This is a genomic window from Leuconostoc fallax, from assembly GCF_004354645.1.
In the GTDB taxonomy this organism is placed as follows: Bacteria; Bacillota; Bacilli; order Lactobacillales; family Lactobacillaceae; genus Leuconostoc_B; species Leuconostoc_B fallax.
This window is the reverse complement of sequence record NZ_PUFI01000014.1, coordinates 235,685-466,370: the sequence shown is the minus strand read 5'-3', so window position 1 is coordinate 466,370 and position 230,686 is coordinate 235,685. Positions and strand designations below refer to the sequence as shown.

Below are 230,686 nucleotides of genomic sequence, written 5' to 3'. Positions count from 1 at the left end.
ATTGAATCCAGTGCCACTTATGATGAAAGCAAAGCCATGAATCAAAGTTTAAGTGGTTACGCTTTTGGTCTCAATCAATGGGATAGTGCGAGGCGGGTTGCTTTATTAACTTATGCCAAAAGCCAAAATAAGCAGTGGTCAGATCCTAGTTTACAATTAGATTTTGCTTTAAATCATGACGGTACTAATTCTGATTTGTTAAAACAAGGGTTGAAAATGACTGATGTCAATCAAGCCACTGAATTTTTAAGAGCCAAATGGGAACGCGGGGGTCAAGGCACAACCACTAAACGGCAAGCTTTTGCCTGTAATTGGTATGCGGAATTTTCAAATGGCACCTCAAATACAGCCATTGATACCGCAACTGATGGTACCGAAACGACACAAAATACGGATAACACAACCAATAATTCTAGTGGTTGTGCAACCAATATTACACAGGGTATGGGCACGAGTGGGGCACCGGTAAAAGAAATACCTAGTGCTTATAAAAATAAAATCAAGGATACGAACTTTACCACTACATCGTCCACGAACACCTATACTTTTGGCCAATGTACTTGGTATGTCTATAACCGTATGCAAGAGTTAGGAACACCAGTTGAGAATGGTTTAGGAAATGGCGCTGATTGGGGCAAAAATGCCAAAGCAAAAGGGTACAAAACAGATAGTCAGCCACATGTGGGTTGGGCGGTTAGTTTCTCACAAGGTGCAGACGGAGCAGATGCCACTTATGGTCACGTAGCCGTTGTTGAAGCAATCAGTGATGATAAAAAACATTTCTTAGTCAGTGAGTGCAATGTCGTTAGTAGTGGGTCTGGTACAGTGAGTTTTCGTGAGTTAACGGCTGGAACAGGAGTCACTTTTATTCAAGGTAAATAAGAGAAAGGGGTAAGCATGAAAAATAGTCGTTTAATCATTTTTGCTAGTCTAGTGCTAGTTGGTATTTTAATCACGCAGTTGAATCAAATACCGAATCTGAATAAACAATTACTGCAAGCTAAAGCAACTTTAAAACAAGTAAAAACTAATCAAAAGCAATCGAAAACCATTATCTCTAGCCCACAAGCACAACAAGACAATGTATCCGGCAGTACAAAAAAAGTTACTTCGTTTGTAAAAACCTTTAGCAATCAACCGACTTCAAGTTATTCCGATACTTTGAAAGGCATGGCATCACAAAAAGTAATTAATGAACTAACCCAGACCTTTGCGCCTAGTGTGAATTTTAGTGATAAGGCACATTATGAAGTGCCAGTAATCGCTATTAAAAATGCTTGGGGGTCTGATTTAGAATATTTAGTTATTGCTAAGAGTGATGCACAAAATGTGGCATACACAATCACTTATAATACTGATGATAAATTAGTCACTGATATGTCACGACTAAACTTGAAAGGGGCATTCGATAATGAAAAATAAAGTTCTGTTTAGCGTTATGGGTTTGCTTTTGGTTGGTCTTGGTATCATGATGTCAATTACAAATGGCAAAAGAGCAGAAATACAGCAAATTAGAAAGGAAGTGTCGCAAGTGAATAAACAACAAAAACAGGTCACGACACAAATTAAATGTTTACAGACCACTTATAATGGCAACGATGAGCAAGCGAAAAATGCCTTACTAGTCTTTGCAAAAACCTATTATACTTTTAGTAATCAATCAGATTATGACAAACGTTTTAGTAAAGTGTCCAGCATTTTAGCACTATCTAAAGACCAGCAAAACAACTTATTTGATAGCGGACTAGATGCCACTGGTGGCTCACGTATTGATAATTTGGGTCTAACTAGTCAATATCAAACAGCGACTAGTTATACTAGTGATTTAGATAATCAAACAATTGAAGCCCTAGCAACCGTTGTTGTCAAAACGAGTGGTACTGGTCAGAAAGCAATTAACCAAACAATTCTATTACATGGCTGGTTTGATACTCAAACACAGAAACTAACGTCCATTAAAATTAATCAGATTCAGTAAATGATTTTCGAACAGATAGTGGTAGTTTATTGAAAACTAGTTGATAAGAATTTTCAATCATTTTATCAATTTCCTGATCAGAAATTTCAGAAGTTATGAGTTTAATTGAATTCCAATGACGTTTATTCACATGGTAGCCAAACGTTACATCAGAGTACATTTCACGTAATGAAATATTTGATTCTGGTTCACCTTTTAAGGTAATAATTGAATTTTCCGAAATAGTTGATGACATAAGCCCAAACATTTTACCTTGTAAGTCAAAATAGTACACATCCCAATCGTTTCTATAATATACTTTCGCATGCGGTAAACTGTTTCCAAACTGCTGAAAGTGTTTTATTCTGGCTTTAATTTGTGGCTCAAACATAGTTCATCATCTTTCTAAACAAATATAGTTACTTGTATTATATCAATCAAACAAAGTAAAGGAGAAAATCTATGAAAAAGCGTCTTAGAGATCTTGATAAAAATAAACCATCAAGATCGCTGACAAAAATAGTCATCATCAAAGTATTACCAGTCATTGCATTTCTAGTGGCTGGTTTTTTGTTGGTTCCGTATGGGTCGATGTATTTTCAAAACAATAAAGTGGCTAATGTTAACACAAAAGCAGAAGCAATACTTTTCTACAATGCCAATTGTCCACATTGTCAAAAGGTCTATCCTAAAATATTTTGGCATAATGTTTTGAACTTTAACAATGAATCGAAGCAGATCCAAACGATTAATGTACAAAATACCAATAACAAGCATTATCTTGCTGACTTTGCTATTCAAGCCACACCAACTTTTATGAAGACAACCAATATCAATCAACGGTTAGTTTCTACTAACAGCCAACAAATTAAACAATTCATTCAAACGAGAGGTCATTAATTTATGGGTAAAAAAGTAAACATCAAATATGAAAATCCAGTTGTGCAGTATCAAGATAACTTGCTATTAACTACGGTCGGTGATGTGTGGGCTTATTATCAATTGAAGCCATTTCAAATCAATGTTGCCAACGCCCAAGACAAACAAAGCTTTAAGGAGAGTTTTATAGATGTCTTTGAACGCTTGCAAAAATATGATGATGTTGATTTAAAACTCATTCCCGCTGACATGGATTTAGCCGGACGTATTCAAGGCACTAGTCCTGATTGGGCTAAAGATATTGCCGAAGTTGCGCAATATTACATGGGACAAGAAGAAGTCAATATTTTAGAAAGTGAGTTTCAACCAGCTATTCGTGATGAATTTTATATTGGCGTGAAACTCAAAAATACTAATGTGGGAGATGATTTAAAAGATAAGTTTCAATTTGCCACGGATCTTATTTTAAGACGACTAGCTGAAACCATGCGCTACCAAGTAAAGTTTGATACGCAATTCTTTGAACGATTTACGACCATGAATGATGATGTACTCGGTATTTTAAGACCATTAGATGCCACTAAAATGAATGAAACCAAACTAATCAATTTACTAGGCACAAGTTACCATCATCAAAACACAAAAGACTTTGCCAACATGTGGGACACGACTTTTGATTTAGCCAAAATGGGCATTATAAAACGAGAAACCAAAGAAACAACCGATTATATGAGTCATTTGGTACTCAATTTACCAGACCGTTTGGATAATCTAGCTCTGATTCCGGAAATACAATCCTTTAAGTTTCCTGTTGAAGTTCATATCAAAGTCAACTTCCCCCAACGTGATGGCTTTAAAGGTATGAAACAAGAAACTAGGAGTTCAAAAGGAAAGTACAAAGATGAACTGCGTGATGCCTTAATTAGTGATGATGACAGTTCGCAACGGTCTAAAACTAATTATGCTTTGGCACAAGAATTAGCTGATGTAATGGATCGTAAAGATGCCTTTATGCAGTGGTTATTAGTATTAGTCATTCGTGATGATGATTTAAAACAATTAAAGCAAAAAATTCGTATGGTCAAAACGAGACTTTCGACTTTTAATCGTGCTATTGAGGTGTTTCAACCAAGTTTTAATCAAGAAATGTTGTTATATCAAAATCTACCCGCAACGAATTTAGGCGTGTTTAAACGTTGGCGACAATTCACGACTGCGCCTGCTTTAGCACAACTCATGTTTGGCACCAGTCATGAATTAGGTTCAAGGACTGGTTTTTATATTGGCCGAGTATTAGACACTAACCGTTATTTTAGTATTGATAGTGCAGTTGCCTCTTCAAGAACGCTACTGCTAATCAACCCAGTGATTGCTAATAAAGGAATTATTGGAGCTAAAACCGATAGTCCTCACATTGCCATTACTGGTGATACGGGACAAGGAAAATCGTTCTTGGTTAAAATTTTGTTGCTTTACTTAGCCATGTTTGATGTAAAGTTACTTTACGTGGATCCAAAACAAGAAGTTAGGCGTTGGTTTAAGGCATCACTTGAAAATAACGATAATCCGTTCTTTACCGAGCTGATGAATGCTTTTCATTATGTAACACTCAATGCTAATGATAACTCAAACGTGGGCGTGTTAGATCCGATGTTAACACTCAATAGTCAAAGTACGATTGATGAAATTCCGAGTGTCTTGACTTTGGTTAAAGAGATGTTAGTCCAGGTACGTGCTATCTCACAAGATATGGAGTTAGATACAGCGCTAACTAATGCCATTAAGCAAGTTTGTAATCAACGGTTGGCAGGTGAACAAGTCGGCACCATGGCGATTATTGATATTTTGAAACACGGTTCTGAAAAATCTAAACAATTGGCCAATTACTATGAGAGTGTCATTCCCGACAGTATGTTAAAACTAGCCTTTAGTGATGGTCATACCGATAGCATTGAGTTCAATAAGCAACGGACAATTTTAGAAGTTACTGGTTTAGATTTACCACATGCCGACCAGAAGTCAAGCAGTTATACGGAAACACAAAAATATTCGGTCTCGATTATGTTGGCGTTAGGTAAGTATTTGGAAAAATTTGGCCGGGAAGATACAACGCATTTTAGTGCCGAAATTATTGATGAAGCGTGGATATTTAATGCTTCACCAGCCGGACGGAAAGTGCTAGATGGCATTAAACGATTGGGGCGTTCGGAAAATAATATGTTGATTTATTCCACGCAAAGAGTTGGTGATGTCAATGATGAAAAGAGTAATGGGCAGTATGGCCAGATATTTGCCTTTGATAGTGCCGATGAAAGAGAGCGAGAAAACATTCTCAATCATTTTGGTTTACCAGTTACCAAAGCCAATCTAGAAATGCTCAAAGATTTGAAAAAGGGGCAATGCCTGTTTCGTGATATTTATGGACGTGTGGGTAAGGTGGTGATTCATTCGTTATTTGAAGAATGGACTAAAGCCTTTAAGACCGTTGATAAAAATGCTGGTGCGGAATTAGAAGCCAAGTATGGCTCGTAATCTTTCATCAATGACCTCTATGTTTTTCTGATTTCTTTTTTTGCGATAGTAAGTAACGTTGCTCTTTTATCTCTTGATTTCTTAATGATTTATGTTTCCTTTTTTCAAGTTTTTTGGCAGTTTGTGCTAGTTTAACAGCTTCTTGTGCTTTAGTACTAAGACCTGATTTCAAAGCCTTTTTGGCTAGGCGTTGCATTCTTTTCGGGTTGACCTTTTTTTGAATTTGCTCATTATTCGCTATATTCACTGTGTTGAAGCGAACATGATGCCAGTTTTCAATTAATAGTTCATAAATCAAACTGTCACGAGGTTCTGAAGTACCCAAATTTATTTTTGAAACCTCATAAACATCACCAGTTTTGCGTTCAAAAATTCCAACATAAAAAGGTTGATCAAAAATAATGGTCAACGACAAAGAGTTATTATTTTGGTGCATATCTTTTCTCCTTAAATTACCGATAGAAAGATGGACAACCAAGGAGGAGGTTTACTGAAAACTATTACATTTATGTCCGGACTACCAACCGCACAGTGTTTTTACTTTCTGGTTGTTATTATAACACCAAGGATAGTTCCGTTTTATGTTCTTATTAAAAAAAAAAAACTATTGTTCAACAGACAAGGAGATTAATAATGACACAAAAATTTACAATACAAAACTTATTACAGTATTACCCAAAATATGAGGAGGGCATGGATTTAAACAAAGATATTGTGCGAAATATCCAAAAATGCTCTGATGACTTTCATGCTTTGCTGATGGAAAATAAAACGTTACATCAAATGACGTGTTTACGTGACTTAGATATTAGCTTACAGTGTTTTTATGAAAATGCTCAGGGATTACTGCAAGAAGGACGAACTGATAGTTTAGATATCTTTGGTTGGTATTTGACTATCAATGATGACTTTCGTTATGCCAAGGACAAATTACGAGGCAAAACAATTTATGTTTAGAAAAATTAAATATAGTGATCAATATCTAGCAAAGACTTTGTTTAAAAGGTTTTTGCTTTTTGTTTTTTTGTTAGTATCGGTTTGTTTTGGATTTTGGTACTGGAATATTTTTCAAGCAATGATGCATGGGCAATTTAATTGGTGGGATATGTTACCAATTGGATTAAGTATTCTTGTGACCGTAGTTTTCGGTTGGAGTTTATATTGGTTTTATAAACATTATGCACCAAAACATACTGATATTTTTTCTCGCTACTTAAAGCGGATTGAACTTCGGCAGATGATTAGTCTACTAGTTGTTTCTAAAGGATTTTTTGATATAGAAACGACTGACAATAATACTTATTTAACCTACTATCCAAAACTAAAAATTAAAGTAAAGCATACCACTGGTCAACTATTGATTGAAGAGCCGATTGATGGTGAAAAGTATATGGCTCAATTTGCAGGTGGAGACTTTGATCAAAGTGTTGAAACAGCTTTATTAGCTGACCGACAAACAACTGAATTTATGAAAAATAAAATGATTAGTACATTTGCGTTTGAACCGATTAAGTTTAGACGGCAGTTATTGGCATTACAGCCACAAAAAGGTCGCTTACAACTTGCTAAAGGGATTGATTGGAAATATGACACATTTTACAATGCGTTGATTTCTGGAAATGTGGGTACTGGTAAATCATATACAATTTTTGCTATCTTAGGGCAATTACTGCAATTAACAAAGTACGTTGATATTATTGACCCCAAGCGTTCTGACCTAGCTAGCTTGAAATATATTGATGCCTTAAAAAGCAGAGTACACAGTACACCAACTGAAATCAATCAAGCGGTGATTAAGTATTATCAAAATATGATGGCACGTGCAGAAAAGATGGAAAAGATTAAAGCGACCGGAAAAATTGGGACTTATAAGGACTATCATTTTGAGCCATGCTTTTTAGTGTTTGACGAATTTGGTGCTTATCGAGAAATGAATGACCGGCTAACATTTAGTGATCCCGCCTATGAAGCCTATCAAATAGCTATGTCTAATCTCAATGAAATTGCTATGCTCGGTCGTGAATTGGGATTTTATCTTATTATTGGCATGCAACGACCTAGTGCCGATAGTCTACCAATGGCCATTCGTGGACAATTAAATTTACGAATTAACATGGGCGTACCAACACCAGAAATTGAAAAAATGGTCTTTCCAGACAATGACAAACAACTTCGCCCATTATCTTCACAACTAAAGGGGTGGGGCTTTATCAAAGTAGGTGATAGTCAAGTACGTGCTTTCTTTGCGCCAGAAGTGCCCAAAGAATTTAACTTGCATCAATGGTTAAGTGAGCAGATTAGAAAACGAGGACAGGTATGAACTCACAAGAAAAAAAGTAACGCAAAAGTTAATTGAAATCGTGAGCTAATAAAATTGGTCTAAAAAGTAGTAGTTTGTGAAAATTACTACTTTAACGACTTTGTGAAACTAAAAGATAACGTTTTGAGTGGCTTGTGAATTTTGCTATTTCACAAACAAAAAACAGGCTCTTGAAAGCCTGTCTCTACGTTACTTTGTATAGCAATGGTTATGTAAACTTATATTGGTCTAGTTAGGATTACCAGTAATTGCAAGCAAGACAAGTAAAATGATGACCACAGTAATTAAAATAATCGTACTCTTGACACTAATAAATGCAAAACGTTGTTCTGGGTGAAGTGTTGATTCAACTGGATTATTATCTTTGTTGGTCTGTTTTTTAGTCATTAATAATACCTCATAAGTTTATTTTATTACACCATATTTGATTTGATATAGCAATTAAGTACGGAAAAGGAAGACATTATTCATGAAATATTTAGCACGTAGTCCAACATAATTTTAAGTTCAATTTTATATGTTGCAAATCTTCAAAAAAGAAAAGAGGAAATTATGGCTTTTGACGTTAAAAAAGTACAATCACTATCAGAACAATCGATTGCTGATTTAAAAACAATTGAGAAATTAGGAGATTTGGAACATCTCTCACAGCTTAGTGATGAATTGAAAAAAATACTTGCTGATGGTAATTTGGAAGAAATTAGTCCGATGTTGCCACCATATATTACGGAAATTCGGAAAAACATTGGGTTCTTATTGGGTAACTATAAGTCAATTCGGACGCATGCGATCAATCGTGATAAAGAGTTGAATTCATTGTTGGATCAACTCTCACGAATCAAGTAAATAGGTAACGTAAACAAGTTGATGGTCTAATTCCTAGATAGTCAACTTGTTTTTTGTACATAGTGCTTGCTGGAGTAGAGTGGTTCGACCGACCGGGAGAGCCAGTGCCACGCCCTGCCCTTAGCGGAGCGTAAGAGGGCAGGGTGCGTGGTCGTGGTTAAACACGAATGACCATGAGTGTCAGCGACTGGCACGCACTCTGCTCAAGCAACCACAAAAAAAACTTTAACCCCCAGTTACTAACAGGGGGGTTAAACCGGTAAAAACGCTGAAAGCGTCAACCCAATATGGGGAACAAATGCCGGTGTGAGGCGATTTAAATTGAAAAGCAAAAATGTTACATCAAAACCCCGAAATGTAACATTTTAAGAAAGGAAAGCCGACATGATCACGATTAACCACGAGCCAAAAGCTTACACACCTATTTTTCTAGGAACAACCCAACATGGCATACGGTTATCGTTGGAAATACTTATCATGGTCGGTATGGAATTAAACGATGAAATTATTGAGACTTATAACGTGACCGTCTCGGCTATTGTGTTAAGACAATTACCTCATATCGGTAGCGAAATTGCCATTAGGGAAATAACCGGTAATGAGTTAACAGGCTTTAAAGCAAAAATACGTAAGTCTGATAAACAACTAACAAATACTACATTAACCGAATTAGAAAAATTAGTTGATATTAAAAATGTTGGTCTGTACCAACTACTGAAAGGACAAAGTAATATGGCACAAGAAATTAATATCCCAAAATTTGATGCAAATAATTTAAAATACATCCGTCAAATATTGAATGAAAGTCAGGAGAGTTTAGCACAAAAATTAAAAATAACACGTCAAACTGTTAACCGTTTTGAAACTGGTGAACATAAAATATCCGATAGGTTTATTAATCGACTGTTAGCAGTTTATAAAGATTTAGCTGAAAGCATTGAAGTGCAATTTGATTGGATTTCTTTGACATTCCCGGATCTAACTTCAAAGCAAGTGATTAGAGATGTCCTCAATGTTCAACCTGATTTATTTTTGGAACGTCCAACATCACAAAATTTCTATACCCGTGAAATGGCCTTTGCTGGTGAAAAGAACATTTATATACAAGACTTTGCACCGATTAAAAACCCTGAAACACAGGCCATTGAACAAAAGTATGGGACGACGTTGTATTTAACTGGTAAAGGCACACGGTTATTTGAAAAAGCTTTGCTAGAACAAAATATCACTTGGCATGATTTTTTTCAAAAAGCGAGACAGTATCGAGGACATTTAACTCGGTTAGATATTGCCATTAACGATAAATGGGGACTTCTAGATATGAATGACCTTGTAAAAGCCGTGCAAGAAAAACGTTTTTGGAGTAAATCAAAATCCTACGCAGTTCATGGCAACGTTGATGATGGTTGGACAGTAAACTTCGGGAAATCACCGTTTGTTATTCGTGCTTACGATAAGCGCAAAGAACAAGCCAGCAAAGGCTTTGACACAGACGTACAAAACCGTGTGGAATTAGAATTACATCAAGATAAAGCAGAATATGTCATTGATGAGTGGTTTGATCAACATAACAATAAAACATTAACCGAAATTACCTTTGATATTTTGTATACGTATCTTTGGTTTACTGATAAACCAATTGAGGAAAAGTTACTAAAAGCTGATAAAGTGCGTGATACGATTGAATCTTCCGTTGAACCAATGCCAGCTTGGTCATTACTAACCGCTTTAGGTCATAAAATGAAATTTGTTCGTCAACCCAAAGAACAGAGCATTGAACGGATTGAGAAGTGGGTTCTAGAGTCAGTGGTGCCTAGTTTAGCAGTCTTAAAGAAAACTGGTCATTGGGCAGAAGTGATTGAAGCTATGAATAGTGCTGAATTATCCTCTGAACAACAAAAATTGGTCAAAGCCACGATGATTAATGCAATTACACAAGCTAATCAAAAATTAACTATTAATTTTGAAAAACCCAAAAAGCGTTATCAAGAAATTTAAAAAGGAGAAAATAATGTCACAAAAAATATGGTTACAACCAGACCAACTAGAAAACTACGTTGATCAACTTCAAGGATTCAGAAACACGTATCAATCATTATTGACCGTTTTAGCATCTGATCGCCAGAATTTTGAGTTTAAACCTGGGGCACCAAACTTCCAAAACACACTTCAGATGTCAATGAAGTTACATCGTTACATTCAATCAGTGCAGTCACAAACCTTTGGTGATGTCCTGCTTTTCGGTAAAGAACTGGATAAGCAAGTACAAACTTTAGTTGAAACCAGTATTGCTTTAACCTTTGAATACCGTGACTTAACGAACTTATTAAATGGTCACGATGTTAATAGTGAAAATGGTATAAATCTGATTGAAGCCAAGTTAAAACAAGCGAAAAAACAGCTTTATGAAGCCTCACGCTAGGTAATATTAGGCTATTAATTTTTAAAACGTTTATCATCTTGATGTTATATATGTTTGTTAGTCTGAAATTGTACATTATTGAGCAAAGGAGAATGAAAAATTAAATGACAGCAGAACAATCAAAGAAAAGGAAACGACAACCACGATTGAATGAGAATCAGCGGTACCTAATCGAACATTTGTGGAATAATGAACAACTCTCACAAACTGATATTGGTCGTCAATTAGGTTATGATCCATCAGTGATTAGTCGTGAATTAGAGCGTGGCAATGTACTGGATTTTTCAAATTTAGATCGTCACACCTTATTAAGAATGAACATTCATGCGCGAATCAAGTATTCGGCGCAACGTGGTCAATATATCGCTACTAAAAAACGCTTTCGTATGGGACAAGGACTTTTACTAACACCAGAACTAAAAGAACTCATTGAACACTGGATTAATGTGGAACATTGGACGCCCGAACAGATTGCTGGCAACGTGCAAGATGTGGAAGTATCATCTTCAACCATTAGAGATTGGTCAAAAAGAGGTCTAATTAATATTCGTACCCACAAATATCATCGTCAAGATGGCTCACCTAAACAACGTGAGTTAGCCAAAAACCAAAGGGCAAGACAGCGAGAGATTGCACGGCTACGAGAAAACTTGCAAAAGAGTGGTGAGTTAGTTCGCCATTCCATCTATGATCGTTCACCGGTGGTGGCTAAGCGTAAACAATTTGGTCATTGGGAAATTGATTTAGTGTTACCAATGAAACAAAACAACGGTCAATATCAAGACCACTCCGCTATTATGACGGTCGTTGAACGAAAGACAAGATTTTACGCCTTGATCAAAGTCAAAAGTAAACAATCGAAAGACATGATTGAAGCGTTTAAACTGTTTTATGAACGTTATGGTAAAGCAGTAAGAACGATTACCGCTGATAACGGCTCTGAATTTATCTCTTGGGATTTCTTAGAATTTGTTCAAAAAGAACTTAAAATAAAACTCTACTACTGCACACCATCATCACCACATCAACGTGGATCAAATGAAAACCGTAACGGTAAACTACGTGATTGGTTCCCTAAAGGCACAAGTTTTAAGCCAGTGAAGCAACGACAACTAGATGAAGTCGCAGATAAGATGAACACCATGCCCATGCGAATAGCATTACAAGGTAAGAGTCCCATTGAGTTGTTTGATAAAGAATATAAAACGATGCAAAGATATCGCCGTGCTTATGAAAAACGGAAAATGAATAAGAAATAATTTATGTTTATTTTTTACAAAACTCATACATCATAAATAATCTTTTTACTGTAATGTATCTAAAAAACCAGGTAAAAACTGATTAAACATTTTACTGTTTAATTTCACATATTTATTTTTACCAGTCTTGGTCATTATTGTTAAACCAACGTCTCTTAAGTTTTTAAAATGATAAGAAGCAGTGGAATTACTGATATCTAATGTTTTCGCCAATTTCACCACAACTCATTTCACGATTTGCATCGTATAACATTTTTATAATAGTCAGCCTAATTGGATCGGAGAGTGCTTTAAATATTTGTACAAGTATTTCTTTTTGGGCTGACGTTATCAAGAGTCGGAACAGCAATGATTGCGATTGGTGCTGGTAATTTAATTGGTTCATTATTTGTCATCGTATCGTTACTCGGATAGGACTTTCAAAAGCATTTTTTTAGAATTAATAATTTTGATTATATTATATCTTCTCATGTAAAAAATTTAAACAAAACAACGCACAGAAAAATGGCTTGTGCGTTGTTTTGTTTTATAAAGTTACAAACAATTATCAATCTACCTAACACAAAGATTTATAACTGCATGTTGGTTTTAGTTTTCTTACTAAAACAATTTTCACTTAATAACATTTTTTTAAGAACCGTTTTGTTGTATGATAAGAATATGCTTCAGCAAATACTATGTACAAATTATCACGCAACACATTTGTTGATAATTTCATAGAAATATAAGGTGAAACAAATTTAATAAGTATTGAGTGGATAATCATAAAATGACACTTGTATTAAAGTTTAGTGAACAAAAGTATGTAGATGAGATTATAAAAGAAAAACCCAATATCATAACAGCTTATAATGTAGCTAATCATAAAGATAAAATAAAAATTGGTACTCCCTTTATTATTTTAACAGGTGGTGATGAACGATATTGGTCATCTGGTACTAGACGACCAACCCCAGGAATCGTTGGTTTCGGAAAAGTGAGTACCGAACTATATGACGTTGATAAAAAAGGATCAAAAATTAAGTCTTTCAAATTTGATATTGATATGAATCAAGGGATTTGGCTTGAATCAGCAGTAGATGCAAATTTTTTTATCACTTATCCCCAGACATACAATGCATACAGTATTGGTCCAACAACTAAAAATCCGCCTAATCAAGCTTTAGTTGAAATTGATAATTCAAAAGCTTATGCTATTTTGCGCGCTCTTTTAGATAACCAGATTATGACTGAGAATGACATTTTAAAATGTTTCGGTAAAGAGTTTCAACAGTCTGTGCTTAATTTTAATATTGAACATTTGGTTCCAGAAAATATTCAGAAAATTGTTGAAAATGCTTTAGCGCAAGAATATCTTGATTATATGATGGTTAAGAGTAAAATGACTAAAAGTTCTGCTAAAACCTATGTAAGTATGATTGCTATGATTCCAAAAAGAATGGAATCATCAACCCACGAAATAGTGGATTCACCGTTTGATTCACCAGAACTAGTAACTGATGGTCAATCAATGACCCACATTTCTAGTGTGTTAAGTAATTACTATGCTGATTTAAAACAAAATCACTCAAAATTATTTGATTTAAACAAAACCATTTCTTCAATGAAAAAATTCACCGAATTTATGAACTGGAAAGATAATAAAGAAAGTTTAGAAGAAGACTTCGTACCTAGTTTTGATACTAGACTATCTTTGAAAGATAGACAAATTATTTACTTTGGTGCACCGGGAACTGGGAAAAGTTATTTTTTAAACAAAGAAAAAGAGGAGTTATTCGCTAAAGAAAATATTGAGCGTGTTACTTTTCATCCAAACATGACCTATGGACAATTTGTAGGTGTATTTAAACCATTTCCTGATGGTAATAATATTACTTACAGATATACACCCGGTCCATTGACACAACAGTTAGTAAAAGCATTACTGCATCCAGATTCTGCTTATTTACTAATAATAGAAGAATTAAATCGGGCAAATGTAGCATTTGTATTTGGAGAAATATTTCAGCTTTTGGATAGAGACATTAATTTTGAAAGTGAATATCCTATTCATATAGGGCAAGATATTCAATATTATTTTGATAACTACGTATATAATCAGCCTCAACTACAAAGCTATGTTAGCAATATGAAAGAAAAAATTAGTGAAAAAAGTGGTTTAGTTTTACCAGCTAATTTATTTATTTGGGCCACAATGAATAGTTCCGATCAAGGAATTACTCCTATGGATACAGCTTTTAAACGCAGATGGAATCAGCAATATTTTGGAGTAGACCAATCGTATAATCGAAATGATTTTGATAAATATTCTAAAATTAAAGTATCAAAGTCTAGTATTGACGGGCATGATGGTTTGATATCTTGGAATGATCTACGTCAATTTATTAACTCACAGCTAACTCTGCTTAATGTTCCTGAAGATAAGCTTTTAGGACCGTATTTTTTGTCAAAAAATGTACTTTCGTCAAATGAAAATATTCTTACTAAGGCTTTCATGAATAAAGTATTAATGTATCTCTTTGATGATGCCGCTAGACAACATCGTAGTAAATTATTTGAGCTGAAACAAATGCGCTTTTCTGAATTATTAGACTCTTTCGAGGCAAAAGGAATTAAAGTGTTTAAAAATTTTGATAGCAATGATTCTGAATTAACAACGCTGGTTCAACCAATTTAGGGAGTAGTCAAAATGCGCATTTTGAGATTTCAAGAATTAAAACATATTTCCTATGACGATCTAAAGTATGCATTTAAGTATTCAAATATTGAAAATTTTGATGAAATTATCAATAAACTGCAAATAGCCAATGTTCTGAAGCATATTTTCCCAAAACCAAGACTAGATGACCTAAATGTAGCTGAAAATATTACTATTAATTTAAGACAAGATGGCTATTTTACTTTTAAGTTTGTTGGTTTAATAACTATTGGAAACTATTGCTTAATAGTATACCCAAAATATATTAAGAATATAGATAATGATTTCCTGAATGAAAAGAAAAAAATCAAACAAATTATTCAAGTGATTGACAAATATCAGTCTATAAACAGCATATATTTAGATTCAAATAATCAAGCCTATAGTAGTATGTTGCCGTTAATGATTAAAATTTTGTCCAGTTACTTTCATTATGGTCTGTATTGGACAAATCAGTCCATTATAGAAGAAAATGGTGAAGGGAATATTCTTTGGGAACAAACGATTAATCAATCAACAGCTTACATAATAAAAAATAGACCATATTATTTAAACTTATATACAAATAACCAGAAGATTAACGAAATGGATATTATAAGACGTATTCACGCGGTTGTTATAACTGATATTTGTAGCAAGTTACATGATGTACTAAATATTTTTGATTTAAGTGAATCAATTTTAACAACTGAAGTAATATCTGATTTTGGTGATGAAGATTACATTGAATACTTGTTGAATAAAGAGCTTAATAATCAGTTTATTACATATAAAAAATCTGTCCTTAATGATATTTTGCAGTACATAAAATATTTACAGAAAATGAATAGTGACATTCAACCTTTATTTTATGGTACTACTTCTTTCAATTTAGTATGGGAAAAAGTTTGTCAAACATTATATCACGACGATTTGTCGAGGAACATCAATGAATTGCATTTGAAATTAAGAGATGACGACGAAAAAATTAATTATGAGGGTGCGCGCACTTTGAAAGATATTGTAGAAAAGCCTATTTGGTCACAAGAGGACCTAGAGGTTTATGCAACTAAAACTCTCGAATTAGATGCACTAAGAGTTAATCACTCAGAAAAATGCTTCGAAATATATGATGGCAAATATTACCAAATTGAAATTAATGATAACAAGGTGAGTGGACAACCTGGAATTGAAGATATTACCAAACAGTACCTTTATCAACTAGCATTTTCAAAACTAGCAAAAATAAATAACTTTGTTTTTTCAAATTCTTTTGTTATCCCAGTAGATGAGTTGCTGGAAGATAGCGGATTGGGTGTTCCATACGCTATGGCTAGTTTAGATATGTTAAATGAATTGAAGCTAAATAAAATTAAAGTGATTGCTAGAGACGCACAAAAATCATTTGCTGACTACCTACAAAGTATAAACTGAAAGGCTAATTGAACCAAAATTTTGGCTATAGTAGAAATTTTTATGCACTAGACTAAAAATAGCTTCAAAAGCATGTTGCATGTTAAATTGACTTTCTAGCAGGTAAAAAACAATTAGTATCATTTTAGGTCAGCTATTTTGCTAAATATTTCTATGCTTTTGATTAATTAAAGTCTCTGCAGCTTTTTTATGCAAGGTGTTCGGTTTAATTTTACAATCTGCCAAGGTAGATTGCAAGAATTAACCGAACACTGCAAACTGCTGAAAAACCTTTCGTGGTGATTGCCAATTGAGTGTTTTCATTGGTCTTGCATTAATCCAATGATTAATTTGATCTAATTCTTTGGCGCTAACCGTCTCAATTTTTCGCTCCTTTGGTATGAATCGCCGAACGTATCGGTTTAATATCTCATTACTCCCACGTTCTTCTGGTGAGTATGGGTGTGCAAAGTAAACTGGAATGCCTAGTTTTTGCTCGATTTCATCATATTTTGCAAACTCTCGTCCTCGATCAACAGTGATTGACTTAGCATTCTCGATCCCTTGAAAAAAATGAATTAATACTGGTGTCACTGCCTGACTATTGCGACCACTAACTTGCCTCACAATATGTTGCCGGCTTAATCTTTCTGTGATTGTGACAAGCACTTCACCACGTTTCTTACCCGATTGCATCGTATCAACTTCAAAGTGACCAAAATCCTGCCGTGCTTGAACACTTTTGGGTCTTGATTCAATTGAACGGCCGTGAACAAATACTTGACGTCTGCCATCAGACTGACGTTTTTGACGAATACCTTTGTCAGGTAAATCAGCTAATGACAGTTTGAGTCGGCCAGCATTGAGCCAATTATAAATCGTTTTGAAAGGTAACCCTAAAACATGAGCAGCAGTTTCTGGTGACCACTTTAAAATGCCAATGTGCTCATTCAAAAAGACAGCGATAGCTGGTGTTAGTGTGTGATGACGGCCACGTAGATGACGTTTTTTCAATGCCAACGCATGAGCAATCTCAGCTTTATAGGGTGTAACTTGATGAATTTCAATCGAAACGGTTGAAGGAGAGCGTTTAATAAAGCGGGCAATGGCACGAACAGAATAATTCAATTCGAGTAAAGTTTGAATGACAGTACGTTCTTGAGATGATAAACTAGTCATGAGTCGCAGTTCCTTTATGGTTGTTTTGGACAATTACCATTAAAGGCGCTGCGGCTTTTTTATTCAAGTGTTCGGTTTAATTTTACAATCTACCAAACGTAAAAGTTTGAAGTATCTGTATTTTTTGGCAATTTAGTTGTGGAATCAAGATGTTAAACAGCCTTAAAATAATGATTAGAAATCGTGGACAGTGATTTAACATTAATGTATGACATTGGTACAATAGAATAAGGAGTGTCTTACAAATCAAAAATCAATTAGTGAAATTACAAAAACATTTCCGTAATTTTACCAATTGATTAAACATCTGGTAAATGACTTGCAATCCGCCACATATATTTTAGTTAACATAATATATATTATCGAAAGCTATGTTAACTAAATCTCTTTAAATACATACACTAACAGCCTATACATGGCTTATAAATTATTACTATTTCTATGTATTCTTCATATGTTTTAATCATTCGTATTCTAAAACTCGCTAAAACGCCTGTAAACGTTGATTTACAGGCGTTCCTTATTAAATGCTTCTTAAGCTATCCAAGATATAATCGCTTATAGTAACAATTAGCACCAACTTTTAACTAATAAATAAATTATTTTTGCAATAACTACAGTTATTTAACTTAACAATGATTCATAAATACGAATAAATTGGTATTATTAACTAATTTTTCATAATTCCACGGATAATAAGTATATACTCTAGGAATTCTTGATTATCGCAAATTAGCAAGCCAATATTCCATTTATACGCTTCAAAAGTATTAAAATCATCATATTTATTCTCTAACTTTAATTAAGTACTGATAATAATTCGTTCAACCATATGCAAATAAAATAAAACAACAACGATATATTTTTACTTTGGATTCAATTTAAAACCATAAAACGCATGACCTTTAAACGTTTGTTTAGCCATTTTACCAGTTGCTGTATACTGTTTGCCACGTTTTGATTTTGCTTCAAAGCTAATGATTTGACCCTGTAATAGCTTTATAATTTCGTCCTCTGTAAAAACATGACCGCTCCATTCTTTAGCAAAAGAAATCATTTCGCCATTAAATTGACCAGTTATTTTTTCAGAAACTTTTCTTTTGGGTGTGGCTTTTGGTTTGCCCAAAAGAGATTCTAATGACTCAGCATTTTCTAACATAATTGGCATATCATGTATCACAACCTGGGTTACCGATTCGAGCAACTTAGACATTGTCATATCAAAGCGACCAACTTGATCCATCATTTCAAATAAACGTTTGGTGATTTTTGGCGAGGCAATCCATGTTCCTTTAACCATAACGGCTGAAACTTGACCCGTTTCAGTTAAAGTTAATTTACCACGCAATTCTTTTATCATCGCCTTTGTACCACGGCTCATATCAGCTAATGTTGATACTCGAGTCGCACCAGTGCCAACATTATGCTTTTCCAAAAATGCCATAATCCACTTTGTTGTCGGTGCTTGTGGTTTTTTATTCGCCCCTTCATACAGATATGGACCAGCCATCGGTCCCAACTGTTTCCCCTGCGCTTGATCATCATCATGTTCATCGTCTACTTTTACAGCACGTTGTGAATCATATACTGCCTTAAAGTTCAATTCAATTGGTACATTAAAAGCAGTTTTAAAAGTTGGATAATCTTTTAAATCAGCCGTTACATGATCATATACATAATCTTCAGCAAGCATTGCAAGGTAGTTTTTTGCTACAATTTCGTAAATAGCTTGTGCACTAGTACCAAATTTGGACAAATCGGTTAAACTTGTTGGTACGGATTCCCCTGGCCTATTAGCGCCGTGAGCCCCTTTTGCTTTAACATGCGTTGATCGTGGCTGACGATGCGTTAGTAGCTGCGGATCCACATTTACAACTTTCGCAATCTGATCAATCTTAGGTAATAGTTCGTTAAATTGTTCTGGTGTTACGGTTTTATCTTCCGTACGTGGATATGACACAATCTGCGCTTCATACATTTTTTGATAAGTACTGAGAACTTCTTTGGAAGAAAAACCACGTGGTGCCAAAATGGCTGCTAAACCAGCTAAATCAAGTAATTTCCCAGGTATTTGTTGACGAGTTTGATGTTTCTCGTTATTAATTGCACTGTCATGATACTGCATCATATCGTTTTGTGCTTGTGCTTGTGCTTGTGCTTTGGTTGCAAAACGCCAAGGTATATTCTCGTCATTTGAAACGGCGCGACTAAAAACATGTCCAGCAGGATCTTTGAATTTCACTTCAAAGTAAGGCTTCTTAATGTATTGTTTAATTGCTTCAAGTTGCGCATAAATTTGCCAAATAATAACAGACTTTAACCGACCTTCACGGGCAACGACCTTATAACCTTGCTTTTTTGCCGCTGTGGTCGCAATGCGTGTGAGCTGCATTGAAGCAAAGTCCCATCGATTACGACTTTCACCTTTGATATAATCCCCATCTTGATGTTTATCGGAGACATCACGTAAATTTTTCATGGCTGTTTGAATACCGTGCGATGATTCGTCCATAAAATTAGCACGCAATACTACTCCGTGCCACTTAATATCTTCTAATGCTTCCCAAGCTAATAATTCTCCTTCACCAGAGGGATCTGTATCGGTTGCAATCACAATCGCATCGTAATCAGTCTGCGATTCTTTCTTTAACTCATCGACTAATTTTTTTGTGGATTCTATCTTTCCTGTGCGCATATTACGCTGACGAATATACGTTCGTGCCCAAGAGAAATCGGATAACTGCCAGGGTAAATGTTTAATCTGCCAGGATTTATACTGCTTTTTTAAGTCCTCAGAAACCATTGCTTCCGGATCTTTTAGCGTCATCACATGGCCACGTAAATGTGTAATTTTATAGGTAAATGTGCCAAACGTACCAGTTTGACCACCTAATGCTTTGACAAAGTTTGCGGCAGCAGACGGTTTTTCAGTTAGAATAAGATATTTTGGCATAAATAGATGACATGACTTTCTAAATTTATCTTCTTCTATTCTAACAGATTATGATTGTGACTTCTTTTTCTTAAGCTGTTCATTAATTCGACGAGCGTTGGCACGTGCTTGCTGCCGAATATAAATGAAAATAATGATATAAATTATGATGAATGTGGGAACATTACTGAGCACAATTTTCAAATCACCAAATGTTAACCAAATAAAGAAACCGTAGGTAAGCATTTCCAATATAAAATGGCTGATAAACTGTGTTAAAAACGTGATTTGATCATATCTGAACACGATAGATAGTAACCCCATTATTGCACTCATTGTCATTAACAAGCCAAATTGCGGTATAGATAATGTGGTATGATTTAACGTTACAGATAATAGTGATAGGAATGATCCAATGCCAACACCGATTAATATATCTTTAAACTGTTTCATTGTCTGCCCTCCCCTCTAAGCGATTCAAGATATTTTTAATAAATCTTCGTGATACGGTAACTCGGGTTCCGTCTGTTAAAAAGGCATAATAATTACCAGAAAATGCGGATTCCATGCGTACTAGTGCGTTTAAATTAATAGCCATTGACCTTGAGATTTGTACGAATAAATGTGAAGTATTAGAAGATAAAAATTGCTTCAATGTTTTGCGAGTGGTTAGCTGTTGTTGTTGTTTTAATGTTACAGATAAATCATTGCCAAAACTTTCCACAATTAAAATATCTGATTGCGCCACAACGTGAATGTCATCGGCTGTTTTGATTACCAATTTATGTGTTTCAACTGTTTTTGTTTGTAGCTGTTTTGCAATAGCTGTCATTTTTGTTAAATCGTTTCCTGAAATGACAACCTCTATATCATTTAACGATTCATTCACATTGATTTTAATTTCCATATATATCCCCATGTCGCAACATACTTACTAACTTAAAACTATTTTATCAAAATACGTAGTGATGACATATGCCTTTTAGCATAACGATAATATTGCGCCAGACAAAATAAGACAACTGTTATGAATAAAAACACAATCATTTTAAACCATTGCGACTGCATGTCTGATAAAAATCCTGTTGCCCAGTGTGCTTTAAGCGTTTCCCGAAAAATTGAAAATGGTATCCATTGCATCACGCTTTCTATTGTACTAGGTAGTTGAAACGTCCCCATGCTTCCAGTTAAAAATGCGATACCAAAATAAAATACCATTGCTACACCTTGTATCAAATGAAATCCTTGGAATACTTGTGCAATCGTAAATGCTAGTAAATACAATGATAATGATAAAATGCTGATACTTGTAAAGATATTGATCATACTTAAAATAGACAAATTTGGTAATGGTAAAATGTGCAGCAATGTTAAACAGTAAATAACAGTAATGATATTTACCAAAATGAACACTGAGACAAACTTTGCGATGAGCTGTTTTGCCAAACTATAACCAAATAAAACAAGTCGATCGGTTACACCATCTGTCGTATCCCGTCCAAAAGCAATAGTAAAAGGTAATATTACCAGTCCCAATGGAATCATCGGCAATAGTGTGGCAAATAGCCCTTTGGCCAATGCTTGGTTAGCTATAGGATCAGGCGTTGCATGATAGTTACCGATGGCTAACATAAGTGGCAATAATCCACCGACAATCATGGCAAGGCTATAACCGACCGTATTTTTTAACTCGAATTTGATATAATGCCACATGATTATTGTCCCGATCTTTCTTTTGTAATACCTGATAAAGCATTTAAATAAATCAAATTAATACTATTTTGTGTTACGGAACAGAGATATCCCTGTTGGTTTAAATGGTTAACAATTTGTTGCTGATGACTTTTGTTTTTGCATGCAATGACAGTTTGTCCCTGTTCACCACGAACTATTTGATAGTCATTTAGCACAGTAACACCTTCTGGACAATCAACAATAATAGCTGAATAACCTATATATTTTTCAAATAAGGTGGTGATACGCCCATAATCAATAACACGCCCATGATCGATAATCAGAAGTTTATTGGCTAATTTTTCGATTTCATCGAAATAATGTGTAATGAGTAAAATCATGGCGGGCTTATTAGCATACCAACTTTTAATTTTATTCATTAAGTTACAGCGCGTTTCAAAATCTAAACCCGTACTCAACTCATCAAAACAAGTTAACGGTGCATCTTGATAAAGTACCATGATGATAGTTAAGCGTTGCTTTTGGCCACCAGATAACTGTGAGAATTTCTGATTTAAATTCTTTTCAAAATCAAAAAACTTAACTAGTTCAATCAATCGTTGATTTTTTCGGTAGCTTGTCTGCAGTAGCCCTTCCAAAATGGTGCGACAATTCACAGTCGTCGGATAATTATTTTCTTGTAAATGCACTGCAATGTGGTTAGGTTTATTAATTTCACCACTATAAGCCACCTGATTCGTCAGTGCTTTAATAAGTGTTGATTTTCCAGCACCATTACTGCCGATAATCCCAACAATATCATGTTCTAATATCGTAATATCACAGCCCATGTCCAATGCGACAAAATTACCGTAGTTCACTTTAATATGTTTCATTTCTAGCATATGGTTGCTCCTTATTAATATTCTATGGTGCCAGCATAACAGCGTTAATCAGCAAAAAACCGCTTTCTGTGATAAGCGGTTTAAATATGTAGATATGTTGCATTTTGTATGACCTAAAATATGGACAATCTTGAAGTAAATTAATATAAAAAATGCTGACAAACAGCAAAAATATATTGACGAATCTGTATATTCTTGGTATTCTAATATAGTTGTTTATTACGAACAACGTAATTGACCATGGCTCGTTGGTCAAGTGGCTAAGACGCTGCCCTTTCACGGCGGAATCGAGAGTTCGATTCTCTCACGAGCTACTAAAAAAGCTGGAACTTCGGTTCCGGCTTTTTTGTTTTATGCATTAATTATTTTGAGCGTCTAATAGTGCTTTTTGTAACTCCGAATCAACAGCATATAAAAATAATCCATGAACACCGCGTTTAATAAGGACGTTTAATTCATTTTTTAAATGTTCTACTGCATGGTCTTTCCCGTTACGTTTTTTAATGGCATTTTTATTGGCTGAGGCAGATGAATCAAATGACACTTTACCATCACGATATATTACTGAGGGACCAAGAATTAACCCAGCATAATTTAAATCAAATCCTTGAATAGTAAATGTTGAACCAATCTCATTAATAGAATAATCAGATTCAGCCCATGATAATCCACGATTACGTTGCTTATCTTTTGAAGTTCTTGTTTCTAGATTCCAGGGTAATTCCAAATTATCAGCTATAACAGTCCACTTATCATTCTTTCCGTATCCACTTTTACCTTGTTTATATTCCCAATCAAAAGTAGCTAACATCCTAGATAATCCATTCTGTTGATCTTTAGATTTATGAATAATTTCGTGATACATCTTTAGAGGATCTTCAAAAATTTTAAGATCATATTTATTATCATACGGAATTGCATCAATACTGCCTTCAACAAAATTTTCAATCCATTTAATTGTTTCGTCAGATGCATCAATTCTAAATTGATCTTCTAGTTTAACCACACAATTTGCAGATAAGAACATGGTTGCAATATGCTCTGAATCGATATGTTGTTCAGAGCGTAAGATTTGTTTTTGATCAAAAACAATTACGGTTACTTTTGCACGCTTACGAATTTCATCCAATTGCCATCCTGATTTCCAAGATTGTTTTCCCTGCGTCCATAATAAATGTGCCTCATCAACTAATACCACATCAGCCTTACTGTTAACGGGCCGATGATTAATCCATGTGGTTGGTTTTTTAACTATATCGTGGTTTTTAGTAGAGAGTCCTAATTTTTTATCGTGGTTTTTAGTAGAGAGTCCTAATTTTTTAGCAATTTGATCATAAACTGTTAATTGTTCGTCATGGTTAACAAGTAAATAAGAATCTAAATTATTAATGATTGGATTTGCGAATTCTCCTTGACCATGTGAAGATAGTTCAAAAAATAATGAACTCAATAATACTGTTTTCCCCGTTCCTGCTGCACCATCAATAATAATTAATTGGCCATCATCTTCAGTAGATAATGCCGACTCTATTCTCGAAATAATTTCATTTTTAGCCTTACGTTGTTTTTCAGATAATTTATGAAATGGACTGGCTTTAAAAAGTGCAGAATCTCTGACGACGTTTAGTGGTGGTATCAACTCTTTATTTTCGTGATGAAGTTTATTCCAAATTTTATGAAATATTTCATCAGTCATATTAGACGTATAGTATTGACCTTGTTGGTTACCACGACCATTTAACGATTTTACTCTATCAATCCCCATCATATTATTAATTAAACGATTCTCTATATCTAGTGTCATAGATTTAGTGAACATATCATGCCCAATTGCATATACATGAGGATTGTGTGTTAACTTCTGTAATTTATCATTTTTATCGTTAAGATGTTGACGTGTTCGCTGTTCTAACCGATTTGCCTCTCCTACATATACATCGAACGTACTTTTTTGGTACTTACTGCTAGTTTTGTTTTCGTCTTCTACAATGTATACAATAGGATAATCAAAAAACAATTTCTCATCCTGAGTTAATGAAAGAGTATGCTTCAAATAATCTAACCCATTTTGTGAATATTCAAACTGTCTAATTTTCGGTGTGTTTACTGTCATACTATTGCTATCCCATATTTATTTAATCATAGCGTCATTGATACTCTCAAACTTCGCCTTCATTGTTGGATTACCTCTCGTCAGCTTTTTAACACTAACATCATCTAGCTTATTATTCGCTAACCTTAATTGATTTTCAGATGTGGTTAAAGCTTTCTTAACGCTTTCCATACGGGCAATCGACTTATCAATCTCTTCAATCGCTTTTTTAAAGTTATTTGCAGCGCTTTGATAATTTTTACCGAATGCATTTTTAAAGCTAGATAAATCACTCTCAAAATGTGTGATATCAATATTTTGCTCGCGGACTTGCTCAAGTTCTTGCTTGTAGGCAACACTATTTAACGCAGCATTACGTAGCACACCAATAAACTGAATAAAGAATTGTGGTCGAACGACATACATTTTTTCGTAGTCTGTTACTTGGACAATACCCGTGTTGTAATAATCATTATCTGCTTCAAGTAATGAAACCAACACCGCATATTCAGTCTGCTTCTCACGACGGTCCTTATCTAATTCTTTAAAGAAATCAGCGTTCTTATGCTTCGTTGCAGTAGTATCTGCTTCATTTTTCATATCGAACATAATACTAATAAATTCAGTACCATCTTGATAATCTCTAAAAATAAAGTCACCTTTAGAATTCGTTTCGGATAATTGATTATCCTTTTCGAAATATGCATTAGGAAAAGCATACGGTCGAATTTTATTAAACTCATTAAGTGAATATTGTTCTAAGCTTTCACCAATTTCTTTTGTTGATTGACGTGCTTTAAAATCTTTATAAAATTCGACTTGATCAGTTGCCGCTTTAAGTTGGGCTTCATATTGACCTTGAACCGTGGCTAACTGTAATTGTTTTTCTTGATCTTTTAATTTTAGCTGTGTTGTTAATTCAGCAACTTTTTGATCACGTTGTGCGAGTTCATTTTGAACGGCAGCCTCTTTTTTAATCAAGGCATTTTCTAATTCAGATTGACTTTGTTGTCTGACAGCTTCAACTTTTGATGTCAACGATGTAATTTCCACTTGTTTTTGAGCTAATGTGTCCTGTAGGTCCAAATCTTTTTTCATGAGTTGTGCTTGTAGTTCAACAGCATTTTGCTGTGAAATACCTTTTAGCTGCGTTTCTAGTGCAACAATTTTATTTTCTTTATCGGTGATAGATGTCTGCAATGTTTCTTTTTGATGCTGCAGTTGCGCCGTTAATTCGGCTTTTGCTTGCTGACGTTGCTGTACGAGCCACTCTGCCTTAGCTTGTGCTAACTTATCATCCAGTATTTCAGCTATTTTGCCATTGATAATTGATGTGTCAATGTTTTGCTCATCCGTTAAATCAATACTATCTCCTACTTGGGCAGCCTCATCTAACACTAATTCTGTCTGTGATGCGATATGAAATTTAATTTTTGCCATGTCTGGACATCCTTTAAAACATGCTTTACCAAAGTTGGTCGTAATGCTTTTATTATAGCAAAAATACATTTATGAATGATATTTCTTCCCATAATATTGTGCTTTGAGCAGTAAACATACCTTACTTCTCTATCGTGAGTATAATGAAAATAGAATAATGTATTTTGTATGATTGTTAAAAATGAGGAGGTCATTTATGGCAAAAGTAGCTGTTCTAGTCACAAATTTATTTGAAGATATTGAACTCACTGACCCGGTTGGCGCCCTAAAGGACGCCGGTCATACCGTAACATTTATTGAAAAAGACGCTGATAATATTGTTTCTGGTAAGCATGGTACAGAAGTCACTATTGACGCTGGCATTCACCATGTTTCACCAAAGGATTTTGATGCGTTATTATTACCTGGTGGTTTTTCACCTGACCAATTACGAGCAGATGAGCGTTTCGTTGACTTTGTCCGCTACTTCTTATTAGCAGACAAACCAGTATTTGCGATTTGCCACGGACCGCAACTCTTTATTCAAACAGGATTAGCTAAAGGTCGAAAAATGACGGCTTATAAGAGTGTACAACCAGATTTGTACTATGCTGGGGCAATCGTTAAAGATGCATCTGCGGTAGTCGATCGTCAACTGGTGACAAGTCGTAATCCAAACGATATTCCTGATTTTAATGTCGCTATGTTAAAGGTATTAAGTTAATACCACATAAAAAAGCAGTTGTTGTGACTAACCACAATAGCTGCTTTTTATATATGTTGTTATTGATAAAATAGACCACTTAAGACAGCAACCAAAGCCAAAAATATAATACACAATAATAACGTTATACTGGTTAATTTTATCTTCCTTTTCGTACGCGATAAATCAACCTGTTTCACTTTTTTATACCACAATTCAATGAAAGTGGTGATAAGAAATAGTGCAACAACCAAAACAAGCATGATGGCTACTGGTATCAAGCGGCCTAAGAATCCTACTGTCATAACTACAGACACCTCCTTCTGCCATTAAAACCATCATAACGCCGAATCGTTGTTTTTGTACACTGAAGTGCTCGCTTTTAATTGACTAAACGTTGAATGTATTGCGCAGCTTGGCGACCAGCTTGTTGTCCAAAAACAATCGTTTCAGCAATTGAATTTCCCCCAACACGGTTATCACCGTGTAAACCACTGGTCACTTCTCCAGCCGCAAAGAGACCATGAATAACTTCTTGCTGTGCATTCATCACTTCTGTTTTAGTATTAATTCGAACACCACCCATAGTGTAATGGACAGCTGGTTGGATCCGTATGGCGTAGAATGGTGATTTAAACGGTAGTTGTTGCGACAGTATTGGTCGCTTAAAATCTGGATCGTTGTGTGCTCTGACGCTCTTCTCCCAATTTTCTAGGGTGTCTCGTAGTCTCTTGGTATCCAAATGTGTCCGGGTTGCTAGTTCTGAAATTGTCTCTCCCTGCTGAACAAAGCCCATTTTGTCATAAAAATCGACAGCCTGACTACGTTCACGAATACGTTGATCAAAAATCAAAAAACTATCGTGTTCAATGGTTGCAGAAACAATCTGTCGATCCGCTAGTTCATTTACAAAGCGCTCTCCTTGATGGTTAACAAGAATCGCCCCTTCACCACGCAAAGCTTCACCGATTAAATAAGTGCGTCCGGTGACCTGATTAACGTGTGCAGTTGGATGAATTTGAATATTTTCTAAATTGCATAATTGCGCCCCAACATTTTCTGCTAAAAATAGACCGTCACCAGTAGCGCCTACTTGATTAGTAGTTGGGTAACCAATTAGCTGTGAGTATTGCTGAATGAGTTTCTGATTCGCAGCAAATCCACCTGTTGCTAGTATAACTGCTCGGCCGTCTAATACTGTTTCTTTTGATAACTCTTTTGTTGAAATGGCTACACCATTAATCCAACCTTGACTATTTTGCTTTAAAGCGGTGACTTTTGTAGATAATAAAATCGGTATGTGATACGTTTTTATCTGTGACAATAAACCATTAATGAGATATTGGCCGATTGGTGCTGTAGATGCTGGTCGGTGCGTTCGTTTCTTTGTCATACCTGCAGTGAGTGTAAGATCTTCAAGCAAAATATAATGTTGCGCTAACCATTCGATTGCTTGATTGCTATGCGCAACAAAATACTTTAATATAGCAGGATCATTCTTTTGGTGACCAATACGATACGTGTCATCATAAAACGACGTTGTTGTATCCTGAATACCTTTTTTCTGTTGTACAGTCGTTTCGGCAGCATTCATACCTGATGAAGCTCGTTTTGTATTACCACCAATACTTGGCATTTTTTCAATGATGATGGGCTTTAAGCCAAGCTCATAGGCTTGAATTGCACTGACTAGGCCCGCACTACCTGAACCAATAATAATAACGTCATAATTTTCATTCATATATCCCTTATCCACCACTATTAGCCCCCCTTGACAGATGTCATATACTTATCATAGCGAATATTACGGCTAAAAAGAAGATGCTATAATGGATTTAAATAACTAAGGAGTATGATATGAGAATCCGACCTTTAGAACGAAAAGATCTCCCATATGTTTATAATCAAGAGAATGCACGTGGTGTCATGGCACTATGGTTTGAAGAAGCTTATACATCATTTGATGAACTAGAACTATTATACGAAAAGCATGTTTTAGATCAAACTGAACGTCGCTTTGTTATCGATGTCGACGGACAATTTGCCGGTGTTGTTGAATTAATGTATATCGATGACTTACACCGTAATACTGAAATTCAAATCATCGTTGACAAGGATTTCCAAGGTCAAGGCCTAGCCCAAGAAGCAATGCAAAAAGGTATTGAATACGCTTTTAATGTTTTAAATATGTATAAAGTTTACCTGTATGTTGACGTTGATAATCAAGCTGCTGTTCATATTTATGAGAAAATTGGTTTCCAAAATGAAGGCCGTCTACGACAACATTTCTTCGCTGAAGGTCAATATCATGACAGTTTTGTTATGGGCATCCTAAGATCAGAATTTTAAAATTAAGCGCACAAAAAAAGAACGTCTGCTTTAAAGCTGTACGTTCTTTTTTGATGATTACTTATTCAAACCATCATGAATATGATCTAAGTTCCACTTCATCATACCGTAGTAAGTGTCACCATCAGTTCCCTCTTTAGCTAGAGAATCTGTATAGACCTTAGAATAGATTGGTAATCCTGTTTCCTTAGATACCTTTTCCATTGACTTTGGTGAAACTGAACTTTCAACAAACAATGATTGTACCTTTGTAGCACGAATCTTAGCCAACACTTGCTTCATTTGTTCAGGTGTTCCTTGAGATTCTGTGTTAATTTCCCAGATGTATGCTGGTGTTAAGCCGTAAGCTTTTGAGAAATACTTGAAGGCACCTTCTGAGGTTACCAACAACTTCTTGTTTTCAGGAATATCTGCAAACTTTTCTTTAGCTTGTGTGTCTAACTTTTGTAGCTTCTTAACATAAGCATCTGTACGCTTTTGGTAATCATCAGCGTTTTTTGGATCCTTCTTCTTCAATACATCGTTGATGACTTTAACGTATGAAATACCATTTTGTAAGTCTAACCAAGCATGAGGATCAAGTTCATTTGTTTGACCTTTACTTGTCAACTTCATTGGTGTCACATTTTTTGAAACTGCGAATACTTCTTTGTCATCCTTTTTGTTAGCATTCTTTGTTAATTCAGAGAACCAACCATTACCACCAGTTTCAAGGTTCAAACCATTGTGGAAAATAACATCCGCTTCAGTTGTCTTTGAAATATCTGTTGGACGTGGGTCGTATTCGTGCGGATCTGTACCACGCTTAACAATTGAGTATACTGAAACATCATCGCCACCAACATTTTTGACCATATCTTCTAAAATTGAATTAGTCGTTACAACACGCAACTTGTCATGCGCCGTTGATTTTTTACTACTTTCATGGTTAACAAACCATAAAACACCGCCAATAACAACAAACAAACCAATCAGTGTGATTGCAACTTTTTTAAACATTGGGTTCTCCCTTTTTTGCAATTCTTGATGTCAAGAAGCCTTGTTTTGGTGAAATAATAAATGAAATGATAAAGAATATTGAAGCTGTTAAGACGATTGATGGTCCAGATGCCCAGTTAAATGTATAGCTCAAGTACAAGCCAACAACTGAGGCAATAACACTTAAGATAGCCGACAAGACTAACATAAACTTCAATTTATTTGTCCATAGGAATGCAGTCGCTGCTGGTGTGATCAACATTGCTACAATCAAAATAATACCAACAGTTTGTAATGCAGACACTGTGACCAATGTCAACACAATCATCAAACCATAATGTAACCATTGTGTCTTTAATCCATATGATCGTGCAAATGTTTCATCAAATGATGAGATTAACAGTTCTTTGAAGAAAACTACGACGAACAAGACAACCAATGCGCCAACAATAACGGTTGTGATTAAATCAGAATCACTAACAGCCAAAACATTTCCAAACAAAATGTGATGCAAATTAGTGGTACTCTCTGCCATAGAAATCAAAATGAAACCAAGGGCAAAGAAAGAACTGAACACAATACCAATTGCCGTATCATTTTTTAACTTACTGTGTGTTGAAACAAAACCAATTAACAAAGCTGCTACGATACCGAACACAGACGCACCGATAAGCAAATTAACGCCAAGCATATACGCAACGGCCACACCTGGTAAAACAGCGTGGGAAATGGCATCGCCCATTAATGACATACCACGCAAAATGATGAAGCTACCAACCAAACCTGACATAATACCCACTAGGATTGATGTAATCAAGGCTGTTTGTAGAAAATTATATTGACCTAATGCGTCAATAAAGTTTACAATACTATTCATGGGAAACCCCCTCTTGTTTAGAATCATTATCATCTGTAAACAAGACATTACCGAGGTCTGCACTGAATGCCTTAGAGACATTATCTTTGGTATACACTTCTGCGACAGGACCAGCGGCCACAATACCACGGTTCAAAATAATCAAGTGATCAAAATAATCTGTTACCTTATTCAAATCATGATGAACCACAATAATTGTTTTGCCTTCTGCTCGCCATGTTTTAAGGATTGACATAATTTCGCTTTCACTCTTCATATCAATACCAGCAAACGGCTCGTCCAATATGACAATTGGCGCTGCTTGAACAATCGCACGTGCTACAAAGACACGTTGTAATTGTCCGCCTGACAAATCACCAATTTGACGCTCTTTAAAATTAAGCATGTTAACTTGCTCTAAAGCAGATAACGCATTTTGCTTGTCTTGCTTACTTGGCTCCTTAAAAAGCCCTAGACGGCCATATGAACCGCTCAAAACAACATCAAACACATTGATTGGGAATGTTAAATCTAAATTAGCTCTTTGCTCAACATAGGCTACTTGTTCACGATGAGACTCAATAGGCCTTTGATCAACACGAGCTACACCATTTTGGCGTTTAATTAAACCTAACGCCCCTTTAATCATGGTTGATTTTCCCGCTCCATTGGGACCGATAATACCAGTTATTGCGCCACTGGGGAACTCTACGGATAGATTATCTAATATCTGAGTATTTTGATAACCCACCGAGAGATTTTCAATTTTAAACATACACTTCCACTTCTCCTTACTTTTATTCTGTATTTAGGCGCACTTAAATTTTACTATATATTAAACTTAAATTAAAGTATAATTTTACCTGAAAGGACAATAATATGTCAGTATCTATGTCTAAGAAGCAATATCTTCAAACAATTTTCGAATTAAGTGGTCCAAAACAAGACCTCGTTGCCAATAAATCGGTTGCAGAACATTTACATTTAACACCGGCATCAATTTCGGAAATGGCAACACACCTACGTCAACACGGTGATATTGAAGTTGTACCATATCACGGCATGAAATTAACCGATCAGGGCTATGAGACGGCGATGAAATTAATTCGTGCACATCGAATCTTAGAAACATTTTTTGTTATCCACCTCAAAATGAGTTTAGCTGAAGCACATAAAAGTGCTGATGCCTTTGATCATGATTCTTCATTTGACATTACGAACCGCTTAGACGCCTTTCTCAATTTCCCTTCAACCAACCCAAGCGGACTACCTATTCCTAATCAAGATTATCAATTACCCCCGCATCAGTTTGATGCGTTAAGCTCTGTTCACGAGGACGACAAGTTCGTGATTACAGCATTAGCTGACGATTATGAATTATTACGTTTCTCCGAGACACTTCACATTACGATTAATTCCAAATGGCGATTATCGGGGCATCTCAGCGTTGATGACGGCTTTTATATCCAATCTCTAGATAATGACCAACAACAAATTGGTGTAACTGCTAAAATTGCCGCATTGATATTTGTCAAAACACTACCTGCTATTGAACAGTAAAAAAGCATTATTCTCCTAATTAGAATAATGCTTTTTTATTGCGCTTTAAACGCCAATATTTATCAGCTTCAGCAACAATTAATACAATAAACCCAGTAGCAATAATCAACAGCCAATGATTGAATTGTAAGGCTTGCGTTGAAAAGACTGTTTGCATAAATGGTACATAGGTTAAAATGAGCTGTAATACAATCATTATTCCAATTGCAATGAAGGCCATTGGATTACCCCATAAAGCAGAACTAAACGCTGGTGCAGATGTTCGAATATTAAATAAATAGAATATTTTACCAAAAATAATAATATTCACGGCAACAGTGCTGGCCACTTCAAAGGCAGTTCCAGACGCATTCAATGTTTCAAACGTAACTAAAGCAACCGCTGCTATAATGACACTAACATAAGTCATCTGTATCACATCATGGCGACTCATTAACTTATTGGTTGTTTTACGTGGTAGACGTTTCATAATGCCCGGTTCAGCTGGTTCGAATATAAAGGCTAACTGAATAGTGATTGCTGAAACCATATTAATCCAAAGTAATTGTGTTGGAGTTAAAGGCATCGGTTGTCGTAGTAAAATGCTCATGACAACAATCAGTCCTTCAGCAAAACTTGTCGGTAGCAAAAATAAAATAGTTTTACGTATATTATCGTAAAGTCGTCGCCCTTGCCTAATTGCAACTTTAATTGTTGAGAAATCATCATTAGCTAGTATCATGTCTGCAGAATCTTTCGCAACATCAGTACCTTTAATACCCATCGCCACACCAATATCAGCTTGTTTCAAAGCTGGTGCATCATTCACACCATCCCCAGTCATCGCCGTGACCAAACCATTGGCCTGATAAGCCTTGATGATACGTAATTTATCATATGGTGTTGTACGTGCAAATATATCACGTTGCGGTACAACATCTCTCAACTCATCATCCGATAAGCGTTCAACCTCTGAACCCGTCATTGTCTGAATGTCATCTGATAATCCCAACTGTTGCCCAATAGCTTTCGCAGTAGATGGACTATCACCGGTAATCATTTTGACACGAATGCCTGCTTGACGCATATCCGCAATTGACTGAATCACTTCAGGACGCGGTGGATCAATAATGGCAGCTAAACCAAGTAACTGAATCCCTTGTTCCGCCAGAAGTTCATGTGTAACTTCTTGTGTATTATCTGGCACATCAAGATAACCAACCGCAATAACACGCTTACCCGTTTGTGCGAAATTTTCAGAAGCATCATCCCAATACTGTCGCTTAAAGTCTTGTTGTTGTTCAGATAGCTTAAATAGCACATCTGGCGCACCCTTAATCGCAATGAAACGTTTACCCTTTTGATTTTCTACAAGACGTGCAATATAACGATAATCCGAATCAAATGGGATACGATCAATCTCTTTTAACTTTGGTTCTTTAACACCAAAGGCTTTATAATAAGCTGACAAAAATGACGCATCAGTCGGCTCACCGTTCACCACCCATTGGCCTTTATCTTCGGTTAAGAAGGTGTCATTGGCTTGTTGCCCCATCGTTAGGAACATCTCTAATTTTTCATCAGTTGTTGGATCAATGATTTGGTCCTGCCATAAAATATCGCCATTGGGCTGGTAACCGGTTCCGGTCAATTGATAATGGCGTTCATCAATCAATATATCTTGGAGCGTCATTTCATTTTTAGTTAACGTCCCAGTTTTATCAGATGCAATGATATCAACAGCACCCAGTGTCTCTGCAGCTGGTAGTGTTTTAACAATCGCTTGTTGCTTCGTCAGTTTTTGAACACCTGTGGCTAAGATAACCGACGTTGCAGCGGGCAACCCTTCAGGAATGGACCCAACAATCATCGTAATAATAGCCATAGCCAGTACTGGTAACGTATAGATATTCATAAACCAGCCTAAAGCAAACATCGCAACTGCCACAAAGATAATAAACCAAGAAATGCCCTTACCTAAATTATCTAATTCTTTTGTTAGGGGTGATTTATTCTGCGTTGCATCAGACACATTTTTAGAAATTTGGCCAATCTCGGTATGAATACCAGTCGCGACAACAATTCCAGTAGCACTACCGTTACTAACAGCCGTTGAAGCATATGCCATATTGTTTCGTTCAGCTAGTGGTGTGTCTTTTGGTAAAACCAGACTATCCTTCAAAACAGAATCGGCCTCACCAGTTAGTGTGGCTTCTTGAATTCTTAAATTATCAGTATCTAGTAATCGTAGATCTGCTGGGACGTTATCACCAGCTTCTAAATAAACTAGATCACCTGGTACCAATTCACGTGCAGGAATATAAACCCGCATGTTGTCTCGAATAACAGTAGCGTTAACAGATAGCATTTGCTTAATATTTTCAAGTGCATTAGATGCGTTCACCTCTTGAAAATATCCGATAAAGGCATTAATCACAACAACCAAACCAATAACAATCGCATCAGAATAGTGTCGCATTAACAATGTTAGCAATGCAGCAACAATCAGAATATATACAATAACGTTGTTAAATTGTCGCAAAAAAATTAACCACTTTGGTGTTGGTTTACTTGTTACCTCATTGAAGCCAAATTGCTCAATACGTTTTTGAGTTTCAGATTCCGTCAGTCCTTGCGGATAATGACCTGCTAAATCTTCTGTCACTACTTGCCATTCTTCGTTATAAAATAACGATCCAGGTTCTTCTTTATCATGATTATTTGGTGTTTGCATATATCTTTTAGACTCCTAATTATGCCCATTTTTATACCACATCAATATATGTTAATGGTAACATCAGTACTTTTTAAGTGTCAAAGAAACTGCTTTCATGCTAACTTGTAAAAACTTGTGGTGTGGCAGTGAGGTGTTGCTTTATTATCGCTTCATCAATGGTTACGCCAATACCATATTCTGTTGGCACCTTAATGTGCCCGTGGTGAATGGTCAAACGCTGATGAATAATATCTTGCTCAAAATACCGTTGGCTATCTGATATATCACCAGGAAATGCAATACCCGGTAAACTAGCTAATGCCAAATCCACTGCTCGACCCAATCCGCTACTTAACATGCCGCCAATCCAAGGCAAAACATGGTGCTGTTGGGCAAGTCTAATCGCTTCAATGGCTGTTTGGATCCCTCCTATTTTCCCTTGCTTAATCGTTAGTACATGATTAGCCGACAAAGCAATTGATGTATGAATATCATCAAGGGCGTTAATACTCTCATCCAAACTTAATTTGATATTAGACATTCTCTGAAATGTTGCATGCTGAACAAAATCATGAACACCAAAAGGTTGTTCTATAAAGTCAAGATTTGGTGCGTCTAATGGTGATAAAGATTGCGCTGATGTTAACGTGAAACTACTATTAGCATCTAAAGAAAAATGTTGCGTTTTAAATCGTGCTAAGAGCCACTTAATTTGATCAAAATCTGTTGCCTTAGCATCTACCTTGAGCTTAATACGCTCATAACCCATAGCATGTGCTTGCTTAATTTGCGTTAGTAATTGTGACGGTTCCGATAATAAGGAAATCGCAATACCAACAGGTACTCGCTGGTGTATACCGCCAATCATCTGTGCCAGTGATTTGTGCTGTAGCTTACCCAATGCATCCCACAATGCCATTTCGATACCTGCGCGTGCAAACGATCCAAATGGTGTGATTTGTTGCAAATAGCTTGTGACCGCTTTAATATCTGAAAATTGGTAAGCTTTTAATGCGGGGATGAAGTGATGAGCAAGTAAATGACGACTTAACTGTTGATTTTCAGGGGCATAGGCACAATCAGCAAAGGACTGTACTTCGCCATACCCAGTCACTGTGATCCTTGAGCTCATATCTTGAACATCAATGGCAATAATCGTTAAAGGTCGTTCCTGCGTTGTATTATGCGCTGTACGAAATGGTGCCTTTAGCATCAATGCAATCGGCCATAATGTTATTTTTGAAATTTTATAAGTCATTTAATACGCTTTCAAGAAACTGTTGTGGTCGCTCAAGATGGCAATTATGGCCAGCCTGCGCCAAACAGTATAATCGTGCATTTGGTAACAGTGCTAGCATATCAGAACCAATCTGTCGGAATTTCTGGTCTAATTCGCCAACAATAACCGTAGTAGCTACATCTAAATGAGCTAGTGACGGCCAATAATTGGCTTGTTGTCCGGTTCCCATTTGAATTAATGAAGTTGCCATATTATTTGGATTTTGGTTTAAGCGTTGTTGCCGAATCTTAACTTTCAATTGGCTGGGTAAACGCGATTGACTTGCAAATAATGGCAATTGTTCCCACTTAGAAATAAATGAAGGAAAGTCATCTAAGAGCGCGGCAGCTCGTTGTTGATCTAATTGTCGCCGTTGCTTTTGCGTTGCTATCGCTGTCAAACCTGGGGAAGCACTTTCTAATATTAATTGCCGAAGCATTTCCGGGTGCTGTAAAGCAAATCCCAAGGCTAAACGACCACCCATTGAATAGCCTAGCAAATGGACATCATCCCAACCATACCATTTCAGAATAGCTGCTATGTCTATGATTTGTTGTGACATTGTAAATCGCCTAGTATCAGTTACCGTATCTGTTGTATTAAAGCCTAAGAGATTTAACGCGATAATTTCGCCAGGCAAATCAGCTATTATCGTATCGAAATCATGATAACTTCCCATAAAGCCATGTAGTAACAACCACTGGTAATTTGTATCATCATTTTTTTGATGCCATAGGCTGTATGTATAATGATTGATTGTTAATGTCTGTTCATTCATTGAAATGTTCTCTTAGCATTTGAGTAAAGTCTTGGTGTTGTTCATAATTATCTTGTCTATTACTACTATATTCAATAATACGGGTACCAACAACCGACTGCCGTAGAATATCGCCTAGTCCTTGTGTTGTACTTATTTTTTCATACGTCAAATCATACAGCATTGCAATACGAGATAAATCTAACCCTAACGGTGTTCCAAATAACGTGTCAAAATATTCTTGTTGTTGTGCTTGTGGTAAAAATGAAAAAATACTGCCACCATTATTATTTGTCACAATAATATCTAATGGTAACTGATATTGTTTCCCCATCATTAAGCCATTCATATCATGAAAGAGCGCAATATCACCAATTAATAGTAAGCTTCTTTGTTCTTGACTAGTCGCTGCCATTCCCATTGCACTCGACACAACACCATCAATGCCATTAGCACCACGATTAGCATAAATATTATGTGTATGGCGACCAAGAAAGAAATTATCCATATCTCTAATTGGCATGCTATTAGAGACAAATATTGGTTGAGCATCATGGGTAAAGTGATCAATAGCATCAATTAAAGATAATTCACCAACATTGTGCATCAATTGATTTTGATATTTTTGATTCATTGTTTGCCATACTGTATAAAATTCTGACTGTACCGTGCTATTATTTTGAATTTGGGTCAACTGTTCCAAAAAGTTAGCCACTGCTATGGGCACAATATGTGAAGCGTGGCGTGAATGGTCATTACCAGCGTCTTCACCGACATACCAAGTGGTAACCTCATGCTTTTTCAACCATCCTAATAGTTGGCCAGCAATCGGCGTTGCACCAAAGCGAATAACAATATCTGGTAAAGCGTCATCATTTAAGATATCTGCTTTAATGAATTGATCAATTCCAGTAATAGTATGCGTATAACGCACCCGGCTTAACACATCTGCTATAACAGGAATATGATATTTTTCAGAAAAACTACGCAGTAATTCACTATAATCCTCGGACTCATTGGGTCCGCAAAGCAACAAAATCTTTTTATTCTGTAACGCTTCCAGAGTATTTTGTGGCACAATATTGGGCGCCATCGTCCACGTTAGCTGTTTAACGCGAAGCGGCGTGTCATCATTCATATCCGGCATCAAAGGTTTTCTCAATGGTAAATTAATATGAATGGGTCCTCTAGGTGCTATTTGAGCTTGATATATCAACTTCTGTACTTCGTATGCAATATATTCTGGCACATCCGGATGATTATCTTGCAGCGTGAGTTCTAAATCTTGTTTAACAAAATGGCTGAAGAGATGTGTTTGGGAGATCGTTTGTGGCGCCCCATTGTTTTGTAATTCTTGCGGTCTATCAGCGGATAACACAATTAATGGTATATGTGATACAGATGCTTCAGCAACGGCTGAAGTAAATTCAGTAATCGCTGTTCCTGAAGTGCCTAACACAACCACTGGTTTTAACGTGACTTTAGCAATACCTAAAGCAAAAAAAGCTGCTGAGCGCTCATCAACATCTACAAAAAGCGCTATTTTTTCTGATTCAGCTAATTGAGCTAACAGCAAAGCAATTGGTGTATTGCGGGAACCGGGTGACACGACGAAATGTCGAACGCCACTATGCATTAGTGCCGTAAGCAAATATTTTGTATTGATCGTTAGTGCATCAGTCATTCAACATATCCTCGATTAATTGTTGCATCGGTAAAAATTTTAAATCTGTCTCACGCCATTCCTCTTCGGCAGACGAATCTTGAAGAATCCCTGCCCCAGCAAATAATTTAGCCTGTTTTGTCTGACTATCAAAATGCATTGCGCGGATACCAACCACTAGCTCACCATCTCCTTGCAGATTAGCAATGCCCACAGGTGCTGCAAAAATCCCTCTTGGATATTTTTCATGCTGTTCAATGTATGCCAATGCTGTTGTCGTGGGCATACCACCTAAAGCGGGCGTGGGATGTAACTTGTCTACAAAATCAAAAATGGTCACTTTGGGTCGTTTAATGCCGCTAATTGGTGTATAAAGATGTTGAACTTGTTGATTTTGTAAAATAACAGGCTTATCCGGTACATTTAATGTCAAAGTTAAGTCCTTTAGCTGTTGATTAATTTGTTGGACCACGAATTGATGTTCAGCACGATTCTTAGTATCCTGCATGAGGTGCTGTGCTAATTCTTCGTCCCGATTATACTGTTGATTACGTTGGATTGTACCAGCCACTGCAGCGGTATAGATATGATGATTCACCAGTTTAACTAGCCGCTCAGGTGTTGCTGATACAAACCATTCATGATCTGATTTTAACAAAACATGATAAGTATTCGCTTGCTGCTGTTTTAACCGACTAATAATACGTGGAATGGATAAATTGCTTGCTAACTGAAGATGACGTTGACGTGCAAAAACGACTTTCTTTAACGTTGGCGTTTGTTTCAAAGTATCAATTAATTGGGTAGTCCTTTGGCGCCAATCTTGTTCATCTTGTTGTGTGAGAATACTATTTTTAATCTTTACAGATGCTGTCATTGTTCTAAATGGTGCTAACCACTGCTCATAATCAAATGTCTGACGCGTTCGACTATACTGATACCAATGCAATGACTGATTACTATCTATGTGTACCACGAGTTTTGGTAGAAACCATCGTCCCTGCATTAGACCATGAGATGGTTTTTGATCCGAAAATTGTTGCGCACCAAAAATCCAAGTGTGTGCAACATCTAATGATGACAATGCTTGATACCATTGCTTAAAATTCTTCTGGCCTGTTCCTTTTATCCATGTATCTAATTCACCATATGCTAACCACATATGACCATCTTGTGTAGATTCAAAATAAGCACCAACATCATAAGCTGCCAAAGCCTGAAGCAACCATTGTAATTCATCATCTTTTATTTTCTTACAGCCACTATTAACTGTGATCATTATTTTATTACTCCATTGCTACACATCAATATGAATAAAAAACAGTAGCTATACGGCCCACTGTTTTCCAACTACTCGTCTATACGAGTAGATTATAATTAATGATATTCAACGATTCGTCCTACTATCATGGCAATACCGATTAGCGCCGGGCCAAACTGTCCCCACTGGTAATGTTTGGTTAAGTGTTATCCCTTGCTTAATGGCATGATAGACAAATTCTTTAGCATTAGTTATTGCTTCTTGTGCATTGGCCCCAATGGCATAATTTGCTGTAATACTAGCAGCAAATGTACAACCCGCACCATTATTACAAAGCAGTGATTGTTTAATTTTGTCTTGACTCAAAATGAAGTACCGATTATCTTCATCAAGTACCACATCAACAGCATCATGCCCAGCTAAGCGGTTACCACCTTTAATCACTATTGTTTGCCCAGCAACACTTTTAATCTGTTGGGCTGCATGTTTCATGTCGTCCAGCGTTTCGATGCTCTGATCTGCCAAAAGTTCTGCTTCAATTAAGTTAGGCGTAACGACTGTTGCTAACGGTACTAATTGTTCTCGAATAGCGCGCAATAAGCCCTGCATCTCAGTCCGATTTGTTTCTTTAAAAACCATGACTGGATCTAAAATAATCGGTATTGTCACATGTTTTAGTCGTTGCGCTATTAATTCAATCGCTTCAATATTAGGTACAAAGCCAATTTTGATAGCCGCAATGTCCGATAAGACCAATACTGAAGATAGTTGTTGTGATAATACATTTAGTGGTACAACATGAATATCAACAGCATCATCAATCACCGTCACAATGCTAGTAATAATACTCAATCCAAACAACCCATATTCGTTAAATGTCGCCAAATCGGCTTGTAAGCCACCACCAGATAAAGAATCAGAACCAGCTATTGTGAGTACTTTTTTAGGCAAAATAAAAACCTCCTGGTTTATTTTGCAACAAAACTAATGCTACTGCCATTATCATTAACTGACACAACTTTAGCATTACTGTCATTGGATTCAATGCGCCAAGAGTAATAACGACCATTAGCTTTAGCCCATTCAATCGCTTCTGAAATAGACTTTCCCACTAGGGCTTGTGAATCACCCGTTGTTTTAGAAGAGCTTGAACTACTTTGGCTAGAGGAAGAACTACTGCTACTTTGAGAAGACTCAGAACTGCTACTTGATGACTCTGTATCCTGATCAGAAGTAGATCCGTTACCAGATGAATCGATTGTTTCATTTATAACTTTTGAATTTGAATTTTTTGCAGCAATCGGCGTTGACGGACTCGAAGAATGGGTAAACATATAATAAGAGAACCCAGCAAGCCCAATAATTAGCATGGCAACGAGTGCAAAGAACGTATTGCGTACGGGGTGAGACTTTTTTCGTCTACGAGAACGTTGTAATTGGTTATCTTTTGTCATAATACCATCCTTTATCACTATATTATACCAAAATACAAAAAGCAAAAACGACTCTAATAAAACGTACGAGTATTACAATTAATTTGGTACAATATGACTATTATTTTTGAGGTGAAAATATGAAAGCAAAACAAGATATAGAAGATTTACGTGTTATTGATTTTATTATGATTATTGTCGGAACAGCACTATATGCTTGGGGTCTAGTTAATATTAATATTCCAAATCAACTTGCCGAAGGTGGCATATCTGGTGTCACTTTAATATTATATGCACTTTTTAAGTTTAACCCTGCTTACACGACAATTATTCTCAATATTCCAATTTTATTACTGGGCTTTAAATTACTTGGCAAACGCTCCCTCATCTATACATTGTTAGGTATTTTATCTCTGTCGAGCTGGCTTTGGTTTTGGCAAAAAGTACCAATGCCACCTATGCTCAATAACGATATGCTAATTGCCGGATTGCTTGCAGGTATTGCAGCGGGTGTTGGCTTAGGTATTGTTTTTCGTTTTGGTGGTACATCTGGTGGTACCGATGTGATTGCGCGTATTGTAGAACAACGATTGGGTATTCCAATTGGTAAAACAATGTTCTTTTTGGATGCCATCGTTTTAATTGCTTCACTCATTTATATTGATATCTTACATATGATGTATACGCTGATTGCCTCATTTGTCTTTGCACAATTTCTTAATATTATGGAACAAGGTGCTTATCCTGCACGAACGTGTATTATTTTCACAAATTATCCAGAAGAAATCGCGCACGCAATTATGGAACAATTAGAACGTGGTACAAGTCTATTAAAGTCCGAAGGCGGTTACACGCATCGTGAGCAACGTGTTGTCTACGCTGTTATTGCACCATCAGAGGTCCAAACCATGCGACGTATCATTGAAGAAGTTGATCCAAAAGCATTTGTTTCTATTATTAATACACAAGAGCAACATGGTGAAGGCTTTAGTTATCTTCGACCTCGAAAGAAATACTTTTCTTTTTCAAAATAATATTGTAGTTATTAAAAAGTTTCCTGTCCTCATACATATGAACAGGAAACTTTTTATTTACTTTTCTTGTGTATCAGATGTATCAGCTGGCGTTTCATCTTTAGGTGTTGTGCCATCTGGTAAAGTTTTTTCTGTTGGCTTATCCCAAGTCACAAAATCGCAATCTGGATATCGGGAACAACCGTAAAATGTTCGGCCACGCTTTGTTTTACGCTGGATAATTTGTCCCTTATGACATTTAGGACATACCAGCCCGATTTCTTGAACAATCGCTTTAGTATTACGGCAATCTGGAAAACGGGAACAGGCATGGAACTTGCCATAACGTCCCATTTTAACAACCATTGGCGCACCACAAATTTCACAATCCATACCCGCCAATTCATCATGCATAATAATTTTTTCAAGAGATGATTCAGCCTTTTTGACTTCCTTATCAAACGGTTGAAAGAATGAATCAATCACGGGCACCCATTGTTTTCGTCCCTCTTCTACTTCGTCCAACTCATGTTCAACATCAGCAGTAAACTTCATATTCGTTACATCAGGGAAATTATCTTCAACAATGGTTTGAACAATTTCACCTAGTTCAGTTGGTACAAATTTACGGGCATCAATACGTACATAATTACGACGCTGTATCGTGTCTAAAGTTGGCGCATAGGTTGATGGACGACCAACGCCATTTTCTTCTAGTGCTTTAATTAAAGTCGCTTCAGAATAACGAGCAGGTGGCTGCGTGAAGTGTTGCTCCGGATTAATATTAGCCAGATTGGTTTTATCACCAACTGCTAGTTCTGGTAATTGGTTGTGCTTTTCTTTAGCCGCTGGGTAAGCTTTAGTAAATCCAGCAAACTTTGTCTTTGAACCATTGGCACGGAAAATAATGCCATTTTGCTCAATTGTGACAGCCATTGTATCCAAGACTTCAGGCGTCATTTGACTCGCTACAAATCGTGACCATATCAAAGAATAGAGTTTGAACTGATCTGGCGTTAGTTTATCTTTAATCGATTGTGGTGTATGCGCAACACTAGTAGGACGAATGGCTTCATGAGCATCTTGTGCGCCTTCTTGCAATTTACCCTGTACCGGTTTTGTTGCAGCGTATTCTGCGCCCCATTCTTCATGAATATAATGTGCTGCTTCATTCTTAGCAATACTTGAAATTCGTGTCGAATCGGTACGCATATAAGTAATTAGCCCAACTTGGCCAATGCCTTTACCTAAGTTAATGCCCTCATACAACTGCTGTGCTGCCATCATCGTTTTACGCGTTTTAAAGTTTAACTGCGTATTAGCCGTTTGTTGCATTGTAGATGTGGTAAATGGTGGTTGTGGCTTTCGACGACGTTCCTTGGCAACGACATTCGTCACATCAAAATCAGCATTTCGGTCTAACTTTTGCAGTACCTGTTGCACGGCTTCATTATCAGGAAGGGGTTGCTTTTTATCATCAAATCCATAAAAACTAGCTTTAAACTTACTACGCTGTTTTTTAAATTCAGAATCTAACGTCCAATACTCTTCCGGTTGGAAAGCTTGAATTTCGCGTTCACGTGCAATGATTAACCCTAGTGCAACAGACTGTACACGTCCTGCAGACAATCCACGCTTAACCGTCTTCCATAGGATAGGTGATATTGAATAACCCACTAGCCGATCCAAAATGCGTCGCGCTTGTTGCGCATCCACTAGATTTTGATTGATATTTCGTGGTGTTTTAAAGGCGTTTTTGACCGTATCTTTAGTAATTTCATTAAATACAACACGATTGGACTGTTCTGGATCTAAGCCTAGAATATGTTGTAAATGCCAAGCAATGGCTTCACCCTCACGATCCGGATCGGAAGCTAAATATACTGACTTAGCAGCTTTAGCTTCCTTACGCAATCCCTTAATCACCTCTCCTTTACCACGAATATTAATATATTTTGGTTCGTAGTCATTTTCCACATCAACACCTAATGTTGACTTTGGTAAATCTCTTACGTGACCTAGACTTGCAATAACTTTATAATTTCGCCCCAAATATTTTTCAATTGTCTTGGCCTTTGACGGGCTTTCAACAATAACAAGATTTTTTTTAACTTTACTCGTTTTTCTTTTTTTAGTAGCTTTCTTTTTAGTTTCTACCAATTCAGTATGCCTCAAATTTTATTTCTACATTTTTAATATAGATTACAAGATATCATATATAGCATATCAAATGCTATCAAAAATTTGTATACTTTCTAAGATATCCTTTGATTTTACCACTGGCTTAGCACCTAAAGCTAATAATTCATTCGTTCCTTGACTGTTTTCCGCAAAAATTGGGCCCGGAATAGTCAATACTTCGCGGTTGTTTTGCAATGCACTGTTAGCTGTAATTAGGCTGCCAGATTTTATTTTGGCTTCCACAACCAATGTCACACTAGAAAGTCCAGCAATAATACGATTCCGTGCAGGAAAATGGCTACGATACGGGCCACATCCTGGTGCATATTCACTAAGTACCAAGCCACTGCGCGCAATTTGCGACTGTAATTGTCGATTACTTGCAGGATAGAATTGATCAATTCCTGTGCCAATCACAGCAATCGGCACACCACCGCGACGTAAAGTAATTTGATGTGCCATGGTATCAATGCCCTTGGCTAAGCCAGATATTACAGCAGTTCCTGAATGTACAACATCTGGTAATAAATGCTGCAATGCCTGATAGCCATAGTTAGTAGCCGTTCGCGTTCCTACAATCGCTAAATTCGGTAATTTAAGCGCTGCCAAGTGTCCTTGATAGAAAAGAATTAGGGGTGGCTCAAAAATTTCGCGTAATTGTATAGGATAGGCTTCATCAAAATAAGTGATGTAATCAACATCTATGGGGAATATATTTTGGTTTAACTGCTGTTGATAGGCGTAGGTTATATTTTGTGCCTGTTTACTATTAGGATTGATTTGTAAAATCTGACATAATGCATACACGGACCAAGGATAACGTTTAGGTGCTTGGTCATGAGTTATTGCAGCAATAATTTTTGCTTCCGCTGCTGAACCGATCCCTTTTGTTAAATGGAGCATTAATAAAAAATGATTGCGTTGCATGATTTTCCCTCTCAGATATCATACGAACCACAATCACAAAACTATATCATATTCTTAATTGGCGCAAATGTCTTACGATGAAGCGGTGTAATACCGTATTCTTCAATTGCTACTAGGTGTTCTTTAGTGCCGTACCCTGCATTGTGTTGAAAGCCGTAAGCAGGATACCTTTTACCATATTCTGCCATGAGACGATCACGCGTTACCTTGGCAATAATACTTGCTGCCCCAATCGAATTACTACGCGCATCACCTTTAATCAAAGATTCTTGGGGTAAATCAAGGTCAAGTTGCATCGCATCAATGAGCAGACCATCAACCGGAATACTTAACTGTTGAACAGCTTGAGTCATTGCCAGCCGAGCAGCCTGATAAATATTAATAGCATCAATTGTCTCAGCATCAACTTGCCCAATACCAATCGCCAATGCCTCAGCCATAATCACATCATATAAACGATCACGTTTGTCCGCGCTTAACTGTTTCGAATCAATCACGTCAACTTGGTTAAAATCATGTGGTAGAATAACTGCCGCACTAACGACTGGACCGGCTAATGGGCCACGACCCACTTCATCAATCCCAGCGACATTCACGAGTCCTTTAGCCCAATACTGTTTCTCAATATCAAAACGCTTTTGAAATGCCACTTGCTTCAGTGCATATTGTTTTTGGCGTTTATGCCAGCTTGAAACAGCTGTTTGCACACCTTTTCTTGTATCCTGCGACCACTCTGCTAAACGTTGATCTGTTGGATCATTGATGAATTTAAGCTGTTGTTTAATTTCACTAATTGATTCGCTCATGACTGCGCCTCAATTAAATCTAAAGTAAAAGTACCCAGCTTACCCTTTCTTAAGTCATTTAGAATACGTTCACTCGCTCTATCGTAATCATCTTTAAATCCAAGCTTTTGTGTAATCAGCAGTAATACATCAACATCGCTCTGGTCAAAAGCATTATCTGGCAAATGATATCGTGCAATAATGCGTTCAGGATAGTAATCCCGATAAAATTTAAGCAGAAACAATGCCGCATCATCTTTAGCAAAAATAGTACTTTTGACAGCACCTGTTAATGATAATCTTAAGCCAATAGCTTGATCTTCAAATTTTGGCCACAAAACGCCAGGCGAATCCAATAATTCAAGCTTGGTTGAGGTTTTTAGCCAAGCTATCTTTTTTGTAACACCCGGTCGATCAGCAGTTGGTGCCACATTCTTTTTAATGAGATGATTAAGTAACGTCGACTTACCAACGTTAGGGATACCAGCAATGAGTGCTCGAATAGGCTGATCAACGATGCCTTTTTCTAGCTGTGCTGTTTTCTTAGCTTTTAACGCCTCTCTTGCAGCTTTCGTGACAAGTTGAGGTGTTTTAGGGTCACGCGTATCCAACACCAGTACTGTGTAGCCTTGCATCTCAAAATGTTTTTTCCAAAGTCGTGTCTGTTCAGGATCAGCTAAATCTGCCTTGGTCATGATTAATAATCTTGGCTTTTTACCAATTAACTTATCCACTTCAGGATTACGTGAACTTTCTGGAATACGCGCATCTACTAACTCAAAAACAATATCAACTAATTTTAGATTTTCTCGCATTAAGCGAAAGGCTTTGGCCATATGTCCAGGGAACCATTGTATTATTTGTGCCATAAAGATCTCCTTATTACCTTAACGCCAATGTGTTTATCGATTCGCCTGGAATTCTTGCCACGCTTCATCGAATATTGTCATACTAACTAAGTATGTTGCAGTTTCTTCTAAATACTTTGATAATTCATCAAAGTCGGTACTCTGCTTTGGAAAATCACTATCTAAAAATGCATGATTTGCAAATTCTTGAATTTCATTGGCTGACACAACATTTCTTTGTGTCATCAACCACTGATAGAATGAACGTTGATGATTCATTTAGCTACCCCTCCCTCAAATACAAATTGATCATGTTGAATATCAATGACTTTCGCTCTAAATGCCATATCTTGGACAACGGGTAATTTTGACATATTGATAAAAATTTGCTGCTTGTTTGGTTGAATTGTCACGTATTTCGGCGCATCATAACTTGCTTTAACATAACTCAAAACCGTTTTAGTGGGTAGTGGCAAGCGACCGATGGCTAATTTCTTAGTTTTCAAAATAATATTTCCGTTTTTGGTGACTTCAGGATCAAAGGTCATCCCCATATCTAATTTTTGCCCGAGCATATTTAGTGAACCATAAAGCATAATATGGTCATCGATACGAAAATGATACCCTTCCGGTGCTGATTCATTGAGATAGTGCGCAGCTAAAGCATTAATTTGTTGTTTGTTTAAGGTAACATCAAAAGTTGCCTGACTGCTCTGTAATTTAGAAGCAGTATCGGTAAGCTTGGTAGGTTTATTAGCCATAATCATAGCAAAACTAAAACTGACTACAAGCACTACAACCAATGCCCAAAAAGCCCAAAACCATTTAGATTTTTGCTTTTGAGTTATTGCGGTTCGCTTTAACGCTGATTGATCCATACTATTTCCTTTTGTTTTATTCTTTGCAACAATTGACGCGTCATATAATCATATCCACGACTATTAGGATGATAATGATCATCATCACTAATATAATCATTATGTACATCAGAGTGTGTATCACTTAATAATGTTTGCATGGAAATTGCTGATGTATTGGTCAATTCTTTTCGCAATTTTGATGTTGTATATTGTCCATATGTTAAATCAAAGATATCAACATAATATGCTTTTTTAACTTGTCGCGTGGATTGCTGATTAATATTATTATACAACTTAACATCTTGATTTAAATCTGCCCGATTCGCAAAATAAACATAAACTGGATTATAATTACCAAAAATAAAGATTGGTGCATCGGCATTAAATGATCGCACAGTAGTGAACAATTGTTGAAGATGGCGAGTATATGTTTTTGTCGATGAATTTACCGAAGCAGTTAATGCTTGTGGCGTCTTGACGGTTGCATTTTTCAATAATACTTGTTGTAAATCGTTACCACCGACAGTCAACACAATTATATTTGACTGACTAATTTTACGTTGAATATTCTTTTGTGCTAGCACTCGTGATCTAATTTGATCTGAACGATCTCCTGCTTTACCAAAATTAGTTGTCTTAACCGGTAAATGGTAATGAGATTTCAACTCCCTGGTAATTCTACCAGAATAACCTTGCTCATGTTGTTGATCACCGACACCTTCAGTCAGTGAATCACCAATTGTAAGCAAGTTTATTTTTGTTATTTTATGTGGTGGTTCAGCTGGCTTAACATACTGCCATAAATAAAAGGTTCCAGTACCTACAATGCTAATCGCAATGAGGCTATAAATAATATACTTTAGATAATGTTTTAAACGCATCCTATACTTACGCTCCTGTTACTATAGTCAGCAAAGCATTATTATACAATAAAAAACGACCAGAGGTGGTCGTTTTAAGATAACTGAATTCAACGTGCACGATAAATAATGGCTAACGCACCAGCACCTGTATGTGTTGAAACAATAGGCGTTGTTACTTGCGTTACAATCGGTGTCTCAGGAAAAAGTGTTTGCAAGCGTGCCGCCATCTTTTCAGCTACTTCTGGTATGCCGGCATGAGAGATACCAATACTCATAACTTCTGAATATGCTTTCATACCATCAATAACGCTGTCATGAAACTTGGCAATGGCTTTCATCCCTCTACCCTTTGCCAGTACTTCGACTGCACCTTCTTTGTCAACACCAGCGCCAACCTTAATATTCAGTAAATTACCAATCATACCTTGTGTTTTACTCAGGCGACCACCGGCTACCATATTATTCAATGACGTAAAGCTCAAGAAAATATGTGTTTGATTCCTGACTTCCAGTAACTTATCCAAAATTTCAGTCATGGTTGCACCTTTTGCTACCATTTTAGCAGCTTCGATGACCATAAAAGCCTGTCCGCGGTCTGTTGATAATGTATCAAAGGTAGTAACTTTAGCGTTAGTCAGAGCGGCAGCTTGTTCGGCAGCATGAATGGTACCCGATAGACGTGATGATAAATGTAAACTCAAAATTTCATCATCCGGATACTGCTGTGCTATCTCATCATACACCGCCGTGAACTTACCAATTGCTGGTTGGGATGTTTGCGGCAAGCTTTGGCTAGTTGCCATTTTTTCCAAAAACTCGTTGGGTTGAATTGTTATACCATCTTCATAAACAGTACCATCTATTTGAACTGACAAAGGTACAATATAAATACCATATGTTTTTACTTCTTCCGCCGTTAACGCCACAGAAGAATCAGTCACAATTTTAATGTTTGACATAGATACCCTCTAATTTCACTTCTTTAAATAATGTTCTACAATAAATGCATAATCATTATTGTCATTTTTTTCATAATTTTTTTGAGATTGTAGCGTGAAGTCATCACGATTAATATCATCGACAAACGTATCACCGTTAATCGTTGCCTGAACACGCGTGATGACTAATTCATCAGCAAAAGGCATAAATAGCTTAAAGATTTCAGCGCCACCAATAATGGCCATATCTTGATCACATTGTTTAAACAATTGAATGACCTCATCAACACTATGTACCACCTTAACCGATTCATGTCCTGATTGCCATGTTTCCTGACGTGTCAAAACAACATTCGTGCGTTTAGGTAGTGGTCTGCCAATACTGTCCCATGTTGCACGTCCCATAACAGTCAGTGTATTAAGTGTTTCTGCTTTAAACAATTTAAGATCATCAGCTATATGCCAAGGAATTGTGCCATCTTTACCAATAGCATGTTGTTGATCTTCAGCCCAAACCATTTTAATTTTGTTCATCACGCCATCTCCTTGCATAGTTCATTAATACTTGTCGATCATTGATTAGTTCACCAGTCACAACTTGTTCTGTTATTCTTCTTAACATTTGACCTAATTGTGGACCAGCCGGCACAATGTGATGTGCCATTAAGTCCTGACCATTAATCGTTAATTCATTGGCATGCTTAATAGGTAAATCGGATAATATTTTTTTAACCTCGCCTATTACAGCAGAACGAATCGGTAGCAAGGCTAAGACCTCTAACAATGTGTCTTGATAGTCAGCAACCTGGAATAGATCCCACGCCTTAATTATACCCGCTTGAATATGATATACAACAGGGACAATAGCTGTGGTTGTACGCATAATTGTACGGCTCAACTTCCATTCACGTAATAACGTGTTAACCTCATGACTATTCTCACCAGATTTCACTGCCAAATAGCTCCATATGCCCGCTATTGTGACAGGTTGGTTTTCAAGTAAATCATGACGTATATCCTGCCATATTGACAAGCGCCAATGGCGCATATTGCTAGGTAGATAGTTGAATAACTGATGCGTTATCCCAAGCTCTATAGCATGTGCTGCGTTTTTTCCCATCATGAGTTTTTCAAACTCAACCTGAATGCGTTCGACAGCAATCTTTTCCAAATTAGGCACCAACGTTGCCAAGGCATGACACGTTTGTTCTTCGATGGTAAAACCTAATTGTGCACTGAAACGTAATGCACGCATCATACGCAAGGCATCTTCACCAAAACGTTCTGTAGGATCACCAACTGCACGAATAATTCCGGCGTTAAGGTCATTTAGCCCATCAAAAAGATCAATCACTTCACCTTCTCTAGTCATTGCAAGCGCATTAATCGTAAAATCCCGGCGCTTTAAATCCTCTGATAAGCTTCTAACAAAGCGTACATGATCAGGTCGCCTAAAATCGGTATACCCTGATTCTGTTCTAAAAGTGGTGATTTCATAACCCTCACCATGATCTAATATCATGACTGTGCCATGCTGAATACCTGTATCTACGGTATGCGTAAAAATACGTTTTACTTCTTCTGGAAAGGCACTTGTTGCGATATCAACATCATGAATCGGCTGTCCTAACAACGTATCTCGAACAGATCCACCAACAAAATAAGCTTCAAAGTGCGCCTCATTCAGCTTTTTTAAAATCGGACTTGCAATCAAAAATTCCGATGGTATTTTTTTAATTTTCATAGATTTAGTCGAGTACATTTTCTAAGCCAACCATTAACCCGTTTAATCGATCACGGTGGCGTATTGCTACAGCAACACCTGTCATAAATGATGAACGATCAAATGAATCTTGACGAATAGTCAGCGCTTCTCCCTTTCCACCGAACAAAACTTGTTCATGGGCAACATAGCCCGGTAGTCGCACAGAGTGAACATGAATGTCTTCAACTTTACCACCTCTAGCACCTTCAATACTTTCAGTGGCATTTGTGTTTATTGTGGGTAATGATTGTCGTGCTTCTGCTATTAACTTGGCAGTATTAATTGCGGTACCAGATGGTGCATCTAATTTACCTGGATGATGCATCTCAATCACTTCGACGTCTGGAAAATACTTTGCTGCTTGTTTCGCAAACTGCATTAGCAATACAGCAGATAGACCAAAGTTTGGTGCAATGAGACCGGCCATATGGTTTTGCTGTGCCACATGTTGTAGTGACTCTAACTGCGCATCATCTAATCCCGTAGTACCGACAATGGGGATGATATTTTGAGATAATGCGTAATGGACGTTATCAAATACCGCACTTGGCACACTAAAATCCAGCCATACATCACTCGTGACATCTATTGATGATAAAGAATGATAGATGGGCACATCTAGGTTATCTGTATAATCCAATGCTCCAGTTCGATCGAATGTTGTATGTGGATCATAAACACCAATCAAGTCAAAATCATCGTTATCTGCTATAAGGCGCATCACATTTGTGCCCATATTACCTCTGAAACCAGCTAGTATTATCGTTGCCATCTTACATCAATACCTCAATTCATTATCGTTAATTCTATTCTACCAAAAACTTATTCGTTCAAGGCAAATATACTCATCTTACATACTATCATTTTCATAATCAGCCAAACGCAACTGCATCTCGATATCATCTGGTACAAGTTTTAAGTACTGCTGTAATGATTGAATTTCAATATCGCGTTGGCCATTCTCTCGATACCATGCCATAGCATCCAATAAAAAGTCAGTATTATTTTGCAAAAGTGGCCATGCTAAATCATAATTTTCACTTGCTTTTTCATATTCATCTGTCATTTCGTATGCTTTAGCGAGCACCCAATAAAAACTATTATCAATCACATCATTTTCTTGCTGATCTAAAATAAGTGTGATGACTTCAGCTGCACGGTCTTGAAGCAAAAGTACCTGTGCTAATGATGTGATGGCCATTGTATCCGCTTCATCTAGTGCAATAGCTTTGACAAGATAGGTTTCAGCAGATTCTAACTCATTTAACTTCTGCGCTGTTATACCAGCTAAACGATAAAGCTGTGAATTGGTTTCATCTTGAGAAAGGCCTTCTTGATAGATTCGATAAGCTTCATCGATTTTATTTAGTTTTTCATAAGCTTTTCCAAGTAACGGATACACAGATGTATATTTGGGATCTACGTCAATAATGTCATTAAATAAATCAATTGCATCTTGCCATTGCGTATTTTGATAATAAACAACCGCTAATTGAAACTGTGTTGTCAGTGTAATATTTTCAGGTTTAATTTGTTCCAGGTATCCAATGGCATTATCATAATTACCGATTTGTGCGTACGCGACACCGAGTCTTGCTACAATATCAATCTTGCTAACTTCTAATGTCCCTTGCATAATCAAACGACGATAAATAGGAATGGCTTGATGATAACTCTGAATATCAAAATAGAATTCCGCTAATGCTAACTGAATAATATCGTGATCCGGCATTAACTGCTGTGCTCGACGTAGACTACTTTCAGCAGCTTCATTTAGGCCCTCTGATTGGTACAAATCAGCTTTAACCAATAGGGATGACACATAGGCGTCAGATTCAGGATTAACTTGTGATAGTAACTCTAAAGCATGATCAATTTCTCCGTCATCAATTGCAATATCAGCTAACGCTGTACGGATACTATCTTCTTGTGGATATCGCGTTAACAAAAGCTCGTAGGCTTCTTTAGCGTAATGTGTAAATCCCATGCCATATAATTCTTCAGCTAAATTATAGATGAGTTCGTCACTATCATTCTGCAATGATTTTTTAAAATAGTTCTGAGCGCTAACTAAATCACCGCTTTCAATTGCATTTAACATACTATTCGCATCATTGATTGCTGTCATATATTCCTCCAGATATCTATTTTCCAAATAAAAAGAACCAGAAATATTCTGGCCCCTTTATTTAGAAAAACATCTCATAATAGCGTATTCACTACTATTTTTAACGAGATTCTTTATTTAACGGCATATTCTTGAAGCCATCAAAACATTTCTATACAAGCGTTTTTGATGATTAAAGCATCTATAAAATCTTATAATTATTAATGCTTTTTTCAAAAAATTCTCCGGTATTCCTGTTGAGATTACTTAGATATTAATGCTGTTTTTAGACCTTTACCAGTTTCCCAAATTATGCTATGAAATGCAAATAAATTATGAAAATTAAAATGACTGAATTTTGGACAATGCCATATCTCTCAAAGGTGCATGTAGTTATTTGAATTGTGTCACTCTGATAGCAGTCATGATATATAATTCATAATCTAGCTTTCAATTCCACACTATTATAGAATGAAGGCACCAGTTGATTGAATTGTTCAAATACCTTTTGAATTAATATATGGAGGATGTTACATGATGGAAGACAATATTACTAATTATACTTTTGATGACAGCCTTGAAATTCAAGGACTTTTTGGAAACACTCCCAACATTCAGCAACTAGATGATGATAAAATATCTGGCACACTATTAATTAAAAATGGCGTCGGAGAATTAAATATTTTAGGTAAAATTGAAAAAGTGGATTATACTCTTCCTACTTCAGGAGTGATTATAAATAACGAAAATCTTTTAAGATACTCAAACGAAGGATATATATATGGTTTTCTAGAAAATGGTAATATTATTCGTTTAGATAAATTTTATATGAAAGACTATAAAACTTCGTTTCCTGGATTAGAGAGAGCCTCCTATGATGTTGAAAAAATAAGATCGATAATTGGAAAAACTGATAACTTTGATTTCCCATCTAACTATGCCTATATATCAATAAATTCTCTGGTCTATTGGGGGTTTACTAATCAATTTTTCCCACCCCACAACCTAAGTACAGTTGGCCCGAATGTCCCAGTAGGAAGCTTTGATTACAAAAATTTATATTTTTCACTGGAAATATGCCCTAGTCGATTTCATAAAACAAATGCTCGTAATCAAAATGTTATTACAACATACAATAGTTTAACTTTCAAAATAATTTTTCCTACAACCTGTTCTGATGAGCAATTAGAAGCAATAAGTGAGGAGATAAACAAATTCATTATTATCTTAACTCACCATGCCTCTTACATTTCCAAAATACAAAAAGATTTAAAATCTGAAAAACTTAACATAAGCTCATCGGTAATCAGTCATCATGGAGATAAATCTGACATAGCGGATTACTCTTCCATTCGAGAGCCATTATCTTACCAGAATATTCAAAGCGGTTTTGACTTTCAAAAGTATTTAACTAATTATTTATCAAAGTCGTTTGAACTCAACGTTATGATTAATAGTTTCCTCATGAATATTAATGGAAATCTAGTTGTGGAAAATTCTCTTCTATCTTATAGTAACGCTATAGATATATATTATAGAAATGCTACATATACTACCAATAATAAACTAATAAAAAATTTCAAAGATAAACTTTCTCGTTTTATAGATGAGATACCTCCAAAAATTCGATCTCTATTTTTTTCATCCACCGATAAAAAAGATTTTTTCGTAAAGGCCACTAAGACAACCCGAGATTTTTTGGTGCATGGCATACACTCAGAATCTAACTTTGTTTTAAATGATGTACGCTTAACTCTATTAGTAATTAATTTAGATTGGCTAGTTTATATAACTATACTAACTAAACTTGGTATAGATGAAGCTACTATTTTGAATGTATTGAAGAACTATCACATACCCGTTTCCGAAAATGATATTCTCTCTTAAAAAATAGAAACTAAAAGCACCCCGCAATTAAGCGAGGCGTTTTTAGTTTCTATTTAACTTCTTTTAATCCTGCAACTTGATAGGCTTTAGTCGCATTCCCAAGTTTCACGTACTCTTCACAAAAGCGTTTCTGTTTTGTTGTTAATTTGTCCAATCTGATCTTCTCTCTACATTTTTTTGATAGTAGATGTTTATTTTTGTCACAAAATAAAAAACGTTTATCCAAAATAATTTATGATAAACGCTTATTCTCTCGTGATTTATACCAAATGAAATATTTTTCCAACCTCTTAATGGTATGCAAAATAAAACGTGTTCACGCTTTTATAGCAATGATGATACCTTTAACGACAAGCACACATAGCACAGCTAAAGCCAAAAACACAACTAATCCAGACATAAATATCACACCACTCCAAATTGCATTAATCATTTTACTTACTTCTCACTTCCTTATTTCTGTGCAAAATAAAAAGCGCTTATGCGCTAATCTTTAAACACTTTATAATAAATTATTTATGAATATCACATCACTAAGTACAATCATTTAATTTAATATATTCGATTTACTACCTTCTTAAAGTTTATTCTTTATATTCATAACCAATTTGATAATATTTTCTGAAGTATTTTCAACTTCTTCATAAGCTTCATGATAGTTATCATAAAGCTTTTGTTCGGATGAAGATAAATATGCACGTTCGACATTCTTTTCATGACGCTCATAGTTAAGATCTTCCAATATTTTTTGATTTATAAATCTTTGTTGTTGGGAATAATAATATACTAGATGATTTTTTAATTTCTCTGTTTCCTCTTTAAGATTATCAATGTATCTGTCTAAATTAGAATCTCTATTTTCCAATTCCATGTAACGAATCTCTTTAAGCATTAAATCAGCATAAAACCAATTATTCATTTTAGCTATTTGTTGGTCGAACCCACTATAAATATCTGCATAATAATCATCTTGATCCAACTGATCAGGTAAATTTGTTTTAACAAATAATCCATTATCGTTGTTTATATTAAGCTCAATGTTATAAAGTGGTTCGATAAAATCTTTTAAATACTGAGACCAACTTTCCAAACGTTTTTCTTTCTTAAAACTACTGTCAGCTTGCCAAAGAGCTATCATAGTAGCACCTATCACACCAATAATACTACCACTTATATTAGACCAAAATCCCAACCAGTCTCCACCATAATTTGATGTTGGAAACCAGTTATAATATTGCTCTGTAATCAATATAACCATCACAATAAGCACAACTATAGTTACCAATAAATATTTTAAAAAATTTCTCTGCATTTTCTCATCTCCAATAGCATGAAGTCTACTACTGGGAAACGTTAAACAACAAAATTATTATGCCAAATTAAGAAACTAACCGTGCAAACAATCCAATAAAAACCACAATAATATAGGAGCCCTCTCATTTATTTAGTTATATAGTTTCCATATTCATCACTCATAATCAGTTATCCTCTGAATAATGATACGCAAATAAAAAGAGCCACACATATTTTTGTATGACTCTTTTCGATATTACAATATTACCACCATTCTTTAGGTAAAAAGTACCAAAATAGTACCACCATATTGAGGGGTCGAGTTATCCACAAATAAGAAAAATATTCTACATTCTTAATTGCATTAGCTTAATTGCAACTTGTGCTTGATGCTATCAGATAATACTTGTGAAAAATTCAAACCAGCCTCTCGACCAGCTCTATCAACATATGCCGGAACTGTTAGGGTCTTCTTGACTAATTTATTATCTTCTTTTTCGCGCACAATAGACGTATTTACTTGGACGGCTAACAACGCTTCTCCTTTGTTAACTTGTATATCCAAGGCATCTGTTGCCTTTGGTAATTTTATATTTTCGTCTTCAGCAACCAACAAGTAACCTTCTAAAGCATCCTTCGCCATATCTGAAGCTTCAACAACATCCGCTCCAAATGTATTGACACTTGGTAGATCATGAAATTTAACACCGATAGCATCGTCGTCGTGATACAAAGTAGCATAATAAACGTATTTCATATTTATCACCCTTCAATCTTGAGTACAACAAAACCAGGCTATTTATAGCCTAAAGCTTTGATTATTTTCTGTGCCGTCCCTTTGGCTATAGGATTGTTACCATGATTTGGAATAGTTACCAACTCACGCGTTGTCTTATTAAGAAACTGATGATGACTGCCCTTAATTCGAACAACTTCAAATCCTTTAGTTTTAGCCATTTTGGATAGCTTTTTGAAATTGTACTCAACCATGATTGCTCCTTTCAATACAATAATTATAACACGTGTATTTATACGTGTCAAAGAAGCAATAGGATCCTTTTGCAAAAAACATTCGTTAGGTTGCAACTATCAGTTAACTGTTCAATGTCTAGGAATTTCCAGAACATGTTTGAGTAATTAACCCCAGTAATCGTCCAAGAACGTGTTTCTTTGTTTAGGAACACACTCATCCCTAGATACTACTAAAAACATCACTATGACGATTAAAAGCGCTTTAAAAGACGCATACATTGATGGATACATTGATCGTGATATATTTGGTAGAGTTAAAGCTGTTAGTGCTAAACGAGAAATACATATTCAAAACTATTTGAATGCGACTGATTTCGAGAAGTTACAAAATTATCTTTACTCCGAAATAAATAAATTTGATAAATTTCATCTATTAATTTTATTAGCAATTGAAACTGGAGCACGATTAGGAGAATTACTAGCATTAAATCCGTCTGATTTTGACTTAAGAGCTGGTGGATGAGTATATTAAAATCATAACTAAAGTACATAGCATTTACAGTCATATGCTCAAAGAAAAAGAGCAAACTCAACGTGAGCTTGCTCTTAGTGTATTGGACAATATCAAGGAATAGATTACTCATTTCCCCAAAGTTCCCCAAAAACCTTATGAAACCTTGTTGTATAAGGCTATTGATTATTTAACAGCATCTTTCAATGCTTTACCTGGCTTAAATGCAGGAATCTTTGATGCAGGAATATCAATTTCTTCACCAGTTTGAGGGTTACGGCCCTTACGAGCAGCACGTGAACGAACTTCAAAGTTACCAAATCCAATTAATTGAACTTTGTCACCCTTCTTTAATGAAGCTTCGATTGATGAAAATACTGCGTCAACTGCTGCAGTAGCATCCTTTTTTGTTAAACCAGTTGCTTGCGCTACTGAATCTACTAATTCTTGTTTATTAGCCATGTCTTTCTCCTTAGGAGTTTATTTATCGCCACGCGATGATGAAATGCGTCGAAACGTTATTTCATGTAATTAGATTATCACAAGAACAGCCAAATGTGTAGTAATTACAAGGGTTTTAGCGTTTTCGTAATATTTGTGTCATCTTAAAGTTAACTATTTGTAAAGTTTATGTTCGCGCTCTGATAATTAATTTAATAGGTGTTCCACTGAAATCGAAACTATCACGAATTTGATTTTCTAAGAAACGTTCATATGAAAAATGCATTAATTCAACATCATTGACAAAAATAACAAATGTTGGTGGCTGAATCGCAACTTGCGTTGCATAATATACCCTTAATCGGCGACCATTATCACTAGGCGTTGGGTTAACGGCAATTGCATCCATAATCACATCATTCAGTGTAGATGACGAGATACGCTTACGGTGGTTAGCATCAACGTCTTTAATCAGTTGTGGTAAACGGTCTAACCGTTGTCCTGTTTTGGCTGAAACAAACACAATTGGTGCATAATCCAAAAACTTAAATTCAGTACGAATGGTCTCTTCGAATTCTTGCATAGTTTTTGTATTTTTATCAATGGCATCCCACTTATTAACAACAATAATCATACTACGACCCGCTTCATGAGCGAAACCAGCCACGTGCTTATCTTGTTCTCTAATGCCAGCTTCGGCATCGATTACCATCAAAATAACATTACTTTCGTCTACTGCTTTCAAAGCACGTAATACTGAATATTTTTCAGTGTTTTCATAGACTTTACCACGCTTACGCATACCAGCCGTATCAACCATGACGAATTCATCACCATCAGCTGTCATAAATCGTGAATCAATGGCATCACGTGTTGTACCTTCAATGTCAGAAACAATAACACGTTCTTCACCTAAAATCGCATTAACGATAGAAGATTTACCAACATTTGGACGCCCGATAATGCTAAAACGAATCGCATCATCTTCTTGTTCGGCAGCTTCGTCGGGGAAATGCTTAACAATTTCATCTAGTAAATCACCCAATCCTAGACCGTGCGAACCTGAAATAGGGAAAGGATCACCCAGACCTAACGCGTAGAATTCATAAATATCAGCGCGCATTTCTGGATTATCAACTTTATTGATTGCCAAAACAACAGGTTTGTCTGTTTTATAAAGCAACTTAGCGACAACTTCATCGGCTTCTGTTAATCCTTCACGACCAGATGCTACCATTACGATGACATCAGCTTCTTCTAAGGCAATTTCAACTTGTCCACGAATTTCTGACAAAAATGGTTCATTACCAATTTCTATACCACCGGTATCAATAATTTTAAAATCATAGTTTAACCAGTCCGCGCTTGCATACAAGCGATCACGCGTTACACCAGGTAAATCTTCCACAATGGCGATACGTTCACCGGCCATACGATTAAAAATAGTTGATTTACCAACATTCGGGCGACCTACAATTGCAACAATGGGTGCTGCCATAGAGACACCTCCTTATATATTTAACTTAGTATTTACAATAAAAAAAAGCTGGCAAGCCAGCTTTTTAATTTTACAATTTATCACCAAAGATGTCACCAAGTGTTGCACCTGATTCATCATCTTGTTGATTATATGCTGCGATATCCGCACGTGATGCACGTCCATCGTTGTCTTCTTCTTCGTGAGCTGGCTTCTCTTCCAATGCCTTCATTGAAAGTGAGATACGTTCTTCGGCTGGCTTAACATCCAAAACTTGTACCTTAACCTTATCACCTGACTTCAAAACATCAGCTGGATTTTCAACACGCTTGTGTGAGATTTGTGATACGTGGATAAGACCTTCAATACCTGGGAAAATTTCAACGAATGCGCCGAAATCCTTAACACGCTTTACAGTACCTTCAAGTACAGTACCAGCAGGTGCTTCTTCAGCAACTTTATCCCAAGGTCCAGGTTGAGTAGCCTTGATTGATAGAGAAATACGACCCTTCTCTTCATCCAATGCCAAAATCTTAACATTGACCTTTTCACCACGTGATAATACATCAGCTGGGTTCTTGACACGATCATATGAAATTTCAGAAACGTGAACCAAACCGTCTACACCACCAAGGTCAATAAATGCACCGAAGTCAGCCAAACGTGCTACTGTTCCTTCAACAACTTCACCTACTGAAAGCTTACCAAATACTTCAGCAATCTTTTCAGCATGTTCTTGTGCAATAACGGCCTTACGTGAAAGAATCAAACGACTCTTGGCTGGATCAATTTCAATAACCTGTGCCTTGATGTCTTTATTCTTGAATTGGTTCAAATCTGAAACAAAACGTTCTGCAACCATTGATGCTGGTACGAATCCACGCACACCTTCAACCGTGACAACTAAACCACCACGAACAGCATTAACAACCTTTGCATCCACTGTATCACCTTCGGCAAAGTTTAAGTTCTCCCATGCCTTACGTGCATCCAAGCGCTTCTTTGAAAGAAGGTATGCAACGCCTTCTTTATCGCTTGTTACGTTGTTAATAACAACAGCTTCAACTGTGTCACCAACTTTTAATTCGTCGGCCAGATTGATGTTACGATCGTCAGAGTACTCACGTGCTGGCACAACTCCTTCTTCACCGGTATGCAAACCAATAACAGCTTGGTTGTCATTATCAATGGCAACAACTTCGCCTGTAACAACATCTCCTACCTTTATTTGATCTGCACTTTCAAGAGCTGCTAATAGCTCGTTGTTTGTTTCACTCATGACGTCAATCGTCCTCCTGCAATTTACACTTATAGGTATACTATAACAAATTAAACTCTATTTGCATAGTAAAAAAGCCGCTTGCGCGACGATAATACTTTATTTCTTTTGTCTATCGTTAATTATAGCCGTAATCTCTGTCACGACTTCTTCAATGCTGTGTCCTGTTGTGTCTACTAATATTGCATCATCAGCTTGAATTAGAGGACTGATTGCACGGTGCGAGTCTTTATAGTCACGTAATGCAATGTCTGCTTTTAACGTTTCCAAATTGGCTGTCATTCCTTTAGCCATATTTTCTTTATAGCGGCGCTGCGCCCGTTCATCGACACTAGCAACTAAAAATATCTTGACTTGAGCAAGTGGTAAAACCGTCGTCCCAATATCACGGCCGTCCATAATAATATTAGCTTCCTGCGCTAATTGGCGTTGCCTTTCCACCAAATCAGTACGAACATCAGCATAAGCTGCAACCTGTGACACGTTGTTCGTAATTTCATTGGAGCGAATCTCTTCTGTCACATCATCATGATTTAAGAAAACGCGCTGTCCAGATACATCAGGTTCAAAATCAATATTAATTTTATCAAGTAATTCAATAACTTTTGATTCATCATTATAATCAATATGTGCACGTTTAACAGCCAATGTTACCGTCCGATACATAGCACCAGTATCTACATAGATATAACCTAAATTAGATGCCAAAATTTTTGCAATCGTTGATTTTCCAGCTGAAGCTGGCCCATCAATAGCAATTTGCCAATTCATAATAATATGGGTCTCCTCTTATTTAACGCGTAATGATTGCCCTGGAGCTAAATTAGTCACATCAACTCCGGGATTAAGACGTTGTAATTCAGAAACCGAAATACCTGCATTTGTGGCAACACGATATGCGCCCTGCCCCGATCCTACCGTTGCTGTTGATTGACTTGCTTCGCTACTAGTTGCTGAACTACTTGTCTGAGCCGTTGTGTCGCTTTGCGCACTAGATTCTGACTCTACAGTGGATGACGAAGTAGTGGTATCAGTGCTTTCTGACACGGTTGAAGATGAAGCCATAGTATCATCGCTTTGCGCACTTGATGTACTCGTCTCTTCACTAGTACTCTTTGATATGTCTGCTTTGCTACTGGTTGAAGATGAAGCCTTACTTGATGAGCTTGACGACTTAACACTGGCTGGCGTTGCATCTGATCTATGATTGTTCTTTATCATACCGTAAACGGGCACAAACGAAATTACCACTAAAAATAGTGCAACCAATAGGACATATATTTTTTTATTATTCTGATCTGACCCTTGATCTTTTTTTCTTGAAAAATGAGGTTCAACTTTTTGATGTTGACGCCGAGATGTTCGACTCAAGTCGTTAGGGTTATAATCGTTCATTTGAAACGACCTCCACATAAAATTACTTCACATAAAAGTTTACCATAAGGCGAACGATTAGTGTGTTAAAGTCTTGGTCATCTATTAATTATATGCTTAACTTTCATAGTACTCGATAAAATCGTCATCGAAACAATACCCCATATAATACCTTGTATCAGATTAAATGGCATAACAATGGCAATCAAATAGTGTCCCACACCAAATATCTGTTGAATATCAAAATGAGCAAACTGTGCATATAGCGGAATGACCACAAACCAATTAACAATAATCATACTTATCGCCAAACCACCTGTTGCAACCAAGACGCCAAGTATAGCACGAATATAATTTAACTTGACTGTTACCCGTGGCAAAATAAGATATAAAAGTGTGATAAATGTCAAAACACCTAACACATTAACAGGCAGTCCCAAATATGTATTGACGCCTTCGTTATTTAATAATAATTTTAAAATTGTTCGTAATAAAATAACCAATAATCCTGCTGAAAAATCAAACCAATATACAGCTAACAGAACAGGTATAATTGAAAAATCTAACTTCAAAAAATCTGCGCCTGGAATTAATGGAATTTGCGGAAATATCATAAGCAAAAAAGATATGGTACTCATGATGGCGATAAACGTAATCCGCTGTGTCCGTGTGCGTGAAATTGACATATTTTTATCCTCAAAAAACTGCCTATTTATCAGGGCACAACAAATAAGCAGTTACTTTCATTTTTAACTTCTTTATACCAGACTTTAACTGTCGGCCTTGGAATCTCACCAAATCGGTCACATCACTGTGAGTCGCGGAGCTTGTCATATTGGAAAACATGCATTACCGCCGGTTGGGAATCACACCCGACCCTGAAGTAAATATTCAATTTAATATGATACTACCACATGAACAGAACAAAAACAACGGTTAGTGCTTACGACGATAGTTTTTATAATCCTTTGCCTTTAGACGACTCACCTCAGCATTTGTTAACTTACGATATTCTCCCGGCTGTAATCCAACCAAATCTAAAAAGGCATATTGTTCTCTTTTCAGTTTTTCAACTGGGAAGCCGACCTTAGCTAACATATTCTTAACTTGATGATTTTTACCTTCGTGGATAATGAGCTTCACCATGCTAGTTTTCTTAGTTTTATCAACACTTTCGACACTAACACGTGCTGGTTGCGTCTTATGCCCCTCAATCATCACACCTTTTTTCAAAGGTAATAAATCATTCTCAGTCGCCATCCCCTTAACTTTAGCAATATAAACCTTGTCAACCTTTGATTTTGGGTGCATCAGTTCATTAGCTATCGTGCCGTCATTGGTCAATAGCAAAGCACCCGTTGTGTCATAGTCTAGACGCCCTACTGGATAAACACGTTGGCTAACATCATCTAAAATATCTAAAACAGTGGCTCTACCTTTTTCATCTTGCGTCGTCGTCACAACACCACGTGGCTTATTTAATAAATAATAAACGAGTCGTTCACGCCCCTCGATGGGCACACCGTCAACGGCAACCGTATCACTACGACGTACTTTTGTTCCTAGTTCTTTAACCTGTTGGCCATTAACACTCACACGGCCCTCAACGATTAAAGCTTCCGCCCCGCGTCGTGAAGCAAGACCTGCTTGCGCAATAACCTTTTGCAAGCGTTCTTCATTTTGTATTTCAGACATGATTAAGTTCCTCATTTTTTGGTTTGGTAAATGTACTTTCTTGATCAAAAAGCATTTGTTGTGGGGCATCCCCTGATTCCACCTCAATCGCATCAAAATCTACTAAAGGTGGTAATTCATCCAAAGATTTCAAGCCAAAATAATCAAGAAATCCAGATGTTGTCCCATACATAATCGGTCGACCAATTTCATCCTTGCGGCCAACCACCTGAATCATTTCTTTAGTCAAAAGCTTTTGTAAAATATTTGTCGATTTAACACCGCGTATATTTTCAATTTCAATTCGAGTGATTGGCTGTTTATAGGCAATAATAACTAAAACCTCTAAAGAAGATTTGGATAATTTATTATTAGCGGGTAATTCGAAATATTTTTTTAAAATCCCCCCTAATTCGGGCTTCGTTACCAGATAAAGCCTATCCTCATCTTGATGTAATTCAAGTGCACAATTATTATCTTGACTATACTTGGCATTTAAATGATCAATAATGCCTTGAATCGCTGGATGTGTAAAGCCTGTAATATTACTAATTGCACTAAAACTGATGCCCTCATCTCCTGCAACAAATAGCAAGGCTTCGATTTGGCTTTGGTTACTCATCGTTAAAACTTCCAATTTCTATAAAAATTTCTGCTGTAGGCATTTCTTGGTGCAGTATTAAGCGTGATTCTTTGACTAATTCTAGCAACGCAAAAAAATTCATCACCAAAATCTCACGATCACTCAAATCAACAAAAAAAGATTTAAATGATAGCCGCTCTCCAGAACTTAATTGACTCATCTTTGTTGTCACCGAAGTCATTGCATCATTAAGTGAGTAACGTTCACGCACAATACTACGACTAATAGGATCTTCTCGTTGTTTACGCAATAAAATTTGTGAAAAAGCAAGCTGCAAGTCAACCAGTGTTAATCCTGGAGATAATGCTGTATTGGGTGATAGATCACTAGGCACTAATGCTGGCTCACGAGTGAAGGATTGCTTCTCTGCATGTTCGCGATATTCTAGCGTTTTTGCAGCAATTTGAAACTGTTGGTAAGTCAATAATTGCAACATTAATGCTTCTTTTGTGTCTATTGATTCTTCATCGATGATATCTACGGTGGTATCTTCAATTTCTGGTGGTAACAAATCTGCTGATTTAATGCGAAGTAATGTTGCCGCCATGACCAAATACTCACTTGCCACGTCTAATGCCATTGCTTCTTGTTGCTTAATAAATGCAAGATATTGGGTGGTAATTTCTGCAATAGGTAGATCTAAAATATCCATTTCTGACTTTTGAATTAGGTGCAATAATAAATCTAAAGGGCCTTCAAATTCAGAAATTTTAATTGTGAGATTGTTGTTCTTGATAATTTTTTCTCCACTTATTAATGAGTTTTTGATTATCTAGTGTCCCCATCAAATAAGCATCACGATATTGTACTTGATAATCTGTTAGAATCGCAAAATAATTAGCCGCTTTTCGTGAATCTGGTGTTAAAGAAATGTGGCGCACCAATGTAATTTTGTGATTAATCACTTCCACGCCCAATACGCCTTGAACTTGATTATGATCATCATCACGCCATGTCCATAGTTGACGATTATCATCTCTGTAATACCAAGCAATTTCAGCATTAAGATGATCGATTTCTCTTAAACCAGGTAATAATGCCAACAGGCCCATTACTGTTTTTTCACTATCTTTTCGAGCTCTTACTAACATAATGTCGTCTTTCCTAAAATTCTATTAAGCACGTGGATGCGTTTGGTCATACACTTCACTTAATCTCTTCTTCGAAATATGCGTATAAATCTGAGTCGTTGAAATATCGGCATGCCCTAATAATTCTTGAACAATCCGTAAATCAGCACCATTTTCTAAAATGTGCGTTGCAAATGAATGACGTAATGTATGGGGTGATACATCTTTTGTAATACCAGCTGCAGTCACCATTTTTTTAATAATTTTCCAAATACCTTGCCGGCTAATTTTCTGACCACGGTCGTTTAAAAAAACATAGTCAGATTCTTGGCCTTTAAGCAGTACATCTCGACTAGTCTCAAAATAACGTTGTAACCAAGTTGTTGCAACCTCACCAATTGGAATAATCCGCTCTTTGTCCCCTTTACCAATGGTTTGAATCAAACCTAGAGTCAAATGTAAATCTTTCATTCTTAAATTAACCAGTTCACTGACTCGAAGACCTGTTGCATACATAACTTCTAACAAAGTACGATTACGTATGCCTAAAGGGTTTACTGGTGTTGGTACTTGCAATAAACGGTCGATTTCTTCGACACTTAAAACAGCAGGTAAGTGACTGGACTTCTTTGGTGGTTGAATATGGATCATTGGATTATGTGCTAATAATTTTTCTTGCGCCAAATAGCCAAAAAATTTACGTAATGAAGTTACCATACGAATAACTGAATTGTTTGACTTATGCGACTGCTTTAAAACGTTCAACCAGGATAAGATGGTAACATGATCCACATTTTCAAGTTGAATTGACTGATGCGCTAGATACGTCACAAACTGTTTTAAATCTTGCCGATAGCTTGTAATGGTATTTTCAGACAAGCCACGTTCAATCCTTATAAAATGCAAATAATCATTCACATAATTCTCTGAATTATTGTTCGTCATTTTTTAATTTAATGCCACCTTCGATTTGTTCAACTACTCTTAACTTAAGCAGTCTACCCAAAGCACGTTTAAATTGGCCCTTACTAAAGCCAAGCTGACGTTTAATCAAAACTGGATCACTCTTATCATTAAATGGCAATGAATGATTACTGCGTCTTTGTAGTTGCAACAACAAAAACTTGGCATCTTCATCCATTGTTTCATGCGCTAATGGCTTCAGTGATAAATTCAATGACCCATCATCACGTACAGCAATGACACGTGCGTTCACCACTTCACCAAGTCTTGGTTCATCATCACGTTGTGAGGGATGAATAAAGCCTAGATAATAGTCTTCAGTGACAACTAACGTCCCTGCTATTTTATTACGATACACAGTTGCTTTAACTGATTTATGATTCAAACCTTCTGGTGCGCGTCGAGAAACGGCGGCAATAATGTCTTGCTGTGCCAATTCACCCCAAAGGCGCCCCTTGCTGTCCTCTTTCAACGCCAATAGTAAGCGATCACCTTTTTGTGGCCATAAATTAGTCATTGTAGGTAAATCATCCATTGATATCACAATGTCCTTATTGGGGATCCCGACATCAACAAATATACCCAAATCATGGCGACCAGCAACAACACTACCCCAGCCGTAAACGTCTTTTTGAGCGCGTGGCATATTTTTAGTAATTTGTAATTTATGTTGGTTATTTTCATACGCAAATCCAGTGACAAAACCGCCCATTTTGAGCGGCTTCACTAATTCTGCTTTGTCAATTTCATAGACGAATCCATCTAATTGTGCAAAGAAGAAATTATCATTCTCATCTGTAACATTTGCTTTAATAATAGTACCTAATTGTGGTTGTGTCATACGATTTCCTTTTTGTATTCTGATACTATTCTATCATGTTAAAAGTTAACATAAACTATATTAATAAAAAAAACAGCCAAATGCTGTTCTTTTATTGCAAAATATCGTGCAACAAGATATCGTATCCCTTTTCTTCTTCCTCAGGCGTAAGGCGTAGAGGCGCTGCAATCATTTCCGTGATTTTAGCCAAAATAAAAGTACCAAGTGCCGCAAGTACCACAGTAAATAGTACCGCAATAATTTGTTTACCAAGCAATGCGATATTCCCGTTTAACAATCCTGCAACGCCGCCGATGCGTTGATCAGCGAATACACCAGTTAATAGCGCCCCAACAGTACCGCCAATACCATGAATACCAAAAGCATCCAATGTATCGTCATAGCCGAAACGATTTTTGACAAATGTAATACCAGCAAAACCAACAACACCACCGATTAACCCCATTACCACAGCTGCCCACGGTGAAACGAACCCAGCAGCGGGGGTGATAACCACTAATCCAGCAATACCACCACTTGTAATGCCCGCTAAAGTGATACGCTTACGCATTAAGTACTCAACCATTCCCCACATGAGCAACGCAGCTGCAGAAGCCAGCCATGTATTCACTAACGCTAATACTGCAATGCCATTAGCTGCCAATGCTGAACCGGCATTAAAACCAAACCAACCAATCCATAACAAAGCGCCACCAATCAAAACGTAACTCGGTCGTACTGGTAAATGTTTATCTTGATGACGATGTCCAATCATCAAAGCAAGCACCAAACCAGTCACACCACTTGAAATGTGAACTACTGTACCACCAGCAAAGTCAATCGCGCCAAGTTGTGCTAGCAAACCATTTCCCCATACCATATGTGCCAATGGTGCATAGATTACAATCAGCCATAACGTAATAAATACAATTAGCGCTTTAATACGTACACGACCAACAACTGAGCCAGTAATAATAGCGGCAGTAATTATTGGAAACATGCCTTGAAACAATGCAAATGCACCGTCCGGAATGGTTAAATCTTTTGTTGATTTAGAGAAAGACACATTATTAAAAAATAAATGGTCGAAGTTTCCCATGATATTTCCCTTACCACCAAAGGCAATTGAATAACCGACTAAAAACCAAACAACTGTTGCAATACCAATGATGAGAACTGGTACGAACATTGTGTGGAATAAATTACGTTTTTCGCCTAAGCCACCGTAAAACAAAGCTAATCCTGGCGTCATAATCCATACCAATGCAGCAGAAATCAAAACCCATGCCAAATCACCACTGTTCATACTATATCTCCTCTTAATTCATTCTATAAACAGTAGTTTACCATCTATACCAGTTGATGGAATATAAAGTGATAGCTTTTCTAACATTATCATTTTATCGCTATGATTGTTTTGGTATCAATGCTATATTATTAATTTATTTAATTAAGTACTCTTATGAATGATATATACAAATAAAAAATAACGCCTAAGCGTTATTTTCTTTAGTTATCACATATTGTACAAATTGGTCATGCGATTCGGTTGGCACATGATCTACAAAAAGTTCAGATGTCGCAATGGCGATCGTATGCCCCGTATATTGTGACAAGAAACGATCATAGTATCCAGCCCCCTGACCCAAACGTGCACCACGTTGATCAAAGGCCAGGCCTGGTACAATAACGAGATCAATCGTATTAATTGCTACAGCATCGGCTTGTTCTGGCTCTGAAATAGCTAACTGGCCTTTTTTCAGCTTAGTATCCATTGTTAACGGTACAAAATGCATATTGTGATTCAAAATTTTGGGAACCACAACGCTTTTATTGTCATACCAAGCCCGTGTAATAATGGCTTGTGTATTGACTTCCCAAGGTAAACTCAAGGTAACGGCAACTGTCTTTGCATTTTGCCAATAGTCGCTATGAAATAACTTTTCCTGCAACAAAGCTTCCTCTTGATGATGCTGTTGATGACCTACAACCGCTTTCATCTTTTGCTTTTGTATATCACGTAATTGCGATTTATCCATTTTTTCTGACATAATCACTTGCGTCGCAGATTAATTAAATAAATGTGCCATTGCCAACTTTTCAGCTGACTTTTTAACCTGAGCAAGTACCGTAGCATCATCTGCATGGTGAATCGCTTCAGCAATCAAGCGCGCAACTTCACGTGCATCTTCTTCATTAAACCCACGCGTTGTAATAGCTGGTGTTCCAATACGAATACCTGAAGTAACAAATGGGCTAAGCTTTTCATTTGGCAAAGCTTCTTTGTTGGTCGTAATCGACACTGAATCAAGCAATTCTTGTGTCTGCTTACCGTTCAAACCTGTTTGTGTTAAGTCGAGATTGAACAAATGATTATCTGTACCACCAGTTACAACACGGATATCATCTGTCTTGTTAAATTCATCAGCCATTGCTTGAGCATTACGAATCACTTGAGCAGCGTAATCCTTAAATGATGGCTGCAATGCTTCACCAAATGCAATAGCCTTTGCAGCAATAACGTGTTCTAATGGACCACCTTGAGATCCAGGGAAAATCGCTGAATTAATTTTTTTAGCATATTTTTCTTGCGATAAAATAATACCACCACGTGGGCCACGTAATGTCTTATGCGTTGTAGATGTCACAACATCAGCAATGCCAACAGGATTTGGATGTAATCCTGCAGTAACCAATCCTGCGATATGTGCCATATCAACCATCAGATAAGCGCCCACTTCATCAGCAATTTCACGGAACTTATTGAAATCAATAATACGTGAATAAGCAGATGCACCCGCCACAATCATCTTAGGTTGTACTTCTTTTGCTTGTTGTAAAATGGCATCATAGTCCAATAATTCGGTTTCAGGATCTAATCCATATGAAAATGATTCATACATTTTACCAGAAAAACTTACTTTAGCACCGTGGGTTAAATGACCACCGGCATCCAACCCCATGCCCAAAATTTTGTCACCAGGCTCTAGGAAAGCCATATAAACAGCAGCATTAGCTTGAGAACCAGAATGTGGTTGAACATTGACATACTCTGCACCGAATAACTCCTGCAAACGCTCCATAGCAGTCTGTTCAATGACATCGACATACTCAGTTCCACCATAATAACGCTTATAGGGATAACCCTCAGCGTATTTATTAGTAAGTCTAGATCCTTGCGCTGCTCGCACAGCCTGAGATGCGAAATTCTCTGAAGCAATAAGTTCAATTGTTCGATTTTGACGTGCTGACTCTTGTTGAATAGCACTCCAAACAATAGCATCTTGTTCCTGATATGACATGTAGCTTTCTCCTTATATTACCAAAATAGGTTATGTTAATATTTTACCCTATTTTAGCTTTAAAGTTACACCTAATGTTTGTAAAATTTCCGAAGAATCAATAATTTTATCGTGTAATATTGGTTTTTTGAATAAATCACGGACTTGGTTCGGTATTTTCGTATGTGTTATCGTGGATAATTGGGTTAATCCTGCCTCTCCTAGAGCCACTTCCTCACCTAATGCCTGCATCACTGTTTGAGGGAACTTATAGGGGCTAGCCGTCGCTGCCAATAAGGTTGGCATTTGACCATCAAGCTGTTCAAATGCATGGTAGCCAACTGCCGTATGTGGGTCTAGCAAATAACGAGATGCCTTGAAAACTTGGCTGATTGTTTTATCAACTTCTGTATCCGTTGCATCATAAGCTAAGAACTGACTAAGCTGTTCACGCGTTGTTGCTGTTAGCTCATAGTAGCCTTTTTGTGTTAGATCACTCATATAATTTTGAATTTCTTGCGCATTACGACCGCTCGCAAAGTATAGCAAACGCTCTAAATTACTTGAAACCAAAATATCCATTGCTGGTGAGTGTGTGACTTTAAATTGGCGATTTTTATTGTAAACACCAGTATTGAAAAAATCAGTCAAAACATTATTCTCATTAGATGCAACGACAAACTGGGCAACTGGTAAACCAATTTGTTGCGCATAAAATGCAGCCAGCACATTACCAAAGTTACCGGTTGGCACAACAATTTTTATCTCATCACCGGCATGAAGTTGTTGTTGTTTAACAAGTTGCGCATAAGCGTAAATATAATAGACAATTTGCGGGATTAATCGACCAATATTGATTGAATTAGCTGAAGAAAACTGCAATTGATTACCTGATAACAGGGTCATTAATTCTTGATTACCCAGTGCGGCCTTTACTGCTTGTTGCGCATCATCGAAGTTACCCGTAATGGCAATAACATGCGCATTTTTTGCCTGTTCACTGACCATTTGTTGCCGCTGTATATCACTAACACCAACCTTTGGATAAAAGACAATGATTTCAGTTTGATCCACATCCCCAAAACCGCTCATTGCTGCTGTACCAGTATCTCCTGATGTAGCTGCCAGAATCACGAGTTTATTTTTTAATTGTTGTTTTTTAGCTGCCATTGTTAATAAATGTGGCAACGCTTGTAAGGCAATATCCTTGAACGCTAATGTTGGCCCATGAAACAATTCTAAATAATGCAAATGCTTTTCGCTATGGATAGGCACAATGTCTTGATTATCCCATTGCTGGCCATAGGCTGCCTGAACGACTTCTTGGATTTCTTGATTCGAAAAATCATCAAAAAAAGCACCAAAAATGCGTGTCGCAATTTGTTGATAGGATTGCTGAGCTAATATCTGCCAATCTAGATCAACATTGGGCCATTTCTCAGGAACATATAATCCGCCATCTGGTGCCATTCCATTGATTATAGCTTGACTGGCACTGACAGATGGACTTTTACCACGTGTCGAAATATAATTCATTATTAGAATTCCTTTTAATTTTATTATAATTTAAGTATACATGATTTCATTTTTTTAGACAAAAATGATAAAATTAATAGATAAATCAAAGTAAGACAAGGAGAGTAGTTGTTCTATATCAATTAGAGCATTACGTAAATATATATGTCAGAAATCGGAATTGGTCTTTTCGGCCTTGGAACTGTAGGCACAGGTGTTGTCAAAATATTGCAAGAAAATGCAGAACAAATTGCTAAACGTACCGGAACGAAAATGGTTGTGAAGCATGCTGTCGTTCATAATGTGAATAAAACAAGATCTGGTATTATCAACACCTTCCCAATTACCGATAATCCAAAAGATATATTAGAAAATGATAGCATCGAAATTGTCGTTGAAGTTATGGGTTCCATAGATGCAGCGCGCGACATTATTAAACGCGCGTTAAATGCTAAAAAACATGTTGTAACGGCTAATAAAGATTTAATTGCCATTCATGGTCAAGAATTAGTCCGTATTGCGCATGATAACGGTGTTGACCTATATTATGAAGCAGCTGTTGCTGGTGGTATTCCTATCTTACGCACGCTAACAAGTAGCTTTACCGCTGACGAAATATCTCGTGTTGCTGGTATTATTAACGGTACAAGTAACTTTATTTTAACGCAAATGGCTGTCAACCACCTTTCATATGCACAAGCATTACAACTTGCCCAAGATAAAGGATTTGCTGAAGCAGATCCAACTAATGATGTTGAGGGCTTTGATGCGGCGTATAAACTGATTATTCTATCTAACTTCGCGTTCGGTGTACAACCCGTTCTAGGAGATGTCAATATCAAAGGTATTAGTGATTTAACGGACACCGATATTCAAGATGCACACCAATTAGGCTTTGCTATTAAATTATTAGGTGTTGCTGAACGCGTTGATAACGCCATCAGCATTGAAGTCGCACCACATTTGGTACCGCTAGATCATCCTTTAGCTACTGTACACAATGAAAATAACGCCGTTTTGGTAAATGGTGAATCTGTTGGTGAAATCATCTTATATGGACCTGGTGCCGGCGAACTACCAACAGCTAATTCCGTTTTGAGTGATTTAACTAACGTCGCAACCGATTTAGCCCTCAATACTTCCGGACGCCCATTTAATTCATTTAATCAAGATTTACCTTTAGCCAAACCATCTCAAAGAAAAGCACGCCGTTTTATTGTCATTGAAGTAAAGGATACACCAGGGGCTATGTACTCAGTGACCGGTATATTTGCCAGTGCACAGATTAGTTTTACAGATTTGAAACAATCCCCAGCTGTGAATGGTATTGCACGTCTTATTGCCATTACCCATCCTGCGAGTGATGCACAACTCAATGTCATCAAAACAACGCTTAAAAATGCTGACGGGATTAATCTGCGTTCGGAGTACAAAATATTCTCATGACTATACGTATTAAAGTTCCAGCAACAACGGCCAATATCGGCCCGGGTTTTGATTCATTAGGTGTCGCTGTTAATCTATATCTCACATTAGATATTATAAAGCCAGCAAATACATGGTACGTTCACCATGATTATGGTGATACTATCCCCCACAATGAGCAAAACTTCATTGTCAAAACTGCGTTAAAAATATGCGCATCACTACCCCCACATGAAATTAAAGTAACCTCTGATATTCCATTGGCTCGTGGTCTTGGTTCTTCTTCATCAGCACTGTTAGCTGGTATTGCTCTAGCCAACGTTTTAGGACAATTAAATCTAACATCCCAGCATATATTAGAAAAAGCAACACAATTAGAGGGTCATCCTGATAATGTTGCCCCTGCTTTATTAGGTGGTGCAGTTGCAGCTTATTATGATAACAGTACCGTGTATCATGCCTCATTTGATATTGATCACAGCTTACGATTCGTTACTTTTATACCACACTATGAAATGTTAACCGAAACAGCTAGAGCCGCTTTACCTGCGTCACTCTCATTTCAAAATAGTGTGCAAGCTAGTGCAATCGCCAACACTTTAGTTGCAGCATTAACTCATCATGATTTAAATACTGCCGGTCGGCTTATGGAGCTAGATCAATTCCATGAAGTATATCGACAGTCCATGGTGCCACATCTTCAGGAAATCCGACAAGTAGCGCACCAATTAGCGATTCATGGTACGTTCTTGTCTGGTGCAGGGCCAACTACTATTACTGTGACCACAGCAGACAAAGTGGCACCCTTAATCCAAGCTATCAATCAATTAAATTTATCAGGTGACATCCACGTCTTACAAATCGATCCGTTAGGATTACAAATTACTGGAGAATAATAAAAATGAAAGTTGTTAAATTTGGCGGTACCTCTCTTGCTGATGGTACCCAATTAAAGCGTGTTTTTGATATTATCAACTCAGATGTTGATCGAAAAGTTGTTGTTGTATCAGCGCCTGGGAAGCGATTTCAAGATGATATTAAAGTCACTGACTTATTATTACAGTATGCGCAAGCCACAATTGATGATACTGATACAAAGGAAATCATTCAAGAAATTAAACAGCGCTATCATGCTATCGCAGATTATTTTCAAATGCCACATGAGCATCTAACCCAAATAGATGCTCAAATTGATCATTTGTCTCAAAAGCACTATCGCTCATTTGATTACCTTAAAGCAGCATTTGCAGCCCACGGTGAATATTTAAACGCTCAATTAATCGCCAAAGTGTTCACACATTTGGGGATGCCGGCTAAATTTATTGATCCTAAGGACGCTGGTTTACTTGTTAATGATCGACCTTTGTCCGCAAGCCTAGAATCAAGCAGTTATCAAAAAATTGCACAATTGGATTTAAGCACTAGTGAACGATTGATTATCCCGGGTTTCTTTGGGTATACTGCTCGTGGCGATATTGCAACATTTTCTCGTGGCGGATCAGATATTACAGGTGCCATTATGGCACGTGGCTTAAATGCAGATTTGTATGAAAACTTCACAGATGTTAGTGCTATTTACGCTGTTAATCCTAACATCATTTCCAATCCTCTACCGATTCATCATATGTCGTATGATGAAATGCGAGAATTATCTTATGCTGGATTTGCAGTATTCCATGACGAAGCTATTATTCCAGCCATTCAGGGTGGAATTCACATCAATATTAAAAATACCAATGCGCCTGACGAACCTGGTACTTTCATCGTGCCACCGACTGAAGTACGTCATACCAAAGCCGTAACCGGGATTGCAAGTTCTAACAGGTTTGCAGCATTATACTTACATCGTTACCTCTTGAACCGAGAAGTCGGCTTCACACTTAAAATATTAGAAATTCTAAAGCGTCATAACGTATCTTATGAACATATGCCATCAGGTATTGATGATTTAACCATTATTTTTGATAAATCGCTATTAGTTCAAGAACAAATTGATGGTATGATTGCTGATATTACTGAAGAAATCAAACCAGATACATTGAAATGGCTGCCCAATTACAGCATCATTATGATTGTTGGCGAAGGTATGCGTAATCGTGTTGGTGCCCTAACTGAAATTGTATCCCCACTAAGTAAACAAGGCATTAGTTTACAGATGGTTAACCAAGGTGCTAGTGAAATTTCAATTATGCTAGGTATTCAACCTGATTTGTCAGATAAAGCTGTTTCGGCAATATATAATCAAGTATTTACTGATTAAACAATTTATCAAAAAAGTACGCACAGTAAGTGGCGTACTTTTTTATTTCTCGATTTTAATGATAAAAAAACGCCACTCTCTAAAGAGTGGCGGGTAGGTAGATAGATACTACCCAGTTGGTCAATAATAGTTTAACATATTATTTTAAAATAAGCTATATCTAAATTACCATTGCGCTAATAAATCAGTAATTATTAGCTGTCCTGGTGCACTCCCTGTCGTCTGAGACGTCGTCGCAAAAGTTAATTCAGAACCGTATTGGTAACCAATAATCCGTGATTTTTTGCCTAAATCACCCATGCTCATGGTAATTAATGGTTGCGTCAGTACTTTATGACATTTCGCAGTCACGTTCAATAACCTTTCGACATCTGCTAATTGCTTAGGCATCATTGCGACTTTGACAACATCGGGATGATAGTCACTCATATTTTTGATTAGAGACACCAATTCGTTTTCATCTGGCGTTTGCGTAAAGTTATGGAGTGATAAAATAGACATCACCCTTCGGTCACGTGCTAACGCTAGCAACTGATGGACAACCTCTGCACCTTGATTAACTTCAATATCAATTAAATCAGGTAAGACGTCACAAGCTAAGATATCATGTACTACTTGCTCATAAATTTGTTGTCCCTCACCACCTTCTTGTTTGGAACGATAAGTTAGCAATACCTTTTTATGTGATTTTAATTGCTTTAACACATCACGATATTGGATTTTATCTGGCAAGGTCATTTCTAAATCCAAACGCCATTCAACAATATCAGCTGCTGAGCTTAAAATTTCTGTCAAAGCCATTTGCGTTGTGAACGGCACCGCAATAAGCGCCGGATGCGTTAAATTTAACTTTAATTGGTCTTTAAGCAACTTGGTACACCACCCATACCATTTTAGGCTGTAATTCTTGTCGGATAACATATTCTGCCTTAGGCAATTGTTCCGGTTTAGATATCAAGGCAAAACGTTCACCATGCTTTTGAAATTCACCATAAACTTTAGGCTTACTAGATGAGAAGGTAATGGAAGGTCCCCAAGCATCATCTAAATGTTCGTCTTGTAAAAATTGCTTAAGCAATCCTTCCGTGGCTGCATGTGTTCGTGCAATATTTAAATTATACTTCGTATTTTCTAAAATAATTAACGGTAGTAATGGCAAATCAAAAACATCAATCATTTGTAATTGCTGCCATTTTAAATAATTAATATCTGCCCAATTTAAGTGATCATATTTTTTACTTTTAAAGGCAACTGGCATTAATATTTGTTCACCAGAATATTCATCCAATTGTAATAAAATTTCTTCAAAACTATCATGCAGAATAATTTCAACATCATGATCATTTTGATAAATTCTTGCAGCACGAGCTGAGTCTGTACTATCAGGTCCGAGTGTATGTAATTTCATTATTCTAATTGCTCTCGCTCTCTTTCAATTGACATTTTTAATAGCAAATTTAAGAGTTCATCAATCATCTGCTCCTCAACATGCGAGTGAGCAGAAAATTCATTTTTCAAAGCCGCGCGCATTTGATTCATTCTATCTTTTTGAACGACTGGCATATGGTAGCTTTTTTTATAATCTGCTACTTCATCAACCAATTGCATTCGTTTAGCGATGAGATTAATCAGTTTACGATCTACCGTATCAATTTGAGATCGCAAATATAGTAAATCCTTTGTTGCAACATCAGCATCAATCGTATTGATAATTTCATTGACGATTGTTGCTGCTGGTTTATCAACAATTTCAACGACATAATCAGCTACTGAACGGTATAGCGGGTCGCGCTTTTGCCATAATTCAAAAAAAGCAAGTGTTGATTTTTGGTTCAAAAGCGGTCGTTGCTTTTCAGGTAGCAAGCGCTTGATTGTATCCTCTAATGGCCCATATAAATAAATAATAGTTGCGCCACTTTGCTTCAAAATGGCAACATTTTCAGGCCGATCAACACTACCGCCTCCTGTTGCAACAATACCCGGAAAACGAACTGCTTGCTGCAATACTTGTGTCTCAATATCGCGGAATGCAGCCTCACCATCTTCTGAAAAAATATTTGGAATAGTCTTATTCGCTGCTTTTTCTATTTCGTGGTCAACATCAAAAAAACCAACGTCACGTTTTTGTGCCAATGTTTGTCCAACTAACGTTTTACCAGCACCCATAAATCCAATTAATATAATTGTTGGTGTCGTCATGCCTTTTCTCCTAAATGTTGTCGCGAATCTTGTGCACGTGATAGCAGTGCTTCTAATTCTAGTCGATTACCGTTTGTTAAAGCAATTTCAATTTCTTTTAAGGCTTCTGTATAAACGTGCAAACTATCAACGATACTATCTTGATTAGATAATAAGATATCGGTCCATACTTTAGCATTACTGCCTGCTATTCGCGTTGTATCTTTAAACCCACCCGCAACATATTGACCAAAGACTTGCGCATCGCCAAGTTGTTTTACCGCTGCGTTAACTAACGCAAAAGCTGCGATATGTGGGACATCGCTAATCATTGCCATCAAATCATCATGTTGCTGTGTATCTATTTCAGTGAAATTAGCCCCAATTGATTGTAAAATTTGCTTTAATTCTGGAACGTTTTGTTTAGATTGTTTATCAATAGGTATCAAAAAATAGGGCACCCCTTGATATAAAGTTGGATTCACAGCATCAAGGCCACTATTTTGCGTTCCAGCCATTGCGTGGCCACCAATAAATGTAATATACTGTTGATCAAAAGTAATCTTAGCTTGTTCAAAAATTGATTGTTTAGTAGAACCAGCATCAGTAATGATGACATCATCCTTTAACACCAGTTGACCTAATGTTTTAATGGTACTAAGAATAACAGAAACTGGCGTTGCTAAAATAATAACATCAGCCTTTCCAGCGACTGCACTCAAATTCGTCGTGCCCTCATGAATGATTTGCTTTGCGCACGCTTCATTAATAATATCTGTATTTTGATCAACGCCAATAATATGATGCTGATGATATAAAGCCGCAGCTAATGAACCACCCATCTCACCTAATCCTTGGATTACTATTGTCTTCATGAGATTACCTGCTTAAGATCCGATAGAAATTCAGGATACGATACTGCCATTGCTAGTTCATCTTGCAATGTAACATCTCCAGCTGTAATTAATCCTGCTACTGCTAACATCATCCCAATACGATGATCACCATGACTATTAACCGTTGCTGATACTTTCGTTTGCAATGGTGTGCCACCATGAATAATCATGCCATCAGATGTTTCTTCGATATTGGCACCTAATTTTTTTAGTTCCGTAACAACTGTTGCAATACGATCTGTTTCTTTTACACGTAGCTCTTCGGCTCCGCTAATCACGGTATCCCCTGATGCTTGAGTCGCGGCTAATGCCAAAATGGGCAACTCATCAACTGCACTTGGAATATCAGCAGCAGTAATATTAATACCCTGCAAGTCTTGTGATCGAACAGTTATGTCAGCAATTGGTTCACCTATCGTATCATGCTGATGTATCTCAATTATTGCACCCATACGTTCCAGCAATGTTAACACGCCAATTCTAGTTGGATTAACACCAACATTTTTTAAAGTAATTTCTGAATGTGGTGTGATAAGCGCAGCAACAATAAAAAATGCAGCACTAGAAATATCACTTGGCACCAAAACTTGCTGTCCTAACAACCGTTCTTGCTGAGTCACCGTAATCTGATTGCCATCAATTTGAATATGTCCACCAAATTGTTGCAACATCCGCTCAGTATGATCGCGGCTCTTAATTGTTTCAATAACTGTGGTTTCACCTTCGGCTTGCATACCAGCTAATAATATCGCACTTTTAACTTGAGCAGAGGCCACTGGCATTTGATATGTGATGCCATGCAACGTGTTATTCGCTTGAATAACACCCGGTAAATAGTTGTCTTGCGACAATTCAAATTTAGCGCCCATTTGTTTTAATGGTTCACTTACACGATTTAATGGTCGCTTTGATAACGATGCATCTCCAAATATAGCTAAATCAAATGGCTGACGACTTAGCAAGCCCATTAATAGTCGTGTAGAAGTGCCTGAGTTCCCCATATCAAGTGCCTGATTGGGTTGATTAAAATGACCTAAGCCCCGCCCATTAACCAAGACACGTTCATCATTATAATCAATATCGACACCCAAACTTTTAAACACACCCATTGTATGTAATACATCTGCAGAGGTGAGAAAGTTCTTAATTTCTGTTTTGCCCTCAGCAATAGCGCCAAACATCAGTGCTCTGTGAGAAATACTTTTATCACCAGGTACGAGTAGTTCGCCGTGTAACCCTTTTTGTGTTGCTTTTTGTAATTTAATCATAGTTGTTAATCCTTATGTACGAGGTAAATCCTTACCCCACCTTTACGTCGCATTTTAAAATTGTTGTGTCTCTTGACGATACACTGCGACTTGTTCTTTCATACGCTCGATATTGTCAGCGTCAAACTTATCAAGTACTGCTTTAGCAAGTTCAATCGCTACCATTGCTTCAGCAATCACAGCTGCTGCTGTAACAGCAGTCGTATCAGAACGTTCAATACTTGCCTTGTGATCTTGATGTGTATCAATATCAACACTTTGCATTGGTCGATACAAAGTTGGAATTGGCTTAACAACACCACGTACAATGATGGCACCACCAGTGGTCATACCACCTTCAAAACCACCTAAATTATCGCTACCACGGTAGAATCCTTTTTCTTCCGACCAGAAAATTTCATCCATGACTTGATCACCGTATTTTTCAGCATTACCAAATCCGCCACCAAATTCAACACCTTTAAAGGCATTAATACCCACAATGGCGCTGGCTATTTTCGCATCTAATTTTGTATCAGCTGAAACATAAGAACCAAGGCCAACTGGCATTCCCGTAGCCATTACTTGAACAGTACCACCAACGGTGTTGGCATTTTTTTTAGTTTGGTCAATAACGGTCTTAATTTCATCATCCGTTGCTTGGTCTAAAGTGCGCGTATCAAAACTTTCTGTTACCTCACGTAATTTCGCTAAAGTTTTATACTGTTCCAATTGCGCTAAGTCGGTCTTGGCTGGGCCAACATTAACCACAAATCCATGCACATCAACACCAATTTCACTCAGTAATTTTTTAGCAACAGCACCCACAGCAACCCGCATTGTCGTTTCACGTGCTGAAGAACGCTCCAACACATTACGCAAATCATGGTGTCGATACTTAATACCACCAACTAAATCCGCATGCCCCGGGCGTGGCCGTAATACTTTACGCAATGTATTTTCATCATTAGCAGGCGTATTCGGTGCCATAATTTTTGACCAATTATTGTGATCATCGTTGTGTACATTAAGCGTGATGGGTGATCCCAAAGTGACTTGATGACGCACACCAGTTAAGAATGTCACCTGATCTGTTTCAATTTTTTGACGATCTCCACGACCATACCCTTTTTGACGACGGGCTAACTGTTGATTAACATCTTCTTGTGTTATATGTAATCCCGCTGGGATACCTTCAATAACAGCAATCTCTTCAGGACCGTGACTTTCACCTGCAGTAACGTAACGCATAAATAATCCTCTTTTCAATTTAGATAAAATCCGGCATTTCGGATAATGATTTTTTAATAATTTTAGGTTGACCGATGCTTGTCAAACCAACCAAATTGAGCATACCATTGTGATTCTTTTTATCGTGTTTCAGTTGATCAAAAAATGCTGATGTTCCAATAATTTCAGACGAGGTTGGCAAGCCAACGGCATCTAGTCGTTGCTTTATTTGATCTGTCATCCCCTTTGGAGAAACACCATCTCTTTCAAAGCGTGATGTGATAGCAATCATGCCAATCGCAACAGCTTCTCCATGACGTAATTGACCGTGAGCTAATAGTTCAATCGCATGGCCTAATGTATGACCAAAGTTCAAAAATTGACGTTGCCCACTCTCTTTTTCGTCAGCCATCACCACTTTAGCTTTATAAGCGATGGCTTTTTCAGATAATTCCGGAGCATGTTGGCGTAAATCTTCAATTGATGTAATACTGCCAGTTAATTGGAAGAATGCTTCAGAATCAAGGGCTGATGTTTTCACAACTTCGCCATAACCTTCCACAAGATCACGATCAGTTAATGTCTTTAAATAGGTACTATCTACTAACACCAAGTCAGGTTGGTAGAAAGTGCCAATGATGTTTTTAGTCATTTCTAGATTAACCGCTGTTTTACCACCAACTGAAGAATCGACTTGTGCTGTTAAAGATGTAGCAATTTGAATAAATGCAATGCCTCGCATATAGGTGGAGGCAATAAATCCACCCAAATCACCAATGACACCACCACCTAGTGCAACTAACCCATCTCCTCGTGTAAACCCATACATCGCTAACTGTGATACAACATCACCAACTGTTGCTAAAGATTTTGACCCTTCGCCTGCGGGAACTTGTACAGGTAGCACATCAAATCCAGCAGCAGATAATTGTTTGACGACATCTGCAAGATATAGTGGTCCAACATTTTCATCTGTCAGAACTGCCACTTTTCTGGATGTCCATACTTCTTGAATCATCTCACCAATCTTAAGATGTAATGTATTATCTATTTTTACGTCATACTGCTTTGTCGCTAAATCAACATGTACTACTGTCATCATTAATCCCTTTCCATCCGTCAAAATCCATACGATAATATTTCAGTTCAAATTATTGAATTGCCGTTCTTACACGACGGACTTTATCTGCTAATTGCTTGAATTGCTCAGGTGTCAAAGCTTGAGCACCATCAACAAATGCTTCCTTAGGATGATCATGAATTTCGGTCATCAAACCTTGGGCGCCAGCAGCAACAGCAGCTAGTCCAATTGGCTCAACAAACTTAGAAACACCAGCAGCATGTGATGAATCAGCAATAACTGGGTAATGTGTTAAGCTCTTCAACACTGGTATTGCACTAACATCCATTGTATTACGCGTGTACTTGTTATCAAAAGTACGAATACCACGTTCCATTAAAATGATTTGATCATTACCACCAGCAGCGATATATTCAGCAGCATTCAATAAATCATCAATTGTGGCTGACATACCACGTTTCAAAACAACTGGCTTATTTTTCTGACCCAATGCTTTCAATAAAGCAAAGTTTTGCATGTTTCGTGTACCCACTTGGAAAATATCTGTGTACTGATCAACTAAATCAACATCGCGTGTATCCAAGATTTCAGTGACCATATCCATTTGCAATGTATCAGCTGCTTGACGATGGGCTTTCAAACCATCTTCACCATTACCTTGGAACGAATATGGCGATGTTCTGGGTTTAAAGGCACCGCCACGTAGAATTGTTGCACCAGCGAGTTGAACATCTTTTCCCATTTCCAACACATGTTCAGCACTTTCAATAGAATCCGGACCTGCCATAAAGACAAAATGATCACCGCCGATTATTGAATGCTTAGTCTTAATAATCGTGTCTTCAGGGTGGAAATCACGTGATGACTTAATCGCACCATGATGATTTGTGATAACTTCTACAACATCATCTTTAAAATCTGCTAATTGGGCATCATCAATTTGCTTGACACCAGCCAAGCCAATACGATTTTGATGGACAAACACCGGCTTAATCGGATTATGTGTATCCAAAGCCTTAGCCAAATTCTGCGCTGCATTCTCATTTTTCATTACAATAATCATTTTTTATTCTCCTCTATAACTGCTGTCATCATATCAATATTAGCTTGTTTGTCAAACCAATATTCAAAGCTTAGGGCACCCTGTTGCACTAACATGGGCAAGCCATTTTGGATATTCAACCCACGCTGATTGGCATCCTTCAATAATGTTGTGTAGTGATTACGATAAATCATATCAATCACCATACAATGTTGTGGTAATTGTTGAACTTGCTGTTTACTGAGCAAGGATTGATCATCATCCATTCCTACTGTTGTCGCATTAATTAAAATATCTGCTTGCTTAAGCTTCTGGTTCAATTGTTCAATATTGTCCAGATTTTCTAATGAAGCAATACCATCACTCAATGTTTCAATGGCATCTTGACGTTTCACCCAATCATTGTGATAACGATTAAAAACCATCAAATGTTGAACACCATAAGTTTTAGCCTGTGCGATCACTGCTCGCGCAGCGCCACCTGTCCCTAATATTATCACATTCTGTTTACGTTGATGCTCCGAAATACTCTTCCAAAAGCCATCACCATCTGTATTAATACCAATCCAACGATTGCCAACTTGTTTCACAGTATTCACTGCCTGCAACCGTTGTGCTAAAGGTGAAATTTCATCTAATTGTGTGATAATTTTTTGCTTATAGGGTGTTGAAACATTAAAACCACCAACATTCAGTACTCGTAAACCAGCGATGGCTGTTTCAAAATCTGATTCTGCGATATCAAACGCGTGATAATGCGCATCTATCTGATATTGTTTCATCATCGCGTTTTGCATTTTTGGTGACAGTGAGTGCCCCGCTGGGTGGGCAATCAAGCCATAAACTGTTGGTGTCATTGTAACGACTCCATAATTCTTTGTGAAATATGTGTTGCGGTCAGTCCAAAGTCGACCATCATCGCATTCGGCTGTGCGCTAGCACCGAATTGATCAATACCAAATATCAAGCCATCTTTTCCTACAACTGATTGCCATCCCAATGTATTACCTGCCTCGATGACTACATCTTTTTTCGCTTGTTCATCAATGATCGCAGCTTGATCTTTTTCATCGAGTTCCAGATAACGATTCAAATTGGGCATTGAAACCACTCGACTTGCAATATGATGATCAGCTAATTGTTGTTTAACCTGCATCGCCAGCTGAACTTCCGTTCCGGTTGCAATCAAGTTAACAACGGGCTGATCATCAGTTTCAACAATACCTGCACCATGCTGTATAATATTTTCCGCTTGTTCTGCAGTCGTCTCATTGCCAATTGTGCCACGGCTCAATATTAAAATCGTTGGTCGCTGTGTTGAGCGGAGGGCTTGACGCCAAGCCGCCGCAATCTCTTGTGCACTACCTGGCCGTAAGACATCAACACCAGGTATCATTCTTAGTCCCATTAATTGTTCAATTGGCTGATGAGTAGGACCATCTTCGCCAACGGTAATACTATCATGTGTAAAGATATAAATAACAGGTTGCTTTTGTAGTGCACTTAAACGAATACCAGCTTTCATATAATCTGAGAAAGCCAAGAATGTTGCACCAAATACTTTAGTTCCACCATGCAATGCAATACCATTCATAACAGTAGACATCGCAAATTCTCTCACACCAAACGCAATATTACGCCCAGCTAAATCATCTGAAGAAAAGACACCACTTTCTTCAATATTTGCGTTAGTCGATGCTATCAAGTCAGCCGAGCCGCCCCAAATATTTGGCACAGCTTGACTCATCTTTTGCAAAACAGCGTGTCCAATTTTACGCCCAGCTTGTAATGTCTGTAGCGCATCTAGATGAACATCCGAAATATCATGATGCTGTACAAATGCTTGGTAAGCCAATTTTTCGTCTTTAGTTGGCTGCTTTTGTAACGCTAAGCGTTGTGCAATTCGTTCTTGAATATTTTGCCGTAAATCTGTATCAATCTCAAACCCTGATAATGTTACATCAAGATTATCTGCTAATGTGTTAAGTTGCTTTTCCGTTAACGGCGTGCCATGCGCTTTACTTGTTCCAGCAAAAGGACCAGATTCACCAATAATCGTTTTAATTGAAATGAATGATGGTTCGGGTGACAATTTAGCATTTTCAATCGCATCATGAATGGCAATCAAATCATTACCATCTGCTACTTTTCTAACGTCCCAGCCATAGCTTTCAAATCTCTTCGGCATATCCGTAATATCACTGCGCGATTTCTCACCATCTAAAGTAATATCATTATCATCATGCAGCACAATTAATTTTTTGAGTTGCTGTTGACCAGCTAAGCTAGCTACTTCATGACTAATGCCTTCCATGAGGTCACCATCACCAACCAAAACATATGTGTAATGATCAATCACATTAGGAAATTGATGATGTAACTTTGCTTCAGCCATTGCCATACCAACGGCCATACCCAATCCCTGTCCTAAAGGACCTGTTGTCGCTTCAATGCCAGGTGTAACGTTAACTTCAGGGTGACCCGGTGTTATGCTACCGAACTGTCTAAAAGCAGCCAGATCCTCTCCAGTAATCGCAAACCCTGCCGTATGTAACATACTGTACAGTAAGGCAGAGCCATGACCAGCAGATAATACAAACCGATCACGATTTTCAAAATTAGGATTCTTGGGGTCGAGCATCATCTGATTCGCATATAACTCAAACAATGCAGGTGCAGCGCCGAGCGCGATACCAGGATGTCCAGAACCTGCCTTGGTAATCATCTTATTGGCAAGCAGCCGAACACTATTAATGATTTTTTCATCCAATTTTGTTACATTAATCTTATTTTCCATATTAATCCTCTCATTTTAAATTAAGAATATAAAAACCACATACAGTGTTAGCACAACACTATATGTGGTCTTATAGAAAGGATCCTCTTTCAATAAAAAACACTAAGTGTTGTTACACTTAGTGCTTGAAATCTTGAAAAAACTTCAGGTCACCAAGTGCGTCGGTAGCCGACGCACTTGATGCGACGGCCTAGGTAAACCAGAAGTAATAATAGCTATTTAATTTCAAGGATTTCTTATTCATGTCGTTCTCACTTTTAATTTATACTATAATCCTAACAGAACAAATTATTTTGTCAACTAAATTATTAAATATTTTTAAGAATGTGTTATAAAATTAGAAAAATGACAGACTATACGTGCCATTAAAAGTATCGCCTGCTGCAAGTACATTAATACCATACTTTTCTTTGAAGTTACCGGTAGCATCAACTGTATCTGCTAAGCCCCACCATGGCTCAATCGCAATAAATGGCGCTTCTTTACCTGCTGGTGTCCATATACCGACATACTGCGCATTGTCTAATGTCATACGCATACCGTGCTGATTGGCCAAGCGTGCCAATAATAACGATGTTTTTTGACGTTCTAATCGCAAAATAATCGCATCATCATGATAGTCTTCTTGTCGTAATCGTAATGGAATCTTGGCATCAAATGGTGTTGGCTGTGATGGATTAGAATAAGGACCAACTAAGCGAATGCGATCGTAAATTTTTTCCGGTTCAACAGAAACATAGTAGTCTGAGAACTTACCGCCATCTAATGGTAAGTTAAAGGCAGGATGTCCGCCAACACTAAAGAACAAAGATTCTGCCGTATCCGTATTATGCACAATATACGCAATATGCAAAACATTGTCATCAGTGAGCTCATAACTAATATCAAATTGAAATTTAAAAGGATAGACACGATGTGTTTCTGGTGTATCTCCTAAACGAAAGATAACCTTGGTCGCACTACTTTCCACCACCGTAAACGTAGAATTACGGGCAAAACCATGCTGGTTCATGTAATAAGTTTCACCAGCAACTTGGAATTGATCGCCACGTAATCGTCCAACAATTGGAAATAGATTTGAGGCATGTCTTCCCCAATATTTTGGATCAGCAGTCCATATGTACTCTAATTTTGCTTGCTTATGCCATACACTAGATAGCTCAGCACCTAACTCATTAATCTCTACTTTAATCTCTTCATTTTCAAGTTTTATCATAATATTTATATTCTACCAATTTTTAGGATGATTGTGTATCGTTTAACTTAGCTCTTGGAAAGAAATTTTGATAATTTTTCTGCAGGCTCTCACGTGTAACATGCGTATAAACTTGCGTCGTGGATAAATTAACATGCCCTAACAATTCTTGAACAGTTCTCATATCAGCGCCATGATTTAACAAGTGTGTAGCAAACGTATGACGCAACATATGCGGATGTATTTTACCATTTAATGAGGACTGTTTCATTAATTGTGACAAAATATACGACACGCCTGCAGTCGTTAATGGTGCACCACGATTATTAACAAAAACGAAATCATGATCTTGCTGATACTGTGTTAGTAATTCTTGTCTCAACTCCTGCGTGTAACGTTGTAGTATATGATCTGCAAACTTACCAAATGGAACATACCGTTCTTTATCACCTTTTCCGCGAAGTAAAACTAACTTCTTTGAAAAATCAAGTTGTGGTAATCGTAAATTAACAATTTCAGCGACTCTTGCTCCTGTTGCGTACAATAATTCCAATAACGCGGCATTTCTCTGCCACAATTTTGTATGTTGATTATAGGCAGTATCAAAAAGTACCTTCATTTCTTCTTCATAAAAAAATTCTGGTAAATGATTTTGATGTTTACGTAGCGCAACATTTTCGAAAGGATTATCTTCTAGAACGTGGTTTGCCACTAAAAACTGATAAAACATACGTAGGCTACTAATTTTTCTAGCGATTGTTGTTCTAGCTAATGAGCGCTCATACAAATCATTAAGATACACACGAATATCCAATGTTTGCACTTTCGCATAAGATGTAAAACCACCATTTTGCTTCAAAAAATCTACAAATTCATGAATGTCAATCATATAAGCCTTAATTGTTTGCGCAGAATATAGCCGTTCAAATTCAAGATAATCTCGATATAATTGTAATTCACTTTTGTCCATGATTTCATTATAAAACAATCACAACAACAAAAGATTAAGAAGCGCTAAATTTGTTTATAAAATAATTGCAATCCTTAAATACCATATAAAAAAAGATTTAAATTTCTTATAATTAAGAGAGTTACGGAGGAAATTATATGAAAATACCAATATCAACATCTTATAGGCAATTAAAAAGTATAACCGCATCCTTATCAAGTCGATTATTAATTGCTATTGATGGTTTTCGTTCTAACATTCTCAACAATCGCGATGCCCATAAGGTTCATCAACCGACTATTCGTTCCATTACAGTTGTTCCCTACGAATCATCAGCTAAAGCCGTGGATACTGATAGTTTTGCCTACGCAGCTAATGCTTCCATTGTTGAAGGTAAATTCGATCCTGATGAACATCATCACCACACCTCAAATTCAAATAAAATCAAACATTTTATCTTTCATCCCTTGCGTGCCTTCATACTTACTGTGATTCTAGTATTAGTCATCTATGTTGTTATTACTGCAGCACAAGCATTTGCTGATAATAAAACCCCTATCACAAATCAAAATACGCAAACAAAAAAAGCGGTTAAATAACCGCTTTTTTATTTGTCATTAAACTGTTTGTACTGAAAGCATGTTAGTTGTACCAGATTGTGACATTGGTACACCAGCAGCGATAACAATTGTATCACCATCAGTAGCAAGTCCTTGTTCCTTGACTGCCTTCTTAGCCAATTCAACCATTTCATCAACAGTTTGTGGGGCTTCATATACAACAGGAGCAACACCGTAGTTCAATGTCAAACCACGTTGTACACGTTCTGAATATGTGATAGCTAAGATATCAACATCTGGGCGATGCTTTGAAATCATGCGGGCTGTGTAGCCTGAGTTTGTTGACACAACAACTGCCTTAGCATTAATGTTGCGTGCAATTTCAGCTACTGAGTTAGCAACTGCTTCAGTTGTATCTGTTTCATCAAAGAAAGTTGTTTCATGGCGACCGTATTGCTTCAATACAGTTTCAGCCTTTTCATTGATAGCTGCCATTGTTGCAACTGCTTCGACTGGATATTCACCGTTAGCTGATTCTCCAGAAAGCATTGTTGCATCTGTACCATCGAATACAGCATTGGCAACGTCAGAAGCTTCGGCACGTGTTGGACGTGGGTTTTCTTCCATTGAATCCAACATTTGAGTAGCCGTGATAACTGGCAAACCTGACTTGTTCATCTTACGAATCATTTCCTTTTGAACCAAAGGAACGTTTTCGGCTGGAATTTCAACACCCATGTCACCACGTGGTACCATCAAAGCGTCTGAAACTTCCAAGATAGCATCAAGGTTATCAATACCTTCTTGAGATTCAATCTTAGGAATGATTTGAACATGTTCCATGTTCTTTTCTTTCAATAATGAACGAATTTCAAGAACGTCTTCTGGCTTACGAACGAATGATGCAGCGATGTAGTTGATTTCGTGATCCAATCCGAAGCGAATATCATCAGCATCTTTCTCAGTAATACCTGGTAAGTTAATTGAAACACCAGGCGCATTAACACCCTTACGTGAACCCAAGATACCATCGTTCTCAACACGAACAACTAATTCACGATTAGCGCTGTCCTTTTCAATAACAGTTGTACCTAACAAACCATCATCAAACAATACTTGTCCGCCTTCTTTGACATCGTCAAACAAGCCAGCATAAGTTACGGCAATCTTTTCCTTAGTTCCTTCAAGATTCTCGTCCATAGCAATACGAACAACATCACCAGTATGGAACTCAATCTTACCGTCAGCTTGCTTTGTTGTACGGATTTCAGCACCCTTTGTATCCAACAAGATACCAACAATCTTACCAGTTATCTTTTCAGCTTCATGAACGGCACTCATACGCGCCAAATGCTCTTCATGGTCTCCGTGTGAAAAGTTAAAGCGGAATACGTTTGCACCAGCTTCAATTAACTTTACGATAGTTTCGACATCTGATGACGCCGGTCCAAGTGTTGAGACAATTTTCGTCTTCTTCATGGTTAGATAAACTCCTTATAATCTTTATAGTTGCTTGTGCAACATTAACCAAAGTCTATTTTATACATTGTTTCGTAAATGTACAAGATGAAAACAATGAAAAAATTTTTCTATCGTCTGAAAATAATATTATCTGCGCCCAACAAAGGCGCTAAATCACGGATGATACCGGTTTCATCACTCAACCAATATTTTTGTTCTAATTGTGAACTTTTTCCAGTATTTTGCCAATGCACAACGACGGGTATCGGCCCGTGATGCTTTTTTAGTACATCACTCACGCGCCTTTTATTGTCATCATTATCGTGTTGCGCATCAAACTGCAAAAACCAAGTGCGTGAAGACGTTTTTGATACAGTTGGCTTCGGTGCCAAATTTAACTGTTGCGCAATCAAGCTAACTTGTCGTGTTGTCTCGGTTTTACCAGATATTAAAATAATTTGGCCAACTTTTAAGATATCTTGTACCTTTTGATAGAGATTAGGAAAAACCGTTACACTCAAACTACCGCTTGTATCGGATATGTTAACAAAAGCCATTAAATCGCCTTTTTTAGTCCGAATCGTACGCACACCATCGATTAAGCCCAAAACACCAATTTTCTGGTCGGCTTCTTTAATATCAGCAATTTGTGTCAGTTGATGTTCTGAAATAAAAGTGCCATAGTCATCCAGCGGATGCCCTGATAAGTTGACACCAATGACTTCTTTTTCTTTATTTAATCGCTCTGTTAATGCCAATTCCTCAACCTGAGCTATTTTCGTTTCGTTTAGAATCAAATCGCCAAAATTCGCTGCATCAATTAGGTCTGGCAAAGCACGCAATATCTCAGCGCGGTTATACCCAAAATGATCTAAAGCACCAGCATAAGCGAGTTGCTCTAGCACCTCTTGCTTACGTAATTTTTCGGGTATGCGACGAATAAAACTCTGTATCGAATGAAAGGCGCCATTTTCCTGTCGTTCAGCTAGTACAGCTGTTACAAAATCAGTGCGCACACCACGAATATTATTCAATCCCATTTGTAACGATTCTTGGTTAATCGTCCAAAAACGTTCAGATTGATTAACATCTGGGGCCTTCACTTCAATGTGCCGTAATTTGGCTGCTGTAACATATAAGCGCACTTTATCTTGATTACCAAGATTAGCATTTAACAAGGCCACAAAGAAGGCAATTGGATAGTTAACTTTTAAATAAGCGAGCTGATAAGCCATTTTACTATAAGCCACCGCATGCGAACGATTAAAGCCATAATTAGCAAATTCATCGATATAGTTAAAAATCTTGTCAGCTTGCTGATGTTCGTGACCCTTTGCAATGGCGCCCTGAATGAATTTATCATGCATTTCAGACATTTTTTGAACATTTTTCTTAGACATGGCACTACGTAAAATATCAGCTTCACCCAATGTGAAACCAGCATAAGTTTCTGCCACACGCATGACCTGTTCTTGATACACAATAATACCAAATGTTGGAGCTAAAATTGTTTTCAAACTAGCATCCGGTAAGGACGCTGGTTCTTTACCATGCCGTCTGGCAACAAAATGATTAATATTTTGCATTGGGCCTGGTCGATACAATGCATTAACAGCTGCGACCAATTCAAATGTTGTTGGCTGTAGACGTCTCAAAACGTTTTTAATTCCTGCTGATTCAAACTGGAAAACACCATCTGTATCTCCCTTAGCAAATAATGCTAAGGTCTGAGGGTCATCTAATGGAATTGTACTAATATCAAAATGATCTGGTAAATAAGGTTTGGCATAATAAAGCGCTTGACTGAGCAATGTTAAATTACGTAACCCTAACAAGTCAATTTTCAATAATCCTAGATTTTCAACCGTATCCTTCTCAAACTGTGTTAATAATTTATCTTCACTGCCCTTTTGAACAGGCAGTGTCTGAATTAAAGGAGATTCGCTTAACACAATACCAGCAGCGTGCGTTGATACATTACGCGGCAAACCTTCAATTTTTTGAGCCGTATCAAAGATTAACTGGCCATGCGGTAATTCACCCAGTAACTTTGATAATTGTGGTGTTTCATTGATTGCTTCTTGCAGTGTAAAATGTAATTTTTTTGGCAAAGTGTGACTCAAACGACTAATATCTCGTTGCGACAAATCAAAGACACGTGCAGTATCCCTTAAAGCCTGTCGAGCAGCTAAAGTACCAAATGTGATAATTTGTGCAAAATTACGATGACCATATTTTTGATGGAGATAATCGAGCACTTGTTCACGCTTGTTATCTGGTAGATCAATATCAATATCTGGCATTTGAACACGGTCAGCATTCAAGAAACGCTCAAATAGTAAACCAAATTGAATTGGATCAACATCAGTTATATGTAGAGCATACGCTACCAAAGAACCTGCTGCCGAGCCACGACCAGGTCCCGTTTGGATATGATGTGTGTGTGCAAAATTAAGAATATCCCATACAATTAAGAAATAATCACTAAAACCTAATGCATTAATCACTGCTAACTCATGATTTAATCGCTCAACATAAGTATCATGAGATGATTTATTTTTAATTAAGCGTTGCTTAAGCCCTTCAGTTGCTAATTGCTCAAGATATTGCATACTCGTTTGTTCATGAGGGGTGACGAATTGTGGTAAGTTAACTTGCTTAAATGCGATACTAACATTTATTTTATCCACTAATTGCTCATTATTTTCAAACGCACGCCGTAATGTCGATGTTGCCTGATAGGCCTGGTCGATATCGTGAAACGGCCTCAGTACATGCGCCCCTTCTTGTTGTCGCAATAGCTCGATTCCTTCTAACTTAGTATTCGTATCAATTGCGCGTAACACTTGTGTGGTAAAGGCATCTGTCGGGTCTAAATAATCAACGTCGTCCAAAGCAATCAGTTGTGCTTGATTATTTTGTGCAAAATCAGTTAAATTTTGAAGAATCTGAGGTGCCAAAAAAGGATGAATGCCAACATATAAATCATCATGATTCAGCAAAGTAGTTAATTGCTGCCATGTCTCATTTAAAACCGATGTTTGAGTGCCAATGAGCTGTCCGATTTCACTATCATGTGGCAAGATAATAGCAATACCTGCTAAATCGTGTTTAAATTGATTAAATGACAATAGTTGCTGATCATCTTGTGTCATTTTCATAGAGGATATTCGCATTAAATTACGATAGCCAATGTCATTAGTAGCAATACAAATAACAGGAAATGCAGTTGCAGTGTTAACGAGACCCGCAACATGTAATGTGACGCCCAAAATCGGCTTAATATGATGTTGCTGTGCTGCATGATAAAATTCAACTGCGCCATAAAGATTGTTAACGTCAGTTAAGGCTAATGCCTGGTATCCTCTATCTTTAGCTTTACTTATAATTTCATTCACTGTATTGGGATTTTTTAATAGGCTATAACTACTAAAAATCTGTAATGGTGCATACATCATTGGCCTCCTAACACGTCTTAAACCTTCATAAGTATTATTATACTGAATTTATGGTCTTAGACTTGCTAAATTTTGTGAAAAGCGTATTATACTAATTGTTAATGAGGTGAAGATATGAAATATTTAACAGTGGCCTTCTGGTCTGCAGTTTTTGGTGAAATTCTTGGCTATATCGTTTCTCAATTAACTGGTGCTAGCTACTCATTTGTTTGGGTTGCTATCATTGCCATTATTGTTGGCGAAGTTGCACTGATTGCAATTCCAGCTATTTCTGGTCGTGCAATACCACAGAATAAAACCGAAAATTAATAAAAACTCGAATGTTGACACATTACCGTCAATGTTCGAGTTTTTATTTATCCTGTTAATCACTGCTGGGATAGTGCAATAATCTTTAAAATCGTATCCGTTGCTTGAGTCATCACTTGTGCTGAAACGTATTCAAAACGGCCATGCATGTTCTCTCCACCAGCAAATAAGTTAGGTGTTGGTAATCCTAAGAACGTTATTTTAGACCCATCTGTACCACCTCTTACGGGTTCGATAATTGGTTTAATATCTAGTGACCGCATCGCTGCTTCAGCTAGATTCACAGAACGCATATCGTCTTTCAAAATTTCACCCATGTTGTAGTATTGATCATTGATTGTCACAGTAATGCGTTGCTCATGCGCAAATCTTTGATTAAATTGTTCGGCAATATCAACTAATTTTTGTTTGCGATTTTCAAATTGCTTACGATTGTGATCACGCACAATGTAGCGCATCGTAGCACTTTCAGGTGTTCCTTCAATCATCATCAAATGCCAAAAGCCTTCAATTCCCTCAGTGTTTTCTGGCCGATCATGATCAGGTAACTGTGAATGAAAGTCCATGGCCACTTGAATCGCATTAATCATGCTATTCTTAGCCGTCCCAGGGTGAACATTACGACCAGCAATTGTTACTCGGGCATCCGCTGCGTTGAATGTTTCCCACTCTAACTCACCCAATGGCCCACCATCAACTGTATATGCAAAATCCGCACCAAAAGCATCAGTATCAAAATGATCAGCACCAATACCAATTTCTTCATCCGGCCCAAATGCAAAACGTAATGCACCATGTTTAACATCTGGATGTGTGACTAAATATTGAATAGCAGATACAATTTCAGCAACCCCTGCCTTATCATCCGCACCAAGCAATGTCGTACCATCCGTTGTGATTAAAGTATGCCCCATATACTTTTTTAAGCTTGGAAATTCCGACACAGTTAACTTATAGCCACTATCGCCTAATACAATCTCCGAATGGCCATCATAATTGGGGATAATTTGAGGGTTAACCTGTTTAGCGTTAAAATCAGCGGTGTCAACGTGCGCAATGAACCCAATTGTTGGGACGTTATCGTCATCAATATTCGCTGATAATTCAGCAAAGACATAGCCATCAGGCATCGTCCGGACATTTTCCAATCCAAGCGTTTCCAATTCCATAGACAAATCTCTTAAGAAGGCCACCTCTTTTGGCGAAGAAGGAATCGTCTTTGAATCTTCATCTGATTGTGTATCTATTTTTACGTAACGCAAAAAGCGATTCATTAATTCTGGATATTTTTCGTTTATCATTATTTCGTATTCGCAATCACGCTAATCAGCTTGATTACATCCCTTTCACTAGCATTAGATATATTGGTAAGGATCCGTATTCTCATGTGTTACATTAATATATTCCAAATCCCATTTATGTTCAATTTGCCACTGCCAGACCAATTCTGCCATTTTCTGATTCGCAATGGCCTCCATATGATGATCAGGATCAATGACAATAAAATCATTAGCTAAAATAGCGTGCCCAACATGGTAATACACATCTGCTGTTATGTAGGCATCAGCCCCTTTAGCTTGAGCAACGTCCCAGTAGCGACCGCCATCGCCACCCAAGACCGCAATCTTTTGGATAGCTTGATTTAAATTTCGCGCAATAACACGTACAGCTTTTACATTAAAAGTATGTTTTAACTTTTCTGCATACTCAGCGACTGTTATGGGTTCTGCCAGTTCACCTATTCGTCCAAGACCGGTTTCACCATCATCATTAGGGATTAATGGTTGTACATGTGTTAAACCCAGCTTCCCTGCTAACCAGTCATTCATACCACCCTTTGTCGCATCCAAATTCGTGTGAGAAGCGTAAACCACAATATTGTGTTTGATAAGTAGCGCATACATTTTATTTTGTGGCACAGATAAATCAAGATTTTTGGCAGGGTGAAACATAGCTTCATGATGTGCCCATATAAAATCAACATTCATTTCAATTGCTTCTTGAACAACTTCTGGTCGTACGTCCAGCGTTGTCATAACTTTATGAATTTCTTGTGTTGGGTCCCCAATTTGCAAACCAATTGGATCGCCTTTTTCAGCTAAATTTTTAGGTGCAAATTTTTCAATTTCATTGATTAATTCTTGTGCAATCATCTATTTAATACCTCTTGAATTTCCTGATAACGTTGAGACCATTCATCGTAAGCTTGTGTATTCATTTTATTTGCTTGTCGTAATTTCAACAAAATAATATGAATACGCTCCAATTCTTTTTCCCATCTCGCTTTAAAGGTAGGTGATTTTTGTTTACTTAGCACCGGTCCAAAATAAATATCTTGTCGGGATAATGTTTGTTTACCCTGCTCAATCATCATTACTTCGTAAAAATGCTTTCCCTCTTGCACGATACTTTCTGAATGAATCGTATAATCATGCTTCATTAACCATTCACGCACAATAAACTCATCGGTATTGGGTTGCAAAATGAGATTGGGAAAACGCTGATGTTGGGTTAACCCAGCAGATAATATTTCGGTAATTAAAATACCACCCATACCGGCAATAATCACAGTGTCGATTTTATCGTCCGGCGTTATAGCTTTCAAGCCGTTCGCTAAGCGTGGATGGACTATGTCTGCCAAACCCTGACTCTGTATTTCATGCTTTGCATTATCAAACGGTCCACGTGCCACCTCACCAGCAATAGCATAATCAATTTGTTGATGACGTGCTAAATAGGCTGGTAAATAAGCATGATCCGAACCAATATCAGCTATCCTTGCGCCCTTTTTTACATAGTTTGCTACGGCTTGTAAACGTAGCGAAAGATGTGTACTATCCATACTTACTGTTTTTCCTTTAATAACTTTATACTCACTCAGTATAGCAAAAAAAGCGGTTACCCACCGCTTTTATCAACGCTACTCATGTTACTCGTCCATGAAATCTTTCAATTGCTTTGAACGACTTGGATGTCTTAACTTACGTAGTGCTTTGGCTTCAATTTGTCGGATACGTTCGCGGGTTACACCAAATACACGACCTACTTCTTCCAAAGTACGGGTACGCCCATCTTCAAGACCAAAACGCAAACGCAATACATTTTCTTCACGATCAGTCAGCGTATCCAATACTGATTCAAGCTGCTCTCTTAACATTTCATATGCCGCAGAATCAGCTGGCGAAACAGCTTCATTATCTTCAATGAAATCGCCAAGATGTGAATCATCCTCTTCACCGATTGGTGTTTCTAATGAAACAGGTTCTTGTGCGATTTTAAGAATTTCTCTGACCTTATCTGGTACTAGGTCCATTTCAGCCCCAATTTCTTCAGGCAATGGTTCACGACCCAAATCTTGAAGCAATTGTCGTTGAATACGAATTAATTTATTAATCGTTTCAACCATGTGCACTGGAATACGGATTGTACGCGCTTGATCGGCAATAGCACGTGTAATGGCCTGACGAATCCACCATGTTGCATACGTTGAAAACTTGAATCCCTTTTGATAGTCAAATTTCTCAACGGCCTTCATCAACCCCATGTTACCTTCTTGAATCAAGTCCAAGAATTGCATACCACGGCCAACATAACGCTTAGCAATCGATACCACTAATCGTAAGTTAGCTTCCGCCAACTCTTGTTTAGCGATTTCAGCATCAGCATCACCAGCCTCAATACGCTTGGCGATTTCGATTTCTTCATCACCCTTCAGCAATGACACACGACCAATTTCCTTTAAGTACATACGTACCGGGTCGTTAATTTTAATGCCAGCCGGTGTATCCTCAGCCGCAGCTAATTCTTCCTTACTAGGCTTATTTTGCTTAGCACGCAATACTTCCGGTGCTGGATCGCCCTTTTCATCAACAATGGCAATACCAGCATCTTCAACTTTTTCCATCATGCGTTCAATATTCTCTTCATCTAGAGAGAAAGGTTGCGCCAAACGCGTTGCTAAATCATCGTACTTAACCTGCTTCAAAGGTTTAAATTCAGCAATCAAAGCCTTCAATGCTTTGTCATATTCTGGATTTTTAATAGGACCAGATTTAGTACTTCTTTTATGTGTTGATGCTTTACCTGCAGCCGCTGCTTCTTCTGGTGTTTTACCTTGAGCTAAGGCCAACAACTCAGCTTTTTTGGCGCGGCTATTGTAGGAAACATGATGTTGATCTAAATATGCTTTAATATCTGAGATTTTACTTGATGCTGTAATAGTAGCCATATATTCTCCTGTAATGCAATGCTCATATAACTCAATTATAAACTATATTGTTGCTTTTGACGTTTAAGCTGTATCAGTTCTGTCATTAATGTAATCATTTGTGTCTGATCATGCTGCGCTTTAGCAATATTCAGCTTTTCTTGAATACGATTAATTTTTTCATCTAATGGTGCTTCTTCGACAATAATGTGTAAATAATCATGAATCGCTTCATCATTAATGGTAAGATCTCCGAATACACGTTCCATAGCCATTAATTTTTGATTCAACTCTGGTTTTTGAATAAAATCCATAAATTGCGCTAAATCAAATTGTGCTGGATGCTGGTTATGATAAATGTCAACCAGCATCATTAATAACTGATAATCGGAATGAATGAAAGCGAAACCCTCTGTCTGTTTAACATAAGCTAATACTGATGGTGACTTGATCATGGCCATGATCAATGCCCGTTCAGCCTGCTCAACTCTTGTAATACTGTGATTAACATCAACCGTTTCAAAAGAACTTTTGGCCTGTTCAACATCATTTTGTGTGCCATTAGAACGTTTGGGATGTGTTACTGATGTCTGCGTTACAATTTGTGCTAATTGCGCTTGTAATGCACTTTGAGACGTATTAAATTCATTAGCTAATCGTTTAATTTGAATATCTTGTTCGACGGGTGTTGCTTCTGCGATAATCGTCAATGCGTCGTTGATAAAACTCAGATATTGCGATTGATTACTCAAATTTTTTCCGAAACGCGCATTCTCGATTAGAAATTCTACTGGTGTTTGAACACTCTGTTGCAACGCCCGTTTTAAGTTATCAACACCACGTTGAGTTCTCATTTCATCCGGGTCCAAATTATCAGGTAACAGGACAATGCCCATTTTGATTTTTGGTGCATATTGACGAATTAAATGAATACTACGCTTGGCTGCGCGTTGCCCCGGTTCATCACCATCATAGACGAGCATGACTTGTTTTGCATACCGACTAACCAGTTGAATATGTTCTTTGGTCAATGCTGTACCCATTGTTGCCACACCAGACAATGTATCTGCCATATGCGCTGCAATGACATCCATAAAACCTTCGAATATGAATACCGTACTCGTCTGTCTAATGGTTGCTTTTGCTAAATCAAAATTATAGAGCAGTTTTGATTTATTAAAAAATGGGCTTTCAGGGCTGTTCATATACTTGATCTGATCATCAGGTCTAAGAGAACGACCAGAAAAGCCAACAACCTGTCCACGATCGTTTTTGATGGGCCATACAATTCTACCCGAAAAACGGTCTCGCAACTTACCATCAGAATTATTTTCAATAAAAAGCTCTGACTGACTTAACACATTGCTTGATATACCCTTATCTTGAGCATATTGCAATAAAACATTGTCTTCCGGTACAAAGCCAATACCAAAAGTCTGAATAATATCATCAGATAATTGACGCTTATTATGAAGATAAGCCAGTGCCTTTTCACCAGATGTTGTATTTAACAAGATATGTTGGTACATTTTTTGCGCATCAACATATAACTGATAAATTTGCTGCGTCGTGCCGTCTGTTTGATGGGTTACATTAGAGGCCATTTGTTGGCTGACAGTCATACCAACAGACTCAGCCAACGACAATACAGTTTCAGGAAAGCTCAACCCCTCTTTTTCCATAACAAATGAAAAAACCGAACCCGAACGACCACACGAAAAACAATTATATACTTGCTTCGTTTCATCGACAAAAAGTGATGGATGATGATCATCATGAAATGGACAAGAACCATTATACTGCTTGCCACGTTTAACTAATTCAGTATATTGACCAATAACATCTATAATATTAACTTTTTGGCGAACTTCGTCAACAAAAGATTGCGGAATTTTACCTGCCACAAAGACCACCTTTCAATAACAAAAGTCGCAAACGAGCAGTCTGCGACTAAATACTAACAAATATAATTTTAGCTGTTTAACCGCTTTTTGTCAAGTCTCGGTTAACGCTATAAATGTTATGATATCAAGCTTTTACATCGTTTATAATACTCAAGTACCGATATTATGTTAACTAAACAATCGCTTTTTCCATCATTAATAATTGCCGTTTAAGATCTTTTCCTGCTCTATATTGTCCAATATCCCCATTTTGACGAATAATGCGATGGCACGGCACAACGAATAATACTGGATTTTTTGCAACAGCTGTTGCCACTGCTCGGACAGCGCTGGGATAGCCGACTTTTTGAGCCAATTGGCTGTAGCTCCATGTTTGTCCCCGCTTAATTGTTAATAGCGTTTGCCAAACTGCTCTTTGTAGGTCAGTACCACTATGAAAAGTAATGTGTTGACTAATTGGTGATTCTTCACCATTAAAGTATGCTTGTAAATATTGTGCAGCACCCACCGTCCGCATGTTATCTTCTATTAAATGTGCATCAGGAATATACTGATGTATTTCTGACAGGCCATGATTTGGAGAACCCACAAAGCTCAAACTCAACTGACCATCGACGGCCAAGTAATAAGTCATATCATTGATAGTATATTGATCATAATAAAGTATTACCATATTCTCACCTCGGTTTTTCCAACTAATATAGATAAAATTAAGATAAAATTGTATTTTCTTCTATTATATAATCAATCAATCTACTAATTATATGTTAGTAGTATGTATAATATTACAAATTGTCATCTCACTGACTTAAAAATAGTAATCAATTTAAGAATATATCACGCGCTTAACATTAATCCATTTTTGTCCTTGTTTAAAAAAAGTGAAGTAATATCACTGTAATCGCTAAGGTTCAGAATAGTATTCGTAACATTGTTATTGATATACACAAACGGAGGAAACAAATTGACTACTATCGCTACTAACTTTACTAAAGCTATTCTAGGAACAGCCGCAGCTGCAGGATTACTTATTGCAGGCGGTAGCGCAGCATCTGCTGACTCAAACTATACAATTAAATCTGGCGACACATTAAACAAGATTGCCGTCGCAACTTACGGTGATGCACAAGCTTCAGCTGGTGTATCTGCTATCGCTAAGGCAAATAACATTACCAATGTCAACTCAATCTTTGTTGGTAAAACATTGGTAATCCCTAGCCTTTCAGGTAATACAACGACAACACAAACACAAGCACCTGCTGTTAAGCAAGCTGCTTCAACTCAACAAGCTGCTTCAACTCAACAAGCTGCTTCAACTCAACAAACTGCACCAACTCAACAAACTGCTTCAACTCAACAAACTGCTTCAACTCAACAAGCCGCATCAACTCAACAAACTGCTTCAACTCAACAAGCCGCATCAACTCAACAAACTGCTTCAACCAAACAAGCTACGTCTACAGAAGAAACAGCATCAAGCTCAAGTTCTGTTTCAGGTAGCGATGCTTCAGCCAAAGCGTGGATTGCTAATAAGGAATCAACAAATTCTTATAGCGCCCGTAATGGCCAATATATTGGTAAATACCAATTGAGTTCATCATACTTAAATGGTGATTATTCTGCAGCCAACCAAGAAAAGGTTGCGGACAGCTACGTTAGTGATCGTTATGGTTCATGGTCAAATGCCAAGAGCTTCTGGTTAGCTAATGGTTGGTATTAATATTATATAATCCAAGTATAAAAAGGTCGGACTTAATGTCCGACCTTTTTTAATTGAGTATAGCAGTACCAATCGTCAAGTACGTTGCAAATAGCAACCATAACATATATGGCACTAGTAAGTATCCAGCGTAGCGGTGAATACGATAGGCATATTTCAGAGTGAACATAACCAGCACATCTAAACCTATAATTACCAGTAGTCCCCACCAAAAAGCATTTCCGCCAAAGAAAATAATACTCCAAATAAAATTAACAGCTAATTGAACAACAAACAAGCCAATAAAGCGATTTTGATAACGCTTATTTTTTTGTCGCAATGCAATAAAGAAAGCTGTAGCCATCATAAAGTAAAGTAATGGCCAAACAATACCAAAAACATATGAAGGTGGTGATAACACCGGTTGGGTTAAATGATTATACTTAGTTGCAATGTCACCTGCTAACAATCCAGATAACCAACCAATACCTTCTACAACTAATACAATAATAATAAACTGTACAGTTGCAAGTACCTTGTTATTTTTCATAATGACTGTCTACTTTCTCAATGAACCAATGACAATCTCACAGATTAGCCAATACAGCGATAAAATCATCAATTGTTTTTTGCCATGTGATACGTTGCAAATAGTTTCTAGCATCCTGTGTCATTTTTTGCAAACGACGACTTGGTGACGCTATAGCCTTTTCGATAGCTACAGAAAGTTGATATTCATCCAAGTGCGTTGATATATAAGTGTCTTTAGACATAAACCATGGTCCGGAACCTTCAGCAAAGTCAATAACAGGCAATCCAGCACTCATCATCTCAAATGTTACTAATGAGAAGTTTGTCATAGATGGTGCAATACCAAAATCGTTGTCTCGGTAAAGTTGCAATAACTGTGAATGATTCAACTTCCCTAAATTACGACCATTAATGAATTGGTATTGACTGTCTGACCCAAAATAAGAAATTTCTAATTCAATTCCTTTCTTTTTTAGCAGTCGTTGGCTATTATTCAATACCATTTGAATGTAAATGGGCGCTCGTCTTGGGCTCACCCACTTTGTGTAAACTGCCAACTTAATTTTTTTCTTATCTAAATATTGACTAAAATCGCGTTCTTGGAAAGGATATGTTGAGCTATCAACAGGGAAATTAATGCTTTCAAGTGGACTATTAACCACACAATTTTTTTCGATCAAATCAGCACACCATGGACCTAAACTCACCATATGTAAGCCAAGTTCATACGTTTTTTTGGCTAATTGATAACGATCACCATAGGCATAAAAGTAAGGTTCATAATCTTGAACAAAATACATTTTATACCCTTTGAAATTTTTAATCACATAAGCGGATTCCCATAATGTTGCAATCCAAATATCAGATTGATGTCGTTCTAAATCATTAATACCTAAACAAGTCCCTTGATATCCAGGGCAATTAAACGCTGCGTTCTCTTCCATTTCTTCAACAGGCTGTTCAACATAACTTAAATAATAGACTTGGTAACCTTGCTTACTCAACGCTGTTCCAAGATGCAACATCGTTGTCTGTCCACCGTCAAAAGCAATAATACCCGTCGTGACAAACGTCACCGATTGATACTGCTTTTTTGTATTTTGAATCACTGGATCTGAATTAAAATAAGGCATAATATCATCATAAACATGAATATCACCTTGCGGCACATCGACTACCTTTTTTTTATCAGACATTTGTTCTCCCTTCACTACAATCATCCTATATCATTTATAAGTTTCCTTGTTTTTATCTTAACTCTATTTAAGTCAAATAACAAAAGAGACGATTTCAGCCACTTAAACCATATAAAAAAGACTAATAAATCCTAATTATTCAAGGATATTCATTAGTCTTTTTATGAGTATTATCATATTTTAATCTCATTTAAAGAGACTTAATTACCACAACTTAATCACAAACAGACAAATTTGTAGCGCTATCATAATAAATAAAATAATTAGCCAGCCCGCTATTTTTGTCGGTAATAATTGATAATAGCTCCTTGATTCTCCTTCTTCAAAACCATGTGATGTCATAGCCATAGCTAGATTATTAGACCATACTAAAGCTTGGCTAATCGCCTTAAAGTACAAAATTGGTGACCAAAAACTGAGCACTTGTCCTCGCATTAATGCTACTGCTCGCGTTGTTTTAACAGCCGTAATAACTTTAGGAATGAAATTAAAAGCTCCAAGAATACCATAAACAAAGGTAGCTGACATTTTAGCATTTTGTTCCAACGCTCTCAATAGTTTATATAGCACCATCGTTTCCATAAAGGCTGCACCCATAAAAATATAAGCCCACACACGCGTTGTCATGACTAAAGCAAAATGTAAACGATCAGCGCTATCACCTCTACCGAAAAAATAGAAAGATGTAAATGATCCCAAGGCTGGTAAAATCGACATCATGGTCAAACGAACTAATGTCTTAATTGGACATTTTACCAGAATCAAAATCATAATACTGATCACAATTAGCGCCATATTCACGACGACGGAATGTGTAAAAGCAATTTCAACGGAGATGAGCAGAACTAATAACAACTTCTGTGATTCATTCATGAGGCTACCTGCTGACAATAGTGCAAACCATTTTTATCAAAATGCACGTGATAATCAATATAAGGTAACAGATTATGCGTTTGATGTGAAATCATGATAATGCTCTGATGTAATAATGCAGTTGTGTATTGTAATAATGACATTAATACATGAATAGAATGCTCATCTAGACCTGCTAATGGCTCATCCATTAATAAAGTTTCTGGTGCAATAATCATCATAATTAAGATTTGTAATTTTTTTTGCTGACCACCTGATAACTCATAGACTGAATGATGAGATAATCCAATTAAATTTAATTTTTCGACTGCATCGGCTATCACTTCAGCTGTCCAGTAATCACTACGATGGCTATGTTGTTGTGCTTGTTCGATTTCCTCGGCAACAGTAATATTTAGAAACTGTTGGCTCGCATTTTGAAACACCATTCCAACTCGTCTTGCATGATGTTTTAATTTGATACGATGCAGTGGAACGTCTTGATAGGTTAAATCACCAGAATATGCCTGTAATTTAGCCATTGCCCGTAATAAACTTGATTTACCAATACCATTTGGTCCAGTAATCAATGTTATTTTACCCTTTGGCCATACTAAATCCGTATTTTCGAGTATCCTTTGATTGCCATTACTTAAACCCATATGTTGCATTTGAAAAATATTTTGATTAAATGGTGCATTATCTACACGATTCTGTTGCTGCGTTGACTTAAAAAAATCACCCCATGCAGCATCAGCAACTCGTTCTAGTTGCTGATTTTCCATATGATATAAATGCGTGATGAGCGTATCATAATTACTTTTATCATGATCGGATACTAAAATGCCGTGTCCTTCGTCGACTAATTTTTTGAGTACCAACTGTAATTCTCGACGATGTATCGGGTCAACTGCCGCAAATGGTTCATCTAATAAAATTATTTCAGCACCTAATGCTAATGTTTCAGCAAGTGCAACTTTTTGTAATTCACCACCCGATAACTGTGACAACTGGCGGTGCTGCAATGACGCTATACCAACCGATTGAAGCGCTTGATCAATTCGTTTATCTATTTCTTCTGCAGCTAACGACAAATTTTCGAGTGCAAAAATCATTTCATCTCTAACATTGTCCATCGCAAACTGCTGTTCAGGATGTTGAAATAATATAGCGATTTGTGGCGCGCGTTGATTCGCTTTTATCGAGTGAACAGCAAGACCATCTAATGTCACTGCACTACTTAACACCCCGCCGTATTTTGGATACAGACCGGCAAGTGCCATCATTAAAGTCGATTTCCCACATCCCGAAGGGCCAACTAACAAAGCAAATTGCTTACTCTCCAGCTCAAAATCAACGTCCTTCAAAATAATTTGATTGTCATATTGAATACTTAGCTGATGTGTTTCTAATTTCATACCTACAGTCAACTTTCTTTAATCACATTCAATACCAACGTTCACTTCAACAATTTTGACTTTTCTAATAAGCGAACAATCCAGTAAACTAATACGCCTGCAAAAAAGCCAACTGAAATCCAACGCACAATAAACAAACCAATTAACATACCTATATTCAATTGTAGGTAGCCATCATGAAACAATGACCAAAAAAAGGTTACGGCAGTTCCCGTTAATGTTGATAAAATCAATCCTAATTTCCAACTTTTATAACCCGTTAATGTAAAACCAAGTTCCGAACCAATCCCTTGAATAAATCCTGAAATAATTGTCGCAACACCCCAATAGCCACCCAATAAAGCTTCACCAGTGGCTGCTAATATTTCACCAATCAAGCCAGCACCTACTCTTTTAAGTAAGTAACTCGCTAATGGCGCAGCCATCATCCATGGCCCGATTGTAATAGCAATTGCATAGGGATGTAGTCCCATTGGGACTAACACCGCATCTAGCGCTGCATAAATCGGATCCATAATAAAATAAATGACACCGAATCCAATCCCGATTAAAGCCATCAAAATGACTTCTCTAAGTGACCATTTGTACGCCCTTGATGTTTGTACTGCTTCTGAATTTTCCATAATCTCCTACTCCTCCTAGAGAAAGAGGTCCTTATGTATCAATAAATTGCCCGATGACTAAATCAACGTAAAAAGCCATCTATTGCAAAAGAAAAATGCAACAGACGGCACTAAAAACCAATCTAGCTTATCTTCCTTCGCAGGTATTAACCTACAGGTTCAATGGGTATTATCTCAACCTTACGGTACCCCAGATAAATAATTTAACTACGACGTTAGTATAAGTTATCCTTTTTCCTAAATCAAGAACTTTTTTATCCTTCCATTCAAAATCGTTCAGAAAAGTATTTGCAATAAATGATGAAGTTATGCTATGCTAACGTCATTAAAAATAATAATATGCTGTCCACTAGGGGTGCCATTTTGGCTGAGATGATGTAAAGTCAATCCCTTTGAACCTGATCTAGTCAATACTAGCGTAGGAAAGTGGTATTCTGATAAAAGATACCTTTTTTTACTTAGATTTCACCTAGGTAAAGAAGGTTTTTTATTTGTATTCTACTAGTGGCAGCTAGGAGGATTTATGTTTTCAGATGAACTAAAACTAGCAGCAGCGCCTATTATGGCGGAAATTCACAAACATCCATTTGTACAAGGTATTACAAATGGGCACGTCGACAAAGCGGCACTTATTTTTTATGTACAGCAAGATTATCAGTACTTAAGTGAATTCATTAAAATTTATGCTAATGCTATTACAAAACTAACCGATCGTAATGAAATGACCTTTTTTGCCAATTCAATTGATTTTATTTTGAATAGTGAAATACATCCCCATCATGTCTTTTGCGATGTGGCAGGTGTTCAGTACGAAGATTTACAACACGCTACCCCAGCACCCAAAGCCTATTTATATGAATCACATATGTATCGAGCAGCTGACACGGGTTCTCTCATGAATATTCTGGCTGCCTTTCTGCCTTGCCCTTGGACTTACGGTGAAATCGCCCGTCAACAAGTTGCTCAAAACGCTAACACTGATGATAATCCATTTAAAAGTTGGATTGATTTTTATGCCGGTACGGAAAATGACGCTGATGAATCCTTATCAAAACGGGTCTTTAGCTGGATCGACCGCCTCGCTTCAGAAGCAACATCTGAGCAAAGAACTCAGGCAAAACAATTTTTCCTAAAGAGTTGTGAACTAGAGTGGCAATTCTGGGAACAGGCTTTCTATCAACAAGATTGGCATTTTAAATCAATCATTAGTCAACCCGAGGCACAACAATCATGAAACAATATCCTCAAGCGCTAACGATTGCCGGCACCGATTCGGGTGGTGGTGCTGGTATTCAAGCTGATATTAAAACAATGCAAGCTTGCCATGTATTTAGTACTAATGTGGTTGTTGCGGTTACCGCTCAAAACACGCTGGACGTGCAAAAAGCCTTTGCACTCCCCACCGATATGGTGGATGCGCAGTTCGCCTCTATCTATGAGGATTTTGATATTAAAGCGGCCAAAACCGGTATGCTAGCTGATGCTGAACACGTTGCCTGTGTTGTGCAAAATATTAAAAAATATCATATACAACCACTAATTGTTGATCCTGTCATGGTTGCCAAGGGCGGTACACGTTTATTATCTAAAGATGCTATAGATTCTGTCATTCATGATCTCATTCCCTTAGCGACTATTGTGACACCTAATCTTCCTGAAGCAGAAGCCATTACTAATATGACAATCAAAAATCATGAAGATACACGTACTGCAGCTAAAAAAATTGCTAGTATGGGGGCTAAAAACGTCATCATCAAAGGTGGCCATCAAGACAGTGATATTATTTCTGACTATGTACTACTATCAGACGGGACTGACTTTTGGATGGCAAGTCCAAAGGTTGACACAATTCGAACACATGGTACAGGCGACACTTTATCTTCAGCCATTGCTAGCGCGCTGGCTAAAGGCGATACCATCCCATCAGCAATTCGTTTTGGGAAGTCTTTTATCGAAACAATCATTCAACAAGATATTATTGTTGGCCATGGACACGGACCATTAAATCATTGGAAAATGGCAGGTACCCCAAATGAAATTTAATAAGGCTATTTTAGATATGTATTTAGTTGCTGGAACACAAAACGTTCATGGTAATATTGATTCTTTTTTATCCCAATTAGAAGCAGCTTGCCGTCACGGCATTACAGCATTTCAGTACCGTGAAAAAGGTCCTAGCGCTTTATCTGGTACAAGAAAACTTGAAATCGGACGCTTAGCACATGATATCACTCAGAAATACCATGTTCCTTTTATTGTTGATGACGATATTGAACTCGCCAATCAATTAAACGCAGATGGTCTTCATGTCGGGCAAAACGATACTGATATTTCACAAGTTTTGCAAGATGCGCATAACATGTTTGTTGGTTTATCCATCAACACAAAAGATGAATTACATGATGCTCAAAAGGTGTCTGGTATTGCCTACCTAGGTATCGGTCCTATTTTTTCCACCCAAAGTAAACGCGATGCAGCACCAGCAATCGGAACACAAAATCTCCACCAACTATCCCAAGCAACAGATTTACCAACGGTAGCAATTGGCGGTATTAATGAACATAATGTTCAATCAGTAAGACAGGCACCAGTTGATGGCGTTGCAGTCATTTCAGCAATCATGAATAGTAGCAATGTTGCAGCAACCATATATCAGTTAAAAGGAAAATCATTATTATGACACTGACCATCGAAAAAATCAGAACCACTAATCCTATCATCCTTAATGTTGCTAATATGGTAACACCTCAACACGTTGCTGATGCCATTAATTTTATTGGGGGTTCGCCCATCATGTTCACAGATCCTCGTGAAGCTGGCGATCTTACCGGTATTTCTAACGCTTTAGTTCTTAATCTAGGTTCCACAAATCCTGAAGCATTCAAGAGTGTCATCAGCAGTGGCCGGGAAGCAAATAAAAAGGACATCCCAGTGGTTGTCGATCCTGTTGCTATTGGTGCTTCCAAAATAAGAGATACTAATTTTAAATTACTGAGCGAAAGCGTAAAAATCGCTGCCATTCGAGGAAATATCAGTGAAATTGCACATATCGCTGATGTTGCTTGGGCTAGCAAAGGCATTGATGCTGGGCAAGATTCTGGTGATAAAATAGCTATTGCCAAAACTGCAGCTATTAAGACCGGCGCCTTTATTATCATATCCGGTGAACAAGATATTGTAACCGACGGGCATAGCGTTTTTATCATTCAAAATGGTAATCCACAATTTGCAACCAATGTCGGTGCTGGTGATATGCTAGACGGTATTATCGGCGTTGCATTGGCAACAGAGTTCAACTTAGAGTCCTGCGCTTTCGGTACTGCTCTGCTATCAGTTGCCGGTGAAATCGCTGCTCAAGAGTATCCTAATCAACCTTATTCTTTCTTTAATGCAGTCTTTGATACCCTAGCACAACTCGATGATACAACATTTCAAAAGTACGCAAAAATTATACAAGAATAAATAAAAAAGCAATGATGAACCATTATAATTCATTATCGCTTTTTTATTTTACGGTCCAGCCACCATCAATCGGTACTACTGAACCATTAATATAATCTGCTTGAGGACTAGTTAAAAAGAGTGTTAAATGCGCAACTTCTTCGGGTTTCGCCCATCGCCCAGCTGGCGTTTCATCAGCAACTTGTTTTGCCATTTCACCGCCATTTTCAAAATCTTTATGATTCATGGGTGTTTGAATCGCACCAGGTGCAATTGCATTAGCATGAATCCCCTTATGAGCATAATCATATGTTAATTGTTTTGTATATCCTGCAATCGCATGTTTGGTCATTGTGTAACCTGCCCCACCGCCACCAGCAACCAGTCCTGCAATGGAGGACATATTAATAATATGACCATAGCCATTAGCTAACATGCCAGGTAGCACACTGTTAGATAAGATAAACATCGGCGTTAAATTAGTTGCAATCATATCTTGCCAAGATGCATAACTTGTTTCTAATGAAGGCGTATAATCATCTAGCTTACCAGCAGTATTCAACAAAATATCAATATGAGATACTTGCTGTACAATAGCTGCTGCTATTTCAGATAATTTCTGATGATCTGTTATATCTAACTTGTAGCTGGTTAATTGTGCATGTTCTATCGGAATATTTTGACGGTCTATTGCAAAAACATTTGCGCCCGCTTCTAAATATAATTTTAGTTGTTCTAATCCAATACCTGACGCTGCACCGGTTATCAGAACATTTTGATTTGAATAATTTTGATCTATCATCTTATTTCGCTAAATCAACAATCTTACTTAAAGCAAAAATCACAACAGCACCAACAATCAAAGATGCCAATTCTCCAGGTACAACAGTCACATAATATGCCCACCATTGCGCCACTAAACCACCATTGCTACCTGAAGGAAAAGCATTGTGAACGCTCAAATTAAAGGCTAAAACAAATTCAGCCGCTAATATTGCCATTCCTAACGTTGATACCACAATTGTCGAAATTAATATCTTAATTATCGTATTTGTCACACGCCGTGTTAACCAGTAAGTAACAGCAGTCATAATGACCGTTCCTAGCGTACCAAATACCCAGTCGACCCATCCAAGTGATGTGGGTGATAGGAAATTAGCAATAAAGACGCCTAGTCCCAAAGCTAATATATAGCGTTTATTAAAAGCTGATAAATGATTCAAACCTTCTGATAAACGTAATTGGACTGGTCCAAAAGCAATCGGCATCATACTTAATGTAATTGCTGCATAGATAGCTGCAACAATTGCTGTTAATGTGATTTCACGTGCTCTATTTTGTTTCATTTTCAATTCTCCTAGTTTTTTTAAGTGGGATGGTTACGAACCACTATTGTCTACTCTAACATATTTATGATGAGCCCAAAATAAAAACGCCATTCGGCGTTTTTACCACTTCATCAATTGTAAAAAATGAATTTTACCAAGAAGCCTTCTTCACACCAGGAATTTGACCCTTGTGTGCCAATTGGCGGAAGTTCAAACGTGACATCTTGAATTCACGCATATAAGCATGAGGGCGACCATCAATTTGGTCACGGTTATGTGCACGTACAGGTGATGAGTTCTTTGGCAATGCTGCCAAAGCGATGTAATCACCCTTGGCCTTCAACTCAGCACGCTTGTCAGCATACTTAGCAACCATTGCTTCAATCTTTTTTGCCTTTGCAATCTTTGACTTCTTTGCCATAAATTACTTAATCTCCTTAAATGTCACTACTTTGCGAAGTTTTGGTGAGTACTTCTTTAACTCCAGGCGGTCAGGCGTATTACGACGATTTTTTGACGTCAAGTAAATACGCTCACCAGTTTCATCATTGCCTAAAACGACGTGGATACGCATAATCCTTGCTCCTTAGTGTGGTTTATTAAAAATTAATTTGCTTGTCAATACAGATATTTATTATACATAACAAATGTACGGGTGTAAAGGGCTTTTACCATATTTGATTATGTTTTCTTTTTTAACGATGTATCATCATTCTTTTCTTCATAATGATATAAATTACAGCAACAATATAGATACCAATAAGACGGTCAATATAATCCGTGCCAACTTGTACCAAAAAGACAGCTAACGCCTGATTCATACCAAGACCCGACATAATTTGAACTAATGAACTGGATCCAGATGACGTAATCCCATGAAATAAGATAACCGTAATTACAGTACTAACAATCGTCGCTGGTAAAGATATGATGAACGCCAGCCACCATAAACTTTTTTTGTTTTGAATGCCTATTCGTCTAAACATTACGCCAGCTACTAGTGCAACAATCAATTGTGATGGCATGTAATAGATTGAAAATAAATCACCAGTTAAACCATTGATTAGTGCCGTTAAAAATCCAACAATTAACGCTGCAACCGGCCCTAATAATGCCGCTGATAAAATCGTACCAATGGTATCCAAATAAATCACAAGATGCAGATATAATGCTAAATGACCACCAACAATATTAAGGACAATACATAGTGCCATCAAGGTTAAAATTTGCGTTGAAATCTTCTTACCCATGTGTATTAGTCTCCACCATAATCTGTGTGATTGTTTTAGCTAATATTTCTTCGGGTAAATGTGTAATTCTAGACAAAAAGAATACCATAAAATTTGAGGCATCAACATCTGTTAGTACGTAGCTATTAGGCGTTTTGCGCCAAAAATCGCCGACATCAACAATAGATTGCCCAATCGCTACACCATCTGTGCATACTGTCGTGTAAGCGTCAAACCCTCGAGCAAATCTGTCAGGATTAATTGCATAAGCAATAGCTAACGGATCATTAATTACCGCACCAATCACTTGCTCTTGTTCCCAATGAAAGTCAAAATAGAAAGGTAAAATTTTACCTAGTAACTCGCCCACTTCTGAATGACATTGTTTCACAAAATATAATAAATTCGGTGTGAACACAATAGGTCGCGTGACATCTAAATTAACCATCTCTACCTTAACCGGCATATGATCAAAGACATATTGTGCGGCATCAGGATCTACCCAAAAATTGTACTCAGCAACGGGCGATGTATTACCATGGCTTTTAAATGTACCGCCCATCACAATAAACCGTTGAATATTTTGCCAAGCTTTTGGATTGTTTTTTAAAGTTAAAGCAATATTGGTTAGTGGTGCCAAAGCAATAATCGTCATATCGCGGTGCGTCATCAGCATCTCATTGATAAATTGCTGTGCATCGCTGTGAGGCTGTGCATCCGTAACAGGCGGTATGTCAGCATTGCCTAAGCCATTATCACCATGTGTGTCTTGAGCGCTAACATAGGCCTTTTTAAGCGGGGATTTAGCACCACTATACACCGGAATATCCAAGCGTTGTGCCCAATTCAAAATTTTAAGAGCATTTGTTGTACCTAAATCAGTGGGGACATTCCCCTCAGCTATTGTAATGCCGAGAATGTCTAGCTCTGGTGAATTAACAGCCAGTAAAAGTGCCATCGCATCATCAATGCCCGGATCAGCATCAATAATTACTTTTTGTTTCTGCATCTAAATTTCCTACCTCTCATTAATGATTGAAGATTCTTGGTTTTTTATTACTGGGAAGTTTTCGAACCAGTCCAAAGCATCATCGCTTTGATTTTTTTAAATGCATCTTTGAGTATACGTCGTTTGAAGGGCGATGTCCACGCTACTCACCAACTCGTATTAATTTTGGACAAAATAAAAGATGCTGCGCACACGGCACAACATCTTTGAATATTCTAGTTAAAATAATGGGTTTAGAATTGCTTTTCTAATGGTGGTACAACTTGTTTCTTACGTGAAACGACACCTGGTAAATCGATAACATTCGTTACCAGATCGCCAGCGAATGCTGCCTTAACTTCTGCGTTAGCATCACCCAAAAAGATCGCCTTTGAATTAGAATTCAAAATGTCCGTAATAACAAATAAGAAGTTGTCATATCCCTCTGCCTGACGTTCAGCTTGCATCTCTGATTCAATACCTGCTTGACGTGCCAAAACATCATCAATGTCAACAGTGTTAACTTGTCCAATACGGAATGACTTACCGCCCATCTCAAATGACTTAGCATCCCCATCAATCAATTCCTTATCAGAACGTGATGATAGATCAGTACCAGCCTTCAAGAGGCCAAGGCCATAGGCATTGACATCCTCTACCTGAGCCATTTTAGCCAATTCTGGCAATGCTTGACGATCAAAGTCAGTCGTTGTTGGGCTCTTTAACAGCAAAGTATCTGAAATCAAACCAGAGAGTAAGAGTCCGGCAATTTCCCGTGGTAATTCAAGGTTATTTTGCTTATATTCATAAAAAAGAATAGTAGAAACTGAGCCCCATGGCTTAGCTGTAATATAAAGTGGTGTGGATGTGCTAAAGGCAAATTTATGGTGATCATAAATACCAGCGACATGAACGTCAGCTAGGTTATCAATGGATTGTGCTGCTTCATTATGATCAACTAACACAACATTTTCAGTATCTGCTGATGTAATAATACGTAAAGGTGATACACCAAAGTAATCCAACGCAAATTGTGTTTCCGCGTTTGGCTTACCCTGTGCAACGGCTTCTGTATCTTCACCATAAGCATGGTTCAATAAATAGCTAGCACCAATAGCTGATGCAATTGTATCCGTATCAGGATTTTTGTGTCCAAAAACAAGTGTGTTTACCATAATCATTTAATCGTGTGCTATGCCACAATTCATATACTTATTGGGCACACAAACTGTGGACGCGCACCTTTCTCCTCTAAATTTATAGTTCCATTCTACCAAATAATTAAGCATTTGTCGTTGTTAAGGTTAACGGCTTAATCATCCAAGGTGTGCCATTCTTCTCAATGTCAACGACGTATTGACCATTGCCAACACGTTGAGAACCATGATAATCACTCAACTGCAACTCTTGCAACTGATAACGATTCGTTAGTATGGACAAGGCTTTTACTTGATCGTCAAATAAAGTCGCTGTTGCAACATGATAAGCAACCGTCTTCTTTTGAGTAAAAATAGCAACACCCTTACGCGCTCTGGAAGATGGTGTGATTTCTTTTACTGGCATGTACTTAAATGCACCATTCATGGCAGTAATCGCGACCTGCTGTTTTTTATCGCGAATCAGCAATGCTCTAACGACTTCATCTTCTCCCTTGAGATCCATTGAACGGACTCCAGAAGTTCGTGCACCAACTACAGGTACCTCATCAAGACTATAACGCAAAGCAAAGCTATCATGTGATAGTAACAAGACATCAACATCTATCGATGTTGTCACATAATCGATATCTACAATATAGCTAGCTGCTGTTTTCAACTTCATCGCCACAATTGTCTTTTTCTTATAAGTACGACTTGGTTGTAAATCAGATAGTGCTGTTTGTTTAATATAGCCATCGTTGGTTGCCAAGACAAATGTCCCTTGACCAGCTAAATCATCTACAACAATGACTTTCAGAATCACTTCATCACTCGACCAGTTACTTAGTTGTTGAGAAAAATGTTCACCAGAATCTTTCCAACGCATTTCTGGCAATTCATGCACTGCGCGATAGATGACATTGCCTTTATTAGTAAACATATATAAATGTTGCGTTGTATTAAGTGTTGACTCCAACACAACCACATCATCTTCAGCTAAACCGTTTTCGTTGCCTGAAGCCTGATGAGAACGCAATGAAGACCGTTTAAAGTACCCATTACGTGAAATCAATACAGCGACATTCTCTTCACTAATCATGACACTGTTATCAATAACTAAGTTCTCCACTTCCGCCTCGATTACGGATAAGCGTGGCGTGGCATAATCTTTCACGATCGCTTTAATTTCATCACTAATCACAGCATTTAATGTCGCTTCGTCATCCAAAATCAATTGCAAACGATCAATTTTAGCTTTCAAATCAGCAAACTCTTGTTCCAACTGAGTCACATCTGTATTGGTTAAACGATAGAGTTGTAACGTGACGATTGCTTCAGCTTGTTGCTGTGTAAACGCAAAAGCTGTGATCAAATTTTGAGTCGCATCTTTGCGATTCTTTGATGCTCTAATCGTTGCAACGACTTCATCCAAAATCGATAACATGCGAATCAAGCCTTCAACAATATGTTGTCGTGCTTGGGCTTTAGCCAATTCGTAAGCTGAACGCTTCAAAACAACTTCTTTTCTAAAGTCCAGGAATGCTTCTAATCCATCACGTAAACTAACATGAACTGGTCGTTGGTTATGGATAGCCACCATATTGAAGTTATATGATATTTGTAAATCAGTTTTCTTAAATAGGTAAGTTAAAATTCCTGTCGCATTGGCATCTTTATTAAGTTCAATAACGACCGATAGCCCTTCACGATCTGACTCGTCGCGCACTTCTGTAATACCGGCAACTTCTTTATTCAGACGAATATCATCAATCTTCTTAACTAAATTAGCCTTAATTACTTCGTATGGCAATTCAGTAATCTCAATTTTTTTCTTACCACCTTTAAGATCACTAATGATTGTCTTAGCGCGAACGATAATTTTACCGCGTCCTGTTTCATAAGCTTTTTGAATACCATCTAAACCTTGAATAATACCACCTGTTGGGAAATCAGGCCCCTTCACGTAGCGCATTAACTGTTTAATCGTTGCATTAGGATGACTTAAGAGATAAATCAGAGCTTGGCTAATTTCTTTTAAATTATGTGGTGGTATCTCAGTTGCGTATCCCGCAGAAATACCCGTTGCGCCATTAATCAATAAATTAGGAATACGTGAAGGCAGAACAGTTGGTTCATAGGTTGTATCATCAAAGTTCAAAACCATATCAACTGTCTCTTTATCTAAGTCTGTTAGTATTTCACCAGAAATTTTTGATAACCGCGCTTCAGTATAACGCATAGCTGCAGGTGGATCAGCATCAATAGAACCGTTATTACCATTCATATCAATTAATGGTTCACGTACTTTCCAATTTTGTGATAAACGGACCATTGCTTCATAAATCGATGAATCGCCATGGGGATGAAAATTACCCATAACATTTCCCACAGATTTTGCCGACTTACGATACGGATGATCATACGTGTTGCCATCCTGATTCATTGCAAACAAAATACGCCGCTGAACCGGCTTTAATCCATCACGGATATCCGGCAAAGCACGTTCTTGAATAATATATTTTGAATAACGTCCGAACCGCTCTCCCATAACAGCTTCTAACGATAATTCGGTTATACGATCTGCCATATAGTTACTGTGTATTTTGAATAATACACTTTTTCCTCTCTATATCATCATGTTTCTAAAATAAATTTAAGTTGGTCGATTCATTTGTATCCGATGATGTCGCATCGTTTTGCCATGTCGTAATCTTAGGCTGAGTATCAGATTGCTTTGGGATTGCCTTTGTCGCTGTTGTCTTAGACTGCATGTTCTTTTGCTTTTGACGTGTCTTTTCAAATACAGCACTACTATTACTGTCGCCATCGACGGTATCCAATATCGATCCCGCTTCATCTAAAGTAAACGATACATTAGCTTCAATCCAATTACGGCGTGGTTCAACTTTATCACCCATTAAGGTTGTGACTCTTTTTTCAGCCAAAACACCGTCATCAATTTTCACACGAATCAGTGTCCGTGACTCTGGATCCATTGTTGTTTCCCAAAGCAATGAAGCGTTCATCTCACCCAGACCTTTAAAGCGTGTTAGCTCATAACGACCAGTTGTCTGGCTTGTAATCGTTTCAAGCTCATCATTTGTCCAAGCAAACTGATCATCATGCTTTTTAGAACCAAACTTCACACGATACAATGGTGGCAAAGCAATATAAATTTTGCCTTCTTCTATTAGTGGTCGCATATATTTATAAAAGAACGTTAGCAACAACGTTTGAATATGGGCACCATCATCATCAGCATCAGTCATAATAATAATTTTGTCAAAAGCTGCATCTGCAACCTTAAAGTCAGCGCCAACACCACCACCAATAGCATAAATCAATGTCGAAATTTCTTCATTTTTTAAGATGTCTGCTAATTTTGCCTTTTCCGTATTCAAAACTTTTCCACGTAACGGTAAAATAGCTTGAAATTTTCTATCTCGACCTTGCTTGGCAGAACCACCGGCTGAATCTCCCTCAACTAAGAAGAGTTCATTTTTAGCCGCATTCTTAGATTGTGCCGGCGATAGTTTACCGGACAATAATCGTTCTTTGGCGTTTTTAGAACGGCCAGTGCGACTTTCATCACGTGCTTTACGTGCTGCTTCACGTGCTTCACGCGCGCGTAATGCTTTACGGATAAGATTTTGTCCAAAATCACCGTTTTCCATTAAGAAACGACTTAGCGTTTCATTCACAATGGCGTCAACGATACCGCGTGCTTCAGGTGTGCCCAACTTATCTTTCGTTTGGCCTTCGAACTGCAAATATTGTTCTGGCACCCGCAAAGAAATGACGGCAGATAGACCTTCACGCACATCTGAACCTTCAAGATTTTTGTCCTTATCTTTTAATAAGTTAGTTCTACGTGCATACTCATTAAAAGCTTTCGTCCATGCCGAACGGAACCCAGCTTCATGAGTACCACCATCTTGTGTTCGAACATTATTCACAAACGATAATAACGTCTCAGAATACCCATCGTTGTATTGTGCGGCAACGTCAACAATAATCCCTTCTTGCTGACCTTCAAAAGTCATAATCGACCCAATGGTGCCCTTATCTTCATTTAAAAAGCCAACAAAAGCCTCTAACCCTTTATCATAGTGATAGGCCTCATGCCGAATTGGATCGACGCGTTCGTCAGTTAAAGTGAACTTAACGCCGCTCATTAAAAAGGCCGATTCACGTAATCGTTCAGCCAATGTTTCATATTTATAAACAGTTGTCGAAAAAATATTGGCATCCGGTTTAAACGTCAATATAGTCCCAGTATGTTCTTTGGTTTTACCTAAATCACGCAGGGTTCCTACAGGTTTACCACCGTCTACAAAGTCCTCTTCCCACTTATGTCCTTCACGAACAATTGTCACTTGCAAACTTTCAGATAAAGCATTAACCACTGATGAACCAACACCATGTAACCCACCTGATGTCGCATAACCGCCTTGTCCAAATTTACCACCCGCATGTAGCACTGTTAGGATAACTTCAGGTGTTGGTTTGCCGCTTTCGTGCATACCAACTGGCATTCCACGGCCAAAATCTTGAACTGTAATGGCATTATTTTCGTGAATCGTTACATTGATTTCATCGCCAAAACCGCCCAACGCTTCATCAACCGCATTATCCACTATTTCATATACTAAATGATGCAGGCCACGGCCATCTGTAGAACCAATATACATTCCTGGTCGTTTACGAACCGCCTCTAAGCCTTCTAAAATTTTAATTGAATCTGAATTATATTCGTTATTTTTTACCATATATCTTAAGCGTACCCAATAATCATTAAATTAAAATATGATGACGTACATTTTACTTTCACTTTAATAGCATGTGTGCTTGACTGCCTATAAACACAATCTACTTTATATTAATTGAAAAAGCAAACCCTGACAAGCATAATTATTGTGAAATACTTAAATGTTGTTTATGTCATCTACTAATGTGGTAAAATTGAATTTGCATTATTTGAGGAGCAAAATAAAAAATGATTATCACAATATTAATATTTATACTCGCCTATTTACTAGGATCATTAGTTCCTGGCGTGTGGATTGGTCAACTATTTTATCATGTTGATATCCGAAAAGTCGGTTCAGGTAATATTGGTACGACAAACTCTTTTCGTGTTTTAGGTCCAAAAGCTGGAACATTAGTCTTACTACTTGATTTGCTAAAAGGAACTCTTGCTGGTATGTTGCCGATGATATTCGACAGTCATATTAACGCAATGTTAGTTGGACTCGCAGCTATTATTGGTCACACCTACCCCATTTGGCTCAAATTTAAAGGCGGTAAGGCTGTTGCAACAAGTGCTGGTGTGTTATTAGCTTATAATCCAAGTTTCTTCTTACTTATTGTGTTGGTATTTGTGTTGACACTACTTATCAGTTCAATGGTATCCATGAGCGCTATGGTAACTTTTACTTTTGCAACCCTTAGCTCTTTATATTATCATGATTGGATTTTAACAATTGTCGCTGTCAGCTTAACCATCTTCGTCTTTTATCGCCATCGCACAAACATTGTGCGTATTAAAAACGGTACTGAAAGCACCGTCCCGTTTGGTTGGTACTATCAAAAGAAAAAAAGCACTCATTAAGAGTGCTTTTTATGATTCAACAATTTCACTGAGATATTCCCAGCGGCCCATCTTTTCATCAAGTTGTTGTTCTAATAATTCTTTTTGCTTTTGAAGTTCACCTAATTTAACATAATCGGTACCATTATGTGTCATGTCATCGCTTACTTGACTCATTTGTGATTCTAACTGTTCAATATCATCTTCAATCGTTGCCCATTCCTTCTTTTCGTTGTAAGTGAGCTTTTTTTTCACTGGTGTTGTCGGCGTCTCATGATTGATCTTCTTAGGTATTTTCACCGATGGTTCGGACTGTGTTTCTGTTGTTAAATATTGACTAAATAAACCATCAAATCGTTCAATTTTTCCAGCACCCTTAAAGATAAACAGTTTATCAGCAACCTTGTCTAAGAAATAGCGATCATGGCTGACAGTAATGACAGCACCTGCAAAATGAGACAAGAAATCTTCTAGTACGGTTAAAGTACCAATATCTAAGTCATTCGTTGGCTCATCTAACAACAGAACATTAGGCTGTTGTAATAATAATTTAAGTAAATATAGTCGGCGTTTTTCGCCACCAGATAATTTACGAATCAGTGTCCCATGCATAAAGCTCGGGAACAAAAATTGTTCTAATAATTCTGAAACACTGACCCGATTACCTTCTTTATCAATGACTGATTCTGCCACATCACTCAAATAAGCAATAACGCGCTTATCATCAGGAATAGCTTCGGTCATTTGTGTATAATAAGCCATTTTGACCGTTTCACCAAGTTGAATTAACCCACTGGTCAAAGGTTGTTTACCTGCAATGGCATTTAAAAATGTTGATTTTCCTGCTCCGTTGGCACCGGTGATACCAATACGATCTCCAGCAGATACACGTAAGTCAAAACCATCCAAAATGATTTTATCATTAAATTGGAGTTTGGCATCCTCGATGACCACAACCTTTTTGCCCAATCTTTGCTGGCCAAGATTAACCTGGACATCTTCGTCGACAGCAACAGGGCCCATTTCATTTTCTAGCTGTGCAAACGCATTTTCACGTCCCTTTTGTTTCGTCGTTCGTGCCCGTGCAGATTTACGCATCCATTGCAATTCTTTTTTATACAATTGCTGTTTCTTATGATCGGCCACCTTTTCTTGTTCGACACGTTCTGCCTTACCGACAACATAATCTTGGTAGTTCCCTTTATACACGTATAATTTGCCAAAAGACAATTCAAAAATACGTGTTGTCACCGCATCTAAGAAATAACGATCATGAGTGACGGTTAATACCGCGCCTTTATAGTTAGCTAAGTACTTTTCCAGCCACGCAATAGAATCAAAATCAAGATGATTCGTTGGCTCATCTAAAATCAACAAATCAGGTTCTTGAATCAAAATTTGAGCTAAGCCAACACGCTTTTTTTGGCCACCAGACAACTCACTAATACGATGCTGTAAGTCCGGCATATGTAGTTGCGTTAAAATCGTTTTTATTTTAGCTTCAGTCGTCCATGCATCCTCTTGCTCCATTGCAGCTTGTGCTTTTTCAAACTGATTCGCAATACTATCATCGTTGGGTTGCTCGCTAAACCGTTGTAAGGCAAAAGTATAATCTCGAATCACTTTAAAGACTGGCTGGTCGCCTGAAAGAATGGCATCCATAACTACTGCATCTGGATCTAAATCAGGCAACTGCTTCAGATAGCCAATCCGATAGTCATTTTGTGTGAGAATATCTCCGGAATCGGCCTTAGTAACACCCGCAATTGCATTAAGTAGCGATGTTTTACCACTACCATTAACACCAATCAGTCCAATATGATCACCCTCAGTGATCAAGAAAGAAATATGGTCAAAAAGGACTTTCTCGCCATATGTACTTGTTAAATTATCTACTCTAAATTGTTTCATAATAGTATTATACCCACATCTTATCTTTTTAGATTGGCAATTTTGTGTTATATTAATTTAAATACTTTTGTGTAGGAGAACACCATGACACTATCTGCCCAAATCCGCGATCACCACTTTGATCACATCCTTTTAAATGCTGCTGGCGTTATGTGCCAAACAACTGAAGAGTTGGACCAAATTATAGAGACTAGCAACACTGGCGCTGTTGTCACAAAATCTGCGACAACAGCTCCTCGTCCAGGTAACCCTAAACCACGTTACCATGAAATGCAAGACAATCTTGGTACGATTAATTCAATGGGATTACCCAATGAAGGCTTTGATTACTATCTAGACTATGTTCTAGACAAACAAAACACAACATCAAAATCTATTTTCTTCTCAATCGCTGGACTCACTAAACAAGAAAACATTGATATGTTGCATCGTTTACAAGATAGCAACTTCAATGGCCTTGTTGAATTGAACTTATCTTGCCCAAATGTTCCCGGTAAGCCACAGACAGCCTATGACTTTGAAGCAACACAAGCTATTCTTGAAGAAGCATTCGCATTCTTTACAGGCGATCTTGGTGTGAAGTTACCACCTTACTTTGATATTGTTCACTTTAACCAAATTGCGGAAGTTCTTAATCAGTTCCCACTAGCATTTGTTAACACCATCAATTCAATTGGTAATGGCCTAGTCATTGATCCAGAAACTGATACTGTTGTTATCAAACCTAAAGGCGGCTTTGGCGGGTTAGGTGGCACAATTGTTAAAGCAACTGCGCTGGCTAACGTTCGTGCTCTCCGTCAACGTCTTAACAGTTCAATCAAAGTTATTGGTACTGGTGGTGTCACGAGTGGTCGCGATGTTTATGATCTCATCTTATGTGGTGCTGATCTCATCGAGATTGGTTCACAGTTAGCAATTGAAGGTACCCCTGTATTTGACAGAGTGACTGATGAATTGACTGCTATTTTAAAAGCTAAAGGTTATGATAACCTCAACCAAGTACGCGGACAACTGCAAATCATAGAATAAAAAACGTGCAAATAATATTTGCACGTTTTTTATTCACTCAAAGAGTTAATACCAATCATGCTTAAGCCGATGCGATGACGCTTTTCATCAACACTTTCAATCCAAACATCCACAATATCACCAACGGCAACAACTTCCGAAGGATGCGTTACACGTTTTTGTGCTAACTTTGAAATGTGTACCAAGCCATCTTGCTTAACCCCCAAATCAACAAAGGCGCCAAAGTCGACAACATTCCGTACTGTTCCCTGCATTTTCATGCCAACTTTTAAATCTTCAATACGCAATACATCGGCGCGTAATAGCGCCCCTGTCATTTCCGAACGACCATCACGACCAGGACGGCGCAAAGAAGTAATAATATCTCGTAACGTTTCACGGCCCACATTAAGCGTTTTAGCCATCATTTCGTTGTCTAAAGCCGTTAATGCACTATCTGTTGCATGTCCCTTTACTCTTTCTAATAATTGTTGCGCAATATGATAGCTTTCAGGATGAATATCAGTATTATCTAATTGATTTTTACCATCCACAATTCTCAAGAATCCAGCAGACTGCTCATAAGACTTTGCACCTAATCTTGGCACTAATTTAAGCTGTGCTCGCGAATCAAATGTCCCCTGTGTATTACGATAATTAACAATATTTTGTGCAAGCGTCTTATTAAGTCCTGCAATGTGTGTCAGTAATTGGGGACTAGCAGTATTAAGATTAACACCAATTTGGTTAACAGCAGTTTCAATAACAACATCAACTTGTTCATCTAAAGCTTTAACGTTCAAATCATGTTGGTATTGTCCCACGCCAACAGATTTAGAATCAATTTTGATTAATTCCGCAAGTGGATCTTGAATACGCCGACCAATTGATATAGCACTCCGTTCTTCTACGTGCAAATTAGGAAATTCTTCCCTCGCCTCTTTCGAAGCAGAATAAACGGAAGCACCTGCTTCATTAACAATAGCATATTGCACATGGTCGGGCTTATGCATTGCCACAAATTCCTCTGATTCGCGTGACGCAGTCCCATTACCAATCGCAACTAATTGGACACCATACTGTGTAATCAATTGTTGAAATAATGTCACAGCTTCTTGACGCTGTTGCTTGTTAGCAGGCTTATGCGGATAAATCACCTGACTACATAAAAATTTACCGTTTTCATCAATAATCGCTAACTTTGACCCCGTTCGATACCCTGGATCAAATCCCATCACGATTTTATTTTTCAGCGGTCGTTGCATCAGTAAATGATATAAATTGTCACCAAATACTTTAATCGCCTCTTCTTGTGCTAGTTGTGTCAGTTCTTGACGTATTTCTCTTGTTACAGCGGGTAAAATAAAACGTTTATACGCATCCTCAATAGCCGCTATTACCAAATCAGCAGCATATCCAGTTACTGATTTGATCAGTTGCGTTTTCATAAAGAAAAATGCGCGTTCGTCGGAAAACGTGACTTTAACAGATAAAATACCAGTCTTTTCGCCACGATCGATGGCTAAGATACGGTAACCATTTTGTTTCAAATGTGGTACCGTTTCCGAAAAATCATAATATTGTTGATAAATTTGTTGTTCATCTTTTTCTGCTGCACCGCGTTTTAATGTTGTTGAAACAACACCATCACGTACCAAACGTGCTCTCAACCATTGTCGGAATAATGCTTGTTGCCCAATCTGCTCTGATAATATTTCATGAACACCGTCATAGATAGATTCTGATGTTGGTAGTGCTTCACTGATATAATCATTCACTTGTGCATTAATCTGACTTCGTGTAGCTGATAAATGTGTTAAAAGCCAATCTACAAGTGGTTGTAAGCCATTTTCCCTAGCAATCATCGCCTTGGTACGTCGTTTTTGCTTATAAGGTAAATAAATGTCTTCAATATCTTGAAGACTAGTTGCGTTCAATATCGCACTGTTCAGCTGCTTAGTTAATTGACCTTGATCGGCAATTAACTTCAACACAGCATTTTGACGTTGCGATAATTCACTCACCTTTTTAGCTACTTGTTGTATATCACGAATCTGGACTTCATCTAGATTACCTGTCATTTCTTTACGATATCTAGCAATAAAAGGTACAGTGCTACCTTCCTCTAATAATGTCAGAGTACTAGCAATTTGTTTTTTGGCAAGCGATGTCATATGCTGACTGACGACTTCAACAATTTTATCCTGTGTTGTTTCAACTAAATGCGGTGTCATATTCAGTGGTCACTCTACTTTCTATTTGTCATTCATCCTAAAATGTTTGTAAATATTTTCTAAGACGTTCATCAATTAAATGATTATCTAGACCAATTAATAGCTTAAGTCGTGCTTTTTGTCCATTGATGCTTGTCGCAAATATAGCACCTGCACGTTCCAGCTGCACGCCACCACCCAAATAATCATACACAGGTTCTGCCACACCATTGAAACTTCTAGATACAATCACAACCGGAATATGGCGCGATAAAAGATAACTCACACCTGTAGCAGCTTCACGTGATAAATTACCCGCACCCAACGCTTCAATAATAATACCGTCAATGTTCGTCGCAGCCAATAACTCCAATAATTGTCCATCCATCCCGGCATAGGCTTTTAGCACCGGAATATTACGATTCACATTATGAATAGGCAAGACATGTCGTTTAGGTAAATTATATAGGTAGATAATTTGACGTTTTGTCAAAATCCCCATCACACCACTAATTGGTGACCCAAATGTTGCAATATTTGTTGTATGTGTTTTAGTCACAAAACGTGCTGCATGAATCTCGTCATTTAGTACAACTAATACACCACGTCCACTTGATTGTTCATCCGAAGCAACACGGATTGCCGATTCATAATTATAAAGACCATCTGATCCTAACTCATTAGCTGAACGCATGGCACCTGTTAGAACAATTGGTAATTCAATATCCAACGTACTATCTAAGAAAAAAGCTGTTTCTTCTAAAGTATCCGTTCCATGGGTCACAACAATTCCCGCAAAGCCTTCACTGTTAGCTTTCAACAGACGCTGATATAATACCAACATATGCTTAGGACCAATATGCTCACTTGGTAAATTAAAAATATTTTCCACTTGTAATGTGACATTTTGCGGTATTTTAATGATGGCTTGAATGAGTGGATTTTCTTCACTTGTTTCAACATCCCCATCGCCATCTTGATGCATCGCAATCGTACCACCCGTATGTAAAACCAAAATTTTCTTATTAGCCATAATTAATTATCCGTTCTTCGAAGTTTTTTTAATTGATTTGTCCAAGAATGCATTTGCTCAATGAATCTTTTTGCACGTGGTTTGAAGCCAACTTGTCGATCATATATATAATCAATCACTTGTTGTAAGCCACGTTTGGTAATGTTGGACACTTTAATATGTCCAACTTGTGCTAAATTAATCGTGCTAAATTGACGCAAATAAAAAATGGTTTTGGCATCAACGTGCAACCGATGTTCGTCTAAGCCAAAATGATTTTCACTGATAATACCATTATACTTTTCTGAGTAGTCAAAAATACCAACTTGATTACCATCAATTGGATCTGCACGCCAGTTAGGTGCTACACCTAGTGGCACTAATAACTGTACTTCAAATATATTCGTGATAATTTGTGGATCAGCACCGTTATTGATTTTATCCAATGCGATGACGAATTGTTGATACCAATGTGTTATCGGCTCTCCATCCTCAAAAGCCGCATCCAACAAACTAGCGATTACAGCGACATAGGCATTAGCCTCAATATCTTTTATCAATCGCGTATATTGCTTGGTATCTTGCACATCATTAATATAACCTAAAGACCCATTTTGCTTAGGTAGTGCACCTTCAAATAATGATAATGTATATGTTTGTACACCAGCAGATAATTTTGATTTTTGTTTTTTAGCACCACGAGCCAAAAAAGTTCGCAAGCCTTCCGTTTCCGTTAGCACACGAACTAATAAATCATTATCTTTATATTGCCTTGTATAAAGCACAATGCCATGAAATGATGTCATCTTCAACTACACACTCTTCTAGGATTTATCCACCATATCTAAGCACCAAACCAGTTTAATAATCTTGTTCCTTATAACCCAGTGTTTGTAGTGCTTGTGGACGATCACGCCAACGCGGTTCAACTTTAACCCATGTTTCCAAGAATACCTTATCACCCAAAAGGCGTTCGATATCTTGACGTGCACGTGTTCCAATCTGCTTAATCATCTTACCTTGCTTACCAATGATGATATTTTTTTGTGTTGGTCGTTCTACAATGATAGATGCTTGCACATGAATCTTTTCTTCATTTTCACGTGCAATTTTGTCAATGACCACCGCAACTGAATGTGGTACTTCTTGACGTGTTAACTGTAGCACTTTTTCTCTAATCAATTCGCCAATAACAAAACGTTCCGGATGATCTGTCAATTGATCAGCATCAAAATACTGTGGCCCCTCATCCAATATGCTAATAATATTTTCTAATAATTGGGGTACATTATCACCTTCAGTAGCAGAAATTGGATAAACTTCTTGCCATTCAGGCGCTTCGACTTGATAGCTTGCAATAATGTCTAGTAAGGTTTGTGGATCAACCAAGTCAACTTTATTAATAAGCAAATAAATTGGTGTTGCTTTAATTTCTTTAAGTCGTTCAATAATAAAATCGTCACCACGACCTCTTGGCATACTAGCATCCACTACAAACCAAATGGCATCTGCTTCATGCAATGAAGAAAAGGCAGACTTAACCATAAAATCACCTAATGAATTTTGAGGCTTGTGGACACCTGGTGTATCAATAAAAACGACCTGTGCGTCATCTGTTGTATAAATACCTTGGATTTTATTACGCGTTGTTTGTGCCTTATCAGACATAATTGCAATTTTTTCACCAACAATTCGATTTAAAAGTGTTGATTTACCAACGTTAGGTCGTCCAATAATGGCTACGAAACCTGATTTAAAAACTTTTTCTGTCATATTTTAAGTGCAACACTTTGTTGCATTTCCTTTCAATTGCTCACAACGTCTATTAATGATGGAAGAAATTGGTAACAATACCGAATTGTCGCCATATATAGGGTTGAAAGATAATAGCTAAAATAATAAATTCAAAAATAGCTGCGACTAATACACCACCGGATGCCACATCCTTCGCAAGACCTGCAAGTGGATGATAAGTTTTGTTAACAACCAAATCTACGAGTGCTTCAATAATTGTATTTAAAAATTCACTGGAAATAACAGTAAATACAGCAACAGCTACCCACAACCAGTCAGAACGTGCCAAATCATAATATAAACCTGCTAATAGAATACAAAATCCTAGCACAATATGGATACGCATATTACGCTCGCGAACCAATATCATCCATATTCCACGTAATGAATTTTTCAAAGCACGGAAAAAATTGCTATTACGTTCTATTTTCTTATTATAGTCTTTCGGCGCATTTTCTAATTTGTATTTATCTTTCGAGGCCATAATCATCTAAAATCTTTCGCTGTAATTCAAACATTTCTTTTTCCTGTGGGCCTTCATCCATATGGTCATAACCATTTAAATGTAAGAAACCATGGACCACTAGAAAACCGAGTTCTCTTTCAAAACTATGGCCTAGATAGTCAGCTTGAGTATCAACAATATCAATCGATACTAGTATGTCCCCAATATTTTTAGCTAATGTTTCTGCCATTTCTTCATCAGGTAACACTGGTAAGTCATCGCCATCTTCCTCAATAGCAAAACTAATGACATCTGTTGGCTTGTCAACACCACGATATTGTTTATTATATTCATGAATTGCATCATTATTCATGAATGTTACTGACATTTCTGTGTCTTCCGGCAACTTCAGATAATGTCCTGCGTAGTTTAAAACCGAACGGACTAAATCTTGATGATATGGACTAACACCATCTTTAGTTTGATCAATAATTGCGAGATCCATTATCAGTTTGCTCCTTTTTCAAATCTTTAATACGTTGATCAGCTGCTTCATAAGCATTCACAATCAAACCAACAACAGGATGACGCACAACGTCTGCACTTGTGAAATTAATAAATGAAATACGATTAATATCTTTTAATATGCGTTGCGCACTAATGAGACCAGATTTTGCGCCTTTTGGTAAGTCAATTTGTGAAATATCTCCATTAACCACCATCTTTGAACTAAAACCTAATCGTGTTAAGAACATCTTCATCTGCTGATTCGTTGTATTCTGCGCTTCATCCAAAATGATAAATGCATCGTCCAATGTACGGCCACGCATATAAGCCAACGGCGCGATTTCAATCACTTCGCGATCCATTAATCGCTGCGTTTGCTCAGCACCAATTAAGGTGTTCATAGCATCGTAAATAGGACGTAAGTATGGATCTACCTTCTCTTTTAAATCACCAGGTAAGAATCCTAATGATTCTCCCGCCTCAACAGCTGGACGTGTAATAATAATTCGCTCTACTTCACCACGTTTAAGTGCGGAAATAGCCATTGCAACTGCCAGGAAAGTTTTTCCGGTCCCAGCAGGTCCAATACCAAAAGTCACATCACTTTTACGAATGGATTGGACATACTGCCGTTGTCCAAAATTCTTCACACGTACCGCTCGGCCTTTGTTATCACGAATCAATGTTTCTGAATATAAATCACCGAAATACTCTAGTGTACCACGCTTTCCCATGGTAATAGCACTCACAACATCTGTAGCTGAAAGTGTAATTTGATGTTGAATAAGGCTCGCTAACGCTTCGATAATTTGTAAAGTTAATTGTGCCGCATCTTCATCACCAGATATTGTTAATTGATCACCACGTGCATGAAGGCGTACATCTAACCCTTCTTCAAGAAGACGAAGGAAGCTATCGTTAGCACCCGCTAGCCCACTTTGCTGTTCACTATTCTTGAAATGATAAGTCACTTGAATTTGTGCAGTCAAAAAGTTCAAACCTCTTTTGCATTTGTTTTTCCTTTTAATTTTAGCACAGTAAACTGCTTAAGACTAGCATTCTAACGCGATTACAAGATATGCACAAGACAATTATAAAGACGCCCTTGATATACAATTGCCAACAGCAAAATTTAGGCAAAAATAAAAAACCAGAATAGCTTTTGTCATTCTCGCTTTTTATTTTATTCTAAATTCAACGTCAGTACGTCAATTTAAAATGAAGCTTCTTGTCTAAAAGCATGCCAACATGTACCTAAAGAAATCGTCAGACCGATAGCACTCATCAAGGTGAGATATGTGCTACTGACCTCGTGGAATGATGACACACCGACATAAAATCCGACAAAGAATACAATAGTAATAAAACATAATTGTATCAACCATAACTGCCGATATGATTTGAACAACAAAACCAACAATATCCCTACTACGCTAATACCTGTCATAATCAGATAAATTGTCATCGGTTCATGCCAACTCACAAAATCCATTATCATTTTACGTCTAGTAATGAATGCCGTTAAAAAGTTCATCATCACCAAACAGATAATGTGCCATTTCGAAATAATTGTTTTGTGCATTTGTACCTCCCGTCCTTTGCACCACATGTATTTTATCACGAAGTTTAGATACGCTTAAAAAACATTTTAGATTTTTTTGGAAAATAAACTTATTTTATATAAAACAAGCAAAAAAGCCTCTGCTACTAAACAGAGACTTTATATTACTTAACATATATGACTTACATTGCCATCCAGACTGCTGACAAAACATTGCCATCCGGATCCTTCACATCTAATTCGTACATTTGATCTTCTGGCATACCAATATCTATATGATAAGATTCACCACCATTTGCTTCAGCAGTTTGCGCAAATTTTTTAACATCCTCAACACTTGGCAAGCTAAATGCTGTCATTGAACCGCTTGTTTCATGCGTATCTGCTGTTGTCTGATCTTTCAAAAACTTCTGATAAAAATCACGGGTCAATAACATGACCCAAATATTTTCATCCCAAACCATACCTGCGCCACTATCATCAGAAAATTCTTTATTTTGTTTAAAACCTAGCGCTTCATAAAATTGAATCGATCGCTTTAAATCTGTAACAGGCAAGTTCACAAATATCATTTTTGTCATGTCTATATACCTCCATGTTAATCAATGCTTTTGCTTGTTTCGTTTCACTAAGGCTATTATCTCATGATTGATGAACGAATATAAAAAATATGATTATACAATGCGATATAGATACAATTGAAAAATCCAGCTCTACTTGAACTGGATTTTTATAGGTTTTAGAATGATCTGTTATTCCCATTCCACTGTCGCAGGCGGCTTAGCGGTAATGTCATAGACAACGCGATTAATATGACCCACTTCATTGACGATACGTGCAGAAATCTTCTGCAAAAGCTCCCATGGTAAGCGAGCAAAGTCAGCTGTCATACCATCAACTGATGTAATAGCACGAATTGCAATGGTGTAATCATACGTACGGTAATCACCCATAACACCAACAGAACGAACGCCTGTCAAAACTGTAAAGTATTGCCAAACATCCCCTTCTAGACCAGCATTCGCAATTTCTTCACGTAAAATAGCATCTGATTCGCGGACAATTTCTAACTTGTCTTCTGTAATATCACCAAGAATACGAATACCCAATCCGGGTCCAGGGAACGGTTGACGCCATACTAATTCATGTGGCATACCCAACGCTTCGCCCAATTCACGCACTTCATCTTTGAATAACTTATTCAATGGTTCAATTAGCTTGAAATGCATATCTTCAGGCAAACCACCAACATTATGATGTGACTTAATTGTCTGTGCTGTGTCCGTACCTGATTCAATCACATCAGTATACAGCGTTCCTTGCGCAAGATAATCAATGCCATCAAGCTTTTGCGCTTCATCATTGAAAACTTGAATAAATTCATTACCAATAATTTTGCGCTTTTTCTCTGGATCAGTAACACCTGATAGTTTTGTTAAGAAACGTTCTTGTGCATCAACTTTAATAATGTTTAGGCCAAACTTTCCACCCAAACTTTCCATCACAGCATCAGCTTCATTTTTACGAAGCAAACCATGGTCGACAAATATAGAAGTCAATTGATCACCAATCGCACGTTGTAACAAGACACCGACAACGGAAGAATCAACACCGCCAGATAAGCCAAGCAATACTTTCTTATCGCCAACTTCTTCACGAATGATTTGGATTTGTTCCTCAATGAAACTTTCCATCTTCCAGTTGGCCTGTGCGCCAGCAATATTGAAAACAAAGTTACGAAGGATATCTTTACCATGTTTACTTAATGTTGTCTCAGCATGGAACTGAACACCATATAACTTCTTATCATCGTTAGCGATTGAAGCAATTGGTGTTGTCTTTGACCCAGCAGCAACAACGAAGCCTTCTGGAACTTGAGTGACTGAATCACCATGGCTCATAAGTACTGTTTGCTCAGCTGGTGTATCAGCAAATAGCTGACCAGCATCTTTTGATAATACAAGTGTCGTTTGACCAAATTCACCCTGGCCATCAACAGATTTTACTTCACCACCTGGTAATGTATTGGCCATAAGTTGCATACCATAACAAACACCAAGTACGGGAATACCCAAATTAACTACTTCAGGGTCGATACCAAAAGCGCCTTCTTCATAAACTGATTTAGGACCACCAGATAAAATAATAGCCTTAGGTTGATAAGCTTTAATTTCATCAATTGTCATGTTCCGGCTTTTTAATTCTGAAAAGACACCAAATTCACGAATACGACGTGTGATGAGTTGATTATATTGTGAACCATAGTCCAAAACAAGGACTTTATCATGCGCTTGTTCGCTCATGTAATTCTCACTTTCATGTGTATGATATTAATAAGTTAGTGCTCGAAAATTAATGATTATAGTTCGGTGCAGCTTTGATATTTTGTACATCATGAGGATGACTTTCAAGTAATCCAGCACCCGTAATTTGAACAAATTGTCCATTATCAATTAATTCTTGAATATTAGCAGCGCCAGTATAACCCATACCAGCTCGAATACCACCAAGAATTTGCAACAATACATCGTCTAATTGACCTTTGTAAGTTGTTCGTGCTTCGATACCTTCAGGAACCATCTTGTTAGCTTCATTAACTTCGCCTTGGAAATAACGATCTTTTGAACCATTTTCCATAGCAGCGATAGAACCCATGCCACGATATTCTTTATATTGTGCACCAGTCACTTCATCAGTTAATAATTCACCTGGTGTTTCAAGTGTTCCAGCTAGCATTGACCCAAGCATAACGGCATTACCACCGGCAGCAAGTGCTTTAACAAGGTCACCCGAATACTTCATACCACCATCGGCAATAATCTTCTTATTATTTTTAGCGGCTGCAACAGCAGCATCTACAATTGCGGTTACTTGTGGGACACCTACACCTGCAACAACACGTGTTGTACAAATAGAACCAGGTCCAATACCCACTTTAACAACATCTGCACCAGCATCATACAATGCCTGTGCACCAGAAGTTGTTGCAATGTTACCAGCAATAATATTCAATGTTGGGAACGCTTCACGAACTTCAGATACCTTACGCAATACACCTTCTGAATGACCGTGCGCTGAATCCAAAACAATTGCATTTGCGCCAGCTTCAGCAAGTGCTTTAACACGATCCAAAGTGTCGGATGTTACACCAACGGCTCCAGCAACAATTAACTTACCATCAGCATCAGTTGCCGCAAGCGGAAATTTAGAACTGTCAAATGTTTCTGCTTTTACCTTAGCTACTTCTTCTGCTTGTTGGGCAATAAGTAGATTCTTGTGGATGACACCCATGCCACCATTTAATGCTAATCTTGTTGCCAAACGAGATTCTGTAACAGTATCCATTGCAGCTGATAGAACTGGAATATTCAAATGAAGTGTTGGGGTTAAGTCAACTGATAAATCAACATTGTTAGGTAGTACGTGTGATGCTGCTGGTTGCAACAAAACATCATCAAATGTTAAACCCAATTGTGTGAACTTACCGTTAGGTGAAAAAGTATTTGAAGCCATTGTGATCATTTCCTCCGGAATAGTTGATATATATGAAACTCAGCCTTTTAGTTAGCAATTAACTGATCCGCCAGTTTTATGACAACAAAAAAGCATTTGGGATGCACAGATCCACAAATGCAAATTAAAAAATTGGCACTTGCGGATAGTCACGACATAGGTGTGCGGTAGAGACTGCTGGCCATTATCCAGCGATATATCTGCAAATCATTTTTAGTTGTTGACAATACTTTACACGGTTTTATTAGAAAAATCAACCATTAAAATAGCTCATATACATTAGAAATTATCTCATAAAATTAGAGTATATTTTTAAACATAATGTCGGTCTAAGTGCACTAAATCATCATAACTTTCACGCGCAATAACCAACTTCGCCTGACCATCTTCAACAAACACTACAGCGGGCTTTGGATTACGGTTGTAATTAGAAGCCATCGCATAACCATAAGCACCTGTAGCTAGAATAGCTATAACATCTCCTGGTTTTGTTTGAGGTAATGCTTGTTGCCAAACTAGGATATCACCTGATTCGCAATATTTTCCAGCAATACGCACAACTTCCTCACTCTTAGCATTAACATTTGAAGCTAAAAGCGCTTCATATTCAGCTTGATACAAAGCTGGGCGAATATTATCTCCCATGCCACCATCTACAGCTAAGTAAGCGTTAATGCCAGGAATGTCTTTACGAGAACCAATTGTATATAATGAATAACCTGCCGGCCCAACAACAGAGCGACCTGGTTCAATCCATATTTCTGGCATCTTCATATTTAATGCTTCTGTTTTAGCCTTAACCGCATCAATGATTGCCGCTACAAATGACTCTGCTGGAATTGGCGTATCATCCTTAGTATAGCGAATACCAAAACCACCACCAACGTTAATCACTTCAACTTCATAGCCAAAAGATTCACGCCAGTCTGCAACAATATCCACTAATTTTTCAGCAGCAGCCACAAAACCATGGACATCAAAAATTTGTGAACCAATATGTGCATGAACCCCACGCATATTAATTTTAGAATTTTTCATCACACGTTCAAACGCTACACGTGCTTGACCAGATTTTAAATCAAAACCAAATTTAGAATCTTCTTGCCCCGTTGAAATAAATTCATGTGTATGTGCTGAAATGCCAGGTGTGATACGTAGCAAAACATTAACGCTTGTTGACCTCGTGCTCAAGATCTGTTCAATGAGATCAATTTCGTGAAAATTGTCCACAATAATCGCACCAATACCAGCATCAATCGCCATGACTAGCTCATCATAAGACTTATTATTACCGTTAAAACTAATATCTTCTACTGGAAAATTTGCCTGTAAAGCTGTATATAGTTCACCACCAGAAACAACATCAGTATGGCCACCTTCTTGGGCAACAACTTCGTACATACCAATAGCCGAAAATGCTTTGGAGGCATAACTCACCGCATATGGTACCTGTTTTTCCTCAAAAACACGTTTAAAAGCTTTAATTTGGGAGCGGATTTTAGAGACATCATACGCCACCAATGGTGTACCAAATTGCTGAGCTAATTGTGTGGCATCAGCGCCACCAATCAACAAATGGTTCTCTTGATTTATATCTTGTTCTGTAATTTGTTCTGACATCTGCTAATCTCCTTTAACAAAAAACTGGAAATGATTTTCCAGTTTTGTTTTATCGCTTACTTCATTATTTCTGATCGCTTTTTAATACACCACCAACAGCATAATGATCTTTAGGCATCTCTCGCAAGATAACATGGACGGCCTCGCGGCTAGCACCAGCATCCGCAACAATGACATCTGTGATATCTTTAACCATTTTAGCAAGCTGTTCGTGTGTGCGACCTTCTAGTAATTCGACTTGTACAATTGGCATATTCGTGTCCTCTTTTTTATATTATTATACCGACTAATGTTGCTGTTTATCAACTTCTTCAAGTTGTGATTTTAGCTGTTCTTCTGCTTCAATCTGAGTCTCAACCGTATCTACTTTTGGTACTGCAGCAGCCCGTTTCATTTGTAGCTGACGATCCGCATCTAAGAATTCACCCGAAACATTCACAGTATTGACCAAATTAACAAAAGCTTTAGGATCTGTTTGATGCACAATTTCTTGCATTTCAAATAGCTCATAACGTGATATTACCATCATCAAAGTTTCTGATTCGCGTTTGGTATATGCACCTTTAGACGGTAAAATCGTAATCCCGCGAATCAAGTCCTTATGCAACGCTTCAGCGACAGCTTCGCCTTTGGTTGTAACAATCAAAGCAGTAAGCTTCTGGTAACCAGTGTACAATGCATCAATCGCCCGACCAGTTGCATAAATACCAATTAAAGTAAAAAGCGCATTTTGCCAACCAATAAACGACCCGGCAATCAAAACAATGGCAAAGTTAATGACATTCATTAATGCACCGATTGATTTACCAGTACGCTTCTGTACTACCATTGCTACAATGTCCATACCGCCAGTTGAAAATCCATAGCGCATTGCTAAACCAATCGAAACACCAATCAGTAAATCACCAAACAGGGCTGATAATAAAGGGTCAGTTGTTAAGGGATCAATCGGCACAAAAATCAATAACAAGGAAACAAAGATAGCATTGGCAAAACTTAAGGCAGTAAATTTACCACCAATAAGTTTCCACCCAATAATACCTACTGGGATATTGAAAAGTAAAATAAAAATACCTGTCGGCAGGCTCACATGAAAAGCTTGTTGACCAAATAACGATAGCAATTGTGCAACACCATTAAAACCACCAGAAAATACATTATTCGGTACTAAGAAGGCATTCATGGCTAATACCTGTATCAGCGAACTACCTAAGAAGACCAATGCTGTCAGCAATAATTTACGATTCTTTAGCATACTGTTTCTCTCTTAACTAACATTCCTTATGACTTATATGATAACAAATTGTGCTTCATTTGTATTGTATTAAAATTATATTAATGATTTTAATTTAGAATGATCAAATATTGAAACAAAAAAGACAATTCAGTTTTTTGAATTGTCTTTTTATTTTTTCGCTTTGAAGAAATTAGGAACGTAGCGCATCTTACTGCCTAATACCTCATCTCCAAGTCCTTGCTTGAAGTAGAAGAATAAGAGCACGACACCACCTAGTGCTGCACTGATTAAGGCATTTAGTGTATTAAATAACCGCGTATTGCTTAGTAGTAAATGGCCTAATATGAATGCTGACCCACCTGCTACGATCATCATGACGATATTTGCAAGGAACATATACCATATATCTTGGCTAATACTATATAATGACACGCCATAAGCACGCTTTAGAAAATCTAACATATATAGTATCGCAATAACCATACCAACCACACTTGCCATTAGTGCGCCCATTCCTTCAAAATAACGAACCAAAGGAATCTGCAACATTATTTTGACAACAAGACCAACGGCAAATGATTTAATGACAATATTAACTTCTGACAAGGCTTGTAGAACAAACGACAAAAGCATAAACAAACTAAAGGCAATCGCCATAATGCTAGAGTACTGTAATAAATAAATACCTTCTTGATTAGTACTATCAATCGGATAAAACATTTTGTATAGTGGTGCAGCAATTGCAAACATCCCTAAAGCACTGGGCAACATAACTAAAACAAATAGCTTAAGCACCTGTTTTAATTGACCTTGGATATCATTTAAAGACAATACTGCACGATTACCGGATAACATAGGTAACGCTGTTGAGGCGATACTTGTTGCAAACGGGACAATAATCATAATGATTTTATTAGGATTAGCACTAAATAAAGCAAATTTTGTTGATAATTCAGCTTGTGAATCGGTAAAGAAATGACTCATAATACGAACATAACTAAATTGATCAACTAATTGAAATAATGTGATTGCAGAACCAATAATAATAAACGGCCATGATTCAGCTAATATATTAAAAATAATTTGGCGCGTTGATTCTGTTTCAATAACAGCATCATCATTTTGAGGCGTTGGTAACATCACATGGCGATATTTTAACCATCCCCAAGCAAAAACAGTAAAGCTAAATACTGCACCAATAAACGCAGCAAATGTAGATTGTACAACAACACCACGCCAATTTTGTGGATCTATGTTCAATATGATGACTGCCATTGCAATCATATAGATAACACGTGCAATTTGTTCAATCACCTGTGATAATGCTGAAACGTGCATGAGTTGGTAGCCTTGGAACATGCCACGAATCATTGACATTACCGGGAATAAGGCTACTGTTGGTGCCAATGAATGTAATACAGGAACTAAACTATCATTTTTAATGGACCACTGCGACAATTGTGGTGCTGCAACATAAATGATACTGCCAAATACCAATCCCAATACAATGCCCAAGAGAATGGATTGCCTCATTAACTGACGTGACTGGTACACTGCCTGACGCGCATTATACTCAGCAACTAACTTAGATATTGCTGCTGGAATACCCATAGTCGCAATTGCTAAGAAAATAGCATAGATATTATATCCTTGTGAAAATAAAGCATTAGCTTGATTGGCATAGACACCTAGAAGAGCCATCCATGGCACGATATAAACTGCGCCTAACACCCGAGAAAGGATATTTCCTAATGATAACCACGCAGAACCTTTAACCAACGTTGCTTGGCTTGTTTCGGTTGTTGATGGTTCAATTGGCGCTTCAATCATCCGCTGTTGCGTTGTATGAGTAGTGGCTCGTTCATCATCTTGATGATTATCATCTGAAGATGACTGGTGCTTTGTTTCTATACTTCTTTCGGGTAATAAACGACGCTTTGTACGTCGTGAACGATTCGCATTTTTACGCATACGCGATGGCTCTTGATGTTGATCATCTTGCCGCTTTTGAAGCTGAATCTTTGCTCGCGCCAGTATTTCTTCTGCTGTGAGCGATTGTCCATTAATCTCAGTCTCATCAACACGGCCGCCATTGTGTGAACGTTTATGTTGATCATCAAGCTGATCTTGCTTCGTCATCTTAATACTCCTCTGTACCTCAATATGTACCCACCAAATGAATACTTGGTGGTTGGCTGTTCATTAGTTCGCCACAATATTAACTATTTTACCAGGAATAGCAATAATTTTTCGAACCGATAAACCTTCAATACTTTTTTGAACATTTTCGTCTGCTTCTGCTAACGCAATGAGTTGTTCACGATCAGCATCTAGTGGCACAGTCATTCGACCTCTTACCTTACCATTCACTTGGAAAACAATTTCGGCAGTATCTTCCACTAATTGTGATGCATCGTACTTTGGCCATGCAGCATAACTCAAATCATCAGAATTATCCAATTTAGACCACAACTCTTGCGCAATGTGTGGTGCAATTGGTGCTAATAATTGGATAAAGCCGTTCATATATTGAACAGGCAACGCCTCGGCTTTATAGGCTTCATTAACAAACACCATTAGCTGGCTAATCGCTGTGTTGAAGCGCATGTTCTCCAAATCATCGGTTACTTTCTTAACAGTTTGATGGTAGATTTTATCCAACTCACCGGTATTCACTGTTGTCACATGATCTCGCAAACGATCTTCATCATCAATAAGTAAACGCCAAACACGATCTAACCAACGGCGTGAGCCACTAATACCTTCCTCAGACCACGGCTTACTCTGCGTCAATGGTCCCATGAACATTTCATACACGCGCAATGTATCGGCACCATAAGTCGACACGATGTCGTCAGGATTTACCACATTGCCCTTAGATTTAGACATTTTTTCATGGTTTTCACCCAAAATCATGCCTTGGTTCACCAACTTTTGGAATGGTTCCTTAGTTGGTACCACACCCAAATCATATAAGAATTTATGCCAGAATCGCGCATAAAGCAAGTGCAAAACGGCATGCTCCGCACCACCTACGTACAAGTCAACATTCATCCAATAATCTAGTTTATCTTTAGAAGCCAATGCTTCATTGTTATGCGGATCAACATAACGCAAGAAATACCAAGAAGATCCTGCCCATTGTGGCATAGTATTCGTTTCACGACGACCTTTCATACCATCTTCACGAGTCACTTTTAACCATTCTGTGGCATTAGCTAATGGTGATTCACCGTTACCAGTTGGCTTCAATTGATCTTGGGTCAAATGTGGCAAGCGCAATGGTAGCTCATTTTCAGGAACAAGTGATTTCGTACCATCTTCCCAATGAATCACAGGAATCGGCTCACCCCAATAACGTTGGCGTGAGAAAATCCAATCACGAAGACGATAGTTAACTTGTTCATGTCCCTTTTCATGTTCTTCTAACCAAGTGATGGTTTCAGCAATGGCATCTGCTTTATTTTTACCATTCAAGAAATCAGAATTAATGTGTAGTCCATCCCCTGTATAAGCAGCTTGTGTGACATCGCCACCTTCAATAACTGGGCGAATCGGCAAATCAAACTTCTTAGCAAAATCATAATCACGTTCATCATGTGCAGGAACAGCCATAATTGCACCTGTCCCATAACTCGACAAAACATAATCCGCAATCCAAATTGGCAATTGTTCACCATTAATCGGATTAACACCATATGCACCTGTGAATGCACCTGTTTTATCCTTATTTAAATCTGTTCGTTCTAAATCAGACTTGGTTGCAATTTGCTCTTTATAAGCCTTAACCGCTGCTTGTTGTTCAGGTGTTGTAATTTGATCAACAAGATCATGTTCTGGTGCTAATACCATATAAGCTGCGCCAAACAATGTATCTGGACGTGTTGTATAGACTTCAACTTGCTTATCTTTAGATCCAGCAACATCAAAAAATACCGACGCTCCTGTTGACTTTCCAATCCAATTGCGTTGTTGTTCTTTGATTGCTTCTGGCCAATCTAAATCGTCTAAATCAGATAACAAACGCTCGGCATAGGCTGTAATTTTAAGTACCCACTGTTTCATTGGTACCCGATAAACATCATACCCGCCACGTTCAGTCTTACCATTAATAACTTCTTCATTGGCAACGACGATACCGCCACCCGGGAAATCCGGCGCCCAATTGACCATCATTTCATCTTCGTAAGCTAATCCCTTTTCGTATAGCTTCTCAAATATCCATTGTGACCATTTATAAAATTCTGGATCAGTGGTATTAATTTCGCGTGACCAATCAATAGAAAATCCTAGAGATTTCACTTGTTTTTTGAATACTTCAATATTTTGATTCGTGAATTCGGCTGGATTATTTCCTGTTTTAATCGCATATTGTTCAGCCGGCAAGCCAAAAGCATCCCATCCCATTGGATGCAACACATTAAAACCTTGTGCTCGCTTATAACGGCTCATAATATCAGTCGCTGTATATCCTTCAGGATGTCCAACGTGTAATCCCTGTCCTGATGGATAAGGAAACATATCCATTGCATAATATTTAGGTTTATTTGTATCTTCAGTTACTTCAAAAGTATGATTGTCGTCCCAAAATTTTTGCCATTTGGTTTCGACTTCTTGGTGATTATAGGCCATAATTATTCCCCTTAAAAATTTTAAAATATTAAAAAACGCCCTATAGCATACTAAAAAAGTATACCATAGGACGATTAAAATCGTGGTACCACCTACGTTTACGTTCTAGATGTAACAATACATCTAACGCCTTATCTTAATCTTAACGCGATTGCACGTGATAACTACTGAGTCGTTCACTATCAGATTGACTAACCGAGTTCACTACTTTGCTTGATGAGCTTTCAGCACCGCCCATTCTCTGATGGCCACAGTATAGTTAATAGTGTTAGTTTATATGCATTTAATTGTAGCACATGCTTTATTGAAATTCAGATAAAAAATGCATTAAATACTTTTCAGCAACAACTTCATGAGTCCAACGTTGTAATGGTACAAAATCGTGACGCTGATTAAACGGTAAATCAGCAGTGTGCAACACAGCTACAAAACGATTATTTTCGGTGAGAAAGACCTGACCAATTTTGGAAAAAGTACCTTTCGTATGTTTACCAGTACGCCATACATTAACTTTGGCATTAGCATCTGGTAAATATTGTCCAGATGCATCCTGTTTGACAACAATACCAAAAAACTTTTGTGTGTCATATTTTGACTTACTCATCAGTAATACTTACTCCCATCTCAAAGCGTGTACTATCAATATCATTTTGCGACTGCAAGTGTAAGCTATAGTCAACATGCGCATCAATCATCTTAATTTGCGTTTGCGTTTGACATTTTGTATTTAACTCGGATAACAATTGATAATCTTCTTCTGTCAAACGATTTAACATTGCCCGAACTGTTAGACGAATCCATTGCACTTGCATGGCCTTATTCAAAAAAGCAACTTGGCCAAATGGCATTGGTCGTAACCATGTGTCATGGTCAATGGGTTGCGTGTTGACAGACACCATTGGTTTAGTATCGTTGATATACCATATAATTTGATAGACTCCTGGTGACGGACATTGTTCAGGATCAATACCAATTGGTGCTGTAATTTTTTGCTTTAAAATACGCAACTTACCCACTGTATGTTGTGTGATATTAAGCGGATAAATATCATGACCATCAAAGAAGAAATTCAAAGCAAACTCAGACTGTTCTGTTGTAGGACCACTAGGCACGTGCTTTTGTTTGGGCATAATTAACACGTTTTGTTCCAAATCACGTAATGCTTGAATTAATTTTCGGCGATTACCAGACACAATAATGGCTTTTGGTTGTTCAACTTCTACGACTTTCATAATGTCTGAAATTTCTAGCGGTTCTAAGTATTGCTTATCCGCCAAATGTGGCATCAATGTCGCATCATGCGGATTATTATTCATAATAACCGTATGATATTGCAATCTTCTCAATTCTGATAGCACCGTAGTCATGAGATAGCCACTCGCAGCAGAATCTCCCATTCTAAAAGCACCATTACCAATAACTAGAATGGAATCTGTCGCAACTTGGGTAGATTCGTTTTCTTCTTCGTAAGTCGCATAATACTGATGTGCATGTTCAGGAAATTCTCCAGCAGATGGCTCAACAGCTTTATAAGTCACATCAATTTGATTTTCTTGTGCTAAGGTACGAATGATTTCAAAACTCGTATGCCAGAATCGCGCAATAAGGCCATCAGATAAGCCGTGTTCTTTAGCGTTTTTGAGTGCACCAATATTATCAACAGCAGCCTCAACGCTTTCTTCTAAACGTAATAAGCGCTGTAACTGATAAAAATAAAATTCATCAATATGCGTTAATTCGGCTAATTCATCAACCTCGTAGCCCCGCTTAATGGCCTCAATTAGCAATAAGACGCGATTATCTTGTGGATGAATTAATTGCTGAATTAATTCATCATCACTAATCCCCTGCATAAAAGTGGGTGAGAAACTCGCGTTATTGAAATGTGCTGAACGGATTGCTTTTTCTAACGCTTCAATAAAGGTACGACCAAAACCTAATACTGTACCAACAGATTTTTGAATACTACTTAACTGACGGTTAACCTGAACACCTGATTCTGCCAGTTCACCAAAAGGAAAAACTGGTAATTTAACCACAACATGATCCATCATCGGTTCCATGATGGCAGTTTTAGTATGAAAATAATGGGGCAACCTAATTTCATCCAATGGCACACCAATCGCAAGATTAATCGCAACTAATATAGTCGGATAGCCAGTCGCCAAAGTTGTACGCATCGCCATTTGATCGATATAAGGCGATACCTTGATAATGAATATCTCGCCAGAATCGTCATCAACAGCAAACTGCACATGCATTGTGCCCTCAAGTTGTAACAAATCAGCGATGTCAAAAGCATATTTTCTCAATTTTTGGAGTACTTGATCTTGCAATGTTAATACGGGTGAAATGCTGAGTGAGTCAATTGTATGAATACCAATGGGATCCATATCTTCACTTGCGCCAACACGTAACTTATTGCCACGTCTATCCCGCATAACTTGTAAGCTTACTTCTTTTAAGCCATTAATAGCACGAGAAAAGACTACTTCCTGTGTTAACGACTGTGTTTTAACTTGGTTAAAAATTTCATCAAAATCATCAACTCGTTCAACAATACGTCTCGTATTTTGAACAATAGGATGCAAGGCGCGAATCATTAATGGTAATCGCACTTGACGCAATAAGTCATTAGCTTCATCTCGAGCATGAACAACGTGATTCGTAATAACTGGTAAGCCAGCTTCTGCTAAATAATCGGTCATTGCCGCAACGTTGACAGTCTTTAGCATCATTTCAATGCTCAATCCCAAAGTTTGTGGCAAAGGACCATCGCCCTTTTGCCAATCTTGCACGACCTGAGTCCAAATACGCAAGGCTCGATCGCCACCAAAAAGTGGAATAACAGTGTCAATATCTTCTTGATGAATAATATTTTTTATATTTTTGGTCGTTAATGGTTGCCAAAAAACTTGTGCTGCTAAGCTCTCCAAAGAAAGTGAATACGGATTTTCATCAATTAAATAGGCTTCTAACCCAAACTGATTCAACTCTGGCATCACTTGAAAAATAGCAGCATCATGTTCTGATTCACGGCCAAAATCATTAGGCCCAGAACCAATAAACAACACTTTTTTTATTTTTTTATGACTGAACGTGTTCGACATAATCCTCTACTGTATCAAAAAAGTCTGCAAATATTGTTGTCGCATCCAACGGTCCTGGCGCACCATCTGGGAAAAACTGAACACTAAAGGCAGGATAATCACGATGACGTAATCCTTGAATGGCACCATCAACTAAATCACGGTGTGTTACAAATAATTTGTTGCGATCAATAGACTCAGGATCAACTGCATAACCTTGTCCTTGCATTGCATACATCATCTGTCTGGAAACGATTTCTTCTATGGGATGATTCATACCATGATGTTCAGATGATAATGGTAATAGTTCTGCATCATTAGCCAACGCAAAAAGCTCATGTCCAAGACCAATACCAAGCATGGGTGCTTTTGTTTGTAAAACACGAATCAAGGTTAATACACTATCCGGTAACACTCGTGGATCACCAGGTCCAGTGGATAATACAATACCATCAGGGTCCAAGGTTAATACTTCTTCAACTGTTGTTGTATATGGCATAACCGATACATTTGCATCATAATCATCCAACATGCGTAGTATGCCATGCTTTAACCCGAAGTCAATCACAACAATATGTCGACCTCTACCTGGATTAGCATATGGTTTAACTGTTGCAGTATTAGCAACTTGCTTATTGGTCAAAACCGTGGCAACTAATTGATCTTTAGCATGATCATCAGCAAAATCAACAATTGAAGCCTTTTGTGAACCCGTTTCACGTAAATGACGAATTAATTTACGTGTATCAACATGATATAGTCCAGGAATATTATGTTGCTTTAAAAATCGGTCCAAATTCATACGTCGTTGTCGATTAACAGAAACTTCAGCTAAATCGTGGACAATCATCCCCCGAATAGTCGGTTTCATAGATTCGTAAGCACCAGCATGAATACCGGCCGCACCAACTATCGGTGTTGCAAATACAATAATTTGATTATCATAAACGGGATCTGTGATGATTTCTTGATACCCAGTCATAGCTGTATGAAACACAATTTCGCCAAATGTCGTTGCAGGTGCACCAAAACTTTCACCCGCAAAAACCGTTCCATCCTCTAAAATAAGATGCCGTTGCATTGGTAACTCCTCTACATCAAATCATCATATTAATTGATGATTTCAACTGCGTCTTTACCATCAATTTCTTTGACAAAGACTTTAATATGTTCTGCCTGTGCTGTTGGAATGTTTTTACCGACAAAATCAGCGCGAATTGGTAATTCACGATGGCCACGATCAACTAATACAGCTAACGAAATACTTTTAGGACGTCCTACATGAATTAACGCATCCAAAGCCGCACGAATTGTCCGTCCAGTAAACAAAACATCATCAATCAGTACAATATTTTTATCAGTAATGTTCATTTTATCTTCTGAATTCAAACCTAAATTATCGCTATCATGATTCGTTACATCATCACGGAAATTGGTTACATCAATCGCCATAATTGGAATAGAAATATCTTCCAATTGTGCCAAGCGATTACCAATGCGATGTGCTAGATATTCGCCACGTGTTTTAATACCGACTAATACTAAATCCTGGCCGCCTTTGTTTCTTTCAATAATTTCATATGTAATACGTGTTAGTGCACGTTGGAGTGAAGCATTATCTAGAACTTCTTTTTTACTCATTTCTTCTCCTTAACTCTCAATTACTCATACAATGGTGTTAATGTATCTAAAGCCTGCTGAAAATATACTGGCAATGGGCTGTCAAATGTCAATTCTGCTTGTGTTGTTGGTTGCATCAAAGATAATGTTTTGGCATGTAATAACTGTCCATGCAACGTAACATTAGGCATTTTCGGCGCATTACCATACACTGGATCACCAACAATAGGATGCCCAATATATGTCATATGAACACGAATTTGATGTGTACGCCCCGTTTCAAGACGTACTTTCAGCAATGTATAACCGACATAGCGCTGTACCACTTCAAAATGTGTAACAGCTGGCTTGCCGTCTGACACAATCGCCTGCTTTTTACGGTCAATTTTATGCCGTGCTATCGGTGCGTTTACTGTACCACTATTTTCCTTAAATTCACCGCGAACTAATGCGTAATAAATTCGTTGGTTTTTATGTGCTTTCAGTTGGGCTGACAGCGCTTGATGCGCTGTATCATTTTTTGCAACCATTAACAGACCACTTGTATCGCGATCAATACGATGTACAATGCCTGGTCTAAATTCCCCATTGATAGTCGAAAGCGGTGCATGATGAAGTAACGCGTTCACCAATGTGCCCGAACTATGACCTGCTGATGGGTGTACGACCATTCCTTGCGGCTTATTAACCACTAAAAGATCGTCATCTTCGTAGACAATGTTCAAAGGTATTGCTTCAGGTTCAATTGTTGTCGCTTGGACCTTTGGTGGTGTAATGACAATAATGTCACCTTTATTAACTTTGTAAGATTGCTTCACTTTTTTTTGATTGACCAAAATTTGTCCATTATTGAGCCAATCCGTTATTTTAGACCGAGAATATCCTAAATTTTCTTTTGCGAGTACCGCGTCTATACGCCCTTGTTGCTGTTCTATTATGATATCATGCATTTATTTTGCCCTATTTTGGTAAAGACTGTCTAATTGAATCCGCAATATTACGGCTCACCCAATACTTACGTTGCCGACCTGCTCGTTCAAAAGACAGCTTTTGTCCTTTCAATTGAACATTTTTTAAAGTTGTTAAAGAGAATTGTTCATATTCTGTCAAAAATATGCGACCCAAAAAGACCTCTCCGCCAGCAATGTATATCCGACGACGAAGTATCAATAATAAACCAACTGCTATAGAAACAATAGTAAAAATAATCAATAATAAATTAAACTTAAAGTTGACTTCAATCCACATTGCACCAGATAAGGCAATGAGAATGCCCCACCAAAGCCAGCCAATTTGTCCAACCACATCAATTGGTTGGAAATAACCACGTTTTGGAATCATTTTAAAACCTCTCCAACTTATTTTATCATGTTTAGTGCTGAATTTACTGAATGACCTAAACTGATTCAGTAATTATTTAACATATACGTTAAACTTAACCTAAAGGAAATAGTGAATATGATTCGTTTATATTGTGATGCTGCGCGTCAGCAACATTCTGGTGTCAGCACCGCTGGTGCCATTGTCATCGTCAACAAACAACAGCAACAATTCAAAACTACCTTGGGCCCGTTACCAGATAACCATGCAGCCGAATTTACTGCATTGTTATGGATCTTACAACAATTATCATTGCAAGACGCCATGTTAACGATATACGTTGACTCAAAAATTGTCGCTGATTCGCTTAACAAACAATATGCTAAACATTACCAAGCATATGTTGATGATATTTGGTTGATATTAAATCAAGTTAAATTTGTATCTATTGAATGGATAAGTGAAAAGGAAAATCTCGGTGCCCATCATTTAGCATTGCAAATGCTCCATCAAAAAAACAAGTCATAAATATGACTTGTTTTTCATTGCGTATTTATCTTTCACGTTTACCCCAAAATTGGAAATAGTCAACACGTAAAGCACCGTTGTATAGCTTTCTTTTCTTCGTTGCCTTTTGACCAAATGATTTTTCAAAATCTAAATCACTCGTCAAAATATATTTACTCCAACTGGGCATCTGCTTATAGACTTTGCCCATCTGCGCATAAAGCTCTCTGGCAGCTTCTAATTCACCCAAACGTTCACCGTACGGTGGATTAGATACAAGTACGCCATTTAATTGGTCCGTTTGCCAATCTTTGGCAGCTAATTGCTTAAACGTAATATCTTGTGATAACCCAGCATGTTTTGCGTTTTCATTGGCAATGGCAATCATATTTTCGTCAATATCATAGCCTGTAATATCCAATGTTCTATCGTAATCAGCTTTACTTTCAGCCTCATCACGCACTTCGTCGGATAACTTTTCATCAAACCAATCCATATCCTCAATTGCAAAACGACGTGTTAATCCTGGTGCCAGATTTCGACCGATTAAGGCCGCTTCAATCGGTATCGTTCCTGATCCAGTCGTGGGATCAACAAATGGCCGATCTGGATGCCAATTCGTTAACATTACAAGTGCTGCAGCAAAGTTTTCTTTCAGAGGCGCACCCCCTTTATTGACACGATAACCACGTTTGAATAGACTTTCGCCGGTTGTATCCAAAGTTAATAAAACATGATCCTTTTCAATTTGAACTTCAAGTTGTGCAAAAAATCCTGTTTCTGGTAGACGTGTTCGGACATGATAGGCTTGCTTTAGGCGCTCAACAATGGCCTTTTTAGTGATAGCTTGAACATCTGGCACACTAAATAATGTTGATTTTCTAGAACGACCAGCTACTGGAAATTGCGAATCGTAATTCAAATACTCTTCCCAAGGCAGTGCTTTAACTTGTTCAAATAAACTATCGAACGTTGTTGCCTCAAATTCACCGACAATAATTTTAATTCTATCTGCAGTCCGTAACCAGACATTGGTATTTAAAATATCACGCTGCGTCCCTTGGAATCGAACACGATAATTCTCAACCTGATGATTGTAACCCAATTGATCAAGTTCTTTGCCAACAAGTGATTCAATACCAGCAGCTGCTGTGGCCATTATTTGATAAGTTTTTGTCATTATTTCCTCTTTAATCATGTTAAAATGAACGTTACTATGAAGATGATTGATTTTGAAAGTTTAGTACAATATGTGACACCAACTGCACAATTATATTTACGCAGTCATGATAATCAAATTAAGCCAATCAGTCAACTGGCATTTGCACCTAATAAATTAGATATTATTTTAATCACGGGCAACAGACCAATAACCCTATCCCAATTGACCACACGAAGTCGTCAAATATCAGGTCATGCACGTTTATTATACCCAAACGAAGACAGTATTTTTGGATTTCAGCTCGATATTACAACACAGCCCATTCAAATTATATTACATTAGAGCTCTTCATCCAATTTTGTCAATGGAATTTGCACATCATACGAAATAGATTCGTGCATACCATCAGTATAAGCAATCCCTCGTCTTTTTTCCTTAGTCGCCTGGGCCGCTTGTGGCGTATTAATATTCTTTTTCTGCCAATTAACTAGAATTGTTTCGATATAGCGCAGATTCCTAACATTATTGGCAATCGCTTCTTGTATTGCTAACTTTACCATTTCTGGATTGAATTTATCTAAACTAAACCAATGGCCCACCGTTTCCATTTCCATTGGTGATAGTGGTCGCCCAAATTCAACCTCTAGTACTTGTAATATTTCACGACGTGTTTGTTTACCATCAGATAAAGGTGTAGCAGCATGATGACTTTCGCCGTTAATCAGCTTATCGTATAGCGGTGAAAAATCATATGTTTCGGTTTGTCGTGATGTCCCTTTAATCTTAACAAACCCGCGTTTCACTAAACTCTTAAGCCTTGATAACACTACATTTTCAGTAGTATGTAGTACTTGCGCTAAAACATTAGGATTAGCCAAGTTGCCTTGTATTTGGATGCGTTGTATTTGTAAGTATAACGCAAAATCATCATTATCTAGGCCAATATCATGATAGTGCAGTAATAAATCATTACTGATACTGGTATGTCCAGCATTAATATATTGTTCAAAACGCTGTTCCATATTCGTCGCATCCTTTCAAAAAATACGTCCGAGCGCTACCTCAGTGCCCAGACGTATTTTAAATTTTATGCACTAATTAAGGTCGAATACGTGAAATCATACGTGGAAATGGAATGGCCTCACGAATATGTTCTTCACCAGTTACAAAAGTAATCATTCTCTCTAGCCCTAAGCCAAATCCTGAATGTGGTACCGTACCATATTGACGTAAGTCTAAATACCATTGATATTCTGCTAAATCCAGACCCTGCTCTTCAATACGTGTCTTAAGATACTCATAATCAGTATCACGTTCTGATCCGCCGATAATTTCACCATACCCTTCAGGGGCAAGCAAATCAGCACTAATCACAACATCGTCACGCGTTGGGTGGCGCTTCATATAAAATGCTTTGATCTCTTTAGGGAAATTAACGATAAACACTGGCTTTGAGAAGTGTTCTGCCAAGAATGTTTCTTCTGGCGAACCAAAATCAACACCCCATTCTACATCAAAGCCATTATCTTGCAATAACTGAATCGCATCATCATAACTCAAACGTGGATATGGTAATTGTGTGTATGAACGCAGAACCTCCTTATCACGCCCTAAAATATCAAGTTCTTGCTCATTATTTTTCAAAACAGATTCAATTAAATATGAAATATAACGTTCCTGAACTTCCAGACTTTCCTCTTGGGTTGTAAAAGCCATCTCAGGCTCAATCATCCAAAATTCCGTCAAATGACGACGTGTCTTAGATTTTTCAGCACGGAATGTCGGCCCAAATGTAAACACCTTACCAAAAGCCATTGCCCCTGCTTCGGCATATAACTGTCCCGTTTGAGAAAGATAAGCAGATTCACCGAAATAATCTGTCTCGAATAGTTCTGTTGTACCTTCAGGTGCAGAACCTGTTAAAATGGGTGAATCTAATTTTGTAAATCCCTCTTTATTGAAAAATTCATATGTTGCACGAATTAATTCGTTACGAATTTTCAAAGTTGCGAAAGGCTTTAAATGACGTAAGTACAAATGTCGATGATCCATCAAAAAATCAACACCATGCTCCTTAGGTGTTATCGGATAATCATGGCTTTCACCAACAATCTCAATACCAGAAATTGCCATTTCGTAACCAAAATCAGACCGTGTATCTTCATGAATTTCGCCAGTAACATACATGCTGGTTTCTTGCTTAAGACTCTTGGCTATCTCAAAAGTTTCTTCTGAGACATCACTTTTAACCACAACACCTTGGAAAAAGGCTGTACCATCGCGTAGTTGCAAAAAGGCAATTTTACCGCTACCACGCTTTTGACGTAACCATACGCCAATGCGGACAGTTTGGTTAACGTAATGTTTAACATCTGTAATCTGAATCGTAGGAATTTCTTGTAACATTGAATTATTTGAACTTTCTATCATTAATATTTTAATATTGGTTAAAGAACGTTGCCAAACGTGAAATCGCTTGATCTAAAGTATCCTGACTCTTAGCATAACTGATTCTTAAGTATCCTGGCATGCCAAAACCTTCACCAGCAGGCAAAGCAACATGTGCTTCATTAAGTAGCTTCAAAGATAGCTCTTCAGTGCTGTTAACACCAACATTAACCATAACATTTTTGTCTACTTTAGGGAATAAATAAAAAGCACCTTGTGGTTTTAATGCAACAGACAATCCTTTAACCGCGTTGAGTGCAGTGTAAGTTTTGTTTAAGCGCTGTTCAAAAGCCAAACGCATTTTTTCGATATTATCTGGATTAGAACGAAGGGCTGCCAATGCTGCATACTGTGCTACTGCCGTTGGATTCGATGTTAAATGATCGAGCAACTTGTTCATAGCTGTAATAATTTTAGCATCAGCAATCGTCCACCCAATACGCCAGCCTGTCATTGCATAGGCTTTAGACACCCCATCCACAATAATCATGCGACTATCATCGACTGGTTGAATCTGTAGTCCTGAAACAAATACTGTATCATTGTATACTAACTGACCATAAATTTCATCTAAAATAATGTAAGTGTCATGTTGATTAGCCCAATCTAATAAGGCAATGATTTCATTGCGTGTATAGACTTGCCCGGTTGGATTAGTCGGCGTATTAATGATAATCACTTTTACAGGATGTGTTAATGCATCTAAATCTGCTACTGTTAATTTCAAGGCAGGGTTAGCGGGTTGGATTGCTTCTAAAAGCCCCCCTGCTAATTTCACTTGTTCTTGATAACTTACCCAATAAGGTGCAGCCGTTACAACACTATCTCCTGGATCTAGTAATGTCTGCATTAACGCATATAATGATAACTTACCACCTGTAGTAACCGTCACATTCCGTGGTGAAATCGTTGCATTATATCTGGTTTTAACAGTTGATACGATGGCAGATTTTAGCTCTGTTATACCGCTTGTGGCTGTATAGAAACTTGTTTTTTGTGCTTGAATCGCTTGAATAGCGCCTTCGGCAATTTCGTCTGGCGTTTGAAAATCAGGCTCTCCAACACCAAGATTAATAATATCAATGCCTTCAGCTTGCATTTCTTTTGCTTTTTTATTCATAGCCAAAGTCGGCGATGGTGTTAATTCAGAAATTCTTTTTGATAGTGTCATCTGTTTAAATCCCTTCAATTGTGCGATACGGCTTGCCCGTCTTAAAATCCAATGTCACATAATTCAACTGCCGGCGTTGGTTTAAATAACTCACTTCCCATACCAAAGCATTTTGATAACGACTAATATTAGCACTATAAATTTTCTTGGGCTGATACTTCTTAATGATTAACTGCCGTAAAGCATCATCTGAAAGACCGCTATCACGACGGTAAACCCGCACATGATTTATACTGCCATTAACAATAGCAACTTGCTTTTGTTTTGATGCGTCTTCACCAATCACTGCATAAGTTATATGTTTACGATTATCAATACTCGTTGACGAAATCTTCGTAATTTTAGTTTTATGCAAAACAAATGCATTGACCTTCTGTTCAGCTTGTCGTACTGGTGATAGTGAGATATAAAAAACAGTCAAAACAACGGCTAAGAGAATAATCATTACCCCTATTAACCAAAACCATACACGTGCCCAATGAATCTTAGGTTTCCTTTGGTTTTGCCGGATCCTAATATCTTCTCTAAATTGCATCATAAAATATCTCCTACATACCACTGCTTTACTCAAATATTATATCAAGAAATGCATCACAAATTTAATATTCTTTCATCATTTCCAAATATTTTTGAGTTAATATTTCGGGTTTTTGATCAAATTTTTTAATATCGATTTTCTTTTTAAAACGATGGCGTTGCATTGCATTAAGTTGTGTCACAAGCACATTAGTATTATTACGTTGCATTTTACCCAATAATAATTCCAGTCGTGACGCCGGTTGCCAGACTGTTTTCTCAGGTACAACAACAATTTTTGGAACAGACTGTTCTCTTTGCCATAAGTGATCAAATATCTGATCAGTCACAAGGATTATCTCTAATTGATTAGGTTGTGTCTGACGATGTATTTTATTAAATGATCCTGTCACGCCTTCGGCCACAATGCCATAATCTGTTTCTAATCCGTAGCGTATCTTTTGATACCAATGATTCACTCTAACCTTATCCGGCAGAATGACTAGAATGGGACCTACTTTAGTTTGCACCAAAGCTTCTAAATGTTGCAAAAATGAAAAATCACCTAGCGCCACGAGATTAACCTTGGTCGTATTATCTCGAATAAATTCACGCTTGAAAGTGTGCGTTTTTGGCACAGCCATCAGTAATTCACTCACATCTACCGGTAAAAATTCGCTCACAATCAGTAACTTATCAATCGCCGTTAAGAACTGACTCTGATAAAATGCCACATCATCTATATCAAAATTCAATGTCACTTGACGATCGCCATTATCCAACTGATGCGTGTCTTGGCTGACTAAATAACGCTGTGCAAGTAATCTTTCGCTCCGTAATAATTGGTGGTCAACTAATAGTAAAAATTGCGGCACATCGTTATGACTATAAACCAATAAATCTCGTAATTTAATGAGGATGCCAAATAACTTATGTGCGCGTTTTAAGTTGCTGTTAGCCGTACCATTTTGTTTAATCTGTTTAATAATGTGCAACGTCTCGCTTATGATTTGTTTCATTAACAAACGTTGCCGATGTGTCATACCTTTCATTTCCTCAAGAACCAACGCTCTTAATTGATGTTTCAATTGGGTTAAAGGAATGGCAACATGGAAATAGTAATTCAAATCTTTACGAAAACGACTAGGCGTTTCCATTACAACAATCGGCCATATTTCGTGTTGCTTAGCAACCAATAATTGTTGCGATAAGGCGAAGTATGCTTCGAAATTCATAATGACAATCTGGCTTACCTGTGCATTTTGTTGTGCACGTTTGAAAAAGTAAGTTTGTTCATGACCTTTTAGTTCAGATAACCAGGATACATTACTCGCACCAATTTTTATTTCTTGTAACAGGCCAGTTTTAGTTTGCGTTAGCCAAACTAGAATCCGCGCCTTGAGTAACTGTACCTGAGCTGGATATTGATCATCCGTCAAAAGTTGACTATATTTCTCTAAATCAATATAACAATTGGGTTCATATAAAATAGATGCCCTAATTGGCAACTTGAAAAAGCGACAATATTGATGAATTAGTTGCATTTGTTGCTGCTGTAAGCTGACATCATCAGTCAACAATACAGTCTGCTTTTTTAACGCATTAAGCAACACCGGGATTAAGTAACCAACTGTTTTACCACTTTTAGGTGGTGTATTAATCGTCAATACACCATGATGCTTTTTATCGATAAATTCAGACACATGACGTACTAATTTATCTTGTGCGGGTTTAAAGCTCATATGCTGCTTCACTTGTGGCAAAGTGAGTGATGCATTATTTGGTGATTTTTGATTCGATAAGAACGTTTGACGTAAAGCAATTTTTTCATTAAAAATTGTAAATTGATGATGGGTTCTCTTTGGCCGAACCAATTGCAAGAAAGCTTGTGTTTGGCGTAATAATTGCCACTGTCCTTGCTGCAGTTGTTGTAATGTTTGTGCAGGTAACTGTTCTGCTAAACGCCATAAAGATAAGAATAATTCTGCCGTTGCGTGTGCATCTTCATTTGCACGATGCGCATTGGAAAGCTTAATATCCAGATATTGTGTTAAATCAACAAGTCGATACCCTGGTGCTGTAGGCAGCAAAATTTGTGATAACATCACTGTATCAATGGCAGGAATATCTAATGGTGATAATCCCGCTCGTTCAAACTCTTCATTCAGGTAAGGATAATCAAAATTAACGTTGTGTGCAATGATAACACTATCTTTTAACAGCGTGTGTATAACAGGTGCTATCTCTTCAAAATATGGTGCATGCTGGACCTCGTTTTGCGAAATATGCGTCAATTGTTGGATTTGACGATCAATTAATTGGCCAGGATTAACAAAAGTTTCAAAGTGGTCCACAATCTTACGCTTTTTAATAAACGTCATACCAATTTGAATAATTCTGCCACCACGATCAACACTTTGACCAGTCGTCTCCAAATCAACTACCACAAAGGAGTCATTGGCGTTCATCATTAGGTTCATGATACCTTTCTATTTTAGAGTTGAATCACGCTGTTAAAAATCAGCCAAAATTAACGATATCGCTAATTTTTATTGTTATTTTTTAAGAAGAACGTATATAATTTACACAGTATGCTACAAAATCTTAGCATTACGATTATTAATCTGACTTATTTTTAACAACGCAATTCTATTATATTTTACACTTATTTGGCCTAAAAAGTCTGTCTGCGTTACAATAGTAAGGTATTATTTGGAGAAATTTATGATTAGTCAAATGATTGGCGTTGGTACTTCACACGCTAAAGTAATATTGATTGGTGAGCATGCAGTAGTCTATGGTCAACCAGCTATTGCCATGCCACTCCCAAATCTCACAGTGACTGCTACATTACGACCAGCATTCCGCGGTCAAGTCCTCGATGGTAATCATTTTCACGGTGAATTAAATGAAATTGGTGCAAATATTGAGGGCCTTCGCCAATTAATCTTACGTTTATTAGATAAATTCGGCGTGCCGGATATGACGTTTACATTATCCATCGAAACTAACATCCCACAAGAACGAGGTTTGGGCGCTTCAGCTGCCTTAGCTACAGCAGTTACTAAGGCCTTTTTTAATTATTTCAATACTGGTTTAAGTGAAACTGAGCGTACTTATTTTACAGATATTGAAGAAACTATTACCCACGGTTCACCAAGCGGTTTAGATGCTGCCACAGTTCATGCAACCAACCCTGTTTGGTTCGTTAAGAACAAAATCATGCAGTCTTTTGATATGCATCTGAGTGGCACACTAGTGATTGCTGACACTGGCATTCATGGTCAAACTATTCGAGCCATCAGTGTAATTAAAGAACAACTCAAAATTAATTTTGATGAAACTTATGCGCAAATTGAACATCTTGGTTCATTAAGCGATGAGGTTCGATTAGCATTAGTCAACAATCAACCTGCTTACTTAGGTGAATTATTTAGCGAAGCACACCGTACCTTACGATCACTTGGTGTTTCACATCCACGCCTCGACAAATTAGTCACAGCGGCTATAAATGCCGGCGCTCTTGGTGCCAAGCTAACTGGTGCTGGTGTTGGGGGTGCAATGTTTGCACTTGCCAAAAATAATAACGATGCGATTACAATTGCTAACGCCCTCAATGCTGCGGGCGCACAAAATACATGGATACAACCACTATCATGACAAGTACAGCTAAAGCGCACACCAACATTGCGTTCATTAAATATTGGGGTAAAAAAAATCAACAACTCAATTTACCCACTACAAGTTCATTATCTTTAACACTAGATAAATTCTATACCAAAACAACCGTTACCATTGATGATACGTTATCTACCGACGTATTATATCTCAATAATCAAAAGGTTGATGCGACGCGTGTTCATCAGTTTTTAGATGTTTTACGAGACGAATTAGGTTATTTCCCCACATTAAAAATTAATAGCTATAATCACGTACCAACTAGTGCTGGTCTAGCCTCTTCAGCTTCTGCTTTTGCTGCCTTAACTGGCGCAGTCGTTCAAGAATTGGGATTGCATTTGGATACTTGTACGCTATCTCGATTAGCACGCCGTGGATCAGGCTCCGCTAGTCGTTCATTTTTCGGCCATTTTGCAGTATGGCATGCTGGCATTGATAACGATTCCTCTTTTGCTGAAAGTTTACATGCCCCAGCCATGCCGATTGCGTTAGTTGTTGCAGAAGTCTCTAGTCAGCAAAAGAAAGTGGGTTCTACTGAAGGTATGCAGCGTGCGCTCACTTCACCTGATTATGGCAATTGGGTTAACAATAGTCAGCAGCAATTCATTGATATGCAGTCAGCAGTGATGGCCGCAGATATTGAAAAAATTGGGACTATTGCAGAAGCCAATGCTATGAGCATGCATGATTTGAATCTAACTGCCACACAGCATCCATTTACATATTTCACAGCAGAAACACAACGTATCTTACAAATTGTTGATGATTTAAAACATCAAGGTCTTCTTGCTTTTGCCACAATGGATGCCGGCCCTAACGTCAAAATTATTACACATGTTGAACACGCACAATTGATTATTCAAACGCTCAACAATGCCCTACCCAACTTAAAACTTGAAATCGCACAAAGTGGTCCCGATATATCCTATGAATAAAATCAAAATCACAACGCCTGGTAAACTATTTTTAGCCGGTGAATATGCCATTACACAGCCTGGTAATCTAGCCATTGTTGCGGCTATCAATTTAGGTCTAACGTTAACGATTAGTGAAACACATAACAATGTATCAACAATGACATCCAACTTAATTGAAAGCCCTTTAACCTTTAACATTGATCATTTACCCAATACAGTAGCTGACACAAAATGGTGTTATGCCCTGTCTGCTGTGCATATCGTACAGGATTATATGTATCATCATCAAAAGCCTCTATTAAAAGAATTTAATATCAATATTAATAGTGATTTGGATCATTCAACCGGAAAACTTGGTCTCGGCTCATCTGCAGCCGTCGTCGTTGCCGTTGTTGAAGGATTAGATCGCTATTTTAAGTTACATTTATCACGTATTCAGTTATTTAAATTAGCAGCTTTAGCACATTTAAATGTGCAACAATCTGGTTCCTTAGGCGATATTGCAGTTGGCGTTTATCACGGCATCATTGCTTATAGTAGTCCTGATCTATCAAAATTCGAACAACCATATACAGCCAAAATAGTAGATTCTCCTTGGTCTGGGCTCCATATTGAGCCTCTAACTTGGCCTATGAATTGGCAACTGTATCTGGCACCAACTTATCAAGCCGCTAGTACTAAAAAAGCTTTAAAATCTGTGCAGATACCTGCCGTCTTTTATAAGCAAAATATTACCATTGTTGACAAAATTATAATCGCTATCAAAAGTCAAAATTATCAACAGCTCAAACAGTATATCGCTTACAATCAAGCACTCTTAACAGAATATTTACCTGCAACGTATAGTACATCAAAATTAGCTACCGTGCTATCATATATTCAACAACATCAATTAGCTGGTAAAATAAGTGGCGCAGGTTTTGGTGATAATGCTTATATCATTGCATTAACTCAAGAGCCATTACCCGCTACAAATTTCGATGTACTACCTGTTACCATTTATGAGGATCTAAAAATAGGAGGTAACTATGACTGAATCTCAACAATCACATCGAAAAGATGAACATTTATCACTTGGTGTTCATTCTTGGCGACAGCAACCTCAAATTATCGGCGCTACCTTCGATGATGTCCGCTGGGTTCCGAATGCATTACCCGAATTAACTGTCCAAGATGTTAATACAAGTACCGTTATGCTTAATCATCGTTTCTCATGGCCATTTTATATTGAGGCAATGACCGGTGGTTCACAAAAGACCACCCAAATCAATCAACAACTTGCCGAAGTAGCACTAGAGACAGATTTGGCAATGGCCGTGGGTTCACAAAGTATTGCAATCAAAGAGCCAGACAAAAGAGAAAGCTTTAAAATAGTGCGTAAGACGCATCAAGATGGTTTCTTAATTGCTAATTTAGGTGCTAATCACAACATTATCAATGTACGTAACGCAATAGATATGATTGACGCCAATGCAATAGAGCTTCATCTTAACGTTGCGCAAGAGCTAACCATGAGCGAACACGAAGGTGATCGTAGTTTTTATTGGTTAGATAACATCGCAACTATCGCAGCTAAATCCCCTGTCCCAGTAATTGTTAAAGAGGTTGGTTTTGGCATGAGTCAAGCTACTTTTAATTTATTACAAGATACTGGAGTTGCAGCTATAAATGTAGGTGGTGCTAATGGTACTAATTTTGCAAAAATCGAAAATCGGCGTAATCAAGATAAACTGAAATTAAATTTAGACAACTATGGTTTCTCAACGGTTGAAAGCTTATTAGATGCTAAAATGTCCCAAAATACGCTACCGCTTATCGCAACTGGTGGTATTCAAAAAATTCAAGATGTGATTACCAGTCTGATGCTGGGTGCTACGCTTACAAGTAGTGCAGGATACTTTTTACATACGCTTGTTTCTAAAGGGCAAGATGCCCTCGTTCATACAATAAACGAATGGCAACAGAATTTGCCGCTAATATATGCATTATTAGGCGCCAAAAATACTTCTGAGTTACAAAGTCGAGAATTTATAACAAGTACTACTATCGATAATTTTATACAGCAACGACAAAAAAAGTAAGACCAATAATTTATTGGTCTTACTTTTTTATTAATTAATTTGTGGCTGCCTTACGGCGCTTTGCTGATTTTTCACGTTCTGAAGTATTCAAAATTTCCTTTCGAATACGAACGTTTTCTGGTGTTACTTCAACATATTCATCATCATTCAAGAATTCCAAGCTAGCTTCAAGACCCATGATACGTGGTGTCTTAATTGATGCTGTTTGATCCTTGTTAGAAGAACGAACGTTAGATTGTGGCTTTAACTTTGTTACGTTAACAGAAATATCGTTGTCACGAGAATTCATACCAACAATCATTCCTTCATAAACTTCAACGCCGGCACCAACAAACATTTGTCCGCGATCTTCAACACCCATGATGGCATAGTTTGAAGTAGTCCCTTGATTAATTGAAACCAAAGCACCATTACGACGACCAGGTTCCCAGTTACGGATAACAGGACGGTATTCAGCATACGTATGGTTATAAATACCGTATCCGCGTGTTGCAGTCATAAATTCAGTAGAATAACCAATTAAGCCACGTGAAGGCGCCATATATGTTAATCTTGTCTGACCGTTACCAACTGCTTCCATATTAATCATCTCACCCTTACGTTGGTTCAATGAATCAATAACTGTTGATGAATATTCGTCAGGTGTATCAATTTGTACAGATTCGAAAGGTTCTGATAATTGACCATCAACTTCACGGTAAATAACTTGTGGTCGTGAAGCTTGTAATTCAAAGCCTTCACGACGCATTGTTTCGATCAAAATTGATAGGTGTAATTCACCACGACCAGATACTAACCAAGCACCAGCTTGATCTGTATCAACAACACGTAGAGAAACATCAGTATGCAATTCGCGCTTCAAACGATCCTCGATTTGACGTGCAGTAACGAACTTACCTTCACGACCAGCAAACGGACTATCATTTTGACGGAAAGTCATTTGCAATGTTGGTTCATCAATACGCAAAATTGGCAATGCTTCTGGATGTTCTGGATCAGTAACAGTTTCACCAACGTTGATGTCTTCCATACCTGAAATCGCAATCAAATCACCAGACTTTGCTTCTTCAATTTCAACACGATCCAAACCGATATAACCAAATAACTTAGTTACACGGAAGCTCTTTGTTGTGCCATCAAGCTTTAATAGATCAACATTATCACCAACTTTGATTGTACCGCGCTTAACACGACCAATTCCAATACGACCAACGAAATCACTATAATCTAACATTGCAGGTTGGAATTGTAGTGGTTCGTCTGAATTATCAACTGGTGCAGGAATTGTATCAAATACTGCATCAAAGACTGGCTTCATTGTATGCTCTTGATCTGCTACGTCTGAACTCATTGAACTTGTACCATTCATAGCTGATGCGAAGATAACAGGGAATTCTAAGCCCTCATCGTCTGCACCCAATTCAATGAACAAATCCAAAACTTCATCGACAACTTCATCAGGACGAGCACCTGGACGGTCGACCTTGTTCACAATAACGATTGGTGTTAGATGTTGTTCGAACGCCTTTTTAAGAACAAAACGTGTCTGTGGCATTGTACCTTCAAAGGCATCAACAACCAATAAAACACCATCAACCATTCCCATAATACGCTCAACTTCACCACCGAAGTCCGCGTGTCCGGGTGTATCTAAAATATTAATTTGTTTGTCGCCAACTTTAACAGCTGTTGTTTTTGACAAAATCGTGATACCACGCTCTTTTTCGATATCGTTGGTATCCATGGCACGGTCACCAATATCTTTACGAGAGTCTATTGTATCTGATTGCTTCAAAAGTTCATTGACCAACGTTGTCTTTCCATGATCGACGTGGGCAATAATAGCGATGTTACGGATGTCTTCGCGATTTGCCAATTTTCCAGTGCTCCTTTAACTTACTGCTACTCATAGTAAAAGCTAGGGAAACAAGATAGCTTATTACCCTAGCTCTTTCGCAACGTCATAATTTTACGATGCGTCTGATGTGTAGCAACTAATACTACGTTTGATTTTAACATATCAAGTGGTGAACCGTCAAGGTTTGTTACCAAAAGATCTAATGTTCTTGCCAGGACATTGCCTGCTGCAAAATCCCAGGGCATCATCTTGGAAGAATAGCCAACTGATTGCCCACGAATGACTCGAATAAACGATGGCCCCGCCGCACCAATCACACGATATCCTAATGCATGCTTAGCAATTGTGTCATATCCGAACATATTATATAGTAGCCGTTTACCGCTCAACAAAATGATACCATTTTCGAGTTGTGTATCTACTGGATTAGTCATCCGTAATTGGTTACTATAAACACCAATTTGTGGCCCACCATGATAGACTACATTGCCCATTACGTCTAATATCCAACCCAGAATTGGTTCGCCATCAACGTATAAGGCAATCATGATAGCAAAATCTTCTCGTTGTTTAACAAAGTTCATCGTCCCATCAATCGGATCCACAAACCAAACGTGTCCTGCCATATTAGTTGGTCGATCGCCATAACCTTCTTCACTCACAATAACAGCGCCAGCATCAAAACTCCGAATTTTTTCGACAATAATTCTTTCATTGTTTCGATCAACATTCGTTACTAAATCGCTGGCGTCTGATTTCACATCAACGTCTAATTGTTGATTCATTGCTGTAATCGTTTGTGTTCGTAACTCATCAAGCCATAACATGACTGTTTGGTCAATTTCTTGAATTTCAAATTGTTGAAAACTCATAAGCCTAATCTTATCCTATCTTTTGACGAAGCTTTTGCTGTTTGTATCGTTCTATAAATACTATATCCCGTTTGTTGCTCAAAATCTCGATCAAATTTACGCTGTTCGCCCTTAGATGGTATTACATCACAAAAATCACGGTATGCTGTTAGTAAATTGGAACGTCGCATACTCGTTTCATAAACTGAGAGCACATCATCTACTAACTTAGAAACCTTAATGATATCCTGTGTATGCCAATGTCGTTCAATTGGCAGCTGATAATTATTATTTGTCATACACCAATTCTATCAAATTTTGCTATACTAAAATAGTATAAAAATGTGTCATGTGACATATAGGAGAAATGAAAAATGCGTTTTACAATGGATAAAATTGTACGTGATGGTGATCCCGTTTTACGTGCACAAGCAAAAAAGGTTGAATTCCCTCTTAGCGATGAAATCCAACAATTAACTCAGGATATGATGGACTATCTTGTTATTTCACAAGATGATGAGCAAAACGAAAAGTACGGCTTGCGTCCGGGTGTCGGTTTAGCTGCACCACAAGTTGGTTACTCTCTCCAAATGGCTTCAATTCTTGTTCCGCCTTTGGATGAAGATAGTGATGAGCCTTATTGGCAAGGTACCATCTTTAACCCGGTCATTATTTCTGAATCAGTGAAGCGCGGTGCACTTAACGTTGGAGAAGGCTGTTTATCTGTAGATGAAGACGTTCCCGGTTTCGTCACACGCGCCAACCGTATTACAGTTCGCTATCAAGATGAACAAGGTCAAACACAAACCATCAAATTGCGTGATTATCCTGCTATTATTTTCCAGCATGAGATTGATCATCTACACGGTCATCTTTATTATGACCACATCAATACAACAGCACCTTGGCGTGTTGAAGATGATGTTAAGTATATCGACTAAAATTAAATATAGACACAAAAAAACATCAAATATAATTTGATGTTTTTTATTCATCATAATTTATCAAAATCTACAACTGCAATAACTGGTAGATTTCTAAAACGATTATTATAGTCCATACCATACCCGACTAAGAATTCGTCTGGTACAAGCATCCCCGCAAAATCGACGTCGATATCAAGAACACGCGCATCCTTTTTATCAGCAAGAGCTACAGAGGTCACTGAGGCAGCACCCTTTAATTCGAAATAATTAATGAGCCACTTCATTGTACGTCCAGAATCGATAATCTCATCTACAATGACAACATCACGATCCGTCACATCCATACTCACATCATGAACAACTTTCACTTGACCGGTTGACGATGTGCCATTATAGCTTTTAACATCAATAAAATCAAAATCAACATCAAGTGGCATGCGACGTAACAAGTCAGTTGCAAATATGACGCCACCCTTCAATACGGCGACAAATATCGGCCTTTGAGCTTTATGCTCATACCTTGTTGTTAACGCATTGGCAACACGTTGCACTTGTGCTTGGATATCTGTTTCGGTAGCAATAACTCGCTTTATTGCTGGATGATTAATCAATGAAGTCATTCAGTTAATCCTACTCTCTTAAAAATCTCATCCACATGACGCAAATGATAATGATAATCAAATGCATCATCAATTTGTTCTTTTGTCAAATGCGATGTAATTGTTGCATCGGCGTCCACTAAATCTCTAAACATTAATTGCTCATCCCACGAACGCGCAGTCAAAGGTTGTACGGTATCATAAGCTTGCTCACGAGATAATCCAGCATCAATTAGGCTCAGTAATAGACGCTGTGAATAAATCAAACCGTATGTACGATCCATATTACGACGCATTGTCTCTGGGAAAACACCTAAATTATTCAAAATACCTGTATGCCGATGTAACATATAGTCAATCAAAGCTGTTGCATCAGCTAAAATGATCCGTTCAGCAGAAGAATGACTAATGTCACGTTCATGCCATAAAGCAACATCTTCTAATGCAGTTACAGCGTACCCTCGCAAAACACGTGCTAATCCTGTGATATTTTCGTCACCAATTGGATTACGCTTATGTGGCATTGCTGAAGAGCCCTTTTGACCCTTAGCAAATCCCTCTTCCACTTCATGAATTTCTGAGCGTTGTAATGAGCGAATTTCTGTTGCCAACTCTTCCATTTGCGTACCAATTAACGCAATTGTTTGAATATAATCAGCATGTAAGTCACGCGGTAAAACTTGTGAACCAATAGGTTGTGGTGTTAATCCAAGTTCATCCATTGCCACTTCTTCAACACGCGGTGGTACATTGGCAAAAGTTCCAACCGCTCCACTTAACTTACCTGTTTCAACTGCTTTTGATACACGGTCAAAACGTTCAATGGCACGTGTTGCTGAGGCATAAAAACGTGCCATTTTCAAACCAAACGTCGTTGGTTCAGCATGGACACCGTGTGTCCGTCCCATCATGACTGTATCTTTATATGTCAAAGCCAACTTTTTAATGGCAGCTTGCCATAAACGCAAATCTTCTTTAATGATGTCATTAGCCTGTCTCAAGCGTAATGCTTGGGCAGTGTCAACAACATCAGTTGAAGTTAGACCGTAATGAATCCACTTACGCTCTTCCCCTAATGATTCTGACACATTTCGTGTAAATGCTACAACATCATGACGCGTTTGTAATTCAATTTCTGCAATACGCTTTGGGTCAAATGTTGCATTGGCACGAATTTTTTCTAGATCTACAGCAGGAATGTGTCCTTCTGCTACCCAGCCAGCATCAACAGCAATTTCTACATCAAGCCACGTTTGATATTGGTTTTGCATAGACCAAATATCGCGAAGTTCCGGTCGTGAATATCGTTCTAACATGTTTACAATCCTTTATATTCTGTCTTTATCTATCATTGTACCAGTTAATTTCATTTTTGAGTTCGACATTTTATTAATTTTATCTCACAAAAATAAAAAAGGTTCGTAAATAGCGAACCTTTTAAGCTTTTTATTCATCTTAAACGAACGTTAAGTTTGTAACCGTTTAATTGATTAATGTTTGCGTTGGTTTAACAACCACCATCGAAACCAAAAAGGCAATAGCGTACAAAACAGCAATAGCAACAAACACAATTTGATAATCCATATTCAAACCATGAACAATAAAACTTGCTAATTGATTACCTGATAAACCAGCCGCTGCCCATGCCGTCAAGGCAATACCATGAATTTTAGAAATGGCATGCATTCCAAATCGATCTGCTAATAATGGTGGTAAGGCTGAGAAACCACCACCATAACCAGCGTTAATTAAGAAGAATGCTGCCACAAGTACAATTGGCATCAATCCGCTGGTATTTGGTAGGAAATATGCCAATAATGACATCACTAATGATATTGCAAAGATAACACGATAAACAGTGTTACGGTCTAGCAATCGATCAGATAGTGTTGCAAAACCAATTCGACCTGCTGCATTGAAGAATGCATCAATACTAACAACTGTTGCAATGGCGCCAACTGAGAAAACAGCTACATTATTCGTATTGGTTAGGCCAGCTAAAATATCCTTTTCTTGTGAAATAATCGCTAATCCAGCAGTAATATTCAGATAAAACATTAACCATATACCAATGAAATTAGTATTTTTAACTAATTGTACTGGATTAAACTTGTTTTTAAGTGGCTTTTCATGCCAATCGAGTGGTTTTCTAATCAGCACAGAACCAATCAACATCATCACTGCAAATACAATAGCTAACACAATAAACATCTGCCACAGGCCAACACTCGTCTGTAGCCGCATCATAATTGGTGAAAAGATCATTTTTGCTAAACCAAAGCCAGCAACTGCTAGTCCAGTACCAAGGCCCTTATTATCTTTAAACCATAGCATTAAATTTTTTACTGGCGTTAAATAGCCAATACCAAGACCAATCCCCATAATGACGCCATAAAAAATATAAATACCAATGAGCGACTTTTGCTGAATACTTATACCTGTGCCAATCATCCCAACCACAAAAAATAACGTGGACAAGAGTGCCGACTTTTTAATATCCTGCTCAACAAAATGGCCTAATGCTGCGGCAGATAAGCCTAAGAATAGAATTGCAATTGAAAATGCCCATTCAACATTAGGTACCGATGCGCCAATATAGTCCGCAACAGCTTGCTTAAAAACACTCCAGGCATAGACGGTGCCGATACTCCCGTGAATTAATAATGCTGGTAGCGCCGCTCGTACCCATTTGTTTTCCATTAAACCTTCTCCCATCACTTGTTTATCTTATCATTTAATCATAATAAGTTTAAATTGTAAACAAAACACGTATAATTTTAACATTAAACCATTATAATAAATAAAAAACACGAATATTAGAATATTGACATTCGTGTTTTTTATATGTATTCTTTACCATTAAAACAATCCAGTAATCGTGCCAGATTCATCAATATCGATGTCATATGCAGCAGGATGTTTAGGTAACCCTGGCATGGTTAAAATTGACCCCGTTAGCGCTACTAAGAATCCTGCTCCCAACTTAGGGACAAACTCACGGACATGAATAACAAAATCTCTTGGTGCCCCAAGTTTTTTAGCATTATCAGATAGTGAGTATTGCGTCTTAGCCATAATAATGGGTAATTTATCCCAACCATACTTTGCAAATTCTAATAACTGCTTTTCTGCTTTAGCACTTAATTCAACGCCTTGTCCGCCATAAATGGTTTGAACGATTTTGTTTAACTTCTCGACTGCTGTATCTTCTGTTGCATATAAAGGTTTAAAATCAGATACCTGATTTGCTTTTTCAACTACTGCTTGGGCAAGTTCAGTCGCACCCAAACCACCTTTGGCCCACACATCACTGGTATAAGCTTCTACGTTAAAGTGTTGTGTATAGGCCTTTATAGTTTGCATTTCTGCATCGGTATCAGCTGTAAAACGATTAATCGCCACAACAACAGGTACCCCATAGCGCTGCATTGATTGTATATGTCTACCCAAATTTTCTAAACCGACTTGCAAAGCCTCAAGGTTCTCAGTATTCAAATCGTCTAGTGCAACACCCCCATGATGCTTTAGCGCACGAATGGTTGCTACGATAACAATTGTATCAGGCGTTTTACCCAAAATAGGCACTTTGACATCTAAGAACTTCTCGCCACCTAAATCAGCGCCAAAACCACCTTCTGTAACTACATAATCAGCTAATTTAAGTGCCGTTTTTGTTGCCAGAACCGAGTTAGTTCCTTGCGCAATATTGGCAAAAGGACCACCATGAATAATGGTAGGCGTATGTGCTAATGTTTGTACTAAGTTAGGCTTAATTGCATCTTTAAGTAAAGTTGTTAAAGCACCTGCAACGTGCAGATCTTCAACCATCACTGGTTCTTTATCATAAGTATATCCGACGACAATACGCTTAATTCTATTTTTTAAGTCTTGCAAATTCGTTGATAGTGTTAAAATAGCCATCAATTCGGAAGCTACAGTAATATCAAAGCCATCTTCACGTGGTACACCGCTTGTAGGGCCACCTAACCCAATGGTCACATGCCGCAAAGCACGATCATTAATATCCAAAACACGTTTCCAAAGGATTCTTCTTGGATCGATATTTAAAGGATTCCCTTGATAAATGCTGTTATCTAGCGTGGCTGCTAACATATTATGTGCAGCAGTTAATGCATGAAAATCCCCAGTAAAGTGTAAATTAATATCAGCCATGGGGATGACTTGAGAATAGCCCCCACCAGTAGCACCGCCTTTCATCCCCATCACTGGTCCTAATGATGGTTCACGTAAGGCAATCATCGTTTTTTTATGCGCTAATTGCAATGCATCAGCTAATCCAACTGTCACCGTTGATTTCCCTTCACCAGCCGGTGTGGGATTAATTGATGTTACTAAAATCAATTTCCCAAGTTGCGTTTTACGTTCAACATCGTCATCAAGCTTTATTTTTGCCTTATCATAACCATAAGGTTCAATTTCATGTGTCGCTAAACCGGCTGACTTGGCTATTTCAATAATTGGGGTAATTGTTGCTGATTGTGCAATTTCAATGTCTGTTTGCATCTTTTAAATTCCTCGCTCAATAATGATGTGTCACGATTGTTGACCTATTATTTTACTTCATGTTGTATGGCTTGATAAGCAATATCATGCCGATACTGTAAATCAGTGCCCAATTGGTCTAATTTATTATAAACTTTTTGTTGCGCCAATGTCGTATTCATGTCATGTGCCACAACAGTCGCTACACGACCACCGCTAGCAACACCGGCTTTAACACCTGCAAAATTAATAATTAATGGCGTAATCTCATCAGCTGTTGGCACTTTTGCGCCTTTAATTGGTGCTTGGGGATATCCTGCAGCAGCCAAAACCACGCCAACATAAACATCACTATCTTGCCACTCGGCTACAGGTTGATTGCCATTGAGCAAGTCCATAATTAATTGATAGAAATCAGATGTCAACTGTGGTAACACAACTTGTGCTTCTGGATCACCAAAACGGACATTGAACTCAATCACTTTAGGCCCATCTTGTGTCAACATAACACCGGTATATAATACCCCTATAAATGGGGTACCCTCGTTAGCCATAGCTGCAATGGTTGGCATCACAAGTTCTGAAATTGCGCGATCACGCACAGCGTCACTCAGCCAACGTACTGGACTGTAAGCACCCATACCACCAGTATTAGGTCCCTTATCGCCATCAAATCGACGTTTATGATCCTGCGCAATAGGGGCATGCGTGACAACGCCATTTTCCCCAACTAATGAGAAAATTGAAAATTCTACACCATCAAGATATTCTTCAATCACTAATTTTGCTGCAGCATCACGCGTGTATACATCAGATAAATAGTCCTCTGCCTGTGCTACATCGTTAATAATTGTAACGCCTTTACCCAATGCCAAACCATCCAGTTTAAAGACAATTGGTAATCCAAATTTGGACAAAGTCGACTGTGCGGCCGTTAAAGATGTTACGGTAGCGGAATTAGCAGTTGGAATATGATACTTATGCAGCAATGATTTTGTAAAATCTTTAGACCCCTCTAGTTGTGCTGCAACCGCATTAGGACCAAAAATTGTTAACCCGGCTTCTTGGAAACAATCGACAATCCCTAATGTCAAGGGTTCTTCATTGCCGACAAAGGTTAAATCAATATGATTATTTTTTACTGTTTCAATTAATGCTGTTGTTGCATTGGCTTGAATATCTAATCTGACAAGATTTTCATCTGTCATGCCATCATTTCCCGGCGCAACATATACCTGACTCACGATTGAACTTCGTAAAAATGTTTGAGCTAATGCATGCTCTCGAGCACCAGAACCCACAATCAAAACTTTTGCCATGATCTTCCCCTAAATTATGTAGTCAAAATCCTGATTATTGGATTTTGAAGCATGATAAAATCAAATCATTATTAATGTTTAAAGTGACGTTTACCACTGAAGACTAATACAATCCCTAATTCGTCTGCTTTAGCAATCGAATCTTTATCTTTAATCGACCCACCCGGTTCAACAATTGCTTTGATGCCGTGTTCAGCAGCATATGCAACTGAATCATTCATTGGGAAGAAAGCATCCGAAGCCAATACGGCCGTGTCAAAGCCAGGCTTTTGACTTGCTTTTTCAATAGACATCACTACAGAATCAATACGATTAGGTTGACCCGCACCAATACCCAATGTCTGGCCCTGACGCGCAACAACAATCGCATTGGACTTCACATGCTTAACAGCTTTCTGTGCAAAAACCATTGCTTCAAGTTGTTCTGCTGTTGGCTGTGCTTGAGAAACCACTTCAAAGTCAGCTTGGTTTTCACTCAATAAATCACGTTCTTGCACAACGAGGCCACCAAGAACACTGGTTACTTCTAACTTTTGTGGCACGTCTGTACTAAATGGTAGTGTTAGCAAACGTAAGTTCTTTTTTGCAGCCAAAATTTCATAAGCTTCAGGTGTAAAACTAGGCGCAATAATAATTTCTAAGAAAATGGCGTGCATTTTTTCAGCAGTTGCAACATCGACTTCACGGTTCAAGGCCACGATACCACCAAAAATAGAAATATCATCAGCCGCAAAAGCATTATCCCATGCAGCTTCAACCGTATCACCTTGCCCTATGCCAGCAGGATTCATGTGCTTAACTGTAACAACCGTCGTGTCTTCAAATTCTGAAATAATACGTAATGCAGCATCTGCATCGCGAATATTATTATAACTGAGTTGCTTGCCGTGTAAAATTTCGGCGTTAAGCACAGAATATGTCTCTGGCAAGGCTGTTTTATAAACTGCTGCAGCTTGATGAGGATTTTCACCATAACGCATATCATCAAACTTATCATAAGGTAATGTCAAAGACTGCGGGAATTCTGTTTTGGTCAAATAATTGGCAATTAACGCATCATAAGCAGCTGTATGTTGGAAAACTTTTGCTGCAAGTAACTTACGAAAATCACCATCGATCGTTTTTTCCTGCAACTTTTCGATGACGATATCATAGTCTGATGGATCAACAATTGGCAATACAGCTGCAAAATTTTTGGCAGCTGAACGCAACATGGAAGGGCCACCAATATCAATATTTTCAATAGCTTCCGCTTCTGTCACACCTTCTTTTTGAATAGTGGACTTGAAAGGATACAAATTAACAACAACCATGTCAATTGGTGTAATGTCAAATTCTGATAACTTAGCCATATGTTCTGGCAAATCACGACGTGCTAATAGACCAGCATGTACACGAGGATGCAATGTCTTAACACGACCATCTAACATTTCAGGAAAGCCTGTTACATCATCGATTGACGTTACTGACAATCCAGCGTCAGCAAGTACGCGATGTGTACCACCCGTTGAAACCAATTCATAACCTAATTCAATTAACTTTTGCGCGAAAGGTACAAGCCCTGTCTTATCGGAAACACTTAACAATGCACGTGTCATTTTAAAAATACTCCTTCATCTAATAATTTTTCAAGTGTATCAGGATACAAAGTATGTTCAACTTGATGTATCCGCTGTTCTAACGTTTCTAATGTATCAGTTGAATATCTGGGTACTTTTTGCTGTGCAACAATCGTACCGGTATCAACACCAGAATCAACATAATGAATGGTTACGCCTGTTTCTTGAACATGAGCATCAAATGCATCTTGTATGCCATGCCGCCCAGGAAAATGTGGTAACCATGCTGGATGAATATTAATAATCTTTTGAGGAAATGCGTCTAGCAATGTTGTGGTCAAAATACGCATATATCCTGCTAATAAAATACCATCAACCTGATCTGCTTGAAGTTGTTGAATAATATGAATTTCAGCATCTACCTTGTTAGCAAAATCAGCATAGCGGATCACTGTGATCGGAATGCCAAACTGTTCAGCTAAGTGACTAGCACCTGTATTTTCTTTATCAACAATTAATCGCACAATTTTGGCATTAAAGCGACGTGATGCAATAGCTGCTTGCAATGCCTTAAAATTAGTGCCAGTTCCAGAAGCGAAAACAGCCAGTCGCACCTCACGCTCTTTGTTCCCAATATTTACCATGGTGCATCCCCAGTAAACTTAACCTGAGGCTCTTGATTGTCACAATTAGCAACCGTGCCAATAACATAGGCTTCCTGATCGTGTTGCGTTAATTGTGCCATAGCTACCTCAACTTGATCAGCTGCTACAACAAGAATCATACCCAAACCATTATTAAATGTCAGCAACATATCATCTAATGATAGGTTACCTCGTGTTTGCAATGTATTAAATATTGGTAAAATTGGCCATGATCCCCATTCAATTTTGGCAAGTACATTGGTTGGTAAAGCACGTGGCAGATTTTCGACGATTCCGCCGCCTGTAATATGCGCCGCTGATTTAATTAAACCTGCTTCAATCAAAGGCCAGACAGTTTCTGCATAAAGGCGTGTTGGTGTTAATAGTACCTCTTGCATATCAGAATCTAATTGTTGAAAATCTTCGTTATCTTGAATACCAAGTACATGTCTCACCAGTGAATAGCCATTAGAATGAATACCCGATGATGGCAAACCAATCAAGACGTCTCCTGCTGAAACAGTTTGTGGGTTCAACAATTGTTGACGCTCAGCAACACCCACTGCAAATGCAGCTAAATCATAATGATTTTTAGCATACAAGCCAGGCAATTCTGCACTTTCTCCACCAATTAAAGCCATACCAGAAGCTTTAGAAGCCTTAGCAATGCCAGTGACAATTTCAGCAACAACTTCTGGGCGCATCTTATCTACTGCTAAGTAATCAAGCATAAAGGCTGGCTTAGCACCCTGTACTAGGATATCGTTAGCTACCATTCCCACTAAATCTTGCCCGATCGTATCATGTCGCTGAGCTGCAATTGCCAACAATAACTTAGTGCCCACACCGTCGGACCCAGATACTAATACGGGATCTTGATAGTTAGACCCTAAGGCATAAGCCGCACCAAAGCCACCAAGACCGTTTATCACTTCTGGTGTGTATGTATCGGCTACAGCCGATTGCATTAATTCAACAGCCCGTTCACCTGCTGCAATATCGACACCCGCTTTTTGGTAAGCATTTTGTTCATTATCATTGATTTGATTTGCCACGTATTTGCTCCTTATGAAATATTGGTTTTTGCACACTGCGGATTTGCATGGATAGTACCATCCGGTAAAAATTCTTGATTATGCAATGAAGCAACTTGTCGGGGATGATAAGTTGTAGTAGGTTCCGGTGCGAAAGTTACTTCTCCTTTGTCTACAAAAGTTTGTAGGGATTGCGCATAATCATAAATTGGGCTTGGGTATTGTCCATCAAAGTAAGCCGTTGTCAAGCCAGATCCTTCACCATGATAAGGTAGGTCAATAGCTTTAATTAGTGCGTTAACACTAAGAAAAGCTAAAGAGTCTGCTTCAATCATACGCGTCATTGATTCAATAGAATGATTAGCACCTAGAAGTTCTTTGGTCGTTTGCATATCAATGCCGTAAAAAGATGGGAATTTGAAAACTGGACTAGCTATTCTCACGTGAACTGACTTAGCACCAGCCTCTTTCAACATACGTACAATATACATAGATGTTGTCCCACGTACAATCGAATCATCAATTAACACAATGTTTTTACCACGTACCACGTCATCAACAACACTCAATTTCATCCGAACAGCACGTTCTCTTTTATCTTGTGTTGGTTCAATAAAGGTGCGAGCGATATATTGATTTTTAACTAATCCCATTTCATTGGGAATACCAGCACCCTCAGCATAACCAATTGCCGCACTTAAACTTGAATTTGGAACACCAACCACAACGTCAGCATCAGGCACTGGTTGTTCTTTAGCTAATGCCAATCCCATTCGCTTACGCGCTTGATGAACATTGACCCCATAGATATTTGAATCTGGTCGCGCAAAATAAATATATTCCATGGCATCAATATTAAGTGTTGTTTTAGTCGTATAAGTATCGATGGTGATTCCCTCATCATCAATTGTAATCAATTCACCTGGCTGAACATCACGCACAAATTTTGCACCAACAACACTCAAAGCAGCCGTTTCAGAGGTCACAATATAGTTACCATCAGGCATCTGTCCAATGACAAATGGTCGAAAGGCATGCGGATCTAGCACAGCATACATTGCTGTAGGCGTTAACAGTAAATAAGCGAATCCACCTCGAATTTTACCTAAGGCCTCTTTTATTTTATCTGTAAAGCTATCTGCTTTTGAACGTCGAATTAAATGCAATAAAATTTCTGAATCGGAAGAAGATTGAAAAATTGCACCCTGTTGTTCTAATTCACGGCGTAACGATAACGCATTAGTTAAATTACCATTATGCGCTAAAGCGATTTGCATATCATGAAAATTAGCCATTAGTGGCTGTATGTTCTCAACGCCATGTGAACCAGCTGTTGCATATCGCACATGACCAATAGCTGCCGTCCCTTGAAGTGCTTCAATATGGGCTGTGTCACGAAAGACATCAGAAAGTAAACCGAGGCCACGTTCTTGCCATAAATGACCAGCATCATTGGATACTATGCCTGCTCCCTCTTGTCCACGATGTTGCAAAGCATGCAAGCCATAATAAGTAATTTGTGCAGCATCATCACGTCCCCAAACGCCAAAAATACCACATTCTTCATTAAGTGATTTTGTATTTAAATCTAAAGCCCGCTCAACTTCAGCACTATGGGCATCGCCAGTGTTAATCTGTGATACATGTTCATTGTGTTTCATTATTATTTTCTCCAAAACAAGTGTTCTGTATCATTTTTAATCTTTCATCATTTCAGAAATACTATGCAAATAAATGTCTTTAGCAGTTGCTACTGGTAATGCAATAACTTGCCCCTGATCAGTACCGATATTGATGAGATCAGTGGCAGTTACTTCTCCAATTTCAGAAACTGAGACATCATGATTTTGTACTAATGCTTCAAATGTTTTAACATTTGAAGCAGCAACACTCACAATAAAGCGACCAGCCGTTTCGGCAAAGAGTTGTGATGTACTACCAGCAAAAGTGGCATCAATACCTAGATTATTTTTAATTGCACTTTCAACTAAGCTTACAGCCAATCCGCCTTCACTTAAATCATGCGCACTCTCGATTAAGCCAGCATGGATAGCATCTAAGACAAAACCTTGATTAGCGATTTCTGCTTGTTCGTCAAATTCAAAAAGTTGACCGCTAATTTGTTGCGTTTGCAGCTTTTGAATTTCACTACCATTGAAACTGTCTTGCGTGTCACCGATTAAATAAATAACATCCCCTGGTTTTTTAAAGAACGACGTTGTGATATAACGATTATCTTCAATCAAACCAACCATACCAATCATTGGTGTTGGATAAATGGCTGTACCATCTGTTTCATTATAAAGGCTCACATTTCCAGAAATAATTGGTGTGTTCAATTGCTTAGCAATTTCGGTAATGCCTTCAACTGATTCGTGCAATTCATAGTAGACGTCAGGATTATCTGGTGAACCAAAGTTCAAACCATCTGTAATTCCAATAGGCAATGCACCAGTGGCAACAATATTTCGAGCTGCTTCAGCTACAGCCATTTTTGCACCAATGCGTGGGTTCAAGTAGAGATAACGCGCATTAACATCAGTCGTCATTGCTAATGCTTTTTTAGTACCACGAATTCGAACGACAGCAGCGTCACCACCCGGTTTCACAACTGTATCAGCGCGGACTTGTGAATCAAAATGTCTAAATAATTCAGCTTTTGAAGCGATTGTTGGTTGTGCTAATAATTGTTTCAATGTCGCTGTTGCATCAACTACGTCTGGTACAAATTGTTCTTGATGTGCTGACAATAAGCGTTGTGGCTTTGTTTGTGGTAAATCTTGTTTAGGTGGATTTGTCAAAAACTCAACATCCACATCAGCAACGACTTCATCCATAAAGCGTAAACGATAACGGCCATCATCAGTGACTTGACCAATAATCACAGCATCAAGATCCATGTCCTGGAAAATATCCATCACTGCTTTTTCTTGTCCCTTAGTGACAACGAGTAACATACGCTCCTGTGATTCAGACAACATCAGTTCGTACGGCGTCATATTTGCTTCACGTTGTGGCACAAGATCTAAATTCAGATCAATGCCCATACCAGCTTTGGCAGCCATTTCAGAACTAGAAGATACTAATCCTGCAGCGCCCATGTCCTGAATACCCACAACTTTATCAGCATGTTCACGAATGACACGTAAAGTCGCATCCATAACTAGCTTTTCTAAGAATGGGTCGCCTACTTGCACGGCTGAACGATCTGAAGCTGCTTCAGATGAAAATTCAGCACTAGCGAAGGTTGCCCCGTTAATACCATCACGGCCTGTTTTAGCACCAACATAAATGATTGAGTTACCAACACCTTTGGCTTGTCCAACTTGCATAGCCGCTTGATCCATGAGTCCAACTGCCATAACATTCACCAATGGATTACCAGCATAAACATCGTCAAAACTAATTTCACCACCAACAGTTGGAATACCGATAGCATTACCATAACCAGCAATTCCTGCAATCACACCATCAACAATATGCTTGGTACGCGAATTTTCTAGTTCACCAAAACGCAGAGAGTCTAATATTGCAATGGGCTGTGCACCCATCGAGAAAATATCTCTTAAAATACCGCCGACACCCGTAGCTGCGCCTTCGTATGGTTCTACAAATGAAGGATGATTATGACTTTCAGCTTTAAAGACGACTGCTTGGTTATCGCCAATATCTAAAATACCAGCCCCTTCTCCAGGGCCTTGCAAAACCCGATCATTTTGAGACCAAAATTTGCGTAAAGCTGGCTTAGACTTCTTATATGACACGTGCTCTGACCACATACCAGAGAAAATACCTGTCTCTGTATAATTAGGTAAACGACCTATTGTCTTCACAATGAGTGCATATTCTTTTTCAGTTAATCCCCATTGTTCATAAATTTTGTGATCACGTACCTGTTCAGGCGTTGCTTCATTTGCCATGGGATTTAAAGGCTTTTTGGGCATGACTTATCTCCTAAAATATGCTGTTCAAATTATTTAGCAACTGTACTTAAAATACTATTGACGATACTCTTAAAGAATTGCCGACCATCTGTATTACCCGTCAAGGCATCAACTGCACGTTCTGGATGTGGCATCATACCAAAAACATTTCCTTTTTCATTCATAATGCCAGCAATATTATTAAGAGAGCCATTCACATTTTGCGCGTAACGAAAGACGACTTGACCGTGCTGTTCCAAGCGTTCTAACGTTTCCGGATCCGCATAATAATTTCCCTCACCATGGGCAATAGGTAATATGACGGTTTCTTGTTGCGCATAATCACTTGAGAAGCTTGTTTGGTGGTTAGCAACTGTTATAGCAACTTCTTCACAGATAAAGCCAGGTCGCTCGTTCATTAACAACTGTCCAGGTAGCAAGCCAGCTTCGGTTAAAATTTGAAAACCATTACAAATACCGACAATCAATTTACCTTCATTGGCTGCTTGTGCAACCGCCGACATAATTGGTGAAAATCGTGCAATAGCACCTGTGCGTAAGTAATCACCATACGAAAAGCCACCTGGTAAAAGTATCGCATTATAACCGCTTAATGATGCTTGTCTTGCGTCCACAATATCGGCATCAATATCAAAATCTTGCAATGCATACAACATGTCATCGTCACAATTAGAGCCTGGAAAGCTAATGACTGCAGCACGTATTTTATTCATCATTGGGCTTTTACCTCATCTGTTACCAGAGTTAAATCGTAGCGATATGTTTCAGTATTTTGGTTAATCAATAATGCGTCCGTAAAGGATTCAACGATTTGAGCAGCTGCATCGACATCACGTGCATTAAATTTCACCTCAAAGTACTTACCTTGGCTAACTTTTTCAATACCAGAATAGTCCATACGCTTCAATGCAGACTTAATCACTTCACCTTGGGGATCTAAAATAGAGGGCTTGTAGGTAACATAAATTTTTGCAAGATACATCTTTATTCTCCTTGGAATATTATCCATTTTCGTATGTGATCATTGATTACTGGTTTAGAAACTGTTCTAAGCGATTCAATACTTCTTGATAGCCAACACGCAAGTCACCTTGATGTTTACGGAAGACATCCTTGTCTAATGATTCCCCTGTTGATTGATCAACTAACCGCATTGTATCTGGTGAAATTTCATCAGCTAATAGAATTTGATGATCTGCTGTCCGGCCAAACTCCAGCTTAAAGTCTACCAACGTAATGCCAATATTTTTAAACAGGGCAACAAGCTTTTCATTGACTTGTCGTGCGTATATGCGTAAATCAGTTAGCTCTTCTTTGGTGGCAAGCTTTAAAGCAAGAATTTGTGAATCATTCATAAACGGATCATCCAATGCATCAGACTTATAATAAAATTCTTGGACAGTTGGTGTTAATGGCATCATTGGCTTAACATCAAAACGACTAACAAAATGCCCTGATGCGTAATTTCTAGTCACAACTTCAATAGGAATAATATCAACCCGTTTTACTAACTGATCTGTTTCAGAAATATTAGCTAACCAATGATTAGCAATACCAGATTGCGTGAGATAATCGAATAATAAGTTACTAATTAAATTGTTGAAGTGCCCTTTTTCTGGGAAGTCTTCTTTCAGCTTACCGTTTAAGGCAGTCACTTGATCCATATAATGCACCCATAAAACATCAGCATTATTCGTTGCAAAGACCTGTTTGGCCTTACCTTCATACTTCAGTGCTTTTTTTTCAATGAATTGACCATCTAATTCAAATTTTTCACTGCTCATCTTCAGTTCCTTCCTGATGTGTTGCTGCCCAATTTAATAACTTTGCGATGTTATCCTCACCCAAAACAGTGATATGCCCCATTTTACGATGTTGCTTGACGACTGCTTTACCATAATCATGGAAATGCCATTCTGGATGATTGGCTAATGCTTGACGTGCTTGAATGAGTTCGTCTCCGAGTAAATTTAACATCAATGCTGGTTTAAAACATTCAATTTGTGGTATCGGTAAGCCGACAATACTGCGGATATGTCCTTCAAATTGAGAAATAGTCGTTGCTTCAATACTATAGTGTCCAGAATTATGTGGTCGTGGTGCTAGTTCGTTGACCCAAATTTCTTCAGTTGATTCATTAATAAACAACTCAACACCCAAGACGCCACGCAAAGATAATGCTGTTGCAATCTTTGTTGCAATATCTTCAATTTTTTGTGCTAACTGATGTGATATATTAGCCGGCGCTAGACTGGTCTTCAAAATATGATGTTGATGGTTATTTTCAGCAATGGGCCAAGTTGTAATATCGCCATTGGCTGAACGCGTGACCATAACACTCACCTCTCGGGTAAATTGAATTTTCTTTTCTACAATTAATTGTGCGTTGGGCCAGTGCTTTTTCATTTCTGCTAAATCAGCTATATCATTGATATCCCATTGACCATGTCCATCATAGCCACCACTGGTTGTTTTGAGAATTAATGGTGTTCCCATGCTTAGAATTGCTTTTTCTAAGTCAGCTGGCGTTTTAATTTCAACGAAATCAGCAACAGGTACCTGCGCTTCATCGCGAATAAATGTTTTTTCTTGTATCCGATTACTGGTAATATCCAATAATGCAATACCTTGAGGGATACGTACATTGCTTTGTTGACTTAAAGCATTTTGATCAACATTCTCAAACTCATAAGTGATGACATCACTTTCATCTGCTAATTTAGCTAATGCTGTTGCATCGTTATATTCAGCCGTAATTTGAAAATCAGCTACCTGTCCAGCTGGACTATCAGGTGTCGGGTCTAAAATACCAACACGATAACCCATTGGCTTAGCTGCTAGCGCCATCATTCGCCCAAGCTGACCACCACCAATAATGCCAATCGTTGCTGGTGGTAAAATAACATTTGCATCTGTTTTTTTGATCATACCAGGTCAGCCTCACTTTCAATTGAAGCTTGCGTTTGTTGCTGTCTAAATTTTTGAAGCAACGATGTCACATTTTCACTACTCAACCCCACAATCTGTGCGGCTAATATTGCAGCATTCTTAGCGCCTGCTTCACCAATTGCAACTGTCGCGACAGGAATACCTGATGGCATTTGAACAATGCTAAGCAATGAGTCCAAACCATTTAAGGCACGTGTTTGTATGGGTACGCCGATAACTGGAATGACTGTATTAGCAGCCAACATACCTGGTAAATGCGCCGCACCGCCTGCACCGGCAATAATCACCTGAAGTCCTTTGTCTTGTGCCTGCTTACCAAAATTTTGTAACTGATCTGGCATCCGATGTGCCGATATGACATGTTTCTCATATGTAATGCCTAACTGTGTTAACAATTCTACAGTTTGCTTCATAATTGGCCAATCACTTTTAGATCCCATTACCACGGCGACTTGTGTCATCTTATTTTTTTACCTCGCTATAATGATATTGATCATTATATAAAATATGATTAGTGTTCTAGTTCGTTTACAACTATAATTTACCAAAAATATATTATCATGTGTTCGTTTTAAAATAATATTTTTCTCACAATATAAAAAATAGTTCGTTATAAACGAACTATTTATATAAAATTATAATCGAATCCGAATGTTAAGAAAATAAGCGCTTCCTTTTTAACTAAAAACGAACATTAAAAAAGCACTTAACAATGTTAAGTGCTTTTTAGCAAATTAAGCTTTCCAAACATCACCTAGTAGATGTGTTTGTTCAGGTTTAGGACCCACTGCAAAACTTAATAATGGTACCTCTAATAATTCAGAAATACGCTTCAAATAGTTTTGTGCATTAACAGGTAATGCTTCAAAAGTATCGATACCTGTAATGTCTTCATCCCATCCAGGTAATGTTTCACAATTAATATCCAAGCCTTCAAACCATGTATCACTAGCAGGGAAATGATGAATCTCCTCACCGTTATAGTTGTATGAAGTCACAATTTTAACTTCTTTGAGTCCAGACAATACATCCAAAGAATTCACTGCTAGCTTTGTTAAGCCAGAAACTTGTACGGCATGGCGCAATGCTACTGTGTCTAACCAACCAATACGCCGTGGACGTTTTGTTACCACACCATATTCATGACCAACTTCACGAATATGAGCACCAATTTCATCAAATAATTCAGATGGGAAAGGCCCTTCACCAACACGTGATGTGTAGGCCTTAATAACCCCAACAACATCTTGAATTTGCTTTGGACCAACGCCAGCACCATTTAATACGCCACCAGCAGTAGGATTAGATGACGTCACATATGGATAAGTACCATGATCAACATCTAGCATAACGCCTTGTGCACCTTCAAAGACGACACGCTTACCATCACGCATCAAGTTTCCCAAAAGATAAGCCGTATCTGTAACATATGGCTTTAACTTCTGACCCATCTCAACATAGTGTTGATAAATTTCATCATAATCAAGTGCTGCTTCACCATACAATTTTGTTAATTCATCATTTTTATGCGGTAAGTAACTTTTAAGTAACTCACCAAATATTTCTGGTTCAATTAAATCAGCAACGCGAATACCATTTCGAGAAATTTTATCAGTATAAGCAGGACCAATTCCTTTTTTAGTTGTACCGATACGATTGTTAGTTGCCCCTTCAGCTGCTTTATCCAAAGCAATATGATAAGGCATAATCACATGAGCACGGTTAGAAATACGTAGATTCTCGATTGAGATACCTTTGCTTTCAACTTCCGCAATTTCAGCCAATAACGCATCCGGGTTAACAACGACACCATTACCCAAAATGGCTAATTGACCTTCTGTGATAATACCAGAAGGTAAAGCAGATAATTCAAACTTTGTGTCACCATGATAAATGGTATGCCCTGCATTATTTCCGCCTTGATAGCGAACAACAGCATCAGCATGTTCTGCGAAAAAATCAACGATTTTTCCTTTTCCTTCATCACCCCATTGAGATCCAACAACAATTACACCAGACATTATAGCATTTCCTAACCTTTTAGTATTCATAAAACACGAACTATTTAATTTTAACCAACGTCTTTTACCAATGTATTATACCTTATTTTGACGCATTTTACGAAAATAAAAATAAAAACCGAAAATCATTAACTGATTTTCAGATTCTATTCCAATTTCAGACTTTAAATATGAATTGGTAAACCATCGGCTAATTCAGCCGTATCCATAATGGCTTCACCCAATGTTGGATGTGGATGAATTGTTAATGAGATATCTTCAGCGCGTAAACCATTTTCAATCGCTAAGCTCATTTCATTAATTAAATCACTAGCATTAGGTCCCACAATTTGGGCACCCAACAAAATATCCGTTTCTTTATCCGTAATCAAGCGGATAAAGCCATCGGTTTGATGCATTGTAATAGCACGGCCATTAGCAGCAAATGGGAATTTTGAAACTTTAGCATCCAAATTTTTATCTTTGATTGACATCAGTGTCTCACCTACAGTCGCAAGCTCAGGATCCGTATAGGCAACTGATGGCATAGCAATCGCATCATTAGTGATGTCTTGACCACTGATAGCTGCAGCAGCTACTTTTGCCTCAAAGCTTGCCTTATGCGCCAAAGCTGGTCCTGCAACAATATCGCCAATCGCATAAATATGTGGTGCTGTGGTCTGCTGCTGATCATTCACCACAACTAAACCACGATCCGTCAATTTAACATCAGTTGCATTTAAACCAATCTCATCTGTGTTTGGGCGACGGCCAACAGATACCAAAACATAATCGCTTTTTACGGTTGCTGATTCACCGTCAACTTCGTAAGTAACTGTAACACCATCATCATCTTGTTGTGACGACTTAGCTTGTGCATTCGTTACAATTTTAACTTGATTATTTTCAAAATGACTTAAAACAGGTTGAATCATTTCTTTATCAAAACCATTCAGTATCTGAGGTAACCCTTCGATAATCGTCACTTTAGTCCCTAAGTTGCTATAAACACCTGCTAATTCAGAGCCGATCACACCACCACCAATAATCGTTAATGCTTCGGGAATCTCAGGTAATGATAACGCAGCAGTCGAATCAATAATGCGACCTTCAAAAGTAAAACCGGGGATTTCTACGGGACGTGATCCAGTTGCCAAAATCGCATGATTAAATTCTAGTAAGGTGGAAGAATCATCTGTCATCACATTGACAACTTTATCATCAGCAAAGCGTGCCTCACCCTTATAAATCTCAACTTGATGCTTTTTAAGTAACATTTTCACACCAGTAGTTAATGTGTTCACTACTTCGTTTTGTTTCCAAGATTGCGCTTTTTGCCAATCTAATTCTGGATCATCGACAGTCAAACCAAACGGTGTATCATGCGTTGCGGCATGATATGCATGCCCAACACCGATAAGTGCTTTAGATGGAATACAGCCAACGTTTAAACAAACACCACCAATTTGATTTTTTTCAACAATAGCTACTTTTTGACCTAGCTCGGCAGCACGAATGGCAGCCACATAGCCACCAGGTCCCGAACCAATGACTAATGTATCAACAGCTTGTGTCTGTGCACCAACTACCATTCCTATACCTCCATTAACATGTATGCAGGATCAGCTAGCAACAACTTCAAGTAATTGACTGCTTGTTGTGCTAACATCCCATCAATCAAACGATGATCAAAACTCAAAGACAACTTCAACATTTGCCCAACAGCAAGCTGACCATCCTCTGCAACAATCGCTTCTTTGTTAATTTTACCAACACCAAGAATAGCAGCTTCATTAACATTAATAACAGGTGTAAACCACTGACCACCAGCACTACCAATATTTGAAATTGTTACGGTACCATTAGACATATCTTTCGGCGACAATTGATTATCACGCGCTTTTTGTGCCAAAACTTCTATTTCTTTAGCAATGGCCATGATCGACTTGTGATCGGCACCTTTTATAACAGGTACAAATAAACCTTGTGGTGTATCAACTGCAATGCCAACATTGTATTCTTGACCATAAACGATTTCTTGCTTGTCATCATCAATGTATGCATTCAATTCTGGGAACTTTTTACCAACTGCTGCTAAAGCCTTTGTAAAGTACGCCATATAGGTTAACTTAACGTCTTGTTGGGCTGCAGTCGCCTTAAAGGCTCTACGATGTTCAACTAACTTAGTAACCTCAACTTCATCAAATACCGTCACATGTGGTAAGTTCTGTTTCTGTGCCACCATATTCTTCGCAATTGCACGTCGAATTGGTGTCATTGGAACACGACCCACTTTAGGCGGTTTAACTGATTCGCTTTGAACAATAGGCTCTGCTTGTGGTGTCCTTTGATCAGATGCGCTCGCCCTTTGTGTATCAGGAGTTGGTTGTTCTGACGTCTGGCCTGTAAAGCTCTGCACATCAGCAAAAGTAATATGTCCATGTCGACCAGTCGCTGGGACTTGGGTCAAATCAATGTTATGTTGGCGCGCATATTGCCTTACCGATGGCATGGCTTGTACACGACCATTTACAATTGGTGCACCTGCCTTGTCATCAGCTGAATTTGATGTATTGCTATTCGTTGGTTGCTGGTTATCAACAGTATTAGACTCTGTTTCAACTGCCTTAGCAGGAGCTTTCGATTGGGTATCATTTTCTGCTGTGCCCGTGCCATCACCATCAAATTCAATAATTGGATCTCCAACACTAACGGTTGTTCCTGCATCTACAAATAACTTTGTGATTTTACCAGCATATGGTGATAGCAATTCTTGTAAAAGCTTATCATTTTGTACCTCGGCGACAGCATCTTCTTCTTTAACTGTGTCACCAACCTTGACTAACCAAGATGAAATTTCGCCTTCGGCCATACCTTCACCAATATCTGGCATTTTAAAAATTTCTGTCATGTAAATATCCTCCCTTTACCTGATTACATTAGTCAAAGTTAACAATTTCTTTTACCTTAGCAATGACATCATCGGCATTTGGCAACCAATCATTTTCAGCCAAGGCGAAAGGATAGATGCTGTCCGGTGCAGCAACACGACCAATAGGTGCCTTTAGGTCAAGAATAAAGCGTTCAGAAATTTCACTCATCACACTTGCCCCAATACCAGCTTGACGCTGCGCTTCTTGAGCAACGACGACACGACCAGTCTTAGCAACAGATTGACCAATAGTCTCAATATCCAGTGGACTTACTGTTCTCAAATCAACAACTTCAGCATTAATGCCAGACTTAGCTAATTGTTCAGCAGCAGCCAACGACACAGGCACCATACCGCCATACGTAATAATTGAAATATCTTGTCCTTCACGTGCAATAGCGGCTTTATCTAAAGGTGTCGTATAGTAACCATCAGGTACTTCTCCTTTAATTGAACGATATAACTTCAAATTTTCTAAGAAAATAACTGGGTCATTAGATTCAATTGCGCTAAGTAACAAACCTTTTGCATCTGCGGGATTAGCTGGCATAACGACACGTAAACCAGGCGTTTGGGCTACAATCCCTTCTAAATTATCCGCATGCATTTCTGGTGTTTTAGTCCCACCACCATACGGTGCCCGCACAACAATTGGAAATTGTCGTGTGCCATGAAAGCGGAATCGACCACGAGCCATTTGACCGGCAAGCGAATCCATCACTTCATACAAGAAACCAAAAAATTGGATTTCCATGATTGGCCTAAAGCCTTGCGTTGTTAAACCTATAGCTAATCCACCAATACCGGATTCAGCTAAAGGTGTATCAAAGACGCGTTCCTCACCATGCTTATCTTGTAAACCATCAGTCGCACGGAAAACACCACCGTTTTTACCAACATCTTCACCAAAAATCACAACATTTTCGTCACGTTCAAGGGCGATATCTTGCGCATCTGTAATTGCTTGTATATATGTTTTAACAGCCATTTATATTACTTACCCTCACTTTCAAAATGTGCAATTTGTTCCTGCTGGGCTTGACCAGGCTGTGCCAGAGTTTGCTTAATAAAGTCAGATACCTTTTGCTTTTCAACATTATCAGCTTGCTTAACTGCCTCATCAATCTGCTGATTAACTTCTTTAACCCAGCTTTCCTCAGTTTTTTCATTCCATAGTCCCTTATCGCCAAGGTACTTACGGAAACGGATTAATGGATCCATTTTTAGCCATTCGTCGATATCTTCTTGTGAACGATAACGTAATGGATCATCACCACTCATTGAATGCGGACCAAAACGGTTAGTCAGTGTTTCAATGAGCACTGGACCATTCTCAAGGGCCCACTGGCGTGCTGTTTTAGCAGCTAGATACACAGCTAACGGATCCATACCATCTACAACAATACTTGGTAAGCCAGCTGCCCAACCTTTCGCAGCCAAATGTTTTGCTGCTGTTTGCGTATGGCGTGGTGTTGAAATCGCAAAGCCATTGTTTTGAACAAAGAAGACAGCAGGCGCTTGATAATGACCTGCAAAGTTCATGCCTTCATAAAAATCACCTTGTGATGTACCACCATCACCAGTGTAGGTATAAGCAACATTCTTCTTACCGCGCTTTTTAAAGCCTAATGCAATACCAGCTGTTTCAACATATTGAGCGCCAATGATAATTTGTGGAAACCAACCTTTAACATCCCCAAATTCATTACCTTCGTAATGACCACGTGACCAGAGGAAAGCTTTGTAAATTGGTAATCCTTTTAAAACAAGTTGTGGCACATCACGATATCCAGGCATGACATAATCTTCTGAATCAAAAGCATAATTAGAGGCAACTTGTGATGCCTCTTGTCCTGCTGTTGGTGCAAAGAATCCTAAGCGCCCTTGCTTGGCTAGTCGAGTAGAACGATCATTTAGCGTTCTTGATAGCACCATTTGTTTCATTAATTCGACTAATTGGTCATCTTTAAGCCCAACCTTCTCTAAAGCCTGCTTGTCAACAATTTTGCCTTTATTATTCAAAATTTGGAATGTCTTAAATTCGGAATCTTGTCGTTCAAGTTGTGCTTTAAAATCTAATATATCTACCATGTTCATCCTCCTTATAACCGATATCTCAGTTCATTATCATTAACTGGCAAACATTTTGGCAATATCATGATTTGGTATGTGTCCAAAGTAATTGTCAGATGCATCCATTTCATCAAGTACACGTTTAATATTGGCTTCATCAAATTTCTGACCAATTAATTTTTGTCGAAGTGGCGTAATGTCTAGCAAGCCTAAGAAATCACCTTCAAAATGAATGTCGCGAATGATTCCCTCCTCAACTTGTGCAAAGACATCTACTGCACCACCTGTAAACTTCTCATGACTATGGAAATTAAAGGCCGGTGACTTACCGTAATTCCAATCCCATGTTGAGAACTGTCGTTTCTGTAAATCAGTAATCTGCGCATTTTGTGCACTATCCAAAATAATCTCTTGATCCTTACCTTGGTTAGACAAATAATACTGTAACGCTTCAAAGAAACTATCCATTGTCGTTTCTTTAGGTGCATAATTTTTAATCATACCTACACGAGAACGGACTGACTTAGCCGCTTTAGACATGAACTTCTCGTCTGCCACATTCAAAGCGTGTACCATCGTGTCAACATTCGTATCAAAAAGTAAAGTACCATGATGCATTAAATAACCATTAGCATACCGTTGCGCATTCCCAGATATTTTTTTGCCATCAATCACCAAATCGTTACGACCAGTAATTTCAGCTGGAATATCCAATGAGTGAAGTGCGGCTAACATGGGTTGCACAAACTTGTGAAAATTGACTTCTGCCGTTTGCTCAACAGGTACGATGAAAGTAAAATTCAAATTACCCAAATCATGGTAAACTGCACCACCGCCTGTAACACGTCTTACAACTTGGATACCATGATCATCGACATATTCTTGGTTGACTTCTTGAAATGTATTTTGATTTTGTCCAAGAATAACAGCATTACGATTTTGCCACAATGTAAAAATTGGCTCATCTGGTTTCAAATCATTTAACAGCCATGTATCCATGGCAATGTTATGGGTTGCATCTGTTTGGTTATTCATCACGTAGCGCATGCATTACTCCTTCATATTCAACGAATTTGTTATCATTTTAGGAAACTGCAACCATAAATGAAAGCGTTTTCCTACGCCCTAATTGTAACTTTCTTCCCCCTAATATGCAAGACTATTACCTGGGTTTGTGGCATGATAGAATTGGAGGTTTTTATGATGTCTACTTTTTTAACAAATGATCATATTAGCATTAATTATTCTGATTCTGGTCAAGATGATCGCCAACCAGTTATTTTAATCAGTGGTTATTCTGGCGTTCAAGGTTCATGGATTGAACAAAAAAAGGCCTTATTAGCCAATGGCTATCGTGTCATTACTTATGATCGACGCAATCACGGTGCTTCACAAACGTCACAACAAGGTTTGCGTATTGCGCGTCATGGGCAAGATTTATACGAACTCATTACTCATCTTCAGCTCACTAACGTTAATTTAGTAGGTCACTCAATGGGTGCTGCTACCATCTGGGCCTACCTATCTCTCTGGTATGATCAAAATGTTTCTCACATTATCACAATTGACGAATCACCAAAAACTATTAGCGAGAACGATTGGCAATACGGTCTGTTAGGATTAACTTGGGAAAATTATGCAAACGGTGTCCGTGAGATTGAAACAACACGCATGACCCGACACAAAATTAAATCTGACATCAAGATTGCAATCGGCAAAGAATATCGACCATTTGATTTTGAACTCAATTTACCACTCCTTCGCGATCACACCGCGCAAGATTGGCGTGATGTGATTAAAATGACACACACACCGCAACTGTTTATCGCTGGTAGTGATTCACCATTATGGTCTGCTGATCATGCTAAAGCTGCTCAAAAACTCAATACCAAATATATTGAAGCTATCACTATTGATGGTGCTGGGCATATGCCATATATTGAGTTTCCGGACTTATTCAACCAATATATGTTAGATTTTTTCAAAACAAAAAGCCAATGATAAATATCATTGGCTTTTTAGTACGTCTATTATAGATTAGAATTTCTGATTAAAATCAGATCCCTTTGGATGGTTAGGTACTGTAATCTTACCATCCTTAATTTTCTTTTCAGCTTCATTAACTGCTTTCTTTTGGCTATCTGTTAATTCAGATTTAGTTAACCAAACACCCTTTTCGTTCAAACCATAAGCAATCGTCTTACCACCAGGGAACTTACCGTTCTTATTGTAATCATCAGCAATATTCTTAACACCATCACCCACTGATGTGATTGATGAGGCCATAGTTGATGTGACCTTCTTCCCATCCTTTGACGTATAATTACCGTCTGACTTTTGGTCACGATCGACACCAATAATCAATAAACGATTTTTATCTGTTGCCGTCAACTTTGAATTTTCAGCCTTTGCTTCAGCAAAAGCACCATTACCAACAAAACCAGCAGCTGCGAAAATTGTATGAATACCACTGGCATACATTGTCTGAGTAATTGTCTTACCCTTTGCTGAGTCAGAAAATGAATTGGCATATTGCTTAACAATAGTTAAATCAGAATTTGTTGCCTTAACGCCAGCATCAAAACCTGCATCAAACGCATCAATGATATTACCATGGATACCACCAATGAATCCAACTTTTTTGTCTCCATTTTCAGTTGCTCGAGTGGCTGCGGCTACACCTGCTAAATATGATGATTGTTCTGAACGAAACATCACGTTAGCGATATTTTTCTTACCGTTCACAATATCATCAACCAAAACAAATTTCTGTTTAGGATTTAACTTAGCTGATTTTTGAATGGACTGGTTTAATGAATAACCAATACCATAAACAATATCATACTTTTGGCCTTTTGTAGCCAAACTAAAGTTTTGGTCCAATTCAGATTGATCCGTTGTATTGAAGTAAGCAACTGACTTATTAGATCCAGCAGGAATATTATTGGCTTTCGCATAACGCTTAGCGCCTTCCCAAGCAGATTGATTGAAGGAATGGTCGTCAACACCACCCACATCTAAAACCAAAGCTAATTTAGCTTTATCAGTATCATTAGATGCTGCTTTCTTATTCCCTGTTGCAGCATAAATACCACCACCAATAATAGCAATTGCAGCAATACCGCTGATAATTTGTGTTGATCTTTTCATCGCAATTCTCCCCTAGTGTGCTGAAACAGCACGATTTATTATGACATGATATGTAGCCAATTCTGCCATACCTTATATTATTTGATCATATACTGTCATTCAGATAATAATGACCAACCGATATTCTATTCTACAGATTTTCTTTAGGTTTACAAGCCCATTTTTAGTCCACAATAAAAAGAGCCCAATTAGGCTCTTACTTTAACTTATCTTGCTCATAAGTATGTATACGTTCTAAATTCGCAAAGCTTTGTTGACGTAGGGCTTCGTACAACACAATGGCAACGGTATTCGATAAATTCAATGACCGAATGTGCGTATCATCCTGTGGAATTCGAATCGCTTTTTCAGGATTTTGGCGCATAAACACTTCAGGTAAACCAGTCGTTTCTTTCCCAAATAAGAAATAATGATCACCATCAGTTGCCTGATAGTCTGGCTGTGAATAATCTTGATTAGCAAATTTTGATACCAAATAAAGATGATCCGTTGGCTTTAATGTGTCCAAGAAATCGGGTAAGCTTGGATGCTTAACTAATTGTACATGTTCCCAGTAATCTAGCCCTGCACGTTTGACATGTTTATCATCTAGTTCAAAACCTAACGGCTCAATTAAATGCAAGACAGCATCTGTTCCTGCTGTTGTACGGGCAATATTCCCAGTATTAGCCGGCATTACCGGCTCAAACAATACGATATGATTTGTCATGATTCTTTTGTGTTTCCTTCTAATTTTTTAACTGAATTATCCATTTCCGATGTCGTAGCGTGTGCATCTTCTGCAAATAAATCAGAATTCGTACGCCACCATTCATAAATGTGCGTAACCAATACCTTAACAACCGCATAGGTTGGCACACTCAATATGATACCTAACACACCGAATATGTGTCCCCCTGTTAGCAAAACGACAATAACGGTCACTGGATGAATTTTAAGTGCACTTCCCAAGATTTTAGGTGCAATGACATGCCCTTCAATTGGTTGCTCAATCACGAGAACAATAAGTGCAAACAATACCAACTTTGGTCCACCAGCAACTAGAGCAACGATAAAAATCGGTACTTGCGCCAAAATAGAGCCAACATACGGGATCATATTGAACAGCCCAGCCATGAATGCCAATAAAATACCGTATGGCAAACCAATAATCGTATACCCAATTGAAAACATGATAATAACAGCCAATGCGACGCCCAGCTGACCACGAATATATTGTGCAACTTGTTTGCTTACTTCTTGTAAAACACTTTGCAAGGATGTTTGTGCCTTACTTGGTAATTTATCAGCGATGAAGCTAGATAATTTATTTCCATCTAATAACATATAGAATAAAATAAATGGTGAAGCCACTAGTGTCACACCAACTGTGGTTAATGTTGATGCAATTTGCCCAATACCACTCACACCGCTTTGCAGATACTTGCGACTCCAATCGGCCACAGTTTGGTTAATGTCAGAATTGGTATTAGATAGCCATTCTCTCACCGTTTGAAATTCCGATGTTGCAAAAGTATCGTTAATTACCCGCTGACTATTTTGCCAATAATTTGGCCAATTATCTACTAAACCGCTCACTTGATCACTAATAATCGTCACCGCTATCGTGACAATCAATGCTAGAATAGCCAATACCGCCACCAATACTAAACCTACCGAAAACTTTTTAGGCATTTTAGTGTGAGTATTTAGCCAATTAACAACAGGAATCAAGAGATAATACAAAACACCTGCAATAATGATGGGTGCACCAACCGCCGTAAATAAGGCACGCATTGGTTCAATGATAAATCGAATTTGATAAATCATGAAAATAATGAGCAAAACGAGTAGTGCCATAATGAGGCCATTTAAAACATTATTTCCAGAAAACCAACGTTGATACCAATTTGTTTTATTTGATGGTGATTTCATAAAACACCTCCCAGAGTTATGCCCTTATTTTATCATGAAAATGTTTGCTTTTTATGTGAAAAGGCTTACATATATGATAAAATTGTGGTGTGTAACACAATATCAAATCTATTTTAGGAGAAGCATCATGACAACACATAAGATTCTTTTCGGTACTTATACTAAGCGTATCTCTAAAGGGATTTACGAAGCAGAATTAAACACAGAAACGAAACAATTGACTAACCCGCAATTTATTGGTAGCTTAACTAATCCTACTTATTTTGCGCTTTCACAGGCTAATAAATTATATGCCGTTGAAAATCGTGATGGCCAAGGTGGTGTCGTAACGATGGACAACAGCGCGCGCCCATTACAGGAACTAGAAGTACATCTCAGCGAAGGATCAGCTCCTGCATATATCGGTGTTGATGAAGCACGCCAACTTGTTTATGCTGGTTATTACCATCGTGGTAGTGTTGAGGTATACCGTATTGATGCCAATGGTAAGCTAACACTGAGTGATACTTTCCAAAACGAGGGATCAGGTCCACGCCCAGAGCAAGGCTCTGCTCATGTTCATTTCAGTCACTTAACACCAGATAATCGCTTAGTCGTTGTTGATTTGGGTACTGATGAAGTGATCACCTTTGACGTATCTGATGATGGCCAATTAACAGAGATCGCGCGTTATCGTACTGATGAAGGATTCGGGCCTCGTCATATTCGTTTCTCACCAGATGGCCACTATGCTTACTTGTTGGGCGAACTTTCAAGTCTCTTAAGTGTTTTAAAGTATGATCAAGAAACCGGTCAATTTGAACATGTGATGACAGCCTCAACTATTCCAAATGATTGGACAGAGCACAACGGTTGTGCTGCACTTCGCATCAGCAAAGATGGTCGCTTTATTTATGCTTCTAATCGTGGTCACAATTCAGTTGCTGTTTTTGAAATATCTAATCAAGGTGCAGAAATTAAGCGTGTTCAACTGATTAGTACTGAGGGTGACTTCCCACGTGATATGAATTGGGATGCCAACGAACAGTTCTTGATTGTTCCTAATCAAAACACCGATAATGTTTCATTATTTGAACGTAACGCACAAGATGGTCAGTTGACACTGTTACAAAAGGATTTTGCTATTCCTGAAAGTGTACGTGTTATCTTTGAAAATTAATCACACTAAAAACCAAGTTCGCTTGGTTTTTTTATTGACATCATCATAGTAAAAGCGTATCGTTAACTTGTTTAACTATCGTGAGGTCACAATAGTTATTAAAAATAAAGGTTGCCTGTGAGCAACCATTTTTAAGGAGAAAATTATGCGAAGTAGCGCATCAAAAGATATGTCCCCACTTAATGACCATCATATTGGGTCTTACCAGAAAAAGGTCATGTTCTCAACGGCTGCCGGATTTGGATTAGAAAACATGGATATCATGTTCCTATCCTTCACACTATCGTCTATCATTGCGACTTTAGGTATCTCAAGTACAGCTGCCGGATTTATATCTTCGATTACTAACTTAGGTATGCTCATCGGTGGTTTATTTTTTGGTATTTTAGCTGATAAGTACGGTCGGGTTCGTGTATTTACTTATACGATTTGGATTTTTGCCATTGCAACTTCATTAATGTTCTTTGCTAAAAATATCTATATGATTTATGCGCTACGCTTTCTGGCTGGTATTGGTGCTGGTGGTGAATATGGTAGTGGCATGGCCCTCATCGCTGAGAGTTTTCCAAAAAGAATGGTCGCTCGAATTTCATCTATTTCTGCTGTTGGTGGTCAAGTTGGCGCCATTCTCGCAGCACTTTTGGCCGCGGTAATACTACCACACTTCAGTTGGCATGCATTATATCTCTTCGGTTTACTGCCAGTTATCTTGATTTTCTTTATTCGACGTCATCTTGACGAAAGTCCAGAATTTAAAGCATTACAAGCATCGCCACAACAGCACGTTAAAAGTGGGTCACTCAAAATCCTCTTTGCCACACCGAGTCAAGCTTGGCAAACAGTTGCTTTAACAATCATGGTAATGGTACAAATTGCGGGTTACTTTGGTTTGATGAATTGGTTACCTTCCATCATGCAAAACCGCTTAGGGCTCACAACGTCTAGTTCATCGCTTTGGATGATTGCAACAATTATTGGGATGAGTTTTGGAATGATGACCTTTGGTACTGTGATGGATAGATTCGGTGCTAGGCGTGCTTTTACAATCTTTCTAGTTGCCGCTGCTATTTCGGTCTATGTTTTAACACTTGCAACTAATAAATGGGAATTATTAGGCGCTCAAGTTTTAGTTGGGTTCTTTTCTAATGGTATGTATGGTGGTTATGGTGCTATCTTTGGCTTCTTGTATCCTACTGAAGTACGTGCGACAGCTAGTAACGCCATCATGAACTTTGGCCGCGCAGTTGGTGGCTTTTCAAGCGTTCTCATCGGTTTCTTAATGGACCACTATACCCTTGTTATCGTCATGGGCTTCTTATCAACCGCTTATATGGTGAGTTTGATCGTTATGTTATCCATTCCCAAACTAAAAACTAAAAAAGTTTAAATAAAAAGAACGCCTTAGGCGTTCTTTTTATTTGGCATATGATTCTCAATCCATTGCCATACTTCATCTTTTCCGTATTTAGTTTGTGATGAAAAGAACTGAAAGTCGCTATCTTCTGAATCGAAATTTAACGCTTTTTTTATAACACTTTCAGCGTGGTTAAACTTACCACGGGCAATTTTATCAGCTTTAGTTGCAACGACTAAAATTGGCACTTTATAATAATGTAACCACTCATACATCATAATATCTTCTTCGCTTGGTGCATGTCGTGCATCGACCAAACTAACAACACCGCGCAATTGTGCACGCGATGTGATATAGGTTTCAATCATCTCGCCAAAGGCTTCTCGTTGCTTCTTAGAAACTTTCGCATAACCATAACCCGGCACATCAACAAAATAAAGCGCATCTTCCACATTATAAAAATTTAACGTCTGTGTCTTTCCGGGTTGCGCACTTGTTCTAGCCAATCCTTTACGATTAATCAAAGTATTGGTTAAAGAAGACTTACCAACATTAGAGCGACCAACTAAAGCAATTTCGGGTAAATTAGTGACTGGATATTGTGCTGGACTTACTGCACTGATTTCCATTGTTACGTTATGAACTTCCATTATTGCGTCACCTTTTTCAACTGTAGTTCTGGCTGCTCACCATCTTCAACAGTGCCTTTAGTTATGATTACTTTTGCAACATCTTCACGGCTCGGAATATCATACATAATATCCTTCATGACCTTTTCAATAATTGAACGCAAACCACGCGCTCCTGTTTTCCGATCGATTGCCAGACTTGCCATTGCTTGTAATGCTTCTGGTTGGAACTCCAAATCAACATCATCAAATCCGAGCAACGCTTGGTATTGTTTAATGACAGCATTTTTGGGCTCAGTTAAAATCCGAACTAAATCATCAATCTTTAATTCATCAAGTACTGTAATAATTGGTAACCGGCCAATAAATTCAGGTATCAAACCAAACTTGGTTAAATCTTCTGATGCCACATGACGTAAAATATTACCAGATAAAAATTCATCCGTTCGATTAGCATCCATACCAAAACCAATAACCCGCTCACCAAGGCGCTCTTTGATTAATGTATCAATACCAGCAAAAGCACCACCAACAATGAATAAGATATTTGTTGTATTCACTTGAATCAATTCCTGTTGCGGATGCTTACGTCCACCTTGTGGTGGTACGCTAGCTGTTGTGCCTTCTAGTAATTTCAAGAGTGCCTGTTGGACACCTTCTCCAGATACATCTCGTGTAATTGACACATTCTCAGACTTCTTTGCGATTTTATCAATTTCATCAATATAAATAATACCACGCTCAGCTGATTCAATATCAAAATTCGCTGCTTGCAGTAACTTTAAAATAATATTTTCAACGTCTTCACCAACGTACCCTGCTTCTGTTAGCGTTGTCGCATCAGCAATAGCGAATGGTACATTTAAAATTCGTGCCAAGCTTTGGGCCAAATACGTTTTTCCTGATCCCGTTGGGCCCAGTAAAGCAATATTCGATTTTTGTAATTCAACGTCTGTTGTTTTAACTAAACTTTCGTTGATCCGCTTATAATGATTATAAACCGCAACTGCCAATGTCTTCTTTGCTTCATCTTGACCAATCACGTAATCATTCAATTTTGCCACAATGTCATGCGGTGTTGGCAATGACAAAACTTGAGCAGCTTGATCTGCACTCAACTCTTGGTCGATAATATTTTGCGCCAATGCCACACATTCATCGCAGATATATACATTTGGACCAGCAACTAATTTTTTAACTTCGTCTGCTGATTTACCACAGAAACTACAAGTAATCGTTTCATCATAATCGGTTGTTTGTGTCATATCATTTAACCTTTATTCTTAAAAATCATCAATCATCATATTCAAAATACAATGAAAAAATATAGGCGCTCACACGTCATGTTCCATTTTACCAGTTTATAATCATTGACGATATAAAAAAAGCTGGACAATGTCCAACTTTTTAACTTTATCTCAGTATGTTACTTCGCAACAGCTGAATCAGTTAACTTCTTCATTGCTTCACGCATTGCAATATCATGCTTAAGCATGCTTGCTGATACAGCCGCACGAACTTGTTCAACTTCCATCTTGTAAGTCTCAGCCAAACGACTAATTTCAGCTTCAACTTCTTCATCACTCGGTTGAACATTTTCAGCCTTCACGATAGCTTCAAGAACAAGATTTGTCTTAACACGCTTTTCAGCACCATCTGTGAATTGCTTATGCATGTCATCTTCAGTTTGACCTGAAATTTGGAAGAACATTTCGCGTGAAATACCTTGTTGTTGTAATTGTGCGAAATATTGATCCATTTGACGATGAACATCTTCATCAATCATCGCTTCAGGAATCTTGTCACCGTCAACCTTGGCATTATCTACAGCCTTAGTCAATACAGCATCTTCGAAGGCTTCTTGAGCTGATTGTGCCTTTTCATCTGACAAACGTGTCTTAACTTTAGCTTCCAATTCTGCCAAAGTTTCAACTTCTTCATCAACATCCTTAGCAAATTCGTCGTCCAATTCAGGTAAAGCCTTACGCTTTAATTCATGAATCTTCACTTCAAACAAAGCTTCCTTACCAGCTAAATTAGCAGCTTGGTAATCTTCTGGGAAAGTAACGTTAACGTTAATATCTTCACCAGATACGTGTCCAATCAACTGATCTTCAAATCCAGGAATAAATTGTCCTGAACCCAATTCAAGGCTAAAGTCGTTGGCTTGTCCACCTTCAAAATGTTCACCATCAACAGAACCATCAAAGTCGATAATAACTGTGTCACCCTTTTCGGCTTTAGTGCTCTCTTCTTGCAATACAAGCTCAGCTTGGCCTTCTTGTAAACGCTTGATTTCAGCAGCAACATCTTCATCAGTTACTTTTGTATCTTGCTTGTCAACTTCAAGATTAAGGTAATCGCCTAATTCGATAGCTGGTGCAGTTGTAATAACAGCTTGCATTGTCCAAGCCTTACCTTTTTCCATAGAAACAGGTGCGATGTTTGGACGACCGACTGGTGTAATACCAGCTTCTTCAACAGCAGCTTCATAAGCAGCTGGCAAAACAGCATCCATTGCATCTTGATACAATGCTTCTTCACCAAACTTTGAGAAGAAAAATTGCTTACTAATCTTACCCTTACGGAATCCAGGAACTGATATTTTATCTTTATTACGTTGGAAAGCTTGTTCTAAACCTTCTTCAACTTGTGCGCGTGAGATTTCAAATTCTAATGTGCCTTGGTTTTTTTCATCCTTGGCTGGTGTCCAGTTAGACATGATATTTCCTCCGATTTTTCAGTACCATATAATTTTAGACTAAATTTGGAATTATCACAACCGTTTTATCTGATTATTTACATGAATTCCGTGCATTTTGACGCTCTGCGATATTATTTCCAGCACGTCATCAAAAGTAATAAAAAACAGCTCATCGGCTGTTTTTTACACGCGCTGGTTGCGCAACACGTAGTACTTTAGTTAATGAAAAGAGAATCAAACCACTAGCAGTAATAATTGAAATAATCATAAGCGTTGCTCCTGTCTATTTTTTATCATTTTAGCGTGGCAAGATTAAATATAAATCAATCAAAGTTAGTAATTTCAAAAATAGCCTGTGCATAAATTGAGATTGAGCGATATAAGTCATCTAACATCGCAAATTCATTCACCTGATGCATCGTATCAGGTGAATCTGGGAATAAAGCCCCAAAGGCAACGCCGCGTGCCATAAGCCGGCCGTAGGTTCCACCACCAATTACTTGATCATGTGCTGGTAGGCCTGTTTGCTCATGATAGATGCGTAGTAATGTGGCAACCAAAGGATCGTTTGGTGATACATAATGTGGTACTTGAGCATGCCCACCGATTTGTGGTGTTACTGCCCAACCGTTACGTTGATTCGCCAGGCCTTTTTGGATTTCTTCTGGTGTAATCCCCTTTGGATAACGGAAATTGTAGTTAATATAAAGTGTATCATCTGCTTTAAAGCGTTGAATACCGACATTCATAGAAAGCGCGCCCATGACATCATCCGTATAGTTTATGCCAAACTTTTCGCCAATCGTATCATCATGAGATGGTGTACCTAGGTAAGTTAAGAATGCTTTGGCTGTGCCACCAAAGTCATATTGTTGTAAGAAATGTGCCAAATAAGTACCAGCATTCTCGCCCGTCTCTGGCATTGCACCATGCACTTGTCGACCATTAATAAGCAGGTATATTTTCCCGTCTTCTTGGCTTAGGCTCCCTGAAATTACTGGATGATGGCTCAAGTAAGTTTCAAAATCCGAAACTAGATCTTTTGTGTCACCGGTAACTGTCGCACGTGCTTTACCAGGGACCATGTTAGTCCTTAATCCAGCTTCAAAATTGTCAAGCGTCAAGGTACCACCATTGGTCGCTTGATCTTTAATCTCGATTTGAACGTTACCCTTTTCGCCATTAATAATCGGATATTCAGCATCAGGTGAAAAGCCATAAGCTGGTGCGGGTTCGACCTCAAAATAACGGTTCATGCAAGTCCAGTCATTTTCTTCGTCCGTACCAAAAATCAAACGAACACGACGTTTGAGTGGTAAATCTAATTCGGCTAAAATTTTGAAAGCATAATAAGCAGCCATTCCAGGCCCTTTATCATCAGAAGCACCACGCGCAATAATTTTATCATCCGTGACAACAGCCTCGAAAGGATCTGTTTGCCAGCCTTCACCAGCAGGCATCACATCAACGTGAGACAAAATCGCGACATAATCTTGAGCGTCTTGCGGGCCAATTTCAATATAGCCCACTAAATTATCAATATTTTTCACACGAAACCCATCGCGCTTTGCCATTGCTAATATCTTATCCAAAGCAGCCTTTGGACCAGGTCCTAGCGGTGCTTGATCTGTTGCTTGACTATCATCCCTAACACTTTCAACAGCAAGCAACGTACTTAAATCTTCAATAAATTCTGTCTTACGTTTTTCAGTTTCGTTTTGCCAATTAATTGTAACCATTTAATTATGCCTCGCATTTACTTAATATTTTTATTATACGCGTTTGTGGTTTACAATTGTTATGAAAGAGATTCAATTAGGAGAATAAAATGATAATTTTAACAGATAAAATTCTTGAAAATGTCATTAAAAAGCGACCACTACATTCTTACAAAGGAACATATGGGCGTATCGTAGTGATTGGTGGCAACCCTAATTATGGTGGCGCTGTCATAATGAACGCGCTAGCAAGCGTTTATGGTGGTGCTGGATTAGTCACTGTTGCCACAGATCCTAGTAATTTCACCGCTTTACACGCTCATCTCCCAGAAGCCATGGTGACCGATTATCACGATACGACACAGCTACAAATATTAATTAAGAATGCCGATGTTGTCTTACTCGGGTCAGGATTAGGAGAAGATGACACCGCATATCATGTATTACAAGACACTTTAGCAGCAGTCACTTTAAATCAAACACTCATTATTGACGGTTCTGCACTGAGTCTCATTGCACTACATCACTTCCCTTTACCAAATACGCATGTGATTTTAACGCCACATCAAATGGAATGGCAGCGACTAAGTCAAATCAAAATTGATGATCAAAGCCTAGAAAGAAATCAAAGCGCACTCCAACAGCTTTTCCCTGATGCCGTTTTGGTACTGAAACAGTATCACACACAAATTTATCATCAACAGCAAGTCATGTCCCTTACAATTGGTGGACCGCATCAAGCAACGGGTGGTATGGGCGATACATTAGCTGGTATCATTGCCAGTTTTGTTGCACAATTCCATTCAGCAAAATTAGTTGATTGTGTTGGTGCTGCTGTCTATACGCATTCTGCGATTGCAGATGAACTAAGTATCACGCAATATGTCACTTTGCCTACGCAAATTAGTATGGCATTACCAATTTTCATGAAAAAACATGCCAATTAACTTTAATAATAAAAAACGTTTTGAATTTTCTTCAAAACGTTTTTTAGTTTATTCATAAATGCGCATGCCATCTTGAATACCCAATAAATTATAACCTGTTGATCGCATAGCTGTTGTAGTGTCGATTTGTGAACGCGTTAGCTGTTGCTTGAATATATCTTCATATGTTGCAACAGACACTACTTGACGTTTTTCTAATAAATCATGCAATAACGTCTTTGGAACATATTCCTCAAAGTTAGATTGTAACGTGACACTATAAAGTTCGGCTTCAGCGCCACTGCCATAACTAAAGACCGCAATATCATCGCCTGATTGTAGATCACTCGCATGACACAATAAGGATAACAAACTCAAATAAACTGAACCAGTGTACAAATTACCCACTTGTCGACTAAACCGTTGACTTTCCTGTAGATGATTCATTAATAGGCTTTGTTGTTGTTCTGTCGCTTGTGGCAAAATTTGTAATAAAGCTTTTTTACCCATTTTAGTATAAGGTAAATGAAAAACAAAAGCGGATAATTCATCAATACTTTTGTGATTTTGCTGTACATAACGTTGCCACAATGTCATAAACATTTCTTTATAAACATCTGTTGATAGATGTCCATCGACTATTGCTTCACTACGATCTAATGGTCGCCAAAAATCCATCACATCGCGACTCATATAAACAGAATCATGATTAATACTTAAGATTTTAGGATTTGCTGCAACAATCATCGCAACTGCCCCGCCACCTTGGGTAACCTCTCCAGGTGTAGCTAGACCATAACGTGCAATATCAGCCGCAATAACCAATACCCGCTTTTCTGGATGCAAGGTAACATAATCACGAGCTTGCATTAGACCATACGTTCCCGCATAGCATGCCTGTTTCATTTCAATTGTTCGTGAGAATTCGGATAATCCCAAAAGACGTTGAATATACATTGCACTTGATTTTGAATTATCAATACCTGATTCAGTTGCTACAATGACCATATCAATTTTTTGGCGATCCTGATCATCAATAATTTGTTTTGCAGCATTTGCTCCCATTGTCACAATATCTTCATTGGGTGGTATAACTGCCTGATAATCCTGTCCAATACCAATTGTATACTTATCTGGTTCATCCCCTCTGGCTTTAGCTAATGCGACTAAGTCTAAAACATAGCCTGGTGTATAAAAACCAATTTTGTCAATACCAACTACTGTCATCTATTTGATCCTTCTTCATTTACTTCTCTGCATATGTATCTAGCAAAAAAGCAACGCTATTACGCTGCTCAATTATTTAGTACAATGCTTTTACTTTTTCTTGAATACTTTCAGAATTGATGAAATCATCATATGTTGTATCAATACGATCAACTGCACCTTTATGGCTCACTTCAACGACATGATTAGCTGTCGTTGCCAAGAATTCATGGTCATGCGATGTCATGACGATTGAACCCTTAAAATCAACAACCGCATCGTTTAATGATTGAATCGATTCCAAATCCAAATGGTTTGTTGGATCATCCATTAGCAAAACATTGGCTTTTAATAACATCATCTTTGCCAAAACAATACGTACCTTTTCACCACCAGATAATACATTAATTGTCTTTAACGCATCGTCTCCACGGAATAACATCTGACCTAACATACCACGTAAACTGGTGTTGTCCTTTTGCTCTTCATCTGCAAAATCACGAAGCCAATCTAAAATGACTGCATCTTGTTTATCAAAATTATCATTCAAATCTTTCGCAATGTATGAACGTGACGTTGTTACACCCCAAGTCACTGTACCACTATCTGGCTCTAAGTCACCGGCAATAATTTGCATCAACGTTGTCGTTGCTAAATCTGAGCGTGATAGAATAGCAATTTTATCACCGGGACGTCCAATAAATGACACATTATCTAATACTTTTTCACCATCAATAGATTTTGAAATATTTTCTACACGTAACATATCATTACCAAGTTCACGATTAATCTCAAACTTGATATACGGATATTTACGTGAAGATGGCTTGATATCATCTAATGTAATTTTATCTAATTGCTTTTTACGCGCTGTTGCCTGTTTAGATTTAGAAGCATTGGCAGAGAAACGCGCAATAAATTCTTGTAATTGTTTAATCTGCTCTTCTTTTTTAACATTTTGGTTAGATTGTAATCTTTGTGCTAATTCTGAAGATTCCCGCCAAAAATCATAGTTTCCCACAAACGGCGTAATTTTGCCAAAATCAACATCCAAAATGTTCGTTGAAACAGCATTCAAGAAGTGACGATCATGAGAAACAACAATGACTAAGTTAGGGAAATCAGCCAAGAAATCTTCTAACCAATTAATCGTTTGAACGTCCAATCCATTGGTTGGCTCATCAAGAACCAAAATATCAGGATTACCAAATAAAGCTTGGGCCAACAATACTTTCACTTTATCATTTTCTGTCAATTCGCCCATCATTGTGTATTGCATGCTGTCGTCAATACCCAATTTATTCAATAATTGACCTGCTTCAACTTCAGCATTCCAACCATTCAACTCTTCAAATTCTGCACCTAACTCCGCAACTTTCGCACCATCAGCGTCATTAAAGTCTGGCTTAGCGTATAAAGCATCCATCTCTTGTTTAACTTGGTATAGACGTTGGTGCCCCTGAATCACAGTATCCATCACAGAAAATTCATCAAAAGCAAAGTGATCCTGCTGCAAAGAACTCATACGTTCATTATCACCAATAGCGATAGTACCTTCTGTTGGTTGTAATTCACCTTGTAATAATTTTAAAAATGTTGATTTACCAGCACCGTTTGCACCAATAATGCCGTACGTGTTGCCAGGTGTTAATTTCAAATTAACATCTGAATAAAGTTTTTTCCCTGAGAAACTAAAACTCATGTCTGCGACTGTAATCATTAGGGTTTATTCCTCCATAAAATAACGCATTTCAGCGTATTTTTCACTTTCTCTAGCATAACAGAAAAAGCGCGAATTTTCGCGCTTTCCTCTATTTTTTATCCCAAGTCTCTGGATCTCTTTTCCAATCTTGTAACGTAGCAATTTGATTTTTATCTAACTCACCACGTGCTATAGCGGATTCCATCAATTGTGTATAGTTTGTTAATGACGCATATTGTGTTTCAGCTGCTGCAAAATTTTTCTCACCAGCTGGTAATTCATAAGAGAATATACTCGTCACACCCGAAACAATACCTCCGGCATCTTGTACAGCTTTAACGGCGCCAAGTACTGACCCACCTGTTGAAATCAAATCATCAATTAACACAACATGACGATTATTGACATTGGCACCTTCAATTTGACGTCCGGCGCCATGATCTTTAGGCTTACTTCGCACATAAATCATAGGTAACTGCATCACTTCTGCAACCCAGGCTGCATGAGGAATACCAGCAGTTGCAACACCACCAATAATCTCAACATCAGGATACAATTCTCTGATAAGTTGTGCTAGACCTTGTGCAATGTTACGTCGCACTTCTGGAAAGCCAATCGTCATCCGATTATCAGTATAAATTGGACTTTTAATGCCTGAAGCCCATGTGAAAGGTTCCTGAGGAGAAAATTTAACAGCCCCAATTGTTAATAAATCATTAGCTACACGCTGTGCATAATCAATCATTATTCACTCCATTCTTTTTTAGCTCGCATATAAGCTGTCACAGGATCTTGCGCCTTGGTAATACTACGGCCAATAACTAAACCACTCGCAGCCAATTCACGTGCTTGACTGGGTGTCGTGATCCGCTTTTGATCGTCTGCGCTATCACCTGCTAGGCGAATACCTGGCGTGATACGCAAAAATTCCGGTGCAGTCACTTGTAAAATAGGTGTCGCTTCTAAAGCTGAACTAATCGTTCCATCAATGCCTTGTTGATAAGCTAACTCTGCCAAATGCTTAACACTTTGCGTCATGGTTAACGTGGTTGATTGTGTTGATTGCATCTCAACTTCAGTTAAAGAAGTTAACTGCGTCACAGCCAATAGTTTTAAGTCAGAATTCTGTTTGGCAGCCACTGCTGCCTCTAACATCTTCGCCCCACCCATTGCATGTAAAGTAAGGTATTGAACGTCTAAACGTGTGATTGTGCGTACTGCTTGTGCAACCGTATTTGGAATATCGTACAATTTTAGATCCAAAAAGATGGTAAATCCCGCTTGTCGTAGTTCTCTGACAAAATCTGGCCCTGTCGCATAAAATAATTCCATACCAATCTTTATAGCTGGCTTAGGTTGAACGTGCTCAAATTTTTTTAAAAATTGACGTGCTAAATCCGCAGTTGCAAAATCTAATGCAATAAATATTGGATGATCCATCATTACCCTCACTCATTAATTTTTAAGACATTTCCTCAGCTGAAAAACTACGGCTTTCCAAAATGTCAATAAATGCTTTGACAGTATCTAGTGCAGTAAATAATGGCACCGCATTTTCAATGGCTGCATCTCGAATTAATTGCCCGTCAGCAGCAACGCGTTCATCAGCTTCAGCCGTATTAATGACAACTTGTAGAGATTGTGAACGAATTGCCGACACAGCATTGTTATCAGATTCATCTATTTTATCCAAAACCGTAACAGCTAGATTCTCTTGTCCAAAATACTCGCCAGTTCCCGCAGTGGCAAACAAGGCAAACCCTAGGTCATAGAGGCGCTTAGCCAATTCTAGGGCTTCGGCTTTATCTGAATCTGCAACTGTAAACAATACATTACCATACTTCGGTACTTTAATATTAGCTGCTACAAAGGCCTTATACAATGCTTTTGACAGTGTCTTATCGGATCCCATTACTTCACCGGTTGATTTCATTTCTGGGCCAAGCAATGAATCAACATCTGGTAACTTCGTAAATGAGAATACTGGTGCTTTAACATGAACCATATCGCTCTCTGGCACTAAACCAGTTGTCAATCCCATATCAGTTAACTTTTCGCCCAACATCACACGTGTTGCTAATTGCGCTAGTGGCAAATGTGTGACCTTACTAATGAATGGTACTGTTCGTGATGCACGCGGATTAACCTCAATAACATAAGCAGTATTTTGATGAATCACAAACTGGACATTCATCAACCCAATTGTGCGCATCCGTTTAGCCAAGTTAATAGCAGCATTGACCATTTCATTTTGTACCTTTTGTGATAAGTACTGTGGTGGATACACACTCATCGAATCACCAGAATGCACACCAGCACGTTCAATATGTTCCATAATTCCTGGAATAACAACAGTTTCACCATCACTCAAGACATCTACTTCAGCTTCTTGTCCTTCCAAGTATGAATCAATCAAGACTGGGTGATCATTGGATACTTTAACTGCACGCTGCATGTAGTCTTTTAGCTCATCATCGTTAGCAACAATTTCCATTGCGCGGCCACCCAAAACATAACTTGGTCGAATTAAGACAGGATAACCAATTTCATCAGCAGATGTTAATGCTTCAGCGACAGTTGTTGCTGTTTTACCAACTGGTTGTGGTAATTTCAAGTCCTTAATCACTTGATCAAAGGCTTCTCTATCTTCAGCGCGATTTAAATCTTCAACCGTTGTGCCTAAAATTTTAACGCCTGCATTTTGCAAATCTTCCGCCAAATTAATGGCTGTTTGGCCACCAAATTGAACAACAACACCGATTGGCTTTTCTAATTCTGTAACGTTTAAAACATCTTCTAACGTTAGTGGCTCAAAATATAGTTTATCTGAGATTGAGAAGTCTGTTGAAACTGTTTCGGGGTTAGAATTCATCACAATGGCTTCGTATCCGGCACGTTGAATAGCTTTAACAGAATGTACTGTCGCATAATCAAATTCAACACCTTGACCAATACGAATTGGTCCTGACCCCAAAACCAAAACGGACGGCCGTTGGCTCACAATAGCCTCGTTTTCTTGTTCATAAGTAGCATAGTAATAGGGTGTTTTTGAATCGAATTCAGCCGCAACTGTGTCAACCATTTTGTAGACAGGTAAACAGTCAGCGGATTGACGAAAATCACGAATTTCTGCAGCTGTTTGGTGCCACAATTTTGCAATTGTCACATCAGCAAAGCCATTCTTTTTAGCATATTTTAGTGTTGGCAGATCATTAACATGTTCAGCTAACGCTTTTTCAATTTCAATAATATGTGCAATTTTATCTAAGAAAAAGTCATTAATTTTTGTCTTATCTTGTATGGTTTCAATAGTAACACCACGGCGTAATAAGTCAGCAATCATAAACAAACGATCATCACGTGCTGGCATCAGCATATCTAATAGTTCATCCGTCGACAAATCAGGATAAGTCATATCATCAAAACCAATGACATCGATTTCTAATGACCGCACTGCTTTTAATATGGCCTCTTCTAAGTTACGACCAATGGCCATTACTTCACCAGTAGCCTTCATTTGCGTGCCTAAATGACGATTGGCTGAAGTGAACTTATCAAATGGCCATCTTGGAATTTTAGCCACAACATAGTCCAAAGCTGGTTCAAATTCAGCTTTTGTTGTGCCTGTCACTGGATTAACAATTTCATCAAGTGTTAAGCCAACTGCAATTTTAGCAGCCATTTTAGCAATCGGATATCCCGTTGCTTTTGAGGCCAAGGCTGATGAGCGACTTACTCGTGGGTTAACCTCAATGATATAGTATTTGTAGCTTTGGGTATCCAAAGCCATCTGAATATTAACCCCACCTTCAATTTTCAGCGCACGAATAATTTTCAAAGCAGCATCACGCATCATCTGCAATTCACGGTCAGAAAGTGTCTGTACTGGCGCAACAACAATTGAATCTCCGGTATGAATACCCACGGGATCAAAATTTTCCATAGAAGCAACAACAAGCGCATTATCGCTAGAATCTCTCATTACTTCAAATTCAATTTCTTTATAACCAGCAATTGAACGTTCAACCAAAATCTGTGTAACCGGTGATAAATCTAATCCGTTCGTTGCAATTTCAACTAATTGGACATGATCTTTTGCAATACCGCCACCAGTACCACCCAACGTATACGCGGGTCGGACAATCACAGGATAACCATGCTGATCAGCAAATGCCAAGGCTTCATCTAAAGTTGTGGCAATCGTTGACTCTGGAATAGGCTCATTGAGTCGCTCCATCAATGCTTTGAATTCTTCACGATCCTCCGCTTCTTCAATAGCAGATAACTTCGTACCAAGTAATTCAATGCCCAACGCATCTAAGATACCTGCTTCAGATAAGTCTTTAGCCATGTTCAAACCAGTTTGTCCGCCAAGTGTTGGTAAGATAGCATCAGGGCGTTCTTTACGAAGAATACGTTCCATGAAATCTAAACTTAACGGTTCAATATAGACTTTATCTGCAATCTCAGCATCTGTCATGATAGTCGCTGGATTAGAATTCACTAAAATCACATAATAGCCTTCTTCTTTTAACGAAAGTGCAGCTTGAGTACCTGAATAATCAAATTCAGCAGCTTGTCCAATCACAATTGGTCCAGAACCAATTACTAATATCTTTTTAATGTCATTACGTTTAGGCATTCTAGTATGCACTCACTTTCTTTTGTTTTACTTGGCTTGGCTCTCTGCAATCATCTTCAAAAAGTCATCGAAAATGTATTCAGCATCATGCGGACCTGGCGCAGCATCGGGATGAAATTGTACTGAAAAGGCATGATGATTCTTTAATGTTAACCCTTCGACAGTCCCATCATTTACTTCTTCATGTGTGACAGTTAATGACGTGTCCGCTAGACTTTCACGATCAACAGCATAGCCATGATTTTGTGAAGTAAAATCCAAACGTGCTTTGCCAATGTGACGTACCGCATGATTAAACCCACGATGACCAAACTTCATTTTGAACGTCTGTGCCCCGTTCGCTAAGGCAAATAGTTGATGTCCTAAGCAAATGCCCATAAGTGGTAACTGTTCTTGTAATTTCTGAATCATTGGAATTGCATACGCTACATTTTGCGGATTGCCGGGGCCATTTGACAATAAGACCGCATCAGGATGTGCTGCTAAAACTGTTTCAGCACTAACATCCGCTGGAAATACCATGACATTCACACCACGTTTTGCTAGCGCGCGTAGAATAGAATTCTTTAGGCCAAAATCAATCAAAGCAACAGATACGCCATCAGTTGGATTTTGATACTGACTTTGTGTTGTTGCATGCGCTACTAAATCAGTAGGCGTTGCGTAAGCTTTTAACTTTGCCAAGACGTCTTGTGTAACTTCGCTCACCAAAGCTGCTTTCATCACACCATATTCACGTAATTCTTTAGTGAGTGCACGTGTGTCAACGCCTGTAATACCAGGCATTCCCGTTTGTTCAGCCCATTCTGGCAAGCTCATCATCATTCGCCAATTACTAGGGCGTCGCGCAACTTCATGCGTGACAATCGCTGTCGCTGCTGGACGTAAGCTTTCAAAATCATCACGATTGACACCATAATTGCCGATAAGTGGATAGGTAAAGACAATCATTTCGCCACGATATGATAAGTCCGTAATGGATTCTTGATAACCCGACATTCCTGTATTGAAGACTAATTCGGCGATAACATCTTTGTCCGCACCAAACCCTTCTCCCTCATAGACTGAGCCGTTTTCTAAAACTAAATATTTCGTTGTCATATCGCGTACTCCTTTTATTTTTAACGTTGATATACTTGTTGACCTGATACCCAAGTTGCCTGTGTTTCACCATAAACTTGCCAGCCAATGAAAGGTGTATTCTTACCTTTAGATAGAAAATCGTCCACTGCAATAGTTGTCAAATGTGTTAAATCAAATAAGGCCAAATCTGCTCGCTGACCCACCGCAATTTGAGTTGGTGCGTCTAAATGGAAAGCTTTAACTGGTGCAATCAACATCCGATCAATCAGTGTTCCAAGAGATAGTAATCCTGACTTTACCAAATGTGTATATAGTAACTGGAAACTCGTCTCGATACCTGTAATACCAAATGGTGCAACAGCAAACGACTTTTGCTTTTCTTCTGTACCATGTGGTGCATGATCCGTTGCAATCATGTCAATTGTGCCATCTATTAGGCCAGCAATTAGGGCTTCTCGGTCCTCTTGCGCACGTAGTGGTGGGTTCATTTTAAAATATGCATCATCTTTTTGAATCGCATCATCACTTAATAATAAATGATGCGGTGACACTTCAGCGGTCACATGGACACCCTGAGACTTAGCCATTCGAACTAATGCCACACTCTCTTTAGTAGAAATGTGTGCCACATGGTAATGCACGCCAGTTACTTTTGCAATGACTAAATCTCGCGCTAATTGTGAACTTTCCGCAAGACCTGTAATACCTGGTAGACCTAACTGTTGCGATACCTCACCATCATTCATAACACCGCCGTGTAACAATGTATCATCTTCCAAATGTGCAATGAGTGGGCGTTTTGCTTTGGCTGCTGCAGTCATCGCTTGCAACATTGTATCTGCTGTTTGGACACCTTTGCCATCATTTGAGAATGCAATGGCACCTGCTTCAGTCATACCTTGAATATCGTTAATCGTATGGTCAGTTAAATCCTTTGATATTGCGCCAATCTGTTCGACATGGATTACACTATTTTCTTGATTACGCGCTATTTGGGCCGCTAGTTTAGCTTGATCATCAGGAACGGGATTAAGATTTGGCATTGCCATAACTGTTGTGAAACCACCCCGAGCTGCTGCTAAACTTCCTGTCTGAATAGTCTCTTTGTACTCAAAACCAGGTTCGCGGAAATGGACGTGGACGTCAACCAGACCTGGTGTTAGGAAGTGACCTTGTGCATCAAACACGTCTGCTTGTACATCAGATAGATTGTCACCTATTTCTTTAATCGTACCATCTTGGATTAAAATATCACGTTGAATGGTTTGTTGATTATCTGATAAAATTTTTGCATTTTTAATGAGTAACATGATTCGCTCCTATAAATTCAATTCGCTCTAACGTGCTGAATGATCAACGCGGCTGTCTTGTCCTACCCACTCTAAAATAGCCATACGCGCAAATACCCCATTCTTCATCTGTTCAAAAATTTTAGACTTGGGTGCTTCTACTAAGTCATCAGCGATTTCGACATCACGATTAACCGGCGCTGGATGCAGGATAATGGCGTCAGACTTTAATGCATCATATCGTTGATGTGTTAACCCGTATGCCTGATGGTATTGTGCTGTTGAAAAGTTTTGGTTTTCAACTTGTGTGATGCGTTCGTGTTGTACTCGTAAAAACATTGCAACATCTAACGATTCCCACATGTCATCAATAGCAACAAATTGACCATATTGATTAAAATCATCATGATACCAATATTCTGGTCCACTAAATGTTAAATTAGCACCCAATTGGTTTAATATTTCAGCATTAGATCTGGCTACTCGTGAGTGCGCTAAGTCACCAACAATTCGAATATTTAACCCGTCAAAGTGACCAAACTGTTCATAAATTGTAACAAGATCCAACAGACTTTGTGACGGATGTTGACCACTACCATCACCCGCATTGACAAGATATGGTGTTGGTTGCCCACTATTTTGTAATGCCGTTGTGTACCAAGCATTTTGAGAGTGACGAACAACTGCCACATCCACACCAATGGCTTTCAGGGTCTTTAAAGTATCTAATAAACTTTCACCTTTGGTCATTGAACTCGTTTGTGGATTAACAAATATATTTTGCCACCCAAGTTTCAACTCTGCCATTTGAAAACTACTATGTGTTCGGGTTGAATTTTCAAAAAATAAATTGGCAACAGTCAATGACTTAGCATGTGGTTGCGCACCACGCTTCAATGCTAATGACCGCTGAATTAATCCTAACACGATATCAGATGATAATGAATTTATATTCAATAAGTTATGCATATATACCTTCTTTATACAAAAAACCGAGCAGCTCACAGCCTGCTCGGTTCCGTAAAAATAGGTACGGAGAATACACTATCCCCGACTTCAATTATATCGTTTCCTTGCAGGCCTCTCTGGACCCAATTAAAGGTTCTATTTATTTTAAAGTATGATACCATTTTTAAAGCGCTGACGCAAACTTATAACTCAAAAGTTTCTTGCGTTTTAGCTTGCTTTACACGAACAATATCTTCTTTTGCATGAATTAATTGCGTTATTAAGCTATTAATTGGCATTGAAATTTGATGTTGCGCACCCAATTTGGCAAAGTAGCCATTTAGAAAATCAATTTCTGTTCGCTTAGCACCCTGTATATCTTGATACATTGACGGATAGTGTGCACCAGCAACTTCTGGTTTTAGGAGCTCAGCCAATGTATCCATAATATCTTGTACATCGACACGAATGCCGACTGCTTCTCCTACAGCTTTAATCTCATTTAGGATGCCCAATGATAATTCCATTTGGTTTCCAGCTGTACCAAATTCAGCAATGCTGGCATCTAACAATACAGACAATGGATTCAAAACGGCATTAATACCGGCTTTTCGCCAAATATCAGTCATCACATCCCGAGATAATTCAGCATTAAGCTCTCCTTGATTTAAAGCGGTGATAATATCTTCCGCATCTCCACCACCGATAGCCTGTAAGCGAATTGACCCAGTACCTGTTACATGAATTTCTCCTGGCGCTGCTAGACTAGAAGTCCACAAAGTTACACCGGCATATATCTGTTCCCGATCAACGTGTTTTTGTATAACTTCAATATTTCCTAATCCATTAGATAATACTAACAACTTCGTTTGTGGCGTAATGATATGGGCAATATCAGTTAGCATTTGATTTAATTGTGGTGTTTTAGTGAGTAAAATAATTAGGTCAAACGTACCATGAATCTCTTTGGGCGTTACGACCGGCATGAAATACCGTTTTGACTCGCCAGCATCATTGACTACTTTCAATCCCTTTGTATTAATCGCAGCAATATGTGCAGGCCATCCATCGATACCAGTCACTTCATGACCAGCTTTTTGCAATTTAATACCTACACGGGAACCTAGCGCACCAAAACCAGCAATTGCTATTTTCATCATATTGATTCAACAATGTATTCAGAGACATATTCTGTCATACATTTTATCTCCTATATAAAAATTAACTTTAAATTCAGATTACCACATTTATACGTGTACTACCTTTTAAAACGTTGTGAATAAAATGGCAAAAAATTAATTTAATGAGTATATTTTGCAGTTATTTAATTAAAAACATACTAAAAAGCCACCAGCTATTGCATTTGCTGGTGGTTAACTTATTAAAAGTAATAAATAAAAATCAAATAAGATGAGATTAATTTGATTTAGTTTTTATCAATGATCTGAAATAACGGTAAAATGTTAATGCCATAACTAAGAAGAAAATAGCAATCGCTAATAATAATGTTTTATTTGTCTGATCATGATAAACCAAAATCGCACGGATAAGTGCTGTGACACCAATATAAAGAAAACTTTCCATAGAAATATGGGCATCTTTAACAAAATATTCACGTACCAAACTCATAAACTCAAAAAACAAAAAAACAGCTAGGGTTACTTCTGTAATTTCAGTAAAGTGCGTTCTGATGTTTGCAACAGTGAGGAGTTGTGCTAAACTGATGATTTCTCTAATTAAAAACCCGAAGATAATAATACCAATAATTAAAATTGCAACGTTAAGTACATACTCAATATAATGTGCAACACGTTGATGCCATTCATGTTTCATAACTTAATGTCCTCATTTCCAATGCGATTCAATACATTTAGAAGTCAAATAGGCTCAATTGATTTTCATCTGGCATACCATCTAGCGCACTATTTTGTGTTAGGAATTCAATGATTGTTTGAGATACTTTACCACGCTTCTTTAAATCTTCCTTACTCAAAAACGGTTTCTCAGCACGAGCAGCAACAATTTGATTAGCAACGTTATCGCCCAAGCCCGGAATTGCATTAAACGGTGCAACCAAGTGATTGCCATCAATAATCCATTCTGTTGCCTGTGAACGTTCTAAGTCAACCATATCAAAAATAATACCACGTTCTAACGCTTCATTCGCCATTTCAAGTACGGTTTGTGTCTCTTTATCTTTAGCCGTTCCTTCATTACCTAATGACTTAATCTTTTGCAATGCTGCCTTAGTAGTTTCCTTTCCACGGCTCATTGCCTCAATATCAAACATCGAAGCACGCACTGAGAAGTAAGCTGCGTAATAAATTGTTGGCATATATACTTTGAAATAAGCAATTCTCAAGGCCATCAAAACATAGGCTGCCGCGTGCGCACGTGGAAACATATATTTAATTTTGAGCATAGATTGAATATACCATTCCGGAATGCCACCGTCACGCAATACCTTTTGATATTCATCTGTAATGCCTTTTCCTTTACGCACCTTTTCCATAATATTGAAGGCATCAGCTGATTCAATACCCCAGTTAATTAAATCCGTCATGATTTTATCACGCGTTCCAATCACTGTACCAATTGTGGCTGTACCATTATGAATCAGTTCATTAGCATTCCCCAACCACACATCGGTTCCATGAGATAATCCTGAAATTTGAAGCAACTCTGAATAACTATGTGGTTGTGTTTCCTCTAACATGCCCCGAACAAAATTAGTACCAAATTCTGGTAGACCCAAGGTACCGGTTTTGGAAAATATTTGCTCTGGTGTCACGCCTAATGCTTCTGTTGACGTAAATAAGCTCATCACGCCAGGATCACTAGCTGGTATCGTTTTAGGATCAATACCCGTCATATCTTTTAATGTTCGAATCATTGTCGGATCATCATGTCCCAAAATATCCATTTTTAATAAATTATCATGAATAGAATGATAATCCATGTGAGTTGTTTGCCATAATGACTTTTGATCATCAGCTGGATATTGGACTGGTGTAAAATCATAAATTTCATATTCTCTGGGAACAATTAAGATTCCACCCGGATGTTGTCCAGTGGTTCGCTTAATTCCGGTCACCCCTGCAGCCAAACGCTCTTCTTCAGTCCCACGATAGTTTACTTCATGATCGCGTTCATAACCTTTAACGTATCCAAAAGCTGTCTTTTCAGCAACTGTCGCAATCGTTCCGGCACGATAAACATTATGCTCACCAAATAATACTTTCATATAATTATGCGCTAATGGTTGATAGTCACCCGAAAAATTCAAATCAATATCTGGCACTTTGTTTCCGGTAAATCCCATAAACGTTTCGAAAGGGATATTTTGGCCATCCCCAATTAAAAATTCGCCTGAATGATTAGGATCCTCTTTTTCTGGTAAATCATAACCTGATTCATATTCTTTTGGATCAACAAATTCAAGATAATCACCATGTACAGAGCGATAATGTGGTGGTAAAGGATTTACTTCAGTGATACCAACCATTGTCGCAACAAATGACGAACCCACTGAACCTCGTGAGCCTACCAAATAGCCGTCTTTGTTAGACTTAGACACTAAACGCTGCGAAATAATATAGTGCGGTGCAAAGCCATTACCAATAATCGCCTTCAACTCTTTATCAATTCTAGCCTGTATCAATTCTGGAATTGGTTCGCCATACCATTCTTTTGCTGTTTGCAACGTCATCTGCCTCAACTCTTCATCGGCACCTGGAATATTAGGCGGATAAGAACCATCTTTTAATGGCATGATAGCTTCTAATCGATTTGCAATCACATGCGTATTATCAATGACGACTTCGCGTGCTAAAGCTTCACCAAGAAAACTAAAGTCGTCTAATAATTCTTGCGTTGTTTTAAAGTAATTATCGGGTAACTCTGTTCGATTTTGTGGATTTCCTGGTTGCGTTGCTAATAATATCTGACGATAAATTTTATCTTCAGGATTGGTATATTTAACATCGCCAGTTACAACAACCGGCTTATCTAAATCATGACCGAGACTAATCATATCCTTCAAAATACTTTGCAAGGCTTCTGGAGAAGCAATTAATTGACTCTCCAGCATTGGTGCATAGTTAGCAGTTGGCTGTATTTCTAAATAATCATAATACTGTGCCTTTTTTTCTGCTTCAGCTCGTCCTTTTTCAATTAAAGTGACAATAACTTCACCACCCGTATCACCAGATCCAACAATTAAACCGTCACGATACTGATTTAAAATAGATCTTGGAATTCTTGGCACCCGATTAAAAAATTCAACGTTAGATCGAGAAACGAGTTTGTATAGATTCTTTAAACCAGTTTCATTTTGAACAAGTAACGTTGCATGTACCGGTCGGCCGTGTTTCCAAGCATGACCATCAGTCATATGGTCATTCAGTTGATCATGAGATTGGATATCAAAACGTTCTTTGACTTCTTTTATTTCACGCCAAGCAATGTGTCCTGTTGTTTCCGAATCAAATATTGCTCGGTGCGCTTGCTCCAAGTTGATATTAAACTTTTTAGCAATGGTCCCCAAACGATAACTTCTATAATCGGGGTATAACCAACGCGTTAGTGGCAGTGTATCAATGACTGGATTAGCGAGTGGTTCTTGGTGATAGCGGGCATAACCTGCATTCATAAAACCAACATCAAAAGTTACGTTATGCCCGACTAGAATTGCATCGCCACACCATTCTCGAAAGCGATTCAGTGTTGTTTCCTCAGGATCTGCATTGGCTACCATTGTATCCGTTATGGAAGTCAGATTAATGGTGAATTCACTCAACGGAAAACCAGGATTAATATATTCTGAGAACTTATCAATAACGTTACCGAGTTGCATTTTAACTGCTGATAATTCAATAATATGATCACTAACTGCTGATAAACCGGTTGTTTCTAAATCAAACGCAACATAAATAGTGTCCGCATCTAATAACGAAACTGGCGCTAAATTAAAGGCAATTGGTTCACCATCTTCTACTAAGTTAGCCTCCATACCGTAAATCATTTTCATACCGGTTTTCTTACCAGCCGCTACCGCCTCAGGAAATCCTTGTACGTTACCAGTATCCGTAATCGCCAAAGCTGTATCTCCCCAGCTTTTAGCAAGTTGAGCTACCTTTGCATAATCCGTTACTGCATCCATCGCTGACATATTAGAATGCACATGCAACTCAACTCGCTTCGTTTCTCCATCATAAGGCTCTTGACGTTCTTGATGATCAACAACTTGCAAATCATAAATGTTCAAGGCAAGCTCGCGTTGATATTGATCTTCTTGAATGTTTCCTCTCAGACGTACCCACATTCCTTTTTGAATATTTTCAAATACTGCTTCATCATTTTCGTTATTAGAAAATTTCTTAGCTGAAATTGAACTCGAATAATCGGTTAATTTAATCGTTAACAACTTTCTACCAGAACGCAACTCACGAATCTCTTGAGCAAAAATATAGCCTTCAACCACAACTAACTTTTCTTCATCTACAATGTCTACTAATTGCTTGATATCCGTATCAATAGAAATTTTCTTGCCAAGTGTTAAAGCTGTCCCATCATTGGACTTTTTTGGTTTAGATTGTTTATTGGCTTCAATCGCCTTTTGAACATCCTGTTGTACTTTTTCGTGATGTTGGGCAACGCTATCATGGATCTGTGCGGCCAACGCTTCATCGAGTGTTGCCGTAAAATTAAGCTGCGGGAAACCAAATTCCTGATAAATATTAGTCAGATTATGCAGTAAATCATGTGTTAAATTCTGATATAAAATTGTCGCACCAACACCAATTGTGACATCATGTTGCGCTAATTTTAACAAAGTATTATTGGTTAATTGATGAGCAATTGCATGACTCACACCCATCTTGTCCAAAGCAATGTGCCAATAGTCTGTTATATCATGCTCAGCTATTGTCTCTGATACAGTTTCAATTTGAATATGTACCTGTGCAATTTGAGTAAAACTCTGTTTAAGATATTGTTCAAATTGTAAAAATGTATTAGCAGGTAAAAATGTTGTCAGATGTATTACAAAAGACCAGGTCTTGTTTACTGGTGATACATCGACCCGTTCAATATATCCTTCTTGAAAATCTGGTCGTATTTCCTCAGGTAAATCAATTTGTTGTATTAACTGATTAAGTTGTTCTTGTTGTGTTAATGACATTGTCGCCCTCAAATACTTTCAAACAAAAAAGCCGTATCCAAACGAACCGACTTTTAGTGGTTAATATCATTTTACCAGAAAATAATATTAATTTTCATCATGAAGTAACACTGCTACGGAGTCTACAACTTCGCTCACACGCATTTCAATATTCGTGTTACTTGCGCGAACTTTGACTTCAACAATATCTTCTTCTGCCTTTTTACCAACTGTTATACGGATAGGCAACCCAATTAAATCAGCATCCGCGAACTTAACACCTGCACGTTCTTTACGATCATCTACAAGCACTTCTAACCCTTGTGCTAGAAATTCCGATTCTAATTGACGCGTTACACGTGCTTGCTCAGTATCCTTCAAATTAATAGGCACAATGTGAACATCAAATGGGGCAACACTTGTTGGCCACACAAGACCATCTTCATCAGCTTTCTGTTCGCTAATAGCACTTAGCAAACGAGAAATACCAATACCATAAGACCCCATGATCATATCTGTTTGGCGGCCATTTTTATCCAATACTTGTGCACCCAGAGCTTCAGAATATCGTGTGCCCAACTTGAAAATATGTCCAATTTCAATACCCTTGGTGAAAACAAGTTTACCTTTGCCATCAACCGATAGATCACCTTCACGCGCTACACGGAAGTCGCCAACATTCTCTTCAGGTAAAGTCACATCACGTTGCCAATTAATATGTGACAGATGCTGATCATCATGATTAGCACCAGCTGTAAAGTTTGCCATATCTGCTGCACGTTCATCCACTAGCAAGCGAACATTTTCTGGCAAGCCAACCGGACCCAATGAGCCAAAATGCGCACCTAGTACTGCTGCTGCTTGTTCGTCGGTCGCCAATTCAAGGCTATCTGCCTTTAAGAAATTTTGCACCTTCACATCGTTAACTTCAAAGTCACCACGAACCACTACTGCTACTGGCTGATTCTCATCTGCCATAAATAACATCGTTTTTACCAATTCAGTTGCTGGTTGATCAATAAATTCAGCCAATTCTTCAATTGATTTAACATTTGGTGTCTCTAATGTCACTAAGTCTAATGGTGCCTCGTCACTAGTTTGACGCTCATAAAAGTCTTTGGCCATTTCCAAATTTGCTGCATAGTCAGTAGCATCGGAATAAGCGATAATGTCTTCACCAGCATCAGCTGGTGCTGAAAATTCTTTTGAATCAGAACCACCCATGGCACCGGCATCACCAACAATTGCACGATATGTCAAGCCAACACGATCAAAAATATTCGTATAAGCTTGTTCCATAGCGCGATAAGCATCGTCCAGTCCTTCTTGATCGGCACTAAATGAATAAGCATCCTTCATAATAAATTCGCGCGTACGCAAGAGACCAAAACGTGGTCGATTTTCATCACGGAACTTTGCTTGAATTTGATAAACCAACAACGGCAACTTCTTGTATGACTTTATGTCATCACGCATAAGTTGTGTAAAGGTTTCTTCGTGCGTTGGCCCTAATATAAAATCACGATTTTGACGATTTTTAAATTTATAAAGCGCTGGACCATATGTCGCATAGCGGCCAGATTCTTGCCATAATTCAGCGGGTAAAATTTCTGGTACGCTCATTTCGTTAGCATCAATTTTAGCCATTTCTTCGCGAACAATGGCTTCAATTTTATTTAAAACACGTTGTGCTAATGGTAGATATGAAAACATACCTGCTGCAACTGGACGGATATATCCCGCCTTTAAAAGTAATGCATGACTGCGCACTTCAGCATCAGCCGGTACTTCCCTTAAAGTTGGCATTAATAATTTTGACTGTTTCATTGTTTTCTCTTTCTATTTGAACTCATCTCTACATACAATAACTTAGCGTAAAATATCATTAACCGTCACGGCGAGCATTAGCAAAACCATAAAGATAGCACCAACAATCGTTACGCCCGTTTCAAACGATGCTGGTAGTGGCTTACGCCTTATTAACTCTAATAAATTCAATATGATTTTACCACCATCCAGTGCAGGAATTGGAAGTAAATTCATGATGCCCAAATTAATAGATAACAATGCCATAAACCCTAAAATATTGATAAATCCTGTTTGAGCAACGCTAGAAGTTGCTTTAGCAATTGACACTGGGCCGCCCAATTTATCTAAGCTAAAGCCACCAACAAACAAATGTGATAAAGCATATAACACCCTTTTTGTTGTATCAAGCGTCTGAACAAAACCATATTTCAATCGTGAATTAAAATCCTTGTGCATTTGGATTTCAATACCAAGCAAATGTGTCTCTTGTCCATTTTCAGAAATGGTTTTAGGTGTTAATTTAAAATTTCGTTGCTGCTCTTGTCTTGATACTTTGACATTAACTGTTTCACCTTGGTTCGTCGAAATCGCATTCGCAATATCAGCCCACTCATTAATCTTCGTGTCATTAATCGCAGTAATCCGATCACCTGTTTTGAGGCCAGCGCTTTTAGCTGGCATATTATCTTGTACATGACCAACAATCGGTTCATTTAAATTAACTGCCGGTAACGTAAAGCCCAATCCCGAAAAAACGATAAGCGCTAAAATAAAATTCATCAAAGGACCGGCAATATTAATGACCATTCTTTTCCAAACTTTAGCACTTTGAAACCATGTCTCTCTTGGTGCAACTTGAAGTGTTGTACCATCTTTTTCAATGATTGTTGCTTCACGATCGACGCGCATACGATGCATGGCATCATCATTTTCTAAGTAACCAACAAGTACCAAATCATCAACCAAATCAGCATGGTCAACATTAAAGGCAATTCCTTGTCCCGCTACGTCGACCTGCGTGTCAATTTGTGTGACAACATTATTCTCATTAGTTAATAAACGTACACGTTGTCCAGGCTCTAAATCCGCTTCCTCGTCCATGCCAGCCATACGTACATATCCACCAACTGGTAGGATACGTATTGTATAGGCTGTGTGATGCCGATTAAAACGTAAGATTTTGGGTCCCATACCAATGGAAAATTCTCGAACAAGCACGCCAGCTCGTTTGGCTGCAATAAAATGTCCAAATTCATGAACAGTGACCAAGACACCAAAAACAAAAATAAAGGCAATGATAGAGGTCATTTTTTCTCCTTATCATAGTGATTTAAAAATATCATATCATTAGCTTAGCATACCTAAAATTGCCATCAAGGGCATGACAACTAACATTGAATCGAATCGGTCCAAAATACCACCATGGCCTGGTAAAATATTACCAGAATCTTTGACACCATAATGACGTTTAAAACCTGATTCAATTAAGTCACCCATTTGTCCAGCAATTGATAACAACAAAGCCAATACTAACAATTCAAAGAAGTGATATTGTGGTAACCAATTAAAAATAGTAAATAATCCAGAGACAACAATAACAGCAACAATACTGCCACCAATTGACCCTTCCCATGTTTTATTGGGACTGATTTTGGGCGCTAATTTATGTTTCCCAATGGCACGACCGACCATATAGGCGCCAGAATCGGTTAGCCAAACAATCAGCAAGCCAAACATAATAACAGCCAAGCCGACGGCGCGTGCTTGTACGAAGTAATGAAAGCCCGTGCCAACGTATAAGGTAGCTAATGCTAGCGCGCCAGCATCATCAAAATTAAAACGATTTCGACTAAAGACTGTGTGTAATAAAAGCAAAAAAGCCAAGAAATAAAAAACAATATGAGAACTTTGAATTAACGGAATATGGTGCCAGAAATTACGCGGTAAAATCAAGACAATAACACCTAAAAAACTAATCCATGCTTCTGTGGAAACAAAAAAACGATGCTTCATCCGTAAAAATTCACTAATACCAACAATACCTAACAATAAACTTAAGATAAGTAATGTATTACCACCCAATAATAAAATTGGAATAAATATAATCAACGCTACAATCGCTGTAATCACGCGAACTTTCATTTCATACTGCCCTCTGTCTCTATTATTTTTTCAAGCCACCAAATCGACGATCGCGTTTGGTATAAGCCAAAACCGCTGTTTTTAAATCATCATCAGTAAAATCTGGCCAAAACTTATCAGTAAAATATAATTCAGAATACGCTAACTGATAAGGCATAAAATTACTTGTACGTAATTCACCAGATGTTCGAATCATCAAATCAGGCATTGCATATTCTCCCAATTGATGTGTCGCTAACACTGATTCAATCGCCTGCTTATCAATGTCCTCAACTGCTAATTGCCCGCTTTGAACTAAAGTTGCAATTTGTCTGGTCGCATTAACAATCTCTTGTTGACCACCATAATTTAAAGCAAAGTTCAAAACCATCGATTGGCACTCGCGCGTTAATGTAATCGCCCGACGTACTGCTTTTTGTGTATTACTTGGTAGAGCATCTATGTCTCCCATTACTTCAACACGGACATCATTCTTTACCAAATCAGGAACAAAATCATTAAAAAAATCAATAGGCAGCTGCATTAAAAAGCTGACTTCATCCGTTGGACGTAACCAATTCTCAGTTGAAAAAGCGTAAAGCGTTAAAACTTTAACACCTAATTTTTGTGCAGCAATTGCAATACGTTTTACTGTATTCATACCTGCTTTATGCCCTGCAACACGGGGCATAAAGCGTTTTTTCGCCCATCTACCATTACCATCCATAATGACAGCAATGTGATTGGGAATTTTGAGCGCGACACTGTCCGTATCACTATTTGAATTAAAAAGCGCCAAAACGCTTTCCTCCTTAATGGCCATTTTTACACAATTATCTAATCTATTTTACCAAATAAACAGATGAACAACAAAAAAATGTAATAAGAGACCACACTCCTATTACATTTTCTAACTTAATGTTTATTGCACTGTTACTGATTTGGCCAAATTTCTTGGACGATCAACATCCAAGCCGCGTGCCAAAGTAGAATAATAAGCAATCAGCTGCGCAGGTATCACACTCAATACCGGTGCCAATAATTCGTTTACATCAGGTAGTACATAATCGTCACCTGGTCTAGACAAGCTTTGCGTTGCCAAAACAATAGCGTTAGCGCCACGTGCCTTAGTTTCTTCGATATTACCACGTACTAGTCCAGCCGTTTTACTTTGCGTAATCAGACCAAATACCGGTGTTGCATCTTCAATTAGTGAAATTGTACCGTGTTTCAACTCACCAGCAGCGAAACCTTCTGTTTGCACATAAGAAATCTCTTTTAACTTTAATGCAGCTTCCATTGCAACGGCAGCATCCAATCCACGGCCAATATAGAATGCTGAACGTTGGCCATCTAATGCTTCTTCAGCAATTGTCTTGAAAATTTCCTTATCATCAATAATTGTTTGCATATCAATGGCAAGTTTAGCTAACTCTTCTTTCAAATCTAAACCAGAATTTTCAACGGCATGTGCCAAAATGACTTGTACAATAATTTGCGCAGTATAAGCTTTAGTTGAAGCTACTGCAATTTCAGGACCAGCCAACAACGGTAAAGCAAAGTCTGCTTCACGTGTTAACGTTGAGTTCATAACATTAGCAATCGTTAATGTAGGGAATTGTTGCGCCTTAATATTTTGTAATACCTCACGTGAATCGGCTGTTTCTCCAGATTGACTCAAGAAGATAAAGAACGGATTCTCGCTAAGTAATGGCTGATCATAAGCAAATTCAGAAGCAATATGTACTTCTGTTGGTGTATGTGTCCACTGTTCAAAATAACGCTTACCAACCAAACCCGCATGATATGAAGTACCAGCTGCTACAATGTACAAACGATCCGCCCGTTTGATTTGACTAATAATATCGGCATCAATATTAATAATCTGTCCAGCTTCATCGAAATAATGTTGGGCCAATGTATGCGCTACAATGGCCTGTTCATCAATTTCTTTTAGCATATAGTAAGGATAAACGCCTTTATCCGTTGCAGATTCATCAATATCTAAATGATATGGTGCACGCACAATGGTTTCACCAGCTTCATTTAACAATGTAACTTTATCTTTAGATACAATAGCAACTTCACCATCAATTAATTCAATGAAGTCATGGGTAATATCCAAAACAGCAGTTGCATCACTAGTGACAACATTTGTCCCCTCTGAAACACCGATGAGTAATGGACTTTTACGTTTTGCAGCATACATAATACCAGGTTCTTGACGATCCATTAGCAAAAAGCCATAAGCCGAATTGCCATCTAATTTGCTAATCATCATACGCAAAGCTTCAAGTGCATTTAGTTGGTTGTCCTTGGCAAATTTGTCGATTAATTGCACGGCAACTTCAGTATCAGTCTGAGATTGTAATGTAACACCTTGTAAGTATGTGTCACGTAGTGCTTCATAATTTTCAATGACGCCGTTGTGCACAAGATAGAAACGGCCATCTTCACTTTTATGGGGATGCGCATTTTCAACAGTAACACCACCATGTGTTGCCCATCGTGTATGTGCAATACCTGATGTACCATGAATCTCTACTTTACTGGTCTCTTCTTCTAATGCAGATACACGTCCCTTTGCCTTGATAAGATAATCTTTTGATTCACTGTAATTGACATAGACACCAGCTGAATCATAGCCACGATACTCTAGCTTTTCTAACCCTTTTAATAAAATTGGTAATACTTCGCTTACACTTGTAGCGCCAACAATTCCACACATATATTGATACCTCGTTTTTAATTGGTATGTTATTTTAAAATCTAACAATGCCTATTGTATAAGACAAATAACATGATGTCAAAATAAAAAATCTAAATTGGTATAGACATCATGCTAAATATTCAAAGCCATTATTGCTATAAATTAATGTTCTGAATTATCAGAATCATGATAAACTAAAAAAAACAAAAGGAAGCAATAATTCATGACACAAACTGTTGATTTGCATATCATCAACGCCAAAGTATTAGATGTTTTCAATTTAAAATTTGATGATACTGAACTGTGGATTAATGATGGCAAAATCTTTTACCGTGGTGCTAATTTAACTTATAAAGCAAAAGCAACTTTTGATGCTAATCATCAATATATTATCCCCGGTCTTATCGATGCGCATCTGCACATTGAAAGTTCTTTATTGGCACCAAGTGAATTTGGAAAGTTAGTCCTTAAAAAAGGTGTAACACGTATCTTTGCTGATCCGCATGAAATCGCTAGTGTTGCTGGTATTTCAGGCATACAGTACATGTTAGAAGACGCACGTCAATCACCACTACATATTCATTATATGTTACCTTCCTCAGTACCTGCCACGCCATTTGAACATGCAGGTGCCACATTAAATGCTGCTGCTTTAAAACCTTTTTATAGTGTACCTGAAGTGAATGGTTTGGCTGAAGTTATGGATTTTCCTGCTGTCTTTAATCAAGATGAAGATATGCATCAAAAAATCAACGATGCCTTGGCTGCTAATAAGCATGTCGATGGTCATGCTGCTGGCTTGAGCCGCGAACAGTTAGCCACATATCGACAATATGGTATTGATACTGATCATGAAAGCGAAAATGCTGCCCAAGCGCTTGATAGAGTGAATGCTGGATTTAGTGTCTTTGTTCGTGAAGGTACCGTTGAACGTGATGAAGCTGCTATTTTACCAGCCATTAACGTAGCTAATCAACAATTTTTCTCATTTGCTACAGATGACAAATCAGCAACCGACCTCGAACATGAAGGTTCTATTGATTACAGCGTTAATTTAGCACTCCAAAAGGGACTTGATCCTGCTATTGTATTTACTATGGCAAGTTTTAATGCCGCTAAAGCGCATCACATCAAAAATGTTGGCGCCTTAACAGATGGTTATGTTGCAGATTTAGTGTTATTTAACGATATTAAGCATTTTGAAGCAAAGAAGGTCATGGTTGACGGTCACTGGCTCAACCATGATCATGATTCAACTGTTACAACAATTGCTAACCAAGCACTCAACTTTAAATTATCATTATCGGATTTATCTTTACCATTACAGGCTGATCGTCCAGCACATGTTATCAGTATTATGCCCCATCACATTACAACGGAGCATTTGATCACGAACGTCCCTGTCGAAAACGGTTATTTCATCCCCAATGCCACTTATGCCAAAGTTGTCGTAGCGGAACGATATCACCAACTAGGTTACGGTATCGGTATTATTAAAGGTCTTAACATTCAAAGTGGTGCCATTGCCTCAACAATTGCCCATGATTCGCACAATTTGATTATTGCCGGTTGTGATGACGAAGCCATGATCATTGCAGCAAATACACTGCGAGAAATTGGTGGCGGTTTGGTTGTTGTAGACGCACAGCATCAAGTCACAACATTGCCATTACCAATTGGTGGCTTAATGTCAGATCAACCTTATCAAAAAGCAATTAAGACTAACCAACAGTTATTAGCTGCCTTTTCAACGCTATCTGATATTGATTTTGATCCATTCTTAACATTATCTTTCATGGCATTACCTGTTATTCCTAGTCTAAAAATTACTGATCAAGGTCTATTCGATTTTGATAAATTCCAATTCATTAACATACAGGACTAATATGCGACTATTAAAAATTTCAAGCCAATCTTTGTTGCCGATTTTAATTGGACAACAACAACAATTCAAAACACACAATAATACTGATTATCGTGGCGAATTAATGTTAGCAGCTGATCATCAACAACAGCTTAATCTGCCCAATGAAGTAGCCTTAGCTATTGTCAATTTAATAGATGTCACACCCATAGCAGATCAATTTGAATATAAAATTGAATTTGTATCACTCATTCATCCAATCAGTACAACACAAACAACAGCTATTGATGATCAACGCATACATCGTGAACCTTATAATTGGTTTGGTCCGCAGGCATTAGTTATTGAAAAGAAAATGCAGGACTTCATTAACAATTATGATGGCCCCTTATCTGAGAATGGTGGTATCCCTAGAGCGTTTATACCAGATAATATAGCTGAGCCCATTATCTTATCTGATAAGTACTGGCACGATTATGCTACTTTTGTCTATGATCCTGATGGTAGCTTTGCGCAACAAATTCAGCCTATTTTTAAAATTGAATAAACAAAAAAGTGTTGGTTTTAGACCAACACTTTTTATTTACCTATAAAATGCGAAATGAATAATTGTGCGACTGAGAAATAAATTAAAACCGACGTCAAATCAGATAGTGTAGTAATAAACGGTCCACTGGCAACTGCTGGATCTAAACCTAAACGATCCATTGCAACTGGAATTAAATAGCCGGCCAAATTTGCTACCATAATAGCGATCATCATAGCTAACCCAACTGCTAATCCTAATTCCATGTTGTGTTTCCAAAAGGTCACAATTAAAAATACAGCTAATCCAGTGACAACACCAACCACCACACCTGTTAGCATTTCACTCAAAAAGGTTTTGACTGGTGTTTTAGTATTACCAATCGCAATACGTCGAACGGCTAACGCCAGTGCTTGTGTACCAGCATTTCCAGCCGTTCCTGTAATCAGAGAAATAAAGACAGCTAAGATTGAAGCTTTCTGAACTAATCCATCAAAATGATTAATGAGCGTTGCTGTAGACATACCCAAAATCAGCAATGCCACCAACCAAGGAATTCGTTTAATCGCTGATTGCCAAAAAGAATCATCCACTTGAGAAACGTTAACCGCAGCCAATCCAGAATAATCTTCGACCGCTTCTTCACCAATAACATCCAAAATATCATCAACTGTGATAACACCTAATAAGTGTTCATCATCATCAGTTACAGGAATGGACACAAAATTATAATCAGCAACAATTTGAGCAACATCTTCCTGATCATCCCCCGCTTTCACACTAATGACACGCGGATTAGTAATTTCAGAAACGCGTAATTTATCAGGATGCGTTAGCAAGTCACGTAAAGAAATCACCCCAACTAATCTTGCTTGATTATCTAATACATAAACATAACTAATCGATTCTGCTTCGTTGGCATGCCTCTTAACAAGTTGCATCACATCGCCAACCAATAGCTCTTCTTCAACTGCCATATACTCCGTTGACATCAAAGAACCGGCAGTTTGTTCCTCATAGTCAATTAAGTTACGCACACCTTCAGCTTCTTTTTTCGGCATTAAACTCAGGTACGTGGCAAGTTGACGTGAAGATAGTTGTTGCAATAAATCGACCTCGTTATCGGCGTACATGCTCCGCAATACTTGAACGGCCTTTTGTGGTGGCATTTCTAAAAGTAATGCAATTGTTTCATCATCATTACTGTCTAAGTTATCAAAGGCCATCGCCAATAATTCAATATCTAATAAGCGCCATGCAACAGACCTTAAATGGTCAGGTAATCCTGCGTAGGCTTGACCCATTTCATATTCATGTAAGGCTTCAAAACTATCTTTAAAAGTTTCATCCTGCCCTGAATGTAATAGATCAGAAAGATGTTGAATAGCCACTTCTAATTGTTGATTTTGTTCTTCTGCCATTACCTCTCCAATACATGATTTATGATTTTTGAATATTTAACGCCGTCAAATCATCGGGTAGCCCTGTTTCGAATTCTCGATATTGTTCAACGAATGGATCATAAAAACGCATATGATATGCATGTAACGCTTGGCGTTGAATATTATGGACCAATGGCCCACCATATAAATCATCACCGACTAAAGGATGCCCAATATTTGAAAAATGTACACGAATTTGATGTGTACGACCAGTGTGTAATTGCACTTTAACTCTGGTCATTGGATGAGGCGTATCCGCACCAATCACGTCCTCCACCCAATATTCTGTTAATGATGGTTTCCCATCTTCGCGTACTTCTCTTTTAATGAAATCACCATCCATACGACCAATCGGTGCATTAATTTCACCATGATTTTGTTCCAAAATACCACTAGGATAAGCTACATAGAACTTCTCCACTTCATGGCGTTGTAACTGGTCATCTAAAACAGCATGTGCAAAACGATGTTTTGCCAACAAAACCAAGCCACTAGTATCACGATCCAAGCGTGTCACAACGTGTGGTACCAAATCTTCTGCTTCAATTTCTTCTAGGTGGCCTTTCACTTGATTAACAAGCGTATGCAAACGATCTGCATGTCCCGGAACTGTTGTGACACCAAAAGGTTTGTTAACAATGAGCCAATGTTCATTTTCAAAAATAATATCCATTGGTCGATAATCTGGTACCACCAAGTCATTACTTTCTTCAACAG

211 protein-coding genes, 1 tRNA gene, 1 pseudogene and 6 riboswitches (2 of these 219 cut by a window edge) are annotated in these 230,686 nt (G+C 38.0%); of the genes and pseudogenes, 45 read left to right on the top strand and 168 right to left on the bottom strand.

The annotated features are described in order from the left end of the window. The 3 genes in view from C5L23_RS06530 to C5L23_RS06520 are tightly spaced (at most 15 nt apart) and all read left to right on the top strand, a layout consistent with a single transcriptional unit that may run on beyond the window. Positions 1-882, top strand: partial view of a phage tail tip lysozyme gene (locus C5L23_RS06530; RefSeq protein ID WP_010007020.1) — the 3' portion only. The gene continues 261 nt to the left of window position 1, outside the view; the window shows 882 of its 1,143 coding nt (coding positions 262-1,143); its start codon lies beyond the left edge, outside the window; its stop codon occupies positions 880-882. A gap of 15 nt (positions 883-897) precedes the next feature. Next, the gene (locus C5L23_RS06525; protein WP_133264472.1) at positions 898-1,422 is read left to right on the top strand and encodes a hypothetical protein; all 525 of its coding nucleotides are present in this window, start codon (positions 898-900) and stop codon (positions 1,420-1,422) included. Beyond that, entirely contained in the window at positions 1,412-1,978 is a 567-nt protein-coding gene (locus C5L23_RS06520; RefSeq protein WP_010007019.1) for a hypothetical protein, read from the top strand. The genes C5L23_RS06525 and C5L23_RS06520 overlap by 11 nt, the downstream gene beginning before the upstream one ends. Here C5L23_RS06520 and C5L23_RS06515 read toward each other — a convergent pair. Then, positions 1,962-2,348, bottom strand: a complete 387-nt coding sequence (locus C5L23_RS06515; protein WP_010007018.1) for an MmcQ/YjbR family DNA-binding protein — start codon at positions 2,346-2,348, stop codon at positions 1,962-1,964. The two genes, C5L23_RS06520 and C5L23_RS06515, sit on opposite strands and share 17 nt — an antisense overlap. 71 nt (positions 2,349-2,419) lie before the next feature. On the opposite strand from C5L23_RS06515, the gene C5L23_RS06510 reads away from it, so the two are divergent. Together C5L23_RS06510 and C5L23_RS06505 are read left to right on the top strand one after the other, a co-directional pair. Then, complete coding sequence (locus C5L23_RS06510) at positions 2,420-2,857, top strand: thioredoxin domain-containing protein (RefSeq protein ID WP_002814506.1); 438 nt, start codon at positions 2,420-2,422, stop codon at positions 2,855-2,857. 3 nt (positions 2,858-2,860) lie between these two features. Then, entirely contained in the window at positions 2,861-5,368 is a 2,508-nt protein-coding gene (locus tag C5L23_RS06505; protein WP_010007016.1) for an ATP-binding protein, read from the top strand. Between the two features lie 7 nt (positions 5,369-5,375). Here C5L23_RS06505 and C5L23_RS06500 read toward each other — a convergent pair whose 3' ends face one another. Beyond that, the gene (locus C5L23_RS06500) at positions 5,376-5,804 is read right to left on the bottom strand and encodes a YjdF family protein (protein ID WP_089998632.1); all 429 of its coding nucleotides are present in this window, start codon (positions 5,802-5,804) and stop codon (positions 5,376-5,378) included. A 197-nt stretch (positions 5,805-6,001) separates the two neighbouring features. On the opposite strand from C5L23_RS06500, the gene C5L23_RS06495 reads away from it, so the two are divergent. Both C5L23_RS06495 and C5L23_RS06490 read left to right on the top strand, forming a co-directional pair. Beyond that, positions 6,002-6,325, top strand: coding sequence for a hypothetical protein (locus C5L23_RS06495; protein ID WP_010007014.1), 324 nt, complete (start codon positions 6,002-6,004; stop codon positions 6,323-6,325). Beyond that, on the top strand, positions 6,318-7,688 hold the full coding sequence (locus tag C5L23_RS06490) for an ATP-binding protein (RefSeq protein WP_089998631.1): 1,371 nt from the start codon (positions 6,318-6,320) through the stop codon (positions 7,686-7,688). Before C5L23_RS06495 ends, C5L23_RS06490 begins: the two co-directional genes overlap by 8 nt. A 228-nt stretch (positions 7,689-7,916) precedes the next feature. On the opposite strand, the gene C5L23_RS08525 is transcribed toward C5L23_RS06490, so the two are convergent. After that, positions 7,917-8,075 (bottom strand): hypothetical protein, encoded by a 159-nt coding sequence (locus tag C5L23_RS08525; RefSeq protein WP_010007011.1) that lies wholly within the window; start codon positions 8,073-8,075, stop codon positions 7,917-7,919. Between the two features lie 165 nt (positions 8,076-8,240). Between C5L23_RS08525 and C5L23_RS06485 the strand changes: the two genes are divergently transcribed. The 4 genes from C5L23_RS06485 (at position 8,241) to C5L23_RS06470 (ending at position 12,215) form a co-directional block, all read left to right on the top strand. Then, positions 8,241-8,534, top strand: coding sequence for a hypothetical protein (locus tag C5L23_RS06485; RefSeq protein WP_133264470.1), 294 nt, complete (start codon positions 8,241-8,243; stop codon positions 8,532-8,534). Between the two features lie 384 nt (positions 8,535-8,918). Next, positions 8,919-10,532: a replication initiation factor domain-containing protein gene (locus C5L23_RS06480; protein ID WP_133264468.1), complete on the top strand. Its 1,614-nt coding sequence runs from the start codon at positions 8,919-8,921 to the stop codon at positions 10,530-10,532. 13 nt (positions 10,533-10,545) lie between these two features. Beyond that, positions 10,546-10,956 (top strand): hypothetical protein, encoded by a 411-nt coding sequence (locus tag C5L23_RS06475; protein WP_010007009.1) that lies wholly within the window; start codon positions 10,546-10,548, stop codon positions 10,954-10,956. Between the two features lie 104 nt (positions 10,957-11,060). Continuing rightward, positions 11,061-12,215, top strand: coding sequence for an IS30 family transposase (locus tag C5L23_RS06470; RefSeq protein WP_010007007.1), 1,155 nt, complete (start codon positions 11,061-11,063; stop codon positions 12,213-12,215). A 45-nt stretch (positions 12,216-12,260) separates the two neighbouring features. Here the strand turns inward: C5L23_RS06470 and C5L23_RS06465 are convergent. Then, positions 12,261-12,600: pseudogene (locus tag C5L23_RS06465) on the bottom strand (ArsR/SmtB family transcription factor). Positions 12,601-12,984: 384 nt separating this feature from the next. Between C5L23_RS06465 and C5L23_RS06460 the strand changes: the two are divergent. Together C5L23_RS06460 and C5L23_RS06455 are read left to right on the top strand one after the other, a co-directional pair. After that, positions 12,985-14,892 (top strand): AAA family ATPase, encoded by a 1,908-nt coding sequence (locus tag C5L23_RS06460; protein WP_133264466.1) that lies wholly within the window; start codon positions 12,985-12,987, stop codon positions 14,890-14,892. A gap of 12 nt (positions 14,893-14,904) precedes the next feature. Next, a complete protein-coding gene (locus C5L23_RS06455) occupies positions 14,905-16,326 on the top strand; it encodes an LlaJI family restriction endonuclease (protein ID WP_133264464.1) in 1,422 nt (473 codons plus the stop codon). Between the two features lie 240 nt (positions 16,327-16,566). Here C5L23_RS06455 and C5L23_RS06450 read toward each other — a convergent pair whose 3' ends face one another. The 6 genes from C5L23_RS06450 to C5L23_RS06425 all read right to left on the bottom strand — a co-directional run bounded on the left by C5L23_RS06450 (position 16,567) and on the right by C5L23_RS06425 (position 22,995). Continuing rightward, the gene (locus tag C5L23_RS06450; RefSeq protein WP_010008332.1) at positions 16,567-17,484 is read right to left on the bottom strand and encodes an IS30 family transposase; all 918 of its coding nucleotides are present in this window, start codon (positions 17,482-17,484) and stop codon (positions 16,567-16,569) included. Between the two features lie 865 nt (positions 17,485-18,349). Then, a complete protein-coding gene (locus C5L23_RS06445; RefSeq protein WP_133264463.1) occupies positions 18,350-20,437 on the bottom strand; it encodes a DNA topoisomerase in 2,088 nt (695 codons plus the stop codon). 48 nt (positions 20,438-20,485) lie between these two features. After that, positions 20,486-20,869, bottom strand: a complete 384-nt coding sequence (locus C5L23_RS06440) for a DUF3021 family protein (RefSeq protein WP_010008336.1) — start codon at positions 20,867-20,869, stop codon at positions 20,486-20,488. Continuing rightward, the gene (locus C5L23_RS06435; protein WP_010008338.1) at positions 20,856-21,323 is read right to left on the bottom strand and encodes a LytTR family DNA-binding domain-containing protein; all 468 of its coding nucleotides are present in this window, start codon (positions 21,321-21,323) and stop codon (positions 20,856-20,858) included. Before C5L23_RS06435 ends, C5L23_RS06440 begins: the two co-directional genes overlap by 14 nt. A gap of 38 nt (positions 21,324-21,361) precedes the next feature. Continuing rightward, entirely contained in the window at positions 21,362-22,129 is a 768-nt protein-coding gene (locus C5L23_RS06430) for an MFS transporter permease (protein ID WP_010008340.1), read from the bottom strand. A gap of 2 nt (positions 22,130-22,131) precedes the next feature. Further along, a complete protein-coding gene (locus C5L23_RS06425) occupies positions 22,132-22,995 on the bottom strand; it encodes an ATP-binding cassette domain-containing protein (RefSeq protein ID WP_010008341.1) in 864 nt (287 codons plus the stop codon). A gap of 242 nt (positions 22,996-23,237) precedes the next feature. Here C5L23_RS06425 and C5L23_RS06420 point away from each other — a divergent pair. Next, positions 23,238-23,309: transfer RNA gene (locus C5L23_RS06420), tRNA-Glu, on the top strand. A gap of 44 nt (positions 23,310-23,353) precedes the next feature. Here C5L23_RS06420 and C5L23_RS06415 read toward each other — a convergent pair. Both C5L23_RS06415 and C5L23_RS06410 read right to left on the bottom strand, forming a co-directional pair. Further along, complete coding sequence (locus tag C5L23_RS06415; RefSeq protein ID WP_133264462.1) at positions 23,354-25,108, bottom strand: DNA/RNA helicase domain-containing protein; 1,755 nt, start codon at positions 25,106-25,108, stop codon at positions 23,354-23,356. An 18-nt stretch (positions 25,109-25,126) separates the two neighbouring features. Continuing rightward, entirely contained in the window at positions 25,127-26,527 is a 1,401-nt protein-coding gene (locus C5L23_RS06410) for a DUF2130 domain-containing protein (protein WP_133264461.1), read from the bottom strand. Positions 26,528-26,723: 196 nt separating this feature from the next. Between C5L23_RS06410 and C5L23_RS06405 the strand changes: the two genes are divergently transcribed. Continuing rightward, a complete protein-coding gene (locus C5L23_RS06405) occupies positions 26,724-27,230 on the top strand; it encodes a type 1 glutamine amidotransferase domain-containing protein (protein ID WP_010008342.1) in 507 nt (168 codons plus the stop codon). A gap of 59 nt (positions 27,231-27,289) precedes the next feature. Here C5L23_RS06405 and C5L23_RS06400 read toward each other — a convergent pair whose 3' ends face one another. Next, positions 27,290-27,514: a hypothetical protein gene (locus C5L23_RS06400; protein ID WP_010008343.1), complete on the bottom strand. Its 225-nt coding sequence runs from the start codon at positions 27,512-27,514 to the stop codon at positions 27,290-27,292. Between the two features lie 77 nt (positions 27,515-27,591). Then, entirely contained in the window at positions 27,592-28,950 is a 1,359-nt protein-coding gene (locus C5L23_RS06395; RefSeq protein WP_050792589.1) for a flavocytochrome c, read from the bottom strand. Positions 28,951-29,066: 116 nt separating this feature from the next. Here C5L23_RS06395 and C5L23_RS06390 point away from each other — a divergent pair, with 116 nt between their 5' ends. After that, positions 29,067-29,558 (top strand): GNAT family N-acetyltransferase, encoded by a 492-nt coding sequence (locus C5L23_RS06390; protein WP_010008346.1) that lies wholly within the window; start codon positions 29,067-29,069, stop codon positions 29,556-29,558. A gap of 57 nt (positions 29,559-29,615) precedes the next feature. On the opposite strand, the gene C5L23_RS06385 is transcribed toward C5L23_RS06390, so the two are convergent. From C5L23_RS06385 to C5L23_RS06375, 3 genes are read right to left on the bottom strand one after another with little or no spacing between them, the layout of a single operon-like run. Next, positions 29,616-30,557: a metal ABC transporter substrate-binding protein gene (locus C5L23_RS06385; protein ID WP_010008348.1), complete on the bottom strand. Its 942-nt coding sequence runs from the start codon at positions 30,555-30,557 to the stop codon at positions 29,616-29,618. Beyond that, positions 30,550-31,413, bottom strand: coding sequence for a metal ABC transporter permease (locus C5L23_RS06380; protein WP_010008350.1), 864 nt, complete (start codon positions 31,411-31,413; stop codon positions 30,550-30,552). Before C5L23_RS06380 ends, C5L23_RS06385 begins: the two co-directional genes overlap by 8 nt. Continuing rightward, positions 31,406-32,167, bottom strand: a complete 762-nt coding sequence (locus C5L23_RS06375) for a metal ABC transporter ATP-binding protein (RefSeq protein ID WP_010008351.1) — start codon at positions 32,165-32,167, stop codon at positions 31,406-31,408. The genes C5L23_RS06380 and C5L23_RS06375 overlap by 8 nt, the downstream gene beginning before the upstream one ends. A 104-nt stretch (positions 32,168-32,271) precedes the next feature. Between C5L23_RS06375 and C5L23_RS06370 the strand changes: the two genes are divergently transcribed. Continuing rightward, entirely contained in the window at positions 32,272-32,952 is a 681-nt protein-coding gene (locus C5L23_RS06370) for a metal-dependent transcriptional regulator (RefSeq protein WP_010008353.1), read from the top strand. 19 nt (positions 32,953-32,971) lie between these two features. On the opposite strand, the gene C5L23_RS06365 is transcribed toward C5L23_RS06370, so the two are convergent. The 7 genes from C5L23_RS06365 to C5L23_RS06335 all read right to left on the bottom strand — a co-directional run bounded on the left by C5L23_RS06365 (position 32,972) and on the right by C5L23_RS06335 (position 42,061). After that, complete coding sequence (locus tag C5L23_RS06365; RefSeq protein ID WP_133264460.1) at positions 32,972-35,665, bottom strand: HAD-IC family P-type ATPase; 2,694 nt, start codon at positions 35,663-35,665, stop codon at positions 32,972-32,974. Between the two features lie 100 nt (positions 35,666-35,765). Then, positions 35,766-36,905 carry an o-succinylbenzoate synthase gene (gene menC / locus C5L23_RS06360; RefSeq protein ID WP_010008356.1) on the bottom strand — a complete coding sequence of 380 codons (1,140 nt, stop codon included), beginning with the start codon at positions 36,903-36,905 and terminating at the stop codon, positions 35,766-35,768. Next, a complete protein-coding gene (gene menH, locus C5L23_RS06355) occupies positions 36,895-37,704 on the bottom strand; it encodes a 2-succinyl-6-hydroxy-2,4-cyclohexadiene-1-carboxylate synthase (RefSeq protein ID WP_133264459.1) in 810 nt (269 codons plus the stop codon). Before menH ends, menC begins: the two co-directional genes overlap by 11 nt. Continuing rightward, positions 37,697-39,367: a 2-succinyl-5-enolpyruvyl-6-hydroxy-3-cyclohexene-1-carboxylic-acid synthase gene (gene menD / locus C5L23_RS06350; protein WP_010008360.1), complete on the bottom strand. Its 1,671-nt coding sequence runs from the start codon at positions 39,365-39,367 to the stop codon at positions 37,697-37,699. The genes menH and menD overlap by 8 nt, the downstream gene beginning before the upstream one ends. Next, on the bottom strand, positions 39,360-40,625 hold the full coding sequence (locus tag C5L23_RS06345) for an isochorismate synthase (RefSeq protein WP_010008361.1): 1,266 nt from the start codon (positions 40,623-40,625) through the stop codon (positions 39,360-39,362). The genes menD and C5L23_RS06345 overlap by 8 nt, the downstream gene beginning before the upstream one ends. 108 nt (positions 40,626-40,733) lie before the next feature. Next, the gene (locus C5L23_RS06340; RefSeq protein ID WP_010008362.1) at positions 40,734-41,558 is read right to left on the bottom strand and encodes a bifunctional hydroxymethylpyrimidine kinase/phosphomethylpyrimidine kinase; all 825 of its coding nucleotides are present in this window, start codon (positions 41,556-41,558) and stop codon (positions 40,734-40,736) included. A gap of 17 nt (positions 41,559-41,575) precedes the next feature. Next, the gene (locus tag C5L23_RS06335; RefSeq protein ID WP_010008363.1) at positions 41,576-42,061 is read right to left on the bottom strand and encodes a hypothetical protein; all 486 of its coding nucleotides are present in this window, start codon (positions 42,059-42,061) and stop codon (positions 41,576-41,578) included. A gap of 119 nt (positions 42,062-42,180) precedes the next feature. Between C5L23_RS06335 and C5L23_RS06330 the strand changes: the two genes are divergently transcribed. Further along, positions 42,181-43,074 (top strand): YitT family protein, encoded by an 894-nt coding sequence (locus C5L23_RS06330; RefSeq protein ID WP_010008365.1) that lies wholly within the window; start codon positions 42,181-42,183, stop codon positions 43,072-43,074. 57 nt (positions 43,075-43,131) lie between these two features. Here the strand turns inward: C5L23_RS06330 and topA are convergent, their stop codons facing one another. From topA to C5L23_RS06270, 12 genes are all read right to left on the bottom strand, one after another. Then, positions 43,132-45,213 carry a type I DNA topoisomerase gene (topA, locus tag C5L23_RS06325; RefSeq protein WP_133264458.1) on the bottom strand — a complete coding sequence of 694 codons (2,082 nt, stop codon included), beginning with the start codon at positions 45,211-45,213 and terminating at the stop codon, positions 43,132-43,134. 66 nt (positions 45,214-45,279) lie between these two features. Continuing rightward, the gene (gene dprA, locus C5L23_RS06320) at positions 45,280-46,161 is read right to left on the bottom strand and encodes a DNA-processing protein DprA (RefSeq protein ID WP_010008367.1); all 882 of its coding nucleotides are present in this window, start codon (positions 46,159-46,161) and stop codon (positions 45,280-45,282) included. Between the two features lie 41 nt (positions 46,162-46,202). Next, positions 46,203-46,967: a ribonuclease HII gene (locus C5L23_RS06315; RefSeq protein WP_010008368.1), complete on the bottom strand. Its 765-nt coding sequence runs from the start codon at positions 46,965-46,967 to the stop codon at positions 46,203-46,205. Then, positions 46,964-47,815, bottom strand: a complete 852-nt coding sequence (gene ylqF, locus C5L23_RS06310) for a ribosome biogenesis GTPase YlqF (RefSeq protein WP_010008369.1) — start codon at positions 47,813-47,815, stop codon at positions 46,964-46,966. The genes C5L23_RS06315 and ylqF overlap by 4 nt, the downstream gene beginning before the upstream one ends. Positions 47,816-47,848: 33 nt before the next feature. Then, on the bottom strand, positions 47,849-48,073 hold the full coding sequence (locus C5L23_RS06305) for a YozE family protein (protein ID WP_010008370.1): 225 nt from the start codon (positions 48,071-48,073) through the stop codon (positions 47,849-47,851). Continuing rightward, the gene (locus C5L23_RS06300; RefSeq protein WP_010008371.1) at positions 48,070-48,672 is read right to left on the bottom strand and encodes a YpmS family protein; all 603 of its coding nucleotides are present in this window, start codon (positions 48,670-48,672) and stop codon (positions 48,070-48,072) included. The genes C5L23_RS06305 and C5L23_RS06300 overlap by 4 nt, the downstream gene beginning before the upstream one ends. Beyond that, entirely contained in the window at positions 48,654-49,535 is an 882-nt protein-coding gene (locus C5L23_RS06295; protein ID WP_010008372.1) for an SGNH/GDSL hydrolase family protein, read from the bottom strand. Before C5L23_RS06295 ends, C5L23_RS06300 begins: the two co-directional genes overlap by 19 nt. An 89-nt stretch (positions 49,536-49,624) precedes the next feature. Next, positions 49,625-50,476 (bottom strand): DegV family protein, encoded by an 852-nt coding sequence (locus C5L23_RS06290; RefSeq protein WP_010008373.1) that lies wholly within the window; start codon positions 50,474-50,476, stop codon positions 49,625-49,627. A gap of 15 nt (positions 50,477-50,491) precedes the next feature. Beyond that, complete coding sequence (locus C5L23_RS06285) at positions 50,492-50,989, bottom strand: dihydrofolate reductase (RefSeq protein ID WP_010008374.1); 498 nt, start codon at positions 50,987-50,989, stop codon at positions 50,492-50,494. Then, complete coding sequence (locus tag C5L23_RS06280) at positions 50,976-52,199, bottom strand: CCA tRNA nucleotidyltransferase (protein WP_133264457.1); 1,224 nt, start codon at positions 52,197-52,199, stop codon at positions 50,976-50,978. The genes C5L23_RS06285 and C5L23_RS06280 overlap by 14 nt, the downstream gene beginning before the upstream one ends. Positions 52,200-52,203: 4 nt before the next feature. Continuing rightward, positions 52,204-52,992: a 4-hydroxy-tetrahydrodipicolinate reductase gene (gene dapB / locus C5L23_RS06275; protein ID WP_010008378.1), complete on the bottom strand. Its 789-nt coding sequence runs from the start codon at positions 52,990-52,992 to the stop codon at positions 52,204-52,206. A gap of 78 nt (positions 52,993-53,070) precedes the next feature. After that, entirely contained in the window at positions 53,071-54,360 is a 1,290-nt protein-coding gene (locus tag C5L23_RS06270; protein ID WP_436798219.1) for a tetratricopeptide repeat protein, read from the bottom strand. Between the two features lie 501 nt (positions 54,361-54,861). Between C5L23_RS06270 and C5L23_RS06265 the strand changes: the two genes are divergently transcribed. Further along, the gene (locus C5L23_RS06265; protein ID WP_133264456.1) at positions 54,862-56,214 is read left to right on the top strand and encodes a HEPN domain-containing protein; all 1,353 of its coding nucleotides are present in this window, start codon (positions 54,862-54,864) and stop codon (positions 56,212-56,214) included. Positions 56,215-56,263: 49 nt separating this feature from the next. Here the strand turns inward: C5L23_RS06265 and C5L23_RS08660 are convergent, their stop codons facing one another. The 4 genes from C5L23_RS08660 to C5L23_RS06245 all read right to left on the bottom strand — a co-directional run bounded on the left by C5L23_RS08660 (position 56,264) and on the right by C5L23_RS06245 (position 58,497). Then, positions 56,264-56,368, bottom strand: coding sequence for a terminase small subunit (locus C5L23_RS08660; protein ID WP_010008385.1), 105 nt, complete (start codon positions 56,366-56,368; stop codon positions 56,264-56,266). Between the two features lie 423 nt (positions 56,369-56,791). Next, the gene (locus C5L23_RS06255; protein WP_133264455.1) at positions 56,792-57,526 is read right to left on the bottom strand and encodes a hypothetical protein; all 735 of its coding nucleotides are present in this window, start codon (positions 57,524-57,526) and stop codon (positions 56,792-56,794) included. Positions 57,527-57,871: 345 nt separating this feature from the next. Next, positions 57,872-58,264, bottom strand: a complete 393-nt coding sequence (locus tag C5L23_RS06250; RefSeq protein ID WP_010008390.1) for a type II toxin-antitoxin system HicB family antitoxin — start codon at positions 58,262-58,264, stop codon at positions 57,872-57,874. A gap of 38 nt (positions 58,265-58,302) precedes the next feature. Then, a complete protein-coding gene (locus tag C5L23_RS06245) occupies positions 58,303-58,497 on the bottom strand; it encodes a type II toxin-antitoxin system HicA family toxin (RefSeq protein WP_029508700.1) in 195 nt (64 codons plus the stop codon). Positions 58,498-58,723: 226 nt separating this feature from the next. Between C5L23_RS06245 and C5L23_RS06240 the strand changes: the two genes are divergently transcribed. After that, positions 58,724-59,002 (top strand): site-specific integrase, encoded by a 279-nt coding sequence (locus tag C5L23_RS06240; RefSeq protein WP_010008392.1) that lies wholly within the window; start codon positions 58,724-58,726, stop codon positions 59,000-59,002. Between the two features lie 174 nt (positions 59,003-59,176). On the opposite strand, the gene C5L23_RS06235 is transcribed toward C5L23_RS06240, so the two are convergent. The 16 genes from C5L23_RS06235 to thrC all read right to left on the bottom strand — a co-directional run bounded on the left by C5L23_RS06235 (position 59,177) and on the right by thrC (position 73,548). Beyond that, entirely contained in the window at positions 59,177-59,452 is a 276-nt protein-coding gene (locus C5L23_RS06235; protein WP_133264454.1) for an HU family DNA-binding protein, read from the bottom strand. Positions 59,453-59,618: 166 nt separating this feature from the next. After that, on the bottom strand, positions 59,619-60,929 hold the full coding sequence (der, locus tag C5L23_RS06230) for a ribosome biogenesis GTPase Der (RefSeq protein ID WP_010008396.1): 1,311 nt from the start codon (positions 60,927-60,929) through the stop codon (positions 59,619-59,621). A gap of 70 nt (positions 60,930-60,999) precedes the next feature. Continuing rightward, a complete protein-coding gene (gene rpsA / locus C5L23_RS06225; protein ID WP_010008398.1) occupies positions 61,000-62,187 on the bottom strand; it encodes a 30S ribosomal protein S1 in 1,188 nt (395 codons plus the stop codon). A 99-nt stretch (positions 62,188-62,286) separates the two neighbouring features. Further along, on the bottom strand, positions 62,287-62,958 hold the full coding sequence (gene cmk, locus C5L23_RS06220; protein ID WP_010008400.1) for a (d)CMP kinase: 672 nt from the start codon (positions 62,956-62,958) through the stop codon (positions 62,287-62,289). A gap of 18 nt (positions 62,959-62,976) precedes the next feature. Next, the gene (locus tag C5L23_RS06215) at positions 62,977-63,582 is read right to left on the bottom strand and encodes a LysM peptidoglycan-binding domain-containing protein (RefSeq protein WP_170168014.1); all 606 of its coding nucleotides are present in this window, start codon (positions 63,580-63,582) and stop codon (positions 62,977-62,979) included. Between the two features lie 77 nt (positions 63,583-63,659). Further along, positions 63,660-64,247: an ECF transporter S component gene (locus tag C5L23_RS06210; RefSeq protein ID WP_010008405.1), complete on the bottom strand. Its 588-nt coding sequence runs from the start codon at positions 64,245-64,247 to the stop codon at positions 63,660-63,662. A gap of 61 nt (positions 64,248-64,308) precedes the next feature. Beyond that, positions 64,309-64,451, bottom strand: a riboswitch (FMN riboswitch). Positions 64,452-64,497: 46 nt separating this feature from the next. After that, on the bottom strand, positions 64,498-65,256 hold the full coding sequence (locus C5L23_RS06205; protein ID WP_010008406.1) for a pseudouridine synthase: 759 nt from the start codon (positions 65,254-65,256) through the stop codon (positions 64,498-64,500). Then, the gene (gene scpB / locus C5L23_RS06200) at positions 65,249-65,857 is read right to left on the bottom strand and encodes an SMC-Scp complex subunit ScpB (RefSeq protein ID WP_133264451.1); all 609 of its coding nucleotides are present in this window, start codon (positions 65,855-65,857) and stop codon (positions 65,249-65,251) included. The genes C5L23_RS06205 and scpB overlap by 8 nt, the downstream gene beginning before the upstream one ends. Continuing rightward, entirely contained in the window at positions 65,850-66,632 is a 783-nt protein-coding gene (locus C5L23_RS06195) for a segregation and condensation protein A (RefSeq protein WP_275668021.1), read from the bottom strand. The genes scpB and C5L23_RS06195 overlap by 8 nt, the downstream gene beginning before the upstream one ends. Beyond that, a complete protein-coding gene (locus tag C5L23_RS06190) occupies positions 66,589-66,969 on the bottom strand; it encodes a hypothetical protein (protein WP_010008410.1) in 381 nt (126 codons plus the stop codon). The genes C5L23_RS06195 and C5L23_RS06190 overlap by 44 nt, the downstream gene beginning before the upstream one ends. A 24-nt stretch (positions 66,970-66,993) precedes the next feature. After that, positions 66,994-67,893, bottom strand: a complete 900-nt coding sequence (gene xerD / locus C5L23_RS06185; protein ID WP_133264449.1) for a site-specific tyrosine recombinase XerD — start codon at positions 67,891-67,893, stop codon at positions 66,994-66,996. Then, positions 67,880-68,752, bottom strand: a complete 873-nt coding sequence (locus tag C5L23_RS06180) for a CvfB family protein (protein ID WP_010008411.1) — start codon at positions 68,750-68,752, stop codon at positions 67,880-67,882. Before C5L23_RS06180 ends, xerD begins: the two co-directional genes overlap by 14 nt. A gap of 91 nt (positions 68,753-68,843) precedes the next feature. Next, positions 68,844-70,037 (bottom strand): ammonium transporter, encoded by a 1,194-nt coding sequence (locus C5L23_RS06175; protein WP_010008412.1) that lies wholly within the window; start codon positions 70,035-70,037, stop codon positions 68,844-68,846. Between the two features lie 187 nt (positions 70,038-70,224). Further along, positions 70,225-70,782, bottom strand: coding sequence for a 5-formyltetrahydrofolate cyclo-ligase (locus tag C5L23_RS06170; RefSeq protein ID WP_240034428.1), 558 nt, complete (start codon positions 70,780-70,782; stop codon positions 70,225-70,227). Positions 70,783-70,800: 18 nt separating this feature from the next. Next, positions 70,801-72,033 carry a serine hydroxymethyltransferase gene (gene glyA / locus C5L23_RS06165; RefSeq protein ID WP_133264448.1) on the bottom strand — a complete coding sequence of 411 codons (1,233 nt, stop codon included), beginning with the start codon at positions 72,031-72,033 and terminating at the stop codon, positions 70,801-70,803. A 48-nt stretch (positions 72,034-72,081) separates the two neighbouring features. Then, positions 72,082-73,548, bottom strand: a complete 1,467-nt coding sequence (thrC, locus tag C5L23_RS06160; protein ID WP_133264447.1) for a threonine synthase — start codon at positions 73,546-73,548, stop codon at positions 72,082-72,084. Between the two features lie 144 nt (positions 73,549-73,692). Here thrC and C5L23_RS06155 point away from each other — a divergent pair, with 144 nt between their 5' ends. Genes C5L23_RS06155 through C5L23_RS06145 form a run of 3 tightly spaced genes read left to right on the top strand, consistent with a single transcriptional unit; the run spans position 73,693 to position 77,212 of the window. Continuing rightward, complete coding sequence (locus C5L23_RS06155) at positions 73,693-74,973, top strand: homoserine dehydrogenase (protein ID WP_010008414.1); 1,281 nt, start codon at positions 73,693-73,695, stop codon at positions 74,971-74,973. Further along, positions 74,970-75,848 carry a homoserine kinase gene (thrB, locus tag C5L23_RS06150; RefSeq protein ID WP_010008416.1) on the top strand — a complete coding sequence of 293 codons (879 nt, stop codon included), beginning with the start codon at positions 74,970-74,972 and terminating at the stop codon, positions 75,846-75,848. Before C5L23_RS06155 ends, thrB begins: the two co-directional genes overlap by 4 nt. Before the next feature lie 5 nt (positions 75,849-75,853). Beyond that, a complete protein-coding gene (locus C5L23_RS06145; protein WP_010008418.1) occupies positions 75,854-77,212 on the top strand; it encodes an aspartate kinase in 1,359 nt (452 codons plus the stop codon). Between the two features lie 165 nt (positions 77,213-77,377). Here C5L23_RS06145 and aroD read toward each other — a convergent pair whose 3' ends face one another. The 12 genes from aroD to xerC form a co-directional block, all read right to left on the bottom strand. Continuing rightward, a complete protein-coding gene (aroD, locus tag C5L23_RS06140; RefSeq protein ID WP_010008420.1) occupies positions 77,378-78,082 on the bottom strand; it encodes a type I 3-dehydroquinate dehydratase in 705 nt (234 codons plus the stop codon). Continuing rightward, a complete protein-coding gene (locus C5L23_RS06135; protein WP_010008422.1) occupies positions 78,075-78,620 on the bottom strand; it encodes a hypothetical protein in 546 nt (181 codons plus the stop codon). Before C5L23_RS06135 ends, aroD begins: the two co-directional genes overlap by 8 nt. Further along, on the bottom strand, positions 78,620-79,411 hold the full coding sequence (locus C5L23_RS06130) for a shikimate kinase (protein ID WP_133264446.1): 792 nt from the start codon (positions 79,409-79,411) through the stop codon (positions 78,620-78,622). Before C5L23_RS06130 ends, C5L23_RS06135 begins: the two co-directional genes overlap by 1 nt. Further along, entirely contained in the window at positions 79,408-80,265 is an 858-nt protein-coding gene (locus C5L23_RS06125) for a prephenate dehydrogenase (RefSeq protein ID WP_010008427.1), read from the bottom strand. The genes C5L23_RS06130 and C5L23_RS06125 overlap by 4 nt, the downstream gene beginning before the upstream one ends. Further along, on the bottom strand, positions 80,262-81,554 hold the full coding sequence (gene aroA / locus C5L23_RS06120) for a 3-phosphoshikimate 1-carboxyvinyltransferase (protein WP_133264445.1): 1,293 nt from the start codon (positions 81,552-81,554) through the stop codon (positions 80,262-80,264). The genes C5L23_RS06125 and aroA overlap by 4 nt, the downstream gene beginning before the upstream one ends. Before the next feature lie 54 nt (positions 81,555-81,608). After that, the gene (aroC, locus tag C5L23_RS06115; RefSeq protein WP_133264444.1) at positions 81,609-82,784 is read right to left on the bottom strand and encodes a chorismate synthase; all 1,176 of its coding nucleotides are present in this window, start codon (positions 82,782-82,784) and stop codon (positions 81,609-81,611) included. Between the two features lie 19 nt (positions 82,785-82,803). Beyond that, the gene (gene aroB / locus C5L23_RS06110; protein WP_029508702.1) at positions 82,804-83,862 is read right to left on the bottom strand and encodes a 3-dehydroquinate synthase; all 1,059 of its coding nucleotides are present in this window, start codon (positions 83,860-83,862) and stop codon (positions 82,804-82,806) included. A 52-nt stretch (positions 83,863-83,914) separates the two neighbouring features. Then, a complete protein-coding gene (gene aroF / locus C5L23_RS06105) occupies positions 83,915-84,907 on the bottom strand; it encodes a 3-deoxy-7-phosphoheptulonate synthase (RefSeq protein WP_010008430.1) in 993 nt (330 codons plus the stop codon). After that, positions 84,904-85,743 carry a shikimate dehydrogenase gene (aroE, locus tag C5L23_RS06100; RefSeq protein WP_010008431.1) on the bottom strand — a complete coding sequence of 280 codons (840 nt, stop codon included), beginning with the start codon at positions 85,741-85,743 and terminating at the stop codon, positions 84,904-84,906. Before aroE ends, aroF begins: the two co-directional genes overlap by 4 nt. Continuing rightward, positions 85,740-87,683: a transketolase gene (gene tkt / locus C5L23_RS06095; protein ID WP_010008433.1), complete on the bottom strand. Its 1,944-nt coding sequence runs from the start codon at positions 87,681-87,683 to the stop codon at positions 85,740-85,742. Before tkt ends, aroE begins: the two co-directional genes overlap by 4 nt. 337 nt (positions 87,684-88,020) lie before the next feature. After that, on the bottom strand, positions 88,021-88,899 hold the full coding sequence (locus C5L23_RS06090; protein WP_133264443.1) for an aldose 1-epimerase family protein: 879 nt from the start codon (positions 88,897-88,899) through the stop codon (positions 88,021-88,023). 22 nt (positions 88,900-88,921) lie between these two features. Next, positions 88,922-89,848 (bottom strand): tyrosine recombinase XerC, encoded by a 927-nt coding sequence (xerC, locus tag C5L23_RS06085; protein ID WP_010008434.1) that lies wholly within the window; start codon positions 89,846-89,848, stop codon positions 88,922-88,924. Between the two features lie 137 nt (positions 89,849-89,985). Here xerC and C5L23_RS06080 point away from each other — a divergent pair, with 137 nt between their 5' ends. Beyond that, a complete protein-coding gene (locus C5L23_RS06080; protein WP_133264442.1) occupies positions 89,986-90,426 on the top strand; it encodes a hypothetical protein in 441 nt (146 codons plus the stop codon). An 18-nt stretch (positions 90,427-90,444) separates the two neighbouring features. Here the strand turns inward: C5L23_RS06080 and pyk are convergent, their stop codons facing one another. After that, the gene (pyk, locus tag C5L23_RS06075) at positions 90,445-91,866 is read right to left on the bottom strand and encodes a pyruvate kinase (protein ID WP_010008437.1); all 1,422 of its coding nucleotides are present in this window, start codon (positions 91,864-91,866) and stop codon (positions 90,445-90,447) included. 110 nt (positions 91,867-91,976) lie between these two features. Continuing rightward, a complete protein-coding gene (gene dnaE / locus C5L23_RS06070; RefSeq protein ID WP_133264508.1) occupies positions 91,977-95,303 on the bottom strand; it encodes a DNA polymerase III subunit alpha in 3,327 nt (1,108 codons plus the stop codon). 117 nt (positions 95,304-95,420) lie between these two features. On the opposite strand from dnaE, the gene C5L23_RS06065 reads away from it, so the two are divergent. Beyond that, positions 95,421-95,615, top strand: coding sequence for a YjzD family protein (locus C5L23_RS06065; protein WP_010008439.1), 195 nt, complete (start codon positions 95,421-95,423; stop codon positions 95,613-95,615). Positions 95,616-95,674: 59 nt separating this feature from the next. Here C5L23_RS06065 and pepT read toward each other — a convergent pair whose 3' ends face one another. The 6 genes from pepT to C5L23_RS06035 all read right to left on the bottom strand — a co-directional run bounded on the left by pepT (position 95,675) and on the right by C5L23_RS06035 (position 102,399). Beyond that, a complete protein-coding gene (pepT, locus tag C5L23_RS06060; protein ID WP_010008441.1) occupies positions 95,675-96,916 on the bottom strand; it encodes a peptidase T in 1,242 nt (413 codons plus the stop codon). Between the two features lie 54 nt (positions 96,917-96,970). Further along, positions 96,971-97,768, bottom strand: a complete 798-nt coding sequence (locus C5L23_RS06055; RefSeq protein ID WP_010008443.1) for a Nif3-like dinuclear metal center hexameric protein — start codon at positions 97,766-97,768, stop codon at positions 96,971-96,973. Further along, positions 97,765-98,457: a tRNA (adenine(22)-N(1))-methyltransferase gene (locus C5L23_RS06050; RefSeq protein ID WP_133264441.1), complete on the bottom strand. Its 693-nt coding sequence runs from the start codon at positions 98,455-98,457 to the stop codon at positions 97,765-97,767. The genes C5L23_RS06055 and C5L23_RS06050 overlap by 4 nt, the downstream gene beginning before the upstream one ends. Positions 98,458-98,544: 87 nt before the next feature. Continuing rightward, the gene (gene rpoD / locus C5L23_RS06045) at positions 98,545-99,843 is read right to left on the bottom strand and encodes an RNA polymerase sigma factor RpoD (protein WP_193617328.1); all 1,299 of its coding nucleotides are present in this window, start codon (positions 99,841-99,843) and stop codon (positions 98,545-98,547) included. 35 nt (positions 99,844-99,878) lie between these two features. Continuing rightward, on the bottom strand, positions 99,879-101,726 hold the full coding sequence (gene dnaG / locus C5L23_RS06040; protein WP_133264440.1) for a DNA primase: 1,848 nt from the start codon (positions 101,724-101,726) through the stop codon (positions 99,879-99,881). 172 nt (positions 101,727-101,898) lie between these two features. Then, positions 101,899-102,399, bottom strand: coding sequence for a methylated-DNA--[protein]-cysteine S-methyltransferase (locus C5L23_RS06035; RefSeq protein ID WP_010008445.1), 501 nt, complete (start codon positions 102,397-102,399; stop codon positions 101,899-101,901). A gap of 291 nt (positions 102,400-102,690) precedes the next feature. Here C5L23_RS06035 and apf point away from each other — a divergent pair, with 291 nt between their 5' ends. Continuing rightward, entirely contained in the window at positions 102,691-103,446 is a 756-nt protein-coding gene (gene apf, locus C5L23_RS06030) for an aggregation-promoting factor (protein WP_240034426.1), read from the top strand. Between the two features lie 49 nt (positions 103,447-103,495). Here apf and C5L23_RS06025 read toward each other — a convergent pair whose 3' ends face one another. The 5 genes from C5L23_RS06025 to C5L23_RS06005 all read right to left on the bottom strand — a co-directional run bounded on the left by C5L23_RS06025 (position 103,496) and on the right by C5L23_RS06005 (position 108,045). Next, positions 103,496-103,975 carry a TspO/MBR family protein gene (locus C5L23_RS06025; protein ID WP_133264439.1) on the bottom strand — a complete coding sequence of 160 codons (480 nt, stop codon included), beginning with the start codon at positions 103,973-103,975 and terminating at the stop codon, positions 103,496-103,498. A gap of 37 nt (positions 103,976-104,012) precedes the next feature. Next, the gene (locus C5L23_RS06020; RefSeq protein ID WP_133264438.1) at positions 104,013-105,152 is read right to left on the bottom strand and encodes a glycosyltransferase family protein; all 1,140 of its coding nucleotides are present in this window, start codon (positions 105,150-105,152) and stop codon (positions 104,013-104,015) included. 204 nt (positions 105,153-105,356) lie between these two features. After that, on the bottom strand, positions 105,357-106,025 hold the full coding sequence (locus tag C5L23_RS06015; protein WP_010007549.1) for an energy-coupling factor transporter transmembrane component T family protein: 669 nt from the start codon (positions 106,023-106,025) through the stop codon (positions 105,357-105,359). Continuing rightward, positions 106,022-107,422, bottom strand: coding sequence for an ATP-binding cassette domain-containing protein (locus tag C5L23_RS06010; protein WP_133264437.1), 1,401 nt, complete (start codon positions 107,420-107,422; stop codon positions 106,022-106,024). Before C5L23_RS06010 ends, C5L23_RS06015 begins: the two co-directional genes overlap by 4 nt. 41 nt (positions 107,423-107,463) lie before the next feature. After that, positions 107,464-108,045, bottom strand: a complete 582-nt coding sequence (locus tag C5L23_RS06005) for an ECF transporter S component (RefSeq protein ID WP_133264436.1) — start codon at positions 108,043-108,045, stop codon at positions 107,464-107,466. 115 nt (positions 108,046-108,160) lie between these two features. After that, positions 108,161-108,248, bottom strand: a riboswitch (TPP riboswitch). Between the two features lie 138 nt (positions 108,249-108,386). Beyond that, positions 108,387-108,487, top strand: a riboswitch (TPP riboswitch). A gap of 81 nt (positions 108,488-108,568) precedes the next feature. On the opposite strand from C5L23_RS06005, the gene tenA reads away from it, so the two are divergent. The 4 genes from tenA to thiM are packed head-to-tail and all read left to right on the top strand — an operon-like array spanning position 108,569 to position 111,507. Next, positions 108,569-109,279 carry a thiaminase II gene (tenA, locus tag C5L23_RS06000; protein WP_010007552.1) on the top strand — a complete coding sequence of 237 codons (711 nt, stop codon included), beginning with the start codon at positions 108,569-108,571 and terminating at the stop codon, positions 109,277-109,279. Beyond that, positions 109,276-110,088, top strand: a complete 813-nt coding sequence (gene thiD / locus C5L23_RS05995) for a bifunctional hydroxymethylpyrimidine kinase/phosphomethylpyrimidine kinase (RefSeq protein WP_133264435.1) — start codon at positions 109,276-109,278, stop codon at positions 110,086-110,088. Before tenA ends, thiD begins: the two co-directional genes overlap by 4 nt. Further along, the gene (gene thiE, locus C5L23_RS05990) at positions 110,078-110,725 is read left to right on the top strand and encodes a thiamine phosphate synthase (protein WP_010007554.1); all 648 of its coding nucleotides are present in this window, start codon (positions 110,078-110,080) and stop codon (positions 110,723-110,725) included. The genes thiD and thiE overlap by 11 nt, the downstream gene beginning before the upstream one ends. After that, positions 110,722-111,507, top strand: coding sequence for a hydroxyethylthiazole kinase (thiM, locus tag C5L23_RS05985; protein WP_133264434.1), 786 nt, complete (start codon positions 110,722-110,724; stop codon positions 111,505-111,507). The genes thiE and thiM overlap by 4 nt, the downstream gene beginning before the upstream one ends. Before the next feature lie 43 nt (positions 111,508-111,550). Here the strand turns inward: thiM and C5L23_RS05980 are convergent, their stop codons facing one another. The 9 genes from C5L23_RS05980 to parE all read right to left on the bottom strand — a co-directional run bounded on the left by C5L23_RS05980 (position 111,551) and on the right by parE (position 120,939). Beyond that, on the bottom strand, positions 111,551-112,288 hold the full coding sequence (locus tag C5L23_RS05980; RefSeq protein ID WP_010007558.1) for a 3-oxoacyl-ACP reductase: 738 nt from the start codon (positions 112,286-112,288) through the stop codon (positions 111,551-111,553). A 1-nt stretch (position 112,289) separates the two neighbouring features. After that, a complete protein-coding gene (locus tag C5L23_RS05975) occupies positions 112,290-112,832 on the bottom strand; it encodes a QueT transporter family protein (protein WP_010007560.1) in 543 nt (180 codons plus the stop codon). Positions 112,833-112,837: 5 nt separating this feature from the next. Further along, positions 112,838-112,882, bottom strand: a riboswitch (PreQ1 riboswitch). Positions 112,883-112,965: 83 nt separating this feature from the next. Further along, the gene (gene rpsN, locus C5L23_RS05970; RefSeq protein ID WP_010007562.1) at positions 112,966-113,235 is read right to left on the bottom strand and encodes a 30S ribosomal protein S14; all 270 of its coding nucleotides are present in this window, start codon (positions 113,233-113,235) and stop codon (positions 112,966-112,968) included. 3 nt (positions 113,236-113,238) lie between these two features. Beyond that, positions 113,239-113,388: a 50S ribosomal protein L33 gene (gene rpmG, locus C5L23_RS05965; RefSeq protein ID WP_002815032.1), complete on the bottom strand. Its 150-nt coding sequence runs from the start codon at positions 113,386-113,388 to the stop codon at positions 113,239-113,241. A gap of 121 nt (positions 113,389-113,509) precedes the next feature. Beyond that, positions 113,510-114,064, bottom strand: coding sequence for an ECF transporter S component (locus C5L23_RS05960; protein WP_133264433.1), 555 nt, complete (start codon positions 114,062-114,064; stop codon positions 113,510-113,512). After that, entirely contained in the window at positions 114,057-115,052 is a 996-nt protein-coding gene (locus C5L23_RS05955; RefSeq protein WP_010007569.1) for a nucleoside hydrolase, read from the bottom strand. Before C5L23_RS05955 ends, C5L23_RS05960 begins: the two co-directional genes overlap by 8 nt. Positions 115,053-115,082: 30 nt before the next feature. Then, positions 115,083-115,128: riboswitch (PreQ1 riboswitch) on the bottom strand. Between the two features lie 157 nt (positions 115,129-115,285). Further along, the gene (locus C5L23_RS05950; protein ID WP_029508638.1) at positions 115,286-116,206 is read right to left on the bottom strand and encodes a manganese-dependent inorganic pyrophosphatase; all 921 of its coding nucleotides are present in this window, start codon (positions 116,204-116,206) and stop codon (positions 115,286-115,288) included. Between the two features lie 106 nt (positions 116,207-116,312). After that, on the bottom strand, positions 116,313-118,757 hold the full coding sequence (gene parC / locus C5L23_RS05945) for a DNA topoisomerase IV subunit A (protein ID WP_133264432.1): 2,445 nt from the start codon (positions 118,755-118,757) through the stop codon (positions 116,313-116,315). 55 nt (positions 118,758-118,812) lie between these two features. Continuing rightward, positions 118,813-120,939, bottom strand: coding sequence for a DNA topoisomerase IV subunit B (gene parE / locus C5L23_RS05940; RefSeq protein ID WP_010007571.1), 2,127 nt, complete (start codon positions 120,937-120,939; stop codon positions 118,813-118,815). 227 nt (positions 120,940-121,166) lie between these two features. On the opposite strand from parE, the gene plsY reads away from it, so the two are divergent. Further along, positions 121,167-121,781, top strand: coding sequence for a glycerol-3-phosphate 1-O-acyltransferase PlsY (gene plsY, locus C5L23_RS05935; RefSeq protein WP_133264431.1), 615 nt, complete (start codon positions 121,167-121,169; stop codon positions 121,779-121,781). A gap of 9 nt (positions 121,782-121,790) precedes the next feature. Here plsY and abc-f read toward each other — a convergent pair whose 3' ends face one another. Further along, on the bottom strand, positions 121,791-123,671 hold the full coding sequence (abc-f, locus tag C5L23_RS05930) for a ribosomal protection-like ABC-F family protein (protein WP_133264430.1): 1,881 nt from the start codon (positions 123,669-123,671) through the stop codon (positions 121,791-121,793). 84 nt (positions 123,672-123,755) lie between these two features. On the opposite strand from abc-f, the gene C5L23_RS05925 reads away from it, so the two are divergent. Beyond that, on the top strand, positions 123,756-124,700 hold the full coding sequence (locus C5L23_RS05925) for a dihydroorotate oxidase (protein ID WP_010007574.1): 945 nt from the start codon (positions 123,756-123,758) through the stop codon (positions 124,698-124,700). A 29-nt stretch (positions 124,701-124,729) separates the two neighbouring features. On the opposite strand, the gene C5L23_RS05920 is transcribed toward C5L23_RS05925, so the two are convergent. The 22 genes from C5L23_RS05920 to C5L23_RS05815 all read right to left on the bottom strand — a co-directional run bounded on the left by C5L23_RS05920 (position 124,730) and on the right by C5L23_RS05815 (position 149,263). Next, the gene (locus tag C5L23_RS05920; protein WP_010007576.1) at positions 124,730-126,913 is read right to left on the bottom strand and encodes a Tex family protein; all 2,184 of its coding nucleotides are present in this window, start codon (positions 126,911-126,913) and stop codon (positions 124,730-124,732) included. Between the two features lie 37 nt (positions 126,914-126,950). Continuing rightward, a complete protein-coding gene (locus C5L23_RS05915; RefSeq protein ID WP_010007579.1) occupies positions 126,951-127,925 on the bottom strand; it encodes an asparaginase in 975 nt (324 codons plus the stop codon). 2 nt (positions 127,926-127,927) lie between these two features. Further along, positions 127,928-128,710, bottom strand: a complete 783-nt coding sequence (recO, locus tag C5L23_RS05910) for a DNA repair protein RecO (RefSeq protein ID WP_133264429.1) — start codon at positions 128,708-128,710, stop codon at positions 127,928-127,930. Between the two features lie 55 nt (positions 128,711-128,765). Next, a complete protein-coding gene (gene era, locus C5L23_RS05905; RefSeq protein WP_133264428.1) occupies positions 128,766-129,677 on the bottom strand; it encodes a GTPase Era in 912 nt (303 codons plus the stop codon). Between the two features lie 52 nt (positions 129,678-129,729). Continuing rightward, complete coding sequence (locus tag C5L23_RS05900; protein WP_029508639.1) at positions 129,730-130,182, bottom strand: diacylglycerol kinase family protein; 453 nt, start codon at positions 130,180-130,182, stop codon at positions 129,730-129,732. Beyond that, entirely contained in the window at positions 130,166-130,648 is a 483-nt protein-coding gene (ybeY, locus tag C5L23_RS05895; RefSeq protein WP_010007585.1) for an rRNA maturation RNase YbeY, read from the bottom strand. Before ybeY ends, C5L23_RS05900 begins: the two co-directional genes overlap by 17 nt. Continuing rightward, a complete protein-coding gene (locus C5L23_RS05890; RefSeq protein WP_010007586.1) occupies positions 130,629-131,639 on the bottom strand; it encodes a PhoH family protein in 1,011 nt (336 codons plus the stop codon). Before C5L23_RS05890 ends, ybeY begins: the two co-directional genes overlap by 20 nt. A gap of 224 nt (positions 131,640-131,863) precedes the next feature. Next, positions 131,864-132,232, bottom strand: a complete 369-nt coding sequence (locus C5L23_RS05885; protein WP_010007587.1) for a hypothetical protein — start codon at positions 132,230-132,232, stop codon at positions 131,864-131,866. A 161-nt stretch (positions 132,233-132,393) separates the two neighbouring features. Beyond that, positions 132,394-132,792 (bottom strand): VOC family protein, encoded by a 399-nt coding sequence (locus C5L23_RS05880; RefSeq protein ID WP_010007588.1) that lies wholly within the window; start codon positions 132,790-132,792, stop codon positions 132,394-132,396. 171 nt (positions 132,793-132,963) lie between these two features. Further along, positions 132,964-134,514 (bottom strand): glutamine-hydrolyzing GMP synthase, encoded by a 1,551-nt coding sequence (gene guaA / locus C5L23_RS05875; protein ID WP_010007590.1) that lies wholly within the window; start codon positions 134,512-134,514, stop codon positions 132,964-132,966. Between the two features lie 49 nt (positions 134,515-134,563). Beyond that, positions 134,564-135,724, bottom strand: coding sequence for an IMP dehydrogenase (gene guaB / locus C5L23_RS05870; RefSeq protein ID WP_010007591.1), 1,161 nt, complete (start codon positions 135,722-135,724; stop codon positions 134,564-134,566). A gap of 126 nt (positions 135,725-135,850) precedes the next feature. After that, a riboswitch (purine riboswitch) is annotated at positions 135,851-135,946 on the bottom strand. Positions 135,947-136,036: 90 nt separating this feature from the next. Further along, positions 136,037-137,344 carry a diaminopimelate decarboxylase gene (gene lysA, locus C5L23_RS05865; RefSeq protein WP_010007592.1) on the bottom strand — a complete coding sequence of 436 codons (1,308 nt, stop codon included), beginning with the start codon at positions 137,342-137,344 and terminating at the stop codon, positions 136,037-136,039. 64 nt (positions 137,345-137,408) lie between these two features. After that, positions 137,409-137,597 carry a 2-hydroxymuconate tautomerase gene (locus C5L23_RS05860; RefSeq protein ID WP_010007593.1) on the bottom strand — a complete coding sequence of 63 codons (189 nt, stop codon included), beginning with the start codon at positions 137,595-137,597 and terminating at the stop codon, positions 137,409-137,411. A 33-nt stretch (positions 137,598-137,630) separates the two neighbouring features. Then, entirely contained in the window at positions 137,631-138,599 is a 969-nt protein-coding gene (locus C5L23_RS05855) for a YitT family protein (RefSeq protein ID WP_010007594.1), read from the bottom strand. Positions 138,600-138,749: 150 nt separating this feature from the next. Next, positions 138,750-140,720: a putative polysaccharide biosynthesis protein gene (locus C5L23_RS05850; protein ID WP_010007595.1), complete on the bottom strand. Its 1,971-nt coding sequence runs from the start codon at positions 140,718-140,720 to the stop codon at positions 138,750-138,752. A gap of 63 nt (positions 140,721-140,783) precedes the next feature. Further along, on the bottom strand, positions 140,784-143,213 hold the full coding sequence (gene leuS / locus C5L23_RS05845) for a leucine--tRNA ligase (protein ID WP_010007598.1): 2,430 nt from the start codon (positions 143,211-143,213) through the stop codon (positions 140,784-140,786). Positions 143,214-143,514: 301 nt separating this feature from the next. Further along, on the bottom strand, positions 143,515-143,817 hold the full coding sequence (locus C5L23_RS05840; protein ID WP_010007599.1) for a DUF7671 family protein: 303 nt from the start codon (positions 143,815-143,817) through the stop codon (positions 143,515-143,517). Then, positions 143,810-146,323 carry a carbamoyl phosphate synthase preATP-grasp domain-containing protein gene (locus tag C5L23_RS05835; protein WP_133264427.1) on the bottom strand — a complete coding sequence of 838 codons (2,514 nt, stop codon included), beginning with the start codon at positions 146,321-146,323 and terminating at the stop codon, positions 143,810-143,812. The genes C5L23_RS05840 and C5L23_RS05835 overlap by 8 nt, the downstream gene beginning before the upstream one ends. Then, a complete protein-coding gene (locus C5L23_RS05830; protein WP_010007601.1) occupies positions 146,301-147,383 on the bottom strand; it encodes a carbamoyl phosphate synthase small subunit in 1,083 nt (360 codons plus the stop codon). The genes C5L23_RS05835 and C5L23_RS05830 overlap by 23 nt, the downstream gene beginning before the upstream one ends. A gap of 29 nt (positions 147,384-147,412) precedes the next feature. Beyond that, on the bottom strand, positions 147,413-147,943 hold the full coding sequence (gene pyrR / locus C5L23_RS05825) for a bifunctional pyr operon transcriptional regulator/uracil phosphoribosyltransferase PyrR (RefSeq protein ID WP_010007602.1): 531 nt from the start codon (positions 147,941-147,943) through the stop codon (positions 147,413-147,415). 20 nt (positions 147,944-147,963) lie between these two features. Beyond that, positions 147,964-148,872, bottom strand: a complete 909-nt coding sequence (locus C5L23_RS05820; RefSeq protein WP_133264426.1) for an RluA family pseudouridine synthase — start codon at positions 148,870-148,872, stop codon at positions 147,964-147,966. Positions 148,873-148,882: 10 nt separating this feature from the next. Further along, on the bottom strand, positions 148,883-149,263 hold the full coding sequence (locus C5L23_RS05815) for an EbsA family protein (RefSeq protein WP_010007607.1): 381 nt from the start codon (positions 149,261-149,263) through the stop codon (positions 148,883-148,885). Between the two features lie 117 nt (positions 149,264-149,380). On the opposite strand from C5L23_RS05815, the gene C5L23_RS05810 reads away from it, so the two are divergent. Then, entirely contained in the window at positions 149,381-149,770 is a 390-nt protein-coding gene (locus C5L23_RS05810; protein WP_010007608.1) for a ribonuclease HI family protein, read from the top strand. A 25-nt stretch (positions 149,771-149,795) separates the two neighbouring features. On the opposite strand, the gene C5L23_RS05805 is transcribed toward C5L23_RS05810, so the two are convergent. Beyond that, positions 149,796-150,929 carry a THUMP domain-containing class I SAM-dependent RNA methyltransferase gene (locus C5L23_RS05805; RefSeq protein WP_010007610.1) on the bottom strand — a complete coding sequence of 378 codons (1,134 nt, stop codon included), beginning with the start codon at positions 150,927-150,929 and terminating at the stop codon, positions 149,796-149,798. A gap of 36 nt (positions 150,930-150,965) precedes the next feature. Between C5L23_RS05805 and C5L23_RS05800 the strand changes: the two genes are divergently transcribed. Then, positions 150,966-151,253, top strand: a complete 288-nt coding sequence (locus C5L23_RS05800) for a hypothetical protein (protein WP_010007613.1) — start codon at positions 150,966-150,968, stop codon at positions 151,251-151,253. Here C5L23_RS05800 and C5L23_RS05795 read toward each other — a convergent pair. The 5 genes from C5L23_RS05795 to C5L23_RS05775 all read right to left on the bottom strand — a co-directional run bounded on the left by C5L23_RS05795 (position 151,250) and on the right by C5L23_RS05775 (position 157,514). Next, positions 151,250-151,933: a DnaD domain-containing protein gene (locus C5L23_RS05795; protein WP_010007614.1), complete on the bottom strand. Its 684-nt coding sequence runs from the start codon at positions 151,931-151,933 to the stop codon at positions 151,250-151,252. The genes C5L23_RS05800 and C5L23_RS05795 overlap by 4 nt on opposite strands. A gap of 76 nt (positions 151,934-152,009) precedes the next feature. Next, entirely contained in the window at positions 152,010-153,317 is a 1,308-nt protein-coding gene (gene asnS / locus C5L23_RS05790; RefSeq protein WP_010007615.1) for an asparagine--tRNA ligase, read from the bottom strand. Positions 153,318-153,348: 31 nt separating this feature from the next. Beyond that, complete coding sequence (locus tag C5L23_RS05785; RefSeq protein WP_010007617.1) at positions 153,349-154,530, bottom strand: pyridoxal phosphate-dependent aminotransferase; 1,182 nt, start codon at positions 154,528-154,530, stop codon at positions 153,349-153,351. A 4-nt stretch (positions 154,531-154,534) separates the two neighbouring features. Next, positions 154,535-155,068, bottom strand: a complete 534-nt coding sequence (locus tag C5L23_RS05780) for a hypothetical protein (protein WP_010007619.1) — start codon at positions 155,066-155,068, stop codon at positions 154,535-154,537. 61 nt (positions 155,069-155,129) lie between these two features. Then, complete coding sequence (locus tag C5L23_RS05775; protein WP_029508641.1) at positions 155,130-157,514, bottom strand: exonuclease domain-containing protein; 2,385 nt, start codon at positions 157,512-157,514, stop codon at positions 155,130-155,132. A gap of 256 nt (positions 157,515-157,770) precedes the next feature. Between C5L23_RS05775 and mvk the strand changes: the two genes are divergently transcribed. The 4 genes from mvk to fni are packed head-to-tail and all read left to right on the top strand — an operon-like array spanning position 157,771 to position 161,722. Further along, complete coding sequence (mvk, locus tag C5L23_RS05770; RefSeq protein ID WP_010007621.1) at positions 157,771-158,706, top strand: mevalonate kinase; 936 nt, start codon at positions 157,771-157,773, stop codon at positions 158,704-158,706. Beyond that, on the top strand, positions 158,703-159,659 hold the full coding sequence (gene mvaD / locus C5L23_RS05765) for a diphosphomevalonate decarboxylase (protein ID WP_133264502.1): 957 nt from the start codon (positions 158,703-158,705) through the stop codon (positions 159,657-159,659). The genes mvk and mvaD overlap by 4 nt, the downstream gene beginning before the upstream one ends. Beyond that, the gene (locus C5L23_RS05760) at positions 159,652-160,677 is read left to right on the top strand and encodes a phosphomevalonate kinase (RefSeq protein ID WP_010007625.1); all 1,026 of its coding nucleotides are present in this window, start codon (positions 159,652-159,654) and stop codon (positions 160,675-160,677) included. The genes mvaD and C5L23_RS05760 overlap by 8 nt, the downstream gene beginning before the upstream one ends. After that, a complete protein-coding gene (gene fni / locus C5L23_RS05755; RefSeq protein WP_133264425.1) occupies positions 160,670-161,722 on the top strand; it encodes a type 2 isopentenyl-diphosphate Delta-isomerase in 1,053 nt (350 codons plus the stop codon). The genes C5L23_RS05760 and fni overlap by 8 nt, the downstream gene beginning before the upstream one ends. A 34-nt stretch (positions 161,723-161,756) precedes the next feature. Here fni and typA read toward each other — a convergent pair whose 3' ends face one another. The 3 genes from typA to C5L23_RS05740 form a co-directional block, all read right to left on the bottom strand. Continuing rightward, positions 161,757-163,598: a translational GTPase TypA gene (typA, locus tag C5L23_RS05750; protein ID WP_010007627.1), complete on the bottom strand. Its 1,842-nt coding sequence runs from the start codon at positions 163,596-163,598 to the stop codon at positions 161,757-161,759. 68 nt (positions 163,599-163,666) lie between these two features. Beyond that, the gene (locus C5L23_RS05745; protein WP_133264424.1) at positions 163,667-164,452 is read right to left on the bottom strand and encodes an inositol monophosphatase family protein; all 786 of its coding nucleotides are present in this window, start codon (positions 164,450-164,452) and stop codon (positions 163,667-163,669) included. Then, positions 164,449-164,730, bottom strand: a complete 282-nt coding sequence (locus C5L23_RS05740; RefSeq protein WP_010007631.1) for a UPF0223 family protein — start codon at positions 164,728-164,730, stop codon at positions 164,449-164,451. The genes C5L23_RS05745 and C5L23_RS05740 overlap by 4 nt, the downstream gene beginning before the upstream one ends. Before the next feature lie 75 nt (positions 164,731-164,805). On the opposite strand from C5L23_RS05740, the gene def reads away from it, so the two are divergent. Next, positions 164,806-165,372, top strand: a complete 567-nt coding sequence (gene def, locus C5L23_RS05735) for a peptide deformylase (protein WP_010007632.1) — start codon at positions 164,806-164,808, stop codon at positions 165,370-165,372. A 53-nt stretch (positions 165,373-165,425) separates the two neighbouring features. On the opposite strand, the gene hpt is transcribed toward def, so the two are convergent. From hpt to C5L23_RS05630, 21 genes are all read right to left on the bottom strand, one after another. Continuing rightward, positions 165,426-165,977 (bottom strand): hypoxanthine phosphoribosyltransferase, encoded by a 552-nt coding sequence (gene hpt, locus C5L23_RS05730; RefSeq protein ID WP_010007633.1) that lies wholly within the window; start codon positions 165,975-165,977, stop codon positions 165,426-165,428. Then, positions 165,974-167,272 carry an adenylosuccinate lyase gene (purB, locus tag C5L23_RS05725; RefSeq protein ID WP_010007635.1) on the bottom strand — a complete coding sequence of 433 codons (1,299 nt, stop codon included), beginning with the start codon at positions 167,270-167,272 and terminating at the stop codon, positions 165,974-165,976. The genes hpt and purB overlap by 4 nt, the downstream gene beginning before the upstream one ends. Positions 167,273-167,438: 166 nt before the next feature. After that, positions 167,439-168,656 (bottom strand): OFA family MFS transporter, encoded by a 1,218-nt coding sequence (locus C5L23_RS05720; protein WP_133264423.1) that lies wholly within the window; start codon positions 168,654-168,656, stop codon positions 167,439-167,441. Positions 168,657-168,815: 159 nt separating this feature from the next. Beyond that, entirely contained in the window at positions 168,816-170,480 is a 1,665-nt protein-coding gene (locus tag C5L23_RS05715; RefSeq protein WP_133264422.1) for a formate--tetrahydrofolate ligase, read from the bottom strand. 47 nt (positions 170,481-170,527) lie between these two features. Next, complete coding sequence (gene purD, locus C5L23_RS05710; protein WP_010007638.1) at positions 170,528-171,778, bottom strand: phosphoribosylamine--glycine ligase; 1,251 nt, start codon at positions 171,776-171,778, stop codon at positions 170,528-170,530. Between the two features lie 71 nt (positions 171,779-171,849). Then, positions 171,850-173,376, bottom strand: coding sequence for a bifunctional phosphoribosylaminoimidazolecarboxamide formyltransferase/IMP cyclohydrolase (purH, locus tag C5L23_RS05705; protein ID WP_010007640.1), 1,527 nt, complete (start codon positions 173,374-173,376; stop codon positions 171,850-171,852). Further along, positions 173,373-173,981 carry a phosphoribosylglycinamide formyltransferase gene (gene purN, locus C5L23_RS05700; RefSeq protein ID WP_010007641.1) on the bottom strand — a complete coding sequence of 203 codons (609 nt, stop codon included), beginning with the start codon at positions 173,979-173,981 and terminating at the stop codon, positions 173,373-173,375. Before purN ends, purH begins: the two co-directional genes overlap by 4 nt. Continuing rightward, positions 173,975-175,036, bottom strand: coding sequence for a phosphoribosylformylglycinamidine cyclo-ligase (gene purM, locus C5L23_RS05695; protein WP_010007642.1), 1,062 nt, complete (start codon positions 175,034-175,036; stop codon positions 173,975-173,977). The genes purN and purM overlap by 7 nt, the downstream gene beginning before the upstream one ends. Positions 175,037-175,047: 11 nt before the next feature. Further along, positions 175,048-176,676, bottom strand: coding sequence for an amidophosphoribosyltransferase (gene purF, locus C5L23_RS05690; RefSeq protein WP_010007644.1), 1,629 nt, complete (start codon positions 176,674-176,676; stop codon positions 175,048-175,050). A 36-nt stretch (positions 176,677-176,712) separates the two neighbouring features. Beyond that, on the bottom strand, positions 176,713-178,959 hold the full coding sequence (purL, locus tag C5L23_RS05685; RefSeq protein ID WP_010007645.1) for a phosphoribosylformylglycinamidine synthase subunit PurL: 2,247 nt from the start codon (positions 178,957-178,959) through the stop codon (positions 176,713-176,715). A 29-nt stretch (positions 178,960-178,988) separates the two neighbouring features. Continuing rightward, the gene (gene purQ, locus C5L23_RS05680) at positions 178,989-179,663 is read right to left on the bottom strand and encodes a phosphoribosylformylglycinamidine synthase subunit PurQ (protein ID WP_029508643.1); all 675 of its coding nucleotides are present in this window, start codon (positions 179,661-179,663) and stop codon (positions 178,989-178,991) included. A gap of 8 nt (positions 179,664-179,671) precedes the next feature. Further along, entirely contained in the window at positions 179,672-179,941 is a 270-nt protein-coding gene (gene purS / locus C5L23_RS05675; protein WP_010007647.1) for a phosphoribosylformylglycinamidine synthase subunit PurS, read from the bottom strand. Positions 179,942-179,987: 46 nt separating this feature from the next. Beyond that, on the bottom strand, positions 179,988-180,743 hold the full coding sequence (locus tag C5L23_RS05670) for a phosphoribosylaminoimidazolesuccinocarboxamide synthase (protein ID WP_133264421.1): 756 nt from the start codon (positions 180,741-180,743) through the stop codon (positions 179,988-179,990). Continuing rightward, a complete protein-coding gene (gene purK / locus C5L23_RS05665) occupies positions 180,733-181,887 on the bottom strand; it encodes a 5-(carboxyamino)imidazole ribonucleotide synthase (protein WP_133264420.1) in 1,155 nt (384 codons plus the stop codon). The genes C5L23_RS05670 and purK overlap by 11 nt, the downstream gene beginning before the upstream one ends. Then, positions 181,884-182,369, bottom strand: a complete 486-nt coding sequence (purE, locus tag C5L23_RS05660) for a 5-(carboxyamino)imidazole ribonucleotide mutase (RefSeq protein WP_010007653.1) — start codon at positions 182,367-182,369, stop codon at positions 181,884-181,886. Before purE ends, purK begins: the two co-directional genes overlap by 4 nt. A gap of 273 nt (positions 182,370-182,642) precedes the next feature. Further along, complete coding sequence (locus tag C5L23_RS05655; protein WP_010007654.1) at positions 182,643-183,929, bottom strand: adenylosuccinate synthase; 1,287 nt, start codon at positions 183,927-183,929, stop codon at positions 182,643-182,645. Positions 183,930-184,093: 164 nt separating this feature from the next. Continuing rightward, positions 184,094-185,500 (bottom strand): dihydrolipoyl dehydrogenase, encoded by a 1,407-nt coding sequence (gene lpdA / locus C5L23_RS05650; RefSeq protein ID WP_010007655.1) that lies wholly within the window; start codon positions 185,498-185,500, stop codon positions 184,094-184,096. 2 nt (positions 185,501-185,502) lie between these two features. Further along, complete coding sequence (locus tag C5L23_RS05645; protein ID WP_010007657.1) at positions 185,503-186,819, bottom strand: dihydrolipoamide acetyltransferase family protein; 1,317 nt, start codon at positions 186,817-186,819, stop codon at positions 185,503-185,505. Positions 186,820-186,847: 28 nt separating this feature from the next. Further along, the gene (locus C5L23_RS05640; RefSeq protein WP_133264419.1) at positions 186,848-187,828 is read right to left on the bottom strand and encodes an alpha-ketoacid dehydrogenase subunit beta; all 981 of its coding nucleotides are present in this window, start codon (positions 187,826-187,828) and stop codon (positions 186,848-186,850) included. Positions 187,829-187,833: 5 nt separating this feature from the next. Beyond that, on the bottom strand, positions 187,834-188,931 hold the full coding sequence (locus C5L23_RS05635; protein ID WP_010007658.1) for a thiamine pyrophosphate-dependent dehydrogenase E1 component subunit alpha: 1,098 nt from the start codon (positions 188,929-188,931) through the stop codon (positions 187,834-187,836). A gap of 39 nt (positions 188,932-188,970) precedes the next feature. Then, positions 188,971-189,960 carry a lipoate--protein ligase gene (locus C5L23_RS05630; protein WP_133264418.1) on the bottom strand — a complete coding sequence of 330 codons (990 nt, stop codon included), beginning with the start codon at positions 189,958-189,960 and terminating at the stop codon, positions 188,971-188,973. 153 nt (positions 189,961-190,113) lie between these two features. Here C5L23_RS05630 and C5L23_RS05625 point away from each other — a divergent pair, with 153 nt between their 5' ends. Beyond that, complete coding sequence (locus tag C5L23_RS05625; RefSeq protein WP_240034424.1) at positions 190,114-190,914, top strand: alpha/beta fold hydrolase; 801 nt, start codon at positions 190,114-190,116, stop codon at positions 190,912-190,914. Positions 190,915-190,950: 36 nt separating this feature from the next. Here the strand turns inward: C5L23_RS05625 and C5L23_RS05620 are convergent, their stop codons facing one another. The 3 genes from C5L23_RS05620 to C5L23_RS05610 form a co-directional block, all read right to left on the bottom strand. Further along, positions 190,951-192,063, bottom strand: a complete 1,113-nt coding sequence (locus tag C5L23_RS05620; protein WP_010007662.1) for a BMP family lipoprotein — start codon at positions 192,061-192,063, stop codon at positions 190,951-190,953. A gap of 196 nt (positions 192,064-192,259) precedes the next feature. Further along, a complete protein-coding gene (locus C5L23_RS05615) occupies positions 192,260-192,772 on the bottom strand; it encodes a tRNA (cytidine(34)-2'-O)-methyltransferase (protein WP_010007663.1) in 513 nt (170 codons plus the stop codon). Further along, positions 192,769-193,977 (bottom strand): AI-2E family transporter, encoded by a 1,209-nt coding sequence (locus C5L23_RS05610; protein WP_010007664.1) that lies wholly within the window; start codon positions 193,975-193,977, stop codon positions 192,769-192,771. The genes C5L23_RS05615 and C5L23_RS05610 overlap by 4 nt, the downstream gene beginning before the upstream one ends. A gap of 127 nt (positions 193,978-194,104) precedes the next feature. Here C5L23_RS05610 and C5L23_RS05605 point away from each other — a divergent pair, with 127 nt between their 5' ends. Then, positions 194,105-195,136: a lactonase family protein gene (locus C5L23_RS05605; RefSeq protein WP_010007666.1), complete on the top strand. Its 1,032-nt coding sequence runs from the start codon at positions 194,105-194,107 to the stop codon at positions 195,134-195,136. Positions 195,137-195,329: 193 nt separating this feature from the next. Then, on the top strand, positions 195,330-196,523 hold the full coding sequence (locus tag C5L23_RS05600) for an MFS transporter (protein ID WP_338033097.1): 1,194 nt from the start codon (positions 195,330-195,332) through the stop codon (positions 196,521-196,523). Between the two features lie 14 nt (positions 196,524-196,537). Here the strand turns inward: C5L23_RS05600 and yihA are convergent, their stop codons facing one another. The 4 genes from yihA to pepV form a co-directional block, all read right to left on the bottom strand. After that, the gene (gene yihA / locus C5L23_RS05595) at positions 196,538-197,140 is read right to left on the bottom strand and encodes a ribosome biogenesis GTP-binding protein YihA/YsxC (protein ID WP_133264417.1); all 603 of its coding nucleotides are present in this window, start codon (positions 197,138-197,140) and stop codon (positions 196,538-196,540) included. Beyond that, positions 197,140-198,384, bottom strand: a complete 1,245-nt coding sequence (gene clpX, locus C5L23_RS05590; RefSeq protein WP_133264416.1) for an ATP-dependent Clp protease ATP-binding subunit ClpX — start codon at positions 198,382-198,384, stop codon at positions 197,140-197,142. Before clpX ends, yihA begins: the two co-directional genes overlap by 1 nt. Before the next feature lie 161 nt (positions 198,385-198,545). Continuing rightward, positions 198,546-199,841: a trigger factor gene (tig, locus tag C5L23_RS05585; RefSeq protein ID WP_133264415.1), complete on the bottom strand. Its 1,296-nt coding sequence runs from the start codon at positions 199,839-199,841 to the stop codon at positions 198,546-198,548. 305 nt (positions 199,842-200,146) lie between these two features. Beyond that, positions 200,147-201,562 (bottom strand): dipeptidase PepV, encoded by a 1,416-nt coding sequence (gene pepV, locus C5L23_RS05580; RefSeq protein WP_010007674.1) that lies wholly within the window; start codon positions 201,560-201,562, stop codon positions 200,147-200,149. An 89-nt stretch (positions 201,563-201,651) separates the two neighbouring features. On the opposite strand from pepV, the gene C5L23_RS05575 reads away from it, so the two are divergent. Beyond that, a complete protein-coding gene (locus C5L23_RS05575; RefSeq protein ID WP_133264414.1) occupies positions 201,652-202,488 on the top strand; it encodes an NAD(P)H-hydrate dehydratase in 837 nt (278 codons plus the stop codon). Positions 202,489-202,536: 48 nt separating this feature from the next. Here C5L23_RS05575 and C5L23_RS05570 read toward each other — a convergent pair whose 3' ends face one another. The 16 genes from C5L23_RS05570 to glmS form a co-directional block, all read right to left on the bottom strand. Beyond that, a complete protein-coding gene (locus C5L23_RS05570) occupies positions 202,537-203,694 on the bottom strand; it encodes a hydroxymethylglutaryl-CoA synthase (RefSeq protein ID WP_010007676.1) in 1,158 nt (385 codons plus the stop codon). 76 nt (positions 203,695-203,770) lie between these two features. Further along, positions 203,771-205,393 carry an ABC-F family ATP-binding cassette domain-containing protein gene (locus C5L23_RS05565; RefSeq protein WP_010007678.1) on the bottom strand — a complete coding sequence of 541 codons (1,623 nt, stop codon included), beginning with the start codon at positions 205,391-205,393 and terminating at the stop codon, positions 203,771-203,773. 91 nt (positions 205,394-205,484) lie between these two features. Then, positions 205,485-206,120, bottom strand: coding sequence for an orotate phosphoribosyltransferase (pyrE, locus tag C5L23_RS05560; RefSeq protein WP_010007680.1), 636 nt, complete (start codon positions 206,118-206,120; stop codon positions 205,485-205,487). Continuing rightward, entirely contained in the window at positions 206,120-206,815 is a 696-nt protein-coding gene (pyrF, locus tag C5L23_RS05555) for an orotidine-5'-phosphate decarboxylase (RefSeq protein WP_133264496.1), read from the bottom strand. The genes pyrE and pyrF overlap by 1 nt, the downstream gene beginning before the upstream one ends. Before the next feature lie 22 nt (positions 206,816-206,837). Further along, positions 206,838-210,017, bottom strand: coding sequence for a carbamoyl-phosphate synthase large subunit (carB, locus tag C5L23_RS05550; protein ID WP_010007685.1), 3,180 nt, complete (start codon positions 210,015-210,017; stop codon positions 206,838-206,840). Positions 210,018-210,044: 27 nt separating this feature from the next. After that, the gene (gene carA / locus C5L23_RS05545; RefSeq protein WP_010007686.1) at positions 210,045-211,118 is read right to left on the bottom strand and encodes a glutamine-hydrolyzing carbamoyl-phosphate synthase small subunit; all 1,074 of its coding nucleotides are present in this window, start codon (positions 211,116-211,118) and stop codon (positions 210,045-210,047) included. 20 nt (positions 211,119-211,138) lie between these two features. Then, complete coding sequence (locus tag C5L23_RS05540) at positions 211,139-212,410, bottom strand: dihydroorotase (RefSeq protein WP_010007687.1); 1,272 nt, start codon at positions 212,408-212,410, stop codon at positions 211,139-211,141. A gap of 27 nt (positions 212,411-212,437) precedes the next feature. Next, the gene (locus C5L23_RS05535; protein WP_010007691.1) at positions 212,438-213,358 is read right to left on the bottom strand and encodes an aspartate carbamoyltransferase catalytic subunit; all 921 of its coding nucleotides are present in this window, start codon (positions 213,356-213,358) and stop codon (positions 212,438-212,440) included. Positions 213,359-213,540: 182 nt separating this feature from the next. Continuing rightward, positions 213,541-214,494 (bottom strand): ketopantoate reductase family protein, encoded by a 954-nt coding sequence (locus tag C5L23_RS05530; protein WP_010007693.1) that lies wholly within the window; start codon positions 214,492-214,494, stop codon positions 213,541-213,543. A gap of 259 nt (positions 214,495-214,753) precedes the next feature. Beyond that, positions 214,754-215,170 (bottom strand): phosphate-starvation-inducible protein PsiE, encoded by a 417-nt coding sequence (locus C5L23_RS05525; protein WP_133264413.1) that lies wholly within the window; start codon positions 215,168-215,170, stop codon positions 214,754-214,756. A 37-nt stretch (positions 215,171-215,207) separates the two neighbouring features. Beyond that, entirely contained in the window at positions 215,208-219,518 is a 4,311-nt protein-coding gene (locus C5L23_RS05520) for a PolC-type DNA polymerase III (protein WP_133264412.1), read from the bottom strand. Between the two features lie 87 nt (positions 219,519-219,605). Beyond that, positions 219,606-221,324 (bottom strand): proline--tRNA ligase, encoded by a 1,719-nt coding sequence (locus C5L23_RS05515; protein WP_010007694.1) that lies wholly within the window; start codon positions 221,322-221,324, stop codon positions 219,606-219,608. Between the two features lie 42 nt (positions 221,325-221,366). After that, positions 221,367-222,614, bottom strand: a complete 1,248-nt coding sequence (rseP, locus tag C5L23_RS05510; protein ID WP_133264411.1) for an RIP metalloprotease RseP — start codon at positions 222,612-222,614, stop codon at positions 221,367-221,369. 39 nt (positions 222,615-222,653) lie between these two features. After that, positions 222,654-223,448 carry a phosphatidate cytidylyltransferase gene (locus C5L23_RS05505; protein ID WP_133264410.1) on the bottom strand — a complete coding sequence of 265 codons (795 nt, stop codon included), beginning with the start codon at positions 223,446-223,448 and terminating at the stop codon, positions 222,654-222,656. Positions 223,449-223,470: 22 nt separating this feature from the next. Continuing rightward, positions 223,471-224,250: an isoprenyl transferase gene (locus C5L23_RS05500; RefSeq protein WP_133264409.1), complete on the bottom strand. Its 780-nt coding sequence runs from the start codon at positions 224,248-224,250 to the stop codon at positions 223,471-223,473. Positions 224,251-224,349: 99 nt separating this feature from the next. After that, complete coding sequence (gene glmS / locus C5L23_RS05495) at positions 224,350-226,155, bottom strand: glutamine--fructose-6-phosphate transaminase (isomerizing) (RefSeq protein ID WP_010007701.1); 1,806 nt, start codon at positions 226,153-226,155, stop codon at positions 224,350-224,352. A 205-nt stretch (positions 226,156-226,360) separates the two neighbouring features. On the opposite strand from glmS, the gene ade reads away from it, so the two are divergent. Together ade and C5L23_RS05485 are read left to right on the top strand one after the other, a co-directional pair. After that, the gene (ade, locus tag C5L23_RS05490) at positions 226,361-228,022 is read left to right on the top strand and encodes an adenine deaminase (protein WP_010007703.1); all 1,662 of its coding nucleotides are present in this window, start codon (positions 226,361-226,363) and stop codon (positions 228,020-228,022) included. 1 nt (position 228,023) lies between these two features. Next, positions 228,024-228,548, top strand: a complete 525-nt coding sequence (locus C5L23_RS05485) for a hypothetical protein (protein WP_010007705.1) — start codon at positions 228,024-228,026, stop codon at positions 228,546-228,548. 32 nt (positions 228,549-228,580) lie between these two features. Here the strand turns inward: C5L23_RS05485 and mgtE are convergent, their stop codons facing one another. Together mgtE and C5L23_RS05475 are read right to left on the bottom strand one after the other, a co-directional pair. Beyond that, complete coding sequence (mgtE, locus tag C5L23_RS05480) at positions 228,581-229,948, bottom strand: magnesium transporter (RefSeq protein WP_010007706.1); 1,368 nt, start codon at positions 229,946-229,948, stop codon at positions 228,581-228,583. A gap of 19 nt (positions 229,949-229,967) precedes the next feature. After that, positions 229,968-230,686, bottom strand: partial view of an RluA family pseudouridine synthase gene (locus C5L23_RS05475; RefSeq protein ID WP_010007707.1) — the 3' portion only. It continues 187 nt past the right edge of the window; the window shows 719 of its 906 coding nt (coding positions 188-906); the start codon falls outside the window, past its right edge; it ends in the stop codon at positions 229,968-229,970.

Excerpts from the sequence above, each read along its gene's own strand:
- C5L23_RS05670 (WP_133264421.1), bottom strand. The coding sequence starts at position 180,743 with ATGAGCAGTGAAAAATTTGAATTAGATGGTCAATTCATTGAAAAAAAA.
- C5L23_RS05505 (WP_133264410.1), bottom strand. The coding sequence starts at position 223,448 with ATGAAAGTTCGCGTGATTACAGCGATTGTAGCGTTGATTATATTTATT.
- C5L23_RS06180 (WP_010008411.1), bottom strand. The coding sequence starts at position 68,752 with ATGACACAACCACAATTAGGTACTATTATTAAAGCAAATGTTACAGAT.
- C5L23_RS06525 (WP_133264472.1), top strand. The coding sequence starts at position 898 with ATGAAAAATAGTCGTTTAATCATTTTTGCTAGTCTAGTGCTAGTTGGT.
- C5L23_RS06090 (WP_133264443.1), bottom strand. The coding sequence starts at position 88,899 with ATGATAAAACTTGAAAATGAAGAGATTAAAGTAGAGATTAATGAGTTA.
- C5L23_RS05625 (WP_240034424.1), top strand. The coding sequence starts at position 190,114 with ATGATGTCTACTTTTTTAACAAATGATCATATTAGCATTAATTATTCT.
- C5L23_RS06370 (WP_010008353.1), top strand. The coding sequence starts at position 32,272 with ATGTCAGTATCTATGTCTAAGAAGCAATATCTTCAAACAATTTTCGAA.
- C5L23_RS06035 (WP_010008445.1), bottom strand. The coding sequence starts at position 102,399 with ATGGTAATACTTTATTATGATCAATATACTATCAATGATATGACTTAT.
- C5L23_RS05720 (WP_133264423.1), bottom strand. The coding sequence starts at position 168,656 with ATGGAAAACAAATGGGTACGAGCGGCGCTACCAGCATTATTAATTCAC.
- recO (WP_133264429.1), bottom strand. The coding sequence starts at position 128,710 with ATGACATCATTTCATGGCATTGTGCTTTATACAAGGCAATATAAAGAT.
- C5L23_RS06290 (WP_010008373.1), bottom strand. The coding sequence starts at position 50,476 with ATGTCAAACATTAAAATTGTGACTGATTCTTCTGTGGCGTTAACGGCG.
- C5L23_RS05900 (WP_029508639.1), bottom strand. The coding sequence starts at position 130,182 with ATGGCCTCGAAAGATAAATACAAATTAGAAAATGCGCCGAAAGACTAT.
- C5L23_RS05485 (WP_010007705.1), top strand. The coding sequence starts at position 228,024 with ATGCGACTATTAAAAATTTCAAGCCAATCTTTGTTGCCGATTTTAATT.
- C5L23_RS06330 (WP_010008365.1), top strand. The coding sequence starts at position 42,181 with ATGAAAGCAAAACAAGATATAGAAGATTTACGTGTTATTGATTTTATT.
- pepT (WP_010008441.1), bottom strand. The coding sequence starts at position 96,916 with ATGATAAACGAAAAATATCCAGAATTAATGAATCGCTTTTTGCGTTAC.
- glmS (WP_010007701.1), bottom strand. The coding sequence starts at position 226,155 with ATGTGTGGAATTGTTGGCGCTACAAGTGTAAGCGAAGTATTACCAATT.
- C5L23_RS06205 (WP_010008406.1), bottom strand. The coding sequence starts at position 65,256 with ATGTCTGAAATACAAAATGAAGAACGCTTGCAAAAGGTTATTGCGCAA.
- C5L23_RS06485 (WP_133264470.1), top strand. The coding sequence starts at position 8,241 with ATGGCTTTTGACGTTAAAAAAGTACAATCACTATCAGAACAATCGATT.
- cmk (WP_010008400.1), bottom strand. The coding sequence starts at position 62,958 with ATGAATTGGCAAATTGCTATTGATGGGCCAGCTTCAGCTGGAAAATCA.
- C5L23_RS05920 (WP_010007576.1), bottom strand. The coding sequence starts at position 126,913 with ATGACACCGCATTTAGTTGAAACAACACAGGATAAAATTGTTGAAGTC.
- C5L23_RS06125 (WP_010008427.1), bottom strand. The coding sequence starts at position 80,265 with ATGAAGACAATAGTAATCCAAGGATTAGGTGAGATGGGTGGTTCATTA.
- clpX (WP_133264416.1), bottom strand. The coding sequence starts at position 198,384 with ATGACACAAACAACCGATTATGATGAAACGATTACTTGTAGTTTCTGT.
- parC (WP_133264432.1), bottom strand. The coding sequence starts at position 118,757 with ATGGCAGATCGTATAACCGAATTATCGTTAGAAGCTGTTATGGGAGAG.
- tenA (WP_010007552.1), top strand. The coding sequence starts at position 108,569 with ATGTTTTCAGATGAACTAAAACTAGCAGCAGCGCCTATTATGGCGGAA.
- purH (WP_010007640.1), bottom strand. The coding sequence starts at position 173,376 with ATGACACGTGCATTGTTAAGTGTTTCCGATAAGACAGGGCTTGTACCT.
- C5L23_RS06135 (WP_010008422.1), bottom strand. The coding sequence starts at position 78,620 with ATGAAATTACATACACTCGGACCTGATAGTACAGACTCAGCTCGTGCT.
- C5L23_RS05760 (WP_010007625.1), top strand. The coding sequence starts at position 159,652 with ATGAATAAAATCAAAATCACAACGCCTGGTAAACTATTTTTAGCCGGT.
- scpB (WP_133264451.1), bottom strand. The coding sequence starts at position 65,857 with ATGAGTAACCAAAGCCAAATCGAAGCCTTGCTATTTGTTGCAGGAGAT.
- C5L23_RS06470 (WP_010007007.1), top strand. The coding sequence starts at position 11,061 with ATGACAGCAGAACAATCAAAGAAAAGGAAACGACAACCACGATTGAAT.
- purF (WP_010007644.1), bottom strand. The coding sequence starts at position 176,676 with ATGAAACACAATGAACATGTATCACAGATTAACACTGGCGATGCCCAT.
- C5L23_RS06430 (WP_010008340.1), bottom strand. The coding sequence starts at position 22,129 with ATGTGGCATTATATCAAATTCGAGTTAAAAAATACGGTCGGTTATAGC.
- C5L23_RS05795 (WP_010007614.1), bottom strand. The coding sequence starts at position 151,933 with ATGGAACAGCGTTTTGAACAATATATTAATGCTGGACATACCAGTATC.
- C5L23_RS05525 (WP_133264413.1), bottom strand. The coding sequence starts at position 215,170 with ATGAAACATGAATGGCATCAACGTGTTGCACATTATATTGAGTATGTA.
- pyrR (WP_010007602.1), bottom strand. The coding sequence starts at position 147,943 with ATGAGTAAAAAAGAAGTTCTAGATAATGCTTCACTCCAACGTGCACTA.
- tkt (WP_010008433.1), bottom strand. The coding sequence starts at position 87,683 with ATGGAAAATAAGATTAATGTAACAAAATTGGATGAAAAAATCATTAAT.
- pyk (WP_010008437.1), bottom strand. The coding sequence starts at position 91,866 with ATGAAGAAGACGAAAATTGTCTCAACACTTGGACCGGCGTCATCAGAT.
- C5L23_RS06390 (WP_010008346.1), top strand. The coding sequence starts at position 29,067 with ATGAGAATCCGACCTTTAGAACGAAAAGATCTCCCATATGTTTATAAT.
- C5L23_RS05540 (WP_010007687.1), bottom strand. The coding sequence starts at position 212,410 with ATGTTACTCATTAAAAATGCAAAAATTTTATCAGATAATCAACAAACC.
- C5L23_RS05785 (WP_010007617.1), bottom strand. The coding sequence starts at position 154,530 with ATGACACTATCAAAAAGAATTTCTGAATTAACACCATCGCCGACTTTG.
- C5L23_RS05520 (WP_133264412.1), bottom strand. The coding sequence starts at position 219,518 with ATGTCATTAACACAACAAGAACAACTTAATCAGTTAATACAACAAATT.
- lysA (WP_010007592.1), bottom strand. The coding sequence starts at position 137,344 with ATGTCAGAACAAATTACAGAACAAGATATAAATCAAGAGAACCATTTG.
- C5L23_RS05500 (WP_133264409.1), bottom strand. The coding sequence starts at position 224,250 with ATGGCCATTAAGGAGGAAAGCGTTTTGGCGCTTTTTAATTCAAATAGT.
- leuS (WP_010007598.1), bottom strand. The coding sequence starts at position 143,213 with ATGGCCTATAATCACCAAGAAGTCGAAACCAAATGGCAAAAATTTTGG.
- ade (WP_010007703.1), top strand. The coding sequence starts at position 226,361 with ATGACACAAACTGTTGATTTGCATATCATCAACGCCAAAGTATTAGAT.
- C5L23_RS05835 (WP_133264427.1), bottom strand. The coding sequence starts at position 146,323 with ATGTCGAACACGTTCAGTCATAAAAAAATAAAAAAAGTGTTGTTTATT.
- menH (WP_133264459.1), bottom strand. The coding sequence starts at position 37,704 with ATGAATGAACAGACATTAACAATCAATCATTATACATACAGCCTATGG.
- pyrF (WP_133264496.1), bottom strand. The coding sequence starts at position 206,815 with ATGGATCATCCAATATTTATTGCATTAGATTTTGCAACTGCGGATTTA.
- C5L23_RS08525 (WP_010007011.1), bottom strand. The coding sequence starts at position 8,075 with ATGACTAAAAAACAGACCAACAAAGATAATAATCCAGTTGAATCAACA.
- hpt (WP_010007633.1), bottom strand. The coding sequence starts at position 165,977 with ATGACTTCATTGATTAATCATCCAGCAATAAAGCGAGTTATTGCTACC.
- C5L23_RS06155 (WP_010008414.1), top strand. The coding sequence starts at position 73,693 with ATGTCAGAAATCGGAATTGGTCTTTTCGGCCTTGGAACTGTAGGCACA.
- C5L23_RS06440 (WP_010008336.1), bottom strand. The coding sequence starts at position 20,869 with ATGAAACAGTTTAAAGATATATTAATCGGTGTTGGCATTGGATCATTC.
- C5L23_RS06015 (WP_010007549.1), bottom strand. The coding sequence starts at position 106,025 with ATGAATGAATCACAGAAGTTGTTATTAGTTCTGCTCATCTCCGTTGAA.
- C5L23_RS06175 (WP_010008412.1), bottom strand. The coding sequence starts at position 70,037 with ATGAACAGTGGTGATTTGGCATGGGTTTTGATTTCTGCTGCATTGGTA.
- C5L23_RS05880 (WP_010007588.1), bottom strand. The coding sequence starts at position 132,792 with ATGACAAAAATGATATTTGTGAACTTGCCTGTTACAGATTTAAAGCGA.
- C5L23_RS05955 (WP_010007569.1), bottom strand. The coding sequence starts at position 115,052 with ATGCAGAAACAAAAAGTAATTATTGATGCTGATCCGGGCATTGATGAT.
- menD (WP_010008360.1), bottom strand. The coding sequence starts at position 39,367 with ATGACTGATGCACTAACGATCAATACAAAATATTTGCTTACGGCACTA.
- C5L23_RS06395 (WP_050792589.1), bottom strand. The coding sequence starts at position 28,950 with ATGAATGAAAATTATGACGTTATTATTATTGGTTCAGGTAGTGCGGGC.
- purN (WP_010007641.1), bottom strand. The coding sequence starts at position 173,981 with ATGGTAAATATTGGGAACAAAGAGCGTGAGGTGCGACTGGCTGTTTTC.
- C5L23_RS05915 (WP_010007579.1), bottom strand. The coding sequence starts at position 127,925 with ATGGCTAATAAGAAAATTTTGGTTTTACATACGGGTGGTACGATTGCG.
- C5L23_RS05850 (WP_010007595.1), bottom strand. The coding sequence starts at position 140,720 with ATGACGAAGCAAGATCAGCTTGATGATCAACATAAACGTTCACACAAT.
- C5L23_RS06490 (WP_089998631.1), top strand. The coding sequence starts at position 6,318 with ATGTTTAGAAAAATTAAATATAGTGATCAATATCTAGCAAAGACTTTG.
- C5L23_RS06480 (WP_133264468.1), top strand. The coding sequence starts at position 8,919 with ATGATCACGATTAACCACGAGCCAAAAGCTTACACACCTATTTTTCTA.
- C5L23_RS05830 (WP_010007601.1), bottom strand. The coding sequence starts at position 147,383 with ATGCAACGGCATCTTATTTTAGAGGATGGAACGGTTTTTGCGGGTGAA.
- C5L23_RS05655 (WP_010007654.1), bottom strand. The coding sequence starts at position 183,929 with ATGTCTGGTGTAATTGTTGTTGGATCTCAATGGGGTGATGAAGGAAAA.
- xerD (WP_133264449.1), bottom strand. The coding sequence starts at position 67,893 with ATGACGAACAATAATTCAGAGAATTATGTGAATGATTATTTGCATTTT.
- C5L23_RS06345 (WP_010008361.1), bottom strand. The coding sequence starts at position 40,625 with ATGATCACAGTTAATAGTGGCTGTAAGAAAATAAAAGATGATGAATTA.
- C5L23_RS06510 (WP_002814506.1), top strand. The coding sequence starts at position 2,420 with ATGAAAAAGCGTCTTAGAGATCTTGATAAAAATAAACCATCAAGATCG.
- C5L23_RS05860 (WP_010007593.1), bottom strand. The coding sequence starts at position 137,597 with ATGCCAATTGTACAAGTCGAATTACTAGAAGGTCGCACACACGAACAG.
- thiD (WP_133264435.1), top strand. The coding sequence starts at position 109,276 with ATGAAACAATATCCTCAAGCGCTAACGATTGCCGGCACCGATTCGGGT.
- C5L23_RS06475 (WP_010007009.1), top strand. The coding sequence starts at position 10,546 with ATGTCACAAAAAATATGGTTACAACCAGACCAACTAGAAAACTACGTT.
- C5L23_RS05980 (WP_010007558.1), bottom strand. The coding sequence starts at position 112,288 with ATGATAGATCAAAATTATTCAAATCAAAATGTTCTGATAACCGGTGCA.
- C5L23_RS06005 (WP_133264436.1), bottom strand. The coding sequence starts at position 108,045 with ATGGAAAATTCAGAAGCAGTACAAACATCAAGGGCGTACAAATGGTCA.
- C5L23_RS05570 (WP_010007676.1), bottom strand. The coding sequence starts at position 203,694 with ATGACAGTAGTTGGTATTGACAAAATTGGTTTTTATACACCAGGCTAT.
- pyrE (WP_010007680.1), bottom strand. The coding sequence starts at position 206,120 with ATGATTGATTATGCACAGCGTGTAGCTAATGATTTATTAACAATTGGG.
- dnaE (WP_133264508.1), bottom strand. The coding sequence starts at position 95,303 with ATGTATGCACCATTACAGATTTTTAGTAGTTATAGCCTATTAAAAAAT.
- aroA (WP_133264445.1), bottom strand. The coding sequence starts at position 81,554 with ATGATTAAATTACAAAAAGCAACACAAAAAGGGTTACACGGCGAACTA.
- guaB (WP_010007591.1), bottom strand. The coding sequence starts at position 135,724 with ATGGCTTCAAATACTTTTTCACCTAACGGTAAGTTCACACAATTGGGT.
- C5L23_RS05840 (WP_010007599.1), bottom strand. The coding sequence starts at position 143,817 with ATGAGTAAGTCAAAATATGACACACAAAAGTTTTTTGGTATTGTTGTC.
- C5L23_RS05515 (WP_010007694.1), bottom strand. The coding sequence starts at position 221,324 with ATGAAACAGTCAAAATTATTAATGCCAACTTTAAGGGAAGTACCGGCT.
- aroC (WP_133264444.1), bottom strand. The coding sequence starts at position 82,784 with ATGCGTTACGTTACTGCAGGTGAAAGTCACGGTCCTGAAGAGATTGCT.
- thrC (WP_133264447.1), bottom strand. The coding sequence starts at position 73,548 with ATGAATTATATTTCGACACGTGGTAAAAGTCCATCTGTCAGTGCCAGT.
- tig (WP_133264415.1), bottom strand. The coding sequence starts at position 199,841 with ATGTCTAACTGGACACCAGCCAAGGATGAAAAAAACCAAGGCACATTA.
- C5L23_RS05605 (WP_010007666.1), top strand. The coding sequence starts at position 194,105 with ATGACAACACATAAGATTCTTTTCGGTACTTATACTAAGCGTATCTCT.
- thiM (WP_133264434.1), top strand. The coding sequence starts at position 110,722 with ATGACACTGACCATCGAAAAAATCAGAACCACTAATCCTATCATCCTT.
- C5L23_RS05645 (WP_010007657.1), bottom strand. The coding sequence starts at position 186,819 with ATGACAGAAATTTTTAAAATGCCAGATATTGGTGAAGGTATGGCCGAA.
- mvk (WP_010007621.1), top strand. The coding sequence starts at position 157,771 with ATGATTAGTCAAATGATTGGCGTTGGTACTTCACACGCTAAAGTAATA.
- C5L23_RS05925 (WP_010007574.1), top strand. The coding sequence starts at position 123,756 with ATGACACTATCTGCCCAAATCCGCGATCACCACTTTGATCACATCCTT.
- purD (WP_010007638.1), bottom strand. The coding sequence starts at position 171,778 with ATGGCAAAAGTTTTGATTGTGGGTTCTGGTGCTCGAGAGCATGCATTA.
- carA (WP_010007686.1), bottom strand. The coding sequence starts at position 211,118 with ATGACAACGAAATATTTAGTTTTAGAAAACGGCTCAGTCTATGAGGGA.
- C5L23_RS06520 (WP_010007019.1), top strand. The coding sequence starts at position 1,412 with ATGAAAAATAAAGTTCTGTTTAGCGTTATGGGTTTGCTTTTGGTTGGT.
- lpdA (WP_010007655.1), bottom strand. The coding sequence starts at position 185,500 with ATGGTAGTTGGTGCACAGACACAAGCTGTTGATACATTAGTCATTGGT.
- C5L23_RS05535 (WP_010007691.1), bottom strand. The coding sequence starts at position 213,358 with ATGCATAACTTATTGAATATAAATTCATTATCATCTGATATCGTGTTA.
- C5L23_RS06385 (WP_010008348.1), bottom strand. The coding sequence starts at position 30,557 with ATGTTTAAAAAAGTTGCAATCACACTGATTGGTTTGTTTGTTGTTATT.
- aroF (WP_010008430.1), bottom strand. The coding sequence starts at position 84,907 with ATGATTATTGTAATGAAAAATGAGAATGCAGCGCAGAATTTGGCTAAG.
- C5L23_RS06375 (WP_010008351.1), bottom strand. The coding sequence starts at position 32,167 with ATGTTTAAAATTGAAAATCTCTCGGTGGGTTATCAAAATACTCAGATA.
- C5L23_RS05780 (WP_010007619.1), bottom strand. The coding sequence starts at position 155,068 with ATGATGCAATTTAGAGAAGATATTAGGATCCGGCAAAACCAAAGGAAA.
- thrB (WP_010008416.1), top strand. The coding sequence starts at position 74,970 with ATGACTATACGTATTAAAGTTCCAGCAACAACGGCCAATATCGGCCCG.
- C5L23_RS06145 (WP_010008418.1), top strand. The coding sequence starts at position 75,854 with ATGAAAGTTGTTAAATTTGGCGGTACCTCTCTTGCTGATGGTACCCAA.
- C5L23_RS06415 (WP_133264462.1), bottom strand. The coding sequence starts at position 25,108 with ATGACAGTAAACACACCGAAAATTAGACAGTTTGAATATTCACAAAAT.
- rpmG (WP_002815032.1), bottom strand. The coding sequence starts at position 113,388 with ATGCGTATCCACGTCGTTTTAGGCAATGATGAAACTGGTGAGCGTATT.
- C5L23_RS05575 (WP_133264414.1), top strand. The coding sequence starts at position 201,652 with ATGATAATTTTAACAGATAAAATTCTTGAAAATGTCATTAAAAAGCGA.
- C5L23_RS05775 (WP_029508641.1), bottom strand. The coding sequence starts at position 157,514 with ATGAACGCCAATGACTCCTTTGTGGTAGTTGATTTGGAGACGACTGGT.
- C5L23_RS06295 (WP_010008372.1), bottom strand. The coding sequence starts at position 49,535 with ATGCGTTTAAAACATTATCTAAAGTATATTATTTATAGCCTCATTGCG.
- purL (WP_010007645.1), bottom strand. The coding sequence starts at position 178,959 with ATGCCCAAAAAGCCTTTAAATCCCATGGCAAATGAAGCAACGCCTGAA.
- def (WP_010007632.1), top strand. The coding sequence starts at position 164,806 with ATGCGTTTTACAATGGATAAAATTGTACGTGATGGTGATCCCGTTTTA.
- C5L23_RS05630 (WP_133264418.1), bottom strand. The coding sequence starts at position 189,960 with ATGCGCTACGTGATGAATAACCAAACAGATGCAACCCATAACATTGCC.
- xerC (WP_010008434.1), bottom strand. The coding sequence starts at position 89,848 with ATGGACAAAAGTGAATTACAATTATATCGAGATTATCTTGAATTTGAA.
- C5L23_RS05950 (WP_029508638.1), bottom strand. The coding sequence starts at position 116,206 with ATGGTAAACACACTTGTTTTTGGACACAAAAATCCTGATACGGATACA.
- menC (WP_010008356.1), bottom strand. The coding sequence starts at position 36,905 with ATGACTTATAAAATTTCAAAAATAACATTATGGCCGATTGCATTGATG.
- guaA (WP_010007590.1), bottom strand. The coding sequence starts at position 134,514 with ATGAGCGAACAAGCGCATGATAAAGTCCTTGTTTTGGACTATGGTTCA.
- C5L23_RS06450 (WP_010008332.1), bottom strand. The coding sequence starts at position 17,484 with ATGACTAGTTTATCATCTCAAGAACGTACTGTCATTCAAACTTTACTC.
- C5L23_RS06020 (WP_133264438.1), bottom strand. The coding sequence starts at position 105,152 with ATGTCTGATAAAAAAAAGGTAGTCGATGTGCCGCAAGGTGATATTCAT.
- C5L23_RS06255 (WP_133264455.1), bottom strand. The coding sequence starts at position 57,526 with ATGCAGAGAAATTTTTTAAAATATTTATTGGTAACTATAGTTGTGCTT.
- C5L23_RS05815 (WP_010007607.1), bottom strand. The coding sequence starts at position 149,263 with ATGATTCCAAAACGTGGTTATTTCCAACCAATTGATGTGGTTGGACAA.
- C5L23_RS06445 (WP_133264463.1), bottom strand. The coding sequence starts at position 20,437 with ATGCCAAAATATCTTATTCTAACTGAAAAACCGTCTGCTGCCGCAAAC.
- ylqF (WP_010008369.1), bottom strand. The coding sequence starts at position 47,815 with ATGGCACAAATAATACAATGGTTCCCTGGACATATGGCCAAAGCCTTT.
- C5L23_RS06250 (WP_010008390.1), bottom strand. The coding sequence starts at position 58,264 with ATGAAATACGTTTATTATGCTACTTTGTATCACGACGACGATGCTATC.
- C5L23_RS06305 (WP_010008370.1), bottom strand. The coding sequence starts at position 48,073 with ATGAATCATCAACGTTCATTCTATCAGTGGTTGATGACACAAAGAAAT.
- C5L23_RS05565 (WP_010007678.1), bottom strand. The coding sequence starts at position 205,393 with ATGATTACAGTCGCAGACATGAGTTTTAGTTTCTCAGGGAAAAAACTT.
- C5L23_RS06130 (WP_133264446.1), bottom strand. The coding sequence starts at position 79,411 with ATGACGACACCAACAATTATATTAATTGGATTTATGGGTGCTGGTAAA.
- C5L23_RS06285 (WP_010008374.1), bottom strand. The coding sequence starts at position 50,989 with ATGAACAAAATTAAAATGGTTTGGGCTGAAGATCAACAACATGCTATT.
- pepV (WP_010007674.1), bottom strand. The coding sequence starts at position 201,562 with ATGGTTACAATTAATTGGCAAAACGAAACTGAAAAACGTAAGACAGAA.
- C5L23_RS06215 (WP_170168014.1), bottom strand. The coding sequence starts at position 63,582 with ATGAACGATTATAACCCTAACGACTTGAGTCGAACATCTCGGCGTCAA.
- C5L23_RS06235 (WP_133264454.1), bottom strand. The coding sequence starts at position 59,452 with ATGGCTAATAAACAAGAATTAGTAGATTCAGTAGCGCAAGCAACTGGT.
- C5L23_RS06455 (WP_133264464.1), top strand. The coding sequence starts at position 14,905 with ATGCGCATTTTGAGATTTCAAGAATTAAAACATATTTCCTATGACGAT.
- C5L23_RS05740 (WP_010007631.1), bottom strand. The coding sequence starts at position 164,730 with ATGACAAATAATAATTATCAGCTGCCAATTGAACGACATTGGCATACA.
- C5L23_RS06300 (WP_010008371.1), bottom strand. The coding sequence starts at position 48,672 with ATGGATCAATCAGCGTTAAAGCGAACCGCAATAACTCAAAAGCAAAAA.
- C5L23_RS06265 (WP_133264456.1), top strand. The coding sequence starts at position 54,862 with ATGATGGAAGACAATATTACTAATTATACTTTTGATGACAGCCTTGAA.
- C5L23_RS05635 (WP_010007658.1), bottom strand. The coding sequence starts at position 188,931 with ATGGTAGATATATTAGATTTTAAAGCACAACTTGAACGACAAGATTCC.
- asnS (WP_010007615.1), bottom strand. The coding sequence starts at position 153,317 with ATGTTACAAGAAATTCCTACGATTCAGATTACAGATGTTAAACATTAC.
- C5L23_RS06280 (WP_133264457.1), bottom strand. The coding sequence starts at position 52,199 with ATGAAAATTAAAAAAATACCATCGGAATTTTTGATTGCAAGTCCGATT.
- C5L23_RS06425 (WP_010008341.1), bottom strand. The coding sequence starts at position 22,995 with ATGCTAGAAATGAAACATATTAAAGTGAACTACGGTAATTTTGTCGCA.
- C5L23_RS05800 (WP_010007613.1), top strand. The coding sequence starts at position 150,966 with ATGAAGATGATTGATTTTGAAAGTTTAGTACAATATGTGACACCAACT.
- C5L23_RS05960 (WP_133264433.1), bottom strand. The coding sequence starts at position 114,064 with ATGGGTAAGAAGATTTCAACGCAAATTTTAACCTTGATGGCACTATGT.
- abc-f (WP_133264430.1), bottom strand. The coding sequence starts at position 123,671 with ATGAAACAATTTAGAGTAGATAATTTAACAAGTACATATGGCGAGAAA.
- C5L23_RS05615 (WP_010007663.1), bottom strand. The coding sequence starts at position 192,772 with ATGACAAATCATATCGTATTGTTTGAGCCGGTAATGCCGGCTAATACT.
- carB (WP_010007685.1), bottom strand. The coding sequence starts at position 210,017 with ATGCCTAAACGTAATGACATTAAAAAGATATTAGTAATTGGTTCTGGA.
- C5L23_RS06170 (WP_240034428.1), bottom strand. The coding sequence starts at position 70,782 with ATGTCAGAAAAAATGGATAAATCGCAATTACGTGATATACAAAAGCAA.
- C5L23_RS05530 (WP_010007693.1), bottom strand. The coding sequence starts at position 214,494 with ATGAAAATAGCAATTGCTGGTTTTGGTGCGCTAGGTTCCCGTGTAGGT.
- C5L23_RS06495 (WP_010007014.1), top strand. The coding sequence starts at position 6,002 with ATGACACAAAAATTTACAATACAAAACTTATTACAGTATTACCCAAAA.
- C5L23_RS05620 (WP_010007662.1), bottom strand. The coding sequence starts at position 192,063 with ATGAAAAGATCAACACAAATTATCAGCGGTATTGCTGCAATTGCTATT.
- C5L23_RS05640 (WP_133264419.1), bottom strand. The coding sequence starts at position 187,828 with ATGGCTGTTAAAACATATATACAAGCAATTACAGATGCGCAAGATATC.
- C5L23_RS06380 (WP_010008350.1), bottom strand. The coding sequence starts at position 31,413 with ATGAATAGTATTGTAAACTTTATTGACGCATTAGGTCAATATAATTTT.
- C5L23_RS06405 (WP_010008342.1), top strand. The coding sequence starts at position 26,724 with ATGGCAAAAGTAGCTGTTCTAGTCACAAATTTATTTGAAGATATTGAA.
- C5L23_RS06025 (WP_133264439.1), bottom strand. The coding sequence starts at position 103,975 with ATGAAAAATAACAAGGTACTTGCAACTGTACAGTTTATTATTATTGTA.
- C5L23_RS06505 (WP_010007016.1), top strand. The coding sequence starts at position 2,861 with ATGGGTAAAAAAGTAAACATCAAATATGAAAATCCAGTTGTGCAGTAT.
- rpsN (WP_010007562.1), bottom strand. The coding sequence starts at position 113,235 with ATGGCAAAGAAGTCAAAGATTGCAAAGGCAAAAAAGATTGAAGCAATG.
- C5L23_RS06515 (WP_010007018.1), bottom strand. The coding sequence starts at position 2,348 with ATGTTTGAGCCACAAATTAAAGCCAGAATAAAACACTTTCAGCAGTTT.
- C5L23_RS05975 (WP_010007560.1), bottom strand. The coding sequence starts at position 112,832 with ATGAAACAAAATAGAGCACGTGAAATCACATTAACAGCAATTGTTGCA.
- aroE (WP_010008431.1), bottom strand. The coding sequence starts at position 85,743 with ATGACACCAACAGTTTATGGCTTGATTGCCCACCCAGCGGGGCACTCA.
- dprA (WP_010008367.1), bottom strand. The coding sequence starts at position 46,161 with ATGCAACGCAATCATTTTTTATTAATGCTCCATTTAACAAAAGGGATC.
- C5L23_RS06065 (WP_010008439.1), top strand. The coding sequence starts at position 95,421 with ATGAAATATTTAACAGTGGCCTTCTGGTCTGCAGTTTTTGGTGAAATT.
- C5L23_RS05715 (WP_133264422.1), bottom strand. The coding sequence starts at position 170,480 with ATGCAAACAGACATTGAAATTGCACAATCAGCAACAATTACCCCAATT.
- C5L23_RS05885 (WP_010007587.1), bottom strand. The coding sequence starts at position 132,232 with ATGCACAAAACAATTATTTCGAAATGGCACATTATCTGTTTGGTGATG.
- rseP (WP_133264411.1), bottom strand. The coding sequence starts at position 222,614 with ATGACCTCTATCATTGCCTTTATTTTTGTTTTTGGTGTCTTGGTCACT.
- purK (WP_133264420.1), bottom strand. The coding sequence starts at position 181,887 with ATGATCAAAAAAACAGATGCAAATGTTATTTTACCACCAGCAACGATT.
- C5L23_RS05855 (WP_010007594.1), bottom strand. The coding sequence starts at position 138,599 with ATGCTAAAGAATCGTAAATTATTGCTGACAGCATTGGTCTTCTTAGGT.
- rpoD (WP_193617328.1), bottom strand. The coding sequence starts at position 99,843 with ATGGCTACTATTACAGCATCAAGTAAAATCTCAGATATTAAAGCATAT.
- C5L23_RS06315 (WP_010008368.1), bottom strand. The coding sequence starts at position 46,967 with ATGAGCGAATCAATTAGTGAAATTAAACAACAGCTTAAATTCATCAAT.
- C5L23_RS05805 (WP_010007610.1), bottom strand. The coding sequence starts at position 150,929 with ATGACAAAAACTTATCAAATAATGGCCACAGCAGCTGCTGGTATTGAA.
- C5L23_RS06190 (WP_010008410.1), bottom strand. The coding sequence starts at position 66,969 with ATGTTAGTAAGAGCTCGAAAAGATAGTGAAAAAACAGTAATGGGCCTG.
- C5L23_RS05810 (WP_010007608.1), top strand. The coding sequence starts at position 149,381 with ATGATTCGTTTATATTGTGATGCTGCGCGTCAGCAACATTCTGGTGTC.
- parE (WP_010007571.1), bottom strand. The coding sequence starts at position 120,939 with ATGGTAAAAAATAACGAATATAATTCAGATTCAATTAAAATTTTAGAA.
- C5L23_RS06365 (WP_133264460.1), bottom strand. The coding sequence starts at position 35,665 with ATGCAAACACCAAATAATCATGATAAAGAAGAACCTGGATCGTTATTT.
- C5L23_RS06500 (WP_089998632.1), bottom strand. The coding sequence starts at position 5,804 with ATGCACCAAAATAATAACTCTTTGTCGTTGACCATTATTTTTGATCAA.
- yihA (WP_133264417.1), bottom strand. The coding sequence starts at position 197,140 with ATGGAAGTTCATAACGTAACAATGGAAATCAGTGCAGTAAGTCCAGCA.
- C5L23_RS06435 (WP_010008338.1), bottom strand. The coding sequence starts at position 21,323 with ATGGAAATTAAAATCAATGTGAATGAATCGTTAAATGATATAGAGGTT.
- purS (WP_010007647.1), bottom strand. The coding sequence starts at position 179,941 with ATGTATCTTGCAAAAATTTATGTTACCTACAAGCCCTCTATTTTAGAT.
- purE (WP_010007653.1), bottom strand. The coding sequence starts at position 182,369 with ATGACACAAGTCGCCGTGGTAATGGGATCTAAAAGTGATTGGCCAATT.
- C5L23_RS06245 (WP_029508700.1), bottom strand. The coding sequence starts at position 58,497 with ATGGTTGAGTACAATTTCAAAAAGCTATCCAAAATGGCTAAAACTAAA.
- plsY (WP_133264431.1), top strand. The coding sequence starts at position 121,167 with ATGATTATCACAATATTAATATTTATACTCGCCTATTTACTAGGATCA.
- thiE (WP_010007554.1), top strand. The coding sequence starts at position 110,078 with ATGAAATTTAATAAGGCTATTTTAGATATGTATTTAGTTGCTGGAACA.
- C5L23_RS05745 (WP_133264424.1), bottom strand. The coding sequence starts at position 164,452 with ATGAGTTTTCAACAATTTGAAATTCAAGAAATTGACCAAACAGTCATG.
- mvaD (WP_133264502.1), top strand. The coding sequence starts at position 158,703 with ATGACAAGTACAGCTAAAGCGCACACCAACATTGCGTTCATTAAATAT.
- C5L23_RS06240 (WP_010008392.1), top strand. The coding sequence starts at position 58,724 with ATGACGATTAAAAGCGCTTTAAAAGACGCATACATTGATGGATACATT.
- C5L23_RS06410 (WP_133264461.1), bottom strand. The coding sequence starts at position 26,527 with ATGGCAAAAATTAAATTTCATATCGCATCACAGACAGAATTAGTGTTA.
- aroB (WP_029508702.1), bottom strand. The coding sequence starts at position 83,862 with ATGACAGTAGTACATGTTGATTTAGCGACAAAGCAGTATGACGTAAAA.
- C5L23_RS06460 (WP_133264466.1), top strand. The coding sequence starts at position 12,985 with ATGACACTTGTATTAAAGTTTAGTGAACAAAAGTATGTAGATGAGATT.
- C5L23_RS06050 (WP_133264441.1), bottom strand. The coding sequence starts at position 98,457 with ATGGATAGTACACATCTTTCGCTACGTTTACAAGCCGTAGCAAACTAT.
- C5L23_RS06335 (WP_010008363.1), bottom strand. The coding sequence starts at position 42,061 with ATGACAAAAGATAACCAATTACAACGTTCTCGTAGACGAAAAAAGTCT.
- mgtE (WP_010007706.1), bottom strand. The coding sequence starts at position 229,948 with ATGGCAGAAGAACAAAATCAACAATTAGAAGTGGCTATTCAACATCTT.
- C5L23_RS06400 (WP_010008343.1), bottom strand. The coding sequence starts at position 27,514 with ATGACAGTAGGATTCTTAGGCCGCTTGATACCAGTAGCCATCATGCTT.
- ybeY (WP_010007585.1), bottom strand. The coding sequence starts at position 130,648 with ATGGATCTCGCAATTATTGATCAAACTAAAGATGGTGTTAGTCCATAT.
- C5L23_RS05820 (WP_133264426.1), bottom strand. The coding sequence starts at position 148,872 with ATGCATGATATCATAATAGAACAGCAACAAGGGCGTATAGACGCGGTA.
- C5L23_RS06210 (WP_010008405.1), bottom strand. The coding sequence starts at position 64,247 with ATGTCAATTTCACGCACACGGACACAGCGGATTACGTTTATCGCCATC.
- glyA (WP_133264448.1), bottom strand. The coding sequence starts at position 72,033 with ATGTCATATCAGGAACAAGATGCTATTGTTTGGAGTGCTATTCAACAA.
- C5L23_RS06010 (WP_133264437.1), bottom strand. The coding sequence starts at position 107,422 with ATGAAATTAGAAACACATCAGCTAAGTATTCAATATGACAATCAAATT.
- C5L23_RS05610 (WP_010007664.1), bottom strand. The coding sequence starts at position 193,977 with ATGAAATCACCATCAAATAAAACAAATTGGTATCAACGTTGGTTTTCT.
- rpsA (WP_010008398.1), bottom strand. The coding sequence starts at position 62,187 with ATGAGTGAAACAAACAACGAGCTATTAGCAGCTCTTGAAAGTGCAGAT.
- C5L23_RS06055 (WP_010008443.1), bottom strand. The coding sequence starts at position 97,768 with ATGATTGCACAAGAATTAATCAATGAAATTGAAAAATTTGCACCTAAA.
- fni (WP_133264425.1), top strand. The coding sequence starts at position 160,670 with ATGACTGAATCTCAACAATCACATCGAAAAGATGAACATTTATCACTT.
- purB (WP_010007635.1), bottom strand. The coding sequence starts at position 167,272 with ATGTTAGAACGATATTCACGACCGGAACTTCGCGATATTTGGTCTATG.
- dapB (WP_010008378.1), bottom strand. The coding sequence starts at position 52,992 with ATGGCAACGATAATACTAGCTGGTTTCAGAGGTAATATGGGCACAAAT.
- der (WP_010008396.1), bottom strand. The coding sequence starts at position 60,929 with ATGGCAGCACCCATTGTTGCAATTGTAGGTCGCCCGAATGTTGGTAAA.
- era (WP_133264428.1), bottom strand. The coding sequence starts at position 129,677 with ATGACAGAAAAAGTTTTTAAATCAGGTTTCGTAGCCATTATTGGACGA.
- C5L23_RS06080 (WP_133264442.1), top strand. The coding sequence starts at position 89,986 with ATGAAAATACCAATATCAACATCTTATAGGCAATTAAAAAGTATAACC.